General features: G+C 38.9%; 170 protein-coding genes, 1 tRNA gene, 2 pseudogenes and 1 riboswitch (2 of these 174 only partly in view). Of the genes and pseudogenes, 94 read left to right on the top strand and 79 right to left on the bottom strand.

Annotation, left to right across the window (positions count from 1 at the left end; all coding sequences use genetic code 11):
* The 11 genes from uca to GQR87_RS18475 form a co-directional block, all read right to left on the bottom strand.
* Positions 1-1247, bottom strand: the 5' end (the start) of a protein-coding gene (gene uca, locus GQR87_RS18525) for an urea carboxylase (RefSeq protein WP_158971936.1). The gene continues 2407 nt to the left of window position 1, outside the view; the window shows 1247 of its 3654 coding nt (coding positions 1-1247); its start codon is at positions 1245-1247; its stop codon lies beyond the left edge, outside the window.
* Positions 1248-1343: 96 nt separating this feature from the next.
* Complete coding sequence (locus tag GQR87_RS18520; protein ID WP_158971934.1) at positions 1344-1991, bottom strand: urea amidolyase associated protein UAAP2; 648 nt, start codon at positions 1989-1991, stop codon at positions 1344-1346.
* A gap of 29 nt (positions 1992-2020) precedes the next feature.
* The gene (locus GQR87_RS18515) at positions 2021-2764 is read right to left on the bottom strand and encodes an urea amidolyase associated protein UAAP1 (RefSeq protein WP_158971932.1); all 744 of its coding nucleotides are present in this window, start codon (positions 2762-2764) and stop codon (positions 2021-2023) included.
* Between the two features lies 1 nt (position 2765).
* Complete coding sequence (locus GQR87_RS18510) at positions 2766-3536, bottom strand: ABC transporter ATP-binding protein (protein ID WP_158971931.1); 771 nt, start codon at positions 3534-3536, stop codon at positions 2766-2768.
* A gap of 38 nt (positions 3537-3574) precedes the next feature.
* The gene (locus GQR87_RS18505) at positions 3575-4399 is read right to left on the bottom strand and encodes an ABC transporter permease (protein ID WP_158971930.1); all 825 of its coding nucleotides are present in this window, start codon (positions 4397-4399) and stop codon (positions 3575-3577) included.
* 96 nt (positions 4400-4495) lie between these two features.
* Positions 4496-5548, bottom strand: coding sequence for a putative urea ABC transporter substrate-binding protein (locus tag GQR87_RS18500; protein WP_158971929.1), 1053 nt, complete (start codon positions 5546-5548; stop codon positions 4496-4498).
* A gap of 56 nt (positions 5549-5604) precedes the next feature.
* A riboswitch (guanidine-I (ykkC/yxkD leader) is annotated at positions 5605-5734 on the bottom strand.
* Positions 5735-5921: 187 nt separating this feature from the next.
* A complete protein-coding gene (locus GQR87_RS18495; protein ID WP_158971928.1) occupies positions 5922-6818 on the bottom strand; it encodes a LysR family transcriptional regulator in 897 nt (298 codons plus the stop codon).
* Between the two features lie 117 nt (positions 6819-6935).
* The gene (locus GQR87_RS18490; RefSeq protein WP_158971926.1) at positions 6936-8594 is read right to left on the bottom strand and encodes a response regulator; all 1659 of its coding nucleotides are present in this window, start codon (positions 8592-8594) and stop codon (positions 6936-6938) included.
* A 9-nt stretch (positions 8595-8603) separates the two neighbouring features.
* Positions 8604-10367 carry a TIGR03545 family protein gene (locus tag GQR87_RS18485; protein ID WP_158971924.1) on the bottom strand — a complete coding sequence of 588 codons (1764 nt, stop codon included), beginning with the start codon at positions 10365-10367 and terminating at the stop codon, positions 8604-8606.
* A gap of 3 nt (positions 10368-10370) precedes the next feature.
* On the bottom strand, positions 10371-10874 hold the full coding sequence (locus GQR87_RS18480) for a TIGR03546 family protein (protein WP_158971922.1): 504 nt from the start codon (positions 10872-10874) through the stop codon (positions 10371-10373).
* Between the two features lie 40 nt (positions 10875-10914).
* Positions 10915-11523: a TIGR04211 family SH3 domain-containing protein gene (locus GQR87_RS18475; RefSeq protein ID WP_158971920.1), complete on the bottom strand. Its 609-nt coding sequence runs from the start codon at positions 11521-11523 to the stop codon at positions 10915-10917.
* Positions 11524-11683: 160 nt separating this feature from the next.
* Here GQR87_RS18475 and GQR87_RS18470 point away from each other — a divergent pair, with 160 nt between their 5' ends.
* The 5 genes from GQR87_RS18470 (at position 11684) to GQR87_RS18450 (ending at position 21544) form a co-directional block, all read left to right on the top strand.
* Positions 11684-12727, top strand: a complete 1044-nt coding sequence (locus tag GQR87_RS18470) for an inorganic triphosphatase (RefSeq protein WP_158971918.1) — start codon at positions 11684-11686, stop codon at positions 12725-12727.
* Positions 12728-12907: 180 nt separating this feature from the next.
* On the top strand, positions 12908-14551 hold the full coding sequence (locus tag GQR87_RS18465) for an acetolactate synthase large subunit (RefSeq protein WP_158971917.1): 1644 nt from the start codon (positions 12908-12910) through the stop codon (positions 14549-14551).
* Between the two features lie 9 nt (positions 14552-14560).
* Complete coding sequence (locus GQR87_RS18460; protein WP_158971915.1) at positions 14561-15991, top strand: aldehyde dehydrogenase family protein; 1431 nt, start codon at positions 14561-14563, stop codon at positions 15989-15991.
* Between the two features lie 307 nt (positions 15992-16298).
* Positions 16299-20567: a hypothetical protein gene (locus tag GQR87_RS18455; RefSeq protein ID WP_158971913.1), complete on the top strand. Its 4269-nt coding sequence runs from the start codon at positions 16299-16301 to the stop codon at positions 20565-20567.
* A 302-nt stretch (positions 20568-20869) separates the two neighbouring features.
* Entirely contained in the window at positions 20870-21544 is a 675-nt protein-coding gene (locus GQR87_RS18450) for a haloacid dehalogenase type II (protein WP_158971911.1), read from the top strand.
* A 154-nt stretch (positions 21545-21698) separates the two neighbouring features.
* On the opposite strand, the gene GQR87_RS18445 is transcribed toward GQR87_RS18450, so the two are convergent.
* Positions 21699-22934, bottom strand: coding sequence for a hypothetical protein (locus GQR87_RS18445; protein WP_158971909.1), 1236 nt, complete (start codon positions 22932-22934; stop codon positions 21699-21701).
* 818 nt (positions 22935-23752) lie between these two features.
* Between GQR87_RS18445 and GQR87_RS18440 the strand changes: the two genes are divergently transcribed.
* Positions 23753-24352: a hypothetical protein gene (locus tag GQR87_RS18440; protein ID WP_158971907.1), complete on the top strand. Its 600-nt coding sequence runs from the start codon at positions 23753-23755 to the stop codon at positions 24350-24352.
* 195 nt (positions 24353-24547) lie between these two features.
* Positions 24548-24856, top strand: coding sequence for a DUF1272 domain-containing protein (locus GQR87_RS18435; RefSeq protein WP_158971905.1), 309 nt, complete (start codon positions 24548-24550; stop codon positions 24854-24856).
* A gap of 446 nt (positions 24857-25302) precedes the next feature.
* Here the strand turns inward: GQR87_RS18435 and mutH are convergent, their stop codons facing one another.
* The gene (gene mutH / locus GQR87_RS18430) at positions 25303-25989 is read right to left on the bottom strand and encodes a DNA mismatch repair endonuclease MutH (protein WP_158971903.1); all 687 of its coding nucleotides are present in this window, start codon (positions 25987-25989) and stop codon (positions 25303-25305) included.
* Between the two features lie 99 nt (positions 25990-26088).
* Between mutH and rppH the strand changes: the two genes are divergently transcribed.
* From rppH to GQR87_RS18400, 6 genes are all read left to right on the top strand, one after another.
* Positions 26089-26619 carry an RNA pyrophosphohydrolase gene (gene rppH, locus GQR87_RS18425; RefSeq protein ID WP_158971901.1) on the top strand — a complete coding sequence of 177 codons (531 nt, stop codon included), beginning with the start codon at positions 26089-26091 and terminating at the stop codon, positions 26617-26619.
* A 22-nt stretch (positions 26620-26641) separates the two neighbouring features.
* Positions 26642-28930: a phosphoenolpyruvate--protein phosphotransferase gene (gene ptsP, locus GQR87_RS18420; RefSeq protein ID WP_158971899.1), complete on the top strand. Its 2289-nt coding sequence runs from the start codon at positions 26642-26644 to the stop codon at positions 28928-28930.
* A gap of 42 nt (positions 28931-28972) precedes the next feature.
* Positions 28973-29806 (top strand): thymidylate synthase, encoded by an 834-nt coding sequence (locus GQR87_RS18415; RefSeq protein ID WP_158971897.1) that lies wholly within the window; start codon positions 28973-28975, stop codon positions 29804-29806.
* Between the two features lie 36 nt (positions 29807-29842).
* Positions 29843-30859, top strand: a complete 1017-nt coding sequence (locus tag GQR87_RS18410; protein ID WP_158971896.1) for a response regulator — start codon at positions 29843-29845, stop codon at positions 30857-30859.
* Positions 30860-30870: 11 nt separating this feature from the next.
* Positions 30871-31824 (top strand): sensor domain-containing diguanylate cyclase, encoded by a 954-nt coding sequence (locus GQR87_RS18405; RefSeq protein ID WP_158971894.1) that lies wholly within the window; start codon positions 30871-30873, stop codon positions 31822-31824.
* Positions 31825-31902: 78 nt separating this feature from the next.
* Positions 31903-33153 carry an AmpG family muropeptide MFS transporter gene (locus GQR87_RS18400; RefSeq protein ID WP_158971892.1) on the top strand — a complete coding sequence of 417 codons (1251 nt, stop codon included), beginning with the start codon at positions 31903-31905 and terminating at the stop codon, positions 33151-33153.
* Between the two features lie 13 nt (positions 33154-33166).
* Here GQR87_RS18400 and cdd read toward each other — a convergent pair whose 3' ends face one another.
* Positions 33167-33583, bottom strand: coding sequence for a cytidine deaminase (cdd, locus tag GQR87_RS18395; protein ID WP_158971890.1), 417 nt, complete (start codon positions 33581-33583; stop codon positions 33167-33169).
* Between the two features lie 238 nt (positions 33584-33821).
* On the opposite strand from cdd, the gene nlpI reads away from it, so the two are divergent.
* From nlpI to nadA, 3 genes are all read left to right on the top strand, one after another.
* Positions 33822-34730: a lipoprotein NlpI gene (nlpI, locus tag GQR87_RS18390; RefSeq protein WP_158971888.1), complete on the top strand. Its 909-nt coding sequence runs from the start codon at positions 33822-33824 to the stop codon at positions 34728-34730.
* A gap of 2 nt (positions 34731-34732) precedes the next feature.
* The gene (locus GQR87_RS18385; protein ID WP_158971886.1) at positions 34733-35782 is read left to right on the top strand and encodes a hypothetical protein; all 1050 of its coding nucleotides are present in this window, start codon (positions 34733-34735) and stop codon (positions 35780-35782) included.
* A gap of 218 nt (positions 35783-36000) precedes the next feature.
* A complete protein-coding gene (gene nadA, locus GQR87_RS18380; RefSeq protein WP_158971884.1) occupies positions 36001-37059 on the top strand; it encodes a quinolinate synthase NadA in 1059 nt (352 codons plus the stop codon).
* Here the strand turns inward: nadA and GQR87_RS18375 are convergent.
* Positions 37056-37580 carry an NUDIX domain-containing protein gene (locus tag GQR87_RS18375; RefSeq protein ID WP_233267316.1) on the bottom strand — a complete coding sequence of 175 codons (525 nt, stop codon included), beginning with the start codon at positions 37578-37580 and terminating at the stop codon, positions 37056-37058. The genes nadA and GQR87_RS18375 overlap by 4 nt on opposite strands.
* A gap of 308 nt (positions 37581-37888) precedes the next feature.
* On the opposite strand from GQR87_RS18375, the gene GQR87_RS18370 reads away from it, so the two are divergent.
* Positions 37889-37978 (top strand) — tRNA-Ser (locus GQR87_RS18370).
* Positions 37979-38807: 829 nt separating this feature from the next.
* On the opposite strand, the gene GQR87_RS18365 is transcribed toward GQR87_RS18370, so the two are convergent.
* The 4 genes from GQR87_RS18365 to GQR87_RS18350 all read right to left on the bottom strand — a co-directional run bounded on the left by GQR87_RS18365 (position 38808) and on the right by GQR87_RS18350 (position 45345).
* Positions 38808-40289 carry a tryptophan halogenase family protein gene (locus GQR87_RS18365; protein WP_158971880.1) on the bottom strand — a complete coding sequence of 494 codons (1482 nt, stop codon included), beginning with the start codon at positions 40287-40289 and terminating at the stop codon, positions 38808-38810.
* A gap of 45 nt (positions 40290-40334) precedes the next feature.
* Positions 40335-41360, bottom strand: a complete 1026-nt coding sequence (locus GQR87_RS18360; RefSeq protein ID WP_158971878.1) for a cupin-like domain-containing protein — start codon at positions 41358-41360, stop codon at positions 40335-40337.
* 8 nt (positions 41361-41368) lie between these two features.
* Complete coding sequence (locus tag GQR87_RS18355) at positions 41369-42103, bottom strand: SapC family protein (RefSeq protein ID WP_158971876.1); 735 nt, start codon at positions 42101-42103, stop codon at positions 41369-41371.
* A 128-nt stretch (positions 42104-42231) separates the two neighbouring features.
* Complete coding sequence (locus GQR87_RS18350) at positions 42232-45345, bottom strand: TonB-dependent receptor (protein ID WP_158971874.1); 3114 nt, start codon at positions 45343-45345, stop codon at positions 42232-42234.
* Between the two features lie 467 nt (positions 45346-45812).
* Between GQR87_RS18350 and GQR87_RS18345 the strand changes: the two genes are divergently transcribed.
* On the top strand, positions 45813-46505 hold the full coding sequence (locus tag GQR87_RS18345) for a GntR family transcriptional regulator (protein ID WP_158971872.1): 693 nt from the start codon (positions 45813-45815) through the stop codon (positions 46503-46505).
* Between the two features lie 195 nt (positions 46506-46700).
* On the opposite strand, the gene GQR87_RS18340 is transcribed toward GQR87_RS18345, so the two are convergent.
* Positions 46701-48212: a peptidoglycan-binding domain-containing protein gene (locus tag GQR87_RS18340; RefSeq protein WP_158971870.1), complete on the bottom strand. Its 1512-nt coding sequence runs from the start codon at positions 48210-48212 to the stop codon at positions 46701-46703.
* Positions 48213-48246: 34 nt separating this feature from the next.
* Positions 48247-48615, bottom strand: a complete 369-nt coding sequence (locus GQR87_RS18335) for a hypothetical protein (RefSeq protein WP_158971868.1) — start codon at positions 48613-48615, stop codon at positions 48247-48249.
* Between the two features lie 436 nt (positions 48616-49051).
* Here GQR87_RS18335 and GQR87_RS18330 point away from each other — a divergent pair, with 436 nt between their 5' ends.
* Entirely contained in the window at positions 49052-49573 is a 522-nt protein-coding gene (locus tag GQR87_RS18330) for a hypothetical protein (RefSeq protein WP_158971866.1), read from the top strand.
* Between the two features lie 228 nt (positions 49574-49801).
* On the opposite strand, the gene GQR87_RS18325 is transcribed toward GQR87_RS18330, so the two are convergent.
* Both GQR87_RS18325 and thiI read right to left on the bottom strand, forming a co-directional pair.
* On the bottom strand, positions 49802-50818 hold the full coding sequence (locus tag GQR87_RS18325) for a fatty acid desaturase (protein WP_158971864.1): 1017 nt from the start codon (positions 50816-50818) through the stop codon (positions 49802-49804).
* Between the two features lie 76 nt (positions 50819-50894).
* On the bottom strand, positions 50895-52349 hold the full coding sequence (gene thiI, locus GQR87_RS18320; protein WP_158971862.1) for a tRNA uracil 4-sulfurtransferase ThiI: 1455 nt from the start codon (positions 52347-52349) through the stop codon (positions 50895-50897).
* 282 nt (positions 52350-52631) lie between these two features.
* Here thiI and sbcD point away from each other — a divergent pair, with 282 nt between their 5' ends.
* Both sbcD and GQR87_RS18310 read left to right on the top strand, forming a co-directional pair.
* Positions 52632-53882: an exonuclease subunit SbcD gene (gene sbcD / locus GQR87_RS18315; RefSeq protein WP_158971860.1), complete on the top strand. Its 1251-nt coding sequence runs from the start codon at positions 52632-52634 to the stop codon at positions 53880-53882.
* Positions 53879-57559, top strand: a complete 3681-nt coding sequence (locus GQR87_RS18310) for an AAA family ATPase (RefSeq protein ID WP_158971858.1) — start codon at positions 53879-53881, stop codon at positions 57557-57559. Before sbcD ends, GQR87_RS18310 begins: the two co-directional genes overlap by 4 nt.
* Positions 57560-58177: 618 nt before the next feature.
* On the opposite strand, the gene GQR87_RS18305 is transcribed toward GQR87_RS18310, so the two are convergent.
* Together GQR87_RS18305 and GQR87_RS18300 are read right to left on the bottom strand one after the other, a co-directional pair.
* Positions 58178-60865: a hypothetical protein gene (locus GQR87_RS18305; protein WP_158971856.1), complete on the bottom strand. Its 2688-nt coding sequence runs from the start codon at positions 60863-60865 to the stop codon at positions 58178-58180.
* Complete coding sequence (locus GQR87_RS18300) at positions 60862-62496, bottom strand: lipase family protein (RefSeq protein ID WP_158971854.1); 1635 nt, start codon at positions 62494-62496, stop codon at positions 60862-60864. The genes GQR87_RS18305 and GQR87_RS18300 overlap by 4 nt, the downstream gene beginning before the upstream one ends.
* Before the next feature lie 654 nt (positions 62497-63150).
* On the opposite strand from GQR87_RS18300, the gene GQR87_RS18295 reads away from it, so the two are divergent.
* The 9 genes from GQR87_RS18295 to GQR87_RS18255 all read left to right on the top strand — a co-directional run bounded on the left by GQR87_RS18295 (position 63151) and on the right by GQR87_RS18255 (position 80783).
* Complete coding sequence (locus GQR87_RS18295; RefSeq protein WP_158971852.1) at positions 63151-65025, top strand: sensor histidine kinase; 1875 nt, start codon at positions 63151-63153, stop codon at positions 65023-65025.
* Positions 65026-65931: 906 nt separating this feature from the next.
* A complete protein-coding gene (locus GQR87_RS18290) occupies positions 65932-69777 on the top strand; it encodes a TonB-dependent receptor (protein WP_158971850.1) in 3846 nt (1281 codons plus the stop codon).
* 84 nt (positions 69778-69861) lie between these two features.
* Positions 69862-71727, top strand: coding sequence for an Ig-like domain-containing protein (locus GQR87_RS18285; RefSeq protein WP_158971848.1), 1866 nt, complete (start codon positions 69862-69864; stop codon positions 71725-71727).
* Positions 71728-71802: 75 nt separating this feature from the next.
* The gene (locus tag GQR87_RS18280) at positions 71803-72528 is read left to right on the top strand and encodes a hypothetical protein (protein ID WP_158971846.1); all 726 of its coding nucleotides are present in this window, start codon (positions 71803-71805) and stop codon (positions 72526-72528) included.
* A 188-nt stretch (positions 72529-72716) separates the two neighbouring features.
* Positions 72717-73868 carry a mandelate racemase/muconate lactonizing enzyme family protein gene (locus GQR87_RS18275; RefSeq protein ID WP_158971845.1) on the top strand — a complete coding sequence of 384 codons (1152 nt, stop codon included), beginning with the start codon at positions 72717-72719 and terminating at the stop codon, positions 73866-73868.
* The gene (locus GQR87_RS18270) at positions 73868-75301 is read left to right on the top strand and encodes an aldehyde dehydrogenase (RefSeq protein WP_158971843.1); all 1434 of its coding nucleotides are present in this window, start codon (positions 73868-73870) and stop codon (positions 75299-75301) included. Before GQR87_RS18275 ends, GQR87_RS18270 begins: the two co-directional genes overlap by 1 nt.
* Positions 75302-75309: 8 nt before the next feature.
* Entirely contained in the window at positions 75310-76791 is a 1482-nt protein-coding gene (locus GQR87_RS18265) for a sulfatase (protein ID WP_370459614.1), read from the top strand.
* Between the two features lie 78 nt (positions 76792-76869).
* Positions 76870-78819 (top strand): CRTAC1 family protein, encoded by a 1950-nt coding sequence (locus tag GQR87_RS18260; RefSeq protein ID WP_158971841.1) that lies wholly within the window; start codon positions 76870-76872, stop codon positions 78817-78819.
* 86 nt (positions 78820-78905) lie between these two features.
* Complete coding sequence (locus GQR87_RS18255) at positions 78906-80783, top strand: CRTAC1 family protein (RefSeq protein WP_158971839.1); 1878 nt, start codon at positions 78906-78908, stop codon at positions 80781-80783.
* A gap of 958 nt (positions 80784-81741) precedes the next feature.
* On the opposite strand, the pseudogene GQR87_RS18245 reads toward GQR87_RS18255, so the two are convergent.
* A pseudogene (locus tag GQR87_RS18245) lies at positions 81742-82779 on the bottom strand (integron integrase).
* Between the two features lie 324 nt (positions 82780-83103).
* Here GQR87_RS18245 and GQR87_RS18240 point away from each other — a divergent pair.
* The 9 genes from GQR87_RS18240 (at position 83104) to GQR87_RS18200 (ending at position 92903) form a co-directional block, all read left to right on the top strand.
* Complete coding sequence (locus GQR87_RS18240; protein ID WP_158967797.1) at positions 83104-83946, top strand: site-specific integrase; 843 nt, start codon at positions 83104-83106, stop codon at positions 83944-83946.
* A complete protein-coding gene (locus GQR87_RS18235) occupies positions 83943-85040 on the top strand; it encodes an IS91 family transposase (RefSeq protein ID WP_158971833.1) in 1098 nt (365 codons plus the stop codon). Before GQR87_RS18240 ends, GQR87_RS18235 begins: the two co-directional genes overlap by 4 nt.
* Before the next feature lie 350 nt (positions 85041-85390).
* Positions 85391-85783 carry a hypothetical protein gene (locus GQR87_RS22220; RefSeq protein WP_199271644.1) on the top strand — a complete coding sequence of 131 codons (393 nt, stop codon included), beginning with the start codon at positions 85391-85393 and terminating at the stop codon, positions 85781-85783.
* Positions 85784-86423: 640 nt separating this feature from the next.
* Positions 86424-87713: a group II intron reverse transcriptase/maturase gene (gene ltrA, locus GQR87_RS18225; protein WP_158971831.1), complete on the top strand. Its 1290-nt coding sequence runs from the start codon at positions 86424-86426 to the stop codon at positions 87711-87713.
* Positions 87714-88394: 681 nt separating this feature from the next.
* On the top strand, positions 88395-89684 hold the full coding sequence (gene ltrA, locus GQR87_RS18220; protein WP_158971831.1) for a group II intron reverse transcriptase/maturase: 1290 nt from the start codon (positions 88395-88397) through the stop codon (positions 89682-89684).
* A 126-nt stretch (positions 89685-89810) separates the two neighbouring features.
* Positions 89811-90134: a hypothetical protein gene (locus tag GQR87_RS18215; RefSeq protein ID WP_158971829.1), complete on the top strand. Its 324-nt coding sequence runs from the start codon at positions 89811-89813 to the stop codon at positions 90132-90134.
* 116 nt (positions 90135-90250) lie between these two features.
* Positions 90251-90619, top strand: a complete 369-nt coding sequence (locus GQR87_RS18210) for a M48 family metallopeptidase (protein ID WP_158971827.1) — start codon at positions 90251-90253, stop codon at positions 90617-90619.
* 637 nt (positions 90620-91256) lie between these two features.
* Complete coding sequence (gene ltrA / locus GQR87_RS18205) at positions 91257-92546, top strand: group II intron reverse transcriptase/maturase (RefSeq protein ID WP_158971825.1); 1290 nt, start codon at positions 91257-91259, stop codon at positions 92544-92546.
* 144 nt (positions 92547-92690) lie between these two features.
* Complete coding sequence (locus GQR87_RS18200) at positions 92691-92903, top strand: hypothetical protein (protein ID WP_158971823.1); 213 nt, start codon at positions 92691-92693, stop codon at positions 92901-92903.
* A gap of 68 nt (positions 92904-92971) precedes the next feature.
* On the opposite strand, the gene ltrA (GQR87_RS18195) is transcribed toward GQR87_RS18200, so the two are convergent.
* Complete coding sequence (ltrA, locus tag GQR87_RS18195; protein ID WP_158969720.1) at positions 92972-94321, bottom strand: group II intron reverse transcriptase/maturase; 1350 nt, start codon at positions 94319-94321, stop codon at positions 92972-92974.
* Positions 94322-94935: 614 nt separating this feature from the next.
* On the opposite strand from ltrA (GQR87_RS18195), the gene GQR87_RS18190 reads away from it, so the two are divergent.
* The 3 genes from GQR87_RS18190 (at position 94936) to GQR87_RS18180 (ending at position 97853) form a co-directional block, all read left to right on the top strand.
* Positions 94936-95343 carry a hypothetical protein gene (locus GQR87_RS18190; RefSeq protein ID WP_158971821.1) on the top strand — a complete coding sequence of 136 codons (408 nt, stop codon included), beginning with the start codon at positions 94936-94938 and terminating at the stop codon, positions 95341-95343.
* A 637-nt stretch (positions 95344-95980) separates the two neighbouring features.
* Complete coding sequence (ltrA, locus tag GQR87_RS18185) at positions 95981-97270, top strand: group II intron reverse transcriptase/maturase (RefSeq protein ID WP_158971819.1); 1290 nt, start codon at positions 95981-95983, stop codon at positions 97268-97270.
* 133 nt (positions 97271-97403) lie between these two features.
* Entirely contained in the window at positions 97404-97853 is a 450-nt protein-coding gene (locus GQR87_RS18180; RefSeq protein WP_158971817.1) for a hypothetical protein, read from the top strand.
* 79 nt (positions 97854-97932) lie between these two features.
* On the opposite strand, the gene ltrA (GQR87_RS18175) is transcribed toward GQR87_RS18180, so the two are convergent.
* Positions 97933-99282, bottom strand: a complete 1350-nt coding sequence (ltrA, locus tag GQR87_RS18175; RefSeq protein WP_158969720.1) for a group II intron reverse transcriptase/maturase — start codon at positions 99280-99282, stop codon at positions 97933-97935.
* Between the two features lie 1919 nt (positions 99283-101201).
* Between ltrA (GQR87_RS18175) and GQR87_RS18170 the strand changes: the two genes are divergently transcribed.
* The 6 genes from GQR87_RS18170 to GQR87_RS18150 all read left to right on the top strand — a co-directional run bounded on the left by GQR87_RS18170 (position 101202) and on the right by GQR87_RS18150 (position 106377).
* Positions 101202-101531, top strand: coding sequence for a hypothetical protein (locus GQR87_RS18170; RefSeq protein ID WP_158971815.1), 330 nt, complete (start codon positions 101202-101204; stop codon positions 101529-101531).
* 689 nt (positions 101532-102220) lie between these two features.
* Entirely contained in the window at positions 102221-102877 is a 657-nt protein-coding gene (locus GQR87_RS22460) for a reverse transcriptase domain-containing protein (RefSeq protein WP_255456453.1), read from the top strand.
* The gene (locus GQR87_RS22560; RefSeq protein WP_255456452.1) at positions 102787-103509 is read left to right on the top strand and encodes a reverse transcriptase domain-containing protein; all 723 of its coding nucleotides are present in this window, start codon (positions 102787-102789) and stop codon (positions 103507-103509) included. Before GQR87_RS22460 ends, GQR87_RS22560 begins: the two co-directional genes overlap by 91 nt.
* A gap of 131 nt (positions 103510-103640) precedes the next feature.
* Entirely contained in the window at positions 103641-104078 is a 438-nt protein-coding gene (locus GQR87_RS18160; protein ID WP_158971813.1) for a hypothetical protein, read from the top strand.
* Between the two features lie 216 nt (positions 104079-104294).
* Positions 104295-105860 carry an IS1182 family transposase gene (locus GQR87_RS18155; RefSeq protein WP_158971811.1) on the top strand — a complete coding sequence of 522 codons (1566 nt, stop codon included), beginning with the start codon at positions 104295-104297 and terminating at the stop codon, positions 105858-105860.
* A gap of 223 nt (positions 105861-106083) precedes the next feature.
* Positions 106084-106377, top strand: a complete 294-nt coding sequence (locus tag GQR87_RS18150) for a hypothetical protein (protein WP_158971809.1) — start codon at positions 106084-106086, stop codon at positions 106375-106377.
* A gap of 317 nt (positions 106378-106694) precedes the next feature.
* Here GQR87_RS18150 and GQR87_RS18145 read toward each other — a convergent pair whose 3' ends face one another.
* The 3 genes from GQR87_RS18145 to GQR87_RS18135 all read right to left on the bottom strand — a co-directional run bounded on the left by GQR87_RS18145 (position 106695) and on the right by GQR87_RS18135 (position 107756).
* Positions 106695-107171 (bottom strand): transposase, encoded by a 477-nt coding sequence (locus GQR87_RS18145; RefSeq protein WP_255456477.1) that lies wholly within the window; start codon positions 107169-107171, stop codon positions 106695-106697.
* 62 nt (positions 107172-107233) lie between these two features.
* Positions 107234-107503 carry a Txe/YoeB family addiction module toxin gene (locus GQR87_RS18140; protein WP_158971807.1) on the bottom strand — a complete coding sequence of 90 codons (270 nt, stop codon included), beginning with the start codon at positions 107501-107503 and terminating at the stop codon, positions 107234-107236.
* Entirely contained in the window at positions 107484-107756 is a 273-nt protein-coding gene (locus tag GQR87_RS18135; RefSeq protein WP_158971805.1) for a type II toxin-antitoxin system Phd/YefM family antitoxin, read from the bottom strand. Before GQR87_RS18135 ends, GQR87_RS18140 begins: the two co-directional genes overlap by 20 nt.
* Before the next feature lie 713 nt (positions 107757-108469).
* On the opposite strand from GQR87_RS18135, the gene rho reads away from it, so the two are divergent.
* The gene (rho, locus tag GQR87_RS18130; protein ID WP_158971803.1) at positions 108470-109417 is read left to right on the top strand and encodes a transcription termination factor Rho; all 948 of its coding nucleotides are present in this window, start codon (positions 108470-108472) and stop codon (positions 109415-109417) included.
* A gap of 209 nt (positions 109418-109626) precedes the next feature.
* Here rho and GQR87_RS18125 read toward each other — a convergent pair whose 3' ends face one another.
* The gene (locus GQR87_RS18125) at positions 109627-110424 is read right to left on the bottom strand and encodes a hypothetical protein (RefSeq protein ID WP_158971801.1); all 798 of its coding nucleotides are present in this window, start codon (positions 110422-110424) and stop codon (positions 109627-109629) included.
* 289 nt (positions 110425-110713) lie between these two features.
* Between GQR87_RS18125 and GQR87_RS18120 the strand changes: the two genes are divergently transcribed.
* A complete protein-coding gene (locus tag GQR87_RS18120; RefSeq protein WP_158971799.1) occupies positions 110714-111511 on the top strand; it encodes a DUF6174 domain-containing protein in 798 nt (265 codons plus the stop codon).
* 113 nt (positions 111512-111624) lie between these two features.
* Positions 111625-112563 carry a DUF2608 domain-containing protein gene (locus GQR87_RS18115; protein ID WP_233267314.1) on the top strand — a complete coding sequence of 313 codons (939 nt, stop codon included), beginning with the start codon at positions 111625-111627 and terminating at the stop codon, positions 112561-112563.
* On the opposite strand, the gene GQR87_RS18110 is transcribed toward GQR87_RS18115, so the two are convergent.
* The 7 genes from GQR87_RS18110 to GQR87_RS18080 all read right to left on the bottom strand — a co-directional run bounded on the left by GQR87_RS18110 (position 112560) and on the right by GQR87_RS18080 (position 120613).
* A complete protein-coding gene (locus GQR87_RS18110; protein ID WP_158971795.1) occupies positions 112560-113951 on the bottom strand; it encodes an MFS transporter in 1392 nt (463 codons plus the stop codon). The genes GQR87_RS18115 and GQR87_RS18110 overlap by 4 nt on opposite strands.
* A 33-nt stretch (positions 113952-113984) precedes the next feature.
* On the bottom strand, positions 113985-114587 hold the full coding sequence (locus GQR87_RS18105; RefSeq protein WP_158971793.1) for a DUF4202 domain-containing protein: 603 nt from the start codon (positions 114585-114587) through the stop codon (positions 113985-113987).
* A 161-nt stretch (positions 114588-114748) separates the two neighbouring features.
* Positions 114749-115393 carry a hypothetical protein gene (locus tag GQR87_RS18100; protein ID WP_158971791.1) on the bottom strand — a complete coding sequence of 215 codons (645 nt, stop codon included), beginning with the start codon at positions 115391-115393 and terminating at the stop codon, positions 114749-114751.
* A gap of 115 nt (positions 115394-115508) precedes the next feature.
* Positions 115509-116807 (bottom strand): phosphopyruvate hydratase, encoded by a 1299-nt coding sequence (gene eno / locus GQR87_RS18095; RefSeq protein ID WP_158971789.1) that lies wholly within the window; start codon positions 116805-116807, stop codon positions 115509-115511.
* 52 nt (positions 116808-116859) lie between these two features.
* Complete coding sequence (locus GQR87_RS18090; RefSeq protein ID WP_158971787.1) at positions 116860-118491, bottom strand: CTP synthase; 1632 nt, start codon at positions 118489-118491, stop codon at positions 116860-116862.
* 182 nt (positions 118492-118673) lie between these two features.
* Positions 118674-119060, bottom strand: a complete 387-nt coding sequence (locus tag GQR87_RS18085; RefSeq protein WP_158971785.1) for an MAPEG family protein — start codon at positions 119058-119060, stop codon at positions 118674-118676.
* Between the two features lie 137 nt (positions 119061-119197).
* Entirely contained in the window at positions 119198-120613 is a 1416-nt protein-coding gene (locus GQR87_RS18080) for a PLP-dependent aminotransferase family protein (RefSeq protein ID WP_158971783.1), read from the bottom strand.
* 126 nt (positions 120614-120739) lie between these two features.
* On the opposite strand from GQR87_RS18080, the gene GQR87_RS18075 reads away from it, so the two are divergent.
* Entirely contained in the window at positions 120740-121702 is a 963-nt protein-coding gene (locus tag GQR87_RS18075; RefSeq protein ID WP_158971781.1) for a DMT family transporter, read from the top strand.
* Between the two features lie 93 nt (positions 121703-121795).
* On the opposite strand, the gene GQR87_RS18070 is transcribed toward GQR87_RS18075, so the two are convergent.
* Positions 121796-123160, bottom strand: a complete 1365-nt coding sequence (locus tag GQR87_RS18070) for a sulfatase (protein ID WP_233267502.1) — start codon at positions 123158-123160, stop codon at positions 121796-121798.
* A 522-nt stretch (positions 123161-123682) separates the two neighbouring features.
* On the opposite strand from GQR87_RS18070, the gene GQR87_RS18065 reads away from it, so the two are divergent.
* Entirely contained in the window at positions 123683-125989 is a 2307-nt protein-coding gene (locus GQR87_RS18065; RefSeq protein WP_199271643.1) for an EAL domain-containing protein, read from the top strand.
* Between the two features lie 95 nt (positions 125990-126084).
* Here GQR87_RS18065 and mutS read toward each other — a convergent pair whose 3' ends face one another.
* Positions 126085-128703, bottom strand: a complete 2619-nt coding sequence (gene mutS, locus GQR87_RS18060) for a DNA mismatch repair protein MutS (RefSeq protein ID WP_158971777.1) — start codon at positions 128701-128703, stop codon at positions 126085-126087.
* Between the two features lie 251 nt (positions 128704-128954).
* On the opposite strand from mutS, the gene pncC reads away from it, so the two are divergent.
* From pncC to GQR87_RS18045, 3 genes are all read left to right on the top strand, one after another.
* A complete protein-coding gene (gene pncC / locus GQR87_RS18055; protein ID WP_158971775.1) occupies positions 128955-129440 on the top strand; it encodes a nicotinamide-nucleotide amidase in 486 nt (161 codons plus the stop codon).
* Between the two features lie 854 nt (positions 129441-130294).
* Positions 130295-131611 (top strand): sulfatase-like hydrolase/transferase, encoded by a 1317-nt coding sequence (locus tag GQR87_RS18050; RefSeq protein WP_158971773.1) that lies wholly within the window; start codon positions 130295-130297, stop codon positions 131609-131611.
* A 66-nt stretch (positions 131612-131677) separates the two neighbouring features.
* Positions 131678-133108 (top strand): sulfatase, encoded by a 1431-nt coding sequence (locus tag GQR87_RS18045; RefSeq protein ID WP_158971771.1) that lies wholly within the window; start codon positions 131678-131680, stop codon positions 133106-133108.
* A 512-nt stretch (positions 133109-133620) separates the two neighbouring features.
* On the opposite strand, the gene GQR87_RS18040 is transcribed toward GQR87_RS18045, so the two are convergent.
* Positions 133621-137070: a family 16 glycoside hydrolase gene (locus tag GQR87_RS18040; protein WP_158971768.1), complete on the bottom strand. Its 3450-nt coding sequence runs from the start codon at positions 137068-137070 to the stop codon at positions 133621-133623.
* Between the two features lie 37 nt (positions 137071-137107).
* Positions 137108-137866 (bottom strand): DUF1080 domain-containing protein, encoded by a 759-nt coding sequence (locus GQR87_RS18035; RefSeq protein WP_158971766.1) that lies wholly within the window; start codon positions 137864-137866, stop codon positions 137108-137110.
* Positions 137867-138378: 512 nt separating this feature from the next.
* Here GQR87_RS18035 and GQR87_RS18030 point away from each other — a divergent pair.
* Together GQR87_RS18030 and recA are read left to right on the top strand one after the other, a co-directional pair.
* A complete protein-coding gene (locus tag GQR87_RS18030; protein ID WP_158971764.1) occupies positions 138379-139473 on the top strand; it encodes a sulfatase-like hydrolase/transferase in 1095 nt (364 codons plus the stop codon).
* Between the two features lie 415 nt (positions 139474-139888).
* Entirely contained in the window at positions 139889-140911 is a 1023-nt protein-coding gene (gene recA / locus GQR87_RS18025; RefSeq protein ID WP_158971762.1) for a recombinase RecA, read from the top strand.
* Between the two features lie 79 nt (positions 140912-140990).
* On the opposite strand, the gene GQR87_RS18020 is transcribed toward recA, so the two are convergent.
* The 5 genes from GQR87_RS18020 to lspA form a co-directional block, all read right to left on the bottom strand.
* Positions 140991-142502: a hypothetical protein gene (locus tag GQR87_RS18020; protein WP_158971760.1), complete on the bottom strand. Its 1512-nt coding sequence runs from the start codon at positions 142500-142502 to the stop codon at positions 140991-140993.
* Positions 142499-143383, bottom strand: coding sequence for a c-type cytochrome (locus GQR87_RS18015; RefSeq protein WP_158971758.1), 885 nt, complete (start codon positions 143381-143383; stop codon positions 142499-142501). Before GQR87_RS18015 ends, GQR87_RS18020 begins: the two co-directional genes overlap by 4 nt.
* Before the next feature lie 22 nt (positions 143384-143405).
* Positions 143406-144137: a DUF1080 domain-containing protein gene (locus GQR87_RS18010; RefSeq protein WP_158971756.1), complete on the bottom strand. Its 732-nt coding sequence runs from the start codon at positions 144135-144137 to the stop codon at positions 143406-143408.
* Between the two features lie 218 nt (positions 144138-144355).
* A complete protein-coding gene (locus tag GQR87_RS18005; protein ID WP_158971754.1) occupies positions 144356-146914 on the bottom strand; it encodes a sugar-binding domain-containing protein in 2559 nt (852 codons plus the stop codon).
* Between the two features lie 229 nt (positions 146915-147143).
* Complete coding sequence (gene lspA / locus GQR87_RS18000; protein WP_158971752.1) at positions 147144-147644, bottom strand: signal peptidase II; 501 nt, start codon at positions 147642-147644, stop codon at positions 147144-147146.
* 216 nt (positions 147645-147860) lie between these two features.
* Here lspA and GQR87_RS17995 point away from each other — a divergent pair, with 216 nt between their 5' ends.
* Both GQR87_RS17995 and GQR87_RS17990 read left to right on the top strand, forming a co-directional pair.
* Positions 147861-148199 (top strand): P-II family nitrogen regulator, encoded by a 339-nt coding sequence (locus GQR87_RS17995; protein WP_158971750.1) that lies wholly within the window; start codon positions 147861-147863, stop codon positions 148197-148199.
* Between the two features lie 60 nt (positions 148200-148259).
* Positions 148260-149468 carry an ammonium transporter gene (locus GQR87_RS17990; RefSeq protein ID WP_158971748.1) on the top strand — a complete coding sequence of 403 codons (1209 nt, stop codon included), beginning with the start codon at positions 148260-148262 and terminating at the stop codon, positions 149466-149468.
* Positions 149469-149555: 87 nt separating this feature from the next.
* On the opposite strand, the gene GQR87_RS17985 is transcribed toward GQR87_RS17990, so the two are convergent.
* Positions 149556-150611: an aldose epimerase family protein gene (locus GQR87_RS17985; RefSeq protein ID WP_158971746.1), complete on the bottom strand. Its 1056-nt coding sequence runs from the start codon at positions 150609-150611 to the stop codon at positions 149556-149558.
* Between the two features lie 366 nt (positions 150612-150977).
* Positions 150978-151883, bottom strand: coding sequence for an SMP-30/gluconolactonase/LRE family protein (locus tag GQR87_RS17980; RefSeq protein ID WP_158971744.1), 906 nt, complete (start codon positions 151881-151883; stop codon positions 150978-150980).
* A gap of 355 nt (positions 151884-152238) precedes the next feature.
* Between GQR87_RS17980 and mraZ the strand changes: the two genes are divergently transcribed.
* From mraZ to mutT, 19 genes are all read left to right on the top strand, one after another.
* Positions 152239-152697 (top strand): division/cell wall cluster transcriptional repressor MraZ, encoded by a 459-nt coding sequence (mraZ, locus tag GQR87_RS17975; RefSeq protein ID WP_158971742.1) that lies wholly within the window; start codon positions 152239-152241, stop codon positions 152695-152697.
* Positions 152697-153632 carry a 16S rRNA (cytosine(1402)-N(4))-methyltransferase RsmH gene (gene rsmH, locus GQR87_RS17970; protein WP_158971739.1) on the top strand — a complete coding sequence of 312 codons (936 nt, stop codon included), beginning with the start codon at positions 152697-152699 and terminating at the stop codon, positions 153630-153632. The genes mraZ and rsmH overlap by 1 nt, the downstream gene beginning before the upstream one ends.
* Positions 153629-153949: a cell division protein FtsL gene (gene ftsL, locus GQR87_RS17965; protein WP_158971737.1), complete on the top strand. Its 321-nt coding sequence runs from the start codon at positions 153629-153631 to the stop codon at positions 153947-153949. The genes rsmH and ftsL overlap by 4 nt, the downstream gene beginning before the upstream one ends.
* Positions 153946-155778 (top strand): penicillin-binding protein 2, encoded by a 1833-nt coding sequence (locus GQR87_RS17960; protein WP_158971735.1) that lies wholly within the window; start codon positions 153946-153948, stop codon positions 155776-155778. Before ftsL ends, GQR87_RS17960 begins: the two co-directional genes overlap by 4 nt.
* A complete protein-coding gene (gene murE / locus GQR87_RS17955; RefSeq protein WP_158971733.1) occupies positions 155768-157324 on the top strand; it encodes a UDP-N-acetylmuramoyl-L-alanyl-D-glutamate--2,6-diaminopimelate ligase in 1557 nt (518 codons plus the stop codon). Before GQR87_RS17960 ends, murE begins: the two co-directional genes overlap by 11 nt.
* Entirely contained in the window at positions 157321-158727 is a 1407-nt protein-coding gene (gene murF, locus GQR87_RS17950; protein ID WP_158971731.1) for a UDP-N-acetylmuramoyl-tripeptide--D-alanyl-D-alanine ligase, read from the top strand. The genes murE and murF overlap by 4 nt, the downstream gene beginning before the upstream one ends.
* Positions 158721-159803 carry a phospho-N-acetylmuramoyl-pentapeptide-transferase gene (mraY, locus tag GQR87_RS17945; protein ID WP_158971729.1) on the top strand — a complete coding sequence of 361 codons (1083 nt, stop codon included), beginning with the start codon at positions 158721-158723 and terminating at the stop codon, positions 159801-159803. The genes murF and mraY overlap by 7 nt, the downstream gene beginning before the upstream one ends.
* Before the next feature lie 12 nt (positions 159804-159815).
* Positions 159816-161123, top strand: coding sequence for a UDP-N-acetylmuramoyl-L-alanine--D-glutamate ligase (gene murD, locus GQR87_RS17940; RefSeq protein WP_158971727.1), 1308 nt, complete (start codon positions 159816-159818; stop codon positions 161121-161123).
* A complete protein-coding gene (ftsW, locus tag GQR87_RS17935; protein ID WP_158971725.1) occupies positions 161120-162442 on the top strand; it encodes a cell division protein FtsW in 1323 nt (440 codons plus the stop codon). Before murD ends, ftsW begins: the two co-directional genes overlap by 4 nt.
* Positions 162439-163530, top strand: coding sequence for an undecaprenyldiphospho-muramoylpentapeptide beta-N-acetylglucosaminyltransferase (gene murG, locus GQR87_RS17930; RefSeq protein ID WP_158971723.1), 1092 nt, complete (start codon positions 162439-162441; stop codon positions 163528-163530). The genes ftsW and murG overlap by 4 nt, the downstream gene beginning before the upstream one ends.
* The gene (gene murC / locus GQR87_RS17925) at positions 163527-164981 is read left to right on the top strand and encodes a UDP-N-acetylmuramate--L-alanine ligase (protein ID WP_158971721.1); all 1455 of its coding nucleotides are present in this window, start codon (positions 163527-163529) and stop codon (positions 164979-164981) included. Before murG ends, murC begins: the two co-directional genes overlap by 4 nt.
* Positions 164978-165928, top strand: coding sequence for a D-alanine--D-alanine ligase (locus GQR87_RS17920; RefSeq protein ID WP_158971719.1), 951 nt, complete (start codon positions 164978-164980; stop codon positions 165926-165928). Before murC ends, GQR87_RS17920 begins: the two co-directional genes overlap by 4 nt.
* Entirely contained in the window at positions 165925-166683 is a 759-nt protein-coding gene (locus tag GQR87_RS17915; RefSeq protein WP_158971717.1) for a cell division protein FtsQ/DivIB, read from the top strand. Before GQR87_RS17920 ends, GQR87_RS17915 begins: the two co-directional genes overlap by 4 nt.
* A gap of 43 nt (positions 166684-166726) precedes the next feature.
* Positions 166727-167956 carry a cell division protein FtsA gene (gene ftsA / locus GQR87_RS17910; RefSeq protein ID WP_158971715.1) on the top strand — a complete coding sequence of 410 codons (1230 nt, stop codon included), beginning with the start codon at positions 166727-166729 and terminating at the stop codon, positions 167954-167956.
* A gap of 82 nt (positions 167957-168038) precedes the next feature.
* Positions 168039-169211 carry a cell division protein FtsZ gene (gene ftsZ, locus GQR87_RS17905; protein ID WP_158971713.1) on the top strand — a complete coding sequence of 391 codons (1173 nt, stop codon included), beginning with the start codon at positions 168039-168041 and terminating at the stop codon, positions 169209-169211.
* Positions 169212-169367: 156 nt separating this feature from the next.
* A complete protein-coding gene (gene lpxC, locus GQR87_RS17900; protein WP_158971711.1) occupies positions 169368-170282 on the top strand; it encodes a UDP-3-O-acyl-N-acetylglucosamine deacetylase in 915 nt (304 codons plus the stop codon).
* 305 nt (positions 170283-170587) lie between these two features.
* Positions 170588-171496: a M23 family metallopeptidase gene (locus GQR87_RS17895; protein WP_158971710.1), complete on the top strand. Its 909-nt coding sequence runs from the start codon at positions 170588-170590 to the stop codon at positions 171494-171496.
* A gap of 151 nt (positions 171497-171647) precedes the next feature.
* Complete coding sequence (gene secA, locus GQR87_RS17890; protein WP_158971708.1) at positions 171648-174362, top strand: preprotein translocase subunit SecA; 2715 nt, start codon at positions 171648-171650, stop codon at positions 174360-174362.
* A 68-nt stretch (positions 174363-174430) separates the two neighbouring features.
* A complete protein-coding gene (gene mutT / locus GQR87_RS17885; RefSeq protein WP_158971706.1) occupies positions 174431-174820 on the top strand; it encodes an 8-oxo-dGTP diphosphatase MutT in 390 nt (129 codons plus the stop codon).
* Here mutT and GQR87_RS17880 read toward each other — a convergent pair.
* On the bottom strand, positions 174817-176001 hold the full coding sequence (locus GQR87_RS17880; protein WP_158971704.1) for an ABC transporter substrate-binding protein: 1185 nt from the start codon (positions 175999-176001) through the stop codon (positions 174817-174819). The genes mutT and GQR87_RS17880 overlap by 4 nt on opposite strands.
* 234 nt (positions 176002-176235) lie before the next feature.
* On the opposite strand from GQR87_RS17880, the gene GQR87_RS17875 reads away from it, so the two are divergent.
* From GQR87_RS17875 to GQR87_RS17860, 4 genes are read left to right on the top strand one after another with little or no spacing between them, the layout of a single operon-like run.
* On the top strand, positions 176236-179925 hold the full coding sequence (locus GQR87_RS17875; protein ID WP_158971702.1) for an ATP-binding protein: 3690 nt from the start codon (positions 176236-176238) through the stop codon (positions 179923-179925).
* Positions 179922-180545 (top strand): hypothetical protein, encoded by a 624-nt coding sequence (locus tag GQR87_RS17870; protein WP_158971700.1) that lies wholly within the window; start codon positions 179922-179924, stop codon positions 180543-180545. The genes GQR87_RS17875 and GQR87_RS17870 overlap by 4 nt, the downstream gene beginning before the upstream one ends.
* Positions 180542-181816, top strand: a complete 1275-nt coding sequence (locus GQR87_RS17865) for a hypothetical protein (RefSeq protein WP_158971698.1) — start codon at positions 180542-180544, stop codon at positions 181814-181816. The genes GQR87_RS17870 and GQR87_RS17865 overlap by 4 nt, the downstream gene beginning before the upstream one ends.
* 7 nt (positions 181817-181823) lie before the next feature.
* Complete coding sequence (locus tag GQR87_RS17860) at positions 181824-182708, top strand: Wadjet anti-phage system protein JetD domain-containing protein (RefSeq protein WP_158971696.1); 885 nt, start codon at positions 181824-181826, stop codon at positions 182706-182708.
* 15 nt (positions 182709-182723) lie between these two features.
* Here GQR87_RS17860 and GQR87_RS17855 read toward each other — a convergent pair whose 3' ends face one another.
* The 4 genes and pseudogenes from GQR87_RS17855 to GQR87_RS17840 all read right to left on the bottom strand — a co-directional run bounded on the left by GQR87_RS17855 (position 182724) and on the right by GQR87_RS17840 (position 187519).
* Positions 182724-184340 carry a hypothetical protein gene (locus GQR87_RS17855; protein WP_158971694.1) on the bottom strand — a complete coding sequence of 539 codons (1617 nt, stop codon included), beginning with the start codon at positions 184338-184340 and terminating at the stop codon, positions 182724-182726.
* Positions 184340-185279 (bottom strand): annotated as a pseudogene (locus GQR87_RS17850) (XrtA-associated tyrosine autokinase). The gene GQR87_RS17855 and the pseudogene GQR87_RS17850 overlap by 1 nt, the downstream one beginning before the upstream one ends.
* Entirely contained in the window at positions 185276-186856 is a 1581-nt protein-coding gene (locus tag GQR87_RS17845; RefSeq protein WP_158971692.1) for an XrtA system polysaccharide chain length determinant, read from the bottom strand. Before GQR87_RS17845 ends, GQR87_RS17850 begins: the two are co-directional and overlap by 4 nt.
* A 27-nt stretch (positions 186857-186883) precedes the next feature.
* Complete coding sequence (locus GQR87_RS17840; protein WP_158971690.1) at positions 186884-187519, bottom strand: XrtA/PEP-CTERM system exopolysaccharide export protein; 636 nt, start codon at positions 187517-187519, stop codon at positions 186884-186886.
* Between the two features lie 163 nt (positions 187520-187682).
* Between GQR87_RS17840 and GQR87_RS17835 the strand changes: the two genes are divergently transcribed.
* From GQR87_RS17835 to GQR87_RS22440, 6 genes are all read left to right on the top strand, one after another.
* Entirely contained in the window at positions 187683-189101 is a 1419-nt protein-coding gene (locus GQR87_RS17835; RefSeq protein WP_158971688.1) for a TIGR03013 family XrtA/PEP-CTERM system glycosyltransferase, read from the top strand.
* A 3-nt stretch (positions 189102-189104) separates the two neighbouring features.
* Entirely contained in the window at positions 189105-189947 is an 843-nt protein-coding gene (locus GQR87_RS17830) for an XrtA system polysaccharide deacetylase (RefSeq protein ID WP_158971686.1), read from the top strand.
* Positions 189948-189969: 22 nt separating this feature from the next.
* Positions 189970-191463, top strand: coding sequence for an exosortase A (gene xrtA / locus GQR87_RS17825; protein WP_158971684.1), 1494 nt, complete (start codon positions 189970-189972; stop codon positions 191461-191463).
* Between the two features lie 86 nt (positions 191464-191549).
* The gene (locus tag GQR87_RS22450) at positions 191550-191729 is read left to right on the top strand and encodes a hypothetical protein (protein WP_233267313.1); all 180 of its coding nucleotides are present in this window, start codon (positions 191550-191552) and stop codon (positions 191727-191729) included.
* Entirely contained in the window at positions 191717-191983 is a 267-nt protein-coding gene (locus GQR87_RS22445; protein ID WP_370459645.1) for an FkbM family methyltransferase, read from the top strand. The genes GQR87_RS22450 and GQR87_RS22445 overlap by 13 nt, the downstream gene beginning before the upstream one ends.
* 60 nt (positions 191984-192043) lie before the next feature.
* The gene (locus GQR87_RS22440) at positions 192044-192343 is read left to right on the top strand and encodes an FkbM family methyltransferase (protein ID WP_233267312.1); all 300 of its coding nucleotides are present in this window, start codon (positions 192044-192046) and stop codon (positions 192341-192343) included.
* A 55-nt stretch (positions 192344-192398) separates the two neighbouring features.
* On the opposite strand, the gene GQR87_RS17815 is transcribed toward GQR87_RS22440, so the two are convergent.
* From GQR87_RS17815 to GQR87_RS17805, 3 genes are read right to left on the bottom strand one after another with little or no spacing between them, the layout of a single operon-like run.
* Positions 192399-193478, bottom strand: a complete 1080-nt coding sequence (locus GQR87_RS17815) for a right-handed parallel beta-helix repeat-containing protein (RefSeq protein WP_158971682.1) — start codon at positions 193476-193478, stop codon at positions 192399-192401.
* A 12-nt stretch (positions 193479-193490) separates the two neighbouring features.
* On the bottom strand, positions 193491-194075 hold the full coding sequence (locus GQR87_RS17810) for an acyltransferase (protein WP_158971680.1): 585 nt from the start codon (positions 194073-194075) through the stop codon (positions 193491-193493).
* A gap of 26 nt (positions 194076-194101) precedes the next feature.
* Positions 194102-195310, bottom strand: a complete 1209-nt coding sequence (locus tag GQR87_RS17805) for a TIGR03087 family PEP-CTERM/XrtA system glycosyltransferase (RefSeq protein ID WP_158971678.1) — start codon at positions 195308-195310, stop codon at positions 194102-194104.
* A 324-nt stretch (positions 195311-195634) separates the two neighbouring features.
* Here GQR87_RS17805 and GQR87_RS17800 point away from each other — a divergent pair, with 324 nt between their 5' ends.
* The 4 genes from GQR87_RS17800 to GQR87_RS17785 all read left to right on the top strand — a co-directional run bounded on the left by GQR87_RS17800 (position 195635) and on the right by GQR87_RS17785 (position 202501).
* Complete coding sequence (locus tag GQR87_RS17800; RefSeq protein WP_233267311.1) at positions 195635-196786, top strand: glycosyltransferase family 4 protein; 1152 nt, start codon at positions 195635-195637, stop codon at positions 196784-196786.
* Positions 196787-196829: 43 nt separating this feature from the next.
* On the top strand, positions 196830-197651 hold the full coding sequence (locus GQR87_RS17795; protein WP_233267310.1) for a hypothetical protein: 822 nt from the start codon (positions 196830-196832) through the stop codon (positions 197649-197651).
* Positions 197652-197729: 78 nt separating this feature from the next.
* Positions 197730-201248, top strand: a complete 3519-nt coding sequence (locus GQR87_RS17790) for a VanZ family protein (RefSeq protein WP_158971676.1) — start codon at positions 197730-197732, stop codon at positions 201246-201248.
* Positions 201249-201445: 197 nt separating this feature from the next.
* Complete coding sequence (locus GQR87_RS17785; RefSeq protein WP_370459644.1) at positions 201446-202501, top strand: hypothetical protein; 1056 nt, start codon at positions 201446-201448, stop codon at positions 202499-202501.
* 38 nt (positions 202502-202539) lie between these two features.
* On the opposite strand, the gene GQR87_RS17780 is transcribed toward GQR87_RS17785, so the two are convergent.
* The 3 genes from GQR87_RS17780 to GQR87_RS17770 all read right to left on the bottom strand — a co-directional run bounded on the left by GQR87_RS17780 (position 202540) and on the right by GQR87_RS17770 (position 207038).
* Positions 202540-203595 carry an acyltransferase gene (locus tag GQR87_RS17780; protein ID WP_158971672.1) on the bottom strand — a complete coding sequence of 352 codons (1056 nt, stop codon included), beginning with the start codon at positions 203593-203595 and terminating at the stop codon, positions 202540-202542.
* Between the two features lie 79 nt (positions 203596-203674).
* Entirely contained in the window at positions 203675-205963 is a 2289-nt protein-coding gene (locus GQR87_RS17775; RefSeq protein WP_158971670.1) for an NAD-dependent epimerase/dehydratase family protein, read from the bottom strand.
* Positions 205964-206036: 73 nt separating this feature from the next.
* Positions 206037-207038 (bottom strand): glycosyltransferase family A protein, encoded by a 1002-nt coding sequence (locus GQR87_RS17770; RefSeq protein WP_158971668.1) that lies wholly within the window; start codon positions 207036-207038, stop codon positions 206037-206039.
* Between the two features lie 180 nt (positions 207039-207218).
* On the opposite strand from GQR87_RS17770, the gene GQR87_RS17765 reads away from it, so the two are divergent.
* Positions 207219-208307, top strand: coding sequence for a glycosyltransferase (locus tag GQR87_RS17765; protein WP_158971666.1), 1089 nt, complete (start codon positions 207219-207221; stop codon positions 208305-208307).
* On the opposite strand, the gene GQR87_RS17760 is transcribed toward GQR87_RS17765, so the two are convergent.
* From GQR87_RS17760 to GQR87_RS17675, 18 genes are all read right to left on the bottom strand, one after another.
* Positions 208290-209288 (bottom strand): glycosyltransferase, encoded by a 999-nt coding sequence (locus GQR87_RS17760; RefSeq protein WP_158971664.1) that lies wholly within the window; start codon positions 209286-209288, stop codon positions 208290-208292. The genes GQR87_RS17765 and GQR87_RS17760 overlap by 18 nt on opposite strands.
* Positions 209289-209402: 114 nt before the next feature.
* Positions 209403-210526 (bottom strand): IS3 family transposase gene (locus GQR87_RS17755; RefSeq protein ID WP_158971662.1). Its coding sequence is split into 2 segments (ribosomal slippage): positions 209403-210295 and positions 210295-210526, totalling 1125 coding nucleotides; the frame shifts between segments, so codons are not numbered across the junction.
* Between the two features lie 190 nt (positions 210527-210716).
* Entirely contained in the window at positions 210717-211427 is a 711-nt protein-coding gene (locus GQR87_RS17750; protein WP_158971660.1) for a sulfotransferase family 2 domain-containing protein, read from the bottom strand.
* Positions 211428-211545: 118 nt separating this feature from the next.
* Positions 211546-212769, bottom strand: coding sequence for a glycosyltransferase (locus GQR87_RS17745; protein ID WP_158971658.1), 1224 nt, complete (start codon positions 212767-212769; stop codon positions 211546-211548).
* Positions 212770-212796: 27 nt separating this feature from the next.
* The gene (locus GQR87_RS17740) at positions 212797-213654 is read right to left on the bottom strand and encodes a hypothetical protein (RefSeq protein WP_158971656.1); all 858 of its coding nucleotides are present in this window, start codon (positions 213652-213654) and stop codon (positions 212797-212799) included.
* A 7-nt stretch (positions 213655-213661) separates the two neighbouring features.
* Positions 213662-214549 carry a hypothetical protein gene (locus tag GQR87_RS17735; protein ID WP_158971654.1) on the bottom strand — a complete coding sequence of 296 codons (888 nt, stop codon included), beginning with the start codon at positions 214547-214549 and terminating at the stop codon, positions 213662-213664.
* An 11-nt stretch (positions 214550-214560) separates the two neighbouring features.
* Entirely contained in the window at positions 214561-216048 is a 1488-nt protein-coding gene (locus tag GQR87_RS17730) for an oligosaccharide flippase family protein (RefSeq protein ID WP_158971652.1), read from the bottom strand.
* Between the two features lie 39 nt (positions 216049-216087).
* The gene (locus GQR87_RS17725) at positions 216088-216963 is read right to left on the bottom strand and encodes a glycosyltransferase family A protein (protein ID WP_158971650.1); all 876 of its coding nucleotides are present in this window, start codon (positions 216961-216963) and stop codon (positions 216088-216090) included.
* 10 nt (positions 216964-216973) lie between these two features.
* Positions 216974-218281 (bottom strand): O-antigen ligase, encoded by a 1308-nt coding sequence (locus tag GQR87_RS17720; protein WP_158971648.1) that lies wholly within the window; start codon positions 218279-218281, stop codon positions 216974-216976.
* 206 nt (positions 218282-218487) lie between these two features.
* The gene (locus GQR87_RS17715; protein WP_158971646.1) at positions 218488-219603 is read right to left on the bottom strand and encodes a glycosyltransferase; all 1116 of its coding nucleotides are present in this window, start codon (positions 219601-219603) and stop codon (positions 218488-218490) included.
* Entirely contained in the window at positions 219593-221566 is a 1974-nt protein-coding gene (locus GQR87_RS17710; protein WP_158971645.1) for an acyltransferase family protein, read from the bottom strand. Before GQR87_RS17710 ends, GQR87_RS17715 begins: the two co-directional genes overlap by 11 nt.
* 6 nt (positions 221567-221572) lie before the next feature.
* On the bottom strand, positions 221573-222616 hold the full coding sequence (locus tag GQR87_RS17705) for an acyltransferase (RefSeq protein WP_158971643.1): 1044 nt from the start codon (positions 222614-222616) through the stop codon (positions 221573-221575).
* Positions 222606-224510 carry an asparagine synthase (glutamine-hydrolyzing) gene (asnB, locus tag GQR87_RS17700; RefSeq protein WP_158971641.1) on the bottom strand — a complete coding sequence of 635 codons (1905 nt, stop codon included), beginning with the start codon at positions 224508-224510 and terminating at the stop codon, positions 222606-222608. Before asnB ends, GQR87_RS17705 begins: the two co-directional genes overlap by 11 nt.
* A gap of 34 nt (positions 224511-224544) precedes the next feature.
* Positions 224545-225603: a FemAB family XrtA/PEP-CTERM system-associated protein gene (locus tag GQR87_RS17695; protein WP_158971639.1), complete on the bottom strand. Its 1059-nt coding sequence runs from the start codon at positions 225601-225603 to the stop codon at positions 224545-224547.
* On the bottom strand, positions 225593-226612 hold the full coding sequence (locus GQR87_RS17690) for a WalW protein (RefSeq protein ID WP_158971637.1): 1020 nt from the start codon (positions 226610-226612) through the stop codon (positions 225593-225595). The genes GQR87_RS17695 and GQR87_RS17690 overlap by 11 nt, the downstream gene beginning before the upstream one ends.
* The gene (locus GQR87_RS17685) at positions 226612-227727 is read right to left on the bottom strand and encodes a glycosyltransferase (RefSeq protein ID WP_158971635.1); all 1116 of its coding nucleotides are present in this window, start codon (positions 227725-227727) and stop codon (positions 226612-226614) included. Before GQR87_RS17685 ends, GQR87_RS17690 begins: the two co-directional genes overlap by 1 nt.
* A 14-nt stretch (positions 227728-227741) precedes the next feature.
* Complete coding sequence (locus GQR87_RS17680; protein WP_255456450.1) at positions 227742-228692, bottom strand: glycosyltransferase family 2 protein; 951 nt, start codon at positions 228690-228692, stop codon at positions 227742-227744.
* A 15-nt stretch (positions 228693-228707) separates the two neighbouring features.
* On the bottom strand, positions 228708-230686 hold the 3' portion of the coding sequence (locus GQR87_RS17675) for a hypothetical protein (RefSeq protein WP_158971633.1). It continues 556 nt past the right edge of the window; the window shows 1979 of its 2535 coding nt (coding positions 557-2535); its start codon lies beyond the right edge, outside the window; the stop codon is at positions 228708-228710.

Raw genomic sequence — 230686 nt, 5'->3', positions numbered from 1 at the left:
TCAATGGCTTGTTGTCTGTTTTCGGCTTTTACTTGCACTTTGGCTAACATAGGGTCAAAAAACGGTGACACTTCAATGCCAGCTTCAATCCAATGGTCAATACGTAAAGTGTCTGTGCTGGTGAAATGCTGCTCTGGCCATTCAACTTGGGTTAATAAACCTGATGACGGTTGAAAGTTTTTAGCCGGGTTTTCAGCGTAAATTCTAGCTTGAATAGCATGGCCTTGGCTGACTAAATTATCGATGGCACTTAGGTCTGTGGCTGTTAATGACTCTTGCTTGGCCATAGTGTCGTCATAGGCGATTTTCAACATCCACTCAACTAGGTCGACATCGAAACAAAGTTCGGTAATACCGTGTTCTACTTGTAAGCGAGTGTTTACTTCTAAAAAGTAAAACTGCTGACTTTGTTGATCAAATATATACTCAACCGTACCGGCATTTAGGTAGTTAATCGACGCCATTAGCTGTTTAGCTGTGGCATACATTTGTTGTCTTATTTCATCAGACAAATTAGGGGCGGGGGTTTCTTCTACTACCTTTTGGTTTCGTCTTTGGCTTGAGCAATCTCGTTCACCTAAAGTGACCACTTGCCCAGCACCATTACCTACAACTTGTACTTCAATATGTCTGGCTTGTTGCACAAATTTTTCTAAAAACACGCCGTCGTTAGAGAAGTTCTGTGCGCCTAAATATTTTACATTAGTAAAGGCTTTTTCTAGCTGACTCTTATCATCACACCTTTGCATGCCTATGCCACCACCACCGGCTGTGCTTTTCAGCATAACGGGGTAACCTACTTGTTCAGCAAAAGACACGACTTCGGCTAAATCTGCTAATAAACCACTGCCTGGCACTAAAGGTACACCGGCTTGTTCAGCTAAGTCACGGGCTTGATGTTTTAAGCCAAAGTCGATCATTTGTTGTGGTCTAGGCCCAATAAAGGTAATGCCATGACTTTGTAATTTTTCACTGAAGTCAGCATTTTCACTTAAAAAACCATATCCAGGGTGAATAGCGTCAGCCCCTGTTTGTTTAGCGATATCGATGATTTTTTGTTGATCTAAATAGGTTTGGCTAGCAGAACCTTGGCCTAAGCTAAAGGCTTGGTCGGCTTGACGCACATGTAATGACTCTCTATCCGCTTCGGCGTATACGGCAATACTTTTGATGCCTAATTTTTTTAGGGTGCGAATGATACGGCAGGCGATAGCGCCTCGGTTGGCAATTAATACTGTCTTAAACATAATCAAAGACTCATCAAATGTGGGTCGTCCCACTGATTATTTGGGTCAAGCAGGTCGTCCTACTCACCATTAATTTTTACTTAACCTGAGCTTAGGTTACTTAGCTTGATCCCAAATCAATACTTCAACAGGTGTAGGGTTGTAAGCATTACAAGGGTTATTCAATTGTGGGCAATTAGAAATCAACATTATTGTGTCCATCAGGGCTTCTAATTCTACGTATTTTCCTGCACCACTTATGCCGTCTGCAAAGCTGAGTTTGCCTTCAGCGGTAATAGGTACGTTCATAAAAAAGTTGATGTTGTGAGTAATGTCACTCTTATCCATGCCTAACTCTTCGTTTTCGGCAATAGCCAGTAACCAGCTATCGCGACAAGCATGCATACATTTTTTTTCTAGCTGATAACGCACAGTGTTACTTTCTGTGGCACATGCGCCACCTAAAGTGTCGTGACGACCACAAGTGTCAGCGACAATTTTCAATAATGGATTACAGTCGTTGGTCATTAACACGCTACCAGCGGTTAAATATACATTGCCTTGCTCACGTATGGTGTCGATGGCGCTGTAGCGTTCGCTGATATCGTTAGCGTTATAAAATAAGGTGTCGGCAGCTTGATTGCCTTCAATATCTAGAATACGCACAGTTTGGCCTTGTTTTACTACCTTGAGGTAATAGTCGCCAGCGTCGACTATGTCACGGATCACTGCGTCTTCTGCTTGTAATTGGCTTGCTAAAATCATCTTGTTCTGTTCCTGTTTTAAAAGTCGGCCTATAAACCCAAATGGTATAAACGATTATTTTCAAAACCTCTTTGGTTCTCTGCACAGGCGTTTTTACATAAGTCGTCTTCACCTATCTCTGCTGATTTGAATATTTGGTATTCAACCGGTTTAAATGGGTAGTCTGTAGCTGGATTGAGTGGGTGAGGGCAAGTATGTAATAATACGATTGTGTCCATTTCAAAACGCAGCTCTACCGAGTCGCCAGCTTGGCTGTGATTGGTTTGATAGGTCAAGTTGCCTTCATCATCAGGGGCAATACAACTAAATAAATTTAGGTTGGCCGCTAGGTCTCTTTTACTTAGGCCATACTTAGTGGCTTCGATTAAAAACGCATCATTGCCATTTTGCAGCCAGTTGTTTCTATCTTTTTGATAGTCTTTTTCGCCCCATTGAGCGTCGACTATTTTACGGTTACTGTTGCCGCATACCGTGTCGTGCCAGCCCAAGGTGTCTTCGGTTATAGAGCAAAAAATACGTCCCATATCTGAATATAAACAGTGGCCTTTAGTTAATTTAAATGTGTGTTGGCCCTTTAACGTATCGGGTGCATTGTAACGCTCTAATAAATTTTCAGGGTTATAAAACAACATGCCTAAGTTGGCGCCACCTTCTTTGTCTATTAAACGTAAGCTGGTGCCGCGACGCATGCGCATGGACCAATGTTTACCACCGGGTAGGGTATCTTGATACAAAATTGGCTGTTGTAAATCTTGCGTATTAGACTGGCTCATATTATTTGTGTCTCACTTTTTCAATCATTTTGTTGACGTCTTCTTTATTGCCACGAGACGCTAATGGCAGATCAAAGGTGACCTGAGCACCGTAAGCATTGGGCGCTTGTGGATCATCTCGTAATTTGTCGAACACCCAGAGGCGTGAACCCAATTCGAAGCCTTCTTTTATGTCGTGGGTGACCATAAAAATAGTCAGTTTATTTTTTTGCCAAATATCATGGATTAACTCATGCATATCGCCGCGAATACCTGGATCAAGGGCACCAAAAGGTTCATCTAATAACAATACTTTGGGCGCTTTCATCAGGGCTTGGGCAATAGCTAATCTTTGTTGCATACCACCAGATAATTCGTGTGGATATTTAGCAATGGCCGGAGAAAGCCCCACAGCTTGTATAAAATCTAGGGCTTTTTCTTTGATTTGTTTTTTAGTGTTACCGAATGTCCAACCTAAAACCTTGGCTTGTGAAAACTCGTCGGCAATCATCACATTCTGTAAAACCGTTAAATGTGGGAAAACTGAATATTTTTGAAATACTATGCCACGATCTGCATCAGGCTCATCGTTTAATGTTTTACCATCAAGCACTATTGAACCTTTGCTAGGTTGTTCACGGCCAAGTAACATGTTTAAAAAGGTTGATTTACCACAACCTGAGGCTCCCACCATAGATACAAACTCACCTTGCTCTACCTCTAAATTAAGGCGTTCAAGTACCAAGTTATCATCGTAGGATTTCCATACATTTTTAATAGAGATAAAGCTCATGGCGATTTCCTTACTATTCTTTTTGACGACAAAGCGCGTTATTTACTGCTTTCGATTGAGTGGTACCAAGGAAAAGCTTTTTCTGAGGTTTTTCTTAATAGGTAGTCCATTAAAAACGCTAGTAAGGTAATCCAAATTACGTATGGAAAAATTACATCCATAGACATATATCTACGTACTAAAAATATGCGATAACCTAGACCTTCTTGTGCCGCAATAGCTTCTGCTGCGATCAAGAATAACCAAGCGGCCCCTAAGGATAAACGCATTGAAGCCAATAAACGTGGCAGGATCTGCGGTAATATCACCCGTAAGCTGACCAACCAAGTAGAAGCCCCTAAGGTTTGTGCTTTGATTAATTGTTCTGCGGGAAGTTGTCTAACGTGAGATTGCATATCGCGCATCATCACCGGCGCAGTACCTATGATAATTAACATCACTTTAGCCAGTTCACCCAAACCAAAACTGATAAACAGTATGGGTAAAATAGCCATAGGTGGAATAAGCGATAACACTGTGATCAGTGGAGATAATCCTGAGCGGGCTACAGGTATTAAACCTGTCAATATGCCGATCAATAAACCAGATAGGGCGCTGATACAAATACCTATACTGAGTCTGTACAAGCTGGCAGAGGTATCTTGCCAAAATAGGTATTCACCAGTACGTTTATTTTCAGTAAAGGCTAATCTATCCACTGCACTGTATATTTGACTAAAACTTGGCAATAATTTGTCATTGGGATTTTCCACTAAACGGTCTGCCGAAGCGGACCAATAAACAAAAAATATAATGATGAATGGCAACAGACTCAAAAAAATGTTCAAAGGTTTTGATGGCACTATGTTCATGATCTTTTTCATGATAAAAACCTTAAATAAATGTGATTGTGAAGAGTATCGATTTCATTTGAGAAGCGGATTAATAACTGGTTTTAGCTATTAATTCGCACCCATTTTTTACAATTTACCGTCAGCTGCCATTTGCATGAAGCTAGGATCGAATCGTAATTGAATATTGTTTTTATCACCAACTATGCCGGCAGGCGTTTCGATACCAATAAAGCCCGCATCTGCTGCTCCGTCACCTAATAGGCCGTGATCAAAAGAGAATTTAGCTACATATTCCATGGTTTTAGGTAATTGTGCGCTATTAGTAAATTTAACTGCTTCAGCTGGAGTGTAAAACATTTTGGTGGTAGCAAGTTGAGCATTATAGCCTGCTAAGTCAGTGCCAGACGCCACTGCCATTTCAGTTAATACTGTGTTGTTACCTTGCATTTTACTCATGATTTCATACCAAGCCCCAACCAAAGCTTTGCCTAGTTTAGGATTGGCTTTTAATGTGTCACTGTTGACTACTAGTAAGTCGATTATTTCGCCAGGGATCATAGAAGAATCAAACACTTTTGTGGTTTTAGGCATTTTTTCAATTTCAGATAATAATGGATTCCATGTTACTACTGAGGTCACATCGTCCGTGGTGTAAGCTGCCACCAAATCGGCATCAGAAGTATTAACTACTTTGACATCTCGCTCTTGTAACCCGACAGTTTCTAAGGCACGAGCTAACAAATAATGAGACACACTGAGCTCAACTAAGTTAATTTGCTGGCCTTTAATGTCTTTTAGTGAGCTTTTATCTTTTAGTACTACACCATCGTTACCGTTAGAAAAGTCACCTACTACTAACGCTGTGCTGTCTACAAAACTGGCTGAAGGTATGGTTAACGCATCCATGTTAGTCATAGTGCAAGCATCAAACTCGCCGGCTGTGTATTGATTGATAGATTCGATGTAATCGTTGATTTGTACCACATCTATTTCGATGTCGTATTTGTCAGCCCATTTTTTAACTATGCCAGATGAATCACCGTATTCCCATGGCATCCAACCCACATAAATAGACCAGCACACAGAAAATTTGTCTTTTGCGAATGAGTTAGCAGAAGCCAATAAGGTTAGTGTTAATAGTGCTGTTTTAAAAAGTCGCGCAGTTTTAAATTTTTTCACAGGAACATCTCCAAAGTTTACACAGATTTAAGTTAGCAAGAGGCTTATATAAACTAACCTCCCGGGCTTTTATCCCTCCGTGTAACCCTTTGCAGAAGCAAGATATTCATTACTGAATATGTACTGGGTTGATAACTCTCGGACCAGACATTTATTAAATAAATCGGAACCCTAGTTATCTATTTAGAATTTAAGTCGAATTAGTTAGGTCGGCATATCAATACAAATAAGCATTGGATCTGGTTCGCTAAATATTTCGCCTCAAGCTTTGAGCTGATTAAATCAGTAAGTAGTGATGTTGTATAGCGTTAATTTTACACACGTGTGATGCGATTATTGCATCACGTTCGATTTTTACCGTTTTTGGTACTGATTAACCAGATTCTAATGTTGTGACTAGTTGTTGGGCAAACTTAGCTGCAGCAACGGGTAGAGTACGACCTTTAAGCTGACCAACATAGACTTCGCCGGGGGGAAGGTCATTTTCATCAACTTTTATGGCGGTCATATTCATAAAGCTTAGATCTTCAGGTAAACCCACTTCAATTTGAAATGTAATATATTTACCTAACGAAGCTTTATAGCGCAAAAATTCAAAGCTATCGGATTCGATTGCGGGTTTAAGCTTATAAAAAGCTCTATCGGCTTTTTTATCTAATATACGTCTTAGTCCGTATTCTTTGGTTGGCAAAGCTAAAGGGTATTCAAGGCATTCACTTAGTTTGATGATGTCTTTGCCTGCAAGTTCATGATCTTTCGATACTATTGCATAAGTGGGTTGTTTAGAAACTGACAAAATATGAAAATCTGCCAGTAATACAGGTTCAAAAACCACGGCTATATCGGCATTCATATTGATCAGTTCTTGTTCAGCCGCTTTTCTATCACGTCTTTGCACATTAAAGGTGACATGAGGGTGTAAGTTAGAATATTGATTGATTTGATTGGGTAAAAAGAAAGGCAGCAAGGCTTGGCTGCAAGCAATGCTAATATGTCCTCGTCGTTCACCACGTAAATCTGCTATCTGACTTTTTACTTTTTCAATATCAGTCAGTTGTTCCCGTACATGATGTAAAAATACTTCGCCAGCAGCAGAGAGTTCTACCCCCTTGGGCAGTCTTTCAAATACCTCAGTGCCCAGTTCTTTTTCTAAAGCTAGGATCCGGCGATTTAAGGCTGTAGAGGTTATAGTTAAAGACTTAGCGGCTTTTCTAATGGAGCCAGTTTCAGCAATAGTTTTGAAAAAATAGTAATCTTGCAAGTGGCGCATAGTTTTCTCTAGTGAAAATTATCGTGTAGCTTGATGAAGCATCACTCAGTGTTAACAGAGTCTAATACTGAATATCTGAGTGACATAAATGCTTTTGTAAGTTCTAACAATTTAGAATTATTTTTTTGTTATACCTGACGCTTCTTCATCAGAAGAAAAAACATATATATCGGCTTTTTTCACAATACGTTCAACAATTTGCTCAAGCCGCTTGGTATTACTTGTATTCAATTCCCGATTTTGCATTTCTGCCAGAAATTCTAAGGTGTTGACTGTTTTGTATTCAACAAGGCTGGCATCTACCATGCTCTGTAATAGGTTTAAGCTAAAAGCCATTTCTCGTGGGAAAAGCATATAAGCTTGATAAAAATCTGCAGAGGCTGCTTTGTATTGTTTGTCGGCAAATTTTTCCAGACCAGATTTGTTGAATTTAACCGCTTCTGGTCTTCTTTCTCCGATAGCTTCTTCACTTTTTATGACCAACATATTAGCAGTAGTTTTCGTGTTACCTTCATCAATGTTTTTCAGTTTTTCTTTACTAAGTGCTAAACATTCTTTGGCTTTTTCTGTGTTACCGACATTTCTCCAAGCATGTATTGCATCAGTAATAGTGGATATTTCAGCTTCATGTAAATCTTCCATACCATCGCGAGATAATATCTCGTTTGACTTGTCAATTTTGCCTTCTAAAAATGCTGCTGTGGCTAACAAATAATCTTTTTTCTGTGAAAGGCTTGGGTCAGACACTTTCCTACCAGCAGCACCAATTAGATATTTGGCTACTTGTAGATCGGATGTACGCTCAGAGTTATGTTTTAATTCGGCCTCAGACAAATAACAACGAGCTAAATCTAGCGATATCTCATCGTATCTTTCGCGAATAGAACGATTTGATTCACGTTTTTTCTCTAATAAAGAAATGGCTTCTTTACCCCGCTCTTGAGCTTGGTAGATATAAGCTTTTAAACGTGCAGCAGGAATCGATAGTTCACCCTCACGGATTTGTTGCATGTAGTTTTCGGCTTTATTGTATTGGTTATTACCGACACTAATTCGAGCCAACCACTCACAGGCTTTGTCATTAGTGAGTTGAGACTCTGTCAGTTCGTGTAATAAAGCTTCACTTTCTTCTACATGACCATCTAAAAATAAATTCTGTACTAGTCCCCATTTTGCCCAAATGACTTTATTTGAACGTCGCAAAATTTCTTTATAATGTATCGCCGCTTCAGAATATCGCTCTAGTTTGGTTAAGATACGTGCTCGTAGTTTTATTAACGAACTGCGTTTTCGGCCTATATGATGTTGTTCTAATAAAATATCTAATACGGCTAAAGCTTGTGCAAAATTATCTTCATCCATCAGCCTGTATATGGGCAGAAGAAAATTATGCATTGTAAGACAACTTGATATATTTTTTATCATGTTACTAATGGTGTAAGGCTTAATAACTAAAGCCTCTGGATGTACATCAACAATTTGCCCAATAATCATTGGTAAACGATCTGAGGTAACAAACATGACACAAGTTGCTCGAGTGAGATAACCCTGTTGCTGTAACTCTTGTAAGACTTCTACCCCGTTTTTATTTTGACCGAGGTGAAAGTCCATTAGTACTAGGTCGACTTTATGATGGCGAATATGGGCTTTAAATTCACGACCATTACTGAAACAACCAATTTGACTAAAGCCCATATCCAAAAGATGGTTTCGAAGATTTGCACGAGCCATGCCATTGTCTTCTACTACTGCGACTTTAATCTTATTAAACAACATGGCTAGGTATTATCCAAAAATTTTATTCAGAATTTTTTCTTTTGCTTTGTCTTTCACTTTATCTTTTTGTTTATCGATTACATTATTGAGCTGAGCTTCTAGTAATGTATTTAAACTGTCTATATCACCGTCTGCTAATTTTTCCCACTCCAGCCACTGGCTCATTTCCGCGTTATTATCACCTAACAATCCAGAGGTTTTTTCATTCAACTTTTGTTTTAGATCATCTAATTTGGCTTGTTGTTCGGGAGTAACATTTGCCACTAACGCACTACTTAGTTGTTGATTTAAATCTGAACTAAAAGATAAATCCATATCGCCAAGTGTACCGCCAATATCAGTATTTAATTTTAATTGTGAAAGCTGATTAAGTGTATTGGCCACAATAGTAGTAAGTTTGTTACTACCCACAGCCTCAATTACTAAGTCTTGTAAGTCTACTAATCCGCTACCAGCAAGCATCTCGCCATTAAGGGATAAATCCCCCGTGCTGGATAATAAGCCTTTATTTAAATGACCCGATAACTTGTCTTGTTTAACTAAATCTAAGTCAGATAATTTTAACCCAGATAAGGCCCATTTTTGTTTCGCTTTAGCACCCGATTCGGCTAACCATAAGTCGCCATTGAGTTTCAGTGATTGCCATAAAGAGCTAGCACTTGAGTCAACAGAAAAAATAGTAGGACGACCTAAAACATCATGCTGGTGAGTAATATCTGACCAATGACTTTCGATTATTTCTTGTTGCCATTGCAGCGATATATTGGCTTTTTTGATCCAAAAATCGGGTAATGCAGAGGTATCCGAAAAGCTTATCCATTTCCCCGTTGCCACTTGCTCTGCTTTATCCTGTTCGCCTTTGCTGGCTAACATAGGGCCGACTAAATCAAAGGCAGTTAATGCATAACGGCTCCATTTTCCGACAGATTCGCCAAACACCAAAGAGGTCACATCATCAATAGCATCAAGATCGCCTGCTGCCACTGATTTAAGTTGCTGATAATCTTCAGCTGGAGCTGATTTTAATTTTGCAAGCTGTGGTGAAAGCTCTTTTTTCGCTTCACTTAAGGCTTGTTTAAAGTCTTCTAAAGCTTTTTTGTCTTTTAAAATATCGTCTTTAAGTTGATTAAATTGTTCTTTGGCCGCTAAAAGTTGCGCAGGATCTTTATGATCCATTTCTTTCAGGGCATTCACTCTCTGTTTATATTCGGCCAACTTGTCTTTTTCTGGTAAGGCGGCAAATTGTTGTTTCAGCAAAGGGCTATGTTTTTCGATTACCGCTTGCGAGTCGGCCACTGCTTTAGTGGTTTTAAGAGGTGACTTAGCTAATATTTCGTCAACCGTAGGAACTTTTATACCATCAACAAAACCAGTTGAACTTTCGTTATCAGCTGTTTCTGTGTCTAGATAAACTTCGCCAGCAGAGGCTCTCTCGGTATTGAATTGACTGTTATTAACGGTTAATTCATCAATGATAATTTTGCGCAATAATAATGGCGCCAGATCAATTTTGGCTGAAATAGTTTCTGCTGAAAAATGGTTATTGATTGGCTCTTTGGGATCGGTAAATTCTACCTGATGTAAAGTTATGCCGAAGGGAGAGAATTTATGCTCCACTTGGCTGATATTGACTTCAGCGCCGTTAAGTTCAGAAAAACTTTTTTCAGCGGCGATTTTTATCCAAAAATCCAGAAACAAAATACTAATCGCGGCTATCAAGCCCACAATCACAACGAATGCCACTAAGCCTGGCCAGCGAATAATTGACTTCATAGGTTATTCTCCAAGCCTTTGATAAATATTATAAAAACCCGATCCTTTAATGATTTTGATAATTCTTAATTGATTCACCCATTGCATAAACGTTAGGCGATACTTTTCTACTAACTTTTTACTTAGTAGCAAAGCGAAAGGGAATAGAATAACTGCCACTAATACGCTACCTATGGTCAGTGTATGGTAAAACTGAGTTAATTGACCAAGGTAAGTATTGTAGAAAGCAGTCCAGGCACCTTGCAGGTTTTCAGCTAATAATAAAGACTCACCCAAATTGGCAAAGCTCGAAGTTAGCGGTAAGGCAATCAGTGAAAAAGCCGACCACGAAACTAAAAATGCACTGATATTAATTCGACAAAAAAGTACCACAAACAGTATAACTAATGAATGCAGACCGAGTAATGGGGTCAACCCCATTATCATGCCTAAAGATAAGCCTAATGCTAGCTGCCAAGGGGAGGCATCAGAATTAAGCGCTTTTAATAATTTAGCTAATAAACCCATCACTATTTCCTATAAAAATTATGCAAAGATAAAAAGTTTTTTACATCCATTTGTCGTTTCTACGACGTTTTTTAGGTAAATAAGTAATGATGATACCCAGGATTAAACTCACTAAGGCCAAAATACCGCCTCGAGTCAGCCATTCCATTTCTGCACTTTGGTCATAGTTTTTTAAGGTTTCATTAACTTCTGCATTGGCTTTTTCTGAAGCCGCCAATAACTTTCTCAATTCGGTAACGTCAGCAGTTAACTGTTGAATTTGTTGATACAGACCATCAGTACTGGCTTGTTCAGCTTGTAATGCTTGTTGAGTTTGTTGAACTTGTTCTTTTAATCCAGGTACTAACTCTCTGACGCTTCTATCAAGGTTAATGAAATCAGATTGTACCCAGCCTTTACGGTCTTTATCGTCCATTACTTCGGTAAAATTATTTTCTTTATCTTCATTTAATAAAGTGACTTTAGTACCAGCGGTAACTGAACCTAAAATTCTATAATTTCTACCAGGACCTGCATGTAAATAAGTGAATAAATCGTCTGATATATAACGTGTTTGACCTTCTGTCTCCGTTGACTCTTGTGCAACGAGTGAGGTGTTATAGAAACCACAACTGAATAATAAAAATATAAAAACTATTTGCTTACGCATATCAAAAATCTACTCCTTTTTGTGAACTTAGATGGTATTGCCTGACCAATAGAAAGGCAAGTAACTATTTGGATTTGCCTGCTGTATGAGTGGTTTATGATTGATCCTGCATTTATGACAGGCTATTGTGGATAAAGTGTTGATAATCTTTTAGAAATATATGGAATACGAAATCGAGTTAAAACTGCTCGCTGCTGATAACGCGGGCGACATAATTGAGCAAAAATTACTACCACAATTGAATTGTGTAGTGACTAAACAAGTGGTTGAATTAAGTAATTATTACTTCGATACAGACGAGCGCACCTTACGTAAAAATGACATTGGTTTGCGGATCAGGGGCAAAGGCAAACAATTAGAGCAAACCTTAAAAACCGCCGGTAGCTCAGTGGGTGGTTTGTATCAAAGGCCAGAATATAATGTACAACTCGCTGATAGAGATGAACACACAAGTGTGGTTCCCGATCTTAGCTTATTTCCCCAAAATGCTTGGCCTGCTGGTTTGTCGGTAGAAAAAGTACAGCAAAAATTAGCAACTTTATTTACCACGAATTTTGTCCGTAAAATATATTTACTGGATGTGAGTGACACCTGCCAGATTGAAATGGTCTGGGATTTGGGGTCGGTTTCAGCCAATGGACAAAGTGTGCCCATTTGTGAAATTGAACTGGAATTAAAAAAAGGTAATGCCGGTGAAATATTTGTTTTGGCGCAAAAGCTTTTACAAGTTATGTATTTGTCTATCGGAACGGATAGTAAAGCTGCGCGGGGATATCGTCTGGCAGATTCCTTAACAGCAGCGCCACCTAACTTGAATCCCTTGGATAAAATAATTGATTCAAAATTGGATTTTATTAAATCAGTCGAAAATAGTTTGGCTTATTTACAATATTTTTCTGCACTAATGTCAAAAGAATATTCTGCAGACAATGCAGATAACATTACCAGAGGATTACAAAACCTAGAAATATCTTTTCAACAATTTAGTCGATTATCAGCTAATAATGAGGTACACAAACTTCATCAAAAAGTAATGCATTTGCATCAAGATTGGCTTTTGTTGTTAGTTAGATTAAAAAATATTAATGATAAGAGTCAATATGAAGTGGCAATTGATAAACTTCTGTTTCAACCTGATGTGACCCAATTACAGTTAGAAATAGTGCAATTTTTGTTTGAATTAAACCGAAGTGTTAACAGTTGATTGTCTTCATATGCAAAATTGATTTAAGTAATCGGTTTTTTATGCTTTACCCACGCATATAGTTCGGTGGACTATAAGCTTATAACAATAAAGAAGGCAGAGACCTTTTAAAATAATGGCCTATCTTCTATACCCTATTGAAGATTAGGATTTACCCCTACAAAACTAACAGGAGCGCCCATGAAAGCGTCTGATTTATTTATAAAAGCCTTAGAAGCAGAAGGTGTTGAGTACATTTTTGGTATCCCAGGTGAAGAAAACTTGGATTTATTGGAATCTATGCGTGATTCGAATATCAAACTGATTTTAACTCGTCACGAACAAGGCGCTGGATTTATGGCTGCTACCTATGGTCGTTTAACTGGTAAAGTGGGGGTGTGTTTGTCGACTTTAGGCCCAGGTGCAACTAACTTAGTGACGCCTGCTGCTTATGCTCAATTAGGCGCTATGCCAATGATGATGATCACTGGCCAAAAGCCTGTTAAAACCAGTAAGCAAGGTCGCTTCCAAGTGATAGATGCAGTAGATATGATGCGCCCTATTACTAAATATACCACTCAATTAGTCAGTGGCGATCGTATTCCATCCGCTATTCGCGAAGCCTTTCGATTGGCCCATGAGGAACGTCCTGGTGCCGTACATATCGAATTACCAGAAGATATTGCAGCTGAAGAAACAAGTGCAAAATTATTAACAGCCAGTGTTGCCAGACGACCTATTGCTGAATACAAATCTATTAACAGAGCAGCAGGTATGATCCATGATGCCAAAACGCCATTATTGTTAATCGGTGCAGCTGCAAACCGCAAGCTTACTTCTAAAATGCTTAAAGAGTTTGTTGATAAAACAGGCATTCCTTACGTGACTACTCAGTTAGGTAAAGGCGTATTAGATGAAAAAGACGACTTGTTTATGGGTAACACAGCTTTATCATCTGGTGACTTTGTTCATAGAGTAATTGATGGCGCAGACCTAATCATTAACGTTGGCCATGACGTAGTTGAAAAACCGCCTTTCTTTATGAGTCACAATGACAATAGACAAGTGATTCATATTAACTTTGAAACGGCTGCCGTTGATCCTGTTTATTTCCCACAGCTAGAAGTGATAGGCGATATTGCTAACAGTATTTGGCAAATTAAAGAACAAATCAGTGCCAACCCTACTTGGGACTTTAGTTTCTTCAAAAAGGTTCATGAAGCTTATTTAACCCATAAAGCTGAAAGCGAAAATGATGACCGCTTCCCAATTTTACCAGAACGTTTTGTTCGAGATATTCGTGAAGCTATGCCAGATGACGGTATAGTGACGTTAGATAACGGCGTTTACAAAATTTGGTTTGCTCGTAATTATCCTGCAGCCTTTCCTAATACATTATTGTTAGACAACGCCCTCGCAACTATGGGCGCAGGCCTCCCGTCTGCCATGGCGGCTAAAATGGTACACCCCACTAAACCTGTTATTACAGTATGTGGTGACGGTGGCTTTATGATGAACAGCCAGGAGTTAGAAACTGCTGTACGTCTTAACTTACACATAGTGGTGATTATTTTACGTGATGATGCTTACGGTATGATCAAGTGGAAACAAGCCAATATGGAATTCGAAAACTTCGGATTAGATTACGGCAACCCTGACTTTGTAAAATACGTAGAAAGTTATGGTGGTAAGGGCTGGAGAATTGATTCAGCTGCAGGTTTATTACCTCAAGTAAAACAATGTTTAGCCGAACCAGGTGTACATTTAATTGATGTGCCAGTTGATTACACATTAAACGATGAAACTCTTAATAAAACAATTCGTATGCGCAGTGCAGCGGTTTAAGGAGCCATTATGTTAGCTAAAGCTTATCCCTATTATTTAGCCAATGAAGCGGTATTTGCTAATCAAGATCTAGCTATTACCAATAAATATACCAATGAAGTTGCCACTCATGCGGCCATGGCCGATGCAAAAGTTATCGATCAAGCTATTGCTGCTGCAGAAGCTAGTCAACCTTTGCTTAATAAAATGGCGCCTTATGAGCGTCAAAATATTATTAATCATTGTGTAAAACGTTTTGAAGAACGTTTTGACGAGTTAGCCCATGCTTTATGTATAGAAGCCGGTAAACCGATTAAAGATGCGCGGGGCGAAGTAACACGTTTGATTGATACCTTCCGTATTGCTGCTGAAGAGTCTGTACGTATGCACGGTGAGGTGATGAACCTTGAAATTACTCCTAGGGCTAAAGGTTACACTGGCATGTACAAACGTGTACCTATTGGTCCATGTTCCTTTATTTCACCTTTTAACTTTCCGTTAAACTTAGCGGCGCATAAAATTGCTCCGGCATTGGCTACAGGTTGTGCTTTTGTACTTAAACCTGCTAGTCGTACGCCACTTGGCGCGATTATTATTGGTGAAATTTTGGCAGAAACCGATTTGCCAAAAGGCGCATTTTCTATTTTGCCTTGTAGTCGTGATGGTGCTGATTTATTCACTACAGACGACAGATTTAAACTGCTTAGTTTTACTGGTTCACCGCAAGTAGGCTGGGACTTAAAAGCCAAAGCCGGTAAAAAGCCTGTAATTTTAGAGCTTGGCGGTAATGCTGCTTGTGTAGTTGATCATGACACAGACTTAGATGATGCTATCGAGCGTATTACTTTTGGTGCTTACTATCAATCTGGACAAAGTTGTATCAGTGTACAGCGCGTTATTGTGCATGAGTCAATTTATGCCGAATTTAAACTGCGTTATACTGAAAAAGTAGCAGGTTTAGTCCATGGTGACCCATTAAGTGAAGATACGTTTATTGGCCCTATGATTTCTGAATCTGAAGCATCTCGTTTAGATACTTGGGTACAAGAAGCCGTAGCTGCAGGGGCAACCTTGTTATGTGGCGGTAAACGTGACGGCAATATGTTACAAGCCACATTGCTTGAAAATGTACCTGTTGATGCAGCCATTAATACTGAAGAAGCCTTTGGTCCAGTATCAGTATTAAGCTCATTCTCTGATTTTGATCAAGCATTAAAAGAAGTCAATAACAGCCAATTTGGTTTACAAGCCGGTGTATTTACCCGCGATATCTACAAAGCTCATAAAGCATGGGACGAACTAGATGTGGGTGGTGTGGTGATTGGTGACGTACCTAGCTGGCGTGTCGATAACATGCCTTATGGTGGCGTGAAAGAGTCTGGCTTAGGTCGTGAAGGGATCACTTTCGCGATGGAAGATATGACTGAAATTCGTTTGATGGTGTTACGTACTCCACAGTAAGACTGTGTTTAAAGCTCTTTAAAAAAGAGGTTTTAAAACTTTAAAAAGCGCCGGTTGGCGCTTTTTTTGTTTTTAAAAGTTAAGGCATATGCTGGGCACACAAAGTGTGGTCTGGTTTACCTGCTGGTGGATCGCTTGATAAGACAAGTCATGTTATAGAAGTCCATGTTTAGGCTCGTAGTTCGTTTCTATCATCGCGAATCTGATTTTATCGTCTACGGTATAGTTCTGTTCGTAATTTGCGCAATACATATTACTATCCCATACTGATTGCATAAATAATTTCACTAGTGAATGTGAGTTATGTATGCCCGGTAAAAAACAGTCTGCATTTAAACGCTACAGCATATTACTACTGATTATTATTTTAATCGGTGCTGCATATTACTTTTTAAAAATTCAGCAAAATGAAATTCAACAAAACCACCGTTATTTGCGACAACTGAATGAAGCGGCAAAAAGTTTGCAGCAATCAATTAATTTACTCAGCACAAGTGTTCGCCAAGAATTTATAGAAGTTCAGGCTGGAGAAACCAGTAAGTCCGATAATAAGCAGATTGATACTAATTTCGATCTCGACATTAATAAATTTAAAAACCTGCTCAACGCCACACAAAATTTTAAGCACTTAAACGTCCTCAAAAATAGCAATAAATCTCCAGAAACAGATAGCACTGAGTTTACTTTACAATTGGACCCTAATGAACAAGCTATTAGAATTGATATTGAAGAATTCAAAATCACTACTCCAATTTTGGATCTTATCCCAAGCCATTTAAGTCCTTTTCCTTTGCTTATCGTTAGTGATAAAGATGGCAATATTTTGGCCGAAAAACGCCACGCAGATCTTGCTAAAAATCTTTCTGACTTAAGGTTTTCAGCTGTTAAAAGTTATCTAGCGAGTACAGATAACTTAGCAAAAGACGAGAAGACGGAAACAAGCGTAAGTGATTCTATCGACCGAGAGTTAGCAGGACTTCACCTGCGAATTTATCGACAGCCAATGAAATTAACAAACCTGAGTTTGACCGACGAAAAAAGTCAGTCAACCCAGGATATTTACTTGTTAGCCTTTGTAGAAAAACAAGACGTTGTTTTGAATAATTTGAAAATCGGCAATACTGCGGCTTTATGGGCCGTGCTTAGTTTAGTTCTGCTGGTGGCAATATTACCTATTTTAAAAATTCAATATTGTGCGCCGACCTACAGCTACTCACGATCCGATGTGAGCCAATTTATTCTGGGTTTATTTATTTTATTTGGAGTTTTGGCCATTGCTATTTCTGATCAGCTTTTTTATCGCTATTGGTTGCAACAAAAAAACATTCAGAGTGAAAGTTTACACAACAAGATTAGGCATGACTTTAGCTATGAGTTGAACAAACTGATTGAACTCGATTATAACTATTTTAAAAATATCCAGCAGGGGGGCAATGCCCAATGTAATGAGTCATCAATCCCCACTCCCACAGCTGAGGTAGTTAAATCACAACTAAGAAATTGCACCCTATTAACAGAGGGGGGAGTATCATTAGCAGATAATGATAACGCCTATTTTATCGAGAATTGGTTTTTACTGAACAAAAACGGTTATTTTTCGGGTTTTGATGATCAGCAAAATCCAACTATATACCAACCACATAAAGCCCTATACAACACAAAACTAGTTGATTTAAAGGGACGTGAATACTTTCAACGGGGTTGGCATGGCCCGCTTTGGAACTGGGAAGGAGAAACAAAAGATAAAGATAAGCCATTTTTCATTCAACGAATCCGCAATATTCATGACGCCCGTTTTAATAGCCAGTTAGTTTTTAAGCACCAATTTGATAGTAAAGTTAATAGTAAAAATACAGAGTACTTAAGTTCAATTGGTACTTCATTAACTAGTTTAAATCAGCGTATTTTACCTAATAACTTCGGGTTTGCGGTGATTGATCAACAAGGTCAGGTTTTATACCACAGCAATGAGGAGCGTAGTTTAGTAGAAAACTTTTTTGCCGAAAATGCGCACAATTTACAATTACTCACTACTATGCAGCACTTAACAGATTTAAACGTAGATAAACCAACTAATTTAGAACTGGAATATCGCCATGCTCCACATAATGTGACTCTTGGGAAGTTACATAAAGATATACCTGAGTGGGGCTTGGTGGTTTTTTATAATCAAGAGGAAGCCTCGCAAGTAAATATGTTATTGGTATTTCTTGCTGTGATTTTATACCTATTGTTGCTTATCCCTTTGGTGTTACTCAGCCGCTATTTGAGCCTTCAAGGATTATGGGCTCGGATTCTTCATTATCAACATGACGACAACCGACCATTAGCTTTTCGCATTAGGTACAAATGGCTTGCCCTATGGATATGGTCTGCCTGTATCATGCAATTATTAAGTATGGGGGTGCTCAATAACGTTCTACCTCGCTTAGCTTTTTTCTTTTTTACTTTGAGTCTGATCCTAGTCGTCTTGCAATATAGACTTGTTCCCATTGCTTTACATGAAAAAAGATTAGCTTTTAAAGCGCTTGTTAAGCGCTTCCTACCGCAGCCGAGTATTTTATTTAGAACTCCCTTTTTTATTCCTTTTGCATGCGGGTTGTTTGTTTGTTTTGTGATGTGTTTTTTACCTGCAAACAATAATAGCTCCACACAAGTAAATTCAACTGAATGGCTGAACTTAGGGGCCGGCGTTACATTTTTTATACTGGCCTCATTGTTATTGTGGAAAAAGACCAAGGAAAGTCAAAACAAACTTTTCTTTAGTAGTAATAAGAACACTAGTCTTGCATTGTTAAACCGAAGAGTATCGATGGGTTACCTTTGGTATCTAGCGGCAAATATATATTTAATTACTATGGTGCCAGCAGTTATTTTAATTAACAGTGTTAATGGTTATATGCTTGCCGGCCAAGCCACTTTTCAAAATCAATATTTACAAGAACAACAGCAAAAAGTGGCTCAACAAGCTAAGCATTATAGAAAGTTATTGAAACAAAATAATAATGACATGTTAGGTTTGCCTCCGGTCTCACCAGTAATTGAACATGCCAATTTATTTCCAGGAGTGAACCCGCCAGATACAAAGCATATAGAGAGTTGGCTGTCTATTGTGGATAGAGAGTCAAATAATATTTACTCTGATAACGATCCTTTTTTAAAAACGATTATCAAAAATTTAAAGCTTAAAACTCATGTTGCCGCTGAATATCAATTTGAGGCTGCTAATAACATCCAAAGTAGTAACAAAAAATTATTACAATACGACCCTAATCGCTTTATGCAAGCGGCGAGTAAGGCGTTTTGGGCACAAATACTAATCATCACAGTTGTAGTGATTATGGGGGTATATTATGCCGGTCTATTTTTAGTTAGTCGTAAATTGTTAGGTGAGCATATTTTTGATAGTTATCGCCTCAGACCTCCCTCAGAATCTGAGCATAGTGAATATATTTGGCAGCGTTTACAAGAGTTAAAAATTAGTGGCCAAATGCGCTTACAATTTATTAGCCAATTAAGTCAGTTAGACCTAGAAAGTGCTTTCAGAGCTCACAAAATTCCCATCCATGATGGTAATATTAGCTATATAGAAGATTGGACTGATGCTGATGGGCAGGTAGATTTGCCAAAGATCGATACAATTCAAGGCCAAGAACACACCCCGCTCATTGTTCTACAAGGACTTGCTCAAAATTTATTTAAGCGTAAAAGTCGCACTCAAGCTTTGGCGGTACTTAAACGTCTACAGCAACAAAAAATTGATTTAATCATTGTGTCTGAAGTGTCACCAATGTTACTTCTTAGCCAAGCTGAAAATTTCCCTGCTCATGACGTAAAAGAAGCGCCTGATAAAAGAGAATTGTGGCAATGGAGTCAATTATTACGTGATTATGACATGCACTATTATTGGGTGGCGCGAAAAAAAAGCACTCTAACCACATCTCCGGATGCCACATCGATGCTAATACACGAATCAACCCATTGGCCTGAACTAAAACAAATTAAAGAGATATTTATTACCTATCATCGAGCGATTAAATTACAGCAGCAAGCAGAGCAATTAAAACAACCTATTAGCGATGATGATTTGCAGTTAAATGATTATTGGTCGCCACAACAAATTGTTGAGTTTTTTGTGCACCATGCACGCCCAGCTTATCGCTTACGCTGGGAACAGTGTTGCACCGACGAACGTCTTACGCTGCTGCAATTAGCCCATGGTGCTAAACTCAATCCAGCCAATGTTGAAGCTATAGGACATCTACAACGTCGGGGGTTAATTTATCGAGACAGTGGATGGCACTTAGTAAATGAAAGTTTTAGACAATTTATTTTAACGGCTGAGCCTCTCAGCCAAGTAGAAGAATGGGTAGATAAAACGAGAACTAGTTTGTGGCACAATTTACGTGCACCTCTATTTATGTTGGTAGCCATACTATTCATTTTGGTTATTTTTAGCGCCAATATTGCCTTTGATTCTGTCTTGAGTACTTTAGCTGCGGTACTTGGCGTCGTTCCCTTATTAATTCAAAATATATCGAGTTTGCGTTCGGTAGAAATTTTGCCGAAGGAATAATATGTCCACATGAGTTGATAAATGACAAAAGAATCGTAGGTACACTAATTGTAATAAAAATAATCAAGCTTGATTAAATTAATGTCTTAATCTCTATTTTTATAACGTTTAGTTAGTTGGTTTATGGGGGGAGGTAACGGCTAGTGATTGATGATGAGAATGGTTGTTTTGGTCTTTGCCTTTATCTGTCTACCAACAAGTATCTGTGGTTATCGAAGCTAATGACTTACAATGATCTTGCCAAATCTGCGGCCTTTATACCTGTGTTGTATTTGCTGGCCTTAAATGAGGAAAAGTTGTAAATGAGAAATAAAGTCATTCTTTTTGATATAAACGAGACAGTTCTAAATTTGAAGTCTTTGCAGCCAAAATTTACTGAGGCTTTTGGTAGTGAAGAAGCTTTATCATTATGGTTTTCGAAATTACTACATTCTTCAACAGTCTGTGTGGTTACAAATGTGCATACAAATTTTGCTAAACTCGCTGATGTCATGCTTGAGTCAGTCGCGGCAAATTACCAATTAAAATTATCTGAATCGAAACGCACTGAGCTATTAAGTGCGTTTGCTAATTTACAAGCACATTCAGATATTAAGGGGGCGCTAAGTAAATTACGCGAAAATGGATTTAAAACGGTCGCTTTTTCTAACTCATCCTTGAGCCTTATTTCTAGCCAAATAAAAAATGCTGGATTAACAAGTTTGTTTGATGAAATTATATCTGTCGAAGAAACTGGAAGTTTTAAACCCAATCCCAATGCCTATAGATTTGCGGCGAAGGTTTTAGCAGAGCCGGTAGAAAATCTTTGTCTTGTTGCAACACATGATTGGGATACCCATGGTGCTTTATCTGTGGGTCTAAATGCAGCCTACATTAATAGGTCGAATGCTCCTTACCACGCGCTGTATTTAAAGCCAGACATTCAAGCAAATACTATGGATAGCATAGTGCAGCAAATCATCGAAGCTTATCTATAAAAATATAATTTATACCAATCCCATCAAGTTTTCGCTGCGTTTACATTTATTTATTGGCGTTGGTATAACAGGTAAAAGCCACAATTGTCAGTCGCTAATACTGACAATTGTGCTGAGTTTGCATAATCAATAGTGGCTAGGTGATAGCCTTGTATTAAAGACTAAGTTTACGTTTTTTACTGCTTGCTAAGTCGAAACTTGTGGCCAGTGCTTCGCTTACATTGTTCTTTTCATTATCTTGCCTGAATAGCACCAAACGACTAATGGCGTGGGCTTTAGAACGTCCAGATATTAATAGGCTGTAGGTACCCGCTTGTGGGAAGTCTGCAAAAATACTATGGGGATCATTGTCATTGGTGGCAGTAGCCCACAACCAGCTATCTACTGGTCCGCCAAAACGATATATTTTGAACCAGCCTTTGTTGCCTGCTCCTTCAGGTTCGAGCCCTTTACAATGGTTATTGCTGTTGTGTTCTTTTGGACAAACCACTGTATTAGTTTCTTGGTTTTTAGCGAAAAAATGCGGTGAAATAATTTTTAGCCAGCTATCATTTGCATCTGTGGTTGCTTCACCAAAGGTGATTAAATTACTCCAGATAAACCGATAACGGCCAGGATTATTTATCTGAATGGTTAGGGGGATAATACCTACTCCAGGAGAGTCGTAATAGTCATTGTCTATCCATTTTATGTAACTCTTTTCGTTGCTTGAGTCTTTTTCAATTATTTGCCAATTTTTAGGTGGAGAGGTGTTCGCTAAATCTATGACGAGTACACCATCCTTTTCAACGTATGCGGTTTGACTTTGCTTGGCGTTGTTCTCACATAATGCTACACAGCTAAATTCAACTTTTGTCCAGCGGCCTCTTGAATAAGCAGTGATTTCATCTTCAGGGATCTTGCCGTTGGTCACTGAGTTGAACTCAACGGTGATTTTTTCTCCATGAAAAATTTCGATATTTGACCAGATGTGAGTAGTTTCAGAAAAATCCTCTTGGTTACTCGGGTTGGTGGCAAGACTTAGTTTTTTATCTCCAACACTGAGACTATATTGACTCTCTCCGTCAATTTCAGTTAAGGCTGTGAGGGTTGCGGTATAAATACCATAGGCACCGGTAAATGTAGTGTGTGCCGCTGAAAATTTGTCTTTATAAATAGCGGCATCCACCGCCCGGCTATTGGTATTGTGGTCTATGTATGACGGCACATAATCATCTGTTGCTGTGTCAGCTAAATCTGCAAAGTCTTGTATCGCGGATAATTCAATAATATCGGCACTTAGTGTTTTTGCTTCTCTAGCGACCTTTGGGGCTTTAGTTGTATCGGTACAGGCTGTGAGTGTCTGTATAATAACGAACAATAAACTATATGTAGATAAGGTTCTTTTCATAAAATTATTTTTAACCATTCAATGTAAGAGTAAATTGGAAGTTAAGAGTAGCGTTATTTAGTTATAATAATATTTATTATTAACGGGTATCTGGTTACGATTATTGGTAGTGTTTTTTCTCATAGATAAGATTTAACTTTGTTACGCATATCTTCACTAAAATTCATAAAATAGCAGTCAATTTAGGCTTATCTTTGATAGCTATGTTACTCGTTTTTGATACAAAAAATTGTGCTATTTCTTACTTTAACAAAGACGAAATAGTTAATAAAATCAATATTTTGGTCTATTTTTTCAGGTGTTGTTTTTTTGATTTATGGGGAAGGGCAGATCCGATTATATTTGAGTTTCGGTTGCAGACAGGCATGCTTTTGTCTTTAATTTTCTAGTTCGAAATTGGTAACTAACCGCTGCTTTGTATTTCCTTTTTAAAGCGCCAGTTATAAGGGGAATAGCCTTGGTTCATTGTCTGTTCGGCGAAGCCACTTTGTTAATTTCTGTGAATTTCCGTGGTAACGTTTTTTGCTTTTGCCTTTATTTTTTTTATTGGAATTTATCTGTTGGTTGCTGCTTTTCTTTGCCTAGCATCTCGAATCTATCGTTTCGATACTGTTTAATGTTATACAGTGACTTAACCAACCCCAGAACAAGAAAATTAATTCACCTGTGACTCGGTTTTCAACTGCGGTTGGGCTAAGGAATAAACTCAGATTATGCCTTGTGGTATTGATAGGATATAAAATATGGATGTGTCTGTACTTGTTGTTTTCATTTTTTTCGTGTTGATTATCTCGATTGTTATATATCGAAAAGCATTGATGAAAAAACGCTCTTCATTTATTAATGCTTATGAGTTTCCTCACTCTATTAAAAATAAGGTGTCGCAAATATATCCACACTTGCATCATTCAGATTTGGAACAAGTACTACGAGGATTAAGAGATTATTTTCATTTAATTTCATTATCCCGTAGTGAAATGGTGGCAATGCCATCTCAAGTTGTTGATGTCGCTTGGCATGAGTTTATTCTTTTTACCAAAGAATATGCTCAATTCTGTTCGAAGGCAGTGGGACATTTTGTTCATCATACCCCTGCTGAAGCCATGAAATCTGAAAGTAGGGCACAGTTGGGTATAAAAAAAGCATGGCGGATCAGTTGTCATAGAGAGCAAATAAATCCTTTTAAACCTAAGCGTTTGCCGCTTATTTTTGCTTTAGATGGCAGATTAAATATTGAGGATGGTTTTTTATATGAGCTGAATTGTATGAGGTCAACGTCTTCCAATAACGGTACTGGAAGTTCAGCAACTGGATTCTGTGGTAGTCATATCGGTTGCTCTTCTGGTTGTGCCGGTAGTGCGGGAGATGGTGGCTGTGCAGGCGATAGTGGTGGAGGAGGCTGTGGCGGCGGAGATTAAAATCAATATTTGGCTTTCTATTTCATAAAACTAGGTTTGCTGGTTTATGGGGCATCTTGTTATTTCTGCATATAGTTAGCAGGGAGCGATTTTTTGTTTTAAGCTCGGTATTTATATTTAGCCGCTGTTTTATTTGTATTTTCGATTAAAGCGCAGTGTTATTGGTAACAGTATTTTTATTGTAAGGAGTTACTTATGCTTGAATTACGACCTAATTGTGAAGGGTGTGATAAAGATCTTCCTGCCTCTTCGACTGAAGCTTATATTTGTACTTACGAATGTACTTTCTGCAAAGACTGCGTTGACAATATGCTAGGTAATGTTTGCCCTAACTGTGCGGGAGGTTTTTGTCCTCGCCCAATTCGACCTAAAACTGCTTATCGAGCCGGAGTCTCTTTACAGGAGCAACCCGCATCAACTAAACGGATAAATACTAGCTATACTAAGGCGGAAATTGCCGATTTTACTCATCCGATTAAAGGTATTTCAGCGAAAGATAGATAGAGTGATTCGCCTTTTAAATCAATAATATTGCACCTCGACGTTAACGACTGCTTTTCTTTGCTCGTAGCTCGAATCTAGCCACTGCTCATCTTTGCCCCATTATGCTTAACCTGATGGGCTAAGTCAAAAGTCAGCAACAAAGAGTAAAAAGCGTTTAGGCAGAACCCTTCGGGCAGCGTTTGTGCGGCATTTCTACTGCTTCATCACTCATTAAGGTAGAACAACTACATTACATTCGTGCTTTATTGTATAAATACCGCACAATTCGCTGCAAAAGCAATCACCAAAGATTAACAGCCCCTGCTAATAACGTGTTATTGCTAGACTCTCCTCCAACGCGGCTAGGTAGAGGTAGCCCAACGCCACTAGGCACAAAAAGAGCGTTATCGAGAGGTTCGGCTTATCCAGTATTCAGGTTACTTAGGCTGCAACATTCTGCCTTCCATCTACACCCCAAAATAATCAGCTAACAGCTGAGAAGTAAATTCTTTACGTAAGTAAAAACCTCTTGGTCTAGTTTTTATTTTATGGCCATTTTTTCCTATTGCATCGGTTAACGCAGAGCCATCCGCAGCTTTTGGTCGTATTTGTAGATATTGACCATGTTTAGCTGTAATTTTTTCTATCTCGCCTAGGGATATCATTTCCATTAATTCTTCCCAATCCATACGCAGTTGGTTGTCTTGCTCGGGACTGGGTGTCCATAAAAATGGGGTAGCGATACACCTATCTTTTGGCGGTATGTCTCGTCTGCCATCGATTGGGACCCATAACACCTGTTGGATCTTATTGCGTACATTACTGGTATGCCATTCTACACCAGCAATATCTAATAAAGGCGCGTAACACACATAGGTAGTTTCCAGCGGGCGGCAGTTTTCATCTATAGGAATGGTTTTTAATTCAATTCCGAGCTTGGCAAAATCTTGTTGTGATTTAGAGCCTGCAGTGGCGCCGAGACAAAGTTCTATCAGCTGTCCGCTCCAGCCTTTTTCTCGTTTAAAGTTTGTCGGGACTTTAATTTTATTGAAGTCGGCCAGCTCCCCCAAAGTCAATCCTGCTAATCTTTCGGCTCTAGACATAAGTTGTTCAGCCGTTTTTGGCTCGCTACTTGGAAAAATATATTGTTTCATTAGGTACAGGCTGTGTCTTATGTTTTTTATTGCTTTGCATGATCGCTAGTTTATGGAAGAATGCAGTACATTAAAAGAATTGAGTTCTCGGGAGTCTAAGTGATTGATGCCGAAGGATTCCGCGCCAACGTTGGCATAGTGATTTGTAATGAGATAGGTCAAGTTTTTTGGGCTAGACGTTATGGGCAACATTCTTGGCAGTTTCCGCAGGGCGGAATTGATGAAGGTGAAACTGCTGAGCAAACTATGTATCGTGAGCTTCACGAAGAAGTGGGCTTGCGGCCGGAACATGTAAAAATATTGTCTGTGACCAAAAATTGGTTGCGCTATAAACTACCTAAACGATTAGTTCGTCAAGGCAGTAATCCTGTATGTATTGGCCAAAAACAGAAATGGTTTTTATTGCAATTAACTTGTAATGAAGACGATGTCGATCTGTTGCAGTCTAATCATCCTGAATTCGATAATTGGCGTTGGGTTAGCTTTTGGTATCCCGTACGAAACGTTGTGTCGTTTAAAAAAGATGTATACAGGCGTGTAATGAAAGAATTTTCTTCAACAGCCATGCCAGATAATGCCCCGAATACTCAAGGGCAATCAAATAAATCCAAGCGTCGTCGTAAGACTTAATATTACAAGGTGAAAAGGGTATATGTTAACTACGCTTAAACGTATTGTTCAGGAAGTGAATCAAATTCCAGTATTGGATGATGCATTAAACTGTCTGGCAAATCGCTTAATCGAAGCCCTAGGCGTTGACTCATGTAGTATTTATCTTGCTGATTACGACCAACAGCATTTTACCTTAACAGCCACTAATGGTTTAGCTACTGAAGCTGTTGGACGTGTATCTATTGGCTTCTCAGAAGGCTTGATTGGTCTGATAGGCCAACGAGAAGAACCAATCAACATTAGTGACGCACAAAGTCACCCTCGCTTTAAACATTATCCTGAAGTCCAAGAAGACCTTTATCACGCATTCTTAGGTGCGCCGATTATTCATCAACGTAAAGTTTTGGGGGTGTTAACGTTACAGCAGCGAGAAAAAAGACGCTTCAGTGAAGATGAAGAAGCCTTTTTAGTCACTTTGGCTATGCAATTGGCTGTGGAAATAGCCAATGCTAAAGCTCGGGGGTCTATTAATTCATTAACTGAAAATGTGCCAAAAGATTGGCAAAAGTCATTACGTGGTGTGCCAGGTTCATCAGGGCTTGCAAGTGGTACAGGTTATTTATTAAATTTATTGGTCAGTCTGCACAATCATACTCACAAGCGTAGTGACGACAGCGAAACTCAAATTGCAAACTATCGTCAAGCTGTAAAACAAACCCAAGATGATATGGCTGTATTGTCTGAGCGTATGCAAAACGAAGTGCCTGATGATGTTAGAGCCATCTTTGAGCTATATCACCATTTGTTAGACGCCAATAGTTTAGGTCGTGAAGTCGAAAAGAAAATCAAAGAGGGTTGGGATGCTCCTACATCACTGAAGATGGTGGTAGAGGGGTATGTACGTCAATTTCAATCTATGAATGACCCCTACATGCGAGAGCGCGCGGTTGATGTTGAAGACATGGGTAACCGGGTGCTGGCGAATATCCTAGGCATTACTTCTGGGGTCACCATTAAGCGCGAACCGCCACAACATTCGATTCTTATTGCTGAAGAAGTCACAGCGGCTATGCTGGCAGAATTCCCAAGTGAAAAGTTAGTGGGCATAGTATCTATGCGCGGCTCAAATAACTCTCATGCGGCAATTATGGCTAGGGCAATGGGCGTACCTGCCGTAATGGGGGTGACTAATATCCCTATCAATTTATTGAACGAAAAAGAAATTTTGCTCGATGGTTATACCGGTGATGTGATTGTATCGCCCAACCTCACTATCCGACGTGAATTTGAACAACTGGTTCTAGAAGAGCAGCTATTATCAGAACGCATTCATGCAGTAGACAGCTTACCTGCAGTTACTACAGACAATTGTCAAATTAGTTTATTTGTCAATGCAGGTTTGTCATTAGAATCTGAAAGTAACAACAACCCTGATTCTGATGGTGTTGGCTTATTTAGAACTGAAATTCCATTTATGATGCGCGAGCGTTTTCCAACCGAACAAGAGCAAGCTGACTTATACCGTGAGTTGTTAATCGCTGAACCGAATAAACCTTTCACTATGCGTACACTCGATGTTGGTGGTGATAAACCATTGCCTTATTTTCCTATTACTGAGGAAAATCCATTTTTGGGTTGGCGTGGTATTCGTTTAACATTAGATCACCCAGAAATATTTTTAGTCCAAATTCGGGCTATGTTACGGGCCAGTATTGGCCTAGAAAATTTACGTATTATGTTACCCATGATTACCTCTGTAAGTGAGGTGAGCGAAGCTAAACGTTTAATTAAACAAGCTTTTTATGAGGTAGAAGAAGAAGCCCAGCAGCAAGGTGAACATTTATATCGGCCTCAAATTGGTGTGATGTTAGAAGTGCCTGCGGTGATTTATCAGCTGCCTCAGTTAGCCAAAATAGTCGACTTTTTCTCGGTAGGAAGTAACGATTTAACCCAATACTTATTGGCCGTCGATCGAAATAATTCTCGGGTCGCTGATTTATACGATAGTTATCATCCTGCGGTGTTAAGTGCATTACATACTATAGCTAAAACAGCTGGTGTATTACAAAAACCTATTACAGTATGTGGTGAATTAGCAGGTGAACCAGGTGGAGTCGTGTTACTTTTAGCTATGGGTTATCGAAAACTCAGCATGAATAATCATAATTTGTCGAAAGTGAAATGGATTGTCCGTAATATTAGCCAAAGCGATGCTGAACAGCTATTGGCTAAAGTCTTAACCTTGAATAATCCACAAGATGTTCGTGACGAAGTGAATCTTTATTTAGAATTATCTGGTTTAGGTGGACTCGTCAGAGCCGGCAATTAGATACGTGTAGTTATCCACAAAATACAGAATTGAGAACAAAAAATGCAGCAATATTTACAGTTAATGCGCCATGTATTAGAAACTGGAACAAAAAAAGAAGATCGTACAGGTACAGGTACATTAAGTGTTTTTGGTTATCAGATGCGCTTTGATTTAAGCCAAGGTTTTCCGTTAGTGACTACTAAAAAGTGCCATTTGCGTTCTATTATCCATGAGTTATTGTGGTTTTTAAAAGGTGAAACCAATATTCGTTATTTAACTGATAATAACGTGAAAATTTGGGATGGATGGGCAACTGACGACGGTGAATTAGGACCTGTGTATGGTAAACAATGGCGCAGTTGGGAAGGTACTGATGGTCAGGTTATTGATCAAATTAGTGAACTGGTAGAACAAATAAAGACTAACCCAGATTCTAGGCGTTTGATTGTCAGTGCATGGAACCCAGCCGTTCTGCCTGATACAAAGTTTTCGCCCAAGGAAAATGCAGCGCAAGGTCGGCAGGCTTTACCTCCTTGTCATACAATGTTTCAGTTTTATGTATTAAACGGTAAGTTATCTTGCCAGTTATATCAAAGAAGCGGTGATGTTTTTCTAGGTGTACCTTTTAATATTGCCAGTTATGCACTATTTACTATGATGTTAGCGCAAGTGTGTGATTTAGAAGTGGGTGATTTTATTCATACTTTAGGTGATGCTCATTTATATGTGAATCATTTAGAACAAGCTGAGTTGCAACTCTCTCGTGAACCTTACGCTCTGCCGAAAATGTTAATTAACCCTAAAGTTAAAGACATCTTCTCTTTTGAAATCAGTGATTTTGAATTAACTGACTATCAATCTCATGCTCATATTAAGGCTTCAGTAGCAATTTAATTTGTGTAATAACACTAAATTAGGTGACAGTTAAAAATGACGACTCCCATATTAATTTGTGATGATTCAAGTTTTGCTCGTAAACAAATGGAGCGCTCGATACCAGATGGATGGGATGTAGATGTCAGTTTTGCTGAGCACGGAGAACAAGCCTTAGAGATAATCCGGGCGGGCAAAGCTGAGGTCATGTTTCTCGACTTAAATATGCCTGTGTTAGATGGTTATCAAACCATGCAGATCATCAAAAATGAAGATCTGCCAGTGTTGGTGATTGTTGTGTCTGGAGATGTTCAACCAGAAGCCCGTAAACGAATGTTAGATTTAGGGGTGATTGATTTCATTCGCAAACCTATTGAAAATAACACATTAATAGACATATTAAGCCAATATGGTTTGTACTCTGGTGACGCAAGTTCATCTAAAAGAGCCGAAGCCGTTGCTTCTGCAAATAAAAAGTCTAGCGTTGATAAGCTTGATGCCTATCGAGAAATGGCAAACATTGCTATGGGGCAAGCTGGTGAAAGTTTAGCTAAATTATTAGGTGAATTTATTGATTTGCCAATCCCCAGTGTTAATTTAATCACAAATACCGAATTACACATGGCCATGGCCGATATACAGCGTAATGAAAGTGTTTCTGCAGTCTCTCAAGGCTTTATTAGTGCTGGTATCAATGGTGAAGCCTTAGTCATATTTAACGACTCAAACTTTGCCAACATGGTGAAACTTCTCAAATATACAGAAGGCAAAAGTACTGGTTCTTTAGAATTAGAAGCGTTAATGGATGTCTCCAATATTTTGATTGGAGCTTGCTTACGAGCGCTTTCTGCACAACTCCATGCGGTATTTAGCCATAACCATCCAATTATTTTGGGACGACATTGTGATTTAGAAGATATTCTTAAACATACCAGACAAAGAACAGAAGACATGTTGGCTATTGAAATTGCTTATTCAATTAAAAGCCAAAATATTAACTTTGATTTACTCTTGTTGTTTCCTAACAAATCTATCGACTTAGTATTCGATAAACTTGTCACCTCTCATTCTTAAGGTACGTTTTTATGGCTGTTGATAATAGTTTAGCTGAAATGCATTGGAAACATGACTTATTAGGCTCGATAGAAGTAGGAATAGTGGTACTCGACAAAGAATTTAATGTTCAGGTATGGAACCAGTTTATGGAGAACCATAGCAGTATTGTACCAAGCATTATTCAAGGTAAAAGTGTATTTGAGTTTTTTCCTGAAATAGATAAAGAGTGGTTTACCCGCAAAGCTGCCCCTGCATTTTCCTTAAAGAGCCCAGTATTTGTTATTTGGGAGCAGCGTCCTTTTTTATTTCGATTCGATAGTAATAGACCTATCACTTCTAAAGCCGAGTTCATGTACCAAAATATTACTATCTTCCCGTTGGCCTCTTTGAGCGGAGATGTGGATCAAGTTTGTTTGGTTATTTATGACGTAACAGATGAAGCAATAAGCCGTTTGGTCATGCAATCACTTAATACCCAGTTAAAGGAAATTAGTCGAGTAGATGGTTTGACTGGGTTATATAATCGACGTTATTGGAATGAACAATTTGATATGGAATTCAAAAGAACAAAAAGAAGTGATACTGAATCTTCACTAATCATGTTGGATATCGATCATTTTAAAAAAGTGAATGATACTTATGGTCATCCTGCAGGTGATGAAGTGATCAAAGCTTTAGCTGGGATTATTCAAAAAACTATTCGAGAAACTGATGTTGCTGGCCGTTATGGTGGTGAAGAGTTCGCTATCATCTTACCCAACACACCTGTGGCTAACGTAGAATTTGTCTCAGAGCGCCTTCGCCGTTTAGTTGAAAAATGTGTAGTGGATTATGCTGGTATCAATATTTCATTCACCATTAGTATTGGCATTGCAGGTTTTCAAAAAAGCTATAAAGATAGTGCCCAGTGGTTAGAATCTGCTGACAAAGCATTGTACCAAGCCAAAGCTGCAGGTAGAAATCGAGTAATTCTTTCTGAGTAAGTTAATTGCACGGAGCTTTCTCCATTATCATTCGGTATTGTTACCGAGTCATCTAGTCTTTTTTAATGTTGTATGTAAATGAATCAAAAAAAAAGTTTTAAAGAAGCCATTTTAAATAAGCGTATGCTTGTTTGTATTACCACTGGTTTTTCTTCGGGTTTACCTCTTTATCTATTAATTCAGTTTGTACCCGCTTGGTTACGTTCTGCAGATATAGATTTAGCGACTATCGGTTTAATAAACTTGGTGTTATTTCCCTACACTTGGAAGTTTCTTTGGTCGCCGGTAATGGATCGTTTTGTGCTGCCATTTTTAGGCCGTCGTCGAGGCTGGATGTTTGTGACCCAATTGGGCCTGATAACTCTGATGAGCTCCTTGGCCTTGTTCGATCCTCATACCGACCTGACAAATATTATTATTATTGTCTCTGCTATTTCATTTTTTAGCGCCAGCCAAGATATAGTGATTGATGCTTATCGACGAGAGATTTTGCCCGATGACGAACTAGGCGCGGGCAATGCATTTTATGCCCAAGCTTACCGGATTTCGTCTTTTGTACCTGGATCTTTGGCTATGATACTTGCCGGCTTCTTTCCTTGGTCTGTGGCACATTTGTCTGTTGCGGCATTTATGCTAGTTGGTTTGATTTCGACTTTATTGATCAAAGAATCGTCAACCCCTGGTGACGAACCACAAACCTTGCGGTCAGCAGTTATCGAACCATTTAAAGAGTTCTTTCAACGTAGTGGTTGGCAAGATGCTATGTGGATATTGTTATTCATTATTTTGTATAAGCTTGGAGATAGCATGGCTACTGCCCTTGAAACGCCATTTTTTATGGACATGGGGTTTTCTACGGTAGAGATAGGTTCAATTGCTAAAATATCTAAAACAATTGGCGCCACAGTAGGCACCATTCTAGGCGGTGTAGCTATGATTAAATTAGGTATTAATCGTAGTTTATGGGTTTTTGGAGGCTTTCAAATCGTCTCCATTTTAGGTTATGTATTACTGTCTATGGTGGGTTATAACCACTTCGTTTTAGCTCTTGCCAGTGGTTTAGAATATTTAGGTGTTGGTTTAGGTTCAGTTGCTTTGATTGCATTTATGGCTAAATCTACCAATAAACATTTTACCGCTACCCAATTTGCATTATTAACCAGTATTGCTGTTATACCTCGCACTTTTGTTAGTGCGGCAACGGGTTATATTATTGAGTCGGTAGGTTATACCCAATTCTTTGTGATTTGTTTTGTATGCGCCTTACCTGGCATGTTGATGTTATTTAAAATAGCACCTTGGAATGATAGTAAACAGTCACAAACCTAAGAGTGTTCATAGTTCAATCATCGGTTTTTTCAAAGCCAAATGAAAAGGGCAGTAGTTCTTTAAAAGCTACTGTTTTTATTTCCCCTGATTTTTTGACCATATGTATTTGGGTTTGCCCATCAGCAAACTCAGCTATTTTTTGACGGCAACCGCCACAAGGTGGACAAAAATCTGTAGTTGGGCCAATAATCACAATATGTTTGATCAGTTTATTGCCAGACAAAACCATAGCGGATATGGCACCTGCTTCAGCACACTGGCCTAATGGATAAGCTGCATTTTCGACATTACAACCGCTGTGAATTTGTCCTGCTTCATCGATTATAGCCGAGCCAACATGGAATTTTGAGTAGGGTGCATAAGCATTTTTTTGAGCTTGCAATGCTTGTTCAATAAGAGGTGTAGTCACCTCAGGCAATGACTGGAACATGTCAATTATAGGCCTTGTGTTATTTTAAAGGCCGACTAGTTTGCGTTATTTTTACTAATTGATACAAGTTAAATTCAATTATTCTTACGGGGATAATATGGCAACTTTACTTTTTAGTGTAAATAAGCGACTCTACGACATAATTTTTATGTGTGTTTTTATTAATTATTGAGTTAATGTTCATGCTTAATTCAATCTTAATAAACATTCTTTTTTCGGGTAAATATCCTTCTTTATTATGCAGAAATCTATCGTCTTTTTTATATTTATTAGCACATTGTTAATGGGCTGTGCCAGCCATTATGATGACTCTCAATCAAGAGCACAGATGGGTAATTTATTACTTGCCGAGCCTGCACCTATGAATCCAAGATCACAATTGGCCATAGCTCGTTACAGTCATATTTTGGGACAAGCAGAACTAGAAGATGAACAAAGAGCACAATTATTACATCAGCGCGGCACTTTATATGACAGTGTGGGGTTGTCTGGTTTAGCTCAATACGATTTTAATCAAGCTATTCAACTTAAACCAGATTTGGCTGAAGCTTATAATTCTATGGGTGTGCATTATACCCAACAAATGGATTTTATTCAGGCTTATGAAGCCTTTGATGCTACATTAGATATTGATCCTAATATGGAATTTGCATTTTTAAATCGTGGTATTGCTCTTTATTACGGTGGTCGTCCGGATTTGGCTGTACGAGATCTTGGTGAATTTTATAATAAAAATGCTGCAGATCCCTACCGTGCTTTATGGCGTTATTTAGCAGAGAGTAGGATTGACCAAACTAGTGCAATAAAGACCTTAGCTGGATTACGCAAAAACTTAGATGAAGACAACTGGGCCACTAAATTGGTGGATTTATACCTAGGGAAAGTAGGTGAGAATGAGTTGCTAAGTGCCTTAATTGGTGGCGTTACTAGTCAACAACAATTAACCGACCGTTTATGCGAAGCTTATTTCTATTTGGGTAAATACCACACCGAAAAAGGTAATCGTGGTATCGCATCAAATTATTTTAAATTGGCGCTTAGTACTAACGTGTTTGAATATGTAGAACACAGGTATGCACGTTTAGAGCTTAATTTACTCAGAGACCAAACAAACGAAGAAGAATCAGCAGTGTCACAAACTCAATAATTATGTGGCAGTTATTGAGATGGGGAGCTGCTCTATTAATTGCTTTATCTCCCCTTTATCTTGTTTTATATCATGCCCTTGATGAACTCAATTCTAGTCCTGAAATTGCACCAGAAGCCATTAGTTTAACCTTAGACGACGCTTTAGTTTTTTGGCATAAAGGCAAATATAAAGAATCCTTAGTGATCTTAGATCATATTGATAAATCTAAACCCGAAGTATCTTTTTATCGTGCTTATTTTGAGCGATATCTACAACACCAAGTAACCCCACAATTACCTAGTCAAACTACTTTTGCAGAAAATTGTTCGCAAAAAATATTATTTGTTACTGGCGACGTGTATTCCTTAGCTCAAGCTACAGTATTTATGTCTCGTTTTGCTAATGACGAACGATTGGCAACTTTACCAATTTGTATTGAACCAACTATTTGGTTTGATCCCGCTAAAATCAATTGCCAGCAGAATCAGACAGAAGATGGTCGTTTGGCTTGTGATTTACCACAACTGGCAAAAAGTTTAAAAGCACAAAACTTTACCCACTTAGTGGTATTTGCAGATAAAGGTAAAGCAAATGTCCATAACGGAATTATGTTTTTAGATCGGCAAGATAGTTACGACGTGTTTGTGCATGAATTGGCACACTTCGCCGGTTTTGTTGACGAATACCCGTTAACAGGGCAGTTAGCTGCGCAGATTTGTGCTGGCGACGACACGCCTAATTTAGTGTTTCGTAAAGCGGGAACACAAGTTATAGACACTGATTATTGGCAATCAATAGGACTAGACTCAGATTTATCTCTCACTAAAGCGAGAACCTGTGATAACCACCCGAACCAAGCTTATAAGGTAGAAAAAAAGTTAACCTTTATGGAATATCATGATGTGGCTTATATTCCAGAACATTATTTAGCTGTTTGGCAAAAACGTTTGTCAACTCAAACTTATTCTCCGTCAGCTCATGTTAATTTTGCGCAGTTTTATGAAGGAAAAAATAATCTACGAGAAAGCCAGTTTTGGCGGACTAAATATCAAGGTTATTTAAAAAACTAAGCGAGTTAACCAGCATTCTGGATAAGCTGGCTCTTAGATTACGAACAGAAAATGACTCTTATCTATTTGTAAGTGTCTGAATCTTCGTCAAAATTAAGCTCATGCTAGAGCACTTAATCTGAGTTGATGTTAGTTAAAATGCTATTATGTCATTTCTGTGACATTCAGGTATAATACTCGGACCATTTTTATCCCTCAGTTAGTAAACTATTCAGATTATGTTAGAGCAATTTCAAGTCGAGACCATAGATTACCCGTTTCCGGCCAAACCCGCTGTTTTAAGCGAGATTGAACAAAAACGCTACGTTGAAGAAATCAAATCTTTACTCAAACAAAACAATGCTGTTTTAGTCGCACATTATTATACCGACCCTGAAATTCAAGCGTTAGCTGAAGCGACAGGTGGTTGTATTTCTGATTCTCTAGAAATGGCACGATTTGGTAGAGATTGTGATGCCGACACATTAATTGTGGCCGGTGTTCGTTTTATGGGCGAAACCGCAAAAATTCTTAGTCCAGAAAAGAAAGTACTGATGCCAACATTAGAAGCAACCTGTTCACTTGATCTAGGTTGTCCCATCGAACAGTTTTCTGCTTTTTGTGATGCTCATCCCGATCATACTGTTGTGGTTTACGCTAATACATCTGCAGCAGTTAAAGCTAGAGCTGATTGGGTAGTAACATCAAGTATAGCGCTTGAGATAGTCGAACACTTAGACTCTCTAGGTGAAAAAATCATCTGGGGACCGGATCGTCACTTAGGTGCTTACATTGCTAAAGAAACCGGTGCAGACATGTTGTTATGGCAAGGTGAATGTATCGTGCATGATGAATTCTCAGCTAAAGCCCTAAACGACATGCGCCACTTACACCCGGATGCAGGAGTGTTAGTTCACCCAGAATCTCCTGCGAGTGTAGTCGCGCTGGCCGATGCTGTGGGCTCTACAACACAATTAATCAATGCGGCTAAAAACTTACCTCATGAAAAATTTATTGTAGCAACCGACCGTGGCATTTTTTACAAGATGCAACAAGCCGCTCCAGAAAAGACCTTACTCGAAGCCCCAACCGGTGGCAATGGCGCAACTTGTAAAAGTTGTGCTCACTGCCCTTGGATGGCAATGAATGGCTTACAAGCTATTCACCAGTCTCTTAGCGAAACTAGTGGTCATGAGATTTTTGTGGATGACGCACTGCGCGAAAAAGCCTTGATCCCATTAAATAGAATGTTAGATTTTTCTGCGCAATTAAATATGAAAGTGGCAGGCAACGCTTAAGCTTGTGATTTTATAAATTGGTCTATCGCCTTGCGTAATGAAGCAAAGGCGATACGGCTAGTATCAAACTCACTTATTTTTATCCATTGATATCCAGCTATTTCTGCTACATCAGCATTAAGCTTTGGTTTTTCTGTTAAGTAACTAACAAAAACTACATCACAAGTGTGATAAAGCAGATCTTTGTAATGGTAGGTATTCGCTCCTGAATAAAAATACTGCCAATTAACAATATCCGCAGCCAACTCTTCTTTTAACTCTCGACTCAGTGCCTGCTCCAGAGATTCGTTGTGATCAACAAACCCACCAGGTAAGTCTAATTGGCCTTTTTCAGGATCTTTAGCTCTTACTGTTAGTAATATCTCGTCATCACAACAAATGATTGCGGCAACAGCTGCTGCGGTATTATGAAAGTATTCAAACTGACACTCAGCGCACAGATGTTTGTGGCCATTCTGTGAGCTTATGTTTTCACTTTTACAGTTAGGACAAAATTTAAAAGAGCTTAGATTCGTTGGCAATTTTTGTTTCGTACACTGTTTATTAAACAACGAACGCCTTGCTTGATAGATAAATAGGTACCCATATAGTACGGCAAATTTTTAGATGTAGCAGATGACTATCTGCAATTATTGCCAGATATTGATAATTTAATAAGCAGATAGAGTGTTAAATTAGGTATTTATAAGGTTTAACTTGATTCATGGCGCCGATTTCCATAACATACTCCGCGCTCAGAAAATCAGTCAATTGACTGAGTAGTACAAGATTTAGCGCAAGCCAGCGTAGAGTTATAATTTAATAACTCATATAAATAGGCAAAAAATTTGGAGAGGTGGCTGAGTGGCTGAAGGCGCACGCCTGGAAAGTGTGTTTAGGGTTAAACCTAACGAGGGTTCGAATCCCTCTCTCTCCGCCATATACAAAATGACCCGCATTAGCGGGTTTTTTTGTATATGGCGGAGAGAGAGGACTTGGTTCGGACCTCCGGTTCGACTAATCGTCTGGAACGATTAGCACCGCCTCTGGCGCCCGCAGGGGCAGGTACATGGATGTACCTGAGTGAATCCCTCACAGTAATCTCCAGCATAAACAACAGCACCTAACTTCGAATTAACTGATTTTATTTTATCCCGTCCAGTAACTTCATACCTATCAACATTGATTAACTTAAAATTAACTTTGTTTAAAGGCTCAACGTTGTTCGTTGGGCCTTTTTCATTTTGGCGGAGTAGAGTCGGGATGAGAACCCTCGCGGTTCGACAAAAACTACTGGATGGTTTTTGAACGTGCGAAGCACGGCCCGAAGGGCGTAAGGCAGGATGCCTGAAGTACTAATCGTCTGGAACATTTATTCACTACATCCATGTAGTTCACCTGCTTCGCAGGCCAGCGAAAGCTGTTCTGATTTGTTCCTACAAATCTTGCTTACACCGCTTCTGGCGCCCGCAGGGGCAGGTACATGGATGTACCTGAGTGAATCCCTCACAGTAACTAGCGACACAAATGACAGCACCAAATTCGAATTAGCTGACTTCTTCTATCCCGTCCACTCAGGGGCTGTTTCAGTTAAACTTTTTGGTAACACTGGAAGTAACATCTTTGGATTTTAGTTTTTTGTCTGCTTTGAATGTATTTAATCTGAGTTTTGGATAAGAAGTATCGTCTAATCTGAATTTATCAAAACATTACTAGGTCCGAATTAAATGTATATTTTTTACTTGGCCAGAACGCGCTTGAATACAAAGTTATTGATTACTAAGCACACCATATTGACGCAGAAAGTCACTATGCATGGGCATACCCTCGACCGCTTTTTTGATTTGCATTTGTAAATCGTTAAATGCTTTGCGTAAGTTATCATTTTTCACTAAGCGGCCCATGTGATGGTAACCTTCAACTTTTGCCCCTTGTCCCAACATGACTTGGTTCCAAGAATCAACGCGAAATAGGTCTCCATCATTTTGAAAGGCGATTGAGGTTTTTGTGTATAGCTCCATCCTATGTCGCAGTGAGTCAGGAATATCCATAGTTGCAGCGTGTTGCCAAAAAGGCTCGGGTCGTCGGTTCAAAGTATAATGTAAAATAATGAAATCTCTTATGCTATTTACCTCTCCATCAACGTAACTGTTGTAATGTGTTTGTAGGGTTTCATCCATACCATTAAAAGGGAACATTTGAACCAATCTTGTTGCTGCAATCTGACTAAGATGAATACTGGTGGATTCAAGTGGTTCGAGAAATCCACTAGAAAGGCCGATGGCTACACAATTCTTAAACCATGTTTTTTTACGTTTACCGGTTTTAAATTTTAGCAAACGTGGCTGGGTGAGCATATCGCCCTCAAGATTGTCGGTGAGTAACTGCAGCGCGTCTTGATCAGAAATATAGTCACTGCAAAACACCAAGCCGTTTCCCACTCTTTTTTGTAGTGGGATCCGCCATTGCCAACTGGCATCTCGAGCAATTGATTTTGTATACGGTGGAATGTCCTGTTTACTTTCAGTTTGCACCGCCCAAGCACTATTCATAGGTAACCAATGTGACCAGTCTTCGAAACCTACTCCCAAGGCACCATTAATAAGTAATCCTTTGAAGCCGGTGCAATCTATAAATAAATCACCCGAAACACTTTTGCCATTAGTTAATATAAGTTTGCTAATGTGGCCGGTTTCACTATCCATTTCTATTTGGTCAATTGTGCCTTCGATTCGCTTAACGCCTCGGGCTTGACTAAATTCACTTAAAAAAGAGGCGTATAAACTTGCATCTAAATGAAATGCATAGTTAATGTTAGTTTTATTGTCTTTGCCAAATTTCCCTGCTTTTGCCGCTTGTAGCTCGAAGCAGTAATCTTGTAATTCGCCACCCCAGCCTAGTGTATTCGCGTGTTGCCAAAGGTGCTGAAAATCCCCCATCCAAGTGGAACGACCAATCTGACCAAAGGCATGGAAGTAGCTCTCACCTATATCTCCCCAATTGCTAAATTCAATGCCTAATTTGAAGGTTGCCTGGGTTTTTTGCATAAATTCTTGCTCGTCAACACCAATAAGGCGATGAAAGGCTTTATGTGTAGGAATGGTGGCTTCGCCCACACCGACAGTGCCAATATCTGCAGATTCAATTAGTGTGATATCAATCAAGCTGCCCAACTGACTCGATAAAGTAGCAGCTGCTATCCATCCCGCTGTACCGCCACCCGCGATAACCACCTTTTGTACTTTTTGCATTTGAAACTTCCTATCTGCTCACTAAAAATATAAAGCGCTTAATCGTTACCGATTAATCTTTTTTAATACTTTATTGCGTAATACCCGAGCGCTTAATTGATCAAGATCTCGTAAAGCACCCCATGTATGCGGTGGTAAATGTTGTCGTGCTTGTTGCTTGTCTGCAAAAATATAATGTTGAAATAATTCGTGCCAGGCGTTTTTTTCACTTTGTGGTCGCCCGCGCAGGCTTAACATGGCATGTAATAATGTCGCCATGGGGTCATCAACGTAAGCAGGGGTGCTATTCCACCAGTAGTTGAGCATGACATTGAAGTCATCTAATGCTTCAACTTGGTGCCACCACAAAGCAGGATAAACCAATACATCACCAGGCTCTAACTCTACCACTATGGCATGTTTGAGAGCCTCTCGCGCCTTAGGGTAGCGCTCATAATCAGGAGCCGAAATATCTACCATACTTAAAACTTGACCACCAGGTGTTGGTTCTAAAGGCCCTGGATATAAGTTGCTACTCTGCTCAGGTGGGAATAAAGTGAACCTGCGTCGCCCGAGCATACAGGCGGCGATATTATTTGAGGTATCAAAGTGAGTTACTGCGGTGGTTCTATTGCCAAGCCAAATGCCAGCTTGAGCTGAATGCCCAGAAAGATTGGCATTATGGATCGGTAAATTGGCCTCTAGTATCTCTGGAAAGTAGTCATTCAGTCTAGCTGAACCGATATAGAAGGCGTTATCGCTACGGGTCTGTTGGCTTTTTTCTATATCATTAAAAAAATCTGTTAATTGTGCAAAGTGTGTTGTGAAATTCATCCCATCAAATTGCGCATTGTAGAAAAACCGACCTTTTGCTTCAGCTTCGCATTGATAAACTAACATGGGTTTTTGCGTATAAAAAGTCTGCAAGTATTCTTTTGCTAAGCTTAATGATTGGCGACCTTTAGTCACTAAAGGGGAGTCTGCTATCACTCCTTTTATTAAATATGGTCGGCCTAATTCAGTCAGGGCATTAAAGTCAATTTCAGTGAACTGACTCTGTTTAATTGTATAAAACTTATTATCGTCTCTCATTCTTTTGCCTATGACTTGGATAAAGTAGAGCGATGCATTTTCATATTAACCAGATGCGATGTGTTGCCGGCAGACGAGACCACGGCAAAACAATGTTCCAGCAACCCGAGCCCATTTAATTCAAATAATTCTTCAGCAGATAATGCAACTAGGCGTTCACGACTTATGGTAAATAGATCTGCTATCTTGTAACTGCCACTGTGTGCTAGATCTATTTTTATTTCCACCGGCTCTATCAGTTTAAATTTATCTAAAATGGTAAAAAACGCCTCTGCACTTTGGCTACCCACATTGATCTTGCGCATGGCTTGAAGTATCCCCTCAAAGTAGGGTGTGTAACCACCGTGAGCCTTAAAGACTGACTCACCCACTTCATAGTTTATACATGCATTATCAAGGTCAACCATAACTATGGGGTCAGACTCCACCTGCTGCTCATTTTTGTTATTAGTTAACTGCAACGCGAATGGTCCTTTCATACACATGGCCGGAATAGATCGTGCTGCCCAACGACCATCTTCTAGAAAAAGGTTTTCATCCTTATCAAATCCTAGAATACAGATAGCGTAGTAACCTGATGTTGCGTTATGGCGGAAAAAAATCGGATATTCTCTGTGCAAGGTTTCAAATTCGGTAGGAAAAACGACTGCATGATTAATGTTGTCTCCAAATACCTTACCGTATCCAGTCCGTACTTTGAGGTTTTGGTGAGCCACACAATCTAATGCTATATAATTTGACATCTAAGACCTATTTACGGTTATTACGTCATTAAGACAGTTAAAAATAGTTAGGGCACCCTAAAATATAGAGTGCGCTGTTCAAATAAAATCATCAAACCGCCATCACTGGCAGTTTGACTTACGTTTTACTAAAATTTATATCTAGCTCCTAAGTAGTAACGCGCTGCATTTTCACGAAGAAAGTGCAAATCTGTTTGCGAACGACCAAACGATCGAGAGGTTTCTTCATTTAAATTGATTGCATCAAAAGATACCGCTAGATTTTCACTAAACGAGTAACTCACATTGAAATCTAACTGCCCGTACTCTTCGACAAATATAGGGTTATTAAAGCCACTGCCATCATTTGCTGAAGCAAGAAATTCATCACGCCAGTTGTAGGCTAAGCGGCTTGACCAACCATCTTTTTCGTAAATTAACGTGAAGTTTGCAGTATCGCTTAAGCCTTGCAGTGCAAATTGCGAGACATTAGGCGCGCCAGATACATCGTAGCCAACATCACCGTTAACCACAGTGTAACTGCCAACTACGCCAAATCCAGAGTCACCAAAAAAGTGCTGAGCTTGAAGTTCTAGCCCGTTTATTTCTGCTGATTCATTGTTTATAGGTTGATTCAAAGCAAAGTTAAATAAGGGGTCATCACTGTTTGGAGTTATATCATAGAGCCCTTCTAAGCGATCGTATTCAGCATCCTCTATATTCCCATCAGCATCTTGATTGGCCGTAAACAGCGCCATTGCTTCGTCTATACTTGCTGATTGGTCAACGTATACTGCTGCTGCAAATAGATTAATTTCGTTTGCTAGTACTCCTAGGTCGTCGAGCATATCTAGTGCTATGCCCGAGCGAGTGCCAGCTGCGCCAGATGAAGCATCGCGCAAACCAAACAAGTTACCGGTAACAGTTTCACGCCCAACAAAATTGCGTACACGTTTAGAAAACAAACCTGCTGAAACATAGCTAGTGTCATCAAAATACCACTCTAGAGACACATCATAGTTATCTGATTCTAGCGGTTGTAATCCTGGGTTACCTTTGCTGCCCGTTACCACGTTACCTAAGGCTGTTGGACCTGATGGTGTATTGGCATTATCGCTGGCGTATAGATTATTGTAAGTCGCTCTGGCCAGTGTTTTACTGAAAGAGGCGCGTACTTTAAGTTCGTCTGATAAATCAATCGCAAGATCGATGTTAGGTAACAGGTTGCTGTATGAAGAACTTGATGAGAACCCTGTCCCTGCTGCCGCGGTTGATTTTGCAAAATCATTATCACCTTGCCAAATAATGGCAGACGTAGGAGATGATTCAGTTGTTGCAGTAACATCGGTTTGTTCGTATCTAAGCCCTATATTCAAATATGCGTCCAAGCCGCCAATTTCAAACATGTTAGTAAGTTGAATATAAACGGCTGTAACATCTTCTTCGATAACATCATAAGAGTTACCCGTAACATTTAGAGGCCGAGAAGATGCACCAGCATAACCAGCTTCATACGCAGGTGATAATGCCGCAAAAATATCCGCAGCATTGCCACGAACAGCATACACTTCATTGTTTGTTGTGCCGCCAACTGAGGTTGTCCCACCACCTATAGTGTGGTCGTTAAACTTACAAGAGATACAAAAAGTTTCAAGCGCTCCTGGTGCTAAATCTTCTACATCTCCAGGGTTTTCAGAGCCCCAGTTCCCTAAAATTTGTTGATAGTCAGTTCTATCAGCAACGTTTTTCTGGGTACGATAATTGGCCCCGACTGTGATATCAGCTCCGTCATCTAACTCCCAGTCAGCACTAAAATCGAATTGATCTATTTCATTAATTTGTGTGACTTTACGCATGCCACTGGCAACTTGACTCGCTACTATTTCAGGACGAATTACTGTCTCTCCTGATATAGTTTCTACTGTTCGCACAGGAATTGCGCCACTATAATCAACGGCTTGAAATGCTGAGTCAGTAGGAGAGTTACCGTATTTATGGTCTAAGCCGACATTAATTTCGGTATAGCCCATTGGTGCGTCAGGCGTTACTTCAGCTTTAGAAGAGTGGCCGTCGAAGGTTAATGAAAGTTTGTCATTCACATGGTATTGCGCGTTAAAACCAAGTGAGCTTAACTCATCTTTTGTGGCGCGCATAACCTGTGGCATACCGCCGCCTTTATTGATGGCTCTTTCTTTTATAAAAATAGTGGTTGGAACTTCACTGTCATCAAAAACGACTTCGGTAAAAGGACGATTGAACCAGTTATAAAATTCTACTTTTTCTTCCACTCCTTTATTCTCAGCGAAAGTGTAGTCTGCCGTCATAGATAATTTGTCGTTAGGTGCAAACTGCAACACTAACTGACCATTAGCACGTTCCCGTTCAAATTCAGAAAACTGATAACGGCTATCTCTTGGCAACGCTACATATTGGTCTAAAGAAGTCGGCGCATTGGTAATGACAGTATCTTCTGTCGTCAGACCAAGAAATTCAGAATATGGGATAACATTCCAGTTTGACGACGTGGCGCCAGCAGCTGCACTATCTCTATTTGATATGCCACCAAAAAAGCCAATTCCAAACGTATTATCTTCGTTTGTCCAACTAAAAGAACCACCAATTTCAGGAGTCAGGCTGCTTCCTCTATCTACTGATGTGTCATGTATTGCTTTGGCACTTAATGACGCTTGCATACCTGAATTACTTAAAGGCCGTTGTGTCACAACGTTAACCGTTGCGCCAATACCGCCTGAAGAAATATCTGCGCGCCCTGTCTTAAATACTTCTAGTATCTGCACCCCATCAGAGGACAAATTTGAAAAATCAAAGGCTCTACCCGAAGCCCCTGAAGCGCTGCCGCTACTACCTGCGCCGACAATCGGCACGTTTGCAGTGGGCATGGTACGCCCATTCAGTGTCACTTGGTTAAAGTCGGCACCAAAACCACGTACGGTAATCTTTGAACCTTCGCCGTTAACTCGGTCGATAGAAACACCGGGAATACGTTGTAATGATTCAGCTAGGTTAGTAGAGGGAAATTTACCAATATCTTCAGACGAAATAGCGTCAACTACGCCTTTCGAATCTCTTTTGAGATCCATTGATTTAAGTAAACTGCCGCGAATCCCGGTAACTGCAATAACTTCTGTATTATCATCAGCTTGGGACTCTTGTGCCATGGTCGGCATAATGACTGCTGAACTAAGCAACAGCGATATGCTCTTTGTCAGTAGTGTCTTTTTAAACTTATTGTGCATGTTCATATTTTAAGCCTTTTAATCTTTTCCTGTTAATTGGAAGATGTGAGACGTTAGACAAAATCACTCTTACGTCTTAATGTATACGTTGCTGACTCTTAATGTATACATTGTTTGTACAGTAATGTTGAAGGATTAACATGTCAATGCTAAAAATTAACATTTAAATTACAATGGTAAGGAATTACACGGCAATAAAAATAATTAAACACTATTTTGCTGCTTATCTTGGCAGTGCGATAACTGTCGGTTCTGTCGTAGTTATCAGAAAATATGCTTTTCGAAAAAGCCTTGTAAAACAAGCAATCTACAGGTTTCAATCAGAGTTAGATGAGTTAATATAAATGCACTCGAATTTTCTTTGTAAAAACTTGTAACTAGAAGTTGATAGCCAAGCTAATGGCCTAACATGCTCACCAAAAAACACTTATCTAGATAATAGACTTATTTGCATCTAGCAAAAGAAGATATGTATGACTAAACCAAGCAAAACCAGTGCAATTCCCCTTTCAGAAAAAGCCTATCGGACTATCCGTTCTTTAATTTTGGAAAACGAGTTCAGCGCTGGTGATCAAATATTAGAGAAAGTGTTAGTAGAAAAATTAAATATTAGTCGTACCCCTATTCGCGAGGCTTGTGTGCAGCTTGAAAAAGAAGGTTTGATAAAAATCAGGCCTAGAAAAGGCATATTTATTAAGCCTATATCCGCTGCCGATATGAATGAAATCTATGACATTATGACAGCCCTAGAATCTCAAGCGGCTAAGATACTAGCCACAAAGGTAGCAGAAAAAACTATTACGGAACAAGAACTTAAACAGCTTGAGCTGCCCACACTGCGAATGGAAGAAGCGTTACAACAAGATAATCTAAAAGAGTGGGCCGAAGCTGATGAGGCGTTTCATCAGTGTCTATTAGATCTATGCGGTAACGTTCGTTTGAAGCAAGTGGTTTTACAATTTTGGGGACAGGCCCATCGAGTTCGCTTTTTTACCCTTGAACTGCGTGCTAAGCCTACAGATTCAACAGCCGATCATAAGGCGGTGGTCGAGGCTATTCGCGCTGGGGATGCGAATAAAGCAGGAGAAATACATAGTTTACATCGTCAAAAAGGAAAGCATAACCTACTGAGCATTATCGAAAAGTATAAGTTCGATAACTTATGATGCCTGAGTCTAGATAGAGGTATTTAGATGCTCGTTGAGCGACATATTGTTTAACTAACCCGAGTTCTGGGTAAGAGATATAGCCCAATCTGAATTTAACAATATAATTCAATAGCTTAATCACATTCGTCTCCCCCAAGACAATCTAACGCAGCTAGGCCCAAAAAGAGCGTTATCGAGAGGCTCGGCTTATTTTTACTTTGCAGCAAACGCATCTTTTATAAAACTGTATTCAGCCGAGCGAGTGAATTTATAAAATCTAGCTATCACAAAAGGTAAACCAATTGCAGCAGTTGAAGCTAAGGTGATAGCTTCTTTAATTATTTGTAGCAATATTAGTGCGATGGCCATAGTTTTATACACTTGTTTCCAGATGGCGTTAAAGCCATCTAAAAAGTGTTGTACTTGTGCTGGGTTGGCAGAGTCAGCAATGAACACTTTAAAATCAAAATCTAGATCACGATAAATGGCATATTCAGTGGTTGATCCTTTAAATAGTTTATGGCTAAAAACAGATAATCCATTGTTTAAAATTTTTACTGTGCGGTGATAAAAACTTATTACAGGCAATGACAACTTTTTAATAGCAATAGCTAAAGACTTAATTTTTTCAGCAAGCCATTCAACACCTTTTTTTAGCTGTCGGTAAACCCAGCGAAATGCTCTTTTTATGCCATCAAATAACCAGGCGCCCCAGGATGTTGCTTTAATTTGTTCTGATAAGGCTTCTGCGTGTTCTTCGTTCTTGGAAAATTCACGAATAGCTTCTACAACTCCCTCAGTGTCTAATTGGCTAGTATCTGATTGGCCAATTTCAAAGTCGGCAAAAAATTTTAAACATGCCTTGATTAAATCTTGTGGGCTTATTTCAGCTTCAACGGGTAAGTTTTCATTTTGGCAAAGTAGAGTTACGGCTTTAGATATAGGATTGTCACCAGCATAACTAATAGGATTATTATTGACGGTTAAACCAGGGGCAAGCTTGTCAAAACCATGTAGCCATAACTCAATGGCTAATACACTTTGTAGTAGATCATGTTTAAACTCAAAATCGGATTGCAAGATTTTTTCGTAGTTGGCGTAGAGCAGAGGAGTCAATTTGTCGAAATCATAAAGGTAAGTTAAAAATTCAATTTCCCCCCCTGACTCGGGTATCGCACCTAGATAACGCAAAAATATTTGCCACGTCTTCAAGCCAGACACACGATTGACCATATGTACGCGTATGGTTTTCTTACTATCTTGTACAATGCCGAGTACCCTCAGCCTTAACTCAATACTTTTATTTAGCGCTGGTCGGCGGTTATCTATAAGCCAATCTGCTAAGTGAGTTGGTTCGTCAAAAGTATAAAGTTGTTGTAATGCCTCCCAGGTTTGTAAGCCAAGCCAGCCATCATGAATAATATTGGCGTCAGTTTGGAATTGTTTTAATGCTGTCTTTAACTTTGTGTGGTTATTGGGTTGTCTAATGTTTCGCTTTGGACCCCGAATTCGGCCAGCTTGTTTGGTAGACAGATAACCAAGTTGATATAAACGTTTCCAGACATGTTGATACAATTGTGTATCTTGGCGTAATGCTTTGAAGTTTATTTGGCTGGTGGGGACAGAAATTATTTTTCCCGGCCGTTCAACCTTTTCCAGAATGGTTTCAAAGCCGACCAATTGATCAAATCCTGTTGGCATACCCGCAAGTTCGCTGATTTCCATTTTGCGATTACCCCCTCAATCAATACTTTTTTGTTTAAGATGTGAGCTTTCCCAGCGCCAGACCAATGACCTTAGATCTAAATTCAGAGCCATTTTTAACCGCACTAGCATGGGTTTGGATAAGGGTTTCGCTGACATTATTTTCAGAAATAAAATTAACTGAATCGCCATCAATTTTGATTTGAGTCGCCAAAGCTAATTTTAGTTTACCTTTTACTTTTTCTTCGCTACTACGCACCGTAGCCAGCATTGAATCCCATTTTAGCTTATTATCTGTACCTACAACCACCTCTAAGTCACCTGTATAGGTTTCTACCGACAAAGTGGCTAAGTCTCCTACTGCTTCGCTAATTGATGCTGCAATATTATTCCATCCCTTCTTTTCTTCTTCTTTGTCCGCCATGGGTATTCCTCGATTTTGTAGTAAATGAAATATTAAAGCTACTATAAGTTGTATGAAAATCAAGCGGTAATATTGCATGGATGTTAAAAAACTGTTCGACTGTTGATTCAATCGAAGCAAAGTTCTTAAAAACCAATCCTATAATTTGTTTCCCTCACTCTAAATTCAAAAGTCTCACTACACCTTTATTAAAGGTTTACTCTGGGCTCAGATCTTCTGGGTAGACAAATTCACGAAGCACTAGTGTTTTGTATATATAAAAGAACGTTATTTTTGTTTACAATCGTTACGATAAAGATTTACAGTGTGGGCATGGAAGTAACAAAAAGATAACAAAAATAATTTGTAATCAATGGTTGGTAATATTTGGTGATGTCGTCTTAGAGCAAACTGACAGTTGTAATAATTAACTATAAAATAACAGGAAAACAAATATATGAAATTATCTATCGTGAAGAATTTAACCGCTGGATTAGTTTTATCATTAGCTTCGGTTACAGCCTCAGCTAACTCTGGATTCTCTGATGTGACTAACGAAAATTTTGCTGCATTTAAAGATAATAATACAGGTCTTATTTGGATGGATTTTAATGAAACGACTAGGAAAGTATATTCTAAAGGTGACTATAAAGGATGGTCTTTAGCAACTGAGTCTCAAATTAAAAACTTGGTAGCTACAATCAACAGAGACAATAATAAAAACTCAGATGGAAGTTACAAGTCATCATTTAGTGATATGGCAGGGTTTAGCCAAAACAACGCTAGTTGGGGGGGCGCTTATGTCAGTAGAGCTTACTTTGTCGCAGAAGACGGTAAAGTACGTCGTTTTGATTATATTGATTACCACACAGCTGTTAAAACTAAAGATGAATCTCGTATAGTGGGAGGGGGAAATGGCTTTAAGGTCGCTGCTGGGCATAAAAGCCCTGCATATTTTACATTATTAGTTAAGAACTAACCAATACCATTAAATTCTCGGCTCTATTAAATAACCTGAATACTGGATAAGCCGAACCTCTCGATAACGCTCTTTTTGTGCCTAGCGGCGTTGGGCTGCCTAGCCGCGTTGGAGGAGAGTCTAGCAATAATACGTTATTAAATTATTGAATTGTAATGATAAATTAAGATTGGACGATACTTCTTATTCAGAACTCCGGTTAAATAGAATTAAAATACTAAGCAGAGTTTAACCTTCTGCTTGACTTGTTTGATACCGATTAGCTGAGCTAATACTGGCTAGGTCATTAAACCTAATTCCTTTATCTTTTAGTAACTGGTTTACTTTTTTACTGATCAGTTGGCGAATGTAAAATGGTTGATTAGGTACAAAGTGATGTATGGTATGAGTGTTACCAAAATTACAGCAAAAAGCTTGGAATGGTAAATATGCCCAATGATTAAGTACTTGAGTTTGTTTGATTAAATTAAATGCGGCACCATAATAATGCATTGATGATGTGACAAAATTCAAACATGCAGCACGTAAAAAACTAGGCACAACCCAAACTACCATAATAAAGTTTACCCATTGCATTAGGTTGAGTAGCCAAACCGGATAATTGATGGCAATGGTAGCACTTTCAGCAATAAAATTAACGCCATGAAAAAGTAAAAAAACATAGATAAGCATATAATAAACAGTGGTTAAAGGTAGGCCCGCATTAAATAATGAAAAAAACTGGTAACCTTTGATTTCACGAGAAAACTGTTTGTTACGTATGATCAGTCCAAGTAATCCGTCACAGATCACTAAAAACCTTAAAGCATGACTTTTAATGCCATTGCCTACTAATCGCTCTTCAATATCTTGGCTAGTACCAGAGGTTTTATGGTGGTTTAAATGGATGTTTTTACGATACCAAGGGCTAATGGTATTTGGCCTAATCACCCAAACCATAAACATCATAAAATTGTACATCGCGGCGTTTGACTTAAAGTACAGTTGATGGATTAAGTCGTGTTCGATCTCGTGAGCAATAGAGGCAAATAAAGCGGCAACAACAATACATAGCCAAGCAGGGATCACAGCATAAAAATACAATACACCTGTGGCAACAAAACCCAATACTGAGAGTAAAAGAATGGTTAAACCTAAGGTATTTTGTTGGGCCAAGAAAGGCACCCTGCTACGTAAGTCACTTTCCTGACTTTTTATATAGCTAACAATTTCTCTAATGACTTTTCTATCTTGGTTGTTTTGCATGTTTCTCCATAGTCCTACTCATTTTGACTTTTATCTTTCACACTGTTTTTTTGTCTTAGTCTGCAACAGCCTGTTTTTAAGGCCTATACACTTGCACTTCGGTATAACCTTGTTCTTGTAATAGCAGGGCTTGTAGTTGGCTCATGACCCCTCGTTCACAATACAAAAAGTACTTTTTATCTTGAGATAGGGCTGGGAATTGTGAAGCTAATTTAAAGAAGGGGATGTGTTGCACTGCGGTATTAGTTAATTGCAGTGGCGACTCTTCTTGTTCTTCGACTGGGCGAATATCTAACACTACACTATTTGCAGGCAGTACATCGACTTCAGTGACATATTCAGTTTGTTCTTCGGCTTCTTCACCAATAGAACGAATGTCGCGCATTTTAGCTTGGTCGACAACATACTCAATTATGCTGAAATCGAGTTTGCTTTCTTCAATTTCAATTTTAGCTACTTCTGCTTTGGTTGTGGGTTTACGAGATATTACTCCACAATATTCGGGCATGATTTTGGCGAAGTCTTCTGTGCCTATATATTTGGCTTGGTCGACAATTTCTAGTTTATCCATACAAATCAATGGACGCAGAATTAGTTTATCAGAGGCTTTATCTATCACGCTAAGATTAGCTAAAGTTTGACTTGATACTTGGCCTAAACTCTCACCTGTGACTAAGGTGCTAATGTCTAGTTTGTCTGCTACCTTGCTGGCCGCTCTAACCATCATACGTTTAAGTACTACACCCATTTGACTGTTATCGACGTTTTCTAGAATATCCGCCACCACAGGGGCAAAATCAACGGCGACGAATTTTACTCTATGAGATTCGCTGTAGCGTTTCCACAAGTAATAACTCACTTGTTTTACGCCAATTTCGTGTTCACGGCCGCCTAAGTTAAAAAAGCAAAAGTGGGTACGCGCACCGCGGCGGATCATCTGATATGTCGCTACGCCCGAATCATAACCTCCAGAAACTAGGGACAATACTTGGTCTTGAGTGGGTAAAGGCATACCGCCTAAACATTTAATTCTACTGTGTTGTTGGATCAAGGTATTGTCGTTGACTTCAAAATCAACAATCATCTCGGGATTTTTAAGTTGAACGCCTTTACTGTCACAATTTTGATTTAGATAACCACCCACATAACGGGCTATTTCTAAAGATGTGTAGGGGTGTTTACCTATTCGTTTGACCCTAACTGCAAAGGTTTTATCTATTAGTAGCGGTTGCCAAGCTTGTTTAACTTGTTGGCAAATATCGTCTAAATCGATAAATGTACTTTCTGCTACCCGCATTATTTGGTCGATGCCGGGAATAAGTTGCAATAACTCAATAATTTCATTTTGATTATCGAGAGATTTTCTGTTTACGATTAAAGTCAGTTTGTCCCATGACTGACGTACTTCAACCGACATTTCATGACTTTTAAAAATTCGTCGTATATTACCGGCCAACAAAAAAGTAAAACGCTTACGTACGCTGCGGCTTTTAACGATAATTTCTGGGTGGAGTCTGATAATAAACTGCATAACATTAATACTTATTGGTAGCTCGGCTGAGTTAAGGCTGCGGATTATAACGAGCCCCCCAATATATGCAAAGGCAATAGGAGTATAGGTAATACCTCTTGATAACAAGTTAAGCTTGTTGAGCAAAAAGTTAAACCGAAACTTTACTTTAATGCACGCTATTTATGCGGTTAATTTCGATAATTGTCAGTGGCATGAGTATAATGCTGAGCATTATTTGTTGCATACAGTGAGTTACCCACTTAAGAGGTAGCTGACGCTTGAGGATTTGGAAAATACACAATGAAGATACTGCATACCTCTGACTGGCATTTGGGCCAAAGTTTCTTCACTAAAAGCCGCAAGGATGAACACCAAGGGTTTATTGATTGGTTGTTACAGCAGGTTGCAAACGAGCAAATAGACGCGGTGATTATCGCTGGCGATATTTTTGATACTGGCACACCGCCTAGTTACTCCCGAGAAATGTATAACCAGTTTGTGGTGGATATGCAAAAGCTCAACTGTGTATTGGTGGTGCTGGGCGGCAATCACGACTCAGTGTCTACGCTAAACGAATCGAAACAAATCCTCGCTTGTTTGAATACTTTTGTGGTGGCTAGTACTGGTATCTCTATTGATGAGCAAGTGTTTACTATTCCCGACAAACAAGGTCAACCGGCCGCTATTTTATGTGCCGTGCCTTTTATTCGCGCCCGCGATGTACTGCAAAGTGTTGCAGGTGAAACCGGATTACAAAAACGCCAAGCGTTAGGCGAAGCCATCAAACAGCATTATCAAACACTTTACCAAATAGCCTTAACTAAGAAACAAGACAGCGGGCTAGATTTACCTATCATTGCCACTGGCCATTTGACCGCGCTAGGGGTGAGCCAATCTGAGAGTGTACGTGATATTTACATAGGCACTTTAGACGGCTTTGCTGCTGACGGGTTCCCCCCTGCTGACTACATTGCCTTAGGGCATATCCATAAACCGCAAATAGTAGCCAAGTCTGAACATATTCGTTATTGCGGCTCACCAATCCCTTTGAGTTTTGATGAACTTGGTAAAGCTAAACAAGTAATGCTGGTGGAATTTGACGGAGCACGGCGTACAAGTTTACAACCACTTGAAGTGCCAATATTTCAGCCTATGCAAGTAATAAAAGGCGACTTAGCGGCAATAGAAGCCGCGTTACAGGCATTTAAACATCAGCCTTTAAAAACTAACCCGGCAGATTTACCTTGTTGGTTATGCCTAGAAGTTGACAGCCAAGACTATTTGTCTGACTTGCAGCAGCGTATTCAAAGCATGATCGAAGGGGCAAATGTAGAGGTGTTGCAACTAAGGCGTTCGCGCAATGAGCGCAGGCAATTGCTTAGCCAAATGCAAAGTGAAACTCTAGCTGAGTTAACTCCCGAAGATGTATTCGCAAAACGTTTGGCCATGGAAACATTTGAAACCGATGAACAACAGCAGACCCTGCAACAAGTGCGACAGCGCTTTAGTCAAATATTGTCAGTGGTAGAGCATCAGGAGACTGATGCATGAAAATTTTAAGCATACGATTAAAAAACCTTAATTCACTTAAAGGTGAATGGAAAATTGACTTTACTCAAACACCTTTTGCCGAAAACGGCTTGTTTGCCATCACCGGGCCAACCGGCGCAGGTAAAACCACTTTGCTTGATGCCATTTGTTTAGCCCTTTATCATCAAACCCCAAGGCTAGGGCAAATCACTAACTCCAGTAACGAAATTATGACTCGGGGCACTACCGAGTGTTTATCCGAGGTGGAATTTGAAGTAAAAGGCACAGCTTATCGTGCTTTTTGGAGCATGCGCCGCTCGCGAGGTAAGGTAGAAGGTAACTTACAACCGGCGGATGCTGAACTAGCCGAAGTGGCCACAGGTAAAGTGTTAGCTACGCAAATTAGGCAAAAAAGTGACGAAATAGAAAAACTCACTGGCCTAGACTTTGGCCGTTTTACTAAGTCTATGATGTTATCCCAAGGAAATTTTGCCGCCTTTTTGAATGCCGACGAAAATAAAAGGGCGGAGCTACTCGAAGAGCTGACCGGCACCGAAATCTATGGACAGATTTCAGTAAAGGTGCATGAACACCATAGCCTCGCTAAACAAAAGTTAAATGAATTACAAGTGGGGGCGAATACCTTTCAGTTATTGTCAGCGGAGCAAAAACAAGGCTTACAAATAGAACTAACACAACTACAAGACCAGCAAACTGCAATCGAGCAGCAAATTAAAAGTAATGAAAGTCACTTAAGCTGGTGGGATAAACGCACTAGTGCACAAAAAAATCTACAAGAAGCCAGTGTCTTAAATAGCGATGCGCAACAAGCTATTGCTGATGCTAAAGTCAAGTTAAGTTTGCTTGAAAAAAGCGAACCAGCTGAACGCATTCGCCCCAATTGGCAACGGCTAGTTGAGGGAACAGAGCAACAAACTAAAACGAATGCACAATTGGCTGCCCAACAAGCAACAAAAGCAAAGTTGCAGATAGAGTTAACCAGCGCAACCGACAAGTTATCGCTGGCCGAGCAATCATTAAAAAACAGCAAACAGGCTCAGCAAAGCCAAGAGCAATTGATCACTGAGCAAGTACAACCTTTAGATAGTCAGATAACCAACTTGTCTGAAAAACTTAAAGATAAACAACAATTCACTGGCCAATTGCAGCAACAACAGCAGCAACTGGCCTATAACCAACAGTTATTAACCACTGAGTTAACAGGCTTAAATGAGCAGCACAGCCTTGCTCAAAGTTATTTAACTGAACATCAAGCAGACAATGCTGTAGGTGAACAACTTAGTGGTTGGAATGCCTCACTACAACAACTTGATCGAGACACTCAAACTGCCCAAACACTACAACAACAAACTCATGACATAGATAGCCAGCTCAATGAAAGCAATAAGATTAAACAACAATTACAACAACAATGGCAAAACCTGTCGGCAGGTTTAAAGCAGCAACAGGCCGGGTTGGCAGAAAAAGAAACTCAGTATCAAAGCTTAACCCAAGCGTCAGACATTACGACCCTTGAAAACCAAGCCGCACATATTAATAGCCTTTGGCCTGAGTTACATAAAGCCCAAGATATTCAACGTCGATATTGTCAATTAGAAAAAGACAAAACAGTTTGCCAGAATGAATTACTCACTAGCCAACAACAAGTAGACCAGCTCACTACCCAGCGCAATACCTTAGTGCAAAAATACCAAGAGCAAGAACAAGTCTGTAAAGATCTACAGCAACTAGTTAGCCAAGAAGAGCAGTTAGCGCAATATCGCCAGTTACTTAAAGCAGATGACGAATGCCCCTTGTGTGGTGCCACAGAGCATCCTAAATTATCGGCAATGGCGATAGATATCCCCGATACCGTGAACCGAAAACAACAAGCTGAAACTCTGTTGGCTCAATTAGAACAAGACGGTAAAGCTATTCGCGAAAAGTTAGATTCATTTAAAGTAAGAGCAGTAGAATTACAAGCTCGCCTAGTTGATTTAGGCGCGCTCGAAACTGAGTTAACCAGCCAATGGCAGCAGAGCGCAGCAACACTGCAGCTAACCTTTGCGATTAACGATCAGCCTAGCTTACAAAATGTTGAAGTGGCGCTTAAAAACCAGTTAGACCAGGTATCCAATCAACTAAAACAACTTCAGCAAGTAGATAAAGAGCGCCAAGCCAACCAAGAAGCATTAAACCTTACCCAACGCGACACTGACAAGCTCAGCGGTGAACTTAAGCTACTGGAACACAACTTACTGTCGTTGCAAAAAAGTAGCCAAAAAACCAGTCAAGAATACGCAGCACTTATTGAGTCTATTGATAAAAATCGCACAGCATTATTCACGAGTATTATGTCTTTGGGCTACATAGCGCCGCCAACGAGTGAGCTGCAACAATGGCTACAAAATAAACGTCAAGACGTGCAAAGTTACCAAGAAAAACTCCGTAAAAAAGAACAACTAAGCCAACAAATAGCGGTTAAAAGTGCTGAAAATTCAGCAAACAAGCAGCAATTAAATAGTCTAGTAACGCAACTCTCAGCCGTTCAGTTAGAAGCAGCGACGCTACAACAGCAATTTGATGCAGCTACTATGCAGCGCCAGCAATTATTTGGCGAGCAGACAGTGGCACTGGCGAGAGAAAAGGCCAACACTGAGTTACACCATAGCGAACAAACCCTGCAGTTAGCTATTAGCACACACAAACAAATCGCGCAGCAAGATAGCGAATTATTAGCTGCTATTAAGGCGATAAGCCAACAACAAGCTGAGCTAGACATTTCAATTAACACTCTTACAGACAAATGGCAGGCGTTACTCATTAACAGCCCATTTGTTAATCAAGCCGAATTTGAAATAGCGTTGCTGCCCGAAGAGCAGCGCAGCCAGCTAATCAGCTTAAAACAAAGCTTAGATAGCCAATTACAGCGCGCTACCACTTTGTTAGAGCAGTCTAGTGCCCAGATCGAAGAGCTTAATGCTATCGATGAAGCTGCTCTATGGCAACAAACCCCACAAGATGAAGTGAAGCTGTTATTGCAGCAACAACAAACTGAAAAAGACCTGTTTGTAGAACGCAAAGGGGGGATTAGCAGCCAATTAGCCGCAGACCAAAACGAGACATCACGGCAACAAGCGCTACTCGAGCAAATAGAACAACAAAAACAAGATTACGATGAGCTAAGTTACTTACACGGTTTAATTGGTTCTGCCAGCGGCGACAAATTTCGCCGCTTTGCCCAAGGTTTAACTTTAGACAATTTAGTGTATTTGGCTAACAAACAACTCGACCGCATCCATGGCCGTTATTTGCTTAAACGTAAAGAAGAACAAGGGTTAGCCCTTACCGTACTTGATACTTGGCAAGGCGATGTAGAGCGTGATACCAAAACCTTATCGGGTGGTGAAAGTTTCTTGGTTAGCCTTGCACTGGCTTTAGCCTTATCTGATTTGGTCAGCCATAAAACCAGTATTGATTCGTTATTTTTAGATGAAGGGTTTGGCACTTTAGATGCCGAGACTTTGGATATCGCTTTAGATGCGCTGGATAACCTAAATGCATCGGGCAAGATGATTGGGGTGATCAGTCATATTGAGGCGATGAAGGAGCGAATACCAACGCAGTTAAGAGTGACTAAGAAGAGTGGCTTGGGGGTGAGTGAATTGGATCCGGTGTTTGCCGTGAAAGTAGAATGAAGAAGAGTCGAACAGACTTAGCAGAGTAGGGCAGTTTAAAAAGATAAAACCAAAAACTAAAAAATTGAACCACAGAGGACACAGAGAACAAGGAGGGGAAAAAATAAAAGCAGTAGATAGATGTTAGTAGACAGTTCAAAGCCTTATCTGGCCTCAAATTTCGTCATCCCTGTATGTTCTTAGCAGTAATCCAGAATGGCAGAACACTGCAGACTTAGCAGTAAATAGTAAAACAGCAAAAAATATTAGCTTATAGACAAGAACATCTACCGACATCAAAGCCCGTCATTCCGGTGTGCTTTTAAGCCGGAATCCATTCCTTTAATAGCAAAAACAAAAAAAATCTCACAGAGTTGCACTGATACTAAAATGTGGCTTTGCCGAAAAGACTAGGTGTAACCGTTATTGATATGACATGTAATACATTGATTCTATGGATATCTAACCGCTTCGTTACAGTGGGATATCTCTATATATTCTCAGGATGATTTAACTTTGTTCAGACCCTGATATCTAAGAATTTAAAAGGAAACGGGATAGTTAGAGCTGAACAATTAAATAAATTATATTAAATGCTTAAGTAAAGCAAACAGATAAATCGACTATAAATTACCAATGCTAGCGCATAATTATTTGCATTGTTTTTTGTAACACATTAGATTTTACTGGTGCTGCAGGATAGTTTTCATTATTGCAGCCTAAACCTTCCCGTTGAATATCATACTGTAATATTTGCTCTTTTGATGCACTACTCGAACGTACTTTTAACAGCCCACACATACCCGTTGAAATAGGGCCTTTAAATAGTTTGTTAAATACCACTGAGCGTAATCTTGTATCTTGCCAGATCCGAAAGCCACCCAGAGCATCATTTGGTTTAATGTCGATGCGAGAACTAAATTGTTCGGAACTTGAACAGTCTTTGCTCTTTTCCGAAGCTTCTATATTTAAATCTCTCACGTTTGGGTAGTTATTTTTTTGAGGGTAACCAAAGCGTCGACATGCTTTTTCTGTCGCACGGGGTTTGATCGTTTTAACCCCTGTATGTAAATCTCGTGGCAGCATTGGCGCAACTGATAGCCATTGATGATTGCCGTCAATACTACGAATAGCTCCAATTAACACATCTCCAGCGGGTTGACCTGCCACGTAGGGGTCACCACGCCAAGCTTTATTCACGCGCGTTGAATCATATAGATTCTTTCGTCTTGTTTTTTTCTTAATTAGCCCGTTTAATTGATTGCTTGTTAATAAACTTAATTTTGAGAGTGTTACGGCGTTACGTATAGGGGTGAATTTGAACATGCTCTGATAACTATTTTTATGTCCTTCTTTGGGTATCTTTAAGCCGTCTTTAATAAGGATCTCCAACAGTTCATTATTTTCTGCATTGAAGGTGAGTAACTGTTTTTCAGAATTATCTTTGCTATACAGTGTGGTAAGTTCATCCTGAGTGATATCGTGATCCCACAGGCGAGCAAAAAAATCAGCGCTTGACGGTACCACCTCGCCTTTGTCCAGTTTGGGTAGTGCCTTGCGTATAAGTTCGCCGATAAGAGGTAAGTGATGAACCATTTGATCGTGTATTTGCTCGTCAAATTCAATGATTGTTTTTCTTAATGGGGTAGGCAGAAGAACATTCTGTTTAAGCGTGGTTAATGTTTGATTGAAGTCGCTATATTTTATTAAACCTGAGTGACATGCTTGCGATATGAACTGTGTATTGATTGATGTCGGTGCAAAAGCGGGTATCCAGCAGCTGGCCCAGTGCGTTAATGCTTCAGGTGCACTGCTGCCTACTTCAAAGCGATTAGTTTGTGGGCGTAATAGTGAGCGTCCGACCTCTTCATATGCGGCTATATAGGCATCGACGCCGTTTTCAATGTTTCTTTGCCATGTTTTTGAGGCGTCGTCTAATTGCTTTAAGCTGATGTCGCGAGCTTGAGTAAGTGTGGCCAGTGTTTGCTTTTGTAAGTTAAACTCGGTAAGTGCTTTTGTTGCTTTGTTTATGGCAGTGTCACGTTTAGATTTTTGAGATTGATATATCGTATTCATGACATTAAATGCTGTTGTCGCGGTAAGCTTTTGATTACGTGCATGATTTAAATTCGTTTGCATGTGCGCAGGCAGCAAAGCAATAACATGGTTGAGCACACCGTTAGCTTGCGCTAGGGCGTATTTAATAGCGGGGGCAGATGCAATATAAGCCATTACGTTATCTGTGTGCTTCGCCAAATCCGCCGCAGCGTTTTGCATATCTGTTTCAGCCGTTTTCATGTTGCTGTAGGCCGTTGTAAAAATTTTTACGGCTGATTTTTTTGATGCTTCTGCCGTTCGCCAAAGTGCTTCAGCATCGTCAACAAGCTTGATGCTTCGATTCATACTTATGTTTAGTTGTTTTTTAATCGGTTCTAAGTTTCGTTGACTGTTTTTAGCGGTTTCCCAGAAAGCCCACATTGCCCAAATATGTAAAGCACCTGCTGAGCGTGCGTGCTGCCAAGCTGTTTTTTCATTTAATATTAAAGTATTGCGTACAAATTCTTTGGGGGCGCCAAAATCGGCAAACCACATTAGACTTTCTTGATGTGTAGGTTTTCGATTGAAGCGTGAATTAAACATCTCATAATGCTGTGGGTGTAAATTATTCCAGTATCCTTCTAGACCTGCATGCCGGGCTGCGATGGCTTGGTTTTCTGACAAAGAAAATAAGTCACCTGTTATTACATTTACGTAACTGTGTGCCCAAGTATCCATGGCGGCATGCAGTAGATAGCCATAAGCAAAGGCGATCTCCTTTGATGGCTGACCTCTAGGTGTCACCGCGTAAGCTTGCGTGCGCACATGACGTAACCAGTCATCGGTTTGCCATCCCCATTTGTCGCCCGTTAATTTAAGGCCGGTGAGGCGCATAATTTCAGTCAGTTCTTTGGGCAGGCTGGCGCACTCTTTTTTTGCATCATCTGTACAGTTAATTTCTTGGCCAAGTGAATTTAATTGCGCAAAGGGCAGGCCTGGGTGGGTTGTCATTTGTCCTGCCACTAAATCAGGGTATAGGTCTGGCCCTAGTGTGCCAAAAATGAAGATGTTCTTATGCTTTTTTATCGACTCTGCCAGTTGCCAATTTACTTCTATGCTATCGAATTCATTGTCGTTTATATCTATAAATTGTAATTCTCCATCGTCTATTACATCTTGAGCAATATGTTCAGCAAGCCAAATATGGGTGCCAATTTTAAATGCGTAAGTGGGCATAGATAAAAATAAGAACACAATGAAGTATGCGTGTCTTATAGCTAAGGTTTTCATTGGCGAATACCTCCTTGTATTTGTATGGCATTACGGCGGCGAATTTGTATGGGCTTGCGACTAGGCATTTCAACGGGGATAGTGTTAATTATTGGTTCGTCTTTGGGTTCGCCATCACATTCTTGTACAGGGTAGCCATTGCTGTCATTTAAAAACCATTGTGTGTAATTGTATGTGCCGTCATGCCAGTTGATTTGTGATTTTCGCCGGTTTGACTTTCCATCTAGGCACCACACTTGCTTTTGGTAGTCAGGTTTTATGTCCGTACCTGAGACTAAATCAACAGTACGATCTTTAAAATAATTATAAAGAAAAGCCACGTAAAAATTACCATTATGGAAATGCCATTCTCTCGCTAGTTCGGATGCAGAGAAAGTGAGTGGTAAAGGATTACCTTGATCTTCACGTATGTTTAAATATTTTTCGAGATCCGTATTGCTACTGTTGTATTCTCGAGGAGTATGATTTTTATTTAAATAAATTAAAACGTCCGCACTATAGTGCTGAGGTGAAAAGCTTAAATGGTTGGTGAGTGTTGGGTAGTCAGGCACAGGGTCTCGATAATTAATTACAGAATAAACGTTTAAATTGTCATCAATATCGTCCATAAGTTCAGCGTCGCCTATTTTAGGTGACGCATAGGTGTAGGCTGCTTGGATTTTATAGCCCTCGTGTTTCATCTTATATGCAAGTACGGTTGCAGTGGCAGCACCTAAACTATGGCCAGTAACAAATATTTTTTTATTTTTTGCATTCATATCTTTAAGGGTATTGCCTATCAGTGGCATTAAAGATGTAACGACTGCCATATAACCACTGTGCACTCTTCCCTTTGCACCTGTAATTAAGGTCATGGCAGGCAATGGCGCGCTTGGCCCATTTGCTAGAAGATCGGTAATAGAGTTAATTAATGCGTTGTCATTATTGCCTTCGGTTGCATCAATGAACATTTGAGTACCACGCACACTAATAAGTACCCAGTCATTCATTTCTGCAATAATCAAATTTCCACCAGCGATACTGTTAACAAAATACACTTCGTTGAATCCCCAGTGTTTATATTGCTCTGTTGCTGCACAGCGATATTGTGATTCTGTGGTTGGGTATCGTCCATTAAAATTGAATTGTTGGTAATAGGTTTTATTTGCCGCTTGCATAGCAAGGTAATTGTTCATGTGACTGAAGGAGGCTGTGGGCGTAAAGTTTTTAAACTTACCTATGCTGCCCGAATAGGCATTACCGTAACCTTGATTTGAGCATGCTTGCGCGGCACCATATTCACCGGAAAAATTACTTAATTCGGTAATGACCCTTTCCCAGAGAGAGTCAACCGATGATGCAACTAGAGCGGCTGCAATTTGTGCTGGGGTGCGCTTGGCAGATTGCGTATTTAGGCAGCGTATTGTTTGCAAATCGACAAGGCCATAGAATATTTCACCAGGGTTAACACGATGCCATACTGGGCTTGAGTTGCCTCCTTGAACTTTAATCAGGGCGTCACGTATGCCTATATTCGTCACCCTTCGAGTATGACTTGTTACTTCGATTTTTTCTGTACTTTCGTTAATGATTGATATTTCTATTTCAAGCTGAATGCTTAAAGGTTGGGGTTTGTATGCTATTTCTAGCATGCACTGCCCAGCGAAGCTATTAAAGCTTCCTAGAAAAAAAATTAGGGATAGTAACGGTCTTTTATATAATTTCATTATTTCTTCCTTTAAGTAAAAAATCATAAATTTCGGTTGTCATATATGGGCTAAACGTGAATAACGTTTAAATACTCATGGCTTTTTAAAGCAAGCCCAGATTTTTACTTCATAAATGGCTTCTGTTTGGCTGTTAACTTGCACTTTGTCGTAGATGTTTTGATGTCAGCGCTTCCGGTAGATTTATTCCAGTTAGCGTCAATGTATCTGAAGAATGATATTTTTAAATCCCCAATATTTGGTATGTGGGAGATTTTTAAGCGTTAATACAGACCTACATAACCTGAATACTGGATAAGCCGAACCTCTCGATAACGCTCTTTTTGTGCCTAGCTGCGTTGGATTGCCTAGCAATAACACGTTATTACGTACCACAATCCGCCTTGCTATCCACAAAAATTTCGTCACCGAGTAAGCATTCATGTGAGGTGAATTGGGTGAATGTTATTAAGTTATTGAATTGTAATAATAAATTAAGATTGGACGATACTTCTTATCCAGAACTCAGGTTACATATATTATTGTCACAATATTTAGTAATCTTAGCTAAACTATTCCATTTAAACATTAAGGGCAGTGATGATTATTTCAAAGCGTTACTTAATGCTTATAGTTATCTTTGTATATTGGCTGCTAATGAACGCAGCTACTTTACATATGCCGATACAGTTTTTTGATAATATTGCGGTGCCTTCTATTGTTGAGGCTGAATATACAGTGTCTTCGGCAATTACTTTGGATGAGCTTAGTGGCGTATCTTGGCAGCAGGTAAGCTTACCTGACGACTGGTTATCGCGTAAGTCGGACGATTCTGATATTTGGTATAAATTACGTTTTAATGTGAGTCAAAGCAGCTTAAAGAATTTCTCATGGGCAGCCTATTTAAGTTCCGTTACTCATACCGCGGCTGTTTTTGTTAACGGTATTTGGGTTGGACAGAGTGGTAGATTCACTCCGAATGTATCTCGTTATCATAATCAACCGTTAATGTTTGAATTCGCTAATAATATACTCGTACCAGGTGACAATGAGTTACTGATTCATGTCAGGTCTGCATATAAGAATTACGGTTTACTTAGTGGGGTGTATGTGGCGCCGTCATATATATTGAAGCCTGCTTATAATTTAAAATATTTGGTGCGTGTAGGCTTTGTTCAGTGGTTTACTGCAATTATGCTTTTTGTAGCTGTCGTTTTGTTGGTGTTTTATTGTGCGAGACCACAAGACACGCTTTATGGTATTTTTGCTTTTGAAATTATTTTTTGGTCGTTACATAATTTAAATCTTCTGGTGAATAATATTCCTGTATCGGTAAGGCTTTGGGAAGCGTTTACCATGAGCACTCTAGTGTGGGCAGTGGCACTTATGATATTTTTTAATCATAGGTATATAGGTGTTGAGAACAAAAAGGTAGAGCGCCTTACTTTATTTGTGTCGCTCCTTGGTTTTGTTATGTTCTTCTTGCCTAATGTTGAGATGATTTTTCTTGTTGGATATACCTTTTCTGACATCTGTTTGTTTGCCCTTGGAACATACACTCTTGTGTTTTTACTGACACAGTACTGGCGAAATCCAAATGTCGATATCGCGCTTATGTTATTTGTGGGTACACCGATTATGGTATTTGGCTTGCACGATATTTTGTTGGTAAATAATTTTATACCTCGCACAGATGGGTTGATCATGCAATACAGCGCCTTTCCTTCACTATTGCTTTTTAGCTGGTTTTTAATAAAACGATTTGTTAATTCATTGAATGCCGCTGAAGATTTGACAATTAACTTGGAGAGAAAAGTTAAAATAAAAGAAAATGAGTTAATAGTACAGTTTCAACAAGTTAAAGTTTTAGAGCAAAAACACCTTTTAAGCGAAGAGCGTGAACGTATTATGCGTGACATGCATGATGGTATCGGTGGTCAGTTAGTTTCTGTTGTCGCGACATTAAGTGGTAGTAAAAACAAAGAACTCATTCAGGTTAGAGAGAAAATAAAGCAAAGCCTTACCGATTTAAGGATGGTGATTGACTCATTAGACCCTGAGTTCAATAACCTTGCTACACTTTTGGCAACATTAAGAGCTAGCCTACAAGAAAATCTTCACAATGCCAGTATCAAACTTAACTGGGATATGAATACAATCCCCGAGGTTAAATCAACCACACCTAGTAAAAATATTCATATATTACGTATTGTTCAAGAATGTATTACAAACGCGATTAAGCACGCAAAATGTAGCGAGTTAACACTGCGGGTTTTTAGCAAACGCCTAGTTGATAATAACTATTTAATTATTATTGAGATTGAAGACAACGGTTGTGGGTTTATTGTTAACGAGCTTGAAAAAAATGGAGCTCGTGGCCTTAAAAACTTAAAGTACCGTGCCCAAGAAATTAATTCCAGTCTAATGTTTGAAAGCACTTCTAAGGGGACAAAAATCCGGTTGGAAATCAGATAGGGGGTTAATTGGCATAGTAGCAATGGCTAGAGCCAGATGGGTTACTATTGCGGATAGTTTATCCAACACAACCAATAGAAAAACATTTTAGCGAATAAAAACCGGAGCACGCTGTTAGGAATCACAAACTTAAATGTTTGCTAAAAAGCGATCCGATTTTATCGCACTGCTTACATCGGCTGACTTATGGGTGATCCCGATAGATAAATCTTGTTATTGAGTTAACCTGAATACTGGATAAGCCAGAACCTCTCTATAACGCTATTTTGTGCCTAGCGGCGTTGGATTGTCTAGTAATAACACGTTATTAAGTAAGACAATCCGCCTTGCTATACACGAAAAATTTCGTCACTGAGTATGGACTCAGCTTGAACGATACTTTTTATCCAGAACTCAGGTTAACTAGATTTTCAATCTACATTCTGTAATTTTATCTGCTTTATTTTACCCAATTCTGTATGACTCATTGTCTTTCTGCCTTTTTCTCTACCTGTAAAATCTTCGATTTTAGGTAATAATTTCTTAGATCCTGAATTATTTATATTTTAAAGGTGACATTTAAATACATCTTTTTTGTCGCTGTTATTTTTATAGATGCTTATTTTTAGTGTTCTTCAAGCCTGTTTTGTAGGTGGTTTTTTCAATTCAAACAAATGTTAACCTGCTGTTATAAAAACATTGTAAGTTCAAAGGTCATATGTTTATATAGATTTAATTAATCGGAAGGTTGCTTTTTTGATTTTAGTGATAACAAAAATAAATGCACTAAAAGGAAGAAATCATCAGTTTTCCTATTATTTAAAGTTAGACAAGTAGGGATCCTTACATCGTCACTGCCAAAGTATAGGTATCCGGTGTTAGCTGTTCTGAATACTAAAATAATTGATATGAACGTGGAGAGACCACATGAAGTACAACTTTAAACTAAATGCAATATCAGCTGGTGTGATTGCGTCATTTTTGGCATTACCATTAATGGCTCAAGAAGCTGAAGTACCAAACACACAAGATTCAGATGAAATAGAAGTCATCGAAGTTTCTGGCTTCAAAACCAGTTTACAAAAAGCAATTAACGCTAAACGTTTTGCTGAATCGGTGTCAGACTCAATACATGCTGAAGACGTGGGTAAGTCAACAGATCAAAACATTGCTGATGCACTATCTCGTGTAACAGGTATTTCTGTACAAGAATCAGATGGTGAAGGTACACGTATCTCTATTCGCGGTACTAACCCTGCAATGAACCAAATTTCAATGAATGGTGTTGCTTTGACGGGGGGGCTTAGCAGCGATTCAGGTTCTCAAGATAATAGTGTTGATTTAAGTACTTTCTCAGCTGATATGCTGTCTTCTATTGATGTAGTTAAAACTGCAGCAGCTGATCAAGATGAGGGGTCACTGGGCGGTAGCGTTCGTTTGAGTTCTGTGAAACCGCTTACACTCAATTCGAATAGACGTTCTTTAACTGTGGAACAGCGTTTCAATGAATTTTCTGATGAGAAAGATCACCGTTTAGTTGGAAGCTTTTCACACAAATTTTTCGATGATTCATTTGGTTTCATTGTTACTGCGTCTCATGATAATCAAAAAACTCGTTCAGACCGAATCAACACTGACTTTACAAACGGGGCTTGGCAGTTTGATGACTGGGGGTCAGGTTCTCGTAATGCGACAGACTTGAATGGCAACCAAATTCGTATTGCGCCTTTCCAACGTATTGGAGCAGGGACAACGGGTGATGTATTCGACCAAAACGGTAACCCAGTGACTTATTTAGACGAATCTGGTGCACTCATTGGCGACCTTGCAAACCAGGTTATTTATGATGGAAATGGCAAAGCGCTGCATGATATTCCAGCAGGTTTAGATCCTGAAAATATGCCAGAAGGTCAAGTATTACACTATGGTGATTTATGGGCCGGAGCTCGTGATTTTATTGCGTTTAACTTAAATACCAATGAACGTAAACGGACATCAATTAGTACTGGTTTTCAGTGGCGCCCAACCAATACTTTAGATATTCAACTTGATATTACTAAAACACAACAAGACTTATATACCGACAATCAAGGTTTGCGTTTAAACCTGGGTGACATTTCTTCATTAGTACCAGAAACCGATGAACACGTCATTGACTTGTCGACTAATACAGTTGAAAAGATGACAGGGCGTCGTTTTACCGGCGTTTTTAACCGTGAGTCTGGTCTTAGAGAAATTGATACAGATGTTGTTTCATTAAATGTTGATTATGACATCACCGATAATTTTAGGATGAGTTTGATTGCCGGGTACTCTAAAACAACAGACGAAACACCCCAAGGCGGAGATGATCAATATGTGGTCATGAACACTGCTCAGTGGGGGACTGCGGGTAAAGATGTAGTCATGGGTATGCCAGTGGAAGATTATGAGAAGGTCGGATATGACTGTACTACAGGCAGTTTGGCAGATTGTAGTTACCTAACAGGGTCTACTGTTGGTGTATTTGATGCTTTAGACGGTTCAGCCATTGATGTGCGAAGCCGTTTTAACCCTTACGATTTGCATCATAATCACCTTGGCGCTTTTACTTTCCGAAATAACAAATCATTAGATAAGAACAAATCCTTATTCTTGGACTTTGAATACACACTAGACAATGATTACATCACCTCAATTGAATTCGGTGGTAAATACGCCGAACGTTTAAGAGATATTCAAATCAGTAATGTTCGTATAGAGAATGCGGATGGTATTTCGTCGTCGGATGAAGACGATGGCAGTGTTAATACTGAAGGCGCGAGAGGCTTCGCTGACATCAATGTCATTGACATCTTGTCTGGAGAAGCTTTTCCCTACGACAATTTTGGTGAAGGCATTCAGTCGGATCGCAGTACACCTTTCTTTGAAGGTTGGCCTATGTTGAGTCATGAAAAGGCACTTTCTCTCCTCACTGGTGATAATGCGGGTGACTTTCAACCCCGTGTGGATATTGGTCAAACCCGTAAAATAGAAGTCGACACCAAAGCGGTATACTTAAAAGTGAATTTTGAAGCTTTAGATGGCGCGTTAACAGGTAATATTGGCTTTCGTTACGTTGAAGACGCAAGACAAGCTACGGGGGTAGGGGGCATCAATTACATGCAACAACCGTGGATTGTTGATCCATATGAGTTATTGGTTGAACGTAATTTAACTGATGAAAGTAATCCTGCTTGCCCAGAACCTGTTTGGCAAAACCTAGGCACAAACGGTAATTTGGATTGGCGTAATTCCCCAGCAAATGCTGACCAATTCCAGGATTGTTATGCATGGCAAGTGGCAACCGCATACAACTTCAACAACATGCCTTTGACTCAGTTAAATGGCAACCCTTGGGGGGGAGCAGGTTCCTTTGATGGAACAACCAGTACTTTACCGGCAGATTTATCTGACCCTCAAGCAAACAGAATTGTTTGGATGAATTTTGATGACAATGGCCGTCCAACGACCATAAATAGATCACTTGCAATTGAAGATATGCAAGTTATTGATGCTAGCGGTAATGTTGTTCCAACAGCAGCTAACCAGTGGTTACGTTTTGGTTTCACTAACGCCGGTATTCGCCCTGTTAGCCCCTTTGTTAGTCGTCATACCAGCACATGGACAACAAATGTGGATGGTACGGACTTGTATGATATTCATGGTGACAAAGTATGGCAACGTCAAGGTTTTGTAACGAACACGGCTAAGGTAGATGCTTTATTACCAAGTATTAATATTAACTACGCAGTTAACGACGAATTTATCGTCCGTTTTGCCTCAAGTAAAACGATGACACGACCAAACTATGATTCACTAAACCCACGTACCCAAATCAACGAAGGAGGTCCTTGGGATCCAGCAAACGGAACGGCAGGTAACACAGCCCTAGAGTTCTTGGAGTCGACTAACTTAGATACGTCTTTCGAGTGGTACTTCAGTGCCGATGGTATGTTGTCATTGGCGTTATTCAACAAAGATATGAAAAACTTTGAAGAAAACGTCAGTACGCCATACCACTATAAAGATCGTAAAACGGATTATGAGCTACAAAGCGCAGATTTGTTATTAGAGTTCGATCCTAATCGATTGCCAGATGGCTCTGAAGATGGTTGTCACTCAGAACGTTACCCTGCCGGTTGGGTATCAGAATGGAGTATCCAATGTGATGTCGCCAATATTAACGTTGTGAAAAACGGTAAAGGCTCTAGTGTAACTGGTGCAGAGTTCTCATACACCGATAATTACGATTTCTTACCTGGCTTAGGTGCTAGCATTAACTACACCTACCAAGAATCAAAACGTGATGCTGAAGAAATTGGTACCACTGGCAACTTCCAACAAGGCATAGCTATGCCATTTACCCCTAAACACTCAGGTAACGTCACCGTGTTCTGGGAGAAGGATGCCTATATGGTAAGACTTGCGCACAGGTATAACGGTGTTCAAGTTGTGAATTCAGGGATCCAAGGCGGCGTGATTTGGCAAGATGAAACCAACCGTTTGGATTTAAGCTCAAGTTATAAATTAACTAAGAATATCAGTTTAACCTTTAATGCTATCAACTTAACCGATGATACGCGTCGTCATTTCTACACCTTTGAAAACGCAACCAATGCATTAGATAACAATGATCAGACGGTTGTTCTGGATGAGGGGGATGCACAAAACGAAAGTGTTGTGACCTCTCGCACAGTAGCAGCATTTAAGTCGGGTCGTCAGTACCGCATTGGTATTCGAGGCACGTTCTAATTTAGCTTAAATAGTTACTTTAAGTTAAAGCATTAAATTGAGCAGTGGAAACACTGCTCCTTATTAAAAAATTGGAGAAGTAAGATGAAATACAACTTACTATTAAAAACGGCAGTAGCTGGTGCAGTAATAACAGCACTTAGCGCTTGTTCAGGTGTTGAGAAGGGGTATGACCCTGAAATTAACGCTGCTAACCCTGTAGAGGTTACACAGGGTGAATCTTTCACTGCAACATTAACTGAAGATTCAGGTATACAAAGTGTTAATTTGGTTGATGGTGTTCAAATAGGTGGGGCAAATGCCACTGACTTTGCAGGCACAATCAAAATTACTCAAATGGAGTTTGCTGCAGATCAAAACTTTAGCACCCCAGAAACAGATTCAAATTCAAGTTTAGTATCAAGTGCTAAAATTTCCCCGTTTTGGCTGGGAGAAGATGGACGCACCTTAGTGGTTGATACTGATAAGTTTTCTGAAAGCTTACGTTTTTGCGATAACACAGATTTACGTGGAGGTCCTCAAACGGATGATGGTGCTCCAACACCTGACGGTAACTTAGACTTCCCAAATACTGTGGCCTATACCATTTCCTATGAAATCAATAATGGTTACAACTACGCGCCGGGAACCGAAATCCCCCGTCGTACGTTACAGTTACAAATTAATGCGGCCACAGACCCTGTTACTACTGTTGCCATTGCAGATGTAAGTGTGCCGTCTGGCGGTACAGTAGCCGCTGTTGCGCAAACAGCACCTGTGTATGCTTGCAATAGTGCCATTACTTATTCTGTAGCAGATACCTCTGTGGCGACAGTTGATGCTGATACAGGTTTGGTGACTGGCGTTGCCCGCGGCACAACGACTATCACTGCAACAAGCGTTGATGGTGGTCATAGTGAAACCGCTGACGTAACAGTGACCGCTGGGTTTACTCTTGATATTACAAACGGTGATATTGACGAGTTAGGTGCATTGACAGGTACCAAGTTTATTCCTGAGTGCGTTCGCACGGGACTCGTGGTAGAGCCTACATTGCATATAGAAGGTGAATCATTTACCGGTGATTACACCTACGACTGGCTGTCATCGGATGGTGCCATCGCAGTTGAACATGAAGTATCAAGAGGATTTGGCGGTACAGCTATTTTGGCCCCTGCAAGTGAAGGCGATACTGCAACATTAACAGCGGCATATGGTTCAGGGTACACAGCTGGTGTTGCGGCTGGCGATATTGATGGGAAAACAGTTGATGTCACGGTTGTGAATAATATCGCCTGTGACACTGAAAACCCTGTTGATGCGACACCTTTTGATTTTAGTAATGGTTTCGAAAGTGACACCATGATCAATGGTGTTCACATAAAGGTGAGTGAGGCCAATGGCTCCACTCGTTGGATTCCTACAGGCAGTATGAGCACCGTTTCTCCAGCACTTGGTGAAGGGTTTGGCGGTTCAAATGCAATGAAAATAACTGTTGTTGATGCTAATAATGGCGGGGCAGAAGTGCCTCCCAGTGGTGGTATTGGTACATTATTGCAGCGCTGGAACGCAAGCACTGGCAGCTGGACAGCCAGTAATTTTGGTCAACCTACGTCGATTCGTAAAACCTTTGAATTTTCAGTCTGGGTGAAGTTAAGTTCCTTAGCTGAAGAGGGCCAAGAAAGAACCATCACTAACTTTATGTTTCCATGGAAAACCGCTGATGATGCCACTTATCACAGTATTCCTGAATACAACAGTTGGGGGCGTCGATATGCGCCATTTAATATGCAATTGACTAAAACCTTAGTTAACACTACCGAATGGCAACTCGTCGAATTAGGTGAATATACCATCCCTGAGGATTGGTCTGGGTTGCCTCAGCCTATTAAGTACAACTTCCATTTTGAAGGTGGGTTTGCTAACGGCGATGAAATCTTATTAGAAGATTTAGCTGTAGTTGAAAAATAAGGTTTCCAATATTTGAGCTTGTAATTAAAGGTCTGCAATTGCAGACCTTTTTGTTTTAAAAAAGAGGTAAGTCCAATGAAGTTATTAACGTCCTTTGTTTTTGTCATGGTTGCGGGTCTACTATTGTTTAAACCGGTATTAGCTAATGAGGACAAAATTGTTGAATTTATTGTTCAGGAGCAAATTGGATTTGAAGAAGTACCCGTTATCCAGGTTGAAGTTCAAGTTAGTAAAACTCGTGAGTTACACGTGGCAGTGGTCAATTTGGATGGTTGGAAAACCGTCAAAAAAACACAAAAACGCATTAAACAGTCGGGCAAGTTTCACTTCGAACTTCCCATAGAGAATTTACAGCCAGGAAAATACCGCATCGATGCGTACCTTTCGCCTCGAAGAAAAGGTTGGAAAGATCGGATAACCGAGCCAACACGACGTAATTTATTAGTGCTGAATAAAACGAAAAATCCGAAGAAATCCTTATTCAGCAAACAAGATAAAATAAAAAAAGTGAACTTTCCTAAGCAAGTTGTGGGTTCACAAGCGGTTGAATTGAATATCCACTATGAAGTGACTGAGGCAAGAGACTTACACATTAAGTTGTTAGATAGTAGTAATTGGCAAGAATTTGGAGTGTTAAAATTTACAGTGACTGAAAACGGCCAAATCTCTATACCTTTGAGTAATATGCCGACTGATTTTCCTACGAGTAAGTTTGCTTGGGTGATCTATTTAACTGAAATAAATAAGCTTGAGCCAATTAGCAAAAAACAAGGGAAACATTTTTTGTTAACAGATAACTAAGTGTTAATGTGTTATCTAATTGATTTTTCTTTATAAATATTTGAATCACAGAGATATTTCAGTACTTTCTGTTAATTCAGTGTTATAAAATCATTGTAACTTCAAACATCATATGTTTATATAAATAGCATATAGTGTAAATCTAGATAGGTATCTAGGTCGTACCCATTAATTAGGTCGAATTAATTATGAAAATTGAATGTATTAAAACTCACCATTTACGTTGTCATTTAGACAAGCCTTTTGGTTTTTCTCAATGGTCTTATGATCAACGTAACGTTTTGGCGATAGAAGTGATTGCTGATAATGGTGTATCTGGGTGGGGCGAATGTTATGGCCCGGCAGATGTGATTCAAGCTGCAGTAGAAAAGTTTTACGCACCACGAATTTTAGGTTTAGATGCTTTGTCTACTGATATGATTTGGCATTATATGTGGCGCTCATCATTAGATTTTGCCCGTGGCGGCGTGATGATGGCCGGTATGTCGGGTATCGACATGGCCTTGTGGGATCTCAAAGGTAAAGCTTTAAACATGAGTGTGAGCCAGTTAATGGGCGGTAAATTAAGAGACACAGTACCTTGTTATGCAACAGGTATGTATTACCAAGATTTACCTGAAGATGAGTTACTCCCTGCTTTAGTGGCTGAAGGCGTGAGTTATGCCAATGAAGGCTTCAAAGCAATGAAGATCAAAGTAGGTAAAAATCCTGAGTTTGATGAAAAGTTCATTATTGCTTTACGTCAAGCGTTACCCAATACCATATTGGCGGCTGATTCAAATCATGCTTTTGATTTACCTGAAGCTATTCGTATTGCGAAGGTGTTAGAAGACAACAATTATGCTTGGTTTGAAGAGCCTTTATCACCAGAGCATCCTCACCTGTTTCGTCAATTACACGAAAAAACCAATATTGCTATTGCTACTGGTGAATGTGAACAAACCCGTTACGGTTTTCAAAAGTTAATTCAAGAAGGTGGTGTGCAATTGGTGCAAGCCGACTTAGCCTATTGTGGTGGCCCAAGTGAAGCGTTAAAAATTCGTACTTTAGCCTCAGCTAATGGTTTAAATATGATCCCACATGTTTGGGGCACCCAGTTGAACTTAGCGGCGGCAACACACTTTTTGGCTTCTGGTTATGCTGAGCCGGGCCGAGCTGAAGAGAAAAAGTTATTCCTTGAATACGACAGAACAGAAAACCCGCTGCGAGATAACCTATATTCAGTAGAAGTAGAAGTGAAAAATGGTCATGCAACTGTGCCTACCGGCCCCGGTTTAGGTGTGAAAATTGACTTAAATGCCTTAAAAGAATTTGACGTATGTACAACGGAAACAAAATAATGAATGCAGAATATAAAATGTTGATTAATGGCGAATTAGTCAGTTCAAACAAAACCTTTGCCGTGCTTAATCCTGCCACTGGAAAAGTGTTAGGTCATGCACCAGATATGGATCCAGAGCAAGTGACTGCCGCCTTAGAAGGGGCTGAAGCCGGATTTGATGTATGGTCAAAAATGTCTTTAAACGAGCGTGAAGCTTTGATCATGGACTACTCTGCTTTATTGCAACAAAACAAAGATAAAATTGTTGATTTATTGATCGCCGAAACAGGCAAACCTTTAGATAATGCTGAATACGATTTTGGCATGTTAATTGACTGCTTAAAGTTCTTCATCGAAGAAGCTAAGCGTATTGAGCAGCCGGTAATTGTTGATCCTGATGGTCGTTTTCATCATTACATTCAGCGTCAATCACTTGGTGTGGTCGTGGGTTATTTGGCATGGAATTTCCCATTGTTAAATTTAGGTTACAAATTAGGGCCGTCATTGGCATCTGGTTGTAGCGCCATTATCAAACCTTCGCAAGTTACGCCACTGGCGACCTTGTTATGTGCAGAACTTGCCCATCAAATTGGTTTCCCGGCTGGTGTTATCAATGTGATTTCAAGCGATAACTACGAAGTGACTAACCCTTTGTTGACCAGCAAAATTACTTCTATGTTTACTATGATTGGCTCTACTGCATCTGGTGTGAAATGTATGCAAACCGCTTGTACTAGCGTGAAGCATTTCTCAGTTGAACTGGGTGGCAATGCTCCTGTTATTGTGTATGACGATGCTGACGTGACTAAAGCTGCGCACAACATAGTGGATTTAAAATATGCTAATTCTGGTCAGGTATGTGTGTCACCGAATCGTTGTTTTGTGCATGAGTCTGTGTACGCTGAATTTGTCGCCACAGCAAAAGCTCATGCTCAAGGTTTGACCTTAGGTGTAGGCCGAGCTGAAGGCAGATTGATGGGGCCTTTGAGTAGCGAAAAAGAACGTTCGAGCATTCTCGCCCGAGTAAATGCAGCTGTAGAAAGTGGCGCGAACGTTGTGTTGGGCGGCGGTATTCCTGAGTCTCATCCTGATGGCTTTTTTATGCAACCAACCATATTGTCGAATGTGGATCTAGACATGGAAATCGTCAGCGATGAAATCTTCGGCCCAGTATTGGCTGTTATTCCTTTCTCAGATAAAGACGACATTATTGCTTTGGCTAACGATTGCGATTATGGCCTAAGTGCTTATGTGTATACCACTAACCTTAAACGTGGTTTACAGGCTGCATCTGGGATTCAAGCCGGTAGTGTATGTGTCAACGAAGTACATTATTCGGTGCAATTACCTCATGGTGGGTTGAAGCAAAGTGGTGTGGGTAAAGACTGCTCTAAATATAGTATGAGTGAGTATTTTACCAATAAACGTGTTTCGATTTTAGTTAACGATTAAGCGCGGAAATGATGATGAAGTTATCTTTAAAACTTAAAGTATTACTTGGCTTAACTGTATCAACTTTACTGGCTATGCCATTAGTGAATGCAGAGCAAAAAACGAATAAAAAACCGAATATCGTATTGTTGTTTTCTGATGATGCTGGCTTTGCCGATTTTGGCTTTCAAGGTAGCCAAGTCATGATTACCCCTAACCTCGATAAGCTGGCTTCACAAGGAGTACGTTTTGAGCAAGGTTACGTCTCAGACCCTACTTGTGGGCCTTCACGAGCCGGTTTAATGACCGGTCGTTATCAACAACGATTTGGTTTTGAAGAAAACAATGTGCCTGGTTATATGAGTGAAAACTCCGCCGTTGATGGCCGCGAAATGGGCGTTCCTCTATCAGAGGTGACTATGGGTGAATACCTACAACAACAAGGATATGCCACCGCATTTTATGGTAAATGGCACATAGGTGGCGATGACAAATTTCACCCCACTAAACGCGGTTTTGATGAGTTTTATGGATTTAGAGGTGGGGCTCGTAGCTACTACGCTTATAACAAAGACAAAAAGCCTGCCCATGAATTGGATCGCTTAGAACAAGGTTTTGGTATCTATAAAGAACATCAAGGTTATTTAACTGACGTGTTGGCCGATGAAGCTAATAATTTTATCGAAAGACAAGTCAAACAAGACAAACCCTTTTTCGCATTTATGTCTTTTAATGCTGTGCATACCCCTATGGAAGCTGACCCTGCTGATTTAGCTAAATTTCCGAAGTTAAAAGGGCATCGTAAAACCGTAGCTGCTATGACCTTAGCACTGGATCGAGCGTCTGGAGCAATTATGGATAAACTTACCGAGTTGGGCATTGACGACAATACCATTGTGGTTTTTACAAACGACAATGGTGGCCCAACAGACAAGAATGCTTCTGATAATTACCCTCTTAGTGGTTCAAAATCGAATCATTTAGAAGGTGGGGTGCGTGTGCCATATGTGATCAAGTGGCCAGGTAAAGTACAACCCGGAACTGATTATCCGTATCCTGTTAGTACACTCGATTTGTTACCAACTTTTTTTGCTGCGGCCGGTGGTGATGTAAAACCTTTGACTCATCTAGATGGTGTTGATTTATTGCCTTATTTAAATGGTAGCGAAGAAGGTCGTCCTCACGAATTATTGTATTGGAAAAAAGATGCAAGAGCGGCTATTCGTATGGGTGACTGGAAGTTAATCCGTTTTCCTGACCGCCCCGCTGAGTTGTATAACATTACTAGCGATATTCAAGAAGTTGAAAATATGGCTGCACAAGAGCCAGAGCTAGTGCGTAGCATGTTTAAAACCTTATTTGCTTGGGAGTCGACATTAGAGAGACCTCGTTGGTTATTGAAGCGAAAATTTGAAAATTACGATATTGATCGAATGGATATGTATCGTAAAAAGCCTGCTGATCATAAATCGATTGAAGGCAAGATCTTGTTAAAACCTCAAATACATTAATTCTAATAATGCCTCAGCTGGCGAATAAGTTAGATTCGCTCAGCAGAGCTTAGTTATCTACATTCGGAAACCTCTGTTATGAAAACTCACATCAGTTTTTATGGTATGGCTTTAACGTGCCTGTTTGGCTGTCAAAGTGCCTATTCTCCTAGCTTTAATAAGCAAAGTGTTCAACCCACTACAAACACTTTATTTGTTGAAACCACCGATATAGCGCCTCTTGAGGCTCGTGCTCGTAGAAAATGGGACGCAGCGGTTATTGCAGATTTAGACAAAGATGGTTACCAAGATATGTTGTTGACCGAACATGCGGCTAAGGTGCGATTGTTTTGGAACAACCAAGGTGTATTTTCACAACCTGTCGATTTTGTATTAGGCGATACCCACGGCATAGCAGTAGGTGATTACGACCATGATGGACGAATGGACATTGTGGTATCGCAAGGCGGCGGCGGTGGTAAAAAACCTCGTTATCCTAAAATATTCACCGTCAATGCAGATCGCTCAATTGTGGGTGGTGATGAATTTACCTTAGTAGAGCGCACACGAGGCCGAGCGGCTAAATTAGTCGATAGCAACCAAGATGGTAAGTTAGATTTAGTGTTGTCGGCGTTCCCGTTAAAATCCCAGAAAAAGGGCGCGAATCACCTTTATCTTAATCAAGGTCATCTACAAGGTAACCAGCAGCAGAGTATAGGTAAAGCTAAAAAAGGCCAACACGAATTAGTATTTGAACGTTTATTGCCCACAGCAAAATGGTTGGGGTACCGCACTTTAGTAACTGATTTTAACAACGATAATATCAGTGATTTAGTTTTTTATGGCGGCAAAAATATGGTTGCTGTGCAAGGTTTAGAAGGAGGTAAATATAAAAATGTTAGCCCTACTGTGTTTGACGGTATGGCAAATACCAGCGATGTTAGCACTTTGGCCGAAATCGATTTTGATAACGACGGGGACTTAGACTTATTTGCCACTCGTGCCAAACACCAATTTACTGAACAGCGCTATTACGACCAAGAAAATCAACGTTTTGCTTTTTTTGCCAGAAACCAAAAATTCCGCTTTGATGACTTAACCATCAAAGGCAACTTCAAATTAGAAAATCTACAAATGGCTTTCCCACACTTTGATGTGTTTATTGGCAAAAGCAAGAAACTGTATTCTTTTAGCGAAGAAAAACATGGTGGTCATCAACTTGAACTAACCCCAGAGCAAGCCGCAGGCTGGCCGCAGAAGTTAATTAAAAAAGGTTTGTACATAGGTTACTTAGGTGAGGGGGTGTGGCGTATTGCAGGTGATACAGCCTCTCCTACAGCTGGCGTGGTGCACAATGTGGTTTCTAAACCAAGTGTAATAGAAGATGAACTACTACCAGTTAAGTTATTGGAAAATCGTGATGGTAAATTTGTTGATGTGACTGCGCAATTGGGCATAGATATTCAAGAACAAACCACCAGTGCCACAGTCGGCGATTTTGATAACGATGGTTGGTCAGACATTTTTGTTATGCGCTATGGCAGCATGGCACAAGCCAATGAACAAATACTCCTGACCAATCAACAAGGTAAAGGTTTTATAGCTGCCGTAAATCATGGCCTAATATCCAGTGAGTTGGGAGCCACAGGTGGTGGTGCAGAGTCATTTGATTTTGATAAAGATGGCGACCTAGACATGGTGTTTGCCAATGAACGTGGTCGCTGGCATTTATTTGAAAACCAAACCAATTCTAAGTTGAAATCTAATTTTAATAGCCATCAATTCATTACTCTTGAAGTTGGTGACTCTCCAAAAGGTAAAGCCACTGCACAAGGTGCAAAATTGCAGTTTACAGCCTGTGGTAATACCTATGTGCGAGTAGTGGGGGCAACGTCTTCGGCATTTTCGCACAGTGCGAATAATCAGTTACACGTGGGCTTAGGCTCGTGCAACCAGGTTGAGCAGGCAGTAATTACCTGGAGTAACGGTGAACAAAGCGCGATTGAAATACCCGACACCAACGAAAGTTATAAGGCAGGAAAGTTCTGAACTGAGCTTTATGTAACAAGTAGATTAATTAACCTTATATTTATTTAAGAGGCTCTAACTCAAGAGACTCTAATTAAGAGAAAATTATGCAATTATCAAAAATATCATTAGCATTTTCAGTTTTAGTGTCATCTAGTATGTTAGTAGCATGCCAAAGTACTGACAGTGTCGTTAGTCAAACACAATCCCAAGAAAAGCAAACTTTTGTTGAAGCCTTTACTGATTTTCCCCGCGAAGAAAAAAATCTTCGTCAATGGGATGCAGCAGTGGTAGCTGACTTAGATCAAGATGGTTATCCAGACTTATTACTCAATGATCATGGCTTTGCCGTGCGAGTGATGTGGAATAACCAAGGTAAATACAGCAAACCTTACGATTTAATCATGGGTGATATGCATGGTATTTCGGTGGGTGATTTTGACCTAGATGGCAATCAAGAAATAATTATTTCTCGGGGCGGTGGTTCAGGCAGTAATGCCCGTAATTCTAAAATATTTAGAGTGACTAAAGATCGACAATTTAGCTCTGTTGCTGATTTTAAAGAGCCATTGGCAATGATGCGTGGTCGCACAGTCAAGTTTGTGGATTTAGATAATGATGGAGATCTAGATCTATTAAATTTTGCTTTTCCTAATCAAGAGCTTAAAGGTAAAAGTGAAAGTTATGTGTACCAGAATAACGGTCAAGGTGAATTGATTTTAAAAGACAAGCTCCCGCCTATGCCAAGAGACGGACAAAAAACACTGCTAACGGATTTTAATAATGACAATATAATCGATGTGATTATTTACGGAAATGGCCCGGTAAAAGCTTTCTTAGGCAATGGTGATTTAAGTTTTAAGGAAGTCACAGCTGAGGTATTCCCAAGTCAGATTAAACAGGTTACGGGTGTGGCTGAGATTGATTATGATAATGATGGCGACATGGATCTGTTTTTTACCCGTGGCGAAGAATTTGAAATTGGCGAAACTTTCTATGATGCAGAAACTAAAACCTGGGGCTTTTTTACTAAACGTGGCAAGTTTGAATTTGACGGTTTAGCAGTAGGCGATATTCTAAATATTGAAAACCTACAATCACAATGGCCAAACAAAGCTTTGTATATTGGTGAATCGGCATACGATTATGAATTTCCAGGGGAAAACCATTCAGGACGTGATCTTAGAATGATCAATAGCGACTCATTAGGTTTTCCTGACTCTCGTCCTAAAAAGGGCACTTACATAGGTTACATAGGTAATAAGCAATGGAAAATTGCCGGTGATCTTTGGGCGCCTTCTACGGGCATAGTGCATGGTGTGGAATCTTATAAAAGCAGTCAGCATAAAGCAGGGTTAAGCAATTTGTTGCTGGAAAATCAAAATGGTAAATTTGTTGATGTCACAGCTAAGCAAAATCTAACTGATAAAGAGCACTTTAACGGCGTGACAATCGCCGATATCGATAACAATGGTTATCAAGATATTGTGGTGGTACAGCGTGGTAACTTAGTCAATGTTAATGGGGCTCAAGTGTACTTAAATAGTGCTGATGGTTTTCAGCCAATGGCAGAGCATGGCGCAGTGTCAACTGAGCTAGGTGCTATTGGTATGAGCATTGAAAACCTAGATTATGATCTTGATGGCCGAGTAGATTTGGTGGTGGGCAATGATCGCGGTAAATGGCATTTATTTAAAAATACCCTAGCTGACTCTGCTAATTATTTGACCTTAGACTTTGGTCAATTTATTACCACTAAGCCATCGGCTTTAGGCGCTCTAGTCAATGTGACTGCTTGTGGAAGCTCACAAAGTCGACGTATTGGCACAACGGGAGCAAACTACTCTTTAAGCTTCAATCCTTTGGTACATTTTGGAGTAGGAGCTTGTGAGCAACCTGCAACAATAAAAGTAACTTGGTCGGACGGCAGTTTGTCTACACAAGAGGTTGTTGGCTTTAATCAAAAAGTGTTGATTAAAGGTTAAGAACTATTTATGTGTTATGTACTAGCCCATAGGTGATGATTACTTCACTTATGGGCTTTTTAAAAGCAGAAAAAGCAGACTAAAGCAGAGTGGAGCAGAAAAAGCAGTTTAAGAGCAGTAGCTAGTAAATAAGAGGTAGGAGATAGGTTTTACTGGTCTCAAATTTCGTCATTGCAGCATGCTGTTAGCAGTAATCCAGAATGGCAGAACACTGCAGGCTTAGCAGTAGATAGTAAAACAGCAAAAAAATGAGCCTATAGACAAGATTATCTACCGACATCAAAGCCCGTCATTCCGGTGTGCTTTTAAGCCGGAATCAATTCTTTTAAAAGTGGTGCCTAACCATTAGACACGAGCTTAAAAACAAAAAAATCTCACAGAGTTGCACAGAGGTTAAAAATGCGGCTACGCCGAAAAAGACTAAAAGCTATTCACCACAGAGGGCACAGAGAACACAGAGTAAAACAACAAAAACAGAATGTAGCAGGCTAAGCAGAGTGGGGCAGACGTAGCAGAATAAAGCAGTGCTTAGCCGCGAGATTCGAGCGGCGAGTTTAAAAGCAAAAAATTGTCACAGAGTTACACAGCGGTTATTAGGTGCGGCTTCGCCGAAAAGCCAAAAGTCTTAAACCACAGAGGCTGCGCTACACAGAGAAAAGCAACAAAACAGAATGTAGCAGACTAAGCAGAGTGGAGCAGAAAAAGCAGTTTAAGAGCAGTAGCTAGGAGATAGTACTATTCATTAGTCATATTGATAGTCTTAAATTTCGTCATTCCGGTGTGCTTTTTAGCCGGAATCCATAAACGCAGAATACGGCAGAGTGATGCAGACTAAGCAGTTAATAGCTATGTGCAAAAGAATAAAAGCGACTCACTAATTGTTACGAAGCCTGCCCTTGTAACTAGCCGCGAGTTTAAAAGCTAAGAAATTGTCACGATTATACACGGAGGAAAAAGGCTAAAGTCTCGATAATGGGCTAACCACACTGTTGCCACCTCGTTGTAAAATATGGGTATAAATTTGCGTGGTGCGTAAGTCGGCGTGGCCGAGTTGGTCTTGTACTGTACGAATGTCGGCACCCGATTGTAAAAGATGGGTAGCGACAAATTTGTCTGGAATAAATTTGAACATCCGCAGGATGGCCCGCAGGGGAAAATGCATGGACGCATTTTATAACGAGTGGCGCAATGTGTGGGGACTTACACGTTTAGTTAACTCAGCTTGGTTGGAGGCGCTGACAATAGCGCGTTGAATTTGTTTTTCGTTTAAATGGTGGCGTCTAAATAAACCTGTTTCGGGATCGATACTTAATTTTTGCGCTGGGAAAAGGTATTGCCAATCGAGTTCTTTATTTACCGATTTGTATTTTAAACGTAATGCGTGTGGCATCCAAACGCCAGCAAACCTTTCATCTTGTTGGTCTAAATGTAAGTAGTGTTTTACTTTGGCTATCTGAATTTGTAGTGCTGGGCTTAACTCTTGAGCCAGTGTTACCACTCGATGTTTGCCCCCTTTACCGTTCCAAATGCGTACACAGTGATAATCAAAGTCGATATCTTTGACCCGCAACCTAACGCACTCCATTAAGCGTAAACCGCTGGCATAGAGCATACTGACCTGCAGGTGGTAGTTTTGCTCAACTTTAGTTAGTAAACGTTTCACTTCATCAGGGGTTAAAACCACAGGCAATTTTTGTTGACGTTGGCTGCGAACAAAATCTAATTTTAACGTTAATGGTTTTTTAATAATCACTTTGTATAAAAAACTTAAAGCATTTAAAGCACTGGTTTGTGTTTGGGCGGCCACGTGACGAGTGTTAACCAAATAGCTTAAAAAAACTTCAACATCGTTGTCACTTAATTTAGCTGGGTGCTGGTTTTTATGAAAATGAATATAAAATTTCACCCAATGTAAGTAGGTTTCAATGGTTCGTTTTGCATATCGCTTTTCATACATAGTGTCGGTGATATGTTGTAAAAAAGGGGATTTTCTCACAAGTATTATCCTTTAGAATATATTTAATAACTTACTGTATATATAGACAGGCCTCTGTGATTTGTCCAATAACAGCAGATCAACGACAAATGCCGTATTTGAATAAGTATGTTTGCACATTGGGGAGTTATTCGTTATAAATGAATATCTTATGGGTCGTGTAAAAAACAGCCCGAATGAAATTGGACAATTTGTCGTGTTTGAACACCCCAAATTGTCGTTAACTAAATTGTTGAACTAAGCCGCTACGCGGAGCCTGCTTTTTTGGTCTGATCGATCACACTTGTAGATGGGTAATGTTGCCCATTTATCAGGAGAATTGTGATGACTCCATTACGTCAATCTTTGATCGACGAGTGCCAGATCAGAGGATATTCCACTCGTACGCGTGATACCTATATTTATGCTGTAGAACAACTTGCCAAGTACTACCATCAATCCCCCGAGAAGTTAACCGATGAACAATTGGAGCAGTATTTTCGTTCATTGAGTTTGGAGCGTGGCTTGTCATGCTCAACTATTCATGTGCAATTAAATGGTATTCATTTTTTGTACAAGCATGTGCTTAAACGTACGTTTTGTATTGAGGTGGTGTGGCCTAAAAGGCCCCGTACTATTCCTATTTTATTATCTAAAGCAGAGGTAAAACAGATAGTGGCGCATTGTCGTCACGAGAAGTATCGCACCATGTTGAAGATGTATTATGGCTGCGGATTGAGACTCAATGAGCTGGTGCATGTAAAGGTGCAAGATATAGACGGAGCCCGTCAAACATTGCGAATTCATAATGGCAAGGGTAACAAAGACAGAGATGTGGTGTTAACCATGTCGTTGTTGCATATTTTACGGGCTTACTGGCACCATTTTCGCTCGACAGATTGGTTGTTTTTCTCAAGCCGAGGCATGGCATTTAAGGTGGGGAATACGTCGGTACAAAAGGCTTTTCGCGAAGCCTGTAAGTTGGCAGGTGTGACGAAGAAGTGCAGTATTCATAGTCTGCGACATGCCTATGCCACGCATCAGTTAGAAGGTGGCATGCCACTTAACCAGCTTCAGCAACAACTAGGTCATGCCGATATTCGAACGACTCAACATTATTTGCATTGGTTGCCCGAGCTAAATAATGGTGCCCAAGATTTAATGGCAGATTGGGATGGTGTGTCATGAGTGCGCTGCATGTGGCGGATGCGTTACAGCAATTCCTGCCAGCGTATCGACAACATCATACATTGAGTTATCAACAAGATAAGGTATGCCGACATATAGTGGATTGTCGAACAGGGAAATTAGGTATGCAGCAGTGGCAATGCGGGTCGTGTTCGTTTGATAAAGTGGTGTATTGCTCGTGCCGAGATAGGCATTGTCCCCGCTGCCAGGGTAAGCAAACAGCACAATGGGTTGAGCAACAACAAGGGAATGTGTTGCCATGCAAGTATTTCCATCTGGTGTTCACCTTACCTCATGAATTGAACGTGATAAGTCAGTATGCCCCTGAAAAACTATACAAAAGTCTGTTTCAGGCAGTGTGGGCAACCTTGAGTCAATTTGCGATATCCCGTAAAAATCTGAAAGGGCAACTGGGCATGACAGCCGTGTTACACACGTGGGGGCAAACCTTAAGCCAGCATATTCACTTGCATTGTCTTATTCCTGGCGGGGCAATGGATGAGCATGCACACTGGCAAAGTGTCAAAAAGGCGTATTTGTTTCCTGTAAAAGCTTTATCTACTGTATTCAGGGCTAAGATGTTGGCCGCACTGAGGGCATGTGAATTGGTTGTCCCCCAAGCGCAGATGTTAATGAGTAAAGCTTGGTGTGTGTACAGTAAACCTTGTTTGTGTCAGCCCAAAACAGTTATTCGTTATTTAGGTCGGTATACGAAAAAAGGCATGCTCAATGAGTCGAGATTACAGGCTATAAGCGAAGAGAAGGTCACCTTCAATTACAAAGATTATGCAGATGGTAATCAGCATAAACAGATGACGCTTAGGGGTGAAGAATTTGTGCGTCGTTACCTCAGTCATATTCTACCAAAGGGTTTGATGCGCGTGCGGCACTTTGGTTTTTTAGCGAATTGTTGTCGACGTAAAAAACTTGAGGTCATTCGACGACAATTACCTGACATGGTGGAGCAACAGGACAATGAAGAAACATACGAACCCGCTAAATACTGGCCTTGTCCAGCATGTAAAGCAGGTGTGCTGATGTTGACGTCAATCGTACTGCCGCCCCTCAATGTTCAGAAGATAGCAAGTGGCTAAGATAATCGTATGACGGTCTAATACAGACCGATAAAGACGCAGTAATATGACAGGTAAATCACTGTCATGGGTTAGGCTGGCCTATCGTTTGGAAAACAAGATAAAGAGTCGATAATATGATAACCAGTACCGTGTTTAACATAAAAATATTGCTCATAGTGGCTGGTAGGTATGCGAATAAACTTGCCCTTGATACGCGAACCGCTATTCCTTTCAAATACAAATTCCATTAGCATAAACAATACCAATAAATTTAAGGGCAGGGTCTCGGCTTTGTCCAACAAGGTGATTATTCGTCACACACTACGTGCCGTATAATCACTAAGTAGTTATACATCGGGGAGAGTTTGGTGAATATCGAACTATGGAAAGGTTCCAATGATCAACCTAAGCAAGATAGATTTCTTGCGTCTTTGAATTATTCTCATGGCTTATTAACTGCCCAAATAGAATATCGAAAACTCGATCAGAGCTACCTTATTGCATTTCGTACTCCACATTATTTTCGAGTTATGGATGAAGGTGATTTATTAAAATTTCAAAGCCAATTTGACACACCTGTTTTTGCAGATGGCTTTATCTATCAAGCCTACGATTCAGAACTAATCAATTACTGCTTTAATGAAAAACATGAAATTTTTGAGAAAGATAAATTCAACCATTTTATATTGGTAACAGATGATGAATTTATTGATGTAATAACCTACGATGATCAACCAACTATTGTAGCAATCGATGTATAACAAAAACATAATGGTGGGAATTTTACTCGCTGGTAAAGCGCTCCTAAAATCCCCATATGTTAAGCGTTAGTGCGTCAAGCGAAGCTTGATGCATCTTGCAGGGTGTAAGTCCCTGTCAGGTAAGGTTTAGCCAACCACCTGTATCGAGTGTTGCGCCTATGGCGGAGTCTGGGATTGGTGAAATACTTATCAGCGATGCATTCGCAACCAGATGAACAATATAGGTGAAGCGTACACAGAGAATTATATAGGCCATAGGGAATGCGTGTTCCTGAAGTGCTGTTATCGCTCCGATAATAAATTAAGTTCTGACTGACGAGGCTTGTAACGCCGTCGAAGTCCAAGCAAAGCAACCGTTATTCAGCGTGTCTGAGATGGCAAGGTTGTGGCGAGTCAGCGGAGTTCTAAAGCCGTGGCATGTATAAAGAGATGTATTGAGAACTTGAGAGAGCCAGAGGTGTTCCATAAGGAAAATGGTAGGGTAGTTAAGCCACAAGCGAGACGAACGATGACCCTTTGGCAGTCAGACTTGCTCATAGTAGTTTGAGGTTGGGAAAGCCAACCACATGGCGAAGGGGCAAGCAGTTATATCAGGTGTTTAGCAGATACATAGACCGGACAAAGTAGGGCTGGATTCACTATGACAACCGCACTAAATGCCATCACATTTAAATCACAGACACACCCCAACCATAGATTTCAGAACCTATATGGATTGCTAGGAGATGATTTACTGTATCAAAGTTGGGGGCAACTGAATAAACGAGCAGCCCCTGGTATTGATGGCATCACGATGCCGAAATACAAAGAATCGCTTGTGGAACACCTCACACGTTTAAGTTCAGCCTTGAAAGCTAAGTGCTATCGAGCAGGTGACATTAAGCGTGTATTCATACCCAAAAGTCATGGTAAACAACGCCCATTAGGCTTACCCACAGTGGATGACAAACTGGTACAGCAAAGCGTGAGTCAGATACTGCAAAGTATCTGGGAAGCGGATTTCTTGCCTAACAGTTATGGTTATCGGCCAAATAAGAGTGCGCATCAGGCGGTGCATAGCTTGAGTTTGAATCTTCAGTTTAAAGGTTATGGCTATATTGTTGAGGCTGACATTAAAGGCTTCTTCGATAATATTGACCACAACTGGCTGATGGAGATGCTTAAACAACGCATTGATGATAACGCGCTCTTGAGCTTAATCGGGCAATGGTTGAAAGCACGAATAAAATCGCCAGAAGGGGATTATCTCAAACCACAAAGCGGTACACCACAAGGCGGTATCATTAGCCCCGTGCTAGCTAATATCTATTTGCATTATGCGTTGGATTTATGGTTTGAGAAGAAGATAAAACCTCGCATGAGAGGCAGGGCTATGCTGATACGTTACGCAGATGATTTTGTGTGTGCGTTTCAGTATGCCAATGATGCCGAACGGTTTTACAGCGTGTTGCCAAAACGACTCAAGAAATTCAAACTGGATACGGCACCAGAAAAGACCAGCCTAATAAGGTTCAGTCGATTCCATCCAAGTCGTAAGCGCCAGTTTGTGTTCTTGGGGTTTGCGTTTTACTGGGGCATTGATGCAAAAGGTAAACCGAGATTAAGGCGACGAACTGCGAGTCAAAAGCAGCGAAGTAGCCTGAGCGAATTTTACCATTTCATCAAAGCCAAACGCTCGCAGAAACTAGCGACTTGGCTACCTCAATTAAAACGCAAACTCACAGGGTTTAGAAATTACTTTGGGCTACCCGACAATAGCCGCAGCGTAAGTAAGCTATATAATTATGTGCTACATAGTTTGTACAAATGGCTGAACAGGCGCAGTGGTCGTCGAAGTTACAATTGGTGTAATTTTAAGAAGATGTTAGAGTATTTCCAAATACAGAAGCTACGAGTTAGCAAAAGAGTGATCCATGTTGACTGGTATTAAAGTGGTCGTGATTTACACGGGTGAATATATAACTGAAGAGCCGGATGCGGTAATTCCGCACGTCCGGATCTGTGTGGGGTCGGCTCAGTAATGGGCCGCTCTACCACGATGTGCGTCAAGCGAAGCTTGATGCATCTTGCAGGGTGTAAGTCCCTGTCAGGTAAGGTTTAGCCAACCACCTGTATCGAGTGTTGCGCCTATGGCGGAGTCTGGGATTGGTGAAATACTTATCAGCGATGCATTCGCAACCAGATGAACAATATAGGTGAAGCGTACACAGAGAATTATATAGGCCATAGGGAATGCGTGTTCCTGAAGTGCTGTTATCGCTCCGATAATAAATTAAGTTCTGACTGACGAGGCTTGTAACGCCGTCGAAGTCCAAGCAAAGCAACCGTTATTCAGCGTGTCTGAGATGGCAAGGTTGTGGCGAGTCAGCGGAGTTCTAAAGCCGTGGCATGTATAAAGAGATGTATTGAGAACTTGAGAGAGCCAGAGGTGTTCCATAAGGAAAATGGTAGGGTAGTTAAGCCACAAGCGAGACGAACGATGACCCTTTGGCAGTCAGACTTGCTCATAGTAGTTTGAGGTTGGGAAAGCCAACCACATGGCGAAGGGGCAAGCAGTTATATCAGGTGTTTAGCAGATACATAGACCGGACAAAGTAGGGCTGGATTCACTATGACAACCGCACTAAATGCCATCACATTTAAATCACAGACACACCCCAACCATAGATTTCAGAACCTATATGGATTGCTAGGAGATGATTTACTGTATCAAAGTTGGGGGCAACTGAATAAACGAGCAGCCCCTGGTATTGATGGCATCACGATGCCGAAATACAAAGAATCGCTTGTGGAACACCTCACACGTTTAAGTTCAGCCTTGAAAGCTAAGTGCTATCGAGCAGGTGACATTAAGCGTGTATTCATACCCAAAAGTCATGGTAAACAACGCCCATTAGGCTTACCCACAGTGGATGACAAACTGGTACAGCAAAGCGTGAGTCAGATACTGCAAAGTATCTGGGAAGCGGATTTCTTGCCTAACAGTTATGGTTATCGGCCAAATAAGAGTGCGCATCAGGCGGTGCATAGCTTGAGTTTGAATCTTCAGTTTAAAGGTTATGGCTATATTGTTGAGGCTGACATTAAAGGCTTCTTCGATAATATTGACCACAACTGGCTGATGGAGATGCTTAAACAACGCATTGATGATAACGCGCTCTTGAGCTTAATCGGGCAATGGTTGAAAGCACGAATAAAATCGCCAGAAGGGGATTATCTCAAACCACAAAGCGGTACACCACAAGGCGGTATCATTAGCCCCGTGCTAGCTAATATCTATTTGCATTATGCGTTGGATTTATGGTTTGAGAAGAAGATAAAACCTCGCATGAGAGGCAGGGCTATGCTGATACGTTACGCAGATGATTTTGTGTGTGCGTTTCAGTATGCCAATGATGCCGAACGGTTTTACAGCGTGTTGCCAAAACGACTCAAGAAATTCAAACTGGATACGGCACCAGAAAAGACCAGCCTAATAAGGTTCAGTCGATTCCATCCAAGTCGTAAGCGCCAGTTTGTGTTCTTGGGGTTTGCGTTTTACTGGGGCATTGATGCAAAAGGTAAACCGAGATTAAGGCGACGAACTGCGAGTCAAAAGCAGCGAAGTAGCCTGAGCGAATTTTACCATTTCATCAAAGCCAAACGCTCGCAGAAACTAGCGACTTGGCTACCTCAATTAAAACGCAAACTCACAGGGTTTAGAAATTACTTTGGGCTACCCGACAATAGCCGCAGCGTAAGTAAGCTATATAATTATGTGCTACATAGTTTGTACAAATGGCTGAACAGGCGCAGTGGTCGTCGAAGTTACAATTGGTGTAATTTTAAGAAGATGTTAGAGTATTTCCAAATACAGAAGCTACGAGTTAGCAAAAGAGTGATCCATGTTGACTGGTATTAAAGTGGTCGTGATTTACACGGGTGAATATATAACTGAAGAGCCGGATGCGGTAATTCCGCACGTCCGGATCTGTGTGGGGTCGGCTCAGTAATGGGCCGCTCTACCACGATGGGTTACAAGGAAAGTATGTCGTATATTCAAAAATTTTGTGAGTCGGCAATTGCAAAAGGAGATGGCACATCCTCAGATGATGCTAAGTATTTTGAAACAATGAAGAACGCTATTGCCCAAGTTAATGATCAGGCAGAATTACTGGCACTACTTGAACATAAAAATGATTGGGTGGTTAGTTGGACTGCTAGTCATTTACTTGCACAAAAAAATTATCCTCAAGCTTTGTCGGCTTTAAAAGTTATTGTCAAAAATGGCGGCATAATTGGCCTTAGTGCTGAGGTAGTAATTCAAGAGTTCGAGGGTGGTCAACATAAATCACCATTCGGGTTCAAGTAACCCTAACAAATGAATAATGTCGTTCGTAAACTCACTGGGACAAATACTCGCTGGCCTTCGGCCAAAACGCTCATATTTGCCCCATATTCAAAACGTTATACACAATAGGGATATAAATGACTGTAGAAGATAAAATAGACGTACTTTATTACCTATTTGGAATTTGCATGATTTTCTGGATATTGCGAGCTGCCATTAATTTGAAGCGACTTTTATTCCCACAAGTTCTTGAACGGTTGAACAACAAAATAGACGCTTGGGACAATCAAGGCCAATACGAGCAAATTCTAGCAAAAGCTGATGGATACCTTAGCAGGTATCCAGGTGAATCTAATTTTGCTTGGGCTAAAGCTAGAGCGCTTTTTAAATTGGGTAGGTATGACGAGGCGCGTTCTCTTTTTGTAGACATATCCTCATCAGAGCCACATTGGACAGAAAGTGCAGAAAAATATATTAACAATATTGATAAACGTAAAAGTGTATAACAAGCCAAGTCAGCGGGAATTTTACTCGCTGAAAAACACTCATAAAATCCCCTGCTTGGGGCGTTAGTGCGTCAAGCGAAGCTTGATGCATCTTGCAGGGTGTAAGTCCCTGTCAGGTAAGGTTTAGCCAACCACCTGTATCGAGTGTTGCGCCTATGGCGGAGTCTGGGATTGGTGAGATACTTATCAGCGATGTATTCGCAACCAGATGAACAATATAGGTGAAGCGTACACAGAGAATTATATAGGCCATAGGGAATGCGTGTTCCTGAAGTGCTGTTATCGCTCCGATAATAAATTAAGTTCTGACTGACGAGGCTTGTAACGCCGTCGAAGTCCAAGCAAAGCAACCGTTATTCAGCGTGTCTGAAATGGCAAGGTTGTGGCGAGTCAGCGGAGTTATTAAGCCGTGGCATGTATAAAGAGATGTATTGAGAACTTGAGAGAGCCAAAGGTGTTCCATAAGGAAAATGGTAGGGTAGCCAAGCCACAAGCAAGGCGAACGATGACCCTTTGGCAGTCAGACTTGCTCATAGTAGTTTGAGGTTGGGAAAGCCAACCACATGGCGAAGGGGCAAGCAGTTATATCAGGTGTTTAGCAGATACATAGACCGGACAAAGTAGGGCTGGACTCACTATGACAACCGCACTAAATGCCATCACATTTAAATCACAGACACACCCCAACCATAGATTTCAGAACCTATATGGATTGCTAGGAGATGATTTACTGTATCAAAGTTGGGGGCAACTGAATAAACGAGCTGCGTCAGGTATTGATGGTATTACGGTACCAAAATACCAGACATCGCTTGTGGAAAACCTCACACGTTTAAGTTCAGCCTTGAAAGCTAAGTGCTATCGAGCAGGTGACATTAAGCGTGTATTCATACCCAAAAGTCATGGTAAACAACGCCCATTAGGCTTACCCACAGTGGATGACAAACTGGTACAGCAAAGCGTGAGTCAGATACTGCAAAGTATCTGGGAAGCGGATTTCTTGCCTAACAGTTATGGTTATCGGCCAAATAAGAGTGCGCATCAGGCGGTGCATAGCTTGAGTTTGAATCTTCAGTTTAAAGGTTATGGCTATATTGTTGAGGCAGACATTAAAGGCTTCTTCGATAATATTGACCACAACTGGCTGATGGAGATGCTTAAACAACGCATTGATGATAACGCGCTCTTGAGCTTAATCGGGCAATGGTTGAAAGCACGAATAAAATCGCCAGAAGGGGAGTATCTCAAACCACAAAGCGGTACACCACAAGGCGGTATCATTAGCCCCGTGCTAGCTAATATCTATTTGCATTATGCATTGGATTTATGGTTTGAGAAGAAGATAAAACCTCGCATGAGAGGCAGGGCTATGCTGATACGTTACGCAGATGATTTTGTGTGTGCGTTTCAGTATGCCAATGATGCCGAACGGTTTTACAGCGTGTTGCCAAAACGACTCAAGAAATTCAAACTGGATACGGCACCAGAAAAGACCAGCCTAATAAGGTTCAGTCGATTCCATCCAAGTCGTAAGCGCCAGTTTGTGTTCTTGGGGTTTGCGTTTTACTGGGGCATTGATGCAAAAGGTAAACCGAGATTAAGGCGACGAACTGCGAGTCAAAAGCAGCGAAGTAGCCTGAGCGAATTTTACCATTTCATCAAAGCCAAACGCTCGCAGAAACTAGCGACTTGGCTACCTCAATTAAAACGCAAACTCACAGGGTTTAGAAATTACTTTGGGCTACCCGACAACAGCCGTAGCGTAAGTAAGCTATATAATTATGTGCTACATAGTTTGTACAAATGGCTGAACAGGCGCAGTGGTCGTCGAAGTTACAATTGGTGTAATTTTAAGAAGATGTTAGAGTATTTCCAAATACAGAAGCTACGAGTTAGCAAAAGAGTGATCCATGTTGACTGGTATTAAAGTGGCCGTGATTTACACGGGTGAATATATAACTGAAGAGCCGGATGCGGTAATTCCGCACGTCCGGATCTGTGTGGGGTCGGCTCAGTAATGGGCCGCTCTACCACGATTGTGTTTAATCAATCTACATGGAATGGAGTTCATATGAAGCATAGTAAAAATATAGGTATTATCTGTGGAACGTTAGGTTTATTGTCGGGTGTATATTTCGGTCTATTACCAATAATACAAAGCTTCAATTTTGGTGTTATATCAAGTCAACAAGCAGGAATATATTCAGCAACCACGGCAACAATTTTAGGTTTATCTGTTGCTACAATATGCGCTATTTATCATTACTCTAGCAAAAACACATAATCGGGTAGCCGGAGGTATCTAACCTCCAGCCCCCACAACACCCTGCATGCGGCTCCGCACAGGGCGTTTCACTTAGGATAGTGAAGCGCAATCCATCCATCACGTAACGAATAAAGCCCTTCGGATTTTAAGTAATCAAGCGATAAAGCCTGATTGACCCCCGGAGTTTTAGCACTACGCCATGGCCCCTTGCTGGTAATGCCACAGGCAACTGCGGCTTGAACATGCACACCTAATCTCATTAAACTTCTAACTTTAGTACGTGGCTTTCGCCACTGTCGCCAGTAGGCCATTCGAACTCTGCGCCTGATCCAATGATCCAGATCGACACAGCGCTGGTAACCACTGGCGATACCAAAGTAGTTTATCCAGCCGCGTAAATATTGGCTGATTTTAAAGAGTTGGTAGCGCATGGACACGCCCCAGTTACGGTTCGTTAACCTTCGGACTTGTTGCTTAAATTTCAGCAATGTCTTTGGGTGCCATTGAATGCGACCTGCCTTGAATGTAAATCCAAGGAATTTGCTTTCACTGGTTTTACTGACGTGGCTTTTAGTGGTGTTAACCACCAATTTTAAGCTATGACTCAGGAATCGACTGATGCTACTCAGCACGCGTTTTCCCGCACGAGGGCTGTTCACCAGTATGGTGAAATCATCCGCATAGCGAGCAAATTTGTGGCCTCGTTTCTCAAGCTCTTTGTCCAAAGGGTCGAGCATGATGTTTGCCAATAGCGGCGATAACGGCCCGCCTTGTGGCACACCTTCTCGACTCTCACTATAGAACTGGTTATCCCCCTTTGTTTTGCAGAGAACCCCAGCTCGCAAGTAACGTTTAATCAATTTAAGCAATCGCTTGTCCTTCACTTTATAGCCAAGGTGCGTCATGAGTAAATCATGATTAACGCGGTCAAAGAACTTCGACAGATCAACATCGACTGTAAAACGGCGACCCGTTTTAATGATGCTTTGTACCTGTTTCACCGCTTGTTGCCCATTTCGATTTGGCCTAAACCCAAAACTGTTGTCTGAGAAGGTCGGGTCGAAAATAGGCGTAAGGACTTGAGCAATGGCTTGTTGGATCACGCGGTCGATGATGGTCGGAATTCCCAACTGACGTTTACCGCCATCTGGTTTATCAATTTCCACTCGCCGAACAGGTGCTGGTTGGTATTGACCTGAGCGAAGCTCAGACATAATACGTTTCCAGTTTCCATCCTTTGCCCAAGCGGGGAAGTCATCAATGGTCATCCCATCAATGCCAGCAGCCCCTTTGTTGGCTCGAACCTGTTTCCATGCCGCCAATATATTGGACGGTTGTAGAATAGGTTCAAGTAGATGTGCGCTAAAGGCTGGCTGCTTATCGGTACGCTGAGTCACGTCGCTACCGGACGGCATTCGTGTATTCAAGTCTGACAAGGCTCCTCCTTTGTTCTAAATGTTCAGGCCTTCACCGTGTCCCAACCATTACGATGGGCATTTGGCTACTATGCCGTCTGCTGACTTCTGCTTAATCACAAAACGGCTTACGCCGCTATGCGCTATCGGTGTCATCTATTTGTTCTTTTCAGTTGATGACGCTGAAAAGCCAAGGCACTTATATACCAGAGCCTAACTGGTTAGTTACCGATCGCTTGTTAAGCAGATCTCCCCAGATAAGAGCATGAACTTTCTTTGCACTGCTGCATCATTTACGGTGGCCGTTAGATCACATGGTTTCGTCGTCTTGTGCCAACTCACCTTCAGCCTACGCCTCATATGATGTTCTTGTTCATCAGCTCGCAAATTTGCGTCCGGCTTCCTCCAGACAAATCCTCGCGGATTTGCCCTTGCCATTCACTAGTAGTTAACGTTTAATAACGGTAAGTTATATAAACGGTGACCTTCCTACAGAGGACTTTCACCTCATTAGTTCATGCCCATGCTGGGCGTACACAAGTTGCTTAAACGGACAAATAAAAGTTGGCTGCGCTCGTGCCTCGCACATTATAGCCAACCATTATTTGCCCCTTAGCAAAACGTTAGGAGTCAAATTGAAGGTTCGACATATAATTGAAGACTTGGAAAAATCATTCGAAATGAATGATGAATTCAAAGAGTTTTCTGTCGGTTTTGCTGAATATACGGAAGATAAAGACGGAACCATATATTTGAAAGATGTTGAGGCTATAGATTGGGACGAAGATGAAGAATTCTTTTTGATTCCGTCAGACATTGCAAAACACTATGAATTGACTGCAAAGGACTATACAGCTCTCCAACTCTATATCGAATTAGAGGCATTACCTGCTATTCATGAATATGACGTCTTTGCTCGATCCAGCACTAAAGTCGCTAAAGACGGTTCAGTTGCATCAATTAATTCGCCCACTTGGGCTACAAATTATTTAACTAACGATAAGGTTATTTATTTTCAACACGGTGATGCCCTTGACTCCTAACAAACCAAGTCAGCGGGAATTTTACTCGCTGCACAACGCTCATAAAATCCCCTGCTTGGGGCGTTAGTGCGTCAAGCGAAGCTTGATGCATCTTGCAGGGTGTAAGTCCCTGTCAGGTAAGGTTTAGCCAACCACCTGTATCGAGTGTTGCGCCTATGGCGGAGTCTGGGATTGGTGAGATACTTATCAGCGATGTATTCGCAACCAGATGAACAATATAGGTGAAGCGTACACAGAGAATTATATAGGCCATAGGGAATGCGTGTTCCTGAAGTGCTGTTATCGCTCCGATAATAAATTAAGTTCTGACTGACGAGGCTTGTAACGCCGTCGAAGTCCAAGCAAAGCAACCGTTATTCAGCGTGTCTGAAATGGCAAGGTTGTGGCGAGTCAGCGGAGTTATTAAGCCGTGGCATGTATAAAGAGATGTATTGAGAACTTGAGAGAGCCAAAGGTGTTCCATAAGGAAAATGGTAGGGTAGCCAAGCCACAAGCAAGGCGAACGATGACCCTTTGGCAGTCAGACTTGCTCATAGTAGTTTGAGGTTGGGAAAGCCAACCACATGGCGAAGGGGCAAGCAGTTATATCAGGTGTTTAGCAGATACATAGACCGGACAAAGTAGGGCTGGACTCACTATGACAACCGCACTAAATGCCATCACATTTAAATCACAGACACACCCCAACCATAGATTTCAGAACCTATATGGATTGCTAGGAGATGATTTACTGTATCAAAGTTGGGGGCAACTGAATAAACGAGCTGCGTCAGGTATTGATGGTATTACGGTACCAAAATACCAGACATCGCTTGTGGAAAACCTCACACGTTTAAGTTCAGCCTTGAAAGCTAAGTGCTATCGAGCAAGTGACATTAAGCGTGTCTTCATACCCAAAAGTCATGGTAAACAGCGCCCATTAGGCCTACCCACAGTGGATGACAAACTGGTACAGCAAAGCGTGAGTCAGATACTGCAAGGTATCTGGGAAGCGGATTTCTTGCCTAACAGTTATGGTTATCGGCCAAATAAGAGTGCGCATCAGGCGGTGCATAGCTTGAGTTTGAATCTTCAGTTTAAAGGTTATGGCTATATTGTTGAGGCAGACATTAAAGGCTTCTTCGATAATATTGACCACAACTGGCTGATGGAGATGCTTAAACAACGCATTGATGATAACGCGCTCTTGAGCTTAATCGGGCAATGGTTGAAAGCACGAATAAAATCGCCAGAAGGGGAGTATCTCAAACCACAAAGCGGTACACCACAAGGCGGTATCATTAGCCCCGTGCTAGCTAATATCTATTTGCATTATGCATTGGATTTATGGTTTGAGAAGAAGATAAAACCTCGCATGAGAGGCAGGGCTATGCTGATACGTTACGCAGATGATTTTGTGTGTGCGTTTCAGTATGCCAATGATGCCGAACGGTTTTACAGCGTGTTGCCAAAACGACTCAAGAAATTCAAACTGGATACGGCACCAGAAAAGACCAGCCTAATAAGGTTCAGTCGATTCCATCCAAGTCGTAAGCGCCAGTTTGTGTTCTTGGGGTTTGCGTTTTACTGGGGCATTGATGCAAAAGGTAAACCGAGATTAAGGCGACGAACTGCGAGTCAAAAGCAGCGAAGTAGCCTGAGCGAATTTTACCATTTCATCAAAGCCAAACGCTCGCAGAAACTAGCGACTTGGCTACCTCAATTAAAACGCAAACTCACAGGGTTTAGAAATTACTTTGGGCTACCCGACAACAGCCGTAGCGTAAGTAAGCTATATAATTATGTGCTACATAGTTTGTACAAATGGCTGAACAGGCGCAGTGGTCGTCGAAGTTACAATTGGTGTAATTTTAAGAAGATGTTAGAGTATTTCCAAATACAGAAGCTACGAGTTAGCAAAAGAGTGATCCATGTTGACTGGTATTAAAGTGGCCGTGATTTACACGGGTGAATATATAACTGAAGAGCCGGATGCGGTAATTCCGCACGTCCGGATCTGTGTGGGGTCGGCTCAGTAATGGGCCGCTCTACCACGATTGCGAATGAATGGAGATCGCAGTATGAATTCTAATAAACCAGTTATTGTTGCAATAGATCATGACGATTATCACGCTGAGCATGTTGGTAGAACCCAAGATGGATTGCAATTTTTCTTAACAACTCCGTTTGAACCAGCAATTTCAAATTCTCAAGGTTGTGAGTACATAGCACTATTTAAATTTGATTTGTCAGGTAACTTAGTTGATTCAATTATCGACACTATTGGTTCTAGAGGTTCGTATGACGAAGATGCACGAAAAAATATATATTTAGCTCGTTTAAAAGAATTAGGCGATGTCACTTATCAGCGTATAGAAGTAAAACCTTTTTCAATTAATCATAATGGAGTTGAAATAGGGTTAATAACTAGAGAACCAGAAGACGAAGATGATATTTGGGCTGTAGAGTTATTACCTGGCAATTACATGGCATTTTTCGAGCCTTGGGATAGCGGCGAGTATGATACGTAGTATTCGCATAATCGGGTAGCCGGAGGTATCTAACCTCCAGCCCCCACAACACCCTGCATGCGGCTCCGCACAGGGCGTTTCACTTAGGATAGTGAAGCGCAATCCATCCATCACGTAACGAATAAAGCCCTTCGGATTTTAAGTAATCAAGCGATAAAGCCTGATTGACCCCCGGAGTTTTAGCACTACGCCATGGCCCCTTGCTGGTAATGCCACAGGCAACTGCGGCTTGAACATGCACACCTAATCTCATTAAACTTCTAACTTTAGTACGTGGCTTTCGCCACTGTCGCCAGTAGGCCATTCGAACTCTGCGCCTGATCCAATGATCCAGATCGACACAGCGCTGGTAACCACTGGCGATACCAAAGTAGTTTATCCAGCCGCGTAAATATTGGCTGATTTTAAAGAGTTGGTAGCGCATGGACACGCCCCAGTTACGGTTCGTTAACCTTCGGACTTGTTGCTTAAATTTCAGCAATGTCTTTGGGTGCCATTGAATGCGACCTGCCTTGAATGTAAATCCAAGGAATTTGCTTTCACTGGTTTTACTGACGTGGCTTTTAGTGGTGTTAACCACCAATTTTAAGCTATGACTCAGGAATCGACTGATGCTACTCAGCACGCGTTTTCCCGCACGAGGGCTGTTCACCAGTATGGTGAAATCATCCGCATAGCGAGCAAATTTGTGGCCTCGTTTCTCAAGCTCTTTGTCCAAAGGGTCGAGCATGATGTTTGCCAATAGCGGCGATAACGGCCCGCCTTGTGGCACACCTTCTCGACTCTCACTATAGAACTGGTTATCCCCCTTTGTTTTGCAGAGAACCCCAGCTCGCAAGTAACGTTTAATCAATTTAAGCAATCGCTTGTCCTTCACTTTATAGCCAAGGTGCGTCATGAGTAAATCATGATTAACGCGGTCAAAGAACTTCGACAGATCAACATCGACTGTAAAACGGCGACCCGTTTTAATGATGCTTTGTACCTGTTTCACCGCTTGTTGCCCATTTCGATTTGGCCTAAACCCAAAACTGTTGTCTGAGAAGGTCGGGTCGAAAATAGGCGTAAGGACTTGAGCAATGGCTTGTTGGATCACGCGGTCGATGATGGTCGGAATTCCCAACTGACGTTTACCGCCATCTGGTTTATCAATTTCCACTCGCCGAACAGGTGCTGGTTGGTATTGACCTGAGCGAAGCTCAGACATAATACGTTTCCAGTTTCCATCCTTTGCCCAAGCGGGGAAGTCATCAATGGTCATCCCATCAATGCCAGCAGCCCCTTTGTTGGCTCGAACCTGTTTCCATGCCGCCAATATATTGGACGGTTGTAGAATAGGTTCAAGTAGATGTGCGCTAAAGGCTGGCTGCTTATCGGTACGCTGAGTCACGTCGCTACCGGACGGCATTCGTGTATTCAAGTCTGACAAGGCTCCTCCTTTGTTCTAAATGTTCAGGCCTTCACCGTGTCCCAACCATTACGATGGGCATTTGGCTACTATGCCGTCTGCTGACTTCTGCTTAATCACAAAACGGCTTACGCCGCTATGCGCTATCGGTGTCATCTATTTGTTCTTTTCAGTTGATGACGCTGAAAAGCCAAGGCACTTATATACCAGAGCCTAACTGGTTAGTTACCGATCGCTTGTTAAGCAGATCTCCCCAGATAAGAGCATGAACTTTCTTTGCACTGCTGCATCATTTACGGTGGCCGTTAGATCACATGGTTTCGTCGTCTTGTGCCAACTCACCTTCAGCCTACGCCTCATATGATGTTCTTGTTCATCAGCTCGCAAATTTGCGTCCGGCTTCCTCCAGACAAATCCTCGCGGATTTGCCCTTGCCATTCACTAGTAGTTAACGTTTAATAACGGTAAGTTATATAAACGGTGACCTTCCTACAGAGGACTTTCACCTCATTAGTTCATGCCCATGCTGGGCGTACACAAGAACTTCAAACGGAACAAAAACAGTTGGTTAGGTTCCGCTTCGCTTCACATTATAACCAACTATTTTTGTCCGCTTAAGTGGGCGTTAGCGAGCATCATGAAATTTTTCCGAACCCCCAAACATTTATCAATATTACTAGTGCTTAGCATTTCTATGTTTGGGTACTTTATATTTCTAAATTATCTTGGAGATCCGCGTTTAGCTGATTCGAGTTTAGATGGCGAGGAAATGTTCATTTGGGAAAATACTCTTCTTGTACTTTCATTTTTATCTCTACTTTATTTATGGGTATGCTCAATTATTCATTGCTACAAGAATAAGAGTAAATTTCTTGGCGTATGTATCGCATTCATATGGCCGCTGAGTTACATTTATGGTCTATATGTTTTGGTTGTTAGTTTAGGCAACCGCAATGCTAGCTAACAAAAATATCATGGTGGGAATTTTACTCGCTGGGCTTCGCCCAAAAGCGCTCATTAAATCCCCATATATTAAGCGTTATATGGCTTTAGGAAGAAAATGAAATCTGAGGGAGCAACTTTATACTGGAACACACATAGACGGGCAATCTTCACTATTGCTCTACTTAGTCTAATTCCTTCTAGCTTTATAGGATATGAACATGGCGGCTTACGTGGTTTCCTGTTTTTTGCTGGTGTTAATTGTATATTTTTAATCTCAACTTTAATTCCATTCCGGAAATCACTGAGGTCAAAATATGGTAAAAGCCCATTTTAAGGCCCAGCCAAATAACAAAACAATTAACTACATTCGTTTCACTCATTGGGAAAAAGCCTCGCTGTCACTTCGTGCCAAAGCTCTCGGTTTTTCCCGTTATTGTAAGCGTTAGGTTTCTATTACAAGGGAAGTGAAAAATTTGGTGGAGAATAAGTACACAAAGATCGCAATTGTAGCTTTGATAGTTTCGAGTTTCCTTGGTGCTTTGTTACTTGGCAGCATTTATGAAATGTTTTCGGATAAAGTGGATATGGGACTACTTGTTTGGTTCTTTGCTCTATTGGTTCCGCTTGGAGTAATAATAAACCTCGTTGTAGCCTATAAAATCTTCCGAGGCAGCTTAAGATTTATCAAATTTGCGTTTTGGATGTATGTAATACAAATAATCGGATTTGAGACACCTCATTTAGGGTTTTCAATAACTTTAGGTTTTAGTTTCAATATTACATGGTCTTTATACGATGTAAGTATCATTTTCAATTTGTTCGCAATGCTTATGGCTGTAATCCTTTATAAGGCGATGCGCAATGCCAACGAAACCTAACAAAACAATAAACAACGTTCGCTTCGCTCTCTGGGAAAAAGCCTCGCTGGCACTTCGTGCCAAAGCACTCGGTTTTTCCCGTTATCGTAAGCGTTATAAGCCCACAAGGAGTAAATTTTGATTATTCAAGTATTAATAACTGGTGCATTAATTTTAGGTTTTTTGAAGCTCGCGGATAAAGAAAATGTAATGGATTTTTTTGGCTCATGTACTATTTACTTGGCGCCTCTTGTTACTGTCGGTGTTTTGGATTTCACGATTGGGTATTTTGAACTTCCTGCATTTTTACACCTAATTACTTTTTCTTTATTCTTTGTTATTCCATACCTAATTATTAACGCTATATGTGAAACATACACAACTAAAAAGAAAGTGCTTCTATCTGTTGGAGTGTTCGCAATAGTGCTTGTAACTCAGGTGGTTTTGGCTGTACTAATCGGTTCTTAAGAAGGTTAAATAGGGTAAGGACTTATAACAAATGAATTATATCGTTCGTAAACTCACTGGGAATTTTACTCGCTGGCCTTCGGCCAAAGCGCGCCTAAAATCCCCATATTCAAAGCGTTAGTGCGTCAAGCGAAGCTTGATGCATCTTGCAGGGTGTAAGTCCCTGTCAGGTAAGGTTTAGCCAACCACCTGTATCGAGTGTTGCGCCTATGGCGGAGTCTGGGATTGGTGAAATACTTATCAGCGATGCATTCGCAACCAGATGAACAATATAGGTGAAGCGTACACAGAGAATTATATAGGCCATAGGGAATGCGTGTTCCTGAAGTGCTGTTATCGCTCCGATAATAAATTAAGTTCTGACTGACGAGGCTTGTAACGCCGTCGAAGTCCAAGCAAAGCAACCGTTATTCAGCGTGTCTGAGATGGCAAGGTTGTGGCGAGTCAGCGGAGTTCTAAAGCCGTGGCATGTATAAAGAGATGTATTGAGAACTTGAGAGAGCCAAAGGTGTTCCATAAGGAAAATGGTAGGGTAGTTAAGCCACAAGCGAGCGAACGATGACCCTTTGGCAGTCAGACTTGCTCATAGTAGTTTGAGGTTGGGAAAGCCAACCACATGGCGAAGGGGCAAGCAGTTATATCAGGTGTTTAGCAGATACATAGACCGGACAAAGTAGGGCTGGATCACTATGACAACCGCACTAAATGCCATCACATTTAAATCACAGACACACCCCAACCATAGATTTCAGAACCTATATGGATTGCTAGGAGATGATTTACTGTATCAAAGTTGGGGGCAACTGAATAAACGAGCAGCCCCTGGTATTGATGGCATCACGATGCCGAAATACAAAGAATCGCTTGTGGAAAACCTCACACGTTTAAGTTCAGCCTTGAAAGCTAAGTGCTATCGAGCAGGTGACATTAAGCGTGTATTCATACCCAAAAGTCATGGTAAACAACGCCCATTAGGCTTACCCACAGTGGATGACAAACTGGTACAGCAAAGCGTGAGTCAGATACTGCAAAGTATCTGGGAAGCGGATTTCTTGCCTAACAGTTATGGTTATCGGCCAAATAAGAGTGCGCATCAGGCGGTGCATAGCTTGAGTTTGAATCTTCAGTTTAAAGGTTATGGCTATATTGTTGAGGCTGACATTAAAGGCTTCTTCGATAATATTGACCACAACTGGCTGATGGAGATGCTTAAACAACGCATTGATGATAACGCGCTCTTGAGCTTAATCGGGCAATGGTTGAAAGCACGAATAAAATCGCCAGAAGGGGATATCTCAAACCACAAAGCGGTACACCACAAGGCGGTATCATTAGCCCCGTGCTAGCTAATATCTATTTGCATTATGCATTGGATTTATGGTTTGAGAAGAAGATAAAACCTCGCATGAGAGGCAGGGCTATGCTGATACGTTACGCAGATGATTTTGTGTGTGCGTTTCAGTATGCCAATGATGCCGAACGGTTTTACAGCGTGTTGCCAAAACGACTCAAGAAATTCAAACTGGATACGGCACCAGAAAAGACCAGCCTAATAAGGTTCAGTCGATTCCATCCAAGTCGTAAGCGCCAGTTTGTGTTCTTGGGGTTTGCGTTTTACTGGGGCATTGATGCAAAAGGTAAACCGAGATTAAGGCGACGAACTGCGAGTCAAAAGCAGCGAAGTAGCCTGAGCGAATTTTACCATTTCATCAAAGCCAAACGCTCGCAGAAACTAGCGACTTGGCTACCTCAATTAAAACGCAAACTCACAGGGTTTAGAAATTACTTTGGGCTACCCGACAATAGCCGCAGCGTAAGTAAGCTATATAATTATGTGCTACATAGTTTGTACAAATGGCTGAACAGGCGCAGTGGTCGTCGAAGTTACAATTGGTGTAATTTTAAGAAGATGTTAGAGTATTTCCAAATACAGAAGCTACGAGTTAGCAAAAGAGTGATCCATGTTGACTGGTATTAAAGTGGTCGTGATTTACACGGGTGAATATATAACTGAAGAGCCGGATGCGGTAATTCCGCACGTCCGGATCTGTGTGGGGTCGGCTCAGTAATGGGCCGCTCTACCACGATGGTGCTCCATAAGGATTGATGGTGAATTCATATATCGGTGGTAAATACATCCCATTAAAAATGGTACTCTTCCCTTCGTTAGCAATGTTTTTAGCTTTAATAATGGTCGTAATGCCAGTAACTTTATTTGCGAAAGGAGTTCCATTTCAAAGTTGGGGTCCTGCGTTTACCTCAATTTCTCTTTGGGGATTTACGATGATTGGTTTTTTCTCTTTTATGGCTTGGATTTTTTGTGAGTTACTAGCCTCGACGATCTCTCGTATTAAGTCAGCTATTCTTTTTGGTATTGTTAGCCCCGTTGCCTTTATAGGGATTTTGACACTTGCTGCTTTTTTTGATGGTAACAACTTTTTGGCTGGGCTAGATACAGAGAAAGGGATTAATAATATGTTAATTTTAAGCGGATGTTCTTTTCTCTTTGGTGTATTTATCTATTGGCAAAGTACCAAGAGCACCTAACAAACGCATTAATTCGCTCGCAAGCTCGCTGGGACAATAACACGTAGGCTCAGTCGCTTCGCTCCAATTTTAGCCTACGTGTTATTGCCCATTATGCGGGCGTTGAGGCTGTAGAAAAACCCTAAATTTGTTTGTTTTTTATACACAAAACACTTCCCTCAGATCATGGTTTGTGATCCAATAGGTATTATCAATTAGGCGAAAGGAGCCTTGGTAATGCCACGTTTTATCCCACTTAATTACCAACAAAACACTATGGTAGTGATCAACTACCAAGACCAACTTCAGGCGGGAACGTTTGAATATGCTATTCATCATTTGATTGAAGATAAGCTGGACCTGTCAGTGTTTTATCCTAAGTATCAAAATGACCAAACAGGCCGTCCCGCCTACGACCCAGCTGCGTTGCTGAAGATTATCTTGTTTGCTTATTCGAAAGGTATTACCTCAAGCCGTGAAATCCAGTGGTGCTGTGAAACCAATATTATATTTAAGGCGTTGAGTTGTGATTCCGTGCCGCACTTCACGACGATAGCGGCATTTGTCAGTGGCCGCAGAAGCGAAATTGAATCGGTGTTTGAACAGGTGTTATTGATATGTCATGAGCAGGGATTGTTGGGCAATGAGTTGTTTGCTATTGATGGCTGTAAAATGTCGTCTAATGCAGCCAAGGAATGGTCGGGTACCTTTAAAGAGTTAAAAGAAAAACGCGATAAGCTTAAACGCCAAATCAGTTATCACATGAATGAACATGAGAAATTAGATAAAAGTGAAGGCGCTGATGAGGCTCGTAAACAACGTGCTAGTCAAGCGATTGAAACCTTGAATCATGCTCACGACAAGATAGAGAAGTTCCTCGAGGAAGCCGAGCCACGGATGGGGAAAGGTAAAAAAACGAAGGAAGTGAAAAGCAATATTACGGATAACGAGTCAGGCAAAATGACGACTAGTAAAGGCACCATTCAAGGCTACAATGGTGTGGCAACGGTAGATAAGAAACATCAAATTATTGTGGATGCCACGGTATTTGGGGAGGGGCAAGAGCACCATACCTTAAAGCCCGTATTAGAAGGTATTCAAGACCGATTTAAACGCCTGGCGATTAGCGACGATATTTTAAAAGCCCAAACCATCATCACCGCCGATACGGGGTTTGCTAACGAGAAAAACATGCAGTACCTGCATGACAATGACATCAATGCGTACATCCCTGATAATCAATTCAGAAGTCGTGACCCTAAGTTTAGTGAGCAAAAAACGAAATACGGTAAACGCCATCAAGATAAGAGAACCAGAAAGAAAACAGTCATTCCTGCCAATGAATTTAACTTCGACCCAGTGACTAATAGCTGCATTTGCCCGTCGGGCGAAAGCATTAGTTTTAGAGGGATACGTGAAAGTGACTCAGGCATTAAAATAGCTTATTTCGAAGGCAGGTTATTGCAATGTAGAAATTGCGATAAAAAGCAGCAATGCATGCATAACCCAAAAGCCGCAGACCATCGAAAAGGGAATGGTAGGCAAGTGAGTTTCACATTAAATGAAACTAGATCCCCAACCTATACCGACTGGATGAAGCATAGAGTTGATAGTCCAAAGGGCAAGCAAATTTACAGTCACCGCATGTCTGTGGTCGAGCCCGTGTTTGGCAACATAGGGACCAACAAGAAGCTCAACAGATTTAGCCTACGAGGTAAAAGTAAAGTGCAAGGCCAATGGCACTTTTTCTGTTTAATACACAACCTTGAGAAACTCAATAATTATGGACAGTTAGCGGCATAATGGGTCAAGTACCGACTCCAAATACCGCCCCTCAAGCTAGGTAATAGCGTTAATTCGGTTGGACAAAAGCGAATATCTAGAAAATCGAAGTGTAGAGTAAAAAACTTTGCAAAATCAAATCATCCAAGGCAAAGTTGATAGAATATAAAAATTAAAGAAAGGTGAGGAAATGGTCTGTCATAATCGACTTTTTCTACAGCCTCGTTATGTTTAAGGAGGCGTGATGGGGACATTTCCAATTTTAGTTACCACTGCCATTATACATTTGGTCATGTTTTTGGCTGTTTCAGCTTCAATTTATGATTGTGTATCTCACTCTAAATACCAGAAGTTAGGGTTAATTCTAATCGCTCTCGTTATTCCTATATTTGGACCTATCTATGTGAATTATCTACTTAAGCGTATCGCAGTAGGTGGTAGCTTTTTTATAAATCCAAGTTCTCATGATTCGTTCGATGATTCAGGTTCAGATACGTCATGTGGCTCATCTGACTCTGGTGGCGGCAGTTGTGATTAGTTTTAAACATATCATAAATAAGGATAGGTCGCGCGAAGCCGCGACTTAACCCTATTGTTGCACAAGCCCTGTGTTGAAGTTTTCTGCTTATATAGTAGATATGTCGATGAGGGGTAAAGGCTTGTTTTGTAATGCTTTTTTTTGGCCGAGTGTGGCTAGGACTGCTTTTTTTACTGCTTTAGCTGCCTGTTTTTACTTTTTCCTTTTGTTCATAGTAATTCTGATTTCCTCCTGCGTTATTTACGTGCCTAATGGTGTGGGCGCATTTTGTGCCTAGGCGCATTCCATTGCTTTGATGGCTGTCACTTTAAGTTTGGTCACTTCAGGTTTGAATATGGAATGGCGTTTACACCAAACAATATGCAACAGGCCTTGGCAATGAGGGCAACACTTTTGGTGCGTTGACGCATAGGTGGTGGTGTCAGTTTGCCCTTTAACATCAGTTGAATACGCAGCAAGGTAGAGTTAGCGTTGCCATGTAAAAAGCCATAATTTCGGGTACGCCTAAAGCCTTTTGGCAGCACGTGTTGTAATACTCGCCATAAGAATGCTGTCGCTGGCTCAGTGATGGTTTGATAACGTTTGGTGGTGCTGTCTTGGTATTTGAAGGTGACCTTGTAATCTTGATATTGCAGTATGTTGTTCTCGTTTATCACGCCGCGATACAGGTATCTGGCAAGGTAGGTGAGCACTTTATCGCCTTTACTCACATGTAGGCAGGACGGGCAAAACCGGTCACCATAAGAAGGGTAATGTACGGTGTCATTTACGCACTTTTCACATTTACTATGAATTTCGCACGTCCGGATCTGTGTGGGGGCGGCTCAGTAATGGGCCGCTCTACCACGATTATTTTCTAGTGTTGGTCGTAATGCCCACCTATAGCGAAAATGTATACACAGTCATCATCAAACTTATAAATTAGCCTGTCTTTTTGGGAAATTCGCTTAGACCAGAATCCAGACAAGTTGTGCTTTAAAGGTTCAGGTTTTCCAAGACCACTCGCGGGATCTGAGCGCAACATTTCCTTCAAAATTTTGCACAGTGCCTTATGAAGCTTATTGTCTTTTTCTCTTAGTTGCTCGTAAGTTAGCCAAGTTTTTCCTTCAAAGATTAGTGATCTCATCTAATTGCTCTTTTGTAGGCTTATAACCTTTATTGCTTTGATGAGTGGCCAGTGACTCTGAAATTTGATTCATTAAGCTACTGTTTTGTAACACGTGCAATGTTTCCTGTTCCCTTTCCCAGTCATCAGCACTCATAACAATAAAAGCCTCACCCGCGCGCCTAGTAACTTTTATAGGTTCATGATCACTAACAGTCTGCTCCACATAGGTTTTTAAATTGTCTCTAAATTGATTTACGCTTATGCTATTCATATTATACTCAAACTTATGTACGGTAATGTCGTACATTGTAGTGTTAAAAATATAACAAAGCAATAAAATCGGATTCGCAACAGTTTGCTCGGTTCCGCTTCACTCCATACTTTAACAAACTGTTACTCACCGCTTATTGCGGTGTTGAGGCTGTAGAAAAAGTTCAAGTCAAAAAATATAACTTGTTTTAGATTGATTCTTTTTGAAGTGCAATGGTAAACCCATCCAAATTTCATGTAGTAGTGCCATTTGGTGTGTATTTTTAAGTAATTATTGATAATAAATTTAGGGCTAGGGCTGCTCTAGCTGCCTTTTTTTACTTTTTCCTTTTGTTCATAATAATTCTATATTCCTCCTGCGTTACTTAAGTGCCTAATGGTGTGGGCGCATTCCGTTGCTGTGATGGCTGTCACTTTAAGTTTGGTGATGGCTGTCACTTTAAGTTTGGTCACTTCAGGTTTGAATATGGAATGGCGTTTACACCAAACAATATGCAGTAGGCTTGGGCAGTGAGGGCTGTACTCTTGGGGCTGTTTTCGAAAGTGGATTATACAGACCTTATAAAAATCCAAAACGTGAAAAGTATTTACGTATACAATTAAACGAATACACCTTGCCGATGTTAAACTTCAAATATCTGTGAGCTTTGCAGGTTATGCTGCTAATAGATATCTCAAATCATCCCATAATTACTAGAGTTAATAGTCCAAATCATGACCAGAAAAATCTTATCTTTGAAGGTGAAAAGAAACAAAGCGCCTGCGCCAGTGAATGAGGTGCTGAAGCCGATTGTTAATCTTAATCCCCAGCAGGCTTTTTTAAAGGGGGTGGCTATTCATCCTGCTCCACACATTAGTTTAGAAGAGGGCTCTGAGCAGTTCAGTATGCGTGCTATGGATTTGATTGCACCAATTGGCTTAGGACAAAGAGGCTTGATTGTTGCGCCACCAGGTTCTGGTAAAACGACTATGTTAAAGCATATTTGCCAAGCAATAGGCAAAGCACACCCCAAGATAAAACTATATGCCTTACTCATTGATGAGCGCCCAGAAGAAGTCACAGATTTTACCCGTAGCGTACCCGCTGAGGTTCACGCTTCAAGCTCAGACGAAAGTTATGCTAATCATGTCCGTGTAGCCAATGAACTACTGAAAAAAGCTTGTGGTGAGGCAGGTGAGGGGCATGATGTGATGATTGTCATTGACTCATTAACTAGGTTGGCTCGGGTTCATAATGCCCAGCAAAAAAACAGCGGTCGTACTATGTCTGGTGGTATGGATGTAAGAGCTTTAGAAATACCGCGAAAACTGTTTGGCGCCGCGAGAAATATTGAAAATGGCGGGTCGCTGACTATTTTAGCCAGCATATTAGCCGATACAGGCAGTCGTATGGATCAAGTCATATTTGAGGAGTTCAAAGGCACAGGCAATATGGAAATTGTTTTATCACGAGAAATCGCCAGCCAACGGATATTTCCGGCGTTGGATATCGCCAAAAGTAGCACCCGCCGCGAAGAGCTTTTGCTCAACCCAAAAGAGTTAGAAAAAATACGAGTATTACGCAGAGGGCTTAGTGGTCTTAAACCTCTAGATGCTGCTAGAAAATTGACTGAACTGCTGGAAAAATACCCGACTAATGCAGATCTACTAGCCTGTTTTTAGAAAAACTTGAGGTATTTAATCATTCACTTTTAATGGTTTTAAAACCAATTCACATTGATAAGTGAGAGATCAATTATCAATGTGAATTGATATAAGTCTTTTGGGCGCAGCCGCGGCAAAATTCTCAGTGCTACTCTGTGTCAGTTTTTTTGTTTTATTCTTTTACTCGAATCTCGAATTTGTTTTTCACTAGTCTCTATTTCCTATCACTAGTTATATGCGGCTCCATCTATCGATTTGTCTTTTAGTATCATATAAATACCAAATCTACCTGGAGTATATGAGGTGGTTCTCATATTTAGTAATGGATTGAGACGTAAATCATCCAAGATATTTTTATATTTTGGATTTTGAGTCTCAATTATATTTTGAATTTCTTGCTGATTGAGCCCTTGATCCATCAAGGATTGAATCGTTATTTTTTCATCTAAAATGATTTCACACTGATAAATTTTACACATTATAGACGTTAGCTTGATAAATTCGCTGTTAACATGAGTGGTAATGAAATCTTTCAGCTGTTGCTGTTTGTTATACCCCCAATCTAGATCTTCTGGTTGTTGATGAAAATCATATATTTCTTGTTTGATATTCGAGGGCATAGTGGAGACGTACTCGTTATAAGGCTCAGGCACTAATGAATTTATGGCTTCGGTACTTACATCTGAGGGGGCTTGCTGTTCTAATTGGTATTTTAACCTGGCATTTTCTTGTTCGATTTCATTAATATTATCATTCATTGTATTTTGTAAATGGTTGATTTTTTGCTTGGCTATGGCTAATTGAGTGGTGTTTTCGTCACAGGTTAACTGGTTTGTTTTGTCATCAGGTGTGGCTACGGTTGCATTGTTTTCAATGGGCGCTAAGTTATTGGCTGGATGATTAGAAGAAGCAATAGATAAGGGGAATAAATCGCTAATATCCTGCTGTGAAGAATTAGAAATAAAATAACCTAATCCCCCGCCAATGACAAAAATGAGTAGATACTTAAGCAAGCTATTATTCATATTTTTTCATCCTTGGTATTTGTACATTTAATGTACGTCCTTACATTCAAGCTAGGTAATATAAAATTCTTTGTCAACGGCATAGCTAATTTAATGGTGAAATAGTGCTGTATATTTTTTTGCTCTAAATGTTCTCGGTTAAAGTTCTAATATGGCTAATCTATTTCCTGCTCCATTCTGCTTTTAAGGTGATTACATTTTTTTACATCCGGTATCAATTCGGCACAGAGATTTTTGTTTTTGCTGAATACAATTAATGTTGTTGATTTACCACTGGGAAGGAAATGTTATGACTAAGAATTCTAAAATTACCTTAGGCTTAATTTGTTTAAGTTTAACTGCGTGTAACGATGATTTAATTGTTGATTTTAGCGGCGAACAGCATGTTCGTGTTTATCAAGACGACCAAGCACTAGCTTGTTCAGATACTGGAACGATAGCTGTTAAAGAGCATGGAAAATTGCTAATTGACGAGCATATCGAATTACATTGTTCACAAAAAGGTGATGATGGTTTGTCCTATACCGAATCATGTGGTTCAGAAACAGACTCTATAAATATATTCACCATACACGACAAGGATTTAGCTGAAGCCGAGTCTTTAGGATTTTCACGCTTGTCGACCCTTGCTGATCCTCAGTTTGATGAGTTATGCGAATATAAGGTCATTTCTGATCGAAGAAAGTACCGTTTACTGCGTCAATTAAATAATCAGTACGCCAAATGGCAGGCCAGTAAACCGGCGAATTACAAGTTTCAATTTAATGTAACTTATAGTGACTGCCCAACTTTTGCTCCTACCCCAAATGTGGCTATCACTGTGAATGATGATGCTATTAATACTGTCTATGACCTAGATAACGAAATGTATTTAACTGATATCAGTGATTATATGACTATCGATGAATTATTTAGTGAGATTAACTTACAGTTGAAACTGACTCCTACTGAAGTTGGTTTGGATGTTAGTGATCCACATTTATCTCCACGTTTTAGTGATATGGGTATGCCTGAACAATACTTTATCAATGCTGGTGGAGAAGAATGTGATGCGGCTAATTATTCAATTAGCTTGTTAGCGGACTAACTTTTAGGTAAGCCATCCTTGATACGTATTCAGGGATGGTCGATTATTTGTTGTTTGGGGCTCGACTTAATCTGCTATTATTGCGGCATTATTTGTTGGGGAGTTCAGTCACAGTGCTTAAACATATCTCTTTTTTATCAGTTAAAATATTGCCTAAAGTTATACTCTACGCCTCGTTATTAGGCGCTAGTTCTAGTTTGATTTTAACTGGTTGCGCGTCTGATGTTTCAGAGGTGAAACCGGCTTTAAGCACAAATTCTGCCCAAGCTGTGAGTGTTATATATCAATCATGGGATCTACAAGATGCTTTGGATAAAGCCCATTCATTAGATAAAGAATCAACACTAGTGGTGTTTGACATCGACGATACATTACTAACCGCCACTGAGTTTTTTGGTAGTGACAAATGGTACGACTGGCAGCGGGGGAGAGCACTTGATCAACAAGGTGTCTTAATTAATACCGCAGCAACAGAAAAAGTGAATTGCTTATTTGATGTGTTAGGTATGGTGTTTGAAATAGCAGTGAATAAACCGACTCAAGCTAATATGGCGGACATTGTTGCAGATGTAGATAATGACCTACTTATTCTCACCGCTCGTTCTGGTGCTTATCGTGCGGCGACTATGCGTGAGTTAGCGCGTAACAAGTTAAACTTTGTGGATAAATCCTTACTCCCTGCTGATTTGGGCTATCACTATGATTACACTTTAGGTGGACGTACAGCCCAGGTTAGTTATGTGAATGGGGTCTTTATGGTGCAAGGCATGAATAAAGGTGTGATGCTGCTAGATTTACTAAAGCGAACGGGTAAAAATTATCAATCAGTGGTGTTTGTGGATGACAAGCAACATAACATAGACAACATGGCTGATGCGTTGAAAGAGGCCAATATCAATTATTACGGTTATCACTATAGGTTGATATCAAAAGCAGTGACTGACTCTGAAGTGGCTGAAGCGAATAGTGCCAGTGCTGGTTTAAACCGGTTGCTTGAAGGTCACTTTATTGATCGTGCTGAGCACCTTAGCCAAGGACATTGTGATTATTAAGTTGCTGCGGTTTTACCTCGTAAAACTGATATAAAACAAGCTAACAGCACAAATATCAGTGACATATTTAACGCCATTTCAAATGTTTGAATTAAGGCAGGGTTCTGTTCCATGGTCAATTGAGCATCACCTATGAAATAATGCACCATCAAATTAACTAAACTCATACCTAACAGATTGCCTATGGTGCGTGATAAATTCAACGAGGCAGATGCTACACCTACTTCGTTATTTTGTACTGCGCCCATAATGGCATTATTGTTCGGTGTCGAAAATAGTCCAAAACCAACACCAATCAATAACAAGGAACTGGTGATATATAATATACTTGTTGTGACGTTTATTGAGCTAAGTACATATAAGCCGCAGCCTACAATTACACAACCTAAAGTGGCGATTAACCTAGGTTGAAATTTGTCGGCTAACTTACCTGATAATGGTGCCATTATTGCCATAGATAGTGCTTGTACTAAGATTATTTGTCCGGCATGAGATGGGGTGAAACCTTTGACATATTGCAAATATAAACTCATCAAAAAGATCAAAGGAAAGTTACTGGCGTACATTAACAGTGAAGTACTCAATGACATTGAAAACAGCCGACTGTCACGAAACATTTGTACTCGAATAAGGGGGCGATGGCTACGACTTTGATGCACAATAAATGATGTTAGACTGATTGCCGAAAGAACCAGCATGAAGCAGCCTAAAACACTGGGTAATATACTTAAGCCGTAGACTAATGATGCAGAAAATACAGCAAAAATAGCCGTTCCCCACCAATCATATTTTGTTTTTTCGGCGTTTTTCCATTCACCAGCTAAGCGCATTTTAATTAATAATAATAACGCCAATACTATAGGCACTTGGAAAAAGAACACTGAACGCCAGCCCCAGAGTTCGGTTAACCAGCCTCCTACAGCAGGGGCAATAGTTAATCCGGTATAGATGCATGCTGAAGCAATGCCTAGAGCGGCTCCACGTTTATTGGCTGGAGTTACTGAGGTAATAATTGCTAGTCCTGTGGCAAAAATCATCGATGATGCGCCGCCTTGCACAAATCGCCAAAACAATATCCATTCGATATTAGTTCCTAGACCACACATAAAAGAGGCAAAGGCATTAAGGGCTAAGCCGCTTGCATACACTCGCTTACGGCCAAAATTGTCTGCAAATTTACCCGCAGGCAACATAAACATGACGCTGCTTAGAATAAATAATGTCGGTAACCAAGAGACCATTTTGGCATTGGCCTGCAAATCGGCAGCCAAATCTGGGATAGCAATATTTACAGAAGCCATGCCCAAAGGGCCAATAATTGAGCCTAGGCAAACAATAATTAAGGCAAATTTAGCAACACTAGACTTTTCAACTTTAGGCTCTGACAAAATGGTTCATTATCCTTGTAACACAGAAATGGCTTAGGCTTGCACTGCTTTTAAAATTAATGGCGTTAATGATTCGGGTAGACTGATGTTACCTGCTAAAACAAAAGCATGTGCATCTTCAGACATTTTTCGCCATGTTTTACGTATGATATCCAGCCATTTTTGTTCAGTATATTCAGGGTGTTTTTCAGCAAAGTTGAGCATGTAGTGTTCAATAAAAACTAAGCCTACTACATCTTCAAGTAACTGAGTGTCGGCGTTTGATTTTATCCCTATTTTGGCTACTGCATTTTTAGCTCGTTGAATTTCTTGTTGGTTAAAACCCGCTTCAGCCATAATACCTGCGACTTTTTCAGCGTGGAATATATACAAGTCGCTACGCCATTTGTGATAACCCTGACGATCCATAGGATAAGCATTACGCGGCGATTGCCAGCGCTGTATATGTTGACCACGTATCGCTAACTTGATTACATGCTCTGCATCACTTTTGTAACGCTCTAACATGTCAGACATACGTAGACCATATAATAGCTCTTTGGGCCAGTCTTTGCCGTCAGCTTGTTCGATATTAGGATCTTCACTGTTGGCGTTATCAATAAGATTAACCGCGCGTTCATAAGCTGCTTGGGTCATGGTTTGCTCCGAGGGAATTGAATTGTTAAAGATAGGTGGTAGACGGTCATTTTAACCTGAACTTAAACAGTATGCCTGCGGATTTTGTCAGTTTGATTGAATTAATATGTATCGAAAATTGACTGCTAATCTATTGTTACTGGGGTATTAAAAATGTGAGGTTATTTGTAGGTTTTCCAATCTATCGATAAAGACAACAATAATTCTCTTAAAGATAAAGCCCTAGGTTGGCTTTTACCTTTATGATTCCAATTATGTCCACAACAAGCTGCGGTCAATATAGCTTTGTTAGGTTTCAATAATTTAAGGGCCAAAATATCGGGTTGGCGAATGGTTTCTTCTAGAAATTTGCCGTCAACTGCAAACCAGCCGAATTTATTAGCGTGTAATTTCCCTTGTCCTAGATCAATTCTGTCTACTGAATCTAGCTCAATATGTTCAGCGCCTAAGGTGTCGACGTGTATAGCAATACAACGACCAATTTGTATATTGTCGATAAACCATTGTTCTGTTTTATCGGCATCGGCTTTGTCAGCCATACATTTGGCGGCTTGTTTACCTTGCCAACTGGCATTGTGAATGTCTATTTGTAAGGGGGATTCTTTTTGTAGTAGATTATCTGCGGCACGTTTTATATGGTGTTTAAGACCACCGAGTTTTCTTTGCAACAAACTGATATTGTTGAATTTTTGCTGGGATAAACTGGCAAGTTCCCTTTCATATAAGGCATTACATAACTCAGCAAAATGCAGCTGACGTTGGTCGTCAGAGAATATGTCTACTTGCTGTGAAGATGGAATGAGCATAATAAAATTTAAGTCTACAAAATAAAAAATGGCCAGCGTTAGCCGACCATTTTATACGCAAAAGCTTAAACTTGCAGTTTTATATCGCATTCACGATATTAGCTACAAGTAAGTATTATTGACCTTTAACTTCAGATAAACCGTTAAAAATAGCTTTATCACCTAAGAATTCTTCTATCCGTAATAATTGGTTGTACTTAGATACACGATCAGAACGACATAAAGAACCAGTCTTGATTTGACCTGCAGCTGTACCTACCGCTAAATCAGCGATAGTCGCATCTTCAGTTTCACCTGAGCGATGAGAGATAACAGCAGTAAAACCAGCATCTTTAGCCATTTTGATAGCTGCTAATGTTTCAGTTAAAGAACCGATTTGGTTAAACTTGATTAAGATAGAGTTACCAATACCGTTTTCGATACCGCGGGCTAAAATCTTAGTGTTTGTAACGAATAAGTCATCACCAACGATTTGAACTTTATCACCTAATAATTTAGTTTGGTAAGCAAAACCGTCCCAATCTGACTCGTCTAAGCCATCTTCAATTGAAACAATTGGGTATTGATCACAAAGTGTTGCTAAGAAATCAGAGAATTCGTTAGCTGTAAATTGTTTGCCTTCACCTTTAAGGTCGTAGATAGCTTTTTCTTTGTTGTAGAACTCAGAGGCTGCACAATCCATGGCTAAAGTAACATCTGTACCTAGCTCGTAACCTGCCGCCGCAACAGCTTCTTTGATTACAGCTAATGCATCAGCGTTTGATGCTAAATCTGGAGCGAAACCACCTTCATCTCCAACAGCTGTGTTAAGACCTTTGGCGGATAATACTTTTTTAAGTGCATGAAAAATTTCAGCACCCATACGTAATGCTTCTTTAAAGCTTTTCGCGCCAACTGGTTGAATCATAAATTCTTGGATATCAACGTTGTTATCAGCGTGTTCACCACCGTTGATGATATTCATCATGGGTAATGGTAAAGAGTAAACACCTGGCGTACCGTTTAAGTCAGCAATGTGTTCAAATAATTGTACACCTTTTGCGATTGCTGCTGCTTTAGCTACTGCTAAAGAAACCGCTAAAATTGCATTAGCACCAAATTTTTCTTTATTTTCTGTGCCATCTAAGTCGATCATGATTTGATCGATATTTTTTTGGTCTAGCGCGTCTTTACCTAACAGTGCAGCTTGTAATTCATTGTTGATAGCGGCAACGGCTTTTAATACACCTTTACCTAAATAACGGCTTTTGTCGCCATCTCTTAATTCTAGAGCTTCACGAGAACCTGTTGATGCGCCAGATGGTGCAGCAGCTCTACCCATAGCGCCAGATTCTAAATAAACATCTGCTTCTACAGTGGGGTTCCCACGTGAGTCCATGATTTCGCGACCAATAATTTTACTGATATTTGACATTCTTGTGACCTTAATTGATTAAAAGTTAAAGGATCTTCGATCCACTTGATTTCTAATTATTTTGTTTAAAATATTCGCCCGCAGCTTTCACAAAACCTTCAAAAAGAGGGTGTCCGTCGCGAGGTGTAGAGTTAAATTCTGGGTGGAACTGACCTGCTACAAACCAAGGATGGTCGGGCAGTTCTATTACTTCTACTAAACGTTTATCTGTTGATAGACCAGTGACTTTAAGGCCAGCGGCTTCAATTTTTTCACGCAAGTTGTTGTTGACTTCATATCTATGTCTGTGGCGTTCATAAATTTCGTTTGAACCGTATAATTCCTGAACCTTACTGCCTGGTACTAAGTGGCACAATTGGCTACCTACGCGCATAGTGCCACCTAAGTCAGAGTTTTCGCTGCGTGATTCTTTTGAACCATCTGCATCTAACCATTCGGTAATAAGACCTACAACTGGGAAAGGCGTTTCAGGATCAAACTCAGTACTATTAGCGCCTTCCATACCCACTACATTACGAGCGAATTCGATAAGTGCTACTTGCATGCCTAAGCAAATCCCTAAATAAGGTATGTTGTTTTCACGGGCAAATTTAGCGGTAGCAATTTTACCTTCTATTCCGCGCTCTCCAAATCCACCAGGTACTAGAATGGCATCTAGCCCTTGTAAAATTTGTTCACCTTTACTCTCAACATCTTGAGAATCAATGTGTTTGATTTTGACTGCTAGGCGATTTTTTAAGCCGGCATGTTTAAGTGCTTCGTTAACTGATTTGTAGGCATCAGGTAATTCAACATATTTACCTACCATACCTATAGTGACTTCGCTGGTTGGGTTTGATTCCGCATACAGAACCTGTTCCCATTCAGTTAGGTCAGCTTCTGGGCATTCTAAACCAAAACGTTCAACCACTAATTCATCCAAACCTTGTGCTTTTAACATGGCTGGAATTTTGTAAATGCTATCTACGTCACGTAAAGAAATAACGGCTTTGTCGATAACATTAGTAAACAGGGCTATTTTAGAGCGTTCGTTTGAAGGCAAGGGCACTTCTGAACGACACACTAAAATATCAGGCTGTACACCCACAGAGCGTAATTCTTTTACTGAATGTTGAGTGGGTTTGGTTTTAACTTCTGCCGAAGCTGCTAAGTACGGCACTAAAGTTAAATGCATAAACATGGCACGATTACGGCCTACTTCAACACCTAATTGACGTACTGCTTCAATAAATGGTTGAGATTCAATGTCACCTACAGTGCCACCAATTTCGACTATGGCTACATCTACCCCTTCAGAACCATCAATCACACGACGTTTGATTTCGTTAGTGATATGAGGGATCACCTGAATAGTGGCGCCAAGGTAATCACCACGACGTTCGCGTTTTAGTACTTCTTCGTATACACGACCGGTAGTGAAGTTGTTACGTTTAGTCATACGAGTACGAATAAAGCGTTCGTAATGACCTAAATCTAAATCGGTTTCTGCACCATCATCAGTTACAAATACCTCACCATGTTGAATAGGACTCATAGTGCCTGGATCAACATTAATATAGGGGTCAAGCTTCAGCATGGTGACTTTTAAACCACGTGCTTCTAAAATTGCGGCAAGAGAGGCAGCTGCAATACCTTTTCCAAGCGATGAAACAACACCACCTGTGACGAAAATATAGTTTGTCATGAGTACCCTAAAGGCGTTTGAGTTGAATAGGTTTGTACTGATTGATGTGATTTTTAGACTAATTTTCAGTCAATAAAAATCACTATCAGACGGCTCAGCATTATAGACAAAATCTGCGCTACAGACAATTCAAAAGCAAGCTAGAGTTGAAATTAATCTTAAATAACAAATATCAAACAGCGCTAACCAATTAGCTTATAAATTACTCCGCCCAGTCCACCTATGATTAATAAAACATTTGCTAAAAAACCTAGGACAAATCCGATGGCTCTGCTTTTAGGATCGTTTACATAACTAATATAATAGATAGGTCGGCCAACTAAAAATAATATACCGATAGCTGCACCAATTAATGGGCTGACAAAATATGTAAACACCCATAAAGCGGGTATAAAAATAATTAGTTGCTCAAGGGTGTTTTGTTGCACACGATACATTCTCTCAAAAGTAGGATGGCCAGTTACCGCCGGAGCAAATACGCTATATTTTTCTCGAGAGAATCCCACTTTAAAAGTAAAAAACATATATTCTAATAGGGCTACTAGGGTAACAATTGCAGCGTATTCCATTCATTTTTCCTTGGGTATTGTAGTAAAGGCCTAATTGCCTAGCTGTTTATTTGTCAGCATAAAAATAACGATTAAAAAAAATCTACTGCAGTTTAGCAAGATTATATTACCGCTTCACTTAATCAAACTTAAACAAGTTAGATGCCATCAAACAAGGCGCAGGTAATTTCACCTAAACGACATACTGCTTGCTCTAGGTCTGAGTGCCAGATCTGATTGATGCTTAATCTTAAACAATGCTCGTATTGGCCTGACATACTAAAAGTATGGCCGGGCATAAAACAAATATTTTCTTGCACGGCTAGGTTATAAATTTCCATGGTTTTTATTTGGTGTGGTAATTCGACCCAAAGAAAAAAACCACCTTGGGGTTGAGATACGCGAGTGCCCGCTGGAAAATGCTGTAGTACACATGTTTGTAATTTTAATACTTGTTGCTGCAAGGTTGTAGTTAATTTACGGATATGTGCCGAGTAACTCTCTGAAAATAAATAGTCAGCCATAGCTAACTGACAAGGCATATTACAGGTAATGTTTAACGCGACTTTATGGCGCATTAATCCTGGCATTAAAGGTTTCGATGCTATCCATCCTAAGCGCATATTAGGGGCAAGATCTTTAGAAAACGATGAGCAATAAACAATATAACCAGCATGGTCGTAGGCATATGCTGGTTCGGTAGTTCCTTGACGGTAATCTAAACTACCAAAGGTATCGTCTTCAATTATGTAGGTTTGATATTGTTTAGCTAATAATGCGAGCTGTTTTTTGGTCTTTCGGGGTAAGCTAAATCCAATTGGATTGCTAGCAATTGCACTAAAAAGTAAGGTAGTAAACTTGCCTTGGGAAAATAGCTCTGCGACATGTACCATGTCGGGCCCCTCGGGGCCGCAAGGAATTTCTAATACTTGTCGCTTAGCATGTTTAAGGGCGGTGAGTAATCCGCTATAACAAGGAGTAAAAATAGCGACTGTATCACCCACCTCACTGACTTGTCCTAGCACTAGATTAATCGCTTCAAGACAACCATTGGTGACAATAATTTGCTCTGTATTTATCGAACATTGACGTTGGCGCATTATGTCTACAATAGCATTGCGAAGTTTTACTTCACCTTGGGTATGGCCATAACTGTTTGCTGTTAAGTTAGCTATTTTAGCTGTCCGTTTAAGGGATCTCTGTAACTCTAGTGAGGGACGTAAGGATTCGTCCAAATAGCCACTACTCAAACCGACTCGGTCAAAAGTGAGAGCATTTTGTAATATCTCAAAAATTACATCTGAAGGATCATGCTTAATAGATACAGATTTTAATCTAGGCTGACTCAAGGGCTTAATCGATGAATGTCCTTTTACATAAAATCCGGATTGTGCTTTTGCCACAATCAAGCCCTGACTTTGTAACCATTCATAAGTTTTAGTTGCTGTTGCTAAACTAACTTGGTGTTGTAAGGCAAACTTCCTTAATGCAGGTAAAGGTTCTCCAGCGGCTAAGGTTTGGTTTTGAATTTCACCAGTGACATGAGTCGCCAGTTGTTGATATTTGAATGTCATTTTGCTGCACCTACTTTTAAGTGGCCTAACTTATTGTACTGGTTTTTTTATGTAAAATTGAGTCTGTTATGGTTTTTATTCTAGCCCTAGTATCTGTAATCACAAATCATTTACTAAGGACACATGATGCAGATCTACAAAAAAATAAAATATTCGCAGTTTTATATGCATTGGAACTTGTCTTCTAGTGAAAAAAACAAGGGCTTATTGCTCGGTATAATTGCGGTATTTTTATTTAGCTTTACTTTGCCTTTAAGTGCTTATGTTACTCAACAACTTGACCCTTGGTTTTTGGGATTAGGGCGCACCGCATTTGCTGGGATATTAGCTGCAGTTATTTTGTATGTTAAAGGTGTCGCTAGGCCGACTAACCAGCAAATTAAATGGTTAGCTTTGAGCGCTTTGGGTATTACTTTCGGTTTTCCCGTGAGTATCTCTATTGCCATGAGTTTAACTGAGTCTTCGCGGGGCATAATTGTAGTAGGAGTGCTGCCTTTAGTCACTGCTTTAATGGGCGCTGTTTTGGCTAAAGAGCACATGCCCAGAGCTTTTTGGTTTTTTGCTATTTTGGGCGCAGTGTTAGTATTTGTTTTTACTGCTACTCAGCAAACGGCTGGGGCTCAGTGGGCTGACCTATTATTGTTAGTGGCAGTATTAACCGCTGGCTTTGGTTATGCCACAGGTGGTCGTTTGGCTAAAGAAATGCCGGGTTGGCAGGTCATTAGTTGGACCTTAGTCATCGCTATGCCGTTTTTTTGGCTGCCTGCATTCTTGTTGTTTCCTGCTGAGCCAACACAGATCGATCTTGGCATTTGGTTAGGTTTTATCTATTTAACCTTAGTCAGTCAGTTGTTAGGTTTTTTCTTATGGAATTCGGCCATGGCAATAGGGGGGATAGCTGCTGTTAGCCAGACTCAATTATTACAGGTATTTTTTTCATTGTTGATTTCTAACTTTTTGTTTGGCGAGCAGATGGGCAGTAGCGTGTGGTTTTTTGCCATATTAATTATATTGATAGTGGCTTTGGGTAATCAAAGTCAACGTTTGGCTACAATATTTCAATTGCGGAATAAAGCAGCTAAAATTTAAATACACAGTGAGCATGAATATGACTCCATGCTCACTATTTTTTGTTTAACTCAAGTTAAATCTGCTTATTTAATCACTCACAGTTCCAGTAAGTTAATCTTCAATATGATTTCGGTATTTATCCATACGTTGCATAGCTTTGCCTTCAAACTCACGTTTTAACTGCCACATAGGTCTTTCTAAGGTTAATTCCCAAGCAAATAATTTTTGATAAAGATCTTTGACCACAGCAGGTTGCTGCGCTGCTAGATTGTTTTGTTCGCTAATATCATTGCTCAGGTCGTACAACTCTGCAGGACGGTCAGGAAAGCGTAGTAGTTTCCAGTCGCCGTCGCGGATCACGCCACGATTTTCTTTTTTCCAAAACAGTGTTTGATGAGGTCTTGTTGCTCTTTCACCTTGTAAATAGGGCAATAAATCCACACCATCTAGATTACTTAATGCCGTAGTGTTACCTCCAGCTGCCGCATAAAAAGTAGGTAATAAATCCAGTGTGCTTACGGGTAAATCATAGGTTTTAGCTGCTGCCACTTTATTTGGCCAGCGCACAATAAAGGGCACCCGAATCCCCCCCTCAAGGTGATTAGCTTTGGTGCCACTTAAGGGGGCATTATTAGATGCATTACTATCAGTTGGACCACCGTTGTCATTAGTAAACACTAACAGTGTATTGTCACTTAATCCTAAATCATCAAGTTTTGCCAATAAACGACCAATTGCTCTGTCCATTGATAAAGTCATAGCAGCAACGGTTTTTCTTTTACCTTTTAATTGTGGGAATTGGGCTAAATCAGCCGCTTCTGCTTCCATTGGTGAATGCACTGCATTAAATGATAAATAAGTGAAAAAAGGCTGTGCTTTATTTTTTTCAATAAATTCAATGGTTTTATCAACCAGAGTGTCGGTTAGATATTGTTTTGATTCAGCAAAATGACCAAACCCTTCCTCTAGTAAGTCTTCTTGACGAAATTTAGGTGAATCGGCCTTCATTTCATAATAACTACGAGCGCCGCCACGAAAGCCAAAAAAGTAGTCAAAACCACGTTTGGTTGGATGAAAACGATCGGCATTACCTTGATGCCACTTGCCAATAATTGCAGTTTTATAACCTAAAGACTGCAAATATTGAGGCATGATTTTTTCGCTAAGAGGTAAGCCCATTTCATCACCAAGTGTGCCTGAAGCGCTCATTAAGCCTGGTACGTTATTTTCTTCGAAACCAAACCTTTGCTGATATTTACCCGTTAATAATCCCGCCCGTGAAGGACCACAAACAGCAGCGCTCACATAAGCTTGTGAAAATAACGTGCCTTGTTTGGCAAGATTATCAAGGTTTGGGGTTTTCATGGTTTGACTGCCCTGAAAACCAAAATCATGATAACCAGCATCATCGGATAAAATAAACACAATATTCGGTTTAGTACTTGCCGCTTGCGCAGCGGCTAATACGCCCATCATGCATAAGGTAAATAAACACAATCGCTTAAAAAATAAAGATATAGACCACATAAAGAAAACTCTTCAAAGTAAGTATTGTTAACAATTGTATGTCATTTGGTATTTTTATGGTTAGAACAATTACGGCGAAATTGATGGATTTTTAGACAAAGAAATAAAAAATACAAAAATCATCATAAACTAAGTTGTTATATTATTGTTTAACATGGATGACCTATTTAATGTCTTCCTATTTAATGACTTGCATTGACAAATGAACTGGGCGTAATAATAAAAATGAATTATAGGACAGTACTTAGCTTATTTGGCTGCGCCTGAGCCTAGCTATAGTAGTGCAACTAATTAGAAATTAAACACGTCACCAGCTCAATGCGATACAAGAAGCGATAACTTTAAAGTGAGTGCCTATTTTACCTTTGCCGTGTATATTATTTATTATAGATTCTTTTATTTTCAATATATTAGCTAATCGCATAGTAATATTTTCTGAGATAAACACCACGAACAGGAAGCTAATCTAGTATGACGGTTAAAATGGAACACCGCACTTTAGAAGACAAAATTCTATTGGCAATTACTGCTGCGGCGACATTAGTATTATTGCCCTTTCTTATCAGTAGTTTTTTTGCCGATGATAAAGGACATATAGCCGTTGATTTCGTTGCAGTTGGCGGCATTTTTACTATATTTCTTGGTGTTTGGTTTACCAGTAAGGTCAAACTGTATAGTGGCTTATTTGCTGTTCTAGCTCAGGTCACTATCTTATTAGGTATCTATATAAAAGGTGCAGGTTTAATTTATTGGCTTTTTCCCATAATCATCGCTGGTTTTTATTTATTACCTACTCTTGTTGCTAGCATTTTTAATATCATACTAATTACTGTTGCTTGTTTAATTACTTATGAACAATTCGACAGTTTCACATTACCACGGATTATTGCTGCGTTTGTTGTAACCAATATATTTTCGTTAATATTTTCAATGTTTATGCAAAACAAAAATCGGCAGTTATTAGAAAAAGACAAAATAAATCAACTTCGTAATAATATTCTTGAATCGATTGCCAGTTCAAGCAAGTTACCTAAAGTATTACAGGCCGTTGCTCATGCGATAGAAAATGAATTCCCTGACGCTATCTGCAGCATTTTACTATTAGATAAATCAGGTAAGCACTTAATACTCGGTGCAGCTCCTAGCTTGCCTGACTTTTATAATAAAGCCCTTGACGGCTTAGCTATCGGTCGGGGCGTTAGCTCAAGCGGTGCTGCAGCTTTTACAGGAAAACGAGTCGTTGTCGCAGATATAACCACTCACCCGAATTGGACTCCTTGGAAAGAAATAGCGGAAAAAGCGCAATTAGCTGCCTGTTGGTCAGAACCCATCATTGATAACCAAGGGAAGGTGTTAGGTACTTTCTCTATCTATCATCGTAAAATATCGACACCTAATGCCTCTGACTTCAAACTTATTGAGCAATTTGCAAACCTTGCCCGTATCGCAATAGAACGAGATAAAGCCGATAAAATCATATGGCAACAAGCTAATTATGACAGCTTAACCAACTTACCAAACCGTAATCTATTGCAAGAACATCTAACAAACGCAATTGCCAATGCTCAAGGTGAAAATAAGCAGCTGGCTATTGCTATGCTAGATCTCGATAAATTTAAAGATGTTAATGATTCATTAGGGCATGGCGCTGGTGATAAAGTCCTTATTGAGTGTTCAAAACGTATTAAGAATGTCATTAGAAAGAATGACATTGCGGCACGCCTCGGGGGGGATGAATTTATTATCGTTCTTGTGGGTACAAGCATACCTGAAGATATCGATAATATTGGCCAGAAACTATCAAACGTACTAGCTCAACCTTATATCATTGAAGAAAAGAATGTTTATTGTACTGCTAGTATAGGAATTGCATATTATCCAGATGATGCACTGAGCATTGACGCATTGCTAAGAAATGCAGATCAAGCCATGTACCACGCAAAAATGCGCGGCCGCAACAGCGTTCATTATTTTACTGATAATATGCGTACCGACTTTAACAAACGAATGGAAATTATTCAGGACTTACGTATTGCTATTGCACAACAACAATTTTATATGGTTTATCAGCCGATTGTGAACTTAGCAAACAACCAAATAATTAAAGCCGAAGCGCTAATACGCTGGAAACATCCCAAAAAAGGGCATATTTCGCCATTGGATTTCATTCCGGTTGCAGAAGAAATAGGACTCATTATTGAAATCAGTGATTGGATATTCGATGAGGTATCACAACAAGCTAATCATTGGCGAAATAAATACAATAATGATTTAACAATAAGCATTAATACATCGCCTGTACAATTTCAAAATGAAGGCGAACAATTTAATGCTTGGACTGAATCACTTATCGATCAAAAAATACCGTGTAAGGCAATTGCGATTGAAATTACCGAAAATCTATTAATGGATAATCAAACTGAAATTGTCGATACATTAGATAAAATCCGGCAGCGAGGTATTGCCGTATCAATTGATGATTTCGGTACTGGTTATTGCTCTTTTTCTTATCTTAAAAATTACTCGATTGATTATTTGAAAATTGATAAAAGTTTTGTGCAGAATATATCTGTTGACAACAATGATGCCGCTCTATGTGAAGCCATCATCGTAATGGCAAATAAACTTAATATCCAAGTCATCGCTGAAGGCATAGAAACAGAACAACAAAAACAATTACTTATCCAAGCGGGTTGCGTTTTAGGACAAGGGTACTTATTAGCACGCCCGCTTATAGTTGATGATTTTGAAAAACTATTGATTACACAAAAAAGTTAAGAGATATAAATTCTAGGACCGATGATGAATCGCTTTTAGCTTTTTGCTCGAATCTATCTTCTGCTTAGTCTGTTTCACTCTGCCAAATTCCGCCTCTAAGAAAGTGCCTTTAACGCATACAAGGCATCCAGTGCTTGTTTCGGAGTTAAATCATCTGGGTTAATTTGTTTTAAACTCACACGTAATTCGTCTACCGCGTCTAACATATCTAGTTGGTGTTCTTGTTGTTTATGCTGCATATTTGGTTGTGATGTATTACTAGGTAAGCTTTCGAGTTCGGCTAATTTGTGTTTGGCTTTTAAGATAACACTGCGGGGCACACCTGCTAGTTGGGCTACTTGTAAGCCGTAACTTTTGTTAGCTGCGCCTTCTTGTACCGCATGCATAAACCGAATGGTTTCTTCGTGTTCTACCGCGTCTAAATGTACATTGGCCAGTTCTGGTAAGTTTTCGGCTAGTTGAGTTAGCTCAAAGTAGTGAGTGGCAAACAAGGTATAAGATTGTAATTTTAACGCTAAATACTCGGCACAAGCCCAAGCTAAAGACAAACCATCATAGGTGCTGGTGCCTCGGCCTATTTCGTCCATCAATACTAAACTGTTGGCGGTGGCGTTATTCAGAATATTGGCGGTTTCGGTCATTTCTACCATAAAGGTTGAACGACCAGAAGCTAAGTCATCAGATGCGCCAATACGGGTAAATATGCGATCGATTGGGCCGATTTGAGCGTTTTCTGCTGGGATAAAACTGCCAATGTAAGCCATTAACACTATCAGCGCAGTTTGTCGCATATAGGTTGATTTACCGCCCATGTTTGGCCCAGTGATAATCAACATACGTCTTTGTGGATTCACTACTACAGGGTTGGCAATAAAAGGTGTTTTCATGACGTGCTCGACTACAGGATGACGGCCTTGATCAAAATGAATGCCCGGTTGGGTGGTTAATTCTGGGCAATGGTAATCAAGAGATTCGGCTCGTTCGGCCAAGTTGGTTAATACGTCTAGCTCTGCGAGTGCATCTGCACTTTGCATTAAGCGCGATAACTCAGGTAACAAAATATCGAACAATTCTTCGTACAAACGTTTTTCTAGAGCCAGTGATTTACTTTGACTGGTGAGAACTTTGTCTTCGTGCTCTTTTAACTCCTGAATAATATAACGTTCGTTATTTTTAAGAGTTTGCCTGCGCACATATTCAGCGGGTACTTGGTCGGCATAGTTACGGCCTACTTCAATAAAAAAGCCATGTACTCGGTTGTAACCCACTTTTAAAGTGGATATGCCAGTACGTTGCTTTTCTCTTTGTTCTAATTCATCTATGTAATCAGTAGCACCTTTAGACAAGGCCCGTAATTCGTCTAACTCGACGTTGTAGCCTGTTTTGATTACGCCACCATCACGAATTAATACCGGGGGCGTTTCTTCAACTGCGCGTTCTAATAGCTCTGCAAAAGCTGGAAACTGGCTGATGTCGTTAGCCAATTGCATTAAGCCAGTGTTGGCTGATTCGGCTGATTGGCATGTAACAAATTCTTGAATTTCGGGCAATAAGGTAAAGGCTTGTCTCAGCCTTGCAAAATCACGTGGGCGAGCCGAACGCAATGCCAAACGGGCTAATACTCTTTGCATATCGCCCACTTGTTTAAGCGAGCTTTGCAATTGCGGGTAATCACTATTAAGCAAAGACTTAATATTCGACTGTCGTTGTTTTAATATTTTACTGTCGGTTAACGGCCTATGTAACCATCTTTGTAATAACCGGCTGCCCATAGGCGTAGAGGTTTTGTCTAATACACTGGCTAGGGTGTGCTCTTTACCACCGGCTAAGTTTTGCGTGAGTTCTAAATTACGCCTAGTAGCGGCGTCCATCAAAACAGTATCAGACTCGGTTTCTAAAATAATATTCCGAATGTGTGGCAGAGCGCTTCTTTGGGTATCTTTAACGTACTGCATCACGCAGCCTGCGGCACATATACCTATTTTGCTATTGGCTACACCAAAACCTGTTAGCTCTTTGGTGCCAAACTGTTGATTAAGTTGGGTGCTGGCGGTGTCAAAATCAAATTCCCATTGGGGGCGACGGCGCAGTCCTTTACGTTGTTCAATTAAATGAAAAAATTCGAAGTCTTCTGGATATAACAATTCAGCTGGGTCGGTACGTTGAATTTCTGCCGCTACGGCTTCTATGTCTTGCGGCTCGCATAAAGCAAATCGGCCTGTAGATACGTCTAAGGTTGCGTAACCAAAATACACTTTGTTTTGTTGTCTAATGCTTACCACTGCGGCCAAAATATTGTCTTGTTTGTCTTCAAGTAATGCTTCGTCTGACACTGTGCCTGGAGTGACTATGCGCTGCACCTTTCGCTCTACCGGCCCTTTGCTGGTGGCTGGATCGCCCACTTGTTCGACAATAGCTACCGACTGGCCCATTTTAACTAAGCGAGCTAAATAGTTTTCTACCGCATGATAAGGCACCCCCGCCATAGGGATAGCATTGCCGCCAGATTTACCTCTAGCAGTAAGAGATATGTCTAATAATTCAGAGGCCTTTTTCGCATCATCAAAAAACAATTCATAAAAATCACCCATGCGGTAAAACAATAAAACGTCTTGATGTTCAGCCTTAATACCTAAGTATTGTTGCATCATAGGGGTGTGCGATTGCAAAGCTGGGCTAATTGAATTTGTTGCTGGAGAGTTTTTTGACGACATTTTAAAAGACTTTTCTAATAACTAAATTTCTGTGGTGTATTTTGGCTGATTTTGCCTTTGAAGTCTTGGGGGAATTGCTATTGAGTTTGATTTATCTCACAAAGTGTAAGGTAATGCTGGGGGATGTCAGGCTATTTGGCTTATGTATCAATCTGTCGCAAATATCTTAATTGAGAATTATTGCGCTTAGTTATTATTCCAAGGCATAATACTGCACTGCTTTTTGATACCACAATAATTAGATTATCCATATGACAGAAGATATAAACAATTTAGCCCAGTTATTAGGCGAAAAATTATTTGCAAAAAATTGGCATATTACTTGTGCTGAATCTTGCACTGGTGGCGGGATAGGCTTTGCTATTACAAGTACCGCGGGTAGCTCTGCTTGGTTTAATAAAGGTTTTATTACTTATTCGAATGAAGCTAAGCAAGCAATGTTAGGTGTGCAACAAGATACATTGGTTGAACATGGTGCGGTGTCTGAACAAACTGTTACAGAAATGGCGATTGGGGCTGCTCAACAAGCGGCGGCAAATGTGGCTATTTCGATTAGTGGTATCGCCGGTCCCGATGGTGGTACACCTGGCAAACCGGTAGGCACAGTTTGGTTTGGCTTTTTTGTTGATGGCCAAGTAGTGACTAAAAAGCAGCAATTTAACGGTGACCGCGAAGCAGTAAGAATTAAAGCGATTGAGTTTGCTCTATCTAATACTGTGAAATTGCTGGCTAATTAAGCTGTGGGATCCGGTTTAGAACCAAGCTGGATGTCTTGAAACCTGTGGGAACAGCTTCGTTGAAAAGTAAAAGTCATTTGATTTTTGATGGGGTAAATAATTTGAAGTGTAATATCACTACCACCTTCATTACTCTGATAACTTGACCACGGGTAAGCAGTCGGTGTTCGACGATTCTGACTCTGGCTGGATTCAACTCAAAGTAGCCATTAAAGTGTTAAAAGTAACTTTCAAAATCGACTAAAGTTACTTTGAACGACCTTCCCACAATGTTGCCGTTTATTGATATGTTTGATTTAGGTATCTTATGCAATGTTTTCCAAAGTTTTGTATGGTTTAGCTGATCTCATCTCATCTCATCAATCGAAGGAGCAGTCATTAATACGTGCTCCTTTTGTCTAAAACATTTAATGAAGTAAAAAATCTTTCTCTGCCCATTCCTTCGTTTAGTCAATATTGCCTTAACAACCGTTCCTGAATCGCGATTTATTTTGAGGATACGGCTAAAGTGTCGTTTGCATTACATTTTACTAATCTCTCCCTGTATCTTTGTTTAATATTTAGCTTAGAATTTTTCGAAAAAATCATAAATGCAGAATAAAATATCTTATTTTAAAAATACCTATAGTGACTATTTAAATAGAAAGTGTGATGAAAAATCTTATGATTAAATCTATAGATATGTGTAAAAAAACAACAAACAATGTTTTATACTTGGTATCCTGTTTATTATATGAAGTTTTTGTGTGAGGTTGTTTGGCCTCCATAATTATTAAATTCATATTATCGGCCCATATTAATCAGTAATCAAAAGCATTAGGGACAGTACCCTTTAACTTATATGAGAAGGCATCATGTTAATAAGAAAATCACTTAAATTTGTGTATATTGGCATTATCGCGAGTGTAATTAGTATAGCCGTCCACGCTAAGCAACCCAATATCGTGCTGATCCTAGCCGATGATATGGGCTTTGAATGTTTATCTGCCAATGGTTGTTCTGGTTATAAAACACCAGTACTTGATAAATTGGCTGCGCAAGGGGTTAGATTTGAACATGCTTTTGCTAACCCTAAGTGTACGCAATCACGTGTTAAGTTAATGACAGGACTATATAATTTACGTAACTATAAACGATTCGCTAAGCTTGAGAGAAACCAAACTACCTTTGCCCACTATTTAAAAGACGCAGGTTATAAAACGGCTGTTGCTGGTAAATGGCAATTAGGTAAAGAAATGGACTCTCCTCAACATTTTGGTTTTGAAAGCTCATGGCTTTGGCAACATACTCGCCCTCGTTTACGCGGAGATACAGAGCATGATACCCGTTACCCTAACCCTCAATTAGAATTCAATGGTAAAGCCGTTAATTTTGAAGAAGGTGAATATGGCCCCGATGTTTTAGTCAATCAACTTACTGGATTTATTGAACGTAATCAGAAACAGCCTTTTTTACTGTATTACCCGATGCTGTTACCTCATTGGCCGTTCGATGCGACGCCTGATTCGACCGATTGGAATGCAGAATCTCTAGGTTCAATTTCAAAAAAAGGGCCAGGTGGCATTAAAGATCAAACCAATCATTTTAGAGGTATGGTGCAATATGCAGACAAAATGGTCGGACGTATTGTTGATAAATTAGAAGCCTTAGGTTTACGGGAAAATACGCTTATTATTTTTGTTGGTGATAACGGCACCGACACACCAATAGCTACTCAATGCCCTGATATATTAGTTAAAGGGGCAAAAGGTACATTGACCGACGCCGGTACTCGTGTACCACTAATTATTAACTGGCCAAGTGTCATTCAACCAAAAGTCAATAATACACGCTTAGTTGAGCTTTCTGATATTTTGCCCACCTTGCTTGATTTTACAGGTATACCAATAGCAAAAGATTACCCAGATCATGGTATTAGTTTAAAACCCTTATTATTAAACGATCAGCAGCAATACGCTCAACAGGCTAATAAAAGCCAGATTCAAATTAGCTATAAGAAAGACACTTGGATTAGAAATTTCAATTATGGTGTCAAAATTAGCGATATAGGGAAAGATACTATTTACGAAAAATATAATGGTCACTATCAAACTAAGTCTGTTCAGTTAAATCAGTCATCAACACAAGAAAAACAAATATTTTCAAAATTGCAGGCGTCATTAAAACGTTAATTATTTATATACAGATAATCAGAAACTTACTTTATCTGTAAACTATTATATTTAAAGAGTAATACGATGAAAAAATTATCACTGTTATTGGCGGGTTGCTTATTATTAGCCACGGCAAGCGCACAAAGTAAAATACAAAATGTTGTGGTTATCTTCTCCGATGACCAAGGGTATGAAGACCTTAGCTCTTTTGGATCAAAAAAGGCAGATACACCCAATATTGATCAATTAGCAAAAGAGGGGATGAAATTAACCAGTTTTTATGTGGCGTCTTCTGTTTGTACGCCTTCAAGAGCTGCTTTGTTGACCGGTAGAATGCCGGTACGTGCTGGTGCTCAGCACGTAGTTTTCTCAAGTGCTGCTATTTATGATGGCAAGGGCTTACCGCCACAAGAAATAACGATTGCCGAATTGTTAAAACAAAAAAATTACGCTACGGGCCTTATTGGTAAATGGCACCTCGGTCATGAGAAAGCGTATTTACCCACTGCTCAGGGTTTCGATTACTTCTATGGCCTGCCATATAGCAATGACATGTCAATTGCATCTAATATGGATATAGCCGAAGATATTATTTTAAATGAAGGTTATACCCTTGAACAATTACATGACGATGCCAATCAAATAGCAACAGAAGGTATGGTCGCTTATAAAAGATTAAAGAGAAAAGTACCTTTAATGAGGGGCAATCAGGTTATTGAATATCCCGCTAATCAATCAACCTTAACGGAGCGATATACAAAAGAAGCGGTATCATTTATTAAAGAAAATAAGCAGAAGCCGTTCTTTTTATATTTCGCACATACTTTTCCACATTTACCCATTTTTACCGGGGAAAAATTTAAAGGTTCAAGTAAAGGCGGTGCTTTTTATGATGCAGTACAAGAGATTGACTGGAGCGTAGGTGAGGTAATGAAAGCCTTAAAAGAACAAGGTTTAGATAAGAATACCTTGGTTATTTTCACCTCTGACAACGGACCAAACAGCAAAGGCTCAGCGAAGCCATTACGAGGTAGTAAATTTACAACCTACGAAGGTGGCTTACGTGTACCAGGTATTATTTGGGCACCTACAGAAATAGAGCCAACCGTCAGCGACGAAATTGTTTCAGCGCTCGATTTATTTCCAACTATTGCAAACTATGCAGGAATTGAGTTACCCAAAGATAGAATTTACGATGGGGTTAATATTTCTCGTTTTTTAAGGGGTGAACAAAAAGACTCTCCCCGTAAAGAGATATTTTATTACTCTGCTAATACCAGCACCCTTGATGGCATCAGATTGGGCGATTGGAAGTTTATTTATAAAGGCTTTAATCCAAGCCAACAACAGAAAATTAGCGGCCAAGAACTTAATGAAAAGTTGTATAACATTAAGCTTGATGCGCCAGAAAAACATAACTTAATTAACAAACACCCTGAAAAAGTAAAAGCATTGAAACAACATATGCAGTCTTTCGATATGGCGTTAAAACATGATGTTGAATCGCAATATTAAAAAAGTAATGTGCTTTTAAATTCTCGCTGAGTGTACATTTAATTATTGGAGTTGGTATAACACTTCATCATAGATAGTACTTGCTGTATTTTTAAGCTGTAAATTATACGAATTTGATCGTTTTTGTATCCTTAATGCACGGCTGCAGGGGGGAGGTCCACTTAAATCTCAATAGTGCTAAGTGGACTATTTACGGGAGTAAAATTTATCTTAATACTTTAACTGTCCACAGCCAACGAACAATATAAGAAACACAATGAGTTCCTTCACAAATTTTTAGAGTGATGAAACCCCCAGTATTTATCGATCCTAGTTGAATAAGCCCGTCAACTATCTTAGTCCCAACGGGCTCTGCATTGTATAATTTACTGCGATTTGTCTGAAGTAATTCCTTTCGGTTAAAGGTGTTTAAAAGCAAGACACCATTTGCCTGTCATTGGAGTACCATAAACCTAACAGTTTTAAAAACCGTAAGTGTTCCGATAATTTCTTTTATTAACATTTTTAGAATCCTATCTTTTGGGAATACTATTTAAGGTATACCAAGCTTTGCTATGGAACTCAGATAAGTGCTTACCTAACACAGTTTTTGATACATCAATTTCATATACACGTGATGTTTGTTCTGCAGGTCTATTTTCATCAACCTTGAAATTTTCTATTGTTACGCGGAAAGACTTGCCGTCTTTATTCCAATCTTTAATTGCTGTTTTCTCAACACGCATATCTTTTTCTTCTGAACCATAATTAAAGTTTTCAATGTAGTACCACGAAGTAATTATTAAGCGCTCAAAAGTGTCACGATCTGATTTGCTTATTGCTTTAGAAAAATTAACCTTGAATCCATCTGATTGAGCTTCAACAGAATAAATTGACTGAGGCAGAGTTTCCCCATTGTAAACGATGCGTTGTAAGGCATTTAAGTTGCCGCCTTTAGACCACCATCCTCTACCTGTTTGTCCTACCCATAAACTATTATCTAAAGGTGAGAATGTTAACCTCATTGCCCCTGAAGCAGTAACCGCCATAAAGGGTAACAATGCTGATTGCTCTACCCCGTTTACCGTTTCGATATGCACTCTAAAGATATTTGATTTAGTTTGGTCACCAATGAACATTTGTCCTTCATACGGGCCAAAACCGCCGGCCGTTGTATCCCATACAGGGCTACCAGGTGAATTCATTGCGCGACTATGAGGTAATAAACCGACAGGTAAATCGCGCTTACCTTTCATTTCTTCCCATTGAATATCTGGGCTTGTTGGCGTCTTTCCTGGAACATCGACTAAACTCGCCGGATGTCCATAATAAGCATTTGGTTTTACGACATGCAGTTTCGAGGTACCTTGGAAATCACCTTGATTATCCGTGTAGTAAATTTTGCCCTTGGCATCTATAGCCAAGCCCGCAGGACTTCTCATGCCATTGGCGTAAGGAATAGTGTTGCCGTTAGCATCTACTTTCATTGCCCAACCACGGTAACCGCCACTAGTTCCCATAGTCCCTCCACCGGTATAACTACCAGATAAGCCATGACTAAGATTCAACGTATATAAATATTCATTATCTGACGTTTTAATCGGACCATGTAAATATTCATGATAATTAGCATTAAAACTGAAGCTATCTGATAAGTTGATCCGTGTATCGGCCCAACCATCATCATCCTTATCTGATAAACGAGTTAGCCCTGATTTTTCACCTACAACTATGGTATTTTCATTATCAACAACCACACCTAATGAATCAAAAATACCTTCTGCGAATTGCTGCCAGTTATTGGCTGTAATCTTCCAAACACCTGATGTTCTAGTGCTTACATAGGCACTACCTTGCTCAGTAAAAGCGATACCTAATGGTTCAAACAGTACCTGCCTGCCAAACTTATCATTTGGCGCTAATGCATTTTCTAAACGATAACCCGCAGGTAAATATGTACTTTTACTAGAAGCATCACTCCATACTAGGGGTTGTTTTTCATTACTTTGCTTAACAACCTTATCGTTTAAGTCATCAAATTTAGGTGCCTTTTTAACGGTTGCGCTAAACGTGACCAATTGGTTTACACTTTTGGGTAAATGCCAAACCTTGTCGGTCACTTTACCGTGCGATACCTGAATGTTTATCAGGGAGGTGTCTGCTAAAGATAAGCGTAAAGCTGACGCTGTTTTTATTTTAAAGTTGGCTTTTATTTGATTGTTATCGGTAATGTTTATTTGCGCCGATACATTGTTATTTTCAACACGATAATTAAACCAAGGAATTTCGCCTTGCTCTGTATTCACACCAATAAACCCAGCATCAATTTCGGCCAAATGCTTGGCAAATTCTTTTGTGTCATTTAACCCCGCAATTAAGCTCTCTTTGGTTGTTTCGGTCGGCTCTTTAAAAGAAAAATCTACTGCTTTTCCTGTTGATAAAAGTGGTTGAAATAAGTGGGTGTATGTTGTGGCATCCCACTTTACTGCGCCTTCACCAATCTCACTGGCCTTGTCTGCGCGATTCTTTTTCTCATTTTTTAAAGACAAAAAGCGACCAGACCAAATAAGTTCAACGGCTAAGGTGCGAGGGTCAAAACTGTAGTTACGTGCATTGGGTAAACCAACATGATATGCGCGACCAGATACTTCTGTGCCGATATTAACGCGAACTAACCTTGGCTTGTTACTAACGAGTTCAGCACTTAGATCTTCAGTTAATACATAGGGTTTATCTGGTGCTTCTTGCCAAATAAAAGCAGGCCCTCTATCTTCATTTTTATTCAACGTTTTTAAGTAACTGGCTATTGCAGTGATATCACTATTGGATATTGCCTCTGCATTATATGAAGGCATGATAGGTAAAAATTGTTTCGTCGAATTATCTACGTTATTTCTTACTGCTAAGTGCAATGCCGACTGTCGAAGTGACTGCATTAGGTAGTCATCATCCGCTTTAATATTGGTTATATGTTGCTCTGCACTGTCATACACTCTTATTACTTTTGGATTTTCAGAAAACACACCAAATAAGTTAGGCCCTGATTTTACCGCCTTCGAATTTTTATCTAGCGAATGACACTCTTTGCAGCCCTTATCTTGAAATAGTTCTTTACCGTGTTTTACAAGGTTAAACATGGGTTTACCTGTATTCTCTCCAAGCGGAATTTCAGTACCGGCTTTTAAGGGTTTCGCAGCGGGTATATGGGAAAAATCTTTGACTTCGATAACTAAATTGCGAAAAGCAACTGGGGCGCTATCACCAACAAGGAAAATCGGTCCTTGAGATGTTTCATTAAGATATTGAGCGTCTTGGCTTGGGCCGGTTGCAACTTGTTTTTTATGAATAGATACGCCATTTAATTTTACCGAAATGAACTGCGCATATTCAGTTTTGAACCCGTCTTTATCAAAACGTGGAGCTTTAAAATCTATTTCAAGGGTTTGCCATTGTCCTGGAGGTTTTGAAGGGTTAGCTTTAGGTATAGCACCATCATACCTAACGTTGCGTTCTCGTTCTTCGTCATATCGGTGAGCGAGTCCACCCATACCAGTAGGTCTTATTTTTTTTGCCTTATACATATCCGCTATATTGATACGATACCTGCCGAGAAAATAGATACCCGATTTAGTTTTTGGGGTGATATTAACATCAACTCTGAAATGAAAATCTTTATAAGCTTTTTGTGTTTCTAATAAGTTTCCTTTAGCAAATAAATCACCTTTTGGACGGTTAAATAAAACGGAGTCGCCTTTAGTCAAAGTAAAACCAAGCATGTCGTCTTTAATTAACGCATCACCAACTTTTTGCCACATAGTATTCGGTTTAAAAACAATGCCATCAAAATAATAGTTTTCACTTAATTCTGCCGTTTTGTTGTCAGCTAACGGCGTGTCAGAGAAAGCTCCACAGCCTACTAACAGTATAGGAATAGTGAACAAACCCAAACAAAACAATGGGATTCTAGGTATTAATTTTTTCATTACTTCTCTCTGATAATTTCTAGTATTATTTTGATTGTTAAAGTTTTCTTAACCAAATGTTTCTGAAGCTAACTTTGGAACTATGATCTTGTATTTTTATTGCTTCACAACCATGTTGTTGGTAACTCGGTGCTCCGCGAGAAACCGTGTTTCCTAATATTTCACTATGGTTTTGGATCAATACACCATTGTGAAGAACCGTGATAAAAGCAGATTGGGTTAACTCTTTTTTATTATCAAATCGAGGGGCGGTATAAATGATGTCGTAACTTTGCCATTCCATTGTTGGTTTACTTGCATTCACCAAAGGAATTGACTGTTTATATATCGCGCCAGCTTGACCATTAGCATAGGTTTCATTGCTATGGGAGTTAAGTATTTGAACTTCATACCGCTGTTGAATAAAAATACCGCTATTACCGTCTTTTTGCCCTGATTTATGTTTTAACGAGGTCGGTATCCGCCATTCAATATGTAATTGAATATCGCAGAATTTTTGTTTAGTTCGTATATTTTGAGGTCCTTTGATACGAGGTGGTATCGTCATTACGCCATTTTCAACATCCCACGTTATAGGCTCCCCCATAAACTTCCCATTGGCCTGCTCCCACGCATTCATACTCGTTCCATCAAACAACACAATTGCATCAGAAGGGATACTATTCTCCACTTGGACTTTCTTGACGGGTTGCCAAACTTCGGTAAGGCTAGGTGATATTGAATTGCTCTCTTTTGCAAATACATTTATTGAGGTGGCAATTAGAATACTTAGCAAAGTGTACTTTACACGGTTCATTGTTTTTCCTTAGTAAATAAAACGTCGTGCTTAGCCCGACGTTTGGCTTTGATCTTTTTACCTTCTATATCCAAAGTATAAAGTTGCACTTGTATAAGTAGTTGTAATTAATAAGCGCATACTTTTACACATTTATTTAATATAATATCAACGGTGCATTTACATGGTAAACAATATCTCATATTTAAAACAGTGAATTTAATTACGATTTTTATTGAAAACATAGGTTTCAAATAAAAGAATAAATAATATATTATTGATTCTTAACGAAAATATTATTTCATTCATGCAAATAAATACTAAGAACAACTTAAAGAATAATTATCAAATTTATGCCTAGTTATAATAAAATAGTCAAATAAGTTGTTTTAAAAATAAAGCGATGTTTATTATGTGAATTATGATACTGGGATTTACTGTTAAATAAATTCTTTTAACTTAGTAAAATTTGCACACCTAGCCGAGATTACTTGTCACTAAAAAAAATTTAGCAATGCTCGATAAGGCAATACATGAATAAAATTATTTATTTTACGTTTTTACTCTACTGTCTTCCGTCATTTGCGAAAAAGCTAAATATTATTCTTGTGATGAGTGATGACCAAGGCTGGGGACAAGCTGGGTATTTTGGCAAGTGGCATCTTAATGGCTTAAAGGGTGCAGGTGTTCCTGTTCTAGCAGAGGATCCCTATGGTCCGAACAAATTTGGTTTTAATGAATGGCTTACCGTGACAAACTTTTTTGACCTAAATCCAGTCTTAGGGCATGAAGAGGGATTTAAAGAGTTTGAAGGCGACTCCTCTGAAATAATAGTTGTAGAAGCTTTAAAGTTTATGAAATCGCAGCATGATAATAATACACCGGCATTCTCTGTCATATGGATTGGCTCCCCGCATCAACCCTTTAGTGCTTCAAAAGCAGACATTGAACCTTTTGGAATGTTAGAAAATATCAAGGCGCGAGAGCATCATGCTGAATTAAAGGCGATGGACAGAAGTATCGGGACTTTAAGGGCTGGACTTCGAGAAATCGGCATCGCAGATAACACCATAATTTGGTTTAACATTGACAACGGAGGTTTGGCAAAAAAACAAACGGAAGTTGATTCTGTTGGTGGACTTAAAGGCAATAAGGGATCAATGTATGAAGGTGGTTTAAGGGTGGCAGGAATAATCGAATGGCCATCAATAATTAAACCTCGAATCTCTAAATACCCTGCATCTACCGCAGATATAATGCCGACAATAATTGATGTTCTAGAACTAAGTCGTGACAATATGCTTGACGTTATTGACGGAGATAGCCTCAAACCACTTTTCGAGAATGACCTAAGTATTCGATTAAAACCAATTACGTTTCATTTTAATCAACAGAGTGCCGCAGTAATATATAATGATTACAAAATAATCCAGATGCAAATTGGCGTCGAAGAGTACGAATTATATGATCTGGCAAACGACCCAAAGGAATCCATTAATCTTATTTTTCAAATACCCGATATCGCCACACAAATGAAAGCTAAATTACATGAACTAACATCATCTGTTGAAAAAAGTATTGCTGGAAAAGATTATCCATCAAACAAAGTTTCTAGCAATTTAATCTAGCATAGCCAAAGTATAATTGAGTGGCTGCAGCTTAGAGTTACAAAATCAGTTTGTTTTTATAAAAGCAGATTAACAATATTTGGTACGAAGTAGCTAATTAAAAGGTATCTAATTATGCAGCGCTTTGAGTATTGTTAGACTATTGTTCGTTATCACTTCGAAATCTATTTGTCCTGCTTTAACCCTATATTAAATATATGAAAACTAAAAAATTGCCATTAACGAGTTTAGCTTCGCCGGATTTTTTACAAACTAAGCCGGATCCCACAATGCAGACTTTAATATTTCAAATAAATTTTTAAATTTATCTTGTAACTGTATAACCATACAGTATACTTCTGCCATAACTACTGTATGACTCACTGCATCAGAGCTAGGCTCGACAAGTTGCAGTACAACCACAAAGGATATTCTGATGGACGACAATAAAACCAGAGCGTTAAGCGCCGCCTTAGGCCAAATTGAAAAACAATTCGGTAAAGGCTCTATCATGAAATTAGGCGATAACAAATCTATGGATGTAGAAACTATTTCTACTGGTTCATTAGGTTTGGATGTTGCTTTAGGAGCAGGTGGTTTACCCCTTGGTCGTATTGTTGAAATTTATGGCCCTGAGTCTAGTGGTAAAACAACCCTTACTCTTGAAGTCATTGCAGAAGCACAACGTAACGGTAAGGTTTGTGCCTTTATTGATGCTGAACATGCCCTTGACCCTATTTATGCCGCTAAGTTAGGCGTTGACGTGAAAGAGTTGTTGGTATCGCAGCCTGATACAGGTGAGCAAGCGCTAGAAATTTGTGACATGTTGACTCGCTCTGGCGCTGTTGACGTAATTGTAGTTGACTCGGTTGCTGCACTGACTCCTAAAGCTGAAATTGAAGGCGATATTGGTGATTCGCACATGGGCTTAGCGGCAAGAATGATGAGCCAAGCCATGCGTAAACTAACGGGTAACTTGAAACAGTCGAATACTATGTTGATTTTCATCAACCAAATTCGTATGAAAATTGGTGTAATGTTTGGTTCGCCAGAAACTACAACGGGTGGTAACGCTCTTAAGTTTTATGCGTCTGTTCGTTTAGATATTCGTCGTACTGGTGCGGTTAAAGCCGGTGATGAAATTGTTGGTAACGAAACCCGCGTAAAAGTAGTGAAAAACAAAATTGCTCCTCCTTTCAAACAAGCAGAATTCCAGATCATGTACGGTGAAGGTATTAACAGTCATGGCGAGCTAATCGATTTAGGTGTGACCCATAAAATGGTTGAAAAAGCCGGCGCTTGGTACAGCTACAATGGCGAGCGTATTGGTCAGGGTAAAGCTAATTCAATTGTTTATCTTAAAGAGCATCCAGAAATGGCCAAAGATATTGATACTCGTTTGAGAGCTTTATTATTAGCTAAACCTGTGCCAGTTGAAGAGCCAGCAAAAAAAGATTAAAACTTGAGTTTTTTATGGAGTAAAACAGAAGGGGCTGTTCTGTTTTACTCCATATTTATGTCGAGTTGAGGTTACCGGATTAGTAGGCTTTTTCTACTAGGTTATATCGTAATATATCCCCCATTAATGCTTCCCCACTTTCTGTGTTTATTCCTTTTAATTCAATAGTATAAAGCCTATTCTTGACTAGTTTAGGTAAATCAATCAATAAGGTTTTCTGGTCTTTGCTTATTGTTTGATTTAACACCGCAACATTTTGTAGATCAACTTTTTCAGAACCGTAGTCAGCATGGTAATGATATGTATGACTAGCCACAGTAATTTGTACCTGCTGCTGACTGATAGCTTGCGTAAAATGAATAGCAAAACCGGTTTTAGTTTGACTGACTTTATCGGCTAATAATAACGCCTTTTGATTCCAGCTGATTTTACGAACTCCTTCGTCACCAGCCCAACCTAAGTGGGTTTTGCCTACCCATAAGTTGCCATTGTTATCAAAATCAAACCTATGGTTACCTATGCCTAATGTTTTGCTTTCAATAAATGGAATAAAGGTACCTTGCATAAAACCATTCACTTCATCAGGCAGGTAACGAATTAATCTAGCTTGGTTCATATCACCAATCAGTAACTCGTTTTTAGGTAAACCAAATAACGCAGGGTCTATAGTAGAAATAGGCTGGGTTGGAGAATTGGCTAGTTCACCATGAGGAAACAAAGCTGAGGGTAGGGTGCGTAATTTAGCTAACGCTTCTGCTGACATAGTGACGGGATCTTGTTGCCAATCTTTTTTCCATACTAAAGACGCAGGGTGGCCGTAATGTTTGCCTTCTTTCACTTGATACAAAGGACTAGTGCCCAACCAATCTCCTTGGTTATCTGTGACCCATAATCTGTCGTGTGAATCTACATGTAAGCCATCGGGAGAGCGAAAACCAGATGCAAACGGAATGGTTTGTCCATCAGGCGTAATTTTTAAGATCCAACCTCGATAACTGACTTTAGCAAACATACGACCGGCTTTGAATTTGGTTTCATTCTTCCACGTATCGTTTTGCCAATCTGTCATTTGTTCTCTAGACAACCCGATTGGGCTGAAGTCGCCACGAATTTTTTCAAATATACCTGCAAAATTAGATGCGACGTTTAATGAAATATAATAGTTACCTTTAGAATCACGAGCGGGGCCAAAAGCAAATTCGTGATAATTGCCTGACATACCAAATTGATCAGAAACAGTTTGATAAAAATCTGCTCTCCCATCTTTATCTTCGTCGATTAAACGAGTTAATTCAGGCGTTTGCATTAATACTAAGGCGCCAGATTTTTCTTCAATTAAACCTAAGGGGTTATCAAGGCCTTTGGCAAACTGGCTCCATGTTTGAGTTTTAGGATCGTAAATCATTACCTCACCCGCATAAAAAGCCACCGCTATACGGCCATCTTGCAAGGCTTGTAAGCCTCCGATCTGTGGGTTGATTTGTTTGGGGATAGGGATATTGTCTATTTGGTAATAGTTTTGCCAAGGATCTGCTTGCGCGATGACTTGACTCGTCAACATGATGGCCAATAATGGTAGATACTTTTTCATTGGGTTACCTCGACAGTCACAGTAAAGTTTATGGCTTGAGCTGGACTAAGATGCAGTTTGTTGCCTTCTAGCTTGCCGGTTGAAACGGCTAGTTTGACCTTACCTGTATGACTGAGATCCATTGTGATTGGTTGTTTTACACCGACCATAGTGATGTGGCGCACAAAGCCTAGCTTGTTTTTAATGGCAGAAAATCTTTCTGTGATGGTGATGTCAGCCACTTGGTATACAAACTCAGGTAGTTCGTCTATTAATCGATAACCTTTGAATATTGCAGGTTTGTCTTTGGCAAAAGACCATAGTTGATCGGCGGTCTCTTGGTAAATCAAGCTATCTAGCAGTTCATTTTGTTTATTTTCGCCAGAAAAAAATGAGCGCTTACTTTGATAGGCATAATTTAATCTACTAGTAGCGGTATCCCAACTTAAACCAAAGTCAGCTTGAAAAACGATACCAATAGCTGCTGGGCTACTAAAGGGCATTTTACCTCTTTGGTAATATGGATAGGTTTTAGGTGCAGGTTTAAAAGTAAAGTTGTGACGACTTTTACGTTTAGGTTTGACATCTTTACTTATGGCTAAAATGTACTGATGGATCTCTTTTAGTTTAGTTTCACCTAGGTGGGCCATTGCTGGCATTTGCATGCCTTCAGGCCGTTTTTTACCAGGGTTGTTGGTCCACGCTAAAAAACTCGCTTGGTTTTCTATCGGATAAAGTTTACGTATTTCGATTAAGGCAGGTCCAACCGTGTCTTTTTGTAAATCGTGGCAGGCATGGCAATTGACTTCGAATGCCTGTTGTCCTGTGGTGTTAGCTTGGGCAAAATGCGCCCAAGCTAAACTAGATAACAAAGACACCAACAAAGGTAGGGGGTGTTTCATAGATATTCTCTGTTTGAGTAAATTAAAGTTTTCTTGCCCAGATGTTACGGTAACTGACTTTATCCCCATGGTTTTGTAGAGAAATAGGAGCGCAGCCATGAGGTTTTTTATATGAAGCTTTGCCTCTGTAAGTGGTGCTACCTTGGATTTCTGTATTATTTTGAATCAGTACACCATTATGTAAGACAGTGACATAGGCTTTAGACTCGACTTCACCAGAATCAGCGAATGTTGGAGCTTTATAAATAATATCGTATGTGTTCCATTCACCTGTGGGTTTAGTTGCATTGACTAAAGGAATGCTTTGTTTATAAACAGAGCCAGCTTGGCCATTTGAATAAGTCACATTTTCATATGAATCCAGTACTTGTATTTCATATCGACCTTGGATAAATATTCCGCTATTGCCAACTTGCTGACCGCTTTTCCCTGCGATCTTGGGTGGCGAACGCCATTCAACATGTAATTGCATGTCACAAAACTTTTCTTTAGTGGCTATACCTGTAGTTTTAGTGGCAACTGTCATTGTGCCATTTTCTACAATCCATTTAGCTGGGCCTTCATGACCATTCCAGTTATCTAAATTTGTGCCATCAAATAGCACAATAGCGTCAGATGGCACTGGATCGGTGCTGACAACTGCAGGCACTGGCTGCCACACTTCTGTCAGTTTAGGATCAATTTGTTGAGAATCTTGAGCAATGGCGATATTTGCCAAGGACGAAAGAGCTAGTAACGTTGGAAATTTTTTCATAATTCTTTCTCTATTGTTTTAGCAGTAATGTTAACTTTATTATATTTGGTAAGGCCAGTGTATACTTTTTAATATTTGGTAAGGCCAGTTTTATATATTAAAACATAGTTTTATTTTTAATTCATATAAAGATTTATTGCCAAATTTTTACATATTTAACTCGGTATTAGCCCAAACATTTATCGTCTGGTAAAGCAGAAAACCATTTATTTGATTCATTACTTCGTTCTCTGGCTAGTTAATTGAATGGTGTTAGACATGCCATTATCTAAATTAACTTTTACTGTTATCACTCCGGCTTTATCTGTGCTTTGTATTAGTGCCATTGCCTTGCCTTGGGGACTATCCACACTATCTCGAGAATTATCTACATTCATTTCCCAGCCATTATCTACAGCCAATAATGTGCCAGCCCCAGATAATTCGAAGTTAACTTTATGATTTTTCGAGTTGACTAAATTGCCAGCTTTGTCGAGTAACTGCACATGTACGTGGGACACATCATATTGGTCAGCAAGTAGTGCCGTTTTAGTGGGAGTTAATCTGATGGAAGCTACTTGGCTATGAGTATTTAAGCTATATTCAGCTTGTTTAACACCTTGATTATAACCCACGACTTTTAACTCGCCTGCGTTGTACGGAACCTGCCAGAACAAAATACGATCGTTTTCGTCAGACAATTTTTGTTTACCCAAAGATTTGCCGTTTAAGAATAATTCGCTTTCTTCGGTGTTTGAGTAAACATGTACCATGACTTCTTGGTTAGCTGGGTAATTCCAAGTTTCGCTGACATTAAACCATTCCCATTTGCGTAACCACTGCATTCTTTTATTAGGGTGCTTACGTTCTGTAAACTGCCAGCCTTTGTCGGCATCAAATTGATATTCAGATTTTTCTGCTTCAATAGTAGCCAAATAGACTTTAGGTTTATCTAGCCAAAAAGTTTCGAATTGATGACCTCTAGGTGTCTTGTTACCGGCATAATCAAAAAATGATATTTCTAAACCTTTACGTGGCCATGGGCCGGCTTCGCCCTTATAGGCAAACCCAGTCCAAACAAATATCCCCGGGACAAATTCACGCTCAAGAACGGCTTGCCATTCAGGCCAAGTTCCCCAGTTTTCTGAGCCTATTATTGGTTTATTTGGGTAGGTTTTATGAGCTATATCGTATTCTTTTGCTCGATAATTTAATCCCACTACATCTAAGGCATCGGTATAACCACTCACGTAACTCACTGACGGTATCACTAACCCAGCAGTAACAGGCCTCGATGTATCTAGCTTTTTCACTATGTTTGACAAATATTGTGCTGTTAAGGCTAGTTGATCAGGCTCAGTACCTTTATTCTTGTCGAACTTAGCTTTGATTTTTTCTGCATCATAAAGTGGTGGCGTTTTGTGGTAATCGCTATCGCCAGGTGAATATACCAAAGATTTTTGGTAATAAGGATAAGTCCATTCTATTTCGTTACCTATGCTCCACATAATGACAGATGGGTGGTTATAATCTCGTTTGATTAGATCGGTTAAATCGGTTTCTGCCCATTGTGAAAAATGTTCAGTGTAAGATTTTACGTCATCACCTTTACCGGCATTATCACTTAAAAATACCACACTTTTATCTTTAGCTTTTAACCAGTCGTCGAACATTTCGACCATCACCAGAAAACCCATTTCGTCAGCTAAGTCTAGTAAGTCGGGCGAATGGGGGTTATGGGATAATCTGATTGCATTGGTACCAATTGATTGAAGTTTTTCTAAACGGTAACGCCAAATTTCTTTCGGTACTGCGGCACCAATCACACCAGCATCGTGGTGTAAATTTACACCTTTTATTTTAGTTTGCATGCCGTTTAACAAAAAGCCTTTATTAGTATCAAATTCGATATTACGTATGCCGAATGTGTGTTTACTGATATCTAATTGTTTTCTTTGGTCGCGCAGAATAACTTGCGCAGAATATAATTTGGGTGCGTCTAGTTGCCATAGTTGAGGCCGTTTGACTGTGAGCTTAGAGTCAATTGATACCTTACCTTTGGCTGTGACTTTTTCACTCGACTTAGCCACAATTTCGCCGCTTTGGTCGAGCAAATTAATATCTAAATACATTGGCTTAGAATTGTTTGGGTTGATAGTTAACTGGCTATTGATGGTTACTGTTGCTTGTTTCTTGTTCACTTTGGGCGTTAATATTTGTACCCCCCAATGGGCAATATGATTTCGACTGGTTTTAACTAAACGCACATCTCTGTATATACCAGAACCTGTATACCAACGAGCATCATTATAAGCGGTGCGATCAACTCGAACCGAGACCAAATTTTTACCTGCAACGGCATATTCAGAAAGGTTAATAGCAAAACTGCTATAACCGTTAGGCCTATGACCAGCAAAGTGTCCATTCACCCAAATTTGTGAGTTGTTGTAAATACCATCGAATTCTAACCAGATGGCTTTTGATAAATCAGCTTTTTCTAGTTCGAAGGTTTTACGATACCAGCCAATTCCGCCTGCTTTAAAGCCGGTACTCGATGCCCCTTTTGTTTGGCTGTAGGGTAAACTCGCCGACCAGTCATGGGGGACTTTGACAGTTGACCAGCCATGGGAGTCAGCAGAGGTACTGTTAGGCAAAAATGCACTTTCTACTTCGCCAAGATGAAATTGCCAATTAAAATTGAAGTCTACGATTTCTCTAGACTCTGTTGTTGATTTTGCATGAGATATGCCACTAATACATACACTCAAAAGGCTAATTAAAAAAATAAGTAATTTCATTGCGCTCAACTTTTTAGCTTGATGGATTTTATGAATAAAAAGTGTTAATTATATAAGTTGTGAGTATAGCCAATATAATTGTTAATTTTATTAACAATTATATTCTAAGCAGATGAGAAAAGTTAAATATCACTGGGGTGATGAAAAGTGTCACTAATATGACTAGTTGTTTGCATTTAAATTTCATTATTCAAATGCAAACCTTGTTGTGTGGCTTTATTTGAGCTGTTTATTTTTCTCTTTCCGCAGGTTCTGGCTCGTTTTTGACAAATAATAAGATGAACACGCCTAACATGATAGCCATGTCAGCCACATTAAAAATACCTGTTCTTAGGGAGCCTATTCCTAAGTTTAAAAAATCGATAACCGCACCATTATTTACCGCTCTATCATAAAAATTGCTAATGCCACCAGAAAAAATAAGCGATAAAGAGGCTATGCCCATTAGAGGTTGGGTTTTGGTTCTAAATATATAAACTAATAAAGCCAATAAAATGAGTCCAACCGCACAAACAAAAATCCAAAATTTTGCTGCATCGCTGAGGCCGCTGCCTAATCCTAAAAAAGCTCCGGTATTTTCTACGTAACCGATTCTTAATGTGTCAGCTAAATAGCTAGTCATTTTAAATTTGGGCAAATATTCAGCTGCATACCATTTTGTACCTTGATCAATCATTACACTAATGAGAGTAATAATTGAAAACAGCCCGGTTCTTTTTATCAATGTCATTTTCTATTTGCCTTTGAGTGAATTGTTTTAATGCTTGGTAATTATTTGGCGATTATTCCATGTTCTTTATATGAACGTCTATTTTGTGTAGACAATTTTATTGATTATTTATCGATGCCGGATTGTCATATTTATGTTAAATTTGTCGCGATTGCCTGACCTGATTGATGTTCTTACGGCAAGTCATTGAATTTTTAGTGAAAATAGGAGCTATTTATGAAAAAAGTTGAAGCCATAATTAAACCTTTTAAATTAGACGATGTGAGAGAAGGTTTAACCGAGCAAGGTATTACTGGGTTAACTGTTTCTGAAGTGAAAGGTTATGGTAGACAAAAGGGGCACACAGAAACTTATAGAGGTGCTGAATATAATGTCGACTTTTTACCTAAAATTAAACTTGAAATAGTGTTGAGCGATGATCAGTTAGATCGCTGTATTGAAACTATCATCAGCACAGCTAATACAGGTAAAATCGGTGATGGTAAAATTTTTGTATTTAATGTGGAACAAGCCATCCGTATCCGTACTGGAGAAGTCGGTGATGAAGCTGTGTAAGCACGGTTAAAATATAATAAAAATAATTAGAATACACACAACCTTGAATTGAGAATAATTATGCAAGAAATCAATAGCGCTGTAGAAACTTTAGTGCAAAGCTCGAACACCTATTTTTTACTGATTGGCGCTATCATGGTGTTTGCCATGCATGCTGGTTTTGCTTTTTTAGAAGTGGGGACGGTACGCCACAAAAACCAAGTAAACGCTCTAGTTAAAATCATTACTGATTTTGCAGTGTCCTGTATAGCCTATTTTTTTATTGGCTATTGGGTCGCTTACGATACAACTTTTTTTAGCAGTGCTAGCGAATTAGCGTCGAATAATGGTTATGACCTGGTCAAATTCTTCTTTTTGATGACTTTTGCTGCAGCCATCCCCGCTATTATTTCAGGTGGTATTGCCGAGCGAGCGAAATTTTATCCCTTTCTAATTGGCTCTGCATTTATTGTTGCTGTGGTATATCCATTTTTCGAAGGCATAGTTTGGAACGGTAATTACGGCCTGCAAGATTGGCTACAACAAACTACAGGTGCAAGTTTTCATGATTTTGCCGGCTCTGTTGTTGTGCATGGTTTGGGCGGCTGGCTAGCGTTAGTTGCGGTTTATTTTCTAGGATTAAGAGCGGGGCGAATTAAAGACAATCGTTTAGTCGCTTTTGCTCCATCAAACATTCCATTTTTGGCACTAGGGACTTGGATCCTATGTATTGGTTGGTTTGGTTTTAATGTGATGTCAGCACAAAGCATGGATGGCATAAGTGGCTTGGTAGCAATGAATTCTATGATGGCTATGGTAGGTGGTGTCATTGCTGCTTTGTGGGTTGGTAAAAATGACCCAGGTTTTATTCATAATGGTCCACTTGCTGGCTTAGTTGCTGTGTGTGCTGGTTCAGATGTGATGCACCCAATTGGCTCCCTTTTTGTAGGACTGATTGCTGGTGTTATTTTTGTGACATTATTTACTAAGATTCAACAAACTAAAAAGTTTGATGATGTGTTGGGTGTGTGGCCATTACACGGTGTTTGTGGTGTGTGGGGTGGTTTAGCCACTGGTATCTTTGGCCTAGAAGCCTTAGGTGGTTTAGGTGGTGTATCTTTTGTTGCTCAATTAATTGGTACTGTAGCGGGTGTAGTGGTTGCAGTTGTGGGCGGTTTTATTGTCTACGGAGTACTGAATAAAGTGACAGGTTTACGTTTGAGTCAAGAAGATGAGTTTAATGGCGCAGACTTGAGTATTCATAATATTGGTTCGGTGAATCACGACTAATCTTTAGTAAACAAACTTATAGCTCTTTGCATATAGGATTTATACAAAGATCTTATGCAAAGAGCTTTTTTATTTTTTGTCTCCCTTCTAAAAAGATACCTTGTATTCAGTTACTGAATAAAAATCATCATTTGCTTTTAAAGTTGTACTAGGAAAATTAGCTTGGTTTGGGCTGTCTGCGTAAAATTGACTTTCAAAACATACACTTTCGTAAGCCTGATAAATCGCGCCATTTTTACCTTTCATATCTGCAAAATGATTAGCTGTATATATTTGTATGCCTGGCATAGAGGTGTGTATTTGCATTTCGACACCAGATGCAGAGCTAACAGCTGTTCCTGCATAATTTGCATCTTTTTGTATCGGATTGAAGTTGTCTAAGCACCAGTTTTTATCTATGCCATTAGCATTTTTTATTTGTGGATGAGCCGAAGATAAAGGCTCCTTGAATGCTGTCATTTGGCTTAGATCAAATGGGCTGTTTTTTACTGGGGCAATCTCCCCAGTAGGAATGCCGTTGTCATCAGTAGGCGTGTAGTGACTTGCTGCTAACAACACCTGATGCTCGGCAACACTGCCACTATCGTGACCAGCTAAATTAAAGTAGCTATGGTTAGTGGGATTAAACAATGTATCTTGATCACTTTTGGCAAAATATTCTAATCGTAATGTATTTTCTTCTGTCAGAGTGTAAATCACTTTAACTTGAATCTTGCCAGGGAAACCTTGGTCGCCGTCAATACTGGTTATAGTAAATGCTACCGATGGGTTTTTATCTTCAGATATTACTTCTGCTTGCCAAACATATGAATGAAAACCTTGTTTTCCGCCATGTAAACAATTACCGGCTTGATTCACATCAACTTGGTATTGAATGCCGTTTAAAGAAAACTGACCTTGAGCAATACGATTTGCATATCGACCCACTGTGGCACCAATATAACTCTGATCAGCCAAGTACTCATCTAATGTGTCGAAACCTAAAACAATGTCTTTTTCTCCATTTTTTGTGGGCAGTTTCCAGCTTTTCAAAATGGCTCCAAGGCTTATTATGTCAACTTCCACACCTTGTTGGTTAGTGAGAGTGTACTCATCGACGATTTGTCCGTTTGCTAAGGTTCCGAACTGACTATGTTTGATCATGATTTTTGTTCCAATGTGCTTTGAATCGAACTCGCCCAACCTTTTAAAAGTTTGCTGCGAAGTTGTGGTTTTATATTTGCTGTAAATGCTTCTTGAATAAATTGACGATTGTAATACTCGCTAAGTATGCCGCACCTAAGGCGGTAGTTTCCATTATTTTATGCCGTGAACCCCAATATCTAAAATATTAGCTAAAAATTAACATAATCAGTTGCCCCGCAGTGCCATCATAATATTTAAGTGCGCTTAAACTCCTGCTGAATAGCGGCAATAACAGATGAGTCGGTGGTAAATATAATGGCTCTGGTTGAAATGGTGCCTTGCTCTATCGACAGAATATAATTATCTGAGAACATGGGCACTCCTTTATTTTTGCCGTTGTAAGGTACAAACGGATTCTGCTAATCCCGTGTAGGGGGTTTGGTAAACAAATAAGTTGCCATTACTAGGTTCTTGCTCAATTTTATCTGTGCTTAAATTCTGCCTAGCAGAGGTGACAAACAGATGTTGTAAATCAGGCCCGCCAAATGCAACACAACTAGGTTGTTCACAAGGGGTATCTAAAACCAATAATAATTCACCAGTAGGTGAATAACGTTTAATGGTACTGCTACCCCATTGGGCGTTCCACAGGCATCCTTCACTGTCTATACATGAACCGTCAGGAAAAGCATGCTTATCGGTATTGATGAAGGGAGAAGCCGGCTGCAATTCTCCAGTGTTTTTATTCATATTTGCTTTGATGATGGTTTGCGTAGGAGAATCAGCAAAATACAAAATATCACCAGAGGGATCCCAGCACAGTCCATTAGCCACTTTAACTTGCTCAATCACTTTAGTAACTTGCCTGTTATTGTCTAGGCGATAAAGTGCTGCTTTAGCACGATTTTCGTCGACGCCTTCGTCTTCCATCATAGTGCCGGCCCAAAATCGTCCTTGGCGATCAACTCGACCATCATTTAGCCGTGTATGTACATATTCAGATTCAATCTTTGCAATCCATTCTATCTGTCCACTTAGAGGATGAAAAAATGCGAATCCAGATTCAAAACCACAAATAAACCACTCTTGTTCAGTGGTGAAACCGAAACAACCTAAGCGCTCTGGGCATTCATATTGATTGGTGACAATACTGCCAAATTTCCAGCTATACATTTTGTTTTGTTGAATATCGGTCCAAAAAGCAGTTTGTGTGTCTTGCTGCCAAATTACCCCTTCTCCTAGGGTGTTGGCTACCGGTAGTTCTTGAATGAGTGTGATAGATGTGGTCAATCGTAAGCCTTTAGAGTTCAATTAGTTAGCAGAATCAGTATATTCTTTTCTGTTAATAAAAATCATCTCTTTTGCGAAGAATTGTTAAATGCCAAAATTATTTACTGGTGTAGCCAAATAGTGTCACAGCTGCCTTTTCCCAACTAATTCATAGACTTCCTAACGCTTATTTAGAAACTGCGTGAATAACCCAAAGAAGTGACCCATTTTAGTCCTTGACATGATAGTCAAGTGGTACCTAAACTGTCATTTGTGGATAAAAGTGGCATAAAGTGGATCAAAGTGTTCTTCGAGAGGTTATTTTGTTCATCACAGTTACTACTTAAGTTTCTTTTTAAAAATAAAAGGCAGGGGAATGTTCCGGGGCGCTAACGCAATCAGTCTAGATATTAAAGGGCGAGTTACTATACCTACAAGGTATAGGCAATCCCTGCTGGACGATTGTCAGGGGCAACTAGTTTGTACCATAGATACCCAACAGCCTTGTTTGCTGCTTTACCCATTGCCTGAATGGGAAGAAATCGAACTAAAATTAAGTCGTCTGTCAAGTATGAATCCCCACGAACGTCGTATGCAGCGTTTATTGTTGGGTTATGCGTCAGAGGGAGAAATGGATAAAAACGGGCGCTTTTTATTAGGCTCTCCACTACGACAACATGCCAAACTTGATAAACAAATAATGTTAGTCGGTCAGTTTAACAAATTTGAAATTTGGGATGCGGATATTTGGCAAAAACAAATTGATTTAGACGTAGCGACTGAACAAGAAGCTGATTTTGAACTAACCGAACGACTGCAGGATTTCTCACTTTAATGGATGCAACTTTTTCACATTTATCTGTCTTGTTACAGGAATCTATCGACGGTTTAGCTATTAAACCTGATGGCATCTACATGGATGCCACTTTTGGTCGTGGCGGTCATTCTAAACATATTTTGAGTCAACTATCTGCTCAAGGCCGTCTGATTGCTATTGATCGTGATCCTACTGCTATTAAAGCTGCCGAAGCCTTTGCGGGGGATCCACGTTTTTCTATTCATCATAGTGCGTTTTCTGATTTAGATAAAGTGGCAGAGGAATTAGGGCTTGTAGGTAAGATTGACGGTATATTAATGGATTTAGGTGTGTCATCTCCACAGTTAGATGATGCAGAAAGAGGCTTTAGTTTTATGCGTAAAGGGCCTCTTGATATGCGCATGGACACCAGCAAAGGATTGAGTGCTGCACAGTGGTTAGCCACAGCTGAAGAGCAAGATATCACCCAAGTTATTAAAGAATTTGGAGAAGAAAAATTTGGTAAACGTATTGCTCATGCAATCGTTAATACTAGGCAAGTTGCGCCAATTATCGACACTTTACAGTTAGCTGAAATTATCGATCAAGCTGTGCCGGTGAAAGATAAATTCAAACATCCAGCTACCCGTAGTTTTCAAGCCATTCGTATTTATATAAACAGTGAACTGGATGAAATAAAGACCGGGCTTAAGGCAGCACTGAATACATTGGCGCCTAGTGGCAGGTTGGCTGTTATTAGTTTTCATTCATTAGAAGATAGATTAGTGAAGCGCTTTATACGGGAACAAAGCCGAGGGTTAAATGTGCCTGCAGGCATGCCTATTATGCAAGCTGAGATTGACGCGGCAAAAGCAATGAAAGCGATTGGTAAAGCAATTAAACCCTCAGCCTTAGAATTACAACATAATATACGGGCCAGAAGTTCGGTGCTCAGAGTCGCAGAGAAGTTATGAAAACGGCCACTTCAAACTTCAACCTACTCAGTTTTATACTTGCTGATTTAGCCCGCCATCCAGTGCGGGTTTTGTTGTTTCTAGCGGTACTAGTTAGTGCTGCGCTAGTTATTCTGAGTGCCCACCATAATCGTCAAATGTCGATGGCGATAGAACGCTTAATGCAAGAGCAAGATCGGCTGGATGTTGAGTGGCGTAATTTGGTTTTAGAACAAAGTGCTTTAGCTGAACATAACCGGATTGAAAACTTAGTTAAAAAGCAGCTGGATATGCATCGACCTTCACCAAGTGAAGAAATTGTGGTGAGGATGAAATGAGCCGAATCACTAACCGTAAAAGCAATAAAACAATTACTCACGCTAAAACTAATAGTGTGCCTGAGTTATTGCGTTGGCGGTTTTTAGTGGTAATTGGCGCAATCATCTTAGTTTTTGTCGGACTTGGTGCTAGAGCGGTATATATTCAAATTATTGCTCCGGATCTATTGATAAAACGTGGTGATAACCGAACTTTGCGTGAGCGAGATAATCCTTTGCACAGAGGGTTGATCACAGATAGAAATGGCAAACAGTTGGCAGTTAGTGTCCCAGTACAGGCTGTGTGGGCGAACCCCGAAACGATAGCGGATGCCTTACAAGAATTACAAAAAAAAGCGGAAAAAGATCCCGAGTTTAATTTAGCTGCAAAGCTGGCGGCGAATGAAAAACGTTGGACTGCATTAGCGCAAATATTAGGTAAAGATGTTGAGTCTTTAAAAGATATGGTCAGCGATCCTGAAGACACTTTTGTTTATATTCAGCGTCAAGTTTCACCTGCTATGGCCAAATATGTACAACAACTTAAGTTATCGGGCGTACATTTACGCAATGAGTCGAGAAGATACTACCCCAGTGGTGAGGTTTCAGCCCATATTGTAGGTTTTACCAATGTTGACGATATTGGCATTGAAGGGGTTGAAAAGCTATATAACAAGTTGCTCACAGGAGCACGTGGCTCTCGAGTTATTCGTAAAGATGGCAAAAACCGTATGGTTGAGTTAATTGAATATAACGAAGGGGAAAAGCCTACTGATATTCAATTAACTATTGATCAAAGGATTCAAGCGATTGCCTACAAAGAATTAAAGCAGGCGGTTCAATATTATCGCGCGGCGTCTGGTTCGGCTGTAGTTGTGAGTGTTAAAACGGGTGAAATCCTAGCTTTAGTTAACAGTCCTTCATTTAACCCGAATAATTTATCTAGTGCCTTGCCACATAGGGTGCGTAATCGTGCGGTAACCGATGCTTATGAACCTGGTTCTTCAGTCAAACCTTTAGCGGTATTAAGTGCATTAGAATTTGGTTCTGCTGAAGTGGATACTATTATTGATACCTCGCCAGGTTGGATGCATTTAGGCGGCAATATCGTTCGAGATTCCCGCAATTACGGAAAAATTGATCTGACAGAAATTATTCGTAAGTCGAGTAATATGGGCACCTCAAAATTAGCCTTGTCTGTGCCTAAAGAGTTTTTGATTGATATGTATTACAACGTAGGTTTGATGAGCGATAGCGGGGCAAATCTAATGGGCGAAATTAGCGGTATATTTAATGAGCGTAATCGTTGGTCAGATTTTGAATTATCTACCTTATCTTTTGGTTATGGTATTTCAGTCACGGCACTGCAATTGGCGCGTATGTACAGTATTTTAGGCGATGGTGGAATTAAGCGCCCACTGAGTATTATCAAACCTAATACTCCTGTAGAAAGTGAAAGAGTAATCAGCAGAGAAAGCACTCAGCAAATATTAAAAATGATGGAAACGGTTGTGCAAAAAGGTGGCTCTGCTGAAAAGGCAAATATTCCGGGATACAGAGTGGCGGGTAAAACCGGTACTAGCCGTAAAGCGACTGCTAGCGGTTATGGTGATGAGTATGTGAATATTTTTGCTGGTGTTGCGCCAGTATCAAATCCAGAACTTGCTGTAGTTATTTTGATTAATGAACCTAAAGGTGAACATTATTATGCTGGGCATACTGCAGCACCTGTGTTTGCTGAAGTCATGGCCGCCAGTTTACAGTTATTAAACGTGCCACCTGATGATAAAACAGTATCGTCTTTGGCTTCCTCCTTAAGTGAAATTAAAGGAGAAAATAATGCAGGCTGATATGGTGAGTATTAATAACCAATTTCCTCAAGAGTTTGATCAAAGTATTAAACCTTTGCTGGCTCATTTTGCTATTGACGCCCCGGATATTATGATTAGTGATTTGGTGTTAGACAGCCGTGAAGTGGCTATTCATAAAGCCTTTATTGCAATAAAAGGTCATAACTGTGATGGCCGAGACTTTATCCCACAAGCAATAAGCTTGGGAGCAAAAGTCATTTTAGCTGAGTGTGAGCTAGAACAAGATCATGGCGCTGTCGAGATGCGTGAACAAAGTCTTATTATTAGTTTTTTCCAACTAGCAGAAAAAATATCTGCTTTAGCCGGTTATTTTTTCCAATTCCCCGCTAATTCTATGTCTGTGATAGCCGTGACGGGTACTAACGGTAAAACCTCAGTGGTGCAGTTGACTACACAACTTGCTTATTTGTTAGGTGAGCAAGCCGCGTCTATTGGTACCTTAGGCTCAGGAGTATATCGCGGTAATAAGCAAATATTAGCTAGCACAATCAACACGACTCCTGATGCAATTAGCATGCAGAAACTTTTGGCTGAATATGTGGGTGAGGGTGTTTATCAAGTGGCGTTAGAAGCATCGTCTCATGCCTTGGTACAAAATCGAATTAAAGCCGTGAAAACAGACGTGGCAATATTTACCAATTTGTCTCGTGATCACCTTGATTATCATGGCTCTATGGCAGAATACGCCGCAGCTAAACGTTTGATTTTATCTCAACCAGAATTAGCTTATACATTAATTAATGCAAATGATGAAGAGTATAAAAATTGGCTTGCTGAAACGCCTAATTCAGTTGTTAAGGTATTAATTGGCCGAAATATTAATCCAAAAACAATCAGCAAAGATTATCAATACTGTATTGGCAATAATGTGCAATATACCAGTTCAGGGTTGAGGTTTTCGTTGAAATCATCTTGGGGCGATTGTGAATTACGTATTGCTCTTATGGGTGACTTTAATATAGAGAATATTCTGGCGGCTATTGCTGCACAGCTTTGTTTAGGCAAAAACTTGAAACAGATTGCCTATGTGGCACAAAAACTAAGTCCAGTTGCAGGTCGTATGGAACTCTTTAGTCATGCCCAAGCTGCAACCATAGTAGTCGATTATGCCCATACTCCAGACGCCTTAGAAAAAGCTTTACAAGCCACTAGACAACATTGTCAGGGAAAGTTGTATTGTATTTTTGGTTGTGGGGGGGACAGAGATATAGGTAAGCGTTCGTTAATGGGTGAGTTGGCTGAACAATATGCTGATCATGTCATTCTAACCGATGATAATGTTCGCAGCGAAGACCCACAAAAAATTATCCATGACATTTTATCTGGTTGTAAAAATCCAGAACAGATTCGAGTTGAACATGACCGCAAAAAAGCCATCCAACTTGCAGCAGAGTTAACTGCTAAGGGCGACATAATTTTACTCGCTGGGAAAGGTCATGAAAGTTATCAAATTATAGGAACTCAAACACTGCCGTATGATGAACGCCAGTATGTTTCAAATTTTCAAAAGGGGAAAATAGTATGATCCCAGTTTCACTTTCTTGGGTTGCTGAGCAGGTTCAAGGGCAGGTATTTGGTCAACTTGAACAAGGTCAATTAGTGACAGGTGTCAGTACAGATACCAGAAGTATCCAAGATGGGGATGTATTTCTTGCCCTTGAAGGTCCTAATTTTGATGGTCACAAGTTCGTACAACAAGCAAAAGATAAAGGTGCTATCGCTCTGATAGTCGCTAGACCTGTTGAAACAGATTTACCATTTGTTGTAGTTGATGATACCAAGTTAGCTCTTGGGGCATTAGGCGCGGCAGTTAAAGCTGAAGTCGCCCCTAAAACCATTGCTATTACTGGCAGTAGCGGTAAAACCACAGTTAAAGAAATGGTCGCCGCAATTTTATCTCGCAGAGGTAAGGTGTTAGCCACTAAGGGGAATTTTAATAATGATCTTGGTGTGCCCATGACTTTATTACGTTTAGAAAAACAGCATGAGTTTGCGGTGATTGAAATGGGAGCCAATCATTTAGGTGAAATTGCTTATACCACCGAATTAGTTAAGCCAGATGTGGCGACTATTGTGAATGCTGCGGCTGCGCACTTAGAAGGTTTTGGTAGTTTATTAGGTGTAGCCAGAGCCAAAAGTGAAATTTTTAAAGGTTTGGGTGAGTCAGGACTTGCCATAGTGAATGCTGATAGTCAGTTTGCTGAGTTTTGGTTGGGTAAACTGAAATATAACAAAGTACAGACTTTTTCTGCTGAAAATCAGGCTGATGTTTACGCGGAAGATATTATTCTGGGTTTAGATGGTTGTGCTCAATTTGAATTAATCACTCCGATTGGACGAGCTGCTATTAGTTTGTCCTTACCAGGAAACCATAATGTGAGCAATGCTTTGGTCGCTGCGTCTTTAGCGATAGAAGTGGGCGCTAATTTAGACGACGTGCGCGAAGGTTTACGTCTTATGCCCCATGTTTCTGGTCGTTTGCATGTGAAACAACTGACTAACCAAGTGAAAATTATAGATGACACTTATAACGCCAATGTTGCCTCTGTGAATGCGGCTATTGATTTATTAGCCAGTTTTGCCGGCCGTAAAATTTTATTGTTAGGTGATATGGCTGAATTGGGCGGCAAAGCCCGCTTTTATCATGAACAAGTTGGTTTATACGCCAAACAAAAAGGCATCGATCAATTATATAGCTTAGGTGTGTTAAGCCAGAGTGCTAGTGAAGTCTATGGCGAACAAGGTAAACATTTCAGCGACTTGAATCAAATGGTCTCATTTATCAATGAACACGTTATTTTAGATCAAAGAGATATCAGTATTTTAGTTAAAGGGTCGAGAAGTGCACGTATGGAATTAGTGGTAAAAGCCTTGGAGGAATCCCCATTGGGAAAGCTTGAAAGGCATAGGGAGCGTATCGCATGCTGATTTGGTTAGCCGATTGGCTACAACAATTTGATACCAGTTTTCGGGTCTTTTCGTATTTAACTTTACGGGCCATATTAAGCACTTTGACTGCTTTGGCTATGGCGATGATTATTGGTCCAAAAATGATCCGTTGGCTGCAGAAATTTCAAATTGGTCAAACCATTAGAGATGATGGACCTGAGTCCCATTTAGCTAAATCTGGTACGCCTACTATGGGCGGTTTGTTAATTCTAGCCGCCATAGTGGTGAGTGTTTTATTGTGGGCTGATCTGAGTAACCGTTATGTTTGGGTGACCTTATTTGTGCTGGTCAGTTACGGCATTATCGGATTTATTGACGACTATAGAAAAGTGATCCGTAAAGACTCCAGAGGTTTAATCGCTCGTTGGAAGTATTTTTGGCAGTCGATTATTGCTATAGCCGTTGCAGTATATTTATATTCTGCGCAACAAGGGCCTGCAGAAACCGCACTTCTGATCCCATTTTTCAAAGACGTGATGCCACAGCTTGGAATCTTTTTCTTGGTTAGTACTTATTTTGTAATTGTGGGAACCAGCAATGCGGTTAATTTAACTGACGGTTTAGATGGCTTAGCCATAGTACCCACCGTATTAGTTGCTGGGGCTTTCGCTATTTTTGCTTACGCTACTGGTAATGTTAATTTTTCCGCATACCTGAATATTCCGTATATTTCGTTAACCAGTGAGTTAGTCATAGTTTGCACAGCCATGGTAGGAGCCGGTTTAGGATTTTTATGGTTTAACACTTATCCAGCACAAGTCTTTATGGGGGATGTTGGGTCATTAGCTTTAGGCGGAACATTAGGTATTTTGGCTGTATTGATTAGACAAGAAATTGTCTTATTCATTATGGGCGGCTTATTTGTTGCTGAAACCTTGTCAGTTATTTTGCAGGTTGGATCATTTAAATTGCGTGGTAAACGGATATTTAGAATGGCACCGATTCATCATCATTATGAATTAAAAGGTTGGCCAGAACCGAGAGTGATCGTTAGATTTTGGATCATTTCTTTGATTTTAGTGCTTATTGGTTTAGCTACTTTGAAGTTACGTTAGGGATAGATGTCAATGACAAGTTTAGATTTAGTGAATAAAAATATCGTAGTGTTGGGAATGGGTCTTACGGGCTTATCTTGCGTACGTTTTTTATTAGCTAAAAAAGCTAAAGTTGTGGCTATGGATAGTCGGAATAAGTTAACTGTCGACCTAGATGTTCCTGTATTTTTAGGCGAATTTGATCCTGCCATTTTATGTGAAGCTGATCTTATTGTCGCAAGCCCTGGGATTAACTTGAATAGTTCTGCTATTTATCAGGCAATAGATCATGGTGTAAAGGTTATTGGCGATATTGAATTATTCGCACACTTTAATACAGTTCCCGTTATTGCTATTACGGGCTCTAATGGAAAATCAACTGTGACCCATTTAGTGGTAGAAATGTGTCAAGCAGCAGGTAAAAAAGCCCTAATGGGCGGTAATATTGGGGTACCAGTATTAGAACTTTTAGATCAAGAAGCCGATATTATTGTGCTGGAATTATCTAGCTTTCAGTTAGATACCACATATTCATTGGCCCCTTTTGCAGCAACGGTATTAAATGTTAGTGAAGATCATTTAGATAGACATGGCAGCTTATTTAATTATCAACAAGCTAAATTAAAAATATTCGATAATGCACAATTTTCGGTATTCAACCGAGACGATAAGTTTGCCCAAACAAGTCATGTACATGCAGATACCACTTTTGGTTTGAGTTTTAATGATATTGGTTGGTCTTGGGATAAAACCAATGAGTGTATTTTGTATCTTGGTTTTCCTTTTCTCAATAGTGCCGACTGCCTATTAGTGGGCGAACATAATATGTTAAATATCCAAGCAGCAGCAGCTCTATGTTTATTGGCTGGAATTGATAAAGGCAGTATTAAACAAGGGGCGACAACGTTTGCTGGATTAGAACACCGTTGCCAAACCGTTTCTATACAACAAAATATACGTTGGATAAATGACTCCAAAGCAACCAATGTAGGAGCCACGCTGGCGGCAATTAAAGGGTTACACAAAAACTGCCAAGGCAAATTAGTATTAATTGCTGGTGGTGAAGGTAAAGGCGCTGATTTTTCGCCTTTACAAACCTGTTTACAGCAAGACGTGAGTGTATTAATTACCCTAGGGAAGGATGGCGATAAAATAGCCGCTTTGAAAGAAAATAGTATGGCTGTAGCGTCAATTGAAGATGCGGTAACAGTGGCATCTCAACTTGTTGAAGCGGGCGATATAGTCTTGTTGTCACCAGCATGCGCTAGTTTAGATATGTTTGCTAACTACCAAGAACGCGGGAATTGTTTTGTGCACGCAGTTCAGAGGATAGTGACATGACAAGTATGACAGAAAAATACACTAATCCACTAAGGCAATTGTTTATGCAAAAGCATGACAAAGTGGATATTCAGGCAAGTTTTAAACCTTATGATTCTTGGTTGATACTTTTAGCTATTGCCTTGTTATCTATTGGTTTAGTGGTGGTGACTTCTGCTTCTATGCCCGCTGCAGAACGTATTTTTCATAACCCGTTTCATATTGCCATTAGACATTGTATTTATATCGTTTTGGCGTTGATCACTGCTATGTGTGTGGTACAGATTCCTATGCGTTGGTGGCGGATGAGTAATGTCTGGTTACTGTTATTGGCACTGCTTTTATTAATATCTGTATTGTTAATTGGACGTACAGTTAATGGCAGTACACGCTGGTTAGTATTTGGGCCTATTACTTTACAAGTGGCAGAGCCGGCAAAGTTATTTTTCTTTTGTTATTTAGCGGGTTATTTGGTGCGTCGTCATGAAGAAGTGACCGAAAATATCAAAGGTTTTATTAAACCATTAGGCGTGTTTTTTGTTTTGGCCTTTTTATTATTGATGCAACCTGATTTAGGGACAGTGGTGGTGATGTTTTGTACCACTATTGGTTTATTATTTTTGGCTGGCGCTAAGTTATGGCAATTTTTTAGTTTAGTGATAGCCGGCAGTTTAGCTGTGGTTGTTTTAATTGTTTTTGAAGAGTATCGAGTTAAACGGGTGACATCATTTCTTGACCCTTGGGCTGATCCATTTGGTAGCGGTTATCAATTAACCCAATCGTTAATGGCCTATGGCCGTGGTGAAATCTTTGGTCAAGGTTTAGGTAATAGTTTACAAAAACTTGAATATTTACCTGAAGCTTATAACGATTTTATTATGGCTATATTAGCTGAAGAATTAGGTTTTGTCGGAGTATTGGCTGTGTTGCTGCTTATGTTGGGCATAGTATTAAAAGCCCTGCGTATTGGCAATGTGGCTTTGACTAAAGAGCGTCCTTTTGACGCTTATTTGGCGTATGCCATAGGTATTTGGTTTAGTTTGCAAACAGCTGTCAATGTTGGCGCCAGTGCAGGCATATTACCCACTAAAGGATTAACCTTTCCCTTATTAAGTTATGGCGGCTCCAGTGCCATTGTGATGGCCGTGGCTGTGGCTTTATTAATCAGAATCGATTTCGAACTTAGAGTAGATGGTGTGCAAGCGTTAAATAAGGGCGCAGCAAATAAAGTTAAGAAAAAACGCACTGACAGGTCAGCTAAACAAGAAGTAACCGATGTGCTGGAAGACGTAATTGAAGATGTTCAAATGGTCCCTGACTCCAATGGGAGGCCAATATGACTAAACGTATTTTAGTTATGGCTGGTGGTACTGGTGGTCATGTTTTTCCTGGATTGGCAGTGGCAGATCAATTAGTAAAGTCTGGTTGGCAGGTTCATTGGTTAGGTACTCAAGGCCGGATGGAAGCGAAAATTGTGCCCAAAGCGGGATATGATATTAGTTTTATTGATGTTGTAGGTGTGAGGAATAATGGTTTATTAAAATTATTAGCTGCACCTTTTAAAATCATTAAATCAATATACCAAGCCCATAAGGTAATTAAACAATTTAAACCAAACATAGTCATAGGCTTAGGCGGCTTTGCTAGTGGACCAGGTGGGGTTGCTGCTTGGTTGAACCGTATTCCCTTAGTTATACACGAACAAAATGCAGTACCTGGTTTAACCAATAAGTGGTTATCTAAAATCGCAAGTCGTGTTTTTACTGGATTTGATAACACCTTTGTTAATCAGGCGGCAGGTGATGAGAGTAAATATGTTTGGCTAGGAAATCCTGTTCGAACTGAATTTGCACAAGTTATTGCTCAAGAAAAAGTCAATGTACCACTCAATATTTTGGTGGTAGGTGGCAGTTTAGGGGCACAAATTTTAAATGAGACAGTGCCTTTAGTGATTAAAGATCTACAGCAGCAAGTGATGGTTGTACATCAGACAGGGGCGGGGCATTTAGCGAAAGTGCAGCAAACTTATCAAGTATTAAACATAGATGAACAGGCTTATCAGTTATCTGAGTTTATTGATGATATCCCTGCGGCTTATGCACAGGCAGATTTAGTGATTTGTCGAGCGGGAGCATTAACCGTTGCTGAAGTTGCAGCTGCAGGTGTGCCGGCTATTTTTGTTCCTCTGCCTCATGCGGTGGATGATCATCAAACTAAAAATGCCCAAGTGTTAGTGGCTGCAAAGGCAGCCTATTTGTTACCACAACGAGAGTTGTCAGTAAGCAGTTTGAATAAAATATTAAGCGAATGTATTCATTCACCAGAAAAATTATTAGAAATGGGTCAACAGGCTAGAACCCTGGCCCGCTTAGATGCTGCGCAACAAGTCGCACATTTTTGTATTGAGTTAAGCGAGCAAGCAGTATGAAAAAACAAAGTCCCATTCATTATCATGTACCAGAAATGCGCAGAATTAAGCATATCCATTTTGTGGGGATTGGTGGTGCAGGTATGGGTGGTATAGCAGAAGTATTATTGAATGAAGGTTATGCTATTTCTGGCTCAGATCGCCAAGCTAACAGTATGACAGATAGGTTACATAATCTAGGCGCCACTATCTTTTTTGGTCATTTGGCGTCAAATGTTGAATTAGCTAATGTAGTAGTGGTGTCTAGTGCGATTGATCCCACTAATCCAGAAATAGCTGCTGCTAACGAAAAACGTATTCCAGTTATTCGCCGGGCTGAAATGCTGGCAGAATTAATGCGTTTTCGCCATGGTATTGCCATTGCGGGAACACATGGTAAAACGACAACAACCAGTTTAATCGCTACTATTTTTGCTAAAGCGGATCTTGATCCTACTTTTGTGATTGGTGGCTTATTAAATAGTGCAGGGACTAATGCCCGCCTAGGTGATAGCCAATATTTAATTGCTGAAGCTGACGAAAGTGATGCCTCTTTTGTGCATTTACAACCTATGGTTTCTGTGGTGACCAATATCGAAGCCGATCATATGGAAACCTATCAAGGTGACTTCGACAAGATGCAGGATACTTACATTGATTTTCTGCATAACTTGCCCTTTTACGGCTTAGCTGTGTTGTGTATAGATGATCCTGTGATCCAGAAATTATTAAAACGTATTGGTCGTAAGTATTTAACTTATGGTGTGTCGGAATCGGCAGATGTGCGAGCAATCAATATTCAACTTGGTTTTAACCAAAGCACCTTTGATGTAATACGCAAAGATTTACCACCATTAAAAGTGACAGTGAATATTCCTGGTCATCATAATGTATTAAATTCATTGGCTGCCATAGCTGTAGCGAGTGACGAAGGTGTAGCTGACAGTGCCATTGTAGAAGCTTTAGGAAGCTTTTCTGGTATTGGTCGACGGTTTGAATTTTTAGGTGATTACAAAACTGATAATGGGCAAATTATTTTGGTTGATGACTATGGTCACCATCCAACAGAAGTGGCTGCGACAATTGCCGTAGCGAGAAATAATTGGCCTGATAGACGTTTAGTTATGGCATATCAGCCCCACAGATATACCCGCACTAGAGACTTATATGAAGATTTTGTCAAAGTCTTGTCAGAAGTCGATGTATTGCTCTTACTAGAGGTTTATTCCGCGGGTGAAGATGTGATTGATGGTGCGGATAGTCGTTCACTTTGTCGTTCCATTCGTCAACGTGGTCAATTAGAACCGATTTATGTTTCTGATATTCATGAATTACCCAAATTATTAGCTAAAACCTTGAATGACCAAGATATAGTCTTGACCCAAGGCGCTGGGAATATTGGTCAAATAGCTAAGTTCTTACAAAAAACCGAATTAAAGCCCGATTTGTTAAGTAAAGGGCTAGAGCAATGATTGAGCTAAGCAATAAAACAGCCGCTGATTATGGCAAAGTAGCCGTTATGTTAGGGGGGACTTCTGCCGAACGTGAAGTGTCTCTCAACTCAGGTAAAGCTATGTTAGCAGGCTTGCAACAAATGGGGGTGAACGCTTATGCCTTTGATCCAGCAGAGCGTGCATTAACAGAGCTATTAACAGAAAAATTTGACCGTGTGGTCATTGCTTTGCATGGCCGTGGAGGAGAAGACGGATCCTTGCAAGGTGCATTACAATTACTTAATTTACCTTACACGGGGACCGGCGTTTTAGGCTCTGCTTTATGTATGGACAAGATCCGCAGTAAACAAATTTGGCAAAGTCTAGGTTTACCCACAGCAAATTACAAAATTGCTGATAAAAGAAGCTTTGATGCAGGATCATGCGGGGCTATAATGGCCAGCTTAGGGGAAGAAGTAATGGTTAAACCTGCGCAAGAGGGATCTAGCATAGGTATGGCCCGAGTGAAAAATGCGCTACAACTAGAAACTGCCATTCAAGACGCTTTTAAATATGATAATAAAGTTTTGATTGAGCAGTTCGTTCATGGTTCAGAATATACTGTCAGCATATTGAATGGCAATGCTTTGCCATCGATTAGTATGTCTACCCCACGCGAATTTTATGATTATGCAGCTAAATATCAGTCTGATAACACCCTGTACTCTTGTCCAAGTGATTTATCCGTAGAGGAAGAAAGCCATTTAGCTGAATTGGCTTTAGAAGCATTTGATGCGGTTGCGGGTTCTGGTTGGGGACGTGTCGACTTCATGCGTGATCAGTTAGGACGTTTTTATTTGTTAGAGGCAAATACAGCACCTGGGATGACTGAAAAAAGTTTAGTGCCAATGGCTGCAAAACAGGCTGGGTTCAGTTTCGCGGAGTTATCATTTGCAGTGCTTACGACTTCGGATCAAATAAGATGAGTGATTTGCCATCATTAGATAAGCCAAATAAAGGTCCTCAGTTTTATCTGGGACTTGTATTTTTTATCATAGTGATGGTGCTGTTGATTTTTGCAGGCTTAAAATTGCATGCTTGGTTAGAGGATGAACAACAAGCGCCTGTGCAAGAAATTTTTATTTCTGGAGACAGACATTTTATTGAAGATCAACAAATTGAAAATTTGGTTAGGCGCACGCAGCCAGGTAGTTTTTTTGAACTTGATGTGGAAGCAACCCATCAAATTGTCGAAGCAATGCCTTGGGTGTATCGAGCTTCAGTAAGGAAACGTTGGCCCAGCGGCTTGGAAATATATGTTGTAGAACAGAAACCTGCTGCGATATGGAATGGAGACATGTTGTTAAATCAGTATGGTGATTCATTTAATGCCCAACTAGATGAAGACGATCTAGTTATGAGTTCGCAGCTACCCAATTTGTTTGGGCCTGGAGGCAGTGAACAAACAGCCTTGCAAGGCTATAAAAATATGCAGTCTTTGTTAGATGTAACTGGGTTACATATTATAGAAATGTTTTTAAGTGAAAGATTTGCTTGGAATTTACAATTAAATAATGGCGTGAAGTTAAATTTAGGTCGCACTGAATTTATCGATAGATTGCAGAGGTTTGTGGATTTATTACCACTAATTTCAAAACAAAATAAACAAATTGATTACGTAGATTTACGTTATGACACTGGTTTGGCTGTAGGTTGGAAAACCTTAGATAAAGCCGCCTAACACTAAAATTAAAGAGAGTTATATACCGTGAGAATGAAGCAATATGTCTAAAGGTACAGAAAGAAAGCTGATAGTTGGCTTAGACATAGGCACCAGTGATGTAAAAGCTGTTGTAGGTGAATTGTTAGACGACAACTCTATTAGCATTGTTGGAGTAGGCACTCATTCATCCAAAGGTATGGATAAAGGCGGTGTGAACGACCTGAATATGGTGGTCAAATCTGTTAAGCGTGCTGTGCATGAAATGGAATTAATGGCTGATTGTAGTGTTTCATCAGTCTTTATGTCTATTTCTGGTCGACATGTTAAGTGCCAAAATGAAAGTGGCATGGTACCGATTAATAATCAGGAAGTGACCCAAGAAGATGTTGATAATGTAGTGCATGCTGCTCGTTCTGTGCCTATTGCAGCTGAGCGTCGTTTATTACACGTACTACCTCAAGAATTCACTATTGATGTGCAAGAAGGAATAAAAAATCCTATTGGTATGTCAGGCGTCAGAATGGAAGCCCAAGCGCATATTATTACTTGTGCTGATGATATGGCAAAAAATTTAGTCAAATGTGTTGAACGTTGTGACTTAGTCGCTGATCAGTTGATATTTTCAGCTCTAGCATCGAGTTATGCTGTGGTCACAGATGATGAAAAAGAATTAGGTGTGTGTGTGGTTGATATTGGTGGTGGCACCATAGATTTAGTGGTTTATACCGATGGGGCCATTCGTCATACGGCAGTGATCCCGGCTGCGGGTAATCAAATAACCAGTGATATAGCGAAAATATTTCGCACGCCAATTAGCCATGCCGAAGAAATAAAAATTAACTACGCCTGTGCTTTAAAAGACATGGTGAGTATGGAAGAAAGTATTGAAGTACATAGTGTTGGTGGTCGTCCTTCAAGAGCTATGTCGAGACATACTCTGGCTGAGGTAATTGAACCTCGATACCAAGAATTGTTTGAACTGGTACACGATGAAATTCGTAGCAGTGGTTTAGAAGAACAAATCGCCGCAGGTATTGTGTTAACAGGTGGGACCGCGAAAATGGAAGGGGCTGTAGAATTTGCTGAAGAAATTTTCCAAATGCCAGTTCGTGTCGGCGCACCATTGGCAATGAAAGGCTTATCAGAATATGTAGAAGACGCTAAGTTTGCTACTGCTGTAGGGTTATTACAGTACGGCAAAGAACACTTAGTTAATCAATTGAGTGCCAAAAACAAAACCAGCGATGGTGTTTGGCAAAGAATTAAAAGTTGGTTTAATAACGAGTTTTAATCACTCGTATTTAAACGCTAAAAATAGGCAGCAGGCAAGGATTTAACCCTGACTGCTTTTATGTACAAACCGGAGAGTAAATATGTTTGAGTTAATGGATAGTCATAACGAAGAAGCGGTAATTAAAGTTATTGGTGTTGGTGGCGGCGGTGGTAATGCTGTTGAACACATGGTTGCGCAAAATATTGAAGGTGTAGAATTTATCGCCATCAATACTGATGCCCAAGTGTTACGCAGTTCTACAGCCAATGTTACTTTACAAATTGGTTCTGGTGTGACGAAAGGTCTAGGTGCGGGTGCTAATCCAAATATTGGACGCCAAGCGGCTGAAGAAGACAGAGAAACCATACGTCAAAGCTTAGAAGGTGCTGACATGGTATTTATTACCGCTGGTATGGGTGGTGGTACTGGAACAGGCGCTGCACCAGAAGTGGCTAAAGTAGCAAAAGAATTAGGTATTTTAACTGTGGCTGTTGTCACTAAACCTTTTCCTTTTGAAGGTAAAAAACGTACCGATTTTGCTGATCAGGGTATCGAAGAATTATCTAAATACGTTGATTCTCTGATTACGATTCCAAACGAAAAGTTATTAAAAGTAATGGGCAAGGGCACTCCTTTGTTACAAGCTTTTAGTGCGGCCAATGATATTTTAAGTGGTGCAGTTCAAGGTATTGCTGAATTGATTACACGCCCAGGTTTAATTAACGTGGATTTCGCCGACGTGAGAACAGTCATGTCTGAAATGGGCACGGCCATGATGGGTAGTGGTACTGCAAGTGGTGAAGATAGAGCTGAAGAAGCATCTGAATCTGCTATTGCTTGTCCATTATTAGAAGATATTGATTTATCTGGCGCTAGAGGTATTTTGGTTAATATCACTGCTGGTCCTGATTTCTCTATCGATGAATTTGAGACTGTCGGTAATGCGGTAAAAGCTTTTGCATCAGAAAATGCCACTGTGGTTGTTGGTACTGTAATTGATATGGAAATGACTAACGAACTGCGCGTAACTGTAGTTGCTACAGGTATTGGCGCTGAGCGTAAACCTGATATTTCATTAGTTTCTAGCCGCGCTGCTAAAGTGATGGCTGATAGTGGTGAATTTAAATTGCAAGCTAATGGGTCTGGATCTATGCCTAGTTCGAGTGCAATGCCTGATACTGCTAAAACGATAGTGGCGGAAGACAAAGTTGAAGCGGCAAGTGATTTGGAATATTTAGATATTCCAGCATTTTTGCGCAAACAAGCTGATTAAATTGACTCTAACAATAGAGTAGGCTGTGAATATAACTATTATGGGATAATACACCTATAAAAGGCGATATATGACAGTTTTTTGACAGCGCACTATGTTTTAATGTATTATATGCGCCGCTTTTTATTCTAATAAGTTATTGAGTTAAAAAGGTTTATGATTAAACAACGTACCATTAAACAATCTGTTCAAGAGACAGGGATTGGTCTACATAAAGGTGACAAGGTCACTATGACTCTCCGGCCTGCGCCTGCGAATACTGGAATAGTATTTCGCCGCGTTGATCTTGAGCCTTATGCGGATATCCCTGCTAGAGCAGATTCTGTAGGCGATACTATGCTTTGTACATGTATTAGTAATGCCGATGGTGCGAAGATTTCTACTGTCGAGCATTTGGCCTCAGCCTTAGCGGGTTTAGGGATTGACAATATTATTGTTGAAGTCGACAGTGATGAGCTTCCTATCATGGATGGTAGTGCGAGTCCGTTTATCTTTTTATTACAATCTGCTGGTATCGAAGAACTTAATGCCGCTAAACGCTTTATTAAAATAATTAAACCTCTTCGAGTTGAGGAGGGTGACAAGTGGGCTGAACTTCGTCCATATGAAGGTTTTAGAGTAGACTTTAGAATCGACTTTGATCACCCTGTTATAAGTCAAACTCGTCAGCATATGGTGTTAGATTTTGATTCATCTTCGTATGTTAATGAAGTGAGTCGTGCTCGAACCTTTGGTTTTATGAAAGATCTTGAATACATGAATTCACTTAACTTAGCTTTAGGTGGCAGCATGGAAAATGCAGTTGCCCTTGATGAGTATCGTGTATTAAATCCTGAAGGTTTGCGTTATAGCGATGAATTTTTAAAACATAAAATTCTAGATGCAATCGGTGATTTATATTTATGTGGCCACAGTATTGTTGGTGAACTAGTTGCCTATAAAACAGGTCATGGTTTAAATAATAAATTGTTGAATGCTTTATTAAACAATACTGAATGTTGGGAGTTTGTAGGTTATGAAACTCCCGAACAAATGCCTATCAGTTATGCATCCCCAGTTTTGGTAAACTAATTAGTTTACCAAAACCTTGTTTCCCTCCAGTAAACGAATATATTTTTGCTAAATTAAGTACTGTAGTTGTCAAATCGTTTACGCTACAAAGCTTTGATATTATTGCTTTAGATTGTTATAAGTCATTTTAGATAATGTGACTTATATGGTAATCTTTGTGAAGTGGTGATATATAGCTACTAGTTTGTGCATAAAACAAACAGTAAGTAATGACTTAGATACCTGCATAAAGTATCTCAATTTCATTCTATAGCTTAATCTTTTCACATACCAAATATTGATAATACCTAAGGTCCATATCTGCAATGAAATTAACTTTGCTTTTTAGAAGTAACAACCGACGTTTTGCGTTGGATATAAATCGACAAAAATTGACGATAATGTTGCTTGTTGCCTGCGGATTATTTTTAGTGTCTAGTCGCTCGACGACCTCTCCTGAAGAAAGTATTGCACGAGTTCAATATGCGCAATCTGGACTTGAACAACAAGCAACTGAAATCGAACTATTAAGAGACACAACTAAACAACGTTACTCTGGCATGTTGTTAAAATTAGCTGAAATGCAAAGCCAAATTCAGCGCTTGGACGCCTTAGGTTCAAGATTAGTTGCCCAAGCAAAATTAAATCCAGATGAATTTAATTTTGGCCAAGAGCCTAATATGGGCGGGCCTCTAAATACGTCAGGTGTTGAGTTACAAGCCCAAGATGAGTTATTGGTGAAAATGGAAAACATGTTAGAAACCATTCAAGATAAGTCTCAACAACTGTCTGCACTTGAATCTATCTTATTAAGTCACCATATAGAAGAACAGAGCCAGTTAGCAGGTAAACCGATTCAATCCGGTTGGTTGTCTTCTTATTATGGTGTGCGCAAAGACCCGTTTAATGGTATGCCCGCTATGCATAAAGGATTAGATTTTGCTGGTAAAGAAGGTAGTGCTGTTACAGCAACAGGGGCTGGAGTTGTCACTTGGGCCGGTAGTCGCTATGGCTACGGAGAACTAGTAGAAATAGATCATGGGCAAGGGTTAAAAACTCGTTATGGCCATAATAAAGAAGTTAAAGTAAAAATTGGTGATGTTGTCACTAAAGGACAAAGTGTTGCGGTAATGGGAAGTACAGGACGCTCTACTGGCCCTCATGTTCATTACGAAGTTTTACGTAAAGGCAAACAACTAGATCCGCTACCTTTTGTCTATCGAAAAGGCTCTTAATAGCTGGATATAATAGTAGTAAAAAATTTGTAATATAAAATCGGCTCCATGTGAGCCGATTGTTTATTTTAGTATAAAGGCTTATGCCTTAGGGGTTAACACACTCAAGTGTGTAATTGAATTAATCATTTAGATTGGAAGCTGTAAATCGATGTTTTCGAGTATTCTCACCAAAATTTTCGGTAGTCGTAACGACCGTACGTTAAAAAAACTTAGTAAATCTGTCACCTTAATTAATCAGCTTGAAACTGAATATGAAGGCTTAAGTGACGAACAACTGCAAGCTAAAACGTCAGAATTTAAACAGCGCTTAGAAAAAGATGAATCGACAGATGACATTTTAGTGGAAGCATTTGCCGTGGTGCGTGAAGCCAGTAAACGTGTTTTCAACATGCGCCATTTTGATGTGCAAATGTTAGGTGGGCAGGTGTTACATCAAGGCAAAATTTCTGAAATGCGTACTGGTGAAGGTAAAACATTAACCTCTACTTTACCCACTTATTTAAACGCAATATCAGGCAAAGGTGTGCATGTTATTACGGTCAATGATTATTTAGCTAGTCGAGATGCTGATTGGAGTAAACCATTATTTGAATTTTTAGGGTTGTCTGTTGGTTGTAATATCCCAGGAATGAATCATCAGCAAAAAAAGGAAGCTTATGCTGCTGATATCACCTATGGAACTAACAATGAATTCGGTTTCGATTATCTTAGGGATAATATGGCCTTTAGCCCTGAAGAAAGAGTGCAACGTTCATTACATTTTGCGGTAATTGATGAAGTTGACTCAATCTTAATTGATGAAGCTCGAACCCCTTTAATTATTTCTGGTCAGGCTGAAGATAGTTCTGAGTTGTATCGTCGAATAAATGTGGTGATCCCAGAGTTAGTACAACAAGAAAAAGAAGACGAAGAAGGTCAAGTTGGTGAAGGTCATTTCACTATTGATGAAAAAGGTAAACAAATCCATTTAACTGAAAATGGACAAATTTTTGTAGAGCAAGTTTTACAACGTGAAGGCATTTTGCCTGAAGATGAATCATTGTTTGCAGCAGCCAATATTTCTCTTCTTCACCATGTAAATGCAGCACTTAAAGCTCATAAGTTATTCTCTAAAGACGTCGATTACATAGTTAAAGACAATGAGATTGTTATCGTTGATGAGCATACTGGTCGTACTATGGAAGGCCGTCGTTGGTCAGAAGGGTTACACCAAGCTGTTGAAGCTAAAGAAGGGGTTAATATTCAAAACGAAAACCAGACCTTAGCTTCTATTACCTTCCAAAACTATTTTAGATTATATGACAAACTATCAGGAATGACTGGTACGGCAGATACCGAAGCTTTCGAATTTCAAAGTATTTATGGCTTAGATACAGTAGTTATCCCGACAAATAAACCTATGCTTCGTGACGATAAGGCAGATCTTATCTTTTTGACTGCTGAAGAAAAGTACGAGGCCATAGTCGAAGACATACTTGACTGTGTTAAACGTGGACAACCGGCGTTAGTGGGGACTGTTTCAATTGAAAATTCAGAACTTATCTCAGGGATATTAAAGAAACATAAAATCCCTCATAAAGTATTGAATGCTAAGTTTCATGAACAAGAAGCTGACATTATTGCTCAGGCGGGTAAACCTGGGGCTATCACAATAGCCACTAATATGGCTGGCCGTGGTACTGATATTGTCTTAGGCGGTAATTGGCAGGCTGAAATTGATAAAATTCATGATCCTAAACCTAGCAAAGTAGAAAAAATTAAAGAAGATTGGAAAATTGCTCATGATGCCGTTATTGCTTCAGGCGGTTTACATATTATTGGCACCGAGCGCCATGAATCTCGTCGTATAGATAACCAGTTGCGCGGTCGTTCAGGCCGTCAAGGTGATGCAGGTTCTTCACGTTTTTACTTATCTTTAGATGATGCATTAATGCGTATCTTTGCTTCTGAGAAAATGGGCAATATGATGAAACGTCTAGGTATGGAACGAGGAGAAGCAATAGAACACCCTTGGGTCACTCGTGCTATAGAAAATGCCCAGCGTAAAGTCGAAGGTCGTAACTTTGATATGCGTAAACAATTACTTGAGTACGATGACGTAGCTAACGATCAACGTAAAGTAATCTACGAACAGCGTAATGAGTTATTAGATGAAGGTGATATAAGTGCCACAATAGCAGCCATTCGAGAAGATGTGGTAAGTGGTATAGTTGATCAATATATTCCACCACAATCTTTAGAAGAAATGTGGGATGTAGCTGGCTTAGAAGAGCGCTTTAAAGGTGAGTTTTTATTAGAAGTACCTGTGCAAAAATGGCTTGATGAAGACGATAAGTTATATGAAGAAGTAATCCGTGAGCGTATCTTAGAAGAAGTCGTGAACGCTTATAAAGCTAAAGAAGAAATTGTTGGCCCACAAGTTATACATCAGTTTGAAAAAGCAGTGATGTTGCAAAACTTGGATAGCCACTGGAAAGAGCATTTAGCGGCTATGGATCATCTTCGTCAAGGTATTCATTTACGTGGATATGCTCAGAAGAATCCAAAACAAGAATATAAACGTGAGTCTTTTGAGTTGTTTTCTGAAATGTTAGAAAACTTGAAAGTAGAAGTGGTGACAATTCTAAGTAAGGTACAAGTTAAAGCTCAAGAGGACGTAGAAGCGGTAGAAGAACAGAGACGTCAGGCTGATGATACACCTAAAAACTTTGAACATAATTCACCTAATGAAAATTCTGAATCACAAGAGCAAAATCAAGGGCCAAGAGCTGTAGTTCGTGATACACCTAAGGTCGGCCGTAACGATATTTGTCCATGCGGTTCTGGTAAAAAATATAAACAATGCCATGGTAAATTAACTTAATAAATTGTTAGCTAATAAACTTTAAAAGTCGGACGAAAGTCCGATTTTTTGTTTCAGGAGTAAAAGAGTTGAAAGTAATAGATGTTGCGGTGGGTGTGATTAAAAGGGCTAACAATATTTATATCAGTAAACGAGCTGATTCTTTGCATCAAGGGGGCAAATGGGAATTTCCAGGAGGAAAGTGTGAAGTCGGTGAATCTGTTGAGCAAGCATTAAGCCGCGAGTTAAAAGAAGAAATTGGTATTGAGGTTGTTTCTCAACAAGAATTCTTGATCATTGAACATGACTATGGTGATAAAAAGGTCAGATTGAACGTGCATTTAGTTGATGATTTCAACGGTGAGGCCACACAGCAAGAAGGTCAATTAGCAAAATGGGTAGCGATTGGGCAGCTTAATCAATATGAATTTCCGGCTGCAAACGTAGACATTATTAAGCTTCTACAGCAAGAGTACTAATGATTGTTGGCATGGGGAGTTAATTGTTCCATAATTATTTCTTGCGGATTAAAGTTGTAATTTTCTCGCTGAGGATTTAAAAATTTACTGTATCCATTGATACGTGTTTCAGACCATTTGGGGTGCTTTAAAAAAGCCCCCATTTCACCTACATTACTAACGTCTAAAAGGCTCATTTTAGTTTTAATGACAGTGCCAGTTTGTTGCTTGAAATCTCTATCGTTTAGATAGTCAAAAAATAGAATTAGTGCTAGTCCCCCTTCTAGAAAATGCCCTCCTAGACTCATATTGAGACTTCCATCTTTGATTTTATCAATGCTTGATGGTGACCAATCCATGCTACCGATTACTGTGCTTTTTGGCAGCATAAGATTAAACTCTTCAATTCCATCTTGTAGACCATAAGCCATAACATCACTCGCTATCCAAAAAGCATGTATATCCTCGTGACGCTTAAAAATGGTACTTGTCATCTTCTTCACTAATTTTCGCTCCCAATTGCCGTAAACAATATTAAGTAGCTTATTATTTTTATCGGTTTGCAAAACACTATTCATGCCGTTAATACGTTGTTTGCTAACTGCTGAATAGCTCGCTCCAGTGATAGCAAATATGTTCACGTTACAATGTGAAGAAGGGCATCTATTGGCTCTAGAATGTTGTAAAATAGCTGTCGCCAATTGACCTCCTGCCAATGTGTCATCCGGCGATAAGTGCGCTAGCCACAGGGGGAATTGTTCTCTTGGAAGTCCTAGTTCAGAAAATTGAGTGGGCGAAATATCTGAATTTATAGAAATCAATGGAATTTCTCTATCATCTAGCAAGGTTAGTATTTTTGTTTCTGAGCCCACCCAAAAGGAAGTGATTATGAGGTCTGGTTTTTGTGCTTGTGAATCGAGAATATTTTGAATATAAATTGAAGCACCAAATCTGTCTCTAAACTCTTCTGGTGGATACGCAACGTCTAATTCGAAATTTAAAGTGTCTGAAACGGCTTGGGCGAAATTGACTTGAGAATCCCAAAAAGGAAATCCTTTTTCTACAGGATAAATAAACAATACTCTAGGTTTTGTCGTTTTTTCAGCAGCTTGGGTAATAGTCGTTCTGGTCAAAAAAGAAAATAGCATAATGTACAAACTTAGCTGACTTAGAAATATTATGGTTTTATTAATTGCTTTCAAGTTCAAGTTCCTTGATATTTTCGTAATGAATCGAGTGCTAAGTTTTAGTAAATTTGCGTTTATAGTTTAACACTGCCATTCGAAAAGACTAGTTTGTATGCTCCATAACTCCATCAAATAAATAGAGCGACAGAATCTAGAAAATGAACACTTGATGGTATTAAAAATTAGTTTTTCTAGGTAAAATTGCAGGCTGAGATTTTTACATGTTACTCCCTCGAATAAAGGACATCTATGCCTGGGTTACACCGTATTATACTAATAAATTGTCATCTTCCTGGTTTTGTCGAACTGGATGTATCTGGTCACAGTAATATTTGTGGAACCAATGCTTCAGGTAAAACAACTCTGCAACGTTTGATCCCTGTTTTTTATGGTGAGTTACCCAGTAAAGTGGTACCTAAAACCCGCAAGAAGTTTGATGATTTTTACTTGCCTCATGCAAATAGTTACCTGATTTACGAATATACCCGAGAAGACGGCCAAGTCTGTCAAGTGGTATTAACTCGTAAGGGCAGTGATGGCGTACAGTATCGTTTTGTTGAAGCAGCCTACCATCAAGAGCAAATCTTAGTAGATACTGAAGAAGGTAATGTACAAGCTATGTTACCCGAGCACTGGATTAAACAGTTGAGGCAATTAGGTGTCGATTTTTCCCATAAGATCCAAGCGACTAGCGAATTTCGCAGCATCATTCAAAATGATGCCAGTGTGGGAAGAGGCGCAGGTAGAGAAAATACTAAGCTTAGGCAATTAGCCAGTCGTTTTAGTTTGGTGTCGAGCCAGCACAGAATTCGCCATATGGAAAAACTGGTCAGTGCGGTGCATGCCAAAGAAGGTAAAATGGACACCTTACGTACTATGCTTGCAGCTATATTTGAAGAAGACGGTCTAGTGCAGCCGACAACAACAGTGAAAAATACTAAAGCGCGGGAGTGGATCACTCAGATGCGCCAGACTATGCGTTTGCAAAGCATGCAAAACGAATATCAAAAAATTCAGCAGCAAACCGAACAATTAAATACTATCGAAAGTCAGTTGTTGCAACTTAAGCCAGTATTAGAAAAAGACCTACAAACTTTAACCACTGCCAAGGCTGATGCTCAAGAACAACGTAATCAAATTAAACATCAACAAAATACTGATAAAGAATCTTTTGAACAGGCTGAAGGTCTGTTAAATAGTCGGATCAGTGAAACGTCTGAAAACCTAAAAGCAAAATCATCACGCTTAGATCATATTCAACAACAATATGAAAAATATCAGGATTCAGATATTGATCAGTTGCAAAAAGATATGGATGCTTTGCCCCTTAAACGTGAAGAATATGAGCAAAAACTTGAACAATACAATTTATTGATTGAGCAACATAAAGACTTACAGAGCCAGCTGGAACAACAAAAATTCAAGTTGTCAGAATCTTTAGAACGTTTGTCTCGTAAAAATCAGGCAAAGACGAAAGGTATAAGCCAAGAAAAAGAAGCGATTCGTAAGGCTCAAAATGAAAAAGAGACTGATCTACGGGGGCAGTTTGAGCAACGTAAAGAACAGCAATCTCAAGAGTTTGACCAACAATTGTTAGAGCTTGAACGCAGTATTATGCGTCAAGAGCATCAAGCCAAACAGGCATCACCTACAGAACAAGAATTAGAAAATGGGGCATTAGCCGACAAACGTATTGAGTTGGCACAACGAGCATGGCAACAAAGTTCAGCGGCTAAAAATCAGTCACAGAATACTTTTCAACAACTAAGAAATAAACGTGAAGAAGCGGATAAAGTATTACATAGTGCACGACAAAGTGCGCGCCAAGCTAAAGAGCGTTTACAGCAACTACTTAAGCAGCAATCTCCAGAGCAAGATAGTTTAAGACAGTTTTTACGAGACAATAAGCCGGGTTGGGAACAAAATATAGGTAAGTTGATCCATGCACCATTACTGGATGAAAAACACCTAACGCCTAAATTGATAACTGATTTAACTGAACAAGCTGAAAATAGCTTTTTGGGTGTGCAAGTTAATTTATCGGTAATAGATGCCCCTGATTATGCCCAAGATGAAACGGCTTTAGCCTTGTCATTGGAACAAGCCAAAAAACATTTAGTTGCGGCTGAAAAACAACAAAAACAAGCTGAGGCTGAACTCGATCAATGTCATCAAGAAGCCGAATTGCATAGAGATCTTTTAGCTGAAAAAAACAGGGCTTTTGAACAAGCTGAACAAGAAGTGAGTTATGCACAAAGTGCGAAACAACGCTTTGCTGATGAATTAAAAGTGGCTTTAGAAAGTCGAAAAAAACAAGCTCAACAAGCACTGCAACAGTTTTTGGATGAAAAACAATTGGTATTATCGCAAAAGCGTCATGCCATTGATTTGTTGAAATCAGATTTTGAAGAACAACTACTTGAATTCAAAACTGGTTGGCAAGGTGAACTAGCGGTACTAGAAGAACAAATTGAAGAATTAGATCTGCAAGTTGAACAAAAACGTGAGCAAAATCGTCAGCAAATAAAACAATTGGAAGATGCGTTTAACCAAGAATTAGCCAATAAAGATATCGATCCCAATACTTTACGGGACTTGAAACAACAAATTGAAGCTTTAAAGAACCTTATTCAGGCCATTACAGTCAGACGTGATGAACTAAATGAATATAAGACCTTTATGCAGACTGATTGGCTAAAGCAGCGTCCTGAATTACTGGAACAAGAAGCCGAACTAAAAGCATTGGCTCAGCAGTTTGAGCAACAACAGACTAATTTACGTAGCCAATACCAAACTAAACGTAATGACTTAGCTCAGCAGTTATCGGCGGTGGAGAAAAGTTTGTCAGGCTTTGCCAGTTTAATCACTGAAATTGAACCTATGGTACGCCAACTTGTACACATTATATTTTCGTTTACACCTTCGGAGCAGCCAAGTATTAATTTGGGCGACCAGTCCGAACGTATTAATCGTTGTACCGAAGCTTTAGAAAGTCGCAGTCGTGGTGAGAAAAAACTCAAAGAATCACTGACAGAGTTTGAAGCTAACTTAGGTAAAGATGCCGGCAAAGACTTTCTTGATACTATGTTGCAAGCCTTTAGCGTGTTAGATGAAGAAGCTAATGTTCGTGAGCGTTTGCCCATTTTGCAACGTTTACTCAGTATTTTAGAGTCACGCCAACGACAAATTGTCGAACAAGGTGAAACCATAGGAGGGGATTTAAACAAGTTCTTCACAGTATTTAGCGACATTAATCGTAAAATATCGCAACAAAGTAAACGCCTGACTGATGAAGTCTCAGATGATTTAACTTTGGATGGGATTGCGCGTTCAGAAGTGAAAATCATTTCAACAGTAGATGAACTGAATTTTTGGACACCGTTGAAACGGTTTGCCCAGCAATATAATAAATGGAATACCTCTGATGCGTTTCTGCCTAGTGAAGCATATCTAGATACGTTAGCCGATGTAGTTGAGGTGTTACCTAATGATGCCAACTACAGTATTGAATCTTTGTTACGTTTAGAGTTACACCTAAACGAAGGTGGCTCGGACTTAGTGATAAAAAATGATCGACAGTTATTGGAATCGTCGAGTCATGGTATGGCTTATTTGATTTTGTGTAAGTTTTTATTGGCCTTTACCCGTTTATTACGTAATCAAGCAAACATCAATATTCATTGGCCAATCGATGAAATTGGTACACTGGCTTATCATAACGTTGAAAAATTGTTTAAAGCCTGTGATGCCAATCATATTAATATCCTTGGGGCGTTTCCGAATCCTGAATCAGATGTATTAATGCTGTTCAAACATAGATATCTTATTGATAAACAAAAACAAAGGTTAGAAAAAATAGAACCTAAGTTAAGCAGAATAGCTGAACGTCTACAACAAAATAAAACCTCAAAAAGTGAAACTCAGGAGGTCAGCGCATGATCGAAAATGGCCCATTATTAGAGCGTTTACTGGAAGGTGAATATATATGTGCGGTGACAGACGAACATAGCTTTCATAAATTACAAAATGAATCATTGGTAGAAGATTTAAATCACTTTTTAAGGCCTTTAAATAGGCGTGTGGCTAAAAATGATGATGGTTCAGTATATTTCCTAGCATATTGTGATTTAACACAAGATGCCCGTCATCACCTGAGTCAACAGTTTGCTAGCACCATCCAATCGCTATTACCTATGTTGGAATGGATGCAAATGGTGCAAGAAGCCTTAGGCCGAGATGGTGCCTTAAGTGCTGGAGATACTATTAAGTTACAAGACTTTGAATCTAAAGTGGTGGATAACCAATCGCTTATTCAACGTTTGGCGCACCTTGCCAATGATAAGTTATTTAAGTCTAGTAGTGATAAGCCTGATATGCAGATCAAACAGGTTTTCAAACGTATCAAAGAGTTGGGGTATTTACATCAACCGCACAAAGATAGGCTTTTTTATATCGTCACTGGCAAAGTTGAGCAATTGATTGAGTTAGTTCGTTTTATTAAAGATGAAGAAAACTTGCCAATTGATGATGATATTCCGGAACAAGAGGCTATGTTTTGAGTCAGTCTACTCCAGCAAAAAGCACTGTGCAGAGTAATCCCTTGTTTGCTTTAGGCAAAGAACGTTTAGAGTTGATTGGTAAACATGCAGAGCCGCTGATGCAGGGCTATTTGCAAGGCCATATTGAAGAGTCTGTATTTTCGCCCCAAGCGTTACAAAAATTAATAGACAGTCGGGTTTTATTTTATCCAGATGAGCAAGAGTCTTTAACATTAAAACCGATTGTTAATGAACTTATAGCCAGCTTGACGCAAGACGAACGAAAACGGCAAATAAACTCAGATGTGGGTGAACACCTAGATCAAATCCATACACGTGTGCAATCGTTACAAGCCGCAAGGCAAAAAGGGGATTACGCAGCCAGTGAACACCATATTCAACTATTAACTGAGCGGGTGCACGATATGACTGGGCAGTTTGGTGATGCCATTGAAAGTCTTTGGCATAGATTGAATACTGAGTTTGGCTTTGTCAGCAGTTTAGATGACAAAATTTTAGAAATTGAATTAGCACAAAGACAGTTAAGACGAATATTGGATGGTTTCAAAATTATTAATTTTGATGATCTTATTCAATTAGCTGGCAGTGATGGCACATTACGTAAATTATTAGTCAGTCAATTACAGGCGCGTATTTCGGAACATTCTGGTTCCTTATTAGAGGTACAAAAACGTTTAGTATTATTAATGGCTCGTTTTCGTCATCAACAAGACAGGGCTTTGCTGATTAATCGAATGAGTGCTTTCTTGCGGCAACATCCAAACTTCCAAATTGGAGATTACGCGAATCGTAGTCAAGTCCCCAAGGTGATAAATCAAGCCCATGGGCTTCACTCAAAGGCTTTTATTGCTTTAGATAGATCACAGGATAGTTATGCACTAGCAGAGCTTGCACGGGCTATTCCGCGAGATGAAGAAGCAGATTCTCATTCAGAAACACAAACGGATGGCTTTGCCGTCACTCTACAAAATTTAGTGGCAACCGAGCAAAAGCAATTAGCTAAAGATGTAGAAGATTTCTTTATTCAAGTGATAGATGGTACAGAAGCCATAAGTGGTGTGGATTATTTAGCAGAACAAGAGCTAACTTGGGATCCAGAAATCTGGTTGTTCCAAATAGTAGCCGAATACGAAGGTTTGCCACAACAGAATAAACAAAGTTTTATGCTAGAAAAGGACAGCGCACAACATAGCCGATTTAATCAATTACATATTATTAAAGATGTAAAAGTAGGGATGAGATTTTTTGGTGATTTCCAAGCTGTTGGATAGTTAAGTTATGCTTGATGATCTTAGTTTACGGGCTAAAAGTTTACTTGCCAGCCAGTACGAGAAGTTACTGGCTGATCCCTGTTCGGTGGTTAAACCAAGCGCTGCGTTAACAGAAATTTTAATTTGGTGTGAGGACTTGGAATTTAAGCCTGGACAATGGCTTAAGGCAAACAAGAGCTACCAGTTTGATAGGCAATATATAGCTGATATTAATCAAATCTTAGTAGAAGATAAGTTTGCCAGCATTTTCGATAATTTCAGTAAAGACAATCATCAGAGCGCTGCACAGCGCAATCCCAATGAAAAGCAAGCCAAGATAAAACCTACCCATCATTTTATTCTGTCTGCTGTTATCGCTAAATCTATACTTAATTCAGTAACCCAAGAACTTTACTCTGTTTCACAAATTAATATGGAGCTGGATCTCGAAAAGTTGCCCTTAGACCATTTTGATAGTTTAGTGGTGATTGAAAATCGAGATAGCTTTAACGATTGGTATAAATTTTCAGCTTATGCGGGTCTAGCAAATGAGCTAGTGGTGTATCGAGGCGACAGATATCACTCTACAGCTTGCAAAACCTTACTTAAAACATGGCGTGAAAAATATAAAGATAAAGCTGTGATATATTTTGGAGATTTTGATTTAGCAGGTTTACGAATCGCCATAAGTGGGGGATATAGCCATTTATTATTACCTGACAGTACTTGGTTGTCAGAACACCTTATTAAACAACACTATCCTGAAGAGCAAGATAAATATCTAGCAAGATTAAAACTTGAGTGCCCTCAAGGCTGGAGAAGCTTGCTAGGAATGATGAGTGAAAAAAGGGCGGGGCTGCGTCAACAAAAGATGTATAACACCCAGTTGACGCTTTACAAAGCCATTTTTTGAGTCGCTCGTTGAGTACTAAAAGAAAATGTATTCGATACCAAGGGTAATACGCTTATCAGTTAAATCTCGTATTAAATTCTCTGAATCTCTGTCCACGATTTTCGCAGATAAATTTAAACTAGTGTTTGGATTTAAATTACGATTAAAAGAAGTTTCAAATGATTTCGTTAAGTCTGCTTTTTCAGAACCTACGTTGGTTCTTCTAGTTAAACTTGCGCCTAGGTCTGCGGTCGTTTTTTTACCAAGTTTATAGGAAAAACTAAAATTTACCCCTCTATTAGCAGATTCTCTATCGGATTCTAAATACTCAGTTTTAGCATAAGAAGCATTCAAAGAAGCTTTAATTTTTCGTTTATCATAACCAATATTTATACTCCCTGACTTTTGCAGAAAAACTTCTTCTGTGATGTTCGCTTCTAATCGATTTAGATTAAGGAATTCTTCCCCTGCCTTTAATACATAGTCTGTGGAGTCTGGTTGGTAACAATCAGCAAGCTCGGTAGCTCCTAGACTACATACAAATAATTGAGGTGTAGAAGTGATGCCTAAATTAGCATAAGAGGTTACATTTTCATCATAATTTATAGCGACTCTGAAATTTTTTAGATTTTGTGATAGAGAGAACCTATAAGCGTCACCATAAAACTTTTTACTTATGTCTAAACTTAACTTAGTTCTACTTGAAAAACTCCAATCTGTATTTAGCCCTATATATCTTGTATTCCCGGAGACTTCTTCAATTTGATTGTAGGATAACTTTAATTGTCTACCTTCCCTAGGATTCCACTCAAACCCTGCACCATAACTATTAGAATCTAAATCATTTCTTCTTCCTGTGCTGGCTCCATCTGTAATATCTGTTTCATATTCATCAATACTTCCTACTAATACAAAATCAGTATTCCCGACTAGGCTTATGCCAAAGCTACCATTAATATTAGTTGATTTAAAATCACTAAACTGAGACCTTTTAGAGCTAGTGTTTTGTGCTGAAAGGTTGAACTTATATCCTCTAGCCTTTCTGCCTTGATAAATATAAACAGAAGAACTGGTACCTTGAGTATCAATTCCTAAGCCTTCATCTATTGACTCTTCAGAATTTGATTGGTTATAGGATGTTTGTAAACTAAACCCTATATATTTAGGGTTTGGGATCGAGAAACTAAAATTTGTACCATTACTTCGATACTGCGTTAGATCCCCTGGCGACAAAACTTTGTCACCAAAATCGCTTTCTAATTGGTTAACTACACGGTAATTTCTGCTGCCTGTAAATCCAATATACATAGAATTTGGAATTAAAGTTAAAGTACCATTGTACTGAAGTTCAGTGTAGCTTTTATCCGCACCTTCAATATCGCTTCCTTGCTCGACGATAATATGTTCAGCTAATGCAGAAGCGATAAAACCTTTACTTGTATAGGTAGACAATAATGAAGGAGTAATAACCAATGCTTGGTTATCGATAAATTCTTCCTCCCCTCTTTTTGTTTCATATATATGAGCGACTGAATTAACTTTAGCATTAAATCCAACATCGCCGGCAAGAGCAGTAAAACTTAAACTAGATAAAGAAAAACAGCTAGTAAATAGAACCAGGTCACGCTTGTTTATTTTTGATATATGGGACACTAGGATGCACCTGCGTAATAATATCCATAACCTGTTCCGTTTGAGTTGGCTTTTTGTGATTTATTGACTACGAAGCCGATTGCCATGTCTGGATTAAGTTGTTTTACTGCATTTTCAATATCAACTAATTTAGTTTTATATTCTTCAGTTACAACTAATGCTTGACCAGCTAGATTAGCTAAAATAGCTGTTTCGTTTATACCTAATAATGGTGGAGTGTCTACTATAACCACCCTGTCAGGGTATCGATTGGCAAATTCCTCTACTGCTTGGAACATTTTTTCACTGGCTAATAATTCTGTAGATAGATGATGGGACTTACCTGCCGGAATGATTCTAAGGTTCTCAAATGATTCTAAGGTTCTCAACATTTGTTTTGTTCATCACCTCAGAAATATCTGCTTTTTCGCCAAGCAGGTATTCCATCAAGCCTTCTTTATTTTTTAATTCCAAAGTTCGCATGACGTTGGGTCTTAATACATCAGCATCAACCAAGAGTACTGTTTTATCTTGTTCTAGCGCTATACTCAATGCCAAGTTAATTGCAGTAAATGTTTTACCCTCACCTGGACGAGAGCTGGTAACCATAATAATATTACTATTATTTAAAGATTTAGACAGTGGACCAAATGCATTATCTAAAAGCTTACGTTTAATAGCTCTGTATTCTTCATTAATTAGCTGACGATGAGTACTTGTAGATACAAAGCCTTTTTTATCAAGCATCTCTAAGTCGATAGTAATATCTTGGCTTTTCACAAAGTTACTATGAGTTGTTTTTTGGTTCTCCTTGCTTTCTGATGTTGTAGCTTGGTTATTTAGTGCTTTTTCAATAGTTGAATGGTCTGCAGTAGACCTATCAATAGTATCCTCTCTCGTATTAGGCTTTTTAGCCGACTCTAAGTTCTTCTTTTGTAGAGCTTTTTCGATCGAGTTCATGAGAAAATCCTTGCATAAACGTTAATGTTCATTATTTCAGCGGCGGCTAGTGCAGCATATAAACCTATAATTAATGAAGAAGAGACAATAAAAATAAATAAATGCCTTCTACTTATTTTTTTTATTTCAATTTTATTCAGGTGACTGACAGAACCAAGTACTGGGTAGCCGGTCATCAGTGTTAGTTGACTTGCCCTGATCAGAATAGGATTTAATTGGCTAATCAAGAATGCGATACCGATCCCTGCAGCAAAGCCTAAAGCTAGTACTATAGTATAATTTAATAAACGATTAGGCCCCGAGGCATTTCGCGGAGATATGGGGGGTTCGATGACTTTGAATTGTACATTTTCATTTGATACGTCAGCCTTCTGTGCTAAATCTGACTGTTCTTTTCTGGTTAACAATTCTTCATATTTTCTTTTGGTGATTTCGTAGTCTCGGTTAAGTGCTGTTCTTTCTGCTTCTACCTGCGGGACTAAATCTATTTTTTGTTTTAAAGTATCAATCTTATTTGAGTAATTACTTTCTCTTACTTTCAAAGAAGAAATTTGACTTTCAAGTCGAGAAACTTCAAGTTTTAATTCACTGGCAATAGAGCCGATTTGTTCGTTGCCATTAGCGTCTTCACCACTGGCATAATATTCTTCAATTTCATTATCTCTCGCCTTCTTTAAAGAATCTAAAAGGTTCACTGCTTCAATTACATCAGGGTGTAATTCAGTATACTTAAGCATTAAATCATCTAGATTGCCTTCTAGTTTTGTAATGCGGTCGTCATAGCGTGTTGTCAAAGGGGATTGAGAATTAGATGGACGAACAGCAAAACCATCAACATTACTTTTCTGAGAACTAATTTGTTCTGTTAAGGTTGATATTTGTTGCTCGGTTTCTTTTATAGTTAAACGTATTTGCTCTAGCTGTGATTCCAGTTGAGAATAATTTTGATAAAAAGTACCTTGGTTAGGTAATAAATCTGCATATTTTCGTTTAAAATTAGAAACACGTTGTTCAGCTGCAGATAATCTGCTCTCGTATTCACCTATTTGCTCATCAATAAATTGATTTGCAGAATCTGAGTCTTTTCTACTATTGCCTTTTGTGCCCTCAACAAACAGATCTAGTGTTTCTTGCACTACAGTTCTGGCCATTTCTGGATTTTTATGGCTGTAAGATATGGTATATAAATTGTCTCTACCAGCAGACCTTAAATTAATATTCCTAGATAAACTATTAATCAAACTTTCGTAAGCTTCAGGGGTTGTTGCGGTAATATCTAGGTCTGACTCTCGAGCAATAATCTCTATATTAGGGCGGCTTAATAATGTTTTTACCATCATGGCAATTTCTTGTCTTGGATCTGTTTGTAATGCGAGCCCTCTTAACAAGGGTTGTAATACCGAACGAGTATCTACGTAAACTTTAGCTGAAGATTGGTAGACGTCAGGCATAGATGCTACGTAAACGAATCCCACAGGACAGATTAACCAGCTGCAAATCATTATGTAACGTTTTTTGACCCATACACTTTTAATATAACCTATTAAAATCTCAAGGGTTTTTTGAAGATCCTGCATTATTTGAGTATCCGTTCTTTCTAACTATTAAAACCATGCTTCAGGTATGATTATGATATCACCAGGTAACATATCAACATTTTCTTCTATATCACCGTCTTTAATTAAATCATCAATTTGTAGTTCAAAGGTTTTTTGTTTGCCATCGACCATTCTAACCAATTTGGCGTTGTTGCCAGCAGCAAATTCAGTTAAACCTCCGACTTGGATCATTAAATCAAGTAATGTCATTTTTTCCGTGTAATTAATTGCACTAGGATTGGTTGCTTCACCAATTACTCTTACTTGTTCACTAAGAGGTCCTCTAAACCCCCCCACACTGACTGTAACTCTAGGGTTATTAATAAATTTCCCTAACTCTTCTTCTATTTCTCGTGCTAAGTTTGTCGGAGTTTTACCTGACACTTCTATATCTTCAACTAATGAGGTCGTCACTTTTCCATCAGGTCTGACAATAAATGAACCTGATATATCAGGATTACGCCAAACAAAAATAGATAAGCTATCCCCAGGTCCTATAAGGTAATCATAATTATTTACCGAAGTTGTATCTGAAATATAAGTTGTTGCAGTTGGTAATTTCCCTGAGTTACTTGAACAGCCAACAATTGATAAAAATATAAAAAATATCAAATTTGACAATGCTATTTTGTTAGTCTTCATGTAAATTACAGTCCCATATGTTTCAATTCACAGGCGCTCAATGTAACAAGTTTTAGAGTTGCTGCACAACAACAATATGATTATTAAATTGAAAAAAATGAATAGGTTATATGAATAAATTTTATTATGGGTTACTTAATATGTTTATTTGCTGGAGAGATGAATGAGCTTTGGTAGTAAAAAAGAAATTAGGCGTTCAAATATTTTAATGCTTCTTGAAGCTCTAATTGTTGGTTATGTAGGCTATATATCCTCAGTTTTGGTTAAATATTTATTAGGAGCTTCCTTTGTAGCAATACCCTTTGCAGAATTGATATCTGAAATCGCTATTTTTACTGGTGCTGTGATAGTTTCTGCTTTGTCGGTTGGCTTGTATGAATCGAAATTAAGAGAAACGTTTAGGGGCATCATCCGCAGAATTTTTGTCAGTGTGGCAATCAGTTATTTTGTTGTAGAAGTAGCGACCAATACCTTTTTAACGAATCCCAACACTAGCCAATATTATTTGCCCGTTTATGCGGCCTTGACTATTTTAGCTCTGACTATTTTCAGGTATTTTGTCAACCGCTTGGGTATTTTAGGTTTAGGCCAATCCAAAATTATTGTGATTGGTGCTGGAGAACGTGCATCTATTATTGAAAAAAGAATGCGTCGAGAAGTGGATCGTTTTGGGTTTGAACTATTAGGTTTTGTACCCATTCCTGGCGATAATCGAGAAGAAGGTATTCAAAACGAAAAATTAATTCATGTAAAAATTGATGAAAACTTTAGAAATTTCATCACAGATAATGATATTGATGAAGTGGTTATTGCTTGCGATCAAAGGCGTGGCACTTTACCGGTGGAGATATTATTTGATTGTCGTTTGCGCGGTGTTGAAGTAACGGATTTACTTGATTTTATGGAGCGCGAAACGGGACAAATAGTAGTCAATCTAATGTATCCAAGCTGGGTCATTTATTCGAATGGTTTTAGCTCACAAAATTATCTTAGAGATGCCCTTGATTACACAATAAACTGCTGCCTAGCCACTTTAGTTTTATTGATAATGTGGCCAGTGATGTTAATTACCGCGGCTATTATATTTTTTGAAGATGTTAGAGTTAAAGGCGCCTCGGTGTTTTATAAACAAGAGCGTGTAGGTTTGAACGGTAAATTGTTCAAAATAATCAAATTCCGCAGTATGAAATTAGATGCTGAGAAAGATGGCGCTAAATGGGCAACGACAAACGACTCCCGTGTAACTCGGGTCGGCCATTTTATTCGTAAATATCGTGTTGACGAACTTCCTCAATTATTGAATGTATTTAAAGGGGAAATGTCGTTTATTGGTCCTCGTCCAGAACGCCCTCAATTTGTTGAACAACTGATAAGAGAAATACCGTATTACAACCAAAGACATAATGTTAAGCCAGGTTTAGCTGGCTGGGCTCAACTCAACTATCCATATGGTGCCAGTGTTGAAGACTCTATGGAAAAGCTTAAATTTGATTTGTATTACGTTAAACATCAAAGTTTGATGTTAGATATTCTTATTTTAATAAGAACTGTTGAAGTTGTGTTGTTCGGTAAAGGGAGATAATTGTTGGATACTAGCGCGCTTAACGCAATGACAGTCGACGTTGAAGATTTTTTTCATGTGTCTGCTTTTGAATCCGTTATATCACCAGATAAATGGCATGAATTTAAACCTAGGGTTGATGCTAATACCCGACGCTTATTAGATTTATTCAGTCAATATGATGTCAAATCTACATTTTTTGTTTTGGGTTGGGTGGCAGAACGCTACCCTGAGTTAATTAAAGAAATCCATGCTCAAGGCCATGAAATTGCCAGTCATGGATATGCCCACAGAAGAGCAACAGAACAAACTCCAGAAGTGTTTTTTCAAGATGTAAAACGTTCTAAAGATCATTTAGAGGATTTAATTGGTGAACAATTAACCGGTTATCGAGCGCCTAGTTTTTCAATTGGCTATGACAATGAATGGGCTTTTCAAGTATTAGCTGATTTAGGTTTTAAATATAGTTCTAGTACTTACCCTGTGAAGCATGATTTATACGGAACACCAGACTGGCCAAGATTTGCTTATAAGCGCAAGGAAGGCATTATTGAAATTCCTATTCCAACCCATAGAATATTAGGGCGTCAAACTCCTATTGGTGGCGGTGGGTATTTTCGACTTTATCCTTACTCTTTAACTAAATTTTTGGTTAATAGCTATCATAAGAAAGAACAACAGCCTTATTCTTTTTATTTTCATCCTTGGGAAATTGATCAAGATCAGCCCAGAATGACTGGCGCTTCTGCTAAGTCAAAATTCAGACATTATGTCAATTTATCTAAAACCTACGGCAAGTTAGAAAAACTTCTGCAAGACTTTTCTTGGGGAACAATGCGAGACGTATACAATATTTCAGCTGATTGATATTAAAGGAAGTAGGTGAGCAGTGAAGCCGCATTTTTTTCAAAATAAACACATCTTACTGGGATTAGTCTATCTCGTCATTCTATGGGCTGCGGTGTTTTGGTCTGGATTGACTACGGCAATAGAAATATGGATTGGCTCTGATATTTTTAATCATTGTTTATTTGTTATTCCTGGCTCTTTTTTTCTTATCTACCTGAAACGTGATTTTCTAGATCCCTCCTTAGTAAAGCCTAATTACTGGTTATTGCCTTTTATTTTTGGAACATTATTACTTTATGCCATAGGCTTGGCTGGTGATATTCAATTATTTATGCATATCGCGACCTTTTGCTTTTTACCCTTATCTATATGGTGCTATTTCGGCAATAAAATATCTTATCAAATAATATTTCCCCTAAGTTTTATTTTATTTTCGATCCCCTTTGGCGAAGAGTTTGTTCCTTTTTTACAAGAAATAACAGCTGATTGGTCGGTTGCTTTATTGAACCTAACGGGGGTGCCTATATATAGAAGTGGTCTTTATATTGAAATTCCTCAAGGTCGTTTTTTGGTCGCTGAAGCTTGTTCTGGTATCAGTTTTTTTATTGCATCCGTGGTCATAGGTTCTCTTTATGCTTATTTAAATTTATTCAGTTGGAAGCGTAAGCTACTGTTTGTGATTATTTCGATTCTATTTCCCATTGTTGCTAATGCCATTAGAGTTTATGGCATCATTCTGACAGGCTACCTGACAAATATGGAGCATGCAGTGGGAGCTGATCACCTAATTTATGGTTGGATATTCTTCTCATTAGTGATTATTTGTTTAATTGGTATTGGTGAGTTTATTCGGGAAAAATCAGTCCCTGATATTAAGCCTGCTAACCAGGTCTCAAGTTTGGTTAATACTAAATTTATATGGAAATTCTCCTCAGTGATTACCTTCGTATCTTTGGTTTTCTCTATTTGGTTTATTAATATTGTTAGCCAGCATAAGCCAGATACTAGTGCAAATAACCTTGTTTTGAATACTCATTTATTATCAGAGCCTATGGAGGACGCCACATCCCATGGTTGGGATGTACACTTTAAAGCTGCTTATGATGAGTATAGAGGTTACCTTACAGAGACAACTAAGCCTGTAGATGTATATATAGCTTGGTATCCTAAAGGCAGAGGTGAACTGATATCCTCATTAAATAGGCTTTACAGTGAAAAGAATTGGACTTTAGAATATAAAACTAAAATACAAGATACAAATTATCAGGGGCTGTTGTTAGAAACATTAGTTAATTCTAGAAACAAAAGGTTACTGGTTCATTGGTATGTGGTAGATGGTAAGATCTTTACCGACAATAAGTTGGCCAAACTTTACGAAACCTTGAATATACTACTTGGTAGACATATTGGTAGTGGCTTGGTTGCATTATCGATAGCAACGGAGCAAGCGAACTATGAATTGGATAAAAAGTACTTTAATGAAATAATACTGGGTAGAATTAAGCCCTTATCCAATAGTTTTCAGTTTAATTGATTATACCCAATTTGAGCTTTAAGATGAGATGTTTTAGATTTTGGCTTAATTTAGTTTTAGTGAAGTTATAAAATAACGAATGGTCAGTGAAACATCGCTTCTGTGTATGGTTTCGTAAACGTTATGCCAATCGTTTAATTACCCATAAAATAAATAATAAACCTTTTTTGGTACCAGTTGACGAGTGGTGCTTTTGGTTAGAAAAAGGGGCGAATAATTATTACCTCGATGAATTCATTCCTTTTTTTAGAAGATTAATGAAATAGGCCGACCTGTTACATTTTTTGATTTAGGTGCCGATATCGGAACTGTTAGCGCACTTGCCGATAAACATTGTGATCACGTCAAACAGGTCATCGCTTTTGAACCCAATAAGCAGTCATTTACTTTATTGTCAGAAAATCTCAAAAGTCTACCTAAAGAAGTTATATGTCAGTACTCTGCGGTTTCTGATTTTAATGGTAAAGCGTTATTCACTGCCTCTAATACACGTATAGTACCGACCATGAAGGAAGTATAGATACTAGCTGTGAAGGTACGACTCAAGTTGTGACTAGACAATTGGTTAGTATTAAGCAAAGTGAATATATGTCCTGATGTGGTGATTAAAATTGATGTTGAAGGACAAGAAGTTCAGGCAATTAACGGGGCCCAAAAGTTGATTAAAGATGCCAGATCTTTGGTGATATTATTGGAGATACATCCCGAGGTATTAACCGCAACAAGTACCACCACTGAGCAATTATTTACCGCTTTAGAATCAATCCGTCCTGTAAAGTGGATTGTACCAATACTTGGTAATTGCAAAATTGACAGGAATGATGATTTTTTTAATCAATTCCCCATGAAACAATATGATGTAATTGCCATTTTAGATTGAGCAGTTATCAGTATTTATTTAGAAATAATTAATATTATGACTACAGACGAATAGCTCAGCGTAAATAGTTTTGCCATTTTTTTAATTCTTGGTAACTCAACATCTCTGATAAATCGGTCACTACTTTATTTGATTTTAGGCTTGCAGAACCTCCATTACGACTAGTAATGAACTTATTCACTTGATTATCGATTATTGTTACATTCGTAGTCTGTTTAAAACGATATTCGATAGCATTTGGGTAAGCTTGAGCTAAAAAGATTCTGTTACCCTTAACTACGGTTCCTTGGCTTTCTTCTAAGCCAATACCTGTATCTGCATTAGGGTGGTTATTATTAGCATGTATAATTAAATTATCGCTAATTAGCCCACCATAATTAGGCCTATTGGGCATGCCAAAGCCTATACCTCTGTCGCAGTTTATTATGGTATTGCCTTTTACCGTAATATTTTGCGTATTGTTCCAAAAATGAATAGCATGTTCTGCTATTTTTTTTTCTGGGCTGGCAATAGCAATAAATGTATTGTTTTGAACCAGCCAGTCTTGGCCTCCGTGTACGTCTATTCCGCCAATGTAATATTGAGGACCAATACCTTTTGTGTATTCAAAAAGACAGTTTTCGATTGTGCCAAAATCGCTAGCAATACCTGTGTTTCGGTTGTAGCTTACTTTTACCATTTGTTCATAGGCATCTTTTAAAATACAGTTTTTAAGTGTTGGGAAATCGGCGTTTTGTTCACCGGCAATTTGAATTAAATGGTTACCACTTTCCTGTAAAGTCAGGCCATCTAAAACAAAATGTGGCGCAGCAACTCTTAGAATATTATTTACCCTTTTTGTTGCACGCATCCCAGTGCCAATAATTTGGACTTTGTTTGGGTCTGCAGATAGTGAGGTTAATGTAACGTATGGCGAAATTATATTAATAGTATTGTTTAGTTGGTATTTTCCATCACGCAACATTATTTTAGTGTGGCCTTGATTATTGGCTATTTTTAGAGCTTTAGATAACTCATGTTCGTTTTGCACAACAATTTCTTGTTGTGCCGGTAATACATGGGCAAAGGTTATGTTAGGTAAAACTAAGAATAAACAGAGGCATATATGTTTTAGCGAATGTTTGAATGATTTCATAAATATCTACTTCTAGTTGTGACGTGTTTTGATGATTTTAGCCGGATTTCCAGCGATGATTGAGTAGTCGGGGATATCATGGACAACAACGCTGCCAGCAGCGACAATACATTTTTTTCCGACATTTGCCATTATTAGGGCACCATTTCCTATCCAGGTATCTTCACCTATTATGACTTTGCTAAAGGTGCCACCTTGCTCTCTTAAGGGTTTATCTAGGTCATCAAAATTATGTTGACCTTTACCACTCATGACATGTACTCCACTACCTAATAGGCAGTTAGTCTCTATGCGGCACATACCAATGTTACTTTGCGGGCCGATATAACAACCAGAATACAATTCAGTATCTTGTTGTGAAAATAAAACACCAAAACTAACAACTAAATCTAGATCACAGTGTGTCATAGTGAGCTGGAAAAAAGCAGAACGACTATAAACGCCTAACTTACCTGGAATCAGACTGAAAAATTGTGAAAAAGATCTGAATACATCATCCTTGTTTCCTATAACGGTTGATAGAAAATAGAAAATGTATAAAGGCATAATAATGACAGTAAACAGTATCCTAATTGATAATTTTATTAAGTTTTTCATGTTCTCTATATTCTATCAGATTGTATCTAATTGGCTGGGGCGACAAGTCGTTTTAAAGGAGCGAGTTTACTGTCCCAACTATAGTTATTTTTGATGTTGTCTAAGGCGTTTTTACTTAACTTATCGTAAAGCTCTTTGTCTCTCATTAACAAAGATATTTTTTCTATATATTCTCTAGGTGTATCTGCTAACAGAATATCCTCATCAGCATGGTAACGGACTCCCTCTGCACCCATTGACGTTGCAACAACAGGTAGTCCGCAAGCAAAAGCTTGTAGAATTTTATTTTGGACACCACGGGCAATTCTAAAAGGGGCGACGAATATATTGGCTTGGTCGAAGTAGGGCTTTATGTCTTCTACAAAACCAGTTACTTCTATACCTTTATGTTTTGTTAACTGTTGTATTTTTTCTGTAGGATTCATCCCTGCAATAAAAAATTTTGCCTCTGGCCAAGCTTTTAGTATGTCTTGCCATATATTGGAAACAAACCAAGTCACAGCATCAATATTAGGTGGATAATCCATCACACCTGCAAATAGGAAAATAGGTTGGTTAACCTGTCTATTGTTTTCCGGTGGAAAAAACATAGTGCGATCTAGACCATTTTCTATGGCATGAATATTATTTAATCCGGAATGTACTTGCTTGAATAAATCAATTTCTGCTTGAGTAATAAAAAAGCAATCATCAAAGGTATCGGCAATTTTCTTCTCAAATTGGCTAAGTAACTTTTGTTCCCTAGAATAAATATAAGACATAGGAAAACTGCTTTTTTCAGCGTATTGTCGCCACTTATCAGAATCTAAATCCATAAAGTCCATGATTAATCGAGGTTTTTTCTTAAGTTTACTTAATGAACTGCTGCAAAATACATACTCAGCAAGACTAGAAGCTGAACACAAAATTGTGTCAAAAGTTATCTCACTAATAAGCGCGTCAAGTTTATTTTGAAGAGCCTTGTGGTAGAAATTAGCCACACTTAAAGGTTGGTTTTTTATAAATCCCACAGGCAGAGATAAAAATTTTGGATTAAGTTTATAGGTAGTAACATGTTCACAATACTGCTTTTTAAGCTGATCAAAATATACAAGCTCATTCTCATCTTCATAAGGCGCCATTAAGCTAATAGTAAAACCTTGGCGGTTCAAATATTCAAGCTGATGAAATGTTCTTAATTTTTCACCTTTATTTGGTGGAAAAGGCACTCGTTGTGCCAGTATCAAAATATGCATTATTGTTTAGGTAACCTGTTTTGTCTTGAAGAAAAATAACTGGTTCTTCTTTGTAATCAAAGTTATTTCTCTAAGGATATAGGAAATAGAGGTAGAATGAATAGTATTGTTTTTTGGTCAGAGAGGTTGATTTAACTCTCTAGCTGGTGAGTAAGCCATTCAGTATAGACACGATGGTTTAGTTCTATAAATATTTATTTTTAATTATCAGTTAATACATTGATGTTTCGCTGTTTTATTGTTGCAATAGTGTATAGGTTGTTGTTTATTTTTTAGTGCATCGTGAAATGTAATCGATGATTGATTAATCTTATTGGAAGTATTGTGAAAACATTATTAATTACTGAAAATTTTCCGCCAAAATCAGGTGGCAGTGGCCGTTGGTTCTGGGAGCTGTACTCTCGATTACCGGAAGGGCAATATCAAATATTGGCTGGTAATGATCCGTCCTCTAGTGAATTTGATACTCAGGCGTCAATTAAAATAGATCGCGATAACCTAACATCTACAGAATGGGGATTCGTAAGTCTTATTGGACTGAAGTTCTATATCAAAAGTGCTTGGCGTATACGTACATTCATAAAACAAAATAAAATTACTCAATTACATTGTGGCAGGGTCTTACCTGAAGGGGTGATCGCTTGGTTGCTGAATATATTTACCGGAATTCCATATGCTTGTTATGTGCATGGTGAAGACTTAGAAACTGCGCAAAGTAGCAGAGAGCAATATTTTATTTGTGGGCAAGTCATTAAGCGTGCAAAAAAGATTATTTGTAACAGCCAAAATAGTGCCAATATAGTGGCTAAGTTTGGTGAAAAAGCAGCGGCAAAAACAGTTGTTCTTCACCCAGGGGTTGATAGCGAAGTCTTTGTGCCGAATAATAAAGATGAAACAGTTTTGGCTTCTCTTGGCTGGACAGGGAAGAAGGTGGCACTGACAGTCGGTCGCCTGCAAGCCCGTAAGGGGCAAGATATGATGATCAAAGCTGTGCCTGAAATCTTAACTAAAATTTCTAACTTCCACTATGCAATTATTGGTGGTGGGGAGCAAAAAGAAGAGTTAGTCAAATTAGTTGAAGAATTAAATCTACAACAACATGTACAGTTTTTTTCTGAGATATCGGACAAGGATATGCTGGCTTGTTACCAACAGTGTGATTTATTCATTTTGCCTAACCGTACTATTGATAATGATATTGAAGGTTTTGGTATGGTCTTAGTGGAAGCGCAATCTTGTGGTAAAGCGGTTATAGCTGGAGATTCAGGTGGCACTAAAGAAACCATGTTAATTGGTGAAACAGGAGTGATTGTAGATGCCACCCAAACGTCTTTTATTGCCGAATCTGTTTCAAGATTATTAGTTGACGAGTCAAAACTACTGGCCATGGGTAAAAGAGGCCGAGTGCATGTTGTAGAATCTTTGGATTGGAAAGCTTTGGTGATAAAAGCCAAAGAATTGTTTGCTCAGTTTTGATATGTGGTTTTTTTTAGATAATCAACAAGAGGTTGTGAATTAGGTGAAAGCCATCAAATTATTTTTTCAGGGATTACTAGTCTTAGGGATATTTCTTACGCTGGTCAATCTGTATGGATTGACTCAAAATATTCGTGTAGACAATTTTGATAACGAGTACTTACGATTTCCAAATGATCAACCCTTACCCTTTGAAAAATCGGTAACAGAGGTGATTAAAAAGGCGAATGAGACGGATCTTGAATATGCAAAAAGAGTCACCCAGGTTATTTCCCAAGGGGTTTCCCATGTTTCATGGTTAAAATTTCCAGCAGATCAATTTAATCAACTGATACCCATTTGGGAAAATTATTTCTTATATTTTATGGGAAAGTTTTCCGGTATTCCTGAATTTGAACGTTATCATTTTGCTAATTATGAACGCAGTTTAAAGCGAGGGATTGGTATTTGTGGTGATGCATCTATGATCCTTTCACAACTATTAGATAAACAAAATATTCGCAATCAAATACTCACCTTTCCTGGGCATGTGGTGGTGGTAGCCCATTTCAAAAATGATGACGAATATATTTTGGATGCAGATTTTGGTGTGGTAATCCCATACTCAGTAGATGAAATGGTAAAAAACGTTGATGACACAGCTAAATTATATTTGGATGCAGGTTACAAAAGTTGGGATTTTGTCTTTTTTCAAAATGCATATCGACAAGAATTTGCTAGTTGGAACGGTGTCAAACATTTTATTACCAAAAAGTATTACTTCGAAAAGATCGTCTATTGGCTGAAGTGGCCACTGCCGTTCATCATGATAGTTTTCTCTTTGTGGATAATAAGAAAAAACGCTACTAAGGAAAGCACAATATAGCTTTCGCTAATTGCACTAAGCCCTTCTAAGGCGCTAGAGCCTGATTACTTTTTATGGATTGGATGAGTAAGTACACATATGCGACTTTTGTTAATCTTAGCGTTATTAATTGTTTATGGATCTTTATATCCACTTGAGTTTTTTACTCCAAGTGATTTTTCTCTAAGACTTGATAAGTTATTCAACTTCAATTTTTTAAACAGCGGTATTTCAGATGGTTTTGCCAATGTTTTGTTATTTATTCCTTTTGGTCTAGCCTTACGTTTTTATTATTCTGCTCGTTCAATAAAGACACTTATTATTCTATGTCTAATGTCTTTTATCTTCGCTTATTCGATTCAAATATGCCAGTTGTGGACACCTTCAAGAATACCTTATGGTGGGGATGCAATTTGGAATCTTATTGGCAGTATTTTGGGAGTATTTACTTTTAGCGCTTTTAAACTGAATTTTTTCAGTGATATTAAAAATAAGTGGAATAGAGATATTTTTTTACTATTAGCTGGGTGTTTGATTCTGGTGGATTTACAGCCATTTATTCCTACTTTTGACATAGGTTTTATTAAAGAAAACATCAAAGGTTTAGTCTTTTTTTCTGATATTAGTTTTTTAGCCGTAATAAAAGAAAGCCTGTTTTATTTTATATTATTGAATTTAATGCAGCGTGCTTCTTTGTTGCAAATGAATTTGTTAAAACTAGCTGGTGTCCTAATTTCATTGGTTATGTTGCAAATTGGTATTGTGGATAGTGGGATCGATGTACACGTATTTATCGGCGTTATCATGGCTTTTCTTTTGTTTGTTGTTACTCGCCATTCTCTTCAATTAGATGCGTTTATCTTCATGATTCTAGCTTTTATAGTGTTCAACGCTTTAGGGAGTTTGGAATATAGAGCAAGTGTTTCCTTTAACTGGACTCCATTTAAACCAGCATTAAGCGGCAATACATTGGTCAATATTTTTGCGTTATTAGAGAAAAGCTTATTCTATTTTTTATATTTTTATTTAGCGAATAAAGCATCAAAAAATCGCTTACGTAGTGTGTTATCACTATCCTTGATAGTCTTTGTTTTAGAAGTAATACAAACTCAGATAAAAGGGGCTACACCGGATATAACTGAAATCCTAGTGGTATTGGTTATGGCCTGGCTCGCCTGGAAAGTAAATATGCTGGATCCGTTATTCGCAGCTCAAATAATTAACAAGCAGCAGAGCGCTGGGCTTTGGTTAAATGCAAAAGATACACGAATTAAATACTTTTTTATTTGTTTGTTGATGGCGGTACTAGCACAATTTGTATTTATGAGTTTACCTCAATTGCCCTATAACATTGCCGAGTTATATAACAATGGTGGAGGTTTGGCAGAATATGCTTGTTTGTTTTTGGCTGGGTTTGTGGCTGTTAGTGGGATTGTTTGGATCGCTAAAGGCCATAGTGTTAATACTATTTCAAATCTGAAATTGCCTGTCTATTGTGCTTACTTAAGTTTGTTCACTTTTTTATTATTAATGTTGGCTGTGACACGGGAAAGTATTGCTGATATTAACGGCTCTTCTAATATTACTTACCAATTAACCGGGCTTCGCATATTCGGCGAGTTTGGTTATCAGCTTGTCATATTTTTTGGGGAGCAGAATGTAAAAAATGTTTCGCAGATCGTAGAACCCTTCATCCGTTTTGCTGCTTTGACCGGACCTTTCTTTTATTTTTTGACTTTATTTATTTCATTTATTTATAAGTTACAAACATCTCCCTCACTTCTCCGATTAATTACTGAGTTGTGCAAAAGTTTACTGCTACTTTTACCTTGGTTTTTTCTATGTAAACTCATCAGTTTTGATTATTCATCCACTGATAACTTAAATGAACTTATTGCCCGAGAAGGAGCTTGGGGAATTGGGGGGGGCGGTTATTTGTATGGACTGGTTATTCTTACAACTGCCACAATAGCTCAAATTATTTATGCCGGTAATAGAAAAAGAGTGAGTTCAGTTCTATTGGCTATTTTAGTATTTTGTCTGTCTATACCAATTAGTTGGTTATTACTGAAAAATGGTTTAATTGGTTCATTTGTTAAATATGGCTATACATTCTCTGGGGTAGACTTCCTAATTGGCGGCAGTCGCACCGAATTGTTAGCGGAAACTGAACTCATAATGCGCTGGGCTATAGCCTATTCTTTACTGTTACTTGGAGTTAGCGGGGCTATAATATTAGCCCAAAGTATTATTCTTATAAAAGCGGGGGCAGTGGGGACGCCTTTCATCAGTAAGGATGTTGTGCAGCCTACCGATGCAATTGTGAAACAAACAACAGGAATGAATAAAAAACTTATTGGTTTGACTATTTTATTGGTATCTGGAGCTGGTGCGGTATTATTTATTGTAACCAATGGGCTAAATTTATCTAAGGATCATGAACTGAAAATTGCCTGGGCCGCAAATGAAACAAATATTATTTTCGACCATCATACTCATAGTCAATATTCTGATGGAAATCTCAATATTGAAAGTTTAGTCAAATTGGCTAATGATAATGGTTGTGATGCTGTGGCAATCACAGACCATACTGATTCGAAACGAGCTATTAGTCAAAATCAGTTATTAGACATTAAGAAAGCTCGGCTGCTAGAGCCAAATATAATGGTCTTAAGTGGGGCTGAATTAAATCCCCCCTCATATAAAGGCCGAGAGCATGTCAATGTCTTGTTTAGCCCTGAAAAAGAAAGTTTTATATTCCCACAACTTAGAGAGTTAATTGATAATAAAAAACAGCCATTAACAGACGAAACCCTATTCAGTTTTTTGAGTAAGCAGAATGTAACGGGCATGGATGTACTTGGTATCTATAATCATCCATCCAGAAAAGATAAGTCAGAGAATGAAAACAAACTAGATTGGTTAAAATGGAATGAAAATAATCAGTTACTAATTGGCTTAAGTGGTGCACCTGGCCATCAAAAATCAGCAGATATTGGCAGTTATCAAAATAAATTTAAGCCTATTCACCGATGGGATCCTGTTGTCGCAAACGTTGGTGGTACATTAGATCAATTGCTAGATGCAGGATATGATGTTTGGGGAGCAATTGCCTCTTCTGATTATCATAATGAAGAAATGGATTACCCTCCTTGTGGCTTCTCAAGAATACATATTTCCGCCCCTGAAAGAACCTATGTAGGATTAATGTTGGCACTTAAAAAAGGGACTTTTTGGGCAAGTCATGGTCAGTTTTTATCTCAATTTAAATTGGTGGCTGAAGTATCGGAAAATAACCTTAGTTTATCTCCTGGTGAATCAGGTGCCGTTCAACAAGGAAATATAGCTTTAATTCAAGTCTTACTTGCACGAGAAAAAGAATATATTGGTTTGCCAATGGATGTGGAGTTGATCACAAATTGTGTAACGGGTAAACCTGAGGCACTTGAGTCAATTAGTGTGCCTGCATTTTCAGATGCTGCCACAGCACTCATTCCCATCAATCAAATGGGTGAAGATGATCAAACTTGCTATTTGCGTAGTAGAATTAAAATCGAAACGTGGGATGGGGTTACAAGAGTGGCAACTAGTAACCATATTCGTTTTTTACTGAATTAAATGTGTATAATTTAAGTTCAAATTGTGTTCCATGTTATATGGAGATGAAGTTCTAATGCTCAATGTTATTAAAACTACAATCAAAAAAATGCCGTTTATTAGAAATTATTACAATAAAGGGAATACTTTAGGCAAAATTTTAGCTTCTGAAAAATCTATTTTTTTAACTTTAATGGTGATGAAATAACTTATAATATATTCCTTCCTACCGTAAAAAAGAAAGTATATTTGGAGGCATATATACTGCCCTTTTATTTCTAAAAGAGTTACAAATTAACCACTGTAAAGTGAAAATAACAACATTTGATAACTTTTTATCTAAAGCAGAGAAATTAGAAGCAAGTGAATACCTAGCTGAAAAGTTGGATATGTCTATTTCAGTCTTGGACATTTTAACCATAGCTGAGTATAAAAAAAGTTCTCCCTCTTTAGGTGAAGTTTTTATTGCAACTATTTGGTATACAGCTAAAGCTATTCGTTCATTGATAGAGAATAATGAGTTTACTCATAAGTCTTACATTTATTTTATCCAGGACTTCGAACCTGGATTTTCACAATGGTCAGATGATTATGCAGATACATTAACTAGTTATACTAAAGGAAATTACATTCCTGTATTTAATTCTACGTTTTTGAAAGATTACTTTGCTAACCAAAATCTACTCAATTTTGATACCTATTTTGTTCTTAAGCCACATATACAATCTCAGCAGCTGACTTTACCAACAAAAATAAATGCCACACCTAAGTTATTTTTTTATGCTCGACCGAAACGACCTAGAAATTTATTTAATACCGGGATGCAAAGGCTTATTGATTTGTTGAATGAGGAAAATCCAGACATTGACATTTATACCGCAGGGCAAGCTCACGACGATGTTGTATTTGGGCGTCGGACTATAAAGAGTATTGGCAAGATGGACGAAAATGTATATTGGAATACGTTAAGTCAATATGATATTGGGTTAAGCCTGATGCTTTCGCCGCACCCTAGTTACCCCCCCTTAGAAATGGCCTTGAGTGGAGTTATAACTGTAACTAATCGATTTGCAAATAAGGATTTGGCTACATTGTCGAGTAATTTTGTATCCTGCGATGTTGACTCTACTAGTGTCAAGGACGCTCTAAGCGAAGCGTATAGTAAATGTAAACGGCTAGATGAACGCATAGAAAACGCGAAATTTGATCACGATACAGAGGCTAACTCAATGGAAAAAATCACAAAAGATATAGTAAAACTATATGTAGATTAAATATTTTATATATCCCAAAGGGATATTATTCTGTTTATTTAAGAAGACTTAAAAAATCGACTAAATTTATGATTCAAAACAATTCTTAGCTTTGGCTCTAGCCATTTTGTTATTACGTAAGCCGTTAATATAACTATGACGATAGGAAGCAATGGGTGTAAATAATTGGGCAGGTCAGGGTGCGCTCTTCCTATTGCTATAATCATTGAAATGCTCGCATTTTCATGGATTAAATATAATGGATAACTAATAAACCCTAAAAATGTAAATATTTTAAAAGATAGTGCTGTCCTGAGGGCTTGGATTTTAAAAGATAGAGCGAATATTAAAGATGTAATTACCGCATAAATGATTGCACCTATATCTATGTTTCTTAATGTTATTGAACTAAAAACAGCAATAATTAAACCAGCTATAAACCATTTTTCATTCTTGCTTTTCATATAATTGTAGAAAGCCATACCGGCAGCAAACCAACCATAATATAAAAAACCAATGTGTTCAATAAACTTCCTTATAGGGTCCTCTTGAATATCTTCTCCCGCCAAGAAGCGACAATAAATAAAGGAACAAAGATAAATAAATAAAATACATTCTGTAATTTTATTGCTGGTCAATTTAAAATATACGAAAGCAATAAATACATAGAAATATGCTTCTACGTATAAAGACCAAAAAGCACCTTCCATGGTCGGCATTGTTATATTGAGGTAATTATTCCAAATGGCTGAAGAAATAAAGCTCAATCCCGGAACAAGGCTGCGTAATGTTGGATCTCCTGCAGGCCTATCAGAAAGGAATTGAGCGGTTACATAAATAAGTAAACTAGCGATTAACATTGCAGGAAAAAGCCTCAACCAGCGCTTAAATAAAAATTTTTTGATTGTTTGAGTTCTTTCGAGGGTCATTAAAATAACAAAGCCTGATATTAGAAAGAAGAGTTGAACACCTATCCACCCATGCTTGAAAATAAAAAGTGAAAACTCATCGCCATAAGGCAGTCTATCAGTCCACCTTGAGAATATATGATAAAAAAGGACTAACAGAATAGCTAATCCTCTTAAACCGTCCAAATGTTCAATTCTATTTTTCATCAAGCTACATTTAAGTTAATTTAAAGACAATAAAGCCTGTAGCTTTACATATTTGAAATCGGTAATTATGTTTACTATTTTATGTTCTGGTACTACTAAACTTCACCCAGTCTGCGGTAAGACTTAACGCTTTGTCTCTATCAATATATGTATATAAAGGGTATGAATTTTTAAATAGCCTCATTGAAACGAGCGAGTCAGTGGATGCATCTATCTGTACTTGGGACGCATTAATTTTACTTTTTTGTTTAAAAACAAGACCATTTGAATCTCTAAGTTTATCTTCAAATGCTGGAAACTTTGATACCGTCCACCTTAAAGGAAAACCAATTTTTTCTGTATTGTAAAGTTTCAACGCTAGTTTACGTAATTCTTTTGAAGTTAAAATTCCTTTTAGCTCTGACAATAGCAATTTAAATGTACCAACTTCAGTTGAGTGATTGTTACCAGGGTGATTATTTGTTAACGCTAATTTCTGATTAAATTGTTCGGTAAAGTAGCCATAAAAATGCTCATATGTCATTGAGTCATCGTCGTTTACAAAAAACACAGAATCATCAATAGTTGAATTATTTGCTAAGACTTGCAGAATAGCTGATATCACATTATCAATATAAACACTATTTGAGGGGCTTTTTGCCGAACTATTTGTTAGGACTACGCCGTTATTAATTGCCTGTTTCCCTGCCCCTACTTTAAATAATGGTGAAAATGGCCCATAAATTGTTGTTGGCCTAAGAATTGTTAGTTGTAAATTTTCTGTTTTTGCAAAGTTTAAAGCCAAGTTTTCGGCATCTAGTTTAGATTTGGCATATATATTTTGTGATGTACTGGGTTGGCAGTTTTGTTCAGTAATTTCCTTGCCATTATTTTCCATATTAATAACAGCTAAACTACTTAAATGAATGATTTTTTTAATGTTGTTTTGTTTGCACGCCGTTAAAAGGTTTTGCGTGCCATTGACCGTAGTTCTGTATATTAAGTCGTTATCACCATATGCTGTTCCTACCGCACAATGCACCACTGCATCACAGCCATTTAAAACGCGTGTAAGTTGCTCTGCATCATTCAAATCAAACTGGACCATATTCACGTTATATCTGGATATTCTTGTTGCATTGTTTGGGTTGTTAACGCCTGCATAAATTGTTATGTCGGTATTTTCAGCTAAAACTTCAACTAACCTACCACCAACAAATCCTGATGCCCCGGTAATAAATATTGAATTTATGTCAGTTAAACCTGGAACATCAAACAAGTTTGTTTGTGACCATGTGAATGATTGTTGGGCTTTTGACTGATAACATTCATCTATTATTTTAGCGGCAGGTAATACACTGCGACCTGATAGTTTGGCAGGCTGGGAGTTATTGATTGCATGAACAAAGTCGTCATGCTCTTTTGCGAAAGTTTCAAACCACTCTTCTTTAACATCAAGTGCATTAGCGGCTTCATATTCAACTACAACGTCAGCTCTTGGCGATTGACTTTTACTCAATGGTTCAATTTTAACCTTAAATCTTTCTCCAACACTCAATCTCAAAGTGGCATTATCGCAATATATAATTAAATCACCACCTAAGCTGCGAATCCTTGAAAGCATTAAACTACCTTCAATAGTTCTCTCTGGGGATTCAAATTCAAGCTGAAGTTGACAATCAGTTTCAATGCCACTTAATGCATCATCTTTATAACTGAGTAGTTTTATTTTTTCTCCGAATAAGTAACATAGCCAGTCTAGTGCATGAGGTCCGAGGTCCATCAATACACCACCTCCAGCTAGTTCTTTTTTCATATTGCCCAGTGAGCTTGCAGACCAGCTATAAAAGTCGCCCCAGTTAAAACAAAAACTTTTAACTGCTCCCCAAGTGTTATTGTCAATAATATTTTTGAGTAAAGATAAGCTAGGGTATAGCCGACGATATAAAGATACGCTTAAAATCAACTCTTTACTTTCTGCCAATAAAACCAGCTCTTCAGCTTCTTTGTGGCTAAATGCAATTGGTTTCTCGACTAATACATGTTTATTTTTTTGAAGTAAATCTTTGGTAATTGCATAATGAAAAGCAACAGGAGTTGCCACAATCGCACAGGAATAACTAGACGTATCAATATCTGAAACATCACTATAAACATTTAGCTCTGGATAAGCCTTTTCAATTAACTTAGTCGTTTGAGGTGATTTATCTACAACGCCTACAACATTAAAATCTGATCTTCCCATCAATATAGGTAAATGCCATTGCTGAGTGATAGCCCCAGCGCCAATAATAATTACCTGAGCACGACTGTTATTTGAAGTTTGCATGTTAATGATATCTACATCCATATAATAAGTAGGTGTTATAATACCTAAAAAAAGTAGCATTTCGCAATTTACTTTATTAGGGAATTAGGGAGGTTTTAGGTATTTATCAATCTAGCTAAAAAAGAGGATGCGATTATTTGAGTCTGAATATTTTAGTTAACACAAAAGCTTTTATGAAGGTTTTCCAAAATTTAATGTTTAAGGGGGTCAGTCTAATGCCTTTCATATACGATTTTATTGCATCATTTCTAAGCCCATTTTGCCATTGCAGAGAGTAACCTAACTTCCAAAACCAATCGCTTGCTAATCGTTCTTGAAGTGCTTTTCTTTCAATTGCATTTAAATTGGGAATGTATTTTGGGGTTAGCTCATAACTAACAATAAGTTGTTTCATTACATCTATCCGCTTACTAATATTAGACTCTGAGAGGTTGGTATCACTAATATTTTCAGAATGTACCATGTACAAAACATGAATATCATCAATGAATGCTAGTTTAAAGCCACTTTTTAAGGCCATTGCTATAAATAGTCTGTCTTCGCCAATTCTCATATCTGGCAACTGCATTTCTTTAAAAACATTATTTCGTAAAACAGAGTTTTGAAACCCACTATCAATACCATGAGTGATTTGGAGTTCAGTGGCTCTGTCATCATCTATAATATGTAATTTACCATCTGAACGAGTTTTAAGTGTGAAAAGTGGATTAGGGACCCGGTTATGATAAAAAGTACTATCTAGTAACACCTCATTAGTGTCATACAAACGCCTTTGGCATGCAGCATAAACCCAACTTACATCTTTATGCTGCAACATTACGTTGATACAGTTACTTAGATGATGTGGTAACCAGTAATCGTCGCTGTCAAAAAAGGCAATAAAATCTCCGCTAGCTTCTTGTATTCCTCTATTTCTGGCAACAGCAGGCCCTCCATTTTTTTGGGAAATGATCTTAACGGGATTAGAAACTGCGCTTTTTAGCCTATTAAGCAAGTTAATTGAATCATCGGAACTACCATCATCAACAATGATCAGCTCCCAATTTGCATATGATTGCTCTTCAATTGATTTAAATGCTGTAACTAAGAATTTTTCACGATTATAAGTAGGAAGAATAATGCTGACTAAATTCACTTAACAGGCTCTCCAAAAAATGTCACTAATTTAAAATATGAATACCAACTAAGTGCCAAACAAACATAACTACTATTTATGTTTCCAATAAATATGGTCAAAAAAATGAGTTAAACTTTGTTGAGTTTATTGTACCCTGACTGTTAATAAACAATTATTAAATGAACGTATTTATTTAAAATGGAAAAAATATTTTTTGCTCACAGTGTAAATGTTATCGGAGGCGCCGAACGGGTTACACTTGCCATTATCAGTGGTATCAAACCCAATTGTCAAACGGTAATGCTAGCACCTAAAGGAAACGAATTGGGCAATGCTGCAGAACTTGCAGGAGCATCATTTGTTGCTATTGATGCTAATCAGCCTGATAAATCTAAACCATTTAGTTATATAAAGCAGTTTTGGCAATATTATTGTATTTTTAAAAAACATAAACCGAAACTAGTACACACAGGTGACCTTTTGGCATTAAGAAGCTTACAACCCATTTGTAAATTTCTTAATATTCCAATGATATGTCATGTGCATTTTCCATATGAAGAGTCATTTATGAATTGGACTCTTAAAAATAGGTATGCCCCCAGGACTTTTATTTTTTGTAGCAATGAATTAAAACTGCACTTGCTTGATACGTTGACAGTTTTGTGCCCAAACAGTGCCATGGAAGTTATTCATAATGGTGTGGATACGACTGTATTCAAACCACTTGATACTCATCGTAGCCTGATCCCCCGAATTGGTATTATTGCGAATTTACAATATAGAAAAGGGCATGATGATTTTTTAAATATGGCTAAAATTTTGATTGAGCAAGGTATTGATGCTCAATTTGATATTATTGGTGGCGATATTTTGCAAGAGCCAAGAGAGCCCTATTTAAAACAAAAAGCCAAAGAGTTAGGTATTAGCGGTAAAGTGATCTTTCATGGGCAACTGCCTGATGTTAAAGCTGAGCTGCAGAAACTAGATATTGTTGTGTGTGCATCCCATGAAGAAGCATTCCCCATCTCAATTTTAGAGGCAATGGCCTGCGGTAAAGCTATTGTGTCAACTAATGTTAATGGTATACCTGAAGCTCTTACTCATGATGAAACTGCATTATTAGTGAACCCACATGATCCGCAGAGCTTAGCCATGTGTGTTAATCAACTACTTGTCTCACCTGAGAAAGTGACGATGTTGTCAAATAATGCCAGAGAAAAAGTATTACAAAACTTTAGCTCTGAAGTTTTTATAAAAAAAATAAAACAGTTATATGGAGAGTCTTGATGAAATAGACCTTACAATTTTGAGTATTTTTAAGTGCGATAAAAAAAACCAAAATAAATACAGTAATAAAGTCGTTTGTTTAAGCTTAATCTGATAAAAATCTTTACAAAAAATATCTTTGAAGGAATTGGCTTTAAACCAGCGTTCATACAAAGATAATATTTCCTTTTTTTGATTTATACCTAGTATTTCATTTAACAAAATTCGGATGATTTTTTCTTCTCGACACCTATTAAATACTTTATCTTTAGTATTGTGAACTCTTGTTACATCCCCATGAATACGAAAATAATTTAGCTCTTTAGCAACAAAGCCTATATTGCCATTTTTGATCATTTCAATCCAAAAAAGCCAATCCCCACAAATTCTCATATTTTTTGCAATGGCAAATAGATCGATTTTTTTTGCACTATCAGTTCTAAAAATGGCGGCACTAGCATTAGGGAGGACATTTTTTACTTTCATATAATCTAATATAAAGTCATTACCTTCTAGACTAAAAGAATTTCTCCAAATGTTAGGGGTAAAATTAGATGTATACGATAATCGGTTGGAAAGTATTTCACTCTTTTCATTTATATCAAAAGATTGAGAATAGATGACATCCATTTTTTCCTTATGAATTTGCTGAAAATTAATTAAATCTTCGAGAAATGTTAGCTCCGCAATGTCATCAGATTCAGCAAGCCAGATAAACTCTCCATTGGCTAGGTTTATTCCTTTATCCCATTGTTTAAAAGTTGAGCCAGAATTTTTATTGTTTACAATAAAATGAGTAACACTTTTATTTAGTGCGTATTCTTTAAGTAGAATTTCACTCTTATCGCTAGAACTATCATCAAGAAGAATAACCTCGATATTCTTATATGATTGAGAAAATACACTATCTAACCTTTCTTTCAAAAATTTAGAGTGATTGTAGTTAGGAACTATGACTGTAATTAGAGGACTGTTGCTTGAATTATTATTATTGATAGTCATATTAATGCCGAATAAATAGATATATTTTTATCTAACGGTAGTTTACTCGTAAACTTAGCATATATCTTGATTACAGTGTCAGTAATTTTGATCTTCCCCCGATATCGTAGACACTCAGCTAGCTTCAGAATATGTATTTTCATATTCATTAGGGGGTACATGACCAAGATGGCTATGTAGTCTTATCCTATTGTAAAACACTTCAATATAATCAAACAAATCTGCTCTTGCATCACTTCGACTTGCGTACACTTTTCGCTTTACCCGTTCAGTCTTGAGCGAGTGGAAGAAGCTTTCTGCGACTGCATTATCAAGGCAATGTCCTCTGCGACTCATACTTGGTATCAAGTTGTGGGCAGCTAAGAAATCCCGATAGTCACCGCTGGCATATTGGCTACCTTGATCGCTATGTACAATCACGTCTTTTGCTTTAGGTCTTCGCCATACCGCCATAAGTAGCGCTTTAATCACAATGTCTGACGTCATGGTCTGCTGCATTGACCAACCAATCACTTTGCGTGAGAACAAATCCAATACGACGGCCAGATACAACCACCCTTCATAGGTTTTGATGTATGTTATATCTGCTACCCAAGCAGTGTCAGGCTCGCACACAACAAATTGCTGTTGTAGATGGTTATCTGCTGCAATATGAGGCTTAGAAGACTTGAAGTAGCGCCGTTTATAGCCAATATTAGCTTTGAGCTTGGCTTGCTTCATCAACTTAGCAACACGGTTCTCACCACACGTTTCGCCTTGCCGCTTAAGCTCATGTGTAATTCTTGGGCTACCATACACACCACCACTTTGAACGTAGCTTGCTTTAATACGCTCAAGTAACGTCTCGTTTTCCAGTGCAGTTTTCGACAAAGGCTGCTTCAACCAAGCGTAAAAACCACTACGATGCACATTCAGCACCTTACACATAGTGTTAACATGATAAATATCGAGTCGTGATTTTATGAACGTGTACTTTTCTTTGACTCGCTTGCAAAGTACACGGCGGCCTCCTTTAGGATGTTGCGCTCTTCTGGCAGCCGCTTAACTTCTGCTTTAAGTTTACGTATTTCATCTTGCTCTGCTGATTGACTGGCAGGTACTTTGGCCTTACTCACCCATAAATAGAGTGACTTATCCGATATACCTAGTCGTTTGGCAACATCAGGCACGGAATGGCCTTTTTCGACTACTTGGCGAACGGCTTCTTGTTTAAATTCATTAGGATATTTTTTATTCATAACACTTTTTACCTTACTTCGGTTTCTAAGTAAAAAGTGTCTACAAAGTTAGGGGAAGATCATTTGTGTCTTTAGATTAGGCTGAGATAATTCAATGTTTATAATTTTTATTTGTTTTGAGACGCAGGTAATTTTACTGTGACAAATGCCGACCACCGCACACTTTTCTATAAGCTATTCCACATAATATTTACAACGTTGATAGATTTTTCATATACATATCTGACTTCGGTTCAGAAAGTGATGCGTATAAAATAAAGTCTCTATCATAAATCTGACGTAACAAAGTAAGGCTATATTCATTTAAATCTGGAAATGAAGCACCATGACCAATCGTTTTATTTGCATGTAGAACTTGCTTTGCTTGTATCCCTAAAAAATCAGCTAAGTCAGTATCAAAATTTTCAAAAGATAATAAATTATTTACCATGCAGATATCATCGTCAGATAAAATGTATTCCGATTGAGTTTGAAAATGAAAATAAGACATGATTTTATTTTTAAATGAGACGTTGTCCAATGCTTTAATAAACTCATTTATATCGTTGTAGGGCTTTACATAACGCCTTCCAATTTCAGAGTCAATTGCATTTCTGCCACCGTGATGCAAATAATTGTATGCGGATAAAAATCGATCATAAGGGTTGCGAATAATACAAAACTTATTCCAATGAATATATTCCTTTGGGGCCATCGCATATAGCTCGTACCACTTTCTATGTTTAACAGATTTAGTTTTATAAATAAGTTTTTCTACAGTGGTCCCCCCATTTTTGGGTATATGTATAAAACAATATCCAGTGTCACTGAGTGTACTCGAAAGCGTTTTGTCTTTATTCGGTTGCGATTCTTTATTAAGTGATTCAAATGACTTAAATCGATATTCTAACTTTCGAATCACAATTTTTATTGATTTATATACCATTTTCATAGCGATATGACCTTTAACCAAAGTTTTACAGATACGGCGAGTTGAGCAATTTACACCTGTTTTAAGTAGGATTTATTGCTAATTATCTTCAAAAAGTACAATTAGAATAATTAGGTTTTAAAGCTAACTCTAGTTGTTGATAAGCTATTTTTTGATTAAATTCATTTTGAATTATAGATCGTGCTCTATTTTGAATTAACCCAAGTTCACTTTGCATTATAGTCATAATTTTTTCTGCAATTTGTAATGAATTGCTCTCATCGACTAAAAAGCCAGATTCATTATCTGTAATTAATTCGGGAATACCGCTGTGATAAGTTGATAAGCATATAACACCTTTAGCCATGGCTTCCATTAATGAGACAGGCACACCTTCTTTATCTCCGTTTGGTGCGGTAACGCTGGGGAGTAAGAATATGTCAGAATTTTCTAGAAGGGAGTTAATCTCTTGATGCTCTTTAAAGCCTAGTAAATGGACTTTGTTAGTTAATTGATGTTTTTCAATGAGTTTATAATGCTTTTCTAACAAAGGGCCAGTGCCTACAATGTTATAAATAAAATCAACACCTTGTCTGTTAAGTTCGGCCATGGCTTCAATTGCATACTCAATACCTTTTTTTTCTGTATGGCGCGCAACTGTCAGAATATTAATAGGTGTGCTCAATTCTTCTTTCGGTTTGAAAGAAAATTTTGATATATCAACCCCCATTCTATTCACCAAAATTTTTTCATCAGGGCAACCAAACTCAATTAATTTTTCTTTCCAATAGTGGCTTATAGGCAGGGCGAGCATATCGATTTTAAATAAACGCTTATAGTCGGGTAAATATTTGTCAATAAAATCATATCTTGACATATCATAGCCATGAAATACTGCATGGATTTTACCTTTAAGTACGCCTAGTTCTGTTAATTTCATGGCCATAACAGCGTTAGGTCCAAAATGAGCAATAATGGCATCGGCAGATATTTTAGGTGCGTGCTGCATGATTGTCGCTAGTTCTTCTACTCCGCGTTTTTTATGCTTAAGGCCATCATATAGGTAATGACGAAAAACTTTATTACCGAGTGATTTTATTACGTCAAATAGACTTAATATGTTTGCCTTAATCCCATGTCCATAATTAGCTGAAATCAATTGCACTTTATCCATTAATTTATAATGACTAACTGATTTTGATTGAGCTTGATCATTTATTGCAAGCGTTATAATGCTTACATCAAAGCCTCTATCAATAAGTCCAATGATTTGATCAATAATAAAAGTTTCAGAATAAACTGGGAATTCTCTAACAAAAAATACTATTTTCATGTGTTTGAATCGCTTGTTTTAGTATTGTTACGAAGGCCGCCATTTTTCAGATCTAATATTTTTATAGCAGTTATAAGCGAGTTTAATTAGTTTGATTTTTATGCCTAGTAATATATTACTCAATGTTGGTTTAGCGTTAATTTGCGTGTAGTTCTGTTTCTTATCTTTGAACTTTCGATCAAGGTTATGTTTTTCTTGTATCGTTTGCCAAACTAGTTGACGTGTCTCTGTATTTTGTAGTTTATCAATTTCACGTAGTTGATTTTGTTTGGTTTTATCTCTGGGGTTTATGCAGGATATTTCATCAATAATAGCAATTTTATTATGCATGGTATCTTGCTTTGAAAGTATTTCGGAGTACCAAAGATCTACGCCCCAGCCAATAAGAATTGGATCATAGATGGCCATGAATTCTGCTAATTTACCTTTTTGAAATAGTGGGCAGGTGACTTCTACAAAATTAACATAACGTAACTTGCTAAAAGCATGTGTTTCGGTGATGCTAAAACTGACTTTTCCTCTTCTATCGAATGCTGGTTGTAAAAGCCACAGATCTAATTCTTGTTGTGTATTAAAAAGCTGACTAATATCAGAACCACTAAAAATCAAGTCATCATCCATGATCATAACTGCATCATAATGACTTATTATTTCATTCCATTTTTGATAACAATAATGGAAATTAGGGAATTTCCCACCTTTTTTAGCAATATAATAGTCGGCATTATCTTTAAATTTATTATCTTCATCGCCATAGTAACTGACCCATAAATCAAAGTTGCGTTCACCTTTTAACCAATGCATTAAATTAGAGTTGATACCAGCAGAGGTAAAGACTAGATATTTTTTTTGAGGCTGCTGAGGTTTTTTTATTAGGTTAATCATTGTTTTCCTACACTTTTTCTGCTGTTTTATCAGTTTTGGCCCAACCTATACGAGAAGTCGTTTTGGCAATGAATTCTTTACATTTCTCCATTAATGTTGCTTTGCGATCTGGTATATCAAAGCTCTTGATACCAAACTCATTTAACATTGCTGCAGTAATGGGTACTCCATCGCTTCCGCCTGTTTTTCCTGAATGGTTTTCTCCAGTGTCAAGTATCCAACAAATGGCTTTAAATGGGATGGGGATTATTTTCTCTTGAAGCCTATGAAAAAAACCTAATTGACGTCTATGGTCACCTAACAAATAAAGTAAGCCGAACCCATCTATATTTTCGATTATTTGATCTTGGGATAATATTTGGTTTAATGTGCCAGTATAACCTATTAAGTTAAGTAGTTTATGGTAGTTGTATATATAAGTACTACCGCAGTATCGACATAATCCATGTTTACGTGTGCTCTTTTTCTCTGCAAGATTGACTAAATAACCTGTGTCGACATGCCAATAATCTACTTCTGGATTAGAATTCACAAACTCGACAACGTCACGACTAACCCAGTCATCAGCATCAATGATAAATACTTTACTTGGATTATATTGATGTATCCATGCTAAGCCCGCCGCTAGTTTTGTGCCTTTATCTTTAAGTACGCTTTCAAAAGAAAGTTTACTGCCAGCACCTTCACCTGGGGGCTCAAAATCGACTGCTAGAAACTCAACTTTACTTGTGTCGACTTTAATGTCGGGTATTTCGTTGCAAACAATCAAAAATTTGTAACTGTGTTGCGTTTTTTGACTACAAACAGATTCAATTGTGTTCTTTAGTAAATTTAATACTGACTGATAGTTTTTAGCATTACTGGGGTGCCTTAATGTAGTAATAAAATAAAACATATTGAGTGTGCCTATATCTTTTTTGATTTAAACGGTTTGCTTTCTAAGGTTTTGATTATGACTTTTCTGCAAATATTCCATATATAAGCCCACTCTCTACTCATATTCCTCAGAATCATAACTTGAATAATCAAGCTTAAAAAATAAATTATGCCGAATGAGGCAGTAGTAATAATAAATTGAATTATCTCTCCCTGGTCTAATATTATATGCCGCGTTGTATATGAAGCTATGTATGCAGAAATAGCAACGGGTAATATACATAAAAAACACTGTAATAAGTTATTTACAGAGGTGTATCTTATTGTCACGTATATAAATACAAGTAGCGCCATTAATAGTTCAATTGCTATTTTTGATGTAGAAAAAACAAGGATTTCGTCAAAGTTCTGGGTGAGTAAATAACCATATAAACCGATAAAAGATAATATTTCAAAGTAAAAAATTTGTTTGGTTTTTGCGTGAATAATTAGTACACGTAACGCGTGCTGTTGGACTAAAATGGTAAAAATTGAAATGCAAAATATAGCAAATAATTTTGAATATTCGATCCAATTGTCACCTAATATGATGTGGGTCACTAATGCATGGTTATAGTAAATAAATAGACATGCTGGAATTGCTAAACACAAAGGCACAATCAAACTTACATTATATTGCTGTGAAAAGTACGCCTTTGTATCTTTAATTTTGGCTAATTGCACAAGTAATGGCTCAGTAGCTGGGCCTATTAAGAAGGTGGTTGGCATCGATGCTAAATATTTCATTGTATGGTATGAGCCAAGCGCGGCCTTGTCGAAAAATGAACCAACTAAAAAGGTATCAAGCTGTGAGCGGCAATACCCCAATATAGACTGTAATAGAAACCAACTTGAAAACTTCCATTGCTCTTTAAAGTTAACTAAACATAACCTAGGCCTATGTGGGTGAATTATATAACCACTTATAACACCTGTTAACGACATAGAGTATTGGGCTATTACTAAGGCCCAGTAATTTTGAAAGTATATTGCAGCGGGAATAACTATTACCACAGAAATGACCTTGCTAATGATACTCGCTTTGACGATGGGTAAATAATTTTGTTCTCTTTTTAATAAAACAGTCCCTGGATTTCCTACAGAGCGTAAAAGCCACATTGTAGCGTAAACACAGAGAACAGGAATGAGTCGAGGGTCTTCAAAATATGCAGCAACCAAGGGGGAACTAACGGCTAATATTAATGCAAATACGATAGTAGATATTAATCCAATGGTCCATGAAGTATTGATCATATCTTTGTTAATATCTTTTGAACGCATCAAGTACGCTCCTGCCCCAAACTCCTTCATGGCCTCTAATAGGCCCATTGTCATTAAGGCAATAGCAATGATCCCAAAATCTTCAGGCATCAATAGGCGCGCTAACACTAATGTACTAACAAGTCCGACTAATTTTCTTAATATGGTTTCAAAACTTAATAAAAAACTACTGGAAAGTGTTTTTTTTAAACTACTCAAAGTGAATTGCCTTGTATGATTCAATCGGGAATGTAAACATCATTTTGCCGCTTTTAAAATAAGTCTTTTAAGGCGTTTTTTTACCATGAACTTCTTGATAAATGATAATGAGATCGTTTCTTGCTCGAAGTTTTTATCTAGTTGTAAATTTATGTCTTTCATTGATTCTGGCCAGTCATTAAAGTTAAGCTGGTCTAAATAGCGCTCTTGTAATTTACCTAGCTCGTAACGGGCAATTCGGCTTAGGTATAAGTTTATATCAGCCCATGAAAAAACAGATAAATTATCAAATAAATATCCCGTTCCCTCAAGGTAAGTTACTCGGTTTGGTAGGTTTTTGTTACCAAAAGTTAAGTCCGTATTAACTGCTTTGGTCAAGAATGAATCAATCCAGTTTAACCCTTTAGGGAGGTGAAAACTGGTATTTTGTAAGCGCTCTATAAAGCGGTGTCTTAAACCATAAAGGTTTCCAAAAAAACAAGCGCGTTCAATAACTAAGCTTTCATAATATGCTTTATTTCTGCCTGTTAAAGGCATACCTGCTATCGTCACAGTGTCTTGAGGAGACTGCGTTAGATGCTCGGCCATTAGATCAAAGCATCTATCTGAAAATTTGACATCGGCATCTACAAAAAAATGTACGTCAGCATATTCTGCTAGGTTATGGATATAATGATTCCAAGCGTTGCATTTATCGCCAATGCTCAGCTCTATTATTTCTAGTTCAGTAAACCCTTCATTTAACTTAACTTGTTCGGCAATTTTAGCAGTATTGTCAGTACAGCCGTTTGCAATGAGATAGAATTTATTAAGTTGTGCAGATTTTTGCTGCTGAATACTTAAAATGGAGTTTTTAATATTTTTTTCTTCATTGTAAGCAAACATAACGATTGAGTAAGTTAATTTATTATTCATGTGGTCCATTCTAGCTTGCACTTTTAATTATCATGCCGTTACTATTTCTTATTTTATTACCTTGGGTATCATGGCTATGGTTTTCTGTAGTGTGTGTAAGCAGTTGTTTAAAAATAAATAATTTGGCTAAATTTAGCATTAAAATAAAATAAAATGCTTCGAAAATAATCAAATCTAAAAATAACGCTGAAATAAAATAAGCGAATAATGCAGCGGAGCATGCTTTATTTAAATAATCTAGTAGAGGGTAATTTTGAATATTATTTTTAACACAATATTTGAAATTTTTATATTGTAACCAAAATAGGTATAGAAAAAATAAGCCTACCGGCAGCCCTGTATTGGCAGCAAAATTGAGAAAAGTATTGTGCGCCACATGCACTGACTCTCCTGGATACAGAGTGTTTGACGCCATTTGAAAGCGTTGTGGCCCCGCACCTAATAATGGGAAGTTTCCGACCAGTTTTTTTCCGACGCTCCAAGAAATCAACCTTGGATTTAGCGGCTCATCACCACCTTGTTGTGCTTGAGCCGCTGTTTCACTAGAGCGATTCAGCATCGCTCCTCCTTGATATGCAAGAGCTACAACAAAACCAAAGGTAATGATTAATTTGAACGATTTAACATATTTAAATTGTGTAGCTGAATCATCAGATTTTTTATTATTCGATAATACTTTTAATATTGCCATAGTAGTAAAGAGTATCGCTAGCATCGCTCCCCTTGAGCCAAATAGAAATAATGAATGCCACAATAATGGCAGTACTCCAATACAACTTAATTTGATGTAAATATTTTTGCAATAAAAAAAGCCTAATAATATAAAGGGCATGCCCATGACGATTAAACTTGATAAAGCATTTTGGTCGCCAATTGAAGTACCACTAGGAGGGTTTAATCTGCCACCTGTAAACATATCCCAGCGGCTGTCTAAATACATGCTATTGGCCCAATACACATAATAAACAGTAATTAGAGCAAACATGGTAGCCATATAGAGCAGCGACTTTTTATAATGTTCTACATTACTCAATAAGCCTAACCCTACAAAATACATAATGAAAATAGTGTTAAAAGCGTCTAGTACTATTTCTGCTCGTACACCAGCAAAATATACCGGGTATGGGCTAAAAATTTCTGATAAATGAATAAGTATCCACATAGCTAATAAAACAAAATTTTGTTTATTGCGATAAATACTGGCATCTAACTTTTTTGTGGATATTGCTATTAAAAAAGCAACAATAGAAAAAATGGCTAAAAATTTAGAAACCGCAAAATCTGGAAATGTCCATGGCCAAATGTATTTAGGTTGCATAATTCCATTGGCGTAATATATCACGGCCGTAAGCCACGGGAGTGTTACTATTGATACGAAAGATATGGAAAATATCATGTAAAGCAATATTTTAAACATGACTTATTCCTTTACTGTTCTTAAATTGTTTAAAAGAAGTGGTGTTTTAGTATTATTAACACACCTTAAATTGTGTGTAATTCTACTATTGATGAATAAAGTATTATTCATCTTTTTAAAGCCAACTTTTGATATATAAGACTAAACTTTTGATTCATAATTTTTTCCTCAAAAAGTTTATAGAACATCTCTTTGCCGGTTGAACCTTGTATTTTTAATAATTCAGGAGAACAAAGAAGTGTTTGAATTGCTTTAGAGAATTCCGCTTCATTATCATTTGATGTGACCAATCCATTTTTATTATGAAAAATAATTTCAGGGTTTCCTCCTGCATCAGTGACTACACAAGGTTTTCCAATTGACATAGCTTCAAGCAGTGTCATAGATGTACCTTCACTTAGTGATGATAATAAAAATAAATCCATTAAGGCAATATGATGCACAGGTTTTTGTTCATATCCTGTTAAAATTACATTATTTTTGATGTTTAAGTTTTCGATGCACTTTTCAATATTCTCACGCTCTTCTCCGTCACCAACAATTAGTAATGTACAATTAGGTTGCTGGGTTAAAATGTTAGCAAATGCGTTTAACATCATGGAGTGGTTTTTTATAGGGTCAAAACGAGCTACTGTGCCCAGTACAGTATGGTTTTCGGGAATATTTAGTTTCTTACGTAATATGTTTACTTTATATTCATCAAACTCAATAGGTGCTATTCCGTTATAAATGATCTCTATGTCTTGCGCTGGTATGTTCTCATATTCAATTAATGCTTGTTTTGTTGCTCTAGATATTGCGGTCACCTGATGGGTGAATATATTTAATATGGGATTAATTAATTTTCGCTTCCAAGTACTTGAGTCTGGATAAAAACGCCCATGCTCTGTAAATATGACTTTAGTACCGGTTAAAGCAGCTGCAATAACTCCATAAACCCAAGGCGTGTACTGATGACAGTGAATAATATCTATGTTGTTCGCTTTTATTGTTCGGCGAATTGCTGATATTAATGAGGTATCAAAACCAGGTTTGCGCTTGAGCGTTTCAATTTTTATCCCATTACTAAGCAACTCTTGTGCAAATGGCCCAAGAGGTGATTCAATACATAAAACTGACATTTCAAATTGTTTTTTGTTAGCACCATCAATTAGGTTTTTAATTACCATTTCGGTACCACCTATGCGCATATCATAGGTAATGTGCATAATTTTAGTTTTCATGCTCATCCCTTTGAGAGTCTAAAATATTAGATAAGAATATTTCCAATTCTACTCCAACTTCTTTTGCGAAATCGTTTGTAATATGGTGACTATCTTTATACAGAAGGTGATTATCTTTTTGAGAAATACAGGTGTTTTTAGGGCAGTATAACTGAATTGGTCTAAATACCAGTTTTTGCCATTTTGTTGGGATAATTGAGAAGAAATCAGATGTTTGATGATTGTATTCTGCGAGCGAAATTGTTTGTTGCTCGTAATCTAATCCTAGTGTTTTGACTCTAAGGTATTCAAGTGGAACGCTCTTTGTAAATCTTGGAGGCTGACTGATAAATAAGAATTTAATACTCTTTTCTTCAAAACGAGAGTGCAAATTATTTATATTTCTTTTTAAGCGTTCGGTTAGAGAATCATCTGATTTAGTATCTTCAAGTGTATTTATTAACCCCCAGTTTAAATAGTTGTTAAATGCTCCAACTATAATTACAAGGTTGTAGTCACTATCTAGTAAGTGTTGAATAATTTTATCATTGTAACCCTTACAATTCGTCCTACCATTATTTCGCTCAACATTTTGAATTGGTGGACAGCCTGTATTATTAGAATATTTAATGTCATAGGAGTTATTAAAATTATCAAAAGCAGGCATTAACGCACTGCCGTGACTGTCACCCCAAACAAATATCTTTTTATTAGTTGGGCTTTTACTACTCATCTCGCAGTATTCTAGCTCCCCTTGTTGTTTCATTTTATTCGTACATGATGCTCTATTGGGTTCTGGTTCAATTGCCGCGATAAATTGGTGATTGATACTTCCGTCTCTGTCGACAATATAATTGTTGCCTACGTACTTTAGCAAAAGTGTTGTAATTAAAAGTAGTGAAAATAAGCTGAAAATTATTTGTAATAGTTTTTTATTAGAGAATAAATTTTTATTTCTGGTTGGTGTCTCAATGTATCTGTAGGTCAAAATTGAAAATATGAATGAAATTAATAAAGTTAAAATTGGTACAAAAAAAGCAGTCTCAGTTGAAAAAATCCAATTCTGAATGACAATCAAAGGCCAATGCCATAGATATAACGAGTATGAAATTAAACCAATAAAAACAATTTGCTTTTGATTTAAAATCCAATTTGCAAAACCTATATTCCTATTTGAAAAAATAATTAAACCTGCGCCTAAAACAGGTACCAGCGCATTATAAGATGGGAATGAGGTGTTTTCATCAAACATAAAAACAGAGTATAAAATTAAGACCAATCCAAGTTCTTTTAAGTATTTTAGTTTTCTAAGAGAATGATCTGGAAATTGGTATATTATAAAAGCTAGTAATGAGCCTACACCTAGTTCATATAGTCGAGGTGGTAATAGGTAAAAGGCTGCATATGATACATCTGATGGAGCGTAAATAATGGCCAATGAGATGGAGCATAAGATCAATGCAATTATCAATAATAATTGTAGTTTTATTGAAGATGTTATTTTGAAGAGTAATAATAAAAATATCGGAAATAGGAAATAGAATTGCTCCTCAACACTTAAACTCCAGGTATGAAGAAGTGGGTTTAACTCTAATACATGACTTGTGAAGTACCCACCTTGTTGCCAAAATAATATATTTGAGGAAAAAAAGCTTGATGCAAGTATTGCATTCAATATTTTTTGAAAATAAATATTGGGGTAAATAAATAAGAATACAAATAAACAAAAAGTATAAATGGTTAATGCCATTGGCAATAGGCGTCGTATTCTTCTTAAGAAAAAATTGGAAAATTTAAATGAATTTTCTTTTATTTCTTTGATGATAATTAATGATATCAAGTAGCCACTCAATACAAAAAATATATCAACGCCAACATAACCTCCAGATACAAAATTATAGCCTTGGTGAAAAAGAATTACGGGTAAAATAGCAATTGCTCTTAAGCCATCAAGATCATTCCTATACTTAATTAAATTACTCATTATTTTTTATTCTTTTATTAGTGTTGAGTTACGTGCAGAAGATACTTCGAAATTATCTCGCATATTCATGATCGGCCTTTCTAGAAGGCGATAAAGAAACTCAGAGGCGAAGCAAGATATAAAAAAAGCTATAGCTAGATACACAAGAAAATGTTGTTCAATAATTATTTTTTTACATAATGCTAAAGCTTCAGGATGCAGTAGATAAATAGCATATGAACGTGTGGAAATGTAATAAATAATGCTATTAATAGATTTATTGAAGGTAATATGGGTTTTATTTGCCCACAATATCCAACAGCCAAAAATGAAGGCTAATCCTAATTTGCTTGGATCGGTAATATATTCAGATGGATACCAACGAAAGTAATAAAAACTTAGATATACTAATAATGTTATTAATGCTAATGGACCCGCAGCGTTTAATAGCTTTTTCCAAAATTCGGGGTGGTTATAGTATATATTTGCTAGCAGTACGCCCATTACACAACAGTCCCACCTGACATGGGTTTCTTTCAAGTCCCCATACCAGTTTAATTCTCTAAATACAGTTGGTAAAAGCATTAATATAACCAAAATAATAGTACGATTATGTTTATTTGTTTTTGTTAGCAATACAATAAGTGGTGCTATCAATAAATAAAATTGTTCTTCTACACATAATGACCAACTTACTGTGAATAAACTTATAGTTTGTTGATAATTTTGAAGAAAAAATAAATGTTCTATAGGAAAATCTACATTGTCTTTGGTTAAATACTGTTGTGCAATAGTTAGCGCTAAAACCGCATAATAGGCAGGTAGTGTGCGCATCCACCGTCTTATCCAAAAGCGTTTAACATCAATGCCACCAAAATTTTTTACTTCTTTAAAAAGTTGATAACCGATTAGCCAGCCTGATAAGACAAAAAATAAATCAACCCCGGTTCCGCCAAACCGCAAGGGAAATAAATGATCAGGGGAGCCAAAACTTAGAACCGTATGACCGGTAAATACCATTAATATTGCTATTGCTCTTAGTAGATCTAATGAAACATTTCTATTGTCCATTCGGGATCTCGTTAGATGTCATATATCTAAACCACCACATTTGGAACATTAACATGCTCCATAATACAGTTGAGTGGTCAGCTTTTGACTCTTGATGTTGTTGCCAAAGGTTTTCCACTACTTCCATATTAAAAAATTGTTGAATGCCGTTGGACTTAGTAAATAGGTATTCTTCGGCCAGCTCTTTAATTTCACCACGTAGCCAAGCGGCTAGGGGCACAGAAAATCCCATTTTTTTACGGTATAAAATATCGTGGGGTAATACGGGTTTAAAGGCTTCTTTAAGAATGTACTTTTTCTCGCCGTTATTAAATTTTAATGAAGAGGGCAGGGTGGCTGAGAACTCTACTACTTCTTTGTCTAACAAAGGTGCTCTGACTTCTAGAGAGTTGGCCATACTCATTCTATCTACCTTGACTAATATACCGCCGGGCAGGTAGGTTTTCATGTCTGTGTATAATATTTTTGACAAGTGGTCTGTGCCATCCGCTTTGTTGTATGTGTCTACTGTAATGCTTGAAGGATGGTAACTACCTAATTTATCTAGTGTTTCTTGATTGGCTAACTTGCTCCATAATCTGTCTTCAATTTGTGAGTTAGTGACATAAAAGCCCATGGCAGGGTCGAGGCTCAGGCTATGAAAAAGGGATTTGGCTTTACGAAATACCGCTAGCTCGCTTTTAGCAAATAAGTTAGCTAATGACGGGAATAGCTTTTTTCTTAATATAGCTGGAAACTTACTACGTAAACGGTTTTCAATGTCGTCGGTAGTATATTTTTCATAACCGGCAAAAACTTCATCACCACCATCACCTGCTATGGCTACTGTGACTTCAGAGCGGGCAAGTTCAGAAACAAAATATGTAGGCACCAGTGAAGGGTCTGCAAATGGTTCATCAAAAAATGAGACTATATGTTCTAAGTTATCTTTAACATTTTGGTGAACGGTAAACTCAAAGTGTTCTGTTTTATATTTATCTGCCACCACTTGGGCGAATTCGGTTTCATTATATTTCTTGTCGTCAAAGCCAATGGAGCAGGTTTTAACTGGGGTATCGGAATTAAGGGCCATCATGGCCACTACTCCACTTGAATCAATACCACCACTTAAAAAAGCCCCTAGTGGTACGTCACTGACCATACGGTCTTTGGTTTTTTCGGTGGCAAGTGCGTATAGCTCTTCTGTTAGCTCTTTTTCGCCTTTATTGCTTATATTGGCAAAGCTCACATCCCAATATTGTTCTATCCGAGTTTCGTCGGCAGAGACCATCATAAAATGTCCCGGAGGCAGTTTATGCATATACGTGAATATGGTTTTAGGATCGGGAATGTATTGATAGGCAAAAAAGTCGTGAACTGCATCTAATCGAATATCTTTAGGAATATTGGGCAGTGTTAATAGCGCTTTTATTTCTGATGCGAAAGCAAACTGCTTGTCAGTTTGTAAATAATAAAGGGGCTTTTTACCCATTCTATCCCGAGCAATCATCAGGTTTTTATCTACCGTATCCCATAGGGCAAAAGTAAACATGCCATTTAGCTGCGCAAGCATCTTTTCGCCCTTGGATGCATATAATGCCAAAATTACTTCGGTATCTGTATGAGTTTTAAATGGATAGCCAGCAGCACTTAATTCTTCTCGTAATGCTAGGTAATTGTATATTTCACCATTAAATACAATGATATATCGACCGTCATGGGAGGCCATGGGCTGAACCCCTGCTTCGGACAAATCAATGATAGCTAATCGACGGTGGGCTAAACCTACACAGTCATCAATATATTCTCCGCCAGCATCTGGGCCGCGATGATAAATGCTATCGCCCATTGCTTTTAGGGTTTGCTTATCTCCCATATTCCCTAAAAAGTGAGTAAAACCGGCAATTCCGCACATTATGAATGATTCCTGTCTTTTGGTTAAATCTGTCTTACAGACTTATATGTTTACGTATTTGGGGCCCCAGCGATGTGGTAATACCCAGAGGTAATTTTGCCCATATATTTTCAACTAATGGTCTAATTTTACCTGGAGTTTGTTCAGCTAAATTTTCATCTTTATCAGTTGCTTCTTGCCCTTGGTCAGCTAAGTCAGACCAGAGTAGTGGCATAGGTTTAGCCCCCCACTGTTGTTTAAATTTGAAGGTGCCTTCACCAAAAGATGAACGGCCGAAGTCAAATTCTTTACAACCTAAATCACAAGCATGTTTAAGCAGTGACCAATATAGCATCATATTAGGCGCAAGCTTATTGTAATCAGCCACAGTAGATGCCCAAGGAATCGCCACTTTATTCTGATTACGAATGACAATACCAGCACCAATGGCAATATCATCTGTATATACAACCGATAGAAAGATATTGTCACCATAGTTTTGAAACAGAGTCTCAAACCATTGTTTGGCGTGTACTGGAGAGCCCAGTTTACGCATATTGATAGAAAATATTTTATAAAAATCATCTATTTGTTGTTGGCTACTAGCGATAGTAAAAGTGAGCCCATTCTTTTCTGACTTGCGAACTTGGCTACGCAACTTGGACTTAAAACCAGCCATTAATTCGTCGGCAGTATTAGGTAATGGCAATAACATCCGTACTTTTGCATTTTCTGCAATTAAGTCGGTAAATTCTTGCTTGCTATCTCGATATTCAAATATTTGACCACCGATTTTTTTTAGCTCGGCCATTGCATGCTGCTGCATTATTTGTAACACATCATTATTGTCAGCTAAGGCATAACCTAAATCGCAAAAAGGTAAAGCGCAGAATTTAGCTTTTCCTAAAGGAGCTTGCATTTTTATACAGGGTAATATGCCAACAACTTTATCTTGTTCATAGGCAAGCAAACTAACATTAGTATGTTGATACGCTTGTTCCACCGATTTCATCCAGGCAAACCTATGATAAGGAGTCGCTAATGGATGATTTTCTACGTATTTTTCCCAAGCACTTTCTAATGCGTTGGATGCATGAACAATCTTATACTTCATTTTGTTTGTTTCGCTGTTGTGATTGCATTTTTTGTGCTGCTTCTGAAATGGTGCAAAACTCAATTTCGTAATGAGCTTTTAAATGATTTATTACTTGCTCAATGCTGTGACAAATATGATTAAATGCATTGTCTTGTCCCAGTAAGTTATTGTTATTATTTAATAAACTAGAACTATGCATATACATATGAATGACGGGGTAACCTTTTTGGATAACCATATCGCAAAGGTTTATCATATCTCTCACAGATGACAGTTCAGGGCACAAATAGTTTTTTCTGAGCAAACCTGTATGCCAAGCCAAACCATTAAAACGTGTCCATTTTAAGTTCGAGCGAGTAAACATCGTGTGGATAGTATTGGCTAATTCGAAGTTATGTTGATTAAAGCCTACAGTGACAGGAATTTCGTACATTTTATTTTGGCTTGATGTTTTTAATGGGTCACTCAAATCTGGCCAATAAGGAGTAGCAGGTGAGCCTAAACAACTAAAATATTCATTTTCGTAGTAGGGGTAAACACTTGAATCCACGTTAAAACCTGCTTGTAACAGTAAGTTCATAACCTTGCCATCAATTCCCCAGCGACCCGTTCTAAAAGACTTAGGTGCAACACCTGTAGTCGTTTTAATTTTGTCCACCAGAGCTGTTAGTTTTTTTTCTACTTCATCAATTGGCAGATTTATAACATGAGATTCTGCTTCTCCAACATGCTCAAAATAAGGAGGGTTACACCAAGGGTGCAAGTGAGCCCCTATTTCACAATTATCTTGAGCCTTTACTCGACATATATTTTCAATCGATTCTTTGGTTTCTAATACGGCATAATCAACAAAATAGGTGGGACGGATGCCTAAACCTGTAATAAGGTTATGAAATTCAGGGATATGTACAATATTTTGTATGTCAGCCTGTTTTTGCGGGAATGGTCCTGACCAATCCCATTCTTCTTCTGTATCAATTGATAATACAAATAATATTGGCTTGTTTTCCTTTACTGCCTGCGTCATTAGTTATGGCCTACACACGTTTTAAATAATGCTGTGTACTCTGTTGCCATGCGGTTAGCAGAATAATGTTCATATACATATTCTTTAGCATTAGCAGCCAGTCTTGTCGCTTCAGCAGGGTTAAATAGTATCGTTTGCCAATGTGCTTCTAATCTTTCTTTATCACCGAGTTCTGCTAGTAATCCAGTATCATTATGTTGAATGATTTGATCAATGCCTGGTATGTCGTAAGCTGCAACAGGAATATTTGCTGCTGCGGCTTCCATCAAACAGCGAGGAATACCTTCTAAAGTCGATGTCATGGCAAATAAGTCGAAGGATTTTAATAGCTCGAGTCTGTCGTCTCTAAAGCCTAAAAATTCTATATGAGAATTACTTTTCAGTGTACTGGCATATTTTTCTAGCTCTTGTCGAGCATCGCCGTCTCCCAATAAAACCAAACGAGTATTTGAGTGTTTTGCATGTAAGCTATCAAATACATCGAGTAAATCAAAAATGTTTTTGCGGCTTATCATTTGCCCAACAAAACCAATGCGTTTTTCTGCTGGAGCTTGCCTCTCAGGAATTGGAGTTTGCTCAACCTCCGAAAGGTCTACACCATTTTGTATATAGATGGTTTTTGCCGATTTCACGCCCATGCGTTTGCAATCAGATAATAATTGCTGGGATAGAGGCACAACATAATGGCCAAATTTCATCGCTTGGCAACCTAGCCAAATAAATGTTCTTAGTTTGATGTCTTTGGCGTTTTCGAATCCATGAGGAGTAACAATACACTTTATTCCCGCTTTTTTGGCTGCTAGTACACCAATGATGTCAGATTTGTAACCATGGGTATGAATGATATCTATTTGATTTTTTTTGATGAGCTCGACCAGTTTATTTATGGCTGATAAATCAAATTTGTTTTTCATGGCAACAGTATGACTGACAAGGCCAAGTTTTTTATATTCTTTGACTATCTCTAGTTCTTTCTGTTCTGGCTCCATAGTAACTGCTAACTCACAATTGACTGTGTTAACATCTAAATGTTTAGCTAAAGCTAATATCCAGCGCTCTGCGCCATAAAATCCTGTCGGGCAAATAAATTGTAATACATTGATTTTTTTTGACATTTTTACAACTAGCCCTATTTAACTGTAATGGTTTTAAATAATCCAACAAAAGTGCCTAAGGCTCTTGCTGGAAAATAATAACTGTAAAATAACAATATATCGATGAGTGATACATCACTTTTAGCTATACGCCAGAGTCTTAATGTATACGCTAGAACGGGGATCGCGGCTAGGCATAAAAAAATAACAGACCAATGCGCTAAACCACTGACTAATAAAATGCAGGATAATAATAAACAAGCAAAAATAGCGGGTGGCACGATAAGGCTTGGCCATTCTCTTAATGGGATATCTCTGCCTTTTAACGATTGTAAATTTGATTGGCCTCGCCAAATTTCTTTGGAGAACATAGCACCTAATTCTTTGTCTTCACCCAGATGAATATAATTGGCGGTAGATGAATAAAATAGCGAGCCTAATTTAGCCGCTTTGTCGGTAAAATAGTAATCTTCACATGTGACTAAGTGTTCCGGAAACCCGCCAATTTTATGAAATGACTCTTTGCTCATAAATAGGTTTCTACCGGGTAAAAAGTTTACATCTACATCCACATCTACATTACTCAGATGAGTTCTAATTTTTTCTAGTCTAGGTGCTTGTTGTTGGCAAATTTGTACGGCACTGGTGATGATTCTTTGTGGGGTGTGACAAAGTTCATCTATCATGCCGTTTATCCAGTTTGAAGATAGATATATGTCTGCATCTAAAAAGGCAAGATACTCACCTGATGAGTTTTGTACGCCATAGTTCCGTAATGCGGATATAGTGTCTGATTCAGGGCGAACTAACACAGTTAATTTTACTTTAAGTGTTGGCAGTTCTATATCAGTAATAGTGGGGGTTTGACTGACCACTATGATTTCAATTTCAGACAAGTCAAAATCCTGTTGATTTACAGACTCTATAGTCTGTAACAACATTTCAAACCTTCCCTTATGGGGAATGATAAAAGACACCTTTGCCAAGTTTAGATTTCCCTATTAATTAAGTCGTTTTTTCAACCAATTTATTTCACCCTTGATGGATATTTTAGTTAACCGTTTTACCATTTGTATGAATAAGCCACTTAACATTGATTTGTTTTGGTAAGGGGCTTTAGGCCAATTAAATTTAGGTGCTTTATATGGCGATATTTCCGGTCTATTTTTGTATAAGTTCAAAAAACCGTAGTTTTGTAACACCAAAATCATTATTCGAGTATACGTTTTGGTAGCTGAACAGTTAAGTCTATTGAGTATATATTCTTCAAAATAGTTGGCTTTATCTAAAAATACTTGATTGACAGTCGGGCTATAATAATAAGCTGCTGCAAAAATTTGTACTTTGCGTAAATCTTGGGCCGTCCAAGTATCATTAGGGTACTCGAGAATATCTGGCTTTTCTAAATATGGGTTTTCATATATAAGCATCCATCTAGCAAAATTGAGTAAACTGTCTCGACAATAATAAAAGTTGTCATCCAGTTGTTGCATACTTTCTTTAATCGCTAAGTATTTACAAATAGCTTGCAGTAATACGGTATAAAACCAAGTGTTTTCAACATCATCTAGGTTACGTTGATTGATATCTTCGTTCGGGTGGAAAGAGTTTTTGAAAATGTGTTCGGCTTGTTCTAAATAATAGTGCTTTTGAGTTAATTCAAAACTATCTAATAACGCAATGACATAGTTTGCTGTGCCTCTATCTAAAGGGTATTGCCCAGTAAAATGATTTTTATAACCTGCTACATGCCTATTTTTGAAAGCGAGCAATAATTCTAAACAAGTACCAGAACCTTCATATACATGAGTAATCCAGTTGGTTAGGGTTAGCACCGCTTGTTTAGACGCCTCGTTAGCTGTCAGCATGTGGTGTAAGCATAAACCAGTGGTATAACAATGTTGTCCTCCAGGGCCGCCACCGCCAGCATGATCTTGATATGCGTCACTAGGCTGATGTTCTGAATAAGAGCGATGGGAAGATGTATACGCTTGGAGATAATGATCTGTGTGCCAAAATAACCCTCCATTGTATTCAGGCTTATCTTGGTCAGTGTGATAAATATCTATATCGACTACATGTTTAGCTAAGTCATCGGCCAACTCAAACCATCTAGGGTCGCCAGAAACTAAAAATTGTTTGAGAAAACCCAAGATAGGATCATATTGATTGTTGTAATGGGAAACAAAAATATCTTCACCAGAGTGTTCTGCTGTTTCGTGATCTGCATACAAATCACCAAAATTACGCCAGCCAAACTCATCTAAAGCTTCTCGTTTTTTAAAGAAGTTTTGTTCACTTTCAAGGGCGTTGTTAATTAATTCTTGCCAAGCACTGGGGAGCTGTGTAAATGACATCAATTGGCCTAAGCTGGTTTGTGCTAACCAAGTGTCAGGTATTTTTACACTTTTAAAAGTATGTACCCAAGCTAAATTATCGTTCGTTATTGTCGATAGCCAAATTTCATGAGTTTTCTTTTCTCCTCCTTGTAACTCGTGCAATGTCTGCTTTTCAGCTGGGAAAAATTCAAAGGTGATATTTTTGTCACTAGCGAGGAGTGAAGAGGGAAAATTTTGCCAAAATTGGGTTTGCGTGAGCTGTAATTTATTCGGGATAGTTAGATTGGGTGTGGCTCTACTTCCTGTTGCAATAATCTTCTCTTGTTGGATGATATCGTAACCATTCTTTTTCAATGGTACTTTGCCCGTTTTGTCTACATGAACTGGGCTTTGCCAATTTTCTCCGCCACTTGCATATTGACTAATACAAATTGATTTAGTTACTAGGGTCTGTTCTTTGCCAACTAAGTCGCTGGAGTAGCACCAAGCTTGAGGCTCTGCATTATCTAGGCTTAAGTTGAGGCTATTAAACATAAACGAACTAGGGTCACCTAAGTCCCACAATCCCATATTGTGTTCGGCTGCTTTCGGATTATGTATGATGAGTTGAATATTCAGTAGCTCAGCATTTTTATAAAAAG

The organism is Paraglaciecola sp. L3A3 (genome assembly GCF_009796765.1).
Classification (GTDB): Bacteria; Pseudomonadota; Gammaproteobacteria; order Enterobacterales; family Alteromonadaceae; genus Paraglaciecola.
The sequence above is the reverse complement of the archived record's forward strand: the minus strand, read 5'-3'. Positions and strand labels throughout refer to the sequence as shown.

Bases quoted from the DNA above. Each gene is read 5' to 3' on its own strand.
- GQR87_RS18520 (WP_158971934.1), bottom strand. From the start codon at position 1,991: ATGATTTTAGCAAGCCAATTACAAGCAGAAGACGCAGTGATCCGTGAC.
- GQR87_RS18515 (WP_158971932.1), bottom strand. From the start codon at position 2,764: ATGAGCCAGTCTAATACGCAAGATTTACAACAGCCAATTTTGTATCAA.
- GQR87_RS18510 (WP_158971931.1), bottom strand. From the start codon at position 3,536: ATGAGCTTTATCTCTATTAAAAATGTATGGAAATCCTACGATGATAAC.
- GQR87_RS18505 (WP_158971930.1), bottom strand. From the start codon at position 4,399: ATGAAAAAGATCATGAACATAGTGCCATCAAAACCTTTGAACATTTTT.
- GQR87_RS18495 (WP_158971928.1), bottom strand. From the start codon at position 6,818: ATGCGCCACTTGCAAGATTACTATTTTTTCAAAACTATTGCTGAAACT.
- GQR87_RS18490 (WP_158971926.1), bottom strand. From the start codon at position 8,594: ATGTTGTTTAATAAGATTAAAGTCGCAGTAGTAGAAGACAATGGCATG.
- GQR87_RS18485 (WP_158971924.1), bottom strand. From the start codon at position 10,367: ATGAAGTCAATTATTCGCTGGCCAGGCTTAGTGGCATTCGTTGTGATT.
- GQR87_RS18480 (WP_158971922.1), bottom strand. From the start codon at position 10,874: ATGGGTTTATTAGCTAAATTATTAAAAGCGCTTAATTCTGATGCCTCC.
- GQR87_RS18475 (WP_158971920.1), bottom strand. From the start codon at position 11,523: ATGCGTAAGCAAATAGTTTTTATATTTTTATTATTCAGTTGTGGTTTC.
- GQR87_RS18470 (WP_158971918.1), top strand. From the start codon at position 11,684: ATGGAATACGAAATCGAGTTAAAACTGCTCGCTGCTGATAACGCGGGC.
- GQR87_RS18465 (WP_158971917.1), top strand. From the start codon at position 12,908: ATGAAAGCGTCTGATTTATTTATAAAAGCCTTAGAAGCAGAAGGTGTT.
- GQR87_RS18460 (WP_158971915.1), top strand. From the start codon at position 14,561: ATGTTAGCTAAAGCTTATCCCTATTATTTAGCCAATGAAGCGGTATTT.
- GQR87_RS18455 (WP_158971913.1), top strand. From the start codon at position 16,299: ATGCCCGGTAAAAAACAGTCTGCATTTAAACGCTACAGCATATTACTA.
- GQR87_RS18450 (WP_158971911.1), top strand. From the start codon at position 20,870: ATGAGAAATAAAGTCATTCTTTTTGATATAAACGAGACAGTTCTAAAT.
- GQR87_RS18445 (WP_158971909.1), bottom strand. From the start codon at position 22,934: ATGAAAAGAACCTTATCTACATATAGTTTATTGTTCGTTATTATACAG.
- GQR87_RS18440 (WP_158971907.1), top strand. From the start codon at position 23,753: ATGAAAAAACGCTCTTCATTTATTAATGCTTATGAGTTTCCTCACTCT.
- GQR87_RS18435 (WP_158971905.1), top strand. From the start codon at position 24,548: ATGCTTGAATTACGACCTAATTGTGAAGGGTGTGATAAAGATCTTCCT.
- mutH (WP_158971903.1), bottom strand. From the start codon at position 25,989: ATGAAACAATATATTTTTCCAAGTAGCGAGCCAAAAACGGCTGAACAA.
- ptsP (WP_158971899.1), top strand. From the start codon at position 26,642: ATGTTAACTACGCTTAAACGTATTGTTCAGGAAGTGAATCAAATTCCA.
- GQR87_RS18415 (WP_158971897.1), top strand. From the start codon at position 28,973: ATGCAGCAATATTTACAGTTAATGCGCCATGTATTAGAAACTGGAACA.
- GQR87_RS18410 (WP_158971896.1), top strand. From the start codon at position 29,843: ATGACGACTCCCATATTAATTTGTGATGATTCAAGTTTTGCTCGTAAA.
- GQR87_RS18405 (WP_158971894.1), top strand. From the start codon at position 30,871: ATGGCTGTTGATAATAGTTTAGCTGAAATGCATTGGAAACATGACTTA.
- GQR87_RS18400 (WP_158971892.1), top strand. From the start codon at position 31,903: ATGAATCAAAAAAAAAGTTTTAAAGAAGCCATTTTAAATAAGCGTATG.
- cdd (WP_158971890.1), bottom strand. From the start codon at position 33,583: ATGTTCCAGTCATTGCCTGAGGTGACTACACCTCTTATTGAACAAGCA.
- nlpI (WP_158971888.1), top strand. From the start codon at position 33,822: ATGCAGAAATCTATCGTCTTTTTTATATTTATTAGCACATTGTTAATG.
- GQR87_RS18385 (WP_158971886.1), top strand. From the start codon at position 34,733: ATGTGGCAGTTATTGAGATGGGGAGCTGCTCTATTAATTGCTTTATCT.
- nadA (WP_158971884.1), top strand. From the start codon at position 36,001: ATGTTAGAGCAATTTCAAGTCGAGACCATAGATTACCCGTTTCCGGCC.
- GQR87_RS18365 (WP_158971880.1), bottom strand. From the start codon at position 40,289: ATGCAAAAAGTACAAAAGGTGGTTATCGCGGGTGGCGGTACAGCGGGA.
- GQR87_RS18360 (WP_158971878.1), bottom strand. From the start codon at position 41,360: ATGAGAGACGATAATAAGTTTTATACAATTAAACAGAGTCAGTTCACT.
- GQR87_RS18355 (WP_158971876.1), bottom strand. From the start codon at position 42,103: ATGTCAAATTATATAGCATTAGATTGTGTGGCTCACCAAAACCTCAAA.
- GQR87_RS18350 (WP_158971874.1), bottom strand. From the start codon at position 45,345: ATGAACATGCACAATAAGTTTAAAAAGACACTACTGACAAAGAGCATA.
- GQR87_RS18345 (WP_158971872.1), top strand. From the start codon at position 45,813: ATGACTAAACCAAGCAAAACCAGTGCAATTCCCCTTTCAGAAAAAGCC.
- GQR87_RS18340 (WP_158971870.1), bottom strand. From the start codon at position 48,212: ATGGAAATCAGCGAACTTGCGGGTATGCCAACAGGATTTGATCAATTG.
- GQR87_RS18335 (WP_158971868.1), bottom strand. From the start codon at position 48,615: ATGGCGGACAAAGAAGAAGAAAAGAAGGGATGGAATAATATTGCAGCA.
- GQR87_RS18330 (WP_158971866.1), top strand. From the start codon at position 49,052: ATGAAATTATCTATCGTGAAGAATTTAACCGCTGGATTAGTTTTATCA.
- GQR87_RS18325 (WP_158971864.1), bottom strand. From the start codon at position 50,818: ATGCAAAACAACCAAGATAGAAAAGTCATTAGAGAAATTGTTAGCTAT.
- thiI (WP_158971862.1), bottom strand. From the start codon at position 52,349: ATGCAGTTTATTATCAGACTCCACCCAGAAATTATCGTTAAAAGCCGC.
- sbcD (WP_158971860.1), top strand. From the start codon at position 52,632: ATGAAGATACTGCATACCTCTGACTGGCATTTGGGCCAAAGTTTCTTC.
- GQR87_RS18310 (WP_158971858.1), top strand. From the start codon at position 53,879: ATGAAAATTTTAAGCATACGATTAAAAAACCTTAATTCACTTAAAGGT.
- GQR87_RS18305 (WP_158971856.1), bottom strand. From the start codon at position 60,865: ATGAAAACCTTAGCTATAAGACACGCATACTTCATTGTGTTCTTATTT.
- GQR87_RS18300 (WP_158971854.1), bottom strand. From the start codon at position 62,496: ATGCTAGAAATAGCATACAAACCCCAACCTTTAAGCATTCAGCTTGAA.
- GQR87_RS18295 (WP_158971852.1), top strand. From the start codon at position 63,151: ATGATTATTTCAAAGCGTTACTTAATGCTTATAGTTATCTTTGTATAT.
- GQR87_RS18290 (WP_158971850.1), top strand. From the start codon at position 65,932: ATGAAGTACAACTTTAAACTAAATGCAATATCAGCTGGTGTGATTGCG.
- GQR87_RS18285 (WP_158971848.1), top strand. From the start codon at position 69,862: ATGAAATACAACTTACTATTAAAAACGGCAGTAGCTGGTGCAGTAATA.
- GQR87_RS18280 (WP_158971846.1), top strand. From the start codon at position 71,803: ATGAAGTTATTAACGTCCTTTGTTTTTGTCATGGTTGCGGGTCTACTA.
- GQR87_RS18275 (WP_158971845.1), top strand. From the start codon at position 72,717: ATGAAAATTGAATGTATTAAAACTCACCATTTACGTTGTCATTTAGAC.
- GQR87_RS18270 (WP_158971843.1), top strand. From the start codon at position 73,868: ATGAATGCAGAATATAAAATGTTGATTAATGGCGAATTAGTCAGTTCA.
- GQR87_RS18265 (WP_370459614.1), top strand. From the start codon at position 75,310: ATGATGATGAAGTTATCTTTAAAACTTAAAGTATTACTTGGCTTAACT.
- GQR87_RS18260 (WP_158971841.1), top strand. From the start codon at position 76,870: ATGAAAACTCACATCAGTTTTTATGGTATGGCTTTAACGTGCCTGTTT.
- GQR87_RS18255 (WP_158971839.1), top strand. From the start codon at position 78,906: ATGCAATTATCAAAAATATCATTAGCATTTTCAGTTTTAGTGTCATCT.
- GQR87_RS18240 (WP_158967797.1), top strand. From the start codon at position 83,104: ATGACTCCATTACGTCAATCTTTGATCGACGAGTGCCAGATCAGAGGA.
- GQR87_RS18235 (WP_158971833.1), top strand. From the start codon at position 83,943: ATGAGTGCGCTGCATGTGGCGGATGCGTTACAGCAATTCCTGCCAGCG.
- ltrA (WP_158971831.1), top strand. From the start codon at position 86,424: ATGACAACCGCACTAAATGCCATCACATTTAAATCACAGACACACCCC.
- ltrA (WP_158971831.1), top strand. From the start codon at position 88,395: ATGACAACCGCACTAAATGCCATCACATTTAAATCACAGACACACCCC.
- GQR87_RS18215 (WP_158971829.1), top strand. From the start codon at position 89,811: ATGTCGTATATTCAAAAATTTTGTGAGTCGGCAATTGCAAAAGGAGAT.
- GQR87_RS18210 (WP_158971827.1), top strand. From the start codon at position 90,251: ATGACTGTAGAAGATAAAATAGACGTACTTTATTACCTATTTGGAATT.
- ltrA (WP_158971825.1), top strand. From the start codon at position 91,257: ATGACAACCGCACTAAATGCCATCACATTTAAATCACAGACACACCCC.
- GQR87_RS18200 (WP_158971823.1), top strand. From the start codon at position 92,691: ATGAAGCATAGTAAAAATATAGGTATTATCTGTGGAACGTTAGGTTTA.
- ltrA (WP_158971819.1), top strand. From the start codon at position 95,981: ATGACAACCGCACTAAATGCCATCACATTTAAATCACAGACACACCCC.
- GQR87_RS18180 (WP_158971817.1), top strand. From the start codon at position 97,404: ATGAATTCTAATAAACCAGTTATTGTTGCAATAGATCATGACGATTAT.
- GQR87_RS22460 (WP_255456453.1), top strand. From the start codon at position 102,221: ATGACAACCGCACTAAATGCCATCACATTTAAATCACAGACACACCCC.
- GQR87_RS22560 (WP_255456452.1), top strand. From the start codon at position 102,787: ATGGTTGAAAGCACGAATAAAATCGCCAGAAGGGGATATCTCAAACCA.
- GQR87_RS18155 (WP_158971811.1), top strand. From the start codon at position 104,295: ATGCCACGTTTTATCCCACTTAATTACCAACAAAACACTATGGTAGTG.
- GQR87_RS18150 (WP_158971809.1), top strand. From the start codon at position 106,084: ATGGGGACATTTCCAATTTTAGTTACCACTGCCATTATACATTTGGTC.
- GQR87_RS18140 (WP_158971807.1), bottom strand. From the start codon at position 107,503: ATGAGATCACTAATCTTTGAAGGAAAAACTTGGCTAACTTACGAGCAA.
- GQR87_RS18135 (WP_158971805.1), bottom strand. From the start codon at position 107,756: ATGAATAGCATAAGCGTAAATCAATTTAGAGACAATTTAAAAACCTAT.
- rho (WP_158971803.1), top strand. From the start codon at position 108,470: ATGACCAGAAAAATCTTATCTTTGAAGGTGAAAAGAAACAAAGCGCCT.
- GQR87_RS18125 (WP_158971801.1), bottom strand. From the start codon at position 110,424: ATGAATAATAGCTTGCTTAAGTATCTACTCATTTTTGTCATTGGCGGG.
- GQR87_RS18120 (WP_158971799.1), top strand. From the start codon at position 110,714: ATGACTAAGAATTCTAAAATTACCTTAGGCTTAATTTGTTTAAGTTTA.
- GQR87_RS18105 (WP_158971793.1), bottom strand. From the start codon at position 114,587: ATGACCCAAGCAGCTTATGAACGCGCGGTTAATCTTATTGATAACGCC.
- GQR87_RS18100 (WP_158971791.1), bottom strand. From the start codon at position 115,393: ATGCTCATTCCATCTTCACAGCAAGTAGACATATTCTCTGACGACCAA.
- eno (WP_158971789.1), bottom strand. From the start codon at position 116,807: ATGTCAAATATCAGTAAAATTATTGGTCGCGAAATCATGGACTCACGT.
- GQR87_RS18090 (WP_158971787.1), bottom strand. From the start codon at position 118,491: ATGACAAACTATATTTTCGTCACAGGTGGTGTTGTTTCATCGCTTGGA.
- GQR87_RS18085 (WP_158971785.1), bottom strand. From the start codon at position 119,060: ATGGAATACGCTGCAATTGTTACCCTAGTAGCCCTATTAGAATATATG.
- GQR87_RS18080 (WP_158971783.1), bottom strand. From the start codon at position 120,613: ATGACATTCAAATATCAACAACTGGCGACTCATGTCACTGGTGAAATT.
- GQR87_RS18075 (WP_158971781.1), top strand. From the start codon at position 120,740: ATGCAGATCTACAAAAAAATAAAATATTCGCAGTTTTATATGCATTGG.
- GQR87_RS18070 (WP_233267502.1), bottom strand. From the start codon at position 123,160: ATGATGGGCGTATTAGCCGCTGCGCAAGCGGCAAGTACTAAACCGAAT.
- GQR87_RS18065 (WP_199271643.1), top strand. From the start codon at position 123,683: ATGACGGTTAAAATGGAACACCGCACTTTAGAAGACAAAATTCTATTG.
- mutS (WP_158971777.1), bottom strand. From the start codon at position 128,703: ATGTCGTCAAAAAACTCTCCAGCAACAAATTCAATTAGCCCAGCTTTG.
- pncC (WP_158971775.1), top strand. From the start codon at position 128,955: ATGACAGAAGATATAAACAATTTAGCCCAGTTATTAGGCGAAAAATTA.
- GQR87_RS18050 (WP_158971773.1), top strand. From the start codon at position 130,295: ATGTTAATAAGAAAATCACTTAAATTTGTGTATATTGGCATTATCGCG.
- GQR87_RS18045 (WP_158971771.1), top strand. From the start codon at position 131,678: ATGAAAAAATTATCACTGTTATTGGCGGGTTGCTTATTATTAGCCACG.
- GQR87_RS18040 (WP_158971768.1), bottom strand. From the start codon at position 137,070: ATGAAAAAATTAATACCTAGAATCCCATTGTTTTGTTTGGGTTTGTTC.
- GQR87_RS18035 (WP_158971766.1), bottom strand. From the start codon at position 137,866: ATGAACCGTGTAAAGTACACTTTGCTAAGTATTCTAATTGCCACCTCA.
- GQR87_RS18030 (WP_158971764.1), top strand. From the start codon at position 138,379: ATGAATAAAATTATTTATTTTACGTTTTTACTCTACTGTCTTCCGTCA.
- recA (WP_158971762.1), top strand. From the start codon at position 139,889: ATGGACGACAATAAAACCAGAGCGTTAAGCGCCGCCTTAGGCCAAATT.
- GQR87_RS18020 (WP_158971760.1), bottom strand. From the start codon at position 142,502: ATGAAAAAGTATCTACCATTATTGGCCATCATGTTGACGAGTCAAGTC.
- GQR87_RS18015 (WP_158971758.1), bottom strand. From the start codon at position 143,383: ATGAAACACCCCCTACCTTTGTTGGTGTCTTTGTTATCTAGTTTAGCT.
- GQR87_RS18010 (WP_158971756.1), bottom strand. From the start codon at position 144,137: ATGAAAAAATTTCCAACGTTACTAGCTCTTTCGTCCTTGGCAAATATC.
- GQR87_RS18005 (WP_158971754.1), bottom strand. From the start codon at position 146,914: ATGAAATTACTTATTTTTTTAATTAGCCTTTTGAGTGTATGTATTAGT.
- lspA (WP_158971752.1), bottom strand. From the start codon at position 147,644: ATGACATTGATAAAAAGAACCGGGCTGTTTTCAATTATTACTCTCATT.
- GQR87_RS17995 (WP_158971750.1), top strand. From the start codon at position 147,861: ATGAAAAAAGTTGAAGCCATAATTAAACCTTTTAAATTAGACGATGTG.
- GQR87_RS17990 (WP_158971748.1), top strand. From the start codon at position 148,260: ATGCAAGAAATCAATAGCGCTGTAGAAACTTTAGTGCAAAGCTCGAAC.
- GQR87_RS17985 (WP_158971746.1), bottom strand. From the start codon at position 150,611: ATGATCAAACATAGTCAGTTCGGAACCTTAGCAAACGGACAAATCGTC.
- mraZ (WP_158971742.1), top strand. From the start codon at position 152,239: ATGTTCCGGGGCGCTAACGCAATCAGTCTAGATATTAAAGGGCGAGTT.
- rsmH (WP_158971739.1), top strand. From the start codon at position 152,697: ATGGATGCAACTTTTTCACATTTATCTGTCTTGTTACAGGAATCTATC.
- ftsL (WP_158971737.1), top strand. From the start codon at position 153,629: ATGAAAACGGCCACTTCAAACTTCAACCTACTCAGTTTTATACTTGCT.
- GQR87_RS17960 (WP_158971735.1), top strand. From the start codon at position 153,946: ATGAGCCGAATCACTAACCGTAAAAGCAATAAAACAATTACTCACGCT.
- murE (WP_158971733.1), top strand. From the start codon at position 155,768: ATGCAGGCTGATATGGTGAGTATTAATAACCAATTTCCTCAAGAGTTT.
- murF (WP_158971731.1), top strand. From the start codon at position 157,321: ATGATCCCAGTTTCACTTTCTTGGGTTGCTGAGCAGGTTCAAGGGCAG.
- mraY (WP_158971729.1), top strand. From the start codon at position 158,721: ATGCTGATTTGGTTAGCCGATTGGCTACAACAATTTGATACCAGTTTT.
- murD (WP_158971727.1), top strand. From the start codon at position 159,816: ATGACAAGTTTAGATTTAGTGAATAAAAATATCGTAGTGTTGGGAATG.
- ftsW (WP_158971725.1), top strand. From the start codon at position 161,120: ATGACAAGTATGACAGAAAAATACACTAATCCACTAAGGCAATTGTTT.
- murG (WP_158971723.1), top strand. From the start codon at position 162,439: ATGACTAAACGTATTTTAGTTATGGCTGGTGGTACTGGTGGTCATGTT.
- murC (WP_158971721.1), top strand. From the start codon at position 163,527: ATGAAAAAACAAAGTCCCATTCATTATCATGTACCAGAAATGCGCAGA.
- GQR87_RS17920 (WP_158971719.1), top strand. From the start codon at position 164,978: ATGATTGAGCTAAGCAATAAAACAGCCGCTGATTATGGCAAAGTAGCC.
- GQR87_RS17915 (WP_158971717.1), top strand. From the start codon at position 165,925: ATGAGTGATTTGCCATCATTAGATAAGCCAAATAAAGGTCCTCAGTTT.
- ftsA (WP_158971715.1), top strand. From the start codon at position 166,727: ATGTCTAAAGGTACAGAAAGAAAGCTGATAGTTGGCTTAGACATAGGC.
- ftsZ (WP_158971713.1), top strand. From the start codon at position 168,039: ATGTTTGAGTTAATGGATAGTCATAACGAAGAAGCGGTAATTAAAGTT.
- lpxC (WP_158971711.1), top strand. From the start codon at position 169,368: ATGATTAAACAACGTACCATTAAACAATCTGTTCAAGAGACAGGGATT.
- GQR87_RS17895 (WP_158971710.1), top strand. From the start codon at position 170,588: ATGAAATTAACTTTGCTTTTTAGAAGTAACAACCGACGTTTTGCGTTG.
- secA (WP_158971708.1), top strand. From the start codon at position 171,648: ATGTTTTCGAGTATTCTCACCAAAATTTTCGGTAGTCGTAACGACCGT.
- GQR87_RS17875 (WP_158971702.1), top strand. From the start codon at position 176,236: ATGCCTGGGTTACACCGTATTATACTAATAAATTGTCATCTTCCTGGT.
- GQR87_RS17870 (WP_158971700.1), top strand. From the start codon at position 179,922: ATGATCGAAAATGGCCCATTATTAGAGCGTTTACTGGAAGGTGAATAT.
- GQR87_RS17860 (WP_158971696.1), top strand. From the start codon at position 181,824: ATGCTTGATGATCTTAGTTTACGGGCTAAAAGTTTACTTGCCAGCCAG.
- GQR87_RS17845 (WP_158971692.1), bottom strand. From the start codon at position 186,856: ATGCAGGATCTTCAAAAAACCCTTGAGATTTTAATAGGTTATATTAAA.
- GQR87_RS17840 (WP_158971690.1), bottom strand. From the start codon at position 187,519: ATGAAGACTAACAAAATAGCATTGTCAAATTTGATATTTTTTATATTT.
- GQR87_RS17835 (WP_158971688.1), top strand. From the start codon at position 187,683: ATGAGCTTTGGTAGTAAAAAAGAAATTAGGCGTTCAAATATTTTAATG.
- GQR87_RS17815 (WP_158971682.1), bottom strand. From the start codon at position 193,478: ATGAAATCATTCAAACATTCGCTAAAACATATATGCCTCTGTTTATTC.
- GQR87_RS17810 (WP_158971680.1), bottom strand. From the start codon at position 194,075: ATGAAAAACTTAATAAAATTATCAATTAGGATACTGTTTACTGTCATT.
- GQR87_RS17805 (WP_158971678.1), bottom strand. From the start codon at position 195,310: ATGCATATTTTGATACTGGCACAACGAGTGCCTTTTCCACCAAATAAA.
- GQR87_RS17790 (WP_158971676.1), top strand. From the start codon at position 197,730: ATGCGACTTTTGTTAATCTTAGCGTTATTAATTGTTTATGGATCTTTA.
- GQR87_RS17780 (WP_158971672.1), bottom strand. From the start codon at position 203,595: ATGAAAAATAGAATTGAACATTTGGACGGTTTAAGAGGATTAGCTATT.
- GQR87_RS17775 (WP_158971670.1), bottom strand. From the start codon at position 205,963: ATGCTACTTTTTTTAGGTATTATAACACCTACTTATTATATGGATGTA.
- GQR87_RS17765 (WP_158971666.1), top strand. From the start codon at position 207,219: ATGGAAAAAATATTTTTTGCTCACAGTGTAAATGTTATCGGAGGCGCC.
- GQR87_RS17760 (WP_158971664.1), bottom strand. From the start codon at position 209,288: ATGACTATCAATAATAATAATTCAAGCAACAGTCCTCTAATTACAGTC.
- GQR87_RS17745 (WP_158971658.1), bottom strand. From the start codon at position 212,769: ATGAAAATAGTATTTTTTGTTAGAGAATTCCCAGTTTATTCTGAAACT.
- GQR87_RS17740 (WP_158971656.1), bottom strand. From the start codon at position 213,654: ATGATTAACCTAATAAAAAAACCTCAGCAGCCTCAAAAAAAATATCTA.
- GQR87_RS17735 (WP_158971654.1), bottom strand. From the start codon at position 214,549: ATGTTTTATTTTATTACTACATTAAGGCACCCCAGTAATGCTAAAAAC.
- GQR87_RS17725 (WP_158971650.1), bottom strand. From the start codon at position 216,963: ATGAATAATAAATTAACTTACTCAATCGTTATGTTTGCTTACAATGAA.
- GQR87_RS17720 (WP_158971648.1), bottom strand. From the start codon at position 218,281: ATGCAACCTAAATACATTTGGCCATGGACATTTCCAGATTTTGCGGTT.
- GQR87_RS17715 (WP_158971646.1), bottom strand. From the start codon at position 219,603: ATGAAAACTAAAATTATGCACATTACCTATGATATGCGCATAGGTGGT.
- GQR87_RS17710 (WP_158971645.1), bottom strand. From the start codon at position 221,566: ATGAGTAATTTAATTAAGTATAGGAATGATCTTGATGGCTTAAGAGCA.
- GQR87_RS17705 (WP_158971643.1), bottom strand. From the start codon at position 222,616: ATGGACAATAGAAATGTTTCATTAGATCTACTAAGAGCAATAGCAATA.
- asnB (WP_158971641.1), bottom strand. From the start codon at position 224,510: ATGTGCGGAATTGCCGGTTTTACTCACTTTTTAGGGAATATGGGAGAT.
- GQR87_RS17695 (WP_158971639.1), bottom strand. From the start codon at position 225,603: ATGAAGTATAAGATTGTTCATGCATCCAACGCATTAGAAAGTGCTTGG.
- GQR87_RS17690 (WP_158971637.1), bottom strand. From the start codon at position 226,612: ATGACGCAGGCAGTAAAGGAAAACAAGCCAATATTATTTGTATTATCA.
- GQR87_RS17685 (WP_158971635.1), bottom strand. From the start codon at position 227,727: ATGTCAAAAAAAATCAATGTATTACAATTTATTTGCCCGACAGGATTT.